Annotated in this window: 180 protein-coding genes and 2 pseudogenes (2 of these 182 only partly in view); 88 read left to right on the top strand and 94 right to left on the bottom strand. The window is 66.7% G+C overall.

The features are described from left to right. A pseudogene (locus tag SLQ31_RS21440) lies at positions 1-54 on the bottom strand (lysylphosphatidylglycerol synthase transmembrane domain-containing protein); its annotated part reaches 1115 nt to the left of the window's first position; the annotation flags it as partial. 78 nt (positions 55-132) lie between these two features. Between SLQ31_RS21440 and SLQ31_RS21435 the strand changes: the two are divergent. Next, positions 133-1284, top strand: coding sequence for an AI-2E family transporter (locus SLQ31_RS21435; RefSeq protein ID WP_319436066.1), 1152 nt, complete (start codon positions 133-135; stop codon positions 1282-1284). A gap of 7 nt (positions 1285-1291) precedes the next feature. Here SLQ31_RS21435 and SLQ31_RS21430 read toward each other — a convergent pair whose 3' ends face one another. Further along, positions 1292-4468 (bottom strand): Ig-like domain-containing protein, encoded by a 3177-nt coding sequence (locus tag SLQ31_RS21430; protein WP_319436065.1) that lies wholly within the window; start codon positions 4466-4468, stop codon positions 1292-1294. A gap of 73 nt (positions 4469-4541) precedes the next feature. On the opposite strand from SLQ31_RS21430, the gene SLQ31_RS21425 reads away from it, so the two are divergent. Beyond that, positions 4542-4742 carry a hypothetical protein gene (locus SLQ31_RS21425; RefSeq protein ID WP_319436064.1) on the top strand — a complete coding sequence of 67 codons (201 nt, stop codon included), beginning with the start codon at positions 4542-4544 and terminating at the stop codon, positions 4740-4742. A 413-nt stretch (positions 4743-5155) separates the two neighbouring features. On the opposite strand, the gene SLQ31_RS21420 is transcribed toward SLQ31_RS21425, so the two are convergent. From SLQ31_RS21420 to trmB, 3 genes are read right to left on the bottom strand one after another with little or no spacing between them, the layout of a single operon-like run. Beyond that, a complete protein-coding gene (locus SLQ31_RS21420) occupies positions 5156-8083 on the bottom strand; it encodes an MMPL family transporter (protein ID WP_319436063.1) in 2928 nt (975 codons plus the stop codon). A 45-nt stretch (positions 8084-8128) separates the two neighbouring features. Continuing rightward, on the bottom strand, positions 8129-8821 hold the full coding sequence (locus SLQ31_RS21415) for an NYN domain-containing protein (protein ID WP_319436061.1): 693 nt from the start codon (positions 8819-8821) through the stop codon (positions 8129-8131). Next, positions 8818-9558 carry a tRNA (guanosine(46)-N7)-methyltransferase TrmB gene (trmB, locus tag SLQ31_RS21410; RefSeq protein WP_319436250.1) on the bottom strand — a complete coding sequence of 247 codons (741 nt, stop codon included), beginning with the start codon at positions 9556-9558 and terminating at the stop codon, positions 8818-8820. Before trmB ends, SLQ31_RS21415 begins: the two co-directional genes overlap by 4 nt. 189 nt (positions 9559-9747) lie before the next feature. Here trmB and SLQ31_RS21405 point away from each other — a divergent pair, with 189 nt between their 5' ends. The 5 genes from SLQ31_RS21405 to SLQ31_RS21385 all read left to right on the top strand — a co-directional run bounded on the left by SLQ31_RS21405 (position 9748) and on the right by SLQ31_RS21385 (position 16576). Beyond that, the gene (locus tag SLQ31_RS21405; protein WP_319436059.1) at positions 9748-10608 is read left to right on the top strand and encodes a hypothetical protein; all 861 of its coding nucleotides are present in this window, start codon (positions 9748-9750) and stop codon (positions 10606-10608) included. Continuing rightward, the gene (locus SLQ31_RS21400) at positions 10605-12041 is read left to right on the top strand and encodes a hypothetical protein (protein ID WP_319436058.1); all 1437 of its coding nucleotides are present in this window, start codon (positions 10605-10607) and stop codon (positions 12039-12041) included. The genes SLQ31_RS21405 and SLQ31_RS21400 overlap by 4 nt, the downstream gene beginning before the upstream one ends. A 142-nt stretch (positions 12042-12183) precedes the next feature. Further along, on the top strand, positions 12184-14010 hold the full coding sequence (locus SLQ31_RS21395; RefSeq protein ID WP_319436057.1) for a phosphoenolpyruvate carboxykinase (GTP): 1827 nt from the start codon (positions 12184-12186) through the stop codon (positions 14008-14010). A gap of 64 nt (positions 14011-14074) precedes the next feature. Beyond that, positions 14075-15607, top strand: coding sequence for a fatty-acid--CoA ligase FadD4 (gene fadD4, locus SLQ31_RS21390; RefSeq protein ID WP_319436055.1), 1533 nt, complete (start codon positions 14075-14077; stop codon positions 15605-15607). Between the two features lie 12 nt (positions 15608-15619). Further along, on the top strand, positions 15620-16576 hold the full coding sequence (locus SLQ31_RS21385; RefSeq protein WP_319436249.1) for an enoyl-CoA hydratase/isomerase family protein: 957 nt from the start codon (positions 15620-15622) through the stop codon (positions 16574-16576). On the opposite strand, the gene SLQ31_RS21380 is transcribed toward SLQ31_RS21385, so the two are convergent. Continuing rightward, the gene (locus SLQ31_RS21380) at positions 16554-17309 is read right to left on the bottom strand and encodes a GntR family transcriptional regulator (RefSeq protein ID WP_319436054.1); all 756 of its coding nucleotides are present in this window, start codon (positions 17307-17309) and stop codon (positions 16554-16556) included. The genes SLQ31_RS21385 and SLQ31_RS21380 overlap by 23 nt on opposite strands. 35 nt (positions 17310-17344) lie before the next feature. After that, positions 17345-18502, bottom strand: coding sequence for an acyl-CoA dehydrogenase family protein (locus SLQ31_RS21375; RefSeq protein ID WP_319436053.1), 1158 nt, complete (start codon positions 18500-18502; stop codon positions 17345-17347). A gap of 167 nt (positions 18503-18669) precedes the next feature. Here SLQ31_RS21375 and SLQ31_RS21370 point away from each other — a divergent pair, with 167 nt between their 5' ends. From SLQ31_RS21370 to SLQ31_RS21360, 3 genes are all read left to right on the top strand, one after another. Continuing rightward, positions 18670-19590: an acyl dehydratase gene (locus SLQ31_RS21370; protein ID WP_319436248.1), complete on the top strand. Its 921-nt coding sequence runs from the start codon at positions 18670-18672 to the stop codon at positions 19588-19590. 80 nt (positions 19591-19670) lie between these two features. Beyond that, positions 19671-20804 (top strand): CoA transferase, encoded by a 1134-nt coding sequence (locus tag SLQ31_RS21365; protein ID WP_319436051.1) that lies wholly within the window; start codon positions 19671-19673, stop codon positions 20802-20804. Beyond that, complete coding sequence (locus tag SLQ31_RS21360) at positions 20798-22087, top strand: amidohydrolase family protein (RefSeq protein ID WP_319436050.1); 1290 nt, start codon at positions 20798-20800, stop codon at positions 22085-22087. Before SLQ31_RS21365 ends, SLQ31_RS21360 begins: the two co-directional genes overlap by 7 nt. Positions 22088-22142: 55 nt before the next feature. Here the strand turns inward: SLQ31_RS21360 and SLQ31_RS21355 are convergent, their stop codons facing one another. The 3 genes from SLQ31_RS21355 to SLQ31_RS21345 are packed head-to-tail and all read right to left on the bottom strand — an operon-like array spanning position 22143 to position 25335. After that, the gene (locus SLQ31_RS21355) at positions 22143-23342 is read right to left on the bottom strand and encodes an acyl-CoA dehydrogenase family protein (protein WP_319436049.1); all 1200 of its coding nucleotides are present in this window, start codon (positions 23340-23342) and stop codon (positions 22143-22145) included. Continuing rightward, positions 23339-24442, bottom strand: a complete 1104-nt coding sequence (locus tag SLQ31_RS21350) for an acyl-CoA dehydrogenase family protein (protein ID WP_319436047.1) — start codon at positions 24440-24442, stop codon at positions 23339-23341. Before SLQ31_RS21350 ends, SLQ31_RS21355 begins: the two co-directional genes overlap by 4 nt. Positions 24443-24447: 5 nt before the next feature. After that, positions 24448-25335 carry an alpha/beta hydrolase gene (locus tag SLQ31_RS21345; RefSeq protein WP_319436045.1) on the bottom strand — a complete coding sequence of 296 codons (888 nt, stop codon included), beginning with the start codon at positions 25333-25335 and terminating at the stop codon, positions 24448-24450. Positions 25336-25477: 142 nt separating this feature from the next. Between SLQ31_RS21345 and SLQ31_RS21340 the strand changes: the two genes are divergently transcribed. The 5 genes from SLQ31_RS21340 to SLQ31_RS21320 all read left to right on the top strand — a co-directional run bounded on the left by SLQ31_RS21340 (position 25478) and on the right by SLQ31_RS21320 (position 32322). Further along, the gene (locus SLQ31_RS21340) at positions 25478-27421 is read left to right on the top strand and encodes an NAD(P)/FAD-dependent oxidoreductase (RefSeq protein WP_319436043.1); all 1944 of its coding nucleotides are present in this window, start codon (positions 25478-25480) and stop codon (positions 27419-27421) included. Between the two features lie 7 nt (positions 27422-27428). Continuing rightward, positions 27429-28454, top strand: coding sequence for a zinc-binding dehydrogenase (locus tag SLQ31_RS21335; RefSeq protein WP_319436042.1), 1026 nt, complete (start codon positions 27429-27431; stop codon positions 28452-28454). 69 nt (positions 28455-28523) lie between these two features. Continuing rightward, positions 28524-29513 carry a glycoside hydrolase family 6 protein gene (locus tag SLQ31_RS21330; protein WP_319436041.1) on the top strand — a complete coding sequence of 330 codons (990 nt, stop codon included), beginning with the start codon at positions 28524-28526 and terminating at the stop codon, positions 29511-29513. A 143-nt stretch (positions 29514-29656) separates the two neighbouring features. Further along, positions 29657-30844, top strand: a complete 1188-nt coding sequence (locus SLQ31_RS21325; protein WP_319436040.1) for an alpha/beta hydrolase — start codon at positions 29657-29659, stop codon at positions 30842-30844. A 59-nt stretch (positions 30845-30903) separates the two neighbouring features. Beyond that, on the top strand, positions 30904-32322 hold the full coding sequence (locus SLQ31_RS21320) for a wax ester/triacylglycerol synthase family O-acyltransferase (protein ID WP_319436039.1): 1419 nt from the start codon (positions 30904-30906) through the stop codon (positions 32320-32322). Here the strand turns inward: SLQ31_RS21320 and SLQ31_RS21315 are convergent. From SLQ31_RS21315 to SLQ31_RS21300, 4 genes are read right to left on the bottom strand one after another with little or no spacing between them, the layout of a single operon-like run. Next, positions 32319-33260 (bottom strand): DUF4436 family protein, encoded by a 942-nt coding sequence (locus tag SLQ31_RS21315; RefSeq protein ID WP_319436038.1) that lies wholly within the window; start codon positions 33258-33260, stop codon positions 32319-32321. The two genes, SLQ31_RS21320 and SLQ31_RS21315, sit on opposite strands and share 4 nt — an antisense overlap. Then, positions 33253-34539, bottom strand: coding sequence for an alpha/beta hydrolase (locus tag SLQ31_RS21310; protein ID WP_319436037.1), 1287 nt, complete (start codon positions 34537-34539; stop codon positions 33253-33255). The genes SLQ31_RS21315 and SLQ31_RS21310 overlap by 8 nt, the downstream gene beginning before the upstream one ends. Then, positions 34508-36163 carry an acyl-CoA ligase FadD12 gene (fadD12, locus tag SLQ31_RS21305; RefSeq protein WP_319436036.1) on the bottom strand — a complete coding sequence of 552 codons (1656 nt, stop codon included), beginning with the start codon at positions 36161-36163 and terminating at the stop codon, positions 34508-34510. Before fadD12 ends, SLQ31_RS21310 begins: the two co-directional genes overlap by 32 nt. Further along, complete coding sequence (locus tag SLQ31_RS21300; RefSeq protein WP_413642734.1) at positions 36163-36903, bottom strand: 1-acyl-sn-glycerol-3-phosphate acyltransferase; 741 nt, start codon at positions 36901-36903, stop codon at positions 36163-36165. The genes fadD12 and SLQ31_RS21300 overlap by 1 nt, the downstream gene beginning before the upstream one ends. Before the next feature lie 386 nt (positions 36904-37289). On the opposite strand from SLQ31_RS21300, the gene SLQ31_RS21295 reads away from it, so the two are divergent. Then, on the top strand, positions 37290-38072 hold the full coding sequence (locus SLQ31_RS21295) for a crotonase/enoyl-CoA hydratase family protein (RefSeq protein WP_319436034.1): 783 nt from the start codon (positions 37290-37292) through the stop codon (positions 38070-38072). Positions 38073-38148: 76 nt separating this feature from the next. After that, positions 38149-39798, top strand: a complete 1650-nt coding sequence (locus SLQ31_RS21290; protein ID WP_319436033.1) for a YncE family protein — start codon at positions 38149-38151, stop codon at positions 39796-39798. Here the strand turns inward: SLQ31_RS21290 and SLQ31_RS21285 are convergent. Beyond that, complete coding sequence (locus SLQ31_RS21285) at positions 39779-40702, bottom strand: DMT family transporter (protein WP_319436032.1); 924 nt, start codon at positions 40700-40702, stop codon at positions 39779-39781. The two genes, SLQ31_RS21290 and SLQ31_RS21285, sit on opposite strands and share 20 nt — an antisense overlap. 72 nt (positions 40703-40774) lie before the next feature. Here SLQ31_RS21285 and SLQ31_RS21280 point away from each other — a divergent pair, with 72 nt between their 5' ends. After that, positions 40775-41671, top strand: a complete 897-nt coding sequence (locus SLQ31_RS21280; protein WP_319436031.1) for a LysR family transcriptional regulator — start codon at positions 40775-40777, stop codon at positions 41669-41671. Here SLQ31_RS21280 and SLQ31_RS21275 read toward each other — a convergent pair. From SLQ31_RS21275 to SLQ31_RS21265, 3 genes are read right to left on the bottom strand one after another with little or no spacing between them, the layout of a single operon-like run. Further along, entirely contained in the window at positions 41665-42723 is a 1059-nt protein-coding gene (locus tag SLQ31_RS21275) for an acyl-CoA dehydrogenase family protein (protein ID WP_319436030.1), read from the bottom strand. The genes SLQ31_RS21280 and SLQ31_RS21275 overlap by 7 nt on opposite strands. 28 nt (positions 42724-42751) lie before the next feature. Continuing rightward, the gene (locus SLQ31_RS21270) at positions 42752-43912 is read right to left on the bottom strand and encodes an acyl-CoA dehydrogenase family protein (RefSeq protein ID WP_319436029.1); all 1161 of its coding nucleotides are present in this window, start codon (positions 43910-43912) and stop codon (positions 42752-42754) included. A 5-nt stretch (positions 43913-43917) separates the two neighbouring features. After that, the gene (locus SLQ31_RS21265; RefSeq protein ID WP_319436028.1) at positions 43918-44760 is read right to left on the bottom strand and encodes a PaaI family thioesterase; all 843 of its coding nucleotides are present in this window, start codon (positions 44758-44760) and stop codon (positions 43918-43920) included. 62 nt (positions 44761-44822) lie between these two features. Here SLQ31_RS21265 and SLQ31_RS21260 point away from each other — a divergent pair, with 62 nt between their 5' ends. Next, positions 44823-45347 carry a dihydrofolate reductase family protein gene (locus SLQ31_RS21260; protein WP_319436027.1) on the top strand — a complete coding sequence of 175 codons (525 nt, stop codon included), beginning with the start codon at positions 44823-44825 and terminating at the stop codon, positions 45345-45347. On the opposite strand, the gene SLQ31_RS21255 is transcribed toward SLQ31_RS21260, so the two are convergent. Both SLQ31_RS21255 and SLQ31_RS21250 read right to left on the bottom strand, forming a co-directional pair. Further along, positions 45337-45969 carry a TetR/AcrR family transcriptional regulator gene (locus SLQ31_RS21255; RefSeq protein ID WP_319436026.1) on the bottom strand — a complete coding sequence of 211 codons (633 nt, stop codon included), beginning with the start codon at positions 45967-45969 and terminating at the stop codon, positions 45337-45339. The genes SLQ31_RS21260 and SLQ31_RS21255 overlap by 11 nt on opposite strands. Then, positions 45970-46107, bottom strand: coding sequence for a hypothetical protein (locus tag SLQ31_RS21250; RefSeq protein ID WP_319436025.1), 138 nt, complete (start codon positions 46105-46107; stop codon positions 45970-45972). Between the two features lie 261 nt (positions 46108-46368). On the opposite strand from SLQ31_RS21250, the gene SLQ31_RS21245 reads away from it, so the two are divergent. Beyond that, positions 46369-48198 (top strand): acyl-CoA dehydrogenase, encoded by a 1830-nt coding sequence (locus SLQ31_RS21245; protein ID WP_319436024.1) that lies wholly within the window; start codon positions 46369-46371, stop codon positions 48196-48198. 56 nt (positions 48199-48254) lie between these two features. Then, positions 48255-48713: a MaoC family dehydratase gene (locus SLQ31_RS21240; protein WP_319436023.1), complete on the top strand. Its 459-nt coding sequence runs from the start codon at positions 48255-48257 to the stop codon at positions 48711-48713. Positions 48714-48768: 55 nt separating this feature from the next. Here the strand turns inward: SLQ31_RS21240 and SLQ31_RS21235 are convergent, their stop codons facing one another. Both SLQ31_RS21235 and SLQ31_RS21230 read right to left on the bottom strand, forming a co-directional pair. Beyond that, positions 48769-50241 carry an aldehyde dehydrogenase gene (locus SLQ31_RS21235; RefSeq protein WP_319436022.1) on the bottom strand — a complete coding sequence of 491 codons (1473 nt, stop codon included), beginning with the start codon at positions 50239-50241 and terminating at the stop codon, positions 48769-48771. Positions 50242-50282: 41 nt separating this feature from the next. Further along, a complete protein-coding gene (locus SLQ31_RS21230) occupies positions 50283-51062 on the bottom strand; it encodes a class I SAM-dependent methyltransferase (RefSeq protein ID WP_319436021.1) in 780 nt (259 codons plus the stop codon). A gap of 46 nt (positions 51063-51108) precedes the next feature. On the opposite strand from SLQ31_RS21230, the gene SLQ31_RS21225 reads away from it, so the two are divergent. Then, a complete protein-coding gene (locus tag SLQ31_RS21225; RefSeq protein ID WP_319436020.1) occupies positions 51109-52287 on the top strand; it encodes a glycosyltransferase family 4 protein in 1179 nt (392 codons plus the stop codon). A 37-nt stretch (positions 52288-52324) separates the two neighbouring features. Next, complete coding sequence (locus SLQ31_RS21220; protein ID WP_319436019.1) at positions 52325-52789, top strand: DUF1003 domain-containing protein; 465 nt, start codon at positions 52325-52327, stop codon at positions 52787-52789. On the opposite strand, the gene SLQ31_RS21215 is transcribed toward SLQ31_RS21220, so the two are convergent. Both SLQ31_RS21215 and SLQ31_RS21210 read right to left on the bottom strand, forming a co-directional pair. After that, entirely contained in the window at positions 52786-54504 is a 1719-nt protein-coding gene (locus SLQ31_RS21215; protein WP_319436018.1) for a hypothetical protein, read from the bottom strand. The genes SLQ31_RS21220 and SLQ31_RS21215 overlap by 4 nt on opposite strands. A gap of 7 nt (positions 54505-54511) precedes the next feature. Further along, positions 54512-55711: a DUF3068 domain-containing protein gene (locus tag SLQ31_RS21210; RefSeq protein WP_319436017.1), complete on the bottom strand. Its 1200-nt coding sequence runs from the start codon at positions 55709-55711 to the stop codon at positions 54512-54514. Between the two features lie 168 nt (positions 55712-55879). On the opposite strand from SLQ31_RS21210, the gene SLQ31_RS21205 reads away from it, so the two are divergent. The 3 genes from SLQ31_RS21205 (at position 55880) to SLQ31_RS21195 (ending at position 58584) form a co-directional block, all read left to right on the top strand. After that, complete coding sequence (locus SLQ31_RS21205; RefSeq protein ID WP_319436016.1) at positions 55880-57058, top strand: acyltransferase; 1179 nt, start codon at positions 55880-55882, stop codon at positions 57056-57058. 83 nt (positions 57059-57141) lie between these two features. Continuing rightward, positions 57142-57768, top strand: coding sequence for a helix-turn-helix domain-containing protein (locus SLQ31_RS21200; protein WP_319436015.1), 627 nt, complete (start codon positions 57142-57144; stop codon positions 57766-57768). 63 nt (positions 57769-57831) lie between these two features. Further along, positions 57832-58584, top strand: coding sequence for an SDR family NAD(P)-dependent oxidoreductase (locus SLQ31_RS21195; RefSeq protein WP_319436014.1), 753 nt, complete (start codon positions 57832-57834; stop codon positions 58582-58584). A 25-nt stretch (positions 58585-58609) separates the two neighbouring features. Here the strand turns inward: SLQ31_RS21195 and SLQ31_RS21190 are convergent, their stop codons facing one another. From SLQ31_RS21190 to SLQ31_RS21175, 4 genes are read right to left on the bottom strand one after another with little or no spacing between them, the layout of a single operon-like run. Beyond that, entirely contained in the window at positions 58610-60076 is a 1467-nt protein-coding gene (locus tag SLQ31_RS21190; protein WP_319436013.1) for an AMP-binding protein, read from the bottom strand. Beyond that, entirely contained in the window at positions 60069-61073 is a 1005-nt protein-coding gene (locus SLQ31_RS21185) for a phosphotriesterase (RefSeq protein WP_413642656.1), read from the bottom strand. The genes SLQ31_RS21190 and SLQ31_RS21185 overlap by 8 nt, the downstream gene beginning before the upstream one ends. A gap of 10 nt (positions 61074-61083) precedes the next feature. After that, complete coding sequence (locus SLQ31_RS21180) at positions 61084-65322, bottom strand: alpha-(1->3)-arabinofuranosyltransferase (RefSeq protein ID WP_319436246.1); 4239 nt, start codon at positions 65320-65322, stop codon at positions 61084-61086. A 49-nt stretch (positions 65323-65371) separates the two neighbouring features. Beyond that, entirely contained in the window at positions 65372-65545 is a 174-nt protein-coding gene (locus SLQ31_RS21175; protein WP_071948071.1) for a DUF2613 domain-containing protein, read from the bottom strand. A gap of 119 nt (positions 65546-65664) precedes the next feature. Here SLQ31_RS21175 and SLQ31_RS21170 point away from each other — a divergent pair, with 119 nt between their 5' ends. Then, positions 65665-66870, top strand: a complete 1206-nt coding sequence (locus SLQ31_RS21170; protein ID WP_319436012.1) for a glycoside hydrolase family 3 N-terminal domain-containing protein — start codon at positions 65665-65667, stop codon at positions 66868-66870. Between the two features lie 33 nt (positions 66871-66903). Beyond that, the gene (locus SLQ31_RS21165; RefSeq protein WP_319436011.1) at positions 66904-67527 is read left to right on the top strand and encodes a TetR/AcrR family transcriptional regulator; all 624 of its coding nucleotides are present in this window, start codon (positions 66904-66906) and stop codon (positions 67525-67527) included. Here SLQ31_RS21165 and SLQ31_RS21160 read toward each other — a convergent pair. Next, complete coding sequence (locus SLQ31_RS21160) at positions 67514-67981, bottom strand: MarR family winged helix-turn-helix transcriptional regulator (protein WP_319436010.1); 468 nt, start codon at positions 67979-67981, stop codon at positions 67514-67516. The genes SLQ31_RS21165 and SLQ31_RS21160 overlap by 14 nt on opposite strands. Positions 67982-68073: 92 nt before the next feature. Here SLQ31_RS21160 and SLQ31_RS21155 point away from each other — a divergent pair, with 92 nt between their 5' ends. Next, positions 68074-68664 (top strand): class I SAM-dependent methyltransferase, encoded by a 591-nt coding sequence (locus SLQ31_RS21155; protein ID WP_319436009.1) that lies wholly within the window; start codon positions 68074-68076, stop codon positions 68662-68664. Positions 68665-68667: 3 nt separating this feature from the next. On the opposite strand, the gene SLQ31_RS21150 is transcribed toward SLQ31_RS21155, so the two are convergent. Together SLQ31_RS21150 and SLQ31_RS21145 are read right to left on the bottom strand one after the other, a co-directional pair. Continuing rightward, the gene (locus SLQ31_RS21150) at positions 68668-69522 is read right to left on the bottom strand and encodes a MaoC/PaaZ C-terminal domain-containing protein (RefSeq protein ID WP_319436008.1); all 855 of its coding nucleotides are present in this window, start codon (positions 69520-69522) and stop codon (positions 68668-68670) included. Positions 69523-69524: 2 nt separating this feature from the next. Then, positions 69525-70889: a 3-oxoacyl-ACP reductase gene (locus SLQ31_RS21145; protein WP_319436007.1), complete on the bottom strand. Its 1365-nt coding sequence runs from the start codon at positions 70887-70889 to the stop codon at positions 69525-69527. Between the two features lie 119 nt (positions 70890-71008). Between SLQ31_RS21145 and SLQ31_RS21140 the strand changes: the two genes are divergently transcribed. After that, complete coding sequence (locus SLQ31_RS21140; protein ID WP_413642651.1) at positions 71009-72313, top strand: acetyl-CoA C-acetyltransferase; 1305 nt, start codon at positions 71009-71011, stop codon at positions 72311-72313. Positions 72314-72524: 211 nt separating this feature from the next. Here SLQ31_RS21140 and SLQ31_RS21135 read toward each other — a convergent pair whose 3' ends face one another. From SLQ31_RS21135 to SLQ31_RS21125, 3 genes are all read right to left on the bottom strand, one after another. After that, positions 72525-73754 carry a hypothetical protein gene (locus tag SLQ31_RS21135; protein ID WP_319436242.1) on the bottom strand — a complete coding sequence of 410 codons (1230 nt, stop codon included), beginning with the start codon at positions 73752-73754 and terminating at the stop codon, positions 72525-72527. A 198-nt stretch (positions 73755-73952) separates the two neighbouring features. Beyond that, positions 73953-75788 carry an acyl-CoA dehydrogenase gene (locus SLQ31_RS21130; RefSeq protein WP_319436006.1) on the bottom strand — a complete coding sequence of 612 codons (1836 nt, stop codon included), beginning with the start codon at positions 75786-75788 and terminating at the stop codon, positions 73953-73955. 310 nt (positions 75789-76098) lie between these two features. Then, positions 76099-87111 (bottom strand): type I polyketide synthase, encoded by an 11013-nt coding sequence (locus tag SLQ31_RS21125; RefSeq protein ID WP_319436005.1) that lies wholly within the window; start codon positions 87109-87111, stop codon positions 76099-76101. A gap of 364 nt (positions 87112-87475) precedes the next feature. Here SLQ31_RS21125 and SLQ31_RS21120 point away from each other — a divergent pair, with 364 nt between their 5' ends. From SLQ31_RS21120 to pe, 3 genes are all read left to right on the top strand, one after another. Next, on the top strand, positions 87476-88885 hold the full coding sequence (locus tag SLQ31_RS21120) for a condensation domain-containing protein (RefSeq protein WP_319436004.1): 1410 nt from the start codon (positions 87476-87478) through the stop codon (positions 88883-88885). Positions 88886-88952: 67 nt separating this feature from the next. Further along, positions 88953-91934 carry an RND family transporter gene (locus tag SLQ31_RS21115; RefSeq protein ID WP_319436003.1) on the top strand — a complete coding sequence of 994 codons (2982 nt, stop codon included), beginning with the start codon at positions 88953-88955 and terminating at the stop codon, positions 91932-91934. Further along, a complete protein-coding gene (gene pe, locus SLQ31_RS21110) occupies positions 91931-93049 on the top strand; it encodes an acyltransferase PE (protein ID WP_319436241.1) in 1119 nt (372 codons plus the stop codon). Before SLQ31_RS21115 ends, pe begins: the two co-directional genes overlap by 4 nt. A 3-nt stretch (positions 93050-93052) precedes the next feature. On the opposite strand, the gene SLQ31_RS21105 is transcribed toward pe, so the two are convergent. After that, on the bottom strand, positions 93053-93688 hold the full coding sequence (locus SLQ31_RS21105) for a GAP family protein (protein WP_319436002.1): 636 nt from the start codon (positions 93686-93688) through the stop codon (positions 93053-93055). A gap of 11 nt (positions 93689-93699) precedes the next feature. After that, the gene (locus SLQ31_RS21100) at positions 93700-95412 is read right to left on the bottom strand and encodes an AMP-binding protein (RefSeq protein WP_319436001.1); all 1713 of its coding nucleotides are present in this window, start codon (positions 95410-95412) and stop codon (positions 93700-93702) included. An 86-nt stretch (positions 95413-95498) separates the two neighbouring features. On the opposite strand from SLQ31_RS21100, the gene SLQ31_RS21095 reads away from it, so the two are divergent. Then, positions 95499-95981, top strand: a complete 483-nt coding sequence (locus SLQ31_RS21095) for a flavin reductase family protein (RefSeq protein ID WP_319436000.1) — start codon at positions 95499-95501, stop codon at positions 95979-95981. 24 nt (positions 95982-96005) lie between these two features. On the opposite strand, the gene SLQ31_RS21090 is transcribed toward SLQ31_RS21095, so the two are convergent. The 5 genes from SLQ31_RS21090 to SLQ31_RS21070 form a co-directional block, all read right to left on the bottom strand. Continuing rightward, complete coding sequence (locus SLQ31_RS21090) at positions 96006-96161, bottom strand: hypothetical protein (protein ID WP_319435999.1); 156 nt, start codon at positions 96159-96161, stop codon at positions 96006-96008. A 103-nt stretch (positions 96162-96264) separates the two neighbouring features. Then, positions 96265-97026 (bottom strand): succinate dehydrogenase/fumarate reductase iron-sulfur subunit, encoded by a 762-nt coding sequence (locus tag SLQ31_RS21085; protein ID WP_319435998.1) that lies wholly within the window; start codon positions 97024-97026, stop codon positions 96265-96267. Positions 97027-97028: 2 nt separating this feature from the next. After that, positions 97029-98945 carry a fumarate reductase/succinate dehydrogenase flavoprotein subunit gene (locus SLQ31_RS21080; RefSeq protein WP_319435997.1) on the bottom strand — a complete coding sequence of 639 codons (1917 nt, stop codon included), beginning with the start codon at positions 98943-98945 and terminating at the stop codon, positions 97029-97031. A 56-nt stretch (positions 98946-99001) separates the two neighbouring features. After that, a complete protein-coding gene (locus SLQ31_RS21075) occupies positions 99002-99838 on the bottom strand; it encodes a hypothetical protein (protein WP_319435996.1) in 837 nt (278 codons plus the stop codon). A 68-nt stretch (positions 99839-99906) separates the two neighbouring features. Further along, the gene (locus SLQ31_RS21070; RefSeq protein WP_319435995.1) at positions 99907-100203 is read right to left on the bottom strand and encodes a hypothetical protein; all 297 of its coding nucleotides are present in this window, start codon (positions 100201-100203) and stop codon (positions 99907-99909) included. Positions 100204-100361: 158 nt separating this feature from the next. On the opposite strand from SLQ31_RS21070, the gene SLQ31_RS21065 reads away from it, so the two are divergent. Further along, positions 100362-101123, top strand: a complete 762-nt coding sequence (locus SLQ31_RS21065; protein WP_319435994.1) for an isocitrate lyase/phosphoenolpyruvate mutase family protein — start codon at positions 100362-100364, stop codon at positions 101121-101123. An 89-nt stretch (positions 101124-101212) separates the two neighbouring features. Here SLQ31_RS21065 and SLQ31_RS21060 read toward each other — a convergent pair whose 3' ends face one another. The 11 genes from SLQ31_RS21060 to SLQ31_RS21010 form a co-directional block, all read right to left on the bottom strand. Beyond that, entirely contained in the window at positions 101213-104116 is a 2904-nt protein-coding gene (locus SLQ31_RS21060; RefSeq protein WP_319435993.1) for an MMPL family transporter, read from the bottom strand. Beyond that, positions 104113-104553, bottom strand: coding sequence for an MmpS family transport accessory protein (locus SLQ31_RS21055; RefSeq protein WP_319435992.1), 441 nt, complete (start codon positions 104551-104553; stop codon positions 104113-104115). Before SLQ31_RS21055 ends, SLQ31_RS21060 begins: the two co-directional genes overlap by 4 nt. A gap of 14 nt (positions 104554-104567) precedes the next feature. Then, a complete protein-coding gene (locus SLQ31_RS21050; RefSeq protein ID WP_319435991.1) occupies positions 104568-105056 on the bottom strand; it encodes a MarR family transcriptional regulator in 489 nt (162 codons plus the stop codon). Between the two features lie 235 nt (positions 105057-105291). Beyond that, entirely contained in the window at positions 105292-105843 is a 552-nt protein-coding gene (locus SLQ31_RS21045; RefSeq protein WP_319435990.1) for a GNAT family N-acetyltransferase, read from the bottom strand. 10 nt (positions 105844-105853) lie between these two features. After that, positions 105854-106747, bottom strand: coding sequence for a 5-oxoprolinase/urea amidolyase family protein (locus SLQ31_RS21040; protein ID WP_319435989.1), 894 nt, complete (start codon positions 106745-106747; stop codon positions 105854-105856). Next, a complete protein-coding gene (locus tag SLQ31_RS21035; RefSeq protein ID WP_319435988.1) occupies positions 106744-107406 on the bottom strand; it encodes an allophanate hydrolase subunit 1 in 663 nt (220 codons plus the stop codon). Before SLQ31_RS21035 ends, SLQ31_RS21040 begins: the two co-directional genes overlap by 4 nt. Before the next feature lie 90 nt (positions 107407-107496). Next, positions 107497-108213: a queuosine precursor transporter gene (locus SLQ31_RS21030; protein WP_319435987.1), complete on the bottom strand. Its 717-nt coding sequence runs from the start codon at positions 108211-108213 to the stop codon at positions 107497-107499. 23 nt (positions 108214-108236) lie between these two features. Next, positions 108237-109223: an ABC transporter substrate-binding protein gene (locus SLQ31_RS21025; protein WP_319435986.1), complete on the bottom strand. Its 987-nt coding sequence runs from the start codon at positions 109221-109223 to the stop codon at positions 108237-108239. Between the two features lie 9 nt (positions 109224-109232). Further along, a complete protein-coding gene (locus SLQ31_RS21020; RefSeq protein WP_319435985.1) occupies positions 109233-109832 on the bottom strand; it encodes a LysE/ArgO family amino acid transporter in 600 nt (199 codons plus the stop codon). A gap of 148 nt (positions 109833-109980) precedes the next feature. Next, positions 109981-110580 (bottom strand): helix-turn-helix domain-containing protein, encoded by a 600-nt coding sequence (locus SLQ31_RS21015; RefSeq protein ID WP_319435984.1) that lies wholly within the window; start codon positions 110578-110580, stop codon positions 109981-109983. Then, positions 110573-111166: a hypothetical protein gene (locus SLQ31_RS21010; RefSeq protein WP_319435983.1), complete on the bottom strand. Its 594-nt coding sequence runs from the start codon at positions 111164-111166 to the stop codon at positions 110573-110575. Before SLQ31_RS21010 ends, SLQ31_RS21015 begins: the two co-directional genes overlap by 8 nt. A 205-nt stretch (positions 111167-111371) precedes the next feature. On the opposite strand from SLQ31_RS21010, the gene SLQ31_RS21005 reads away from it, so the two are divergent. The 9 genes from SLQ31_RS21005 to SLQ31_RS20965 all read left to right on the top strand — a co-directional run bounded on the left by SLQ31_RS21005 (position 111372) and on the right by SLQ31_RS20965 (position 119480). Continuing rightward, positions 111372-112742 carry an aromatic ring-hydroxylating dioxygenase subunit alpha gene (locus tag SLQ31_RS21005; protein WP_319435982.1) on the top strand — a complete coding sequence of 457 codons (1371 nt, stop codon included), beginning with the start codon at positions 111372-111374 and terminating at the stop codon, positions 112740-112742. A 39-nt stretch (positions 112743-112781) separates the two neighbouring features. Next, on the top strand, positions 112782-113306 hold the full coding sequence (locus tag SLQ31_RS21000) for a hypothetical protein (protein WP_319435981.1): 525 nt from the start codon (positions 112782-112784) through the stop codon (positions 113304-113306). After that, positions 113303-113767, top strand: a complete 465-nt coding sequence (locus tag SLQ31_RS20995; RefSeq protein WP_319435980.1) for a hypothetical protein — start codon at positions 113303-113305, stop codon at positions 113765-113767. Before SLQ31_RS21000 ends, SLQ31_RS20995 begins: the two co-directional genes overlap by 4 nt. 108 nt (positions 113768-113875) lie before the next feature. After that, positions 113876-115372 carry an aldehyde dehydrogenase family protein gene (locus SLQ31_RS20990; protein ID WP_319435979.1) on the top strand — a complete coding sequence of 499 codons (1497 nt, stop codon included), beginning with the start codon at positions 113876-113878 and terminating at the stop codon, positions 115370-115372. A gap of 14 nt (positions 115373-115386) precedes the next feature. Then, positions 115387-115839: a nuclear transport factor 2 family protein gene (locus SLQ31_RS20985; protein ID WP_319436240.1), complete on the top strand. Its 453-nt coding sequence runs from the start codon at positions 115387-115389 to the stop codon at positions 115837-115839. Next, entirely contained in the window at positions 115839-116732 is an 894-nt protein-coding gene (locus tag SLQ31_RS20980; protein WP_174400789.1) for a TIGR03619 family F420-dependent LLM class oxidoreductase, read from the top strand. Before SLQ31_RS20985 ends, SLQ31_RS20980 begins: the two co-directional genes overlap by 1 nt. After that, the gene (locus SLQ31_RS20975) at positions 116729-117562 is read left to right on the top strand and encodes an enoyl-CoA hydratase/isomerase family protein (RefSeq protein ID WP_319435978.1); all 834 of its coding nucleotides are present in this window, start codon (positions 116729-116731) and stop codon (positions 117560-117562) included. The genes SLQ31_RS20980 and SLQ31_RS20975 overlap by 4 nt, the downstream gene beginning before the upstream one ends. A gap of 44 nt (positions 117563-117606) precedes the next feature. Then, positions 117607-118383 carry an SDR family NAD(P)-dependent oxidoreductase gene (locus SLQ31_RS20970; RefSeq protein ID WP_319435977.1) on the top strand — a complete coding sequence of 259 codons (777 nt, stop codon included), beginning with the start codon at positions 117607-117609 and terminating at the stop codon, positions 118381-118383. A 404-nt stretch (positions 118384-118787) separates the two neighbouring features. Next, entirely contained in the window at positions 118788-119480 is a 693-nt protein-coding gene (locus SLQ31_RS20965) for a type 1 glutamine amidotransferase domain-containing protein (RefSeq protein ID WP_319435976.1), read from the top strand. Between the two features lie 53 nt (positions 119481-119533). Here the strand turns inward: SLQ31_RS20965 and SLQ31_RS20960 are convergent, their stop codons facing one another. From SLQ31_RS20960 to SLQ31_RS20950, 3 genes are all read right to left on the bottom strand, one after another. Then, positions 119534-119779 carry a hypothetical protein gene (locus tag SLQ31_RS20960; RefSeq protein ID WP_319435975.1) on the bottom strand — a complete coding sequence of 82 codons (246 nt, stop codon included), beginning with the start codon at positions 119777-119779 and terminating at the stop codon, positions 119534-119536. A gap of 74 nt (positions 119780-119853) precedes the next feature. Continuing rightward, the gene (locus SLQ31_RS20955) at positions 119854-120657 is read right to left on the bottom strand and encodes a siderophore-interacting protein (RefSeq protein WP_319435974.1); all 804 of its coding nucleotides are present in this window, start codon (positions 120655-120657) and stop codon (positions 119854-119856) included. Continuing rightward, complete coding sequence (locus SLQ31_RS20950) at positions 120657-121265, bottom strand: TetR/AcrR family transcriptional regulator (RefSeq protein ID WP_319435973.1); 609 nt, start codon at positions 121263-121265, stop codon at positions 120657-120659. The genes SLQ31_RS20955 and SLQ31_RS20950 overlap by 1 nt, the downstream gene beginning before the upstream one ends. A gap of 74 nt (positions 121266-121339) precedes the next feature. Between SLQ31_RS20950 and SLQ31_RS20945 the strand changes: the two genes are divergently transcribed. Then, the gene (locus SLQ31_RS20945; protein ID WP_319435972.1) at positions 121340-122590 is read left to right on the top strand and encodes a cytochrome P450; all 1251 of its coding nucleotides are present in this window, start codon (positions 121340-121342) and stop codon (positions 122588-122590) included. On the opposite strand, the gene SLQ31_RS20940 is transcribed toward SLQ31_RS20945, so the two are convergent. Then, on the bottom strand, positions 122575-122781 hold the full coding sequence (locus SLQ31_RS20940) for a hypothetical protein (RefSeq protein WP_319435971.1): 207 nt from the start codon (positions 122779-122781) through the stop codon (positions 122575-122577). The two genes, SLQ31_RS20945 and SLQ31_RS20940, sit on opposite strands and share 16 nt — an antisense overlap. Between SLQ31_RS20940 and SLQ31_RS20935 the strand changes: the two genes are divergently transcribed. Beyond that, positions 122680-123582 (top strand): LysR family transcriptional regulator ArgP, encoded by a 903-nt coding sequence (locus SLQ31_RS20935; RefSeq protein WP_319436238.1) that lies wholly within the window; start codon positions 122680-122682, stop codon positions 123580-123582. The two genes, SLQ31_RS20940 and SLQ31_RS20935, sit on opposite strands and share 102 nt — an antisense overlap. Before the next feature lie 269 nt (positions 123583-123851). Beyond that, positions 123852-124601: pseudogene (locus SLQ31_RS20930) on the top strand (L,D-transpeptidase); the annotation flags it as partial. Here the strand turns inward: SLQ31_RS20930 and SLQ31_RS29520 are convergent. Genes SLQ31_RS29520 through SLQ31_RS20905 form a run of 4 tightly spaced genes read right to left on the bottom strand, consistent with a single transcriptional unit; the run spans position 124598 to position 130972 of the window. Further along, positions 124598-127750, bottom strand: a complete 3153-nt coding sequence (locus SLQ31_RS29520) for a long-chain-fatty-acid--CoA ligase (protein ID WP_413642637.1) — start codon at positions 127748-127750, stop codon at positions 124598-124600. The pseudogene SLQ31_RS20930 and the gene SLQ31_RS29520 sit on opposite strands and share 4 nt — an antisense overlap. Beyond that, positions 127747-128841, bottom strand: a complete 1095-nt coding sequence (locus SLQ31_RS20915) for an acyl-CoA dehydrogenase family protein (RefSeq protein WP_319435970.1) — start codon at positions 128839-128841, stop codon at positions 127747-127749. Before SLQ31_RS20915 ends, SLQ31_RS29520 begins: the two co-directional genes overlap by 4 nt. A gap of 1 nt (position 128842) precedes the next feature. After that, positions 128843-130057 (bottom strand): acyl-CoA dehydrogenase, encoded by a 1215-nt coding sequence (locus SLQ31_RS20910; protein WP_319435969.1) that lies wholly within the window; start codon positions 130055-130057, stop codon positions 128843-128845. 18 nt (positions 130058-130075) lie between these two features. Next, a complete protein-coding gene (locus tag SLQ31_RS20905) occupies positions 130076-130972 on the bottom strand; it encodes an enoyl-CoA hydratase (protein WP_319435968.1) in 897 nt (298 codons plus the stop codon). A gap of 226 nt (positions 130973-131198) precedes the next feature. Between SLQ31_RS20905 and SLQ31_RS20900 the strand changes: the two genes are divergently transcribed. The 5 genes from SLQ31_RS20900 to SLQ31_RS20880 are packed head-to-tail and all read left to right on the top strand — an operon-like array spanning position 131199 to position 137885. Further along, on the top strand, positions 131199-132308 hold the full coding sequence (locus tag SLQ31_RS20900) for an LLM class flavin-dependent oxidoreductase (RefSeq protein WP_319435967.1): 1110 nt from the start codon (positions 131199-131201) through the stop codon (positions 132306-132308). Between the two features lie 40 nt (positions 132309-132348). Then, entirely contained in the window at positions 132349-134898 is a 2550-nt protein-coding gene (locus SLQ31_RS20895; protein WP_319435966.1) for an FAD-binding oxidoreductase, read from the top strand. Between the two features lie 13 nt (positions 134899-134911). Further along, complete coding sequence (locus SLQ31_RS20890; RefSeq protein WP_319435965.1) at positions 134912-135961, top strand: alpha/beta hydrolase; 1050 nt, start codon at positions 134912-134914, stop codon at positions 135959-135961. Between the two features lie 14 nt (positions 135962-135975). Further along, entirely contained in the window at positions 135976-137076 is a 1101-nt protein-coding gene (locus SLQ31_RS20885) for a 3,4-dihydroxy-2-butanone-4-phosphate synthase (protein ID WP_319435964.1), read from the top strand. Positions 137077-137114: 38 nt separating this feature from the next. Further along, complete coding sequence (locus SLQ31_RS20880; RefSeq protein WP_319435963.1) at positions 137115-137885, top strand: glucose 1-dehydrogenase; 771 nt, start codon at positions 137115-137117, stop codon at positions 137883-137885. A 17-nt stretch (positions 137886-137902) separates the two neighbouring features. Here SLQ31_RS20880 and SLQ31_RS20875 read toward each other — a convergent pair whose 3' ends face one another. After that, the gene (locus SLQ31_RS20875; RefSeq protein ID WP_319435962.1) at positions 137903-139108 is read right to left on the bottom strand and encodes a helix-turn-helix domain-containing protein; all 1206 of its coding nucleotides are present in this window, start codon (positions 139106-139108) and stop codon (positions 137903-137905) included. A 194-nt stretch (positions 139109-139302) separates the two neighbouring features. Between SLQ31_RS20875 and SLQ31_RS20870 the strand changes: the two genes are divergently transcribed. Next, positions 139303-140259, top strand: coding sequence for a response regulator transcription factor (locus SLQ31_RS20870; protein ID WP_319435961.1), 957 nt, complete (start codon positions 139303-139305; stop codon positions 140257-140259). Here the strand turns inward: SLQ31_RS20870 and SLQ31_RS20865 are convergent. Continuing rightward, positions 140256-141014 (bottom strand): DeoR/GlpR family DNA-binding transcription regulator, encoded by a 759-nt coding sequence (locus SLQ31_RS20865; RefSeq protein WP_319435960.1) that lies wholly within the window; start codon positions 141012-141014, stop codon positions 140256-140258. The two genes, SLQ31_RS20870 and SLQ31_RS20865, sit on opposite strands and share 4 nt — an antisense overlap. 21 nt (positions 141015-141035) lie before the next feature. Continuing rightward, positions 141036-142937: a PTS mannitol transporter subunit IICBA gene (locus tag SLQ31_RS20860; RefSeq protein ID WP_413642731.1), complete on the bottom strand. Its 1902-nt coding sequence runs from the start codon at positions 142935-142937 to the stop codon at positions 141036-141038. A 248-nt stretch (positions 142938-143185) separates the two neighbouring features. Here SLQ31_RS20860 and SLQ31_RS20855 point away from each other — a divergent pair, with 248 nt between their 5' ends. The 3 genes from SLQ31_RS20855 (at position 143186) to SLQ31_RS20845 (ending at position 145587) form a co-directional block, all read left to right on the top strand. After that, positions 143186-144244, top strand: a complete 1059-nt coding sequence (locus SLQ31_RS20855; protein ID WP_319435958.1) for a zinc-dependent dehydrogenase — start codon at positions 143186-143188, stop codon at positions 144242-144244. A gap of 65 nt (positions 144245-144309) precedes the next feature. Next, complete coding sequence (locus SLQ31_RS20850; protein ID WP_319435957.1) at positions 144310-144864, top strand: CsbD family protein; 555 nt, start codon at positions 144310-144312, stop codon at positions 144862-144864. Between the two features lie 36 nt (positions 144865-144900). Then, on the top strand, positions 144901-145587 hold the full coding sequence (locus tag SLQ31_RS20845) for an IF2 family translation initiation factor (protein WP_319435956.1): 687 nt from the start codon (positions 144901-144903) through the stop codon (positions 145585-145587). A 21-nt stretch (positions 145588-145608) separates the two neighbouring features. Here SLQ31_RS20845 and SLQ31_RS20840 read toward each other — a convergent pair whose 3' ends face one another. Genes SLQ31_RS20840 through SLQ31_RS20830 form a run of 3 tightly spaced genes read right to left on the bottom strand, consistent with a single transcriptional unit; the run spans position 145609 to position 149639 of the window. Further along, a complete protein-coding gene (locus tag SLQ31_RS20840; protein WP_319435955.1) occupies positions 145609-147066 on the bottom strand; it encodes an aldehyde dehydrogenase family protein in 1458 nt (485 codons plus the stop codon). Between the two features lies 1 nt (position 147067). Then, positions 147068-148291 carry an acyl-CoA dehydrogenase family protein gene (locus tag SLQ31_RS20835; RefSeq protein WP_319435954.1) on the bottom strand — a complete coding sequence of 408 codons (1224 nt, stop codon included), beginning with the start codon at positions 148289-148291 and terminating at the stop codon, positions 147068-147070. A gap of 4 nt (positions 148292-148295) precedes the next feature. Then, positions 148296-149639, bottom strand: coding sequence for an NAD-dependent succinate-semialdehyde dehydrogenase (locus SLQ31_RS20830; protein WP_319435953.1), 1344 nt, complete (start codon positions 149637-149639; stop codon positions 148296-148298). A 109-nt stretch (positions 149640-149748) separates the two neighbouring features. Between SLQ31_RS20830 and SLQ31_RS20825 the strand changes: the two genes are divergently transcribed. Both SLQ31_RS20825 and SLQ31_RS20820 read left to right on the top strand, forming a co-directional pair. Next, the gene (locus SLQ31_RS20825; RefSeq protein ID WP_319435952.1) at positions 149749-150357 is read left to right on the top strand and encodes a helix-turn-helix domain-containing protein; all 609 of its coding nucleotides are present in this window, start codon (positions 149749-149751) and stop codon (positions 150355-150357) included. A 46-nt stretch (positions 150358-150403) separates the two neighbouring features. Beyond that, complete coding sequence (locus SLQ31_RS20820) at positions 150404-150649, top strand: hypothetical protein (RefSeq protein ID WP_319435951.1); 246 nt, start codon at positions 150404-150406, stop codon at positions 150647-150649. On the opposite strand, the gene SLQ31_RS20815 is transcribed toward SLQ31_RS20820, so the two are convergent. Beyond that, complete coding sequence (locus SLQ31_RS20815) at positions 150593-152143, bottom strand: bifunctional 3-(3-hydroxy-phenyl)propionate/3-hydroxycinnamic acid hydroxylase (RefSeq protein WP_319435950.1); 1551 nt, start codon at positions 152141-152143, stop codon at positions 150593-150595. The two genes, SLQ31_RS20820 and SLQ31_RS20815, sit on opposite strands and share 57 nt — an antisense overlap. 110 nt (positions 152144-152253) lie before the next feature. Between SLQ31_RS20815 and SLQ31_RS20810 the strand changes: the two genes are divergently transcribed. Beyond that, positions 152254-152838, top strand: a complete 585-nt coding sequence (locus tag SLQ31_RS20810) for a TetR/AcrR family transcriptional regulator (protein ID WP_319436235.1) — start codon at positions 152254-152256, stop codon at positions 152836-152838. Here the strand turns inward: SLQ31_RS20810 and SLQ31_RS20805 are convergent. Together SLQ31_RS20805 and SLQ31_RS20800 are read right to left on the bottom strand one after the other, a co-directional pair. After that, the gene (locus SLQ31_RS20805; RefSeq protein WP_319435949.1) at positions 152829-153767 is read right to left on the bottom strand and encodes a fumarylacetoacetate hydrolase family protein; all 939 of its coding nucleotides are present in this window, start codon (positions 153765-153767) and stop codon (positions 152829-152831) included. The genes SLQ31_RS20810 and SLQ31_RS20805 overlap by 10 nt on opposite strands. Next, a complete protein-coding gene (locus SLQ31_RS20800; RefSeq protein WP_319435948.1) occupies positions 153764-154891 on the bottom strand; it encodes a VOC family protein in 1128 nt (375 codons plus the stop codon). Before SLQ31_RS20800 ends, SLQ31_RS20805 begins: the two co-directional genes overlap by 4 nt. A gap of 74 nt (positions 154892-154965) precedes the next feature. Here SLQ31_RS20800 and SLQ31_RS20795 point away from each other — a divergent pair, with 74 nt between their 5' ends. Further along, on the top strand, positions 154966-156150 hold the full coding sequence (locus SLQ31_RS20795) for a cytochrome P450 (RefSeq protein WP_319435947.1): 1185 nt from the start codon (positions 154966-154968) through the stop codon (positions 156148-156150). On the opposite strand, the gene SLQ31_RS20790 is transcribed toward SLQ31_RS20795, so the two are convergent. Both SLQ31_RS20790 and SLQ31_RS20785 read right to left on the bottom strand, forming a co-directional pair. Next, complete coding sequence (locus SLQ31_RS20790) at positions 156147-157913, bottom strand: sulfatase-like hydrolase/transferase (RefSeq protein ID WP_319435946.1); 1767 nt, start codon at positions 157911-157913, stop codon at positions 156147-156149. The genes SLQ31_RS20795 and SLQ31_RS20790 overlap by 4 nt on opposite strands. After that, positions 157906-158373, bottom strand: a complete 468-nt coding sequence (locus tag SLQ31_RS20785; RefSeq protein WP_319435945.1) for an SRPBCC family protein — start codon at positions 158371-158373, stop codon at positions 157906-157908. The genes SLQ31_RS20790 and SLQ31_RS20785 overlap by 8 nt, the downstream gene beginning before the upstream one ends. Before the next feature lie 66 nt (positions 158374-158439). Between SLQ31_RS20785 and SLQ31_RS20780 the strand changes: the two genes are divergently transcribed. Beyond that, positions 158440-159039: a GNAT family N-acetyltransferase gene (locus SLQ31_RS20780; protein WP_319435944.1), complete on the top strand. Its 600-nt coding sequence runs from the start codon at positions 158440-158442 to the stop codon at positions 159037-159039. Here SLQ31_RS20780 and mbtN read toward each other — a convergent pair. From mbtN to SLQ31_RS20765, 3 genes are read right to left on the bottom strand one after another with little or no spacing between them, the layout of a single operon-like run. Further along, the gene (gene mbtN / locus SLQ31_RS20775) at positions 159006-160154 is read right to left on the bottom strand and encodes a mycobactin biosynthesis acyl-ACP dehydrogenase MbtN (protein WP_319435943.1); all 1149 of its coding nucleotides are present in this window, start codon (positions 160152-160154) and stop codon (positions 159006-159008) included. The genes SLQ31_RS20780 and mbtN overlap by 34 nt on opposite strands. Further along, on the bottom strand, positions 160151-161704 hold the full coding sequence (gene mbtM, locus SLQ31_RS20770; RefSeq protein ID WP_319435942.1) for a long-chain-fatty acid--ACP ligase MbtM: 1554 nt from the start codon (positions 161702-161704) through the stop codon (positions 160151-160153). Before mbtM ends, mbtN begins: the two co-directional genes overlap by 4 nt. Beyond that, positions 161701-161976: an acyl carrier protein gene (locus SLQ31_RS20765; RefSeq protein WP_319435941.1), complete on the bottom strand. Its 276-nt coding sequence runs from the start codon at positions 161974-161976 to the stop codon at positions 161701-161703. The genes mbtM and SLQ31_RS20765 overlap by 4 nt, the downstream gene beginning before the upstream one ends. Positions 161977-162125: 149 nt before the next feature. Here SLQ31_RS20765 and SLQ31_RS20760 point away from each other — a divergent pair, with 149 nt between their 5' ends. The 4 genes from SLQ31_RS20760 to SLQ31_RS20745 all read left to right on the top strand — a co-directional run bounded on the left by SLQ31_RS20760 (position 162126) and on the right by SLQ31_RS20745 (position 168088). Beyond that, entirely contained in the window at positions 162126-162983 is an 858-nt protein-coding gene (locus SLQ31_RS20760; protein WP_319435940.1) for a sugar phosphate isomerase/epimerase family protein, read from the top strand. A gap of 412 nt (positions 162984-163395) precedes the next feature. After that, the gene (locus tag SLQ31_RS20755; protein WP_319435939.1) at positions 163396-164871 is read left to right on the top strand and encodes a hypothetical protein; all 1476 of its coding nucleotides are present in this window, start codon (positions 163396-163398) and stop codon (positions 164869-164871) included. 171 nt (positions 164872-165042) lie between these two features. Next, entirely contained in the window at positions 165043-166842 is a 1800-nt protein-coding gene (locus tag SLQ31_RS20750; RefSeq protein WP_413642729.1) for a flavin-containing monooxygenase, read from the top strand. 4 nt (positions 166843-166846) lie between these two features. Beyond that, entirely contained in the window at positions 166847-168088 is a 1242-nt protein-coding gene (locus tag SLQ31_RS20745; protein ID WP_319435938.1) for a cation:proton antiporter, read from the top strand. On the opposite strand, the gene SLQ31_RS20740 is transcribed toward SLQ31_RS20745, so the two are convergent. The 6 genes from SLQ31_RS20740 to SLQ31_RS20715 form a co-directional block, all read right to left on the bottom strand. After that, positions 168085-170583 (bottom strand): alpha/beta fold hydrolase, encoded by a 2499-nt coding sequence (locus tag SLQ31_RS20740; RefSeq protein ID WP_319435937.1) that lies wholly within the window; start codon positions 170581-170583, stop codon positions 168085-168087. The genes SLQ31_RS20745 and SLQ31_RS20740 overlap by 4 nt on opposite strands. Before the next feature lie 109 nt (positions 170584-170692). Continuing rightward, entirely contained in the window at positions 170693-172111 is a 1419-nt protein-coding gene (locus SLQ31_RS20735) for a glycosyltransferase (RefSeq protein ID WP_319435936.1), read from the bottom strand. A 233-nt stretch (positions 172112-172344) separates the two neighbouring features. Next, on the bottom strand, positions 172345-173139 hold the full coding sequence (locus tag SLQ31_RS20730) for an ABC transporter permease (protein WP_319435935.1): 795 nt from the start codon (positions 173137-173139) through the stop codon (positions 172345-172347). Then, complete coding sequence (locus SLQ31_RS20725) at positions 173136-173876, bottom strand: ABC transporter permease (protein ID WP_319435934.1); 741 nt, start codon at positions 173874-173876, stop codon at positions 173136-173138. The genes SLQ31_RS20730 and SLQ31_RS20725 overlap by 4 nt, the downstream gene beginning before the upstream one ends. After that, complete coding sequence (locus SLQ31_RS20720; RefSeq protein ID WP_319435933.1) at positions 173873-174802, bottom strand: ATP-binding cassette domain-containing protein; 930 nt, start codon at positions 174800-174802, stop codon at positions 173873-173875. Before SLQ31_RS20720 ends, SLQ31_RS20725 begins: the two co-directional genes overlap by 4 nt. Further along, on the bottom strand, positions 174802-175548 hold the full coding sequence (locus SLQ31_RS20715) for a glycosyltransferase (protein WP_319435932.1): 747 nt from the start codon (positions 175546-175548) through the stop codon (positions 174802-174804). Before SLQ31_RS20715 ends, SLQ31_RS20720 begins: the two co-directional genes overlap by 1 nt. A gap of 131 nt (positions 175549-175679) precedes the next feature. On the opposite strand from SLQ31_RS20715, the gene SLQ31_RS20710 reads away from it, so the two are divergent. Next, the gene (locus tag SLQ31_RS20710) at positions 175680-177029 is read left to right on the top strand and encodes a salicylate synthase (RefSeq protein ID WP_319435931.1); all 1350 of its coding nucleotides are present in this window, start codon (positions 175680-175682) and stop codon (positions 177027-177029) included. A gap of 6 nt (positions 177030-177035) precedes the next feature. On the opposite strand, the gene SLQ31_RS20705 is transcribed toward SLQ31_RS20710, so the two are convergent. Further along, positions 177036-178631 (bottom strand): (2,3-dihydroxybenzoyl)adenylate synthase, encoded by a 1596-nt coding sequence (locus SLQ31_RS20705; RefSeq protein WP_319435930.1) that lies wholly within the window; start codon positions 178629-178631, stop codon positions 177036-177038. 140 nt (positions 178632-178771) lie between these two features. Between SLQ31_RS20705 and SLQ31_RS20700 the strand changes: the two genes are divergently transcribed. From SLQ31_RS20700 to SLQ31_RS20620, 17 genes are all read left to right on the top strand, one after another. Next, positions 178772-182206, top strand: coding sequence for an amino acid adenylation domain-containing protein (locus SLQ31_RS20700; protein WP_319436233.1), 3435 nt, complete (start codon positions 178772-178774; stop codon positions 182204-182206). Continuing rightward, positions 182203-188640, top strand: a complete 6438-nt coding sequence (locus SLQ31_RS20695) for a non-ribosomal peptide synthetase (protein WP_319435929.1) — start codon at positions 182203-182205, stop codon at positions 188638-188640. Before SLQ31_RS20700 ends, SLQ31_RS20695 begins: the two co-directional genes overlap by 4 nt. Further along, a complete protein-coding gene (locus SLQ31_RS20690) occupies positions 188637-192905 on the top strand; it encodes an amino acid adenylation domain-containing protein (protein ID WP_319435928.1) in 4269 nt (1422 codons plus the stop codon). Before SLQ31_RS20695 ends, SLQ31_RS20690 begins: the two co-directional genes overlap by 4 nt. Further along, the gene (mbtG, locus tag SLQ31_RS20685) at positions 192902-194194 is read left to right on the top strand and encodes an NADPH-dependent L-lysine N(6)-monooxygenase MbtG (RefSeq protein WP_319435927.1); all 1293 of its coding nucleotides are present in this window, start codon (positions 192902-192904) and stop codon (positions 194192-194194) included. Before SLQ31_RS20690 ends, mbtG begins: the two co-directional genes overlap by 4 nt. After that, complete coding sequence (locus tag SLQ31_RS20680) at positions 194175-194372, top strand: MbtH family protein (protein WP_319435926.1); 198 nt, start codon at positions 194175-194177, stop codon at positions 194370-194372. The genes mbtG and SLQ31_RS20680 overlap by 20 nt, the downstream gene beginning before the upstream one ends. Positions 194373-194469: 97 nt before the next feature. Then, positions 194470-196299 (top strand): type VII secretion AAA-ATPase EccA, encoded by a 1830-nt coding sequence (eccA, locus tag SLQ31_RS20675; protein ID WP_319436232.1) that lies wholly within the window; start codon positions 194470-194472, stop codon positions 196297-196299. Then, positions 196296-197840 (top strand): type VII secretion protein EccB, encoded by a 1545-nt coding sequence (eccB, locus tag SLQ31_RS20670; RefSeq protein WP_319435925.1) that lies wholly within the window; start codon positions 196296-196298, stop codon positions 197838-197840. Before eccA ends, eccB begins: the two co-directional genes overlap by 4 nt. Then, complete coding sequence (gene eccCa / locus SLQ31_RS20665) at positions 197837-201835, top strand: type VII secretion protein EccCa (RefSeq protein WP_319435924.1); 3999 nt, start codon at positions 197837-197839, stop codon at positions 201833-201835. The genes eccB and eccCa overlap by 4 nt, the downstream gene beginning before the upstream one ends. After that, complete coding sequence (locus SLQ31_RS20660) at positions 201832-202143, top strand: PE family protein (protein WP_319435923.1); 312 nt, start codon at positions 201832-201834, stop codon at positions 202141-202143. Before eccCa ends, SLQ31_RS20660 begins: the two co-directional genes overlap by 4 nt. After that, positions 202143-203702 carry a PPE family protein gene (locus tag SLQ31_RS20655; protein WP_319435922.1) on the top strand — a complete coding sequence of 520 codons (1560 nt, stop codon included), beginning with the start codon at positions 202143-202145 and terminating at the stop codon, positions 203700-203702. Before SLQ31_RS20660 ends, SLQ31_RS20655 begins: the two co-directional genes overlap by 1 nt. A 13-nt stretch (positions 203703-203715) precedes the next feature. After that, complete coding sequence (locus SLQ31_RS20650) at positions 203716-204009, top strand: type VII secretion protein EsxS (protein WP_319435921.1); 294 nt, start codon at positions 203716-203718, stop codon at positions 204007-204009. After that, positions 204009-204296 carry a WXG100 family type VII secretion target gene (locus SLQ31_RS20645; RefSeq protein WP_319435920.1) on the top strand — a complete coding sequence of 96 codons (288 nt, stop codon included), beginning with the start codon at positions 204009-204011 and terminating at the stop codon, positions 204294-204296. The genes SLQ31_RS20650 and SLQ31_RS20645 overlap by 1 nt, the downstream gene beginning before the upstream one ends. 3 nt (positions 204297-204299) lie before the next feature. After that, positions 204300-205145 carry an ESX secretion-associated protein EspG gene (locus tag SLQ31_RS20640; RefSeq protein WP_319435919.1) on the top strand — a complete coding sequence of 282 codons (846 nt, stop codon included), beginning with the start codon at positions 204300-204302 and terminating at the stop codon, positions 205143-205145. 18 nt (positions 205146-205163) lie between these two features. Continuing rightward, positions 205164-206558: a type VII secretion integral membrane protein EccD gene (gene eccD / locus SLQ31_RS20635; protein ID WP_319435918.1), complete on the top strand. Its 1395-nt coding sequence runs from the start codon at positions 205164-205166 to the stop codon at positions 206556-206558. Further along, the gene (gene mycP, locus SLQ31_RS20630) at positions 206555-207922 is read left to right on the top strand and encodes a type VII secretion-associated serine protease mycosin (protein WP_319436231.1); all 1368 of its coding nucleotides are present in this window, start codon (positions 206555-206557) and stop codon (positions 207920-207922) included. Before eccD ends, mycP begins: the two co-directional genes overlap by 4 nt. Then, on the top strand, positions 207919-208791 hold the full coding sequence (gene eccE / locus SLQ31_RS20625) for a type VII secretion protein EccE (RefSeq protein WP_319435917.1): 873 nt from the start codon (positions 207919-207921) through the stop codon (positions 208789-208791). Before mycP ends, eccE begins: the two co-directional genes overlap by 4 nt. 15 nt (positions 208792-208806) lie before the next feature. Further along, positions 208807-209544, top strand: coding sequence for a siderophore-interacting protein (locus SLQ31_RS20620; protein ID WP_319435916.1), 738 nt, complete (start codon positions 208807-208809; stop codon positions 209542-209544). Here the strand turns inward: SLQ31_RS20620 and SLQ31_RS20615 are convergent. Further along, positions 209510-210541, bottom strand: coding sequence for a CopD family protein (locus SLQ31_RS20615; RefSeq protein WP_319435915.1), 1032 nt, complete (start codon positions 210539-210541; stop codon positions 209510-209512). The genes SLQ31_RS20620 and SLQ31_RS20615 overlap by 35 nt on opposite strands. A 97-nt stretch (positions 210542-210638) precedes the next feature. Then, positions 210639-211847, bottom strand: coding sequence for a DNA polymerase domain-containing protein (locus SLQ31_RS20610; protein ID WP_319435914.1), 1209 nt, complete (start codon positions 211845-211847; stop codon positions 210639-210641). Positions 211848-211913: 66 nt separating this feature from the next. Here SLQ31_RS20610 and fadD2 point away from each other — a divergent pair, with 66 nt between their 5' ends. Beyond that, positions 211914-213593 (top strand): long-chain-fatty-acid--CoA ligase FadD2, encoded by a 1680-nt coding sequence (gene fadD2, locus SLQ31_RS20605; protein ID WP_319435913.1) that lies wholly within the window; start codon positions 211914-211916, stop codon positions 213591-213593. 20 nt (positions 213594-213613) lie between these two features. On the opposite strand, the gene SLQ31_RS20600 is transcribed toward fadD2, so the two are convergent. The 4 genes from SLQ31_RS20600 to SLQ31_RS20585 form a co-directional block, all read right to left on the bottom strand. Further along, positions 213614-215812 carry an acyl-CoA dehydrogenase gene (locus SLQ31_RS20600; RefSeq protein ID WP_319435912.1) on the bottom strand — a complete coding sequence of 733 codons (2199 nt, stop codon included), beginning with the start codon at positions 215810-215812 and terminating at the stop codon, positions 213614-213616. Between the two features lie 159 nt (positions 215813-215971). Next, positions 215972-217294 (bottom strand): MFS transporter, encoded by a 1323-nt coding sequence (locus SLQ31_RS20595; protein ID WP_319435911.1) that lies wholly within the window; start codon positions 217292-217294, stop codon positions 215972-215974. Next, positions 217272-218258 (bottom strand): 2-hydroxyacid dehydrogenase, encoded by a 987-nt coding sequence (locus SLQ31_RS20590; RefSeq protein ID WP_319435910.1) that lies wholly within the window; start codon positions 218256-218258, stop codon positions 217272-217274. The genes SLQ31_RS20595 and SLQ31_RS20590 overlap by 23 nt, the downstream gene beginning before the upstream one ends. Continuing rightward, the gene (locus SLQ31_RS20585; protein ID WP_319435909.1) at positions 218234-219355 is read right to left on the bottom strand and encodes an alpha/beta hydrolase; all 1122 of its coding nucleotides are present in this window, start codon (positions 219353-219355) and stop codon (positions 218234-218236) included. The genes SLQ31_RS20590 and SLQ31_RS20585 overlap by 25 nt, the downstream gene beginning before the upstream one ends. A gap of 121 nt (positions 219356-219476) precedes the next feature. Here SLQ31_RS20585 and SLQ31_RS20580 point away from each other — a divergent pair, with 121 nt between their 5' ends. Beyond that, positions 219477-220055 (top strand): VOC family protein, encoded by a 579-nt coding sequence (locus SLQ31_RS20580; protein WP_319435908.1) that lies wholly within the window; start codon positions 219477-219479, stop codon positions 220053-220055. Here the strand turns inward: SLQ31_RS20580 and SLQ31_RS20575 are convergent. Further along, on the bottom strand, positions 220052-220672 hold the full coding sequence (locus SLQ31_RS20575) for a TetR/AcrR family transcriptional regulator (protein ID WP_319435907.1): 621 nt from the start codon (positions 220670-220672) through the stop codon (positions 220052-220054). The genes SLQ31_RS20580 and SLQ31_RS20575 overlap by 4 nt on opposite strands. A gap of 192 nt (positions 220673-220864) precedes the next feature. Between SLQ31_RS20575 and SLQ31_RS20570 the strand changes: the two genes are divergently transcribed. After that, complete coding sequence (locus tag SLQ31_RS20570; protein WP_413642726.1) at positions 220865-221650, top strand: oxygenase MpaB family protein; 786 nt, start codon at positions 220865-220867, stop codon at positions 221648-221650. Positions 221651-221683: 33 nt separating this feature from the next. Continuing rightward, positions 221684-222583, top strand: a complete 900-nt coding sequence (locus SLQ31_RS20565) for a class I SAM-dependent methyltransferase (RefSeq protein ID WP_319435905.1) — start codon at positions 221684-221686, stop codon at positions 222581-222583. On the opposite strand, the gene SLQ31_RS20560 is transcribed toward SLQ31_RS20565, so the two are convergent. Then, positions 222580-223767, bottom strand: a complete 1188-nt coding sequence (locus tag SLQ31_RS20560) for an alpha/beta hydrolase (protein WP_319435904.1) — start codon at positions 223765-223767, stop codon at positions 222580-222582. The two genes, SLQ31_RS20565 and SLQ31_RS20560, sit on opposite strands and share 4 nt — an antisense overlap. Positions 223768-223821: 54 nt before the next feature. Further along, the gene (locus SLQ31_RS20555) at positions 223822-225654 is read right to left on the bottom strand and encodes an ArnT family glycosyltransferase (RefSeq protein ID WP_319435903.1); all 1833 of its coding nucleotides are present in this window, start codon (positions 225652-225654) and stop codon (positions 223822-223824) included. A 98-nt stretch (positions 225655-225752) separates the two neighbouring features. On the opposite strand from SLQ31_RS20555, the gene SLQ31_RS20550 reads away from it, so the two are divergent. Beyond that, the gene (locus SLQ31_RS20550; RefSeq protein WP_319435902.1) at positions 225753-226520 is read left to right on the top strand and encodes a trans-aconitate 2-methyltransferase; all 768 of its coding nucleotides are present in this window, start codon (positions 225753-225755) and stop codon (positions 226518-226520) included. On the opposite strand, the gene cysC is transcribed toward SLQ31_RS20550, so the two are convergent. The 4 genes from cysC to SLQ31_RS20530 form a co-directional block, all read right to left on the bottom strand. After that, positions 226505-228382, bottom strand: a complete 1878-nt coding sequence (cysC, locus tag SLQ31_RS20545; protein WP_319435901.1) for an adenylyl-sulfate kinase — start codon at positions 228380-228382, stop codon at positions 226505-226507. The two genes, SLQ31_RS20550 and cysC, sit on opposite strands and share 16 nt — an antisense overlap. Then, the gene (gene cysD / locus SLQ31_RS20540; protein ID WP_319435900.1) at positions 228382-229308 is read right to left on the bottom strand and encodes a sulfate adenylyltransferase subunit CysD; all 927 of its coding nucleotides are present in this window, start codon (positions 229306-229308) and stop codon (positions 228382-228384) included. Before cysD ends, cysC begins: the two co-directional genes overlap by 1 nt. Then, positions 229305-230108, bottom strand: coding sequence for a trehalose 2-sulfotransferase (gene stf0 / locus SLQ31_RS20535; RefSeq protein WP_319435899.1), 804 nt, complete (start codon positions 230106-230108; stop codon positions 229305-229307). Before stf0 ends, cysD begins: the two co-directional genes overlap by 4 nt. Before the next feature lie 66 nt (positions 230109-230174). Continuing rightward, a protein-coding gene (locus SLQ31_RS20530) for a sulfatase (RefSeq protein ID WP_319435898.1) crosses the window boundary here: on the bottom strand, positions 230175-230686 show its 3' portion. Its footprint extends 880 nt past the window's final position; 512 of the gene's 1392 nt are visible here — the last part of the coding sequence; its start codon lies off the right edge, out of view; the stop codon is at positions 230175-230177.

Raw genomic sequence — 230686 nt, 5'->3', positions numbered from 1 at the left:
CCGGGGGGTCGTGTTCCTCGCGGGCGGTGTTGACCGACGCGTCGTAGGACACGCAGTTCAGCGTAACTGTGCAGGCCGGTATCGACGGTGTTCGGCACGGGATGGCCGCGCGTGCCGGTTACGCTTGGCCGCATGCCGGCGACCCGAGCTTCGGAGGACGAATCCGTCGACCCCCTCGTCCGCAAAGCCGCCGCGTGGTCATGGCGACTGCTGCTGATCGCGGCGACGATCGTGGCGTTGTTGATGATCGTGGAGCGACTTCAGGTCATCGTCGTTCCGGTGGCCCTGGCGACCATGCTGGCGGCGCTGCTGCTGCCTGCCGTCGACTGGCTCGACCGCCGCGGGGCACCGCGGGGTGGCGCGGTGGCCCTGGTGCTGCTCGCCGCCATGGGGCTGTTCGGCGGAATCATGACTTTCGTTGTCAGCCAATTCGTTTCGGGGCTGCCCGGGCTGGTGGAACAGGTCACCCACAGCATCGACAGTCTGCGCCGGTGGCTGGTCGAGGGGCCCGCGCACCTCAGCCGTGAGCAGATCGACAACGCAGGCAACACCGCGATCAAGGCATTGCGCGACAACCAGGAGAAGCTGACCACCGGCGCATTGTCGACGGCGGCCACGCTCACCGAGATCATCACCGGTGCGCTGCTGGTGTTCTTCTCGCTGATCTTCTTGCTGCACGGCGGCCGCAACATCTATGGCTTCGTCACCAAGATCGTCCCGTCGGCCACCCGGGAGCGGGTGCAAGATGCCGGGCGCGCCGGATTCGGATCGCTGATCGGCTACGTGCGGGCCACCTTCCTGGTGGCGCTGGTCGACGCGGTCGGCATCGGCACCGGCCTGGCGATCATGGGTATCCCGCTGGCGCTGCCGTTGGCCTCGCTGGTGTTCCTCGGCGCCTTCGTCCCGCTGGTCGGTGCGGTGATCACCGGTTTCCTCGCCGTCATCGTGGCGCTGCTGGCCAAGGGCGTCGTCTACGCCCTGATCACGCTCGGGCTGATCATCGCGGTGCAGCAGCTCGAGGCCCACATCCTGCAACCGCTGGTGATGGGTCGCGCCGTATCGATCCACCCGTTGGCGATCGTGCTGGCGATCGCGGGGGGCGGCGTGCTGGCCGGCATCATCGGCGCCTTGTTGGCGGTGCCGTTGGTCGCGTTCCTCAACAGCGCCATCCGGGTGCTGGTGGCCGACGACCCGGCCGAAGAGGCCGCCGAACTCGAGGCGCAGGACGGCGTGGTGGTGGACTCCGAACCGGACGTCGTGCCGCCGAAACGGGAACGCGACTAGAGGAGTATCAGAGGCTGCGGTTGTTGGCGCCTCTGTCGACGCCGATCGCCCACACACCCGCGGTTGTCGTGATGTACCGGGTATCGCCGACAGCGAAGATCGCATCGGAGGTGCCCGTGAGCGCCCCGGGGAATGGGTCGGCGAGCGTAACGGGGCCCTGGGGTGCCAATGCCACGACGTAGGTCGTGTAGCTCTCGAGTCCGGAGGCGGGATCGCCGGTCATCGACGTCAGGTATGCGGTGTCGCCGAGCGAGATGGGCGGAAAGGCAAACCCGGTCAACGGATCAGCGAGCGGTCTGAGGCCGTCGGGTGTCAATGCCAGGACGTACGTCTTGTCGTCCCCGCCATCGTCTGCATTCCAGGGCGACCCCAGATAGGTGGTGTCGCCGACGGCGACCTTCCATCCGTAGGTGCTGGGAAGATCCACTGATTCAAGGCCGTCGGAGGCCAACGCCGTGACGTGGTGACGATTCACTGAGTAGCTACCTACGTCGACCCTCTCCCATTCGACCGTGACCACATAGGCGATGTCACCCGCAACGACGATCGATTCGTAGGCGCTCACCTCACCGGCGACGGATGAGCCGGGGAGCAGGGCACCGTCGGATCCCACGGCCGTGAAATAGGTTTGAGCGGAGTCGTATTCGCCTGTCTGCGTCACCAGGTAGGTGGTGTCGCCGATGACCACCGGCGGGCTACTCGGGTGCCCGGGGAGTGTGCCGAGTCCCGGGGTGACGCCGTCGGGCCCCACCTCTAACAGGGAGGTCTGTTCGCCACCGGAGGGATCGGAGATCTGGACCGCCAGATAAGTGGTGTCGCCGACGACGATGACGTCGAGATCGTTGTGGGGATTCACCCGGCCCGGTACTGGATCGCCGATCGGTGTGAGGCCGTTCGCCGCGACCGAGACCAGTTGGATGTGGTAGCCGGTCGACGGAGCGTCGGACTCCATCACCAGGTAGGTGGTGTCGCCGACGACGATCGGACCGGTGCCCGGGTACCCGGGCACCGGGCCAAGCTCCGGGGCCGGGCCGTCGGGCCCCAGCCCGGTCAGATACGTGAACTCGTAGGTGTTGGTCGCGTCGCCCGGGTAGTAGTAGCTGGTCGTCGTCGCCAGATATGTTGTGTCGCCGACGATCACGACGAAAGAATCCGACCACATCCGGCCGGGAATGTCGGTGATGACGGGAGTCGGTCCGCCGGGACCGATCGACGTGAGGTTGGTCTGGGAGCCGATGATGGAGTTCCATGTTTCCGTGACCAGGTAGGTGGTGTTGCCCACGACGATCGGGCTGTGCCCGTACCGATATCCGGATATCGGGTCGCCGAGCACCGTGATGCCGCCAAGTGTCGGCGCCAACGTCGTCACAAACGTCTGCCAGGTATCGGGATCGGCATAGTCGCCGGTCTCCGATATGAGGTAGGTGGTGCCGCCGACCACGATCGGATCGCCGCTCAGCACACCGGGAATCGATCCCACGGGTACCGCACCGGCAGACGTCAACGCCAAAACGTGGGTCACTATGCGCGAATACGGGGTCATCAGCAGGTAGGTGGTGTCGCCGATGACGATCGGATCTTGTTCTGTCGAGCCCGAAATCGAGATCGTCGGTGTCACGCCGTCAGGCCCCAATGCCGTGACGTGGGTTTCGTAGCCGGATTCGTAATCGCCTGTCTTCGTCACCAGATACTTTGTGCCGCCTGCGACTATCGAATAGCCGTCGGAGTCCTCATGGAATTGCCCGGGTATCGACGTCGTCGATGTCAGGCCGTCGGGCTTCAACGCTGTGAGGTGGGTCTGGTAGCCGGATTCGTAGTCACCGGTTTCGCTCACCAGGTAGGTGGTGTCGGCCACGACGATCGAACGGCCGTAGAAAGAACCGGGTATCGATGTCGTCGGTGTCAGACCGTCGGGTCCCAACGCTGTGAGGTGGGTGTGGTAACCGGATTCGTAATCGCCCGCTTCACTCACCAGGTAGAGGTTGTTTCCCACGGCAATCGAACTGTGAAAGACCCCTGGAAGAGATCCGGCGATAGTCGTCAGACCATCGGGCCCCACCTCGGACAGGAAGCTCCGGTAGCTGTCGGAGGAGTCCACGATTCGGGTCACCACGTAGGTCGTGCCGTCGGCGGTGAACGCGTTGGCCGCCAGCCCCACTGCCGGGTTTCCGGTGGTGGGGATGCTGTAACTGCCGTCGCTGTGGATGACGGCCGTGATGTAGGAAAACGTTTGGTCGTCGGGAGCACTGAACGGGTCGCCGTGGTACCCGACGATGTACGCGTCGCCGGTGCGGGCATCGACGAAGGACATCACCGCCAACGTGCCGGCCGGCAGCGAGAGCGCGGCACTCTGTGATGCGGCGATGTTCTCGGACACTGCAATCGGGGCTGTGGTGCTGATACCGTCGGTGGCGGTGACCGCGAACGTAACCTTCACTGCCGCAGGCGAACTCGCTGCGAAGTAGCCGGCAAGGACGCGGGTCCGCGGATACGGGGTGAAGCTCCACTCACCGGTCTGTTCGTCCAGCTCGAACGTGCCCACCGTCGGATCCGGTGCAGTGACCAATTTGTAGGTCAGGGGGTCGTCGTCGGTGACGTTGAAGTGCCCGCTGATCTTTCCGGTGCCGGGGTCGGATCCGTCGACCGAATAGGGGTGCTGCTGGTCGACGACGGGTGCGGGATCAACGGACTTGACTGTGATGGAGGCGATTCCCACTGCGGTGCCGCCTTTGCCGTCGGCGACGGTGTAGCTGAAAGTATCAGTGCCGTAGAAGTTTTCAGCCGGTGTGTAGGTGAATGACCCGTTCGCATTGAGGGTGAGGCTGCCGTGGACGGGCACCGTGTTCACGGCGGCGGTCAGGGCATCGCCGTCGACGTCGGTGTCGTCGGTCAACACGTTGCCGGTTAGCTGTGTGTTCTCGTTAGTGGTAAAGCTGTCGTTGACCGCACTGGGAGCGTGGTTGGGCGGCGTTACGGTCGGCGCTATCGCCTGGTGGATGGTTGCCGCCAAAGGTCCGCCGACGATCGGAATCATTCCGATGACGTCGAGGGTCATGTCGCCGATCTCATCGCGCATATCGGCGGTGTCGCCCTTCACCGCCGCGATGGTGAAGTCGAGGAAATCCGACACGAGGCTCAACCCGTTGATGACCGTTCCCACACCGGGGATCCACCCGACCGACATGTTCAAGTCGGCGACGGACCGCTCTCTTGCGACTTCTGCACTTCCATTCACGGGAACGGCCGCGGCTGTGTCGATGGCATCGGCGTCGCGGCGGGTTGCGGCCGCCACGGCCATCGCCAACGCATCGGCGCTCGGCGTGGCCGGGGCCGGAATCGTTGAGGAAGGTCTTGGAATTCGGGCCGTCCGTGCGCCCGCACGTACGGACGACGGGTTCGTCGCCGAGGCGGCTGTCGGAGCGTTCTTCCGCGAGGGCTTCGCCCCGACGGAACGATGACCGGATCCCGCCGACGAACCCTTTTCCGACGAAGGTGCTGGTGGGCCAGCCGAACCCGCGCCGGACTTACCATCGGCGTGCGCGACACCTGAGCCATTGGCGAGGGCCGCACCGATCCCCAGTGCGATCGCGCCGGCACCGAGCCACTGATATGGCCGGATGCGCTCCCGATGGCGTCGACCCGAATGGTGGTGATTCGCCACTGCTCCCCCGAGCTTTCCCTGTGAAACTGCTGCAAGTTACATGTGAAGAACTTTCTGGCGAATATACAACAGACCGTCAGCCAGTGGGCAGCGTCCAACTAGCAAATATTCACGGAGGTGGATATTCCACCGGGGAGCGGTTGCGCAGTCATCGATCCAGAACTAAGAGCGAGATTTCGGCCGAATCTTCGCTCCCAGGTCCGACTGAATCTAGAGGCGACCTTCGCGGCGCAGCAGGTCCGCGGCGCTGAGTCCGCCGCCGGTGCCGCGGCGACGCTGTTCGTCGCCCTCTTTCTTGCCGCGCGAGTTCAGCTTCTCGGTGGCCACCTCGGGGTCGCCCTCGGGCCGGCTGACCGGGATCGCGCGGGTCTCCTCGGCGCTGATCGCCGGGGGTACCTCGTCGTCATCCTTCGGCTCGCGCTGGGCCGGGATCGCTGTGGTGGCGTCCTCCGGGGGTGACAACGCCGTGGTGGGTTCGGCCGACGGCGGCGGCGGGGGAGTCGGCGTGCTGCCTGGCTTGCCCCGCAGCTCGCCCAGCCAGGATTCGATCTCCCGGTCCGGTGCCGGCGGGGCCGGCGGACGGGGGGACCGGGCCGCCGACGTCGCGGTATTGACCGCGTTCTTGACGGCGTTCTTGGCCACCGAGAACCGGGTGGTCGGTGCGTCCGCAATTCCCGGGGCCGCGTCTGCGCCCGCGTCCGGCATCCGGCTGGTGCCGGCCGCCGATGGCGGGTCCTGCGGCGGCGGCGTGCGGTACTCGGCGCGGCCAACCACACGAGGCATCGCCCGGCCTTCGACAGGATGGGTGGGGTCGTGCGCCGGGCGGCGAGCCTCGGCCGCCGAGACGGGTGCGCCCGCACCCACGAGTGCGTCGGCCGGATCGCGCACGACCGGCCGCTTGCGCTCGTCGGGCAGGTGGATCTCGCCGAGGCCGAGCTTGACCTGCAGGCGCTTCATCCATCGCGGTGCCCACCAGCAGTCGTCACCCAGCAGCTTCATGACCGCGGGGACCAAGAACATTCGGATGATCGTCGCGTCCAACACCAGCGCGGTGATCAGGCCGAACGCCAGATACTTCATCATCACCAGATCGGAGAACGCGAAGGCACCTGCCACCACGATGAGGACCAACGCGGCCGCCGTGATGATGCGTCCGGTGGTGGCGGTACCGATCCGGATCGCCTCGGCGGTCGACATCCCGCGTTCCCTGGCCTCGACCATCCGCGACACCAGGAATACCTCGTAGTCGGTCGACAGGCCGTAGATCACCGCGATGATCAGCCCGATCACCGGTGCGGTGAGTGGCGTGGGCGTGAAATTCAGATACTTCGACAAATGACCGTCGACGAATATCCACGTCAGCACGCCCATGGTCGAACCGAGCGTCAGCGCGCTCATCAGCGCCGCCTTGATGGGCAGCACCAACGATCCGAACGCCAGGAACATGAGGATCGTCGTGGTGGTAATCAAGATCAGGACCATCAACGGCCCCTTGTCGAGCAGGCTGTGGATACTGTCCTGCTCCAGCGCCGGGGTGCCGCCCACCCAGACGCTTACGCCCTTGGGCGGTTGGATCGCGCGCAGATCCTTGATCTTCTGTGGCGCGTCACTGCGGACCTGTAGTCCGTTCTGGATGACGGTGACATTGGGATCTTTGGTGCCCTCGTCGGTGGCGGTGCGTGGCGTCCAGGACCCGGTGAATCCGGTGATGGCGTTGGCTTGCTGGGTGATCCCTTCGATCTGCGCCGGCGAGGCGTTCTGGATCACCAGCGTCATCTGCTCGGTGCGGAAACCGGGGAAGGTTCTGTCGAAGTCCTCCTGTGCCTGGCGCACGGAATTCGTTGGGGGCAAATACTTTTCGCTGAATCCGCCCAGTGACAACTTACCCAACGGGATGATCAACAAAATCATGATGATGACGATCGGCAGCGCGAACAGCAGCGGCCGCTTCATGACCATGTTGACGAGCTTGCCCCAGAATCCCTTCTCGACCTGCTCGCGGGTCTGGGTCTTCTGCAGCTTGTTGGCCAGCCACTCCAGCCATATCCGCATCGGCTTCCAGTTGCGCAAGAACGGCACCCGCAGCAGCGTCCGAACGCCGAGCGCATCGACGTTGGGGCCGAGGATGGACAACAACGCAGGCAACACGGTGATCGACAGGAGTGCGGCCAGCATCACCGAGGCGATGCCTGCATAGGTCAGCGACTTCAGGAATCCCTGCGGGAACAGCAGCAGGCCCGCCAGCGACGCCACAATCAGGACCGCGGAGAAGGTGACGGTCCGGCCCGCCGTCATCACGGTGCGCCGCACGGCCGTCTCGGTGTCGTAACCTTCCGCGAGTTCCTCACGGAACCGGCTCACGACGAACAGGCCGTAGTCGATCGCGATGCCAAGACCGATCAGGGTGACCACCGGCTGGGCGAAGAAGTGCACGGGGGCGAACAACGAGATGAGCCGCATGATGCCCAGCGCACCGAGGATCGACAGGCCGCCGACCAAACCCGGGAGGAAGGCCGCGACCACGCCGCCGAACACGAAGAACAACACCACGCAGACGATCGGTATTGCCAGTACCTCGGCGCGTTGCTGGTCCTTGCCGATCGTGCCGGTCAGCTCGCTGGCGACCGGCTGCAGGCCGGCCAGCTCCACCTTGCCGTCGTCCAGCTTCTGCAGATCGGGCTGGACGATCTTGAAGTTGCTCAGGATGGTGTCGTCGTCATCGCCCTTGATCGGCAAGGTGACGAATGTGCGGGTCTTGTCGTCGGTCGCGAGTTTCTGGACGGCAGGCAGCGTCGGGGCCTTCAGGTAGCCGGCCCACGGCAACATCTGGTCGGGATGGTCAGCGACGACCTGATTCAGTTCGTCGACAATGTTCTTGGACCATTCCGGGTCATCGACGGTCTTGCCCTTGGGGGCGGTGAAAACGGCGACAACGTGGCTGGATCGATCGCGGCCGTAAACCTTGTCGGCCAGCACCGACCCCTTCACCGACTGGCTGTTGTCGTCGTAGAACCCGCTCTGGGTGACGTGCTTGCCCAGGCTGATCCCGAACACGCCGGCGCCGAGGCACAGCCCGACCATGACCGCGATCACGATGTATCGGTAGCGATACACAGTTCGACCCCACCAGGCGAACACGTAATCTCCTAACTAAATCTTTGGCGACCTGCGCATCGGGTTCTCCTACACGCGCGATGTCAGTAACGAGGACAGCGGCCGGAATGGTTGCAGCCACGCCCCTTGCTCTGGTAGCGAATCTAGGCCGATTCGCGGCAGCGGCTCTCGGAAAACACCAGGAATGTCCTCCAGGTCGACGAACTCCAAGGTATCCGACGCTAATGCCCAGCTGGCATGTTCACGAAATCCGAGCACGGAGGCAGGGATACCCGCCCGGGCGATGTCTTCCAGCGGCCCGCGGAACGCCTGCCCGTCCGCCGAGGCGACCAGCACCGCGGAAAGACCCTCGCTGCGGCGCAATTCGATGTGGGCCAGCATGTCGGAGTCGACGTCGCTGTCCTCATCCACCTTCGGCTTGGCGAAGACCGCGAAGCCGACGTTGCGCAGGGCCTCCACCCAGGGGCGGACGACGTCTGCGCTGCCGGGCGCGATGTTGGTGAACACGGTTGCCTCCGGTTCCACCGAGATTTCCGGGTGGCCGGCCGACAGTTCGGCGGTGCGGGTCAACAGCCAGCGTCCCAGCGCGTCGAACCGCGGCCGGTGTGCGGCCGTGGGCCGGCCGCCAAGGATGGAACCCAGGCCCATGTCCAGGTTGGGTGCATCCCAGACCAGAAGTACCCGCTGGACCGCAGGAATCACCACCTGATCTCCGGCGTCGGGCAGCGCCGGAACCGCTGCGGCGTCTTCCATCACACTCATCGTCGTCTCATCCAGAGGAGTTCGGTCACGGCGCTGCCGGCGTGACGCGCCTTCGTCTCGTATTTGGTGGTCGGGCGCTGCACCGATATCGGCAGCTCGTCAGCGGGCTGCACACGCTGCAACAGCGGTTCGGCGTCACCGGTCTCGGCGATCTGCTCGGCGTAACCGGCGTGGTCGGTGGCCGCGTGCAGCACCCCGCCTGGGCGGAGCCGGTCAGCGATGAGGGCGATGGTGCTCGGCTGCAGCAGCCGGCGCTTGTGGTGGCGGGATTTGGGCCACGGATCGGGGAAGAACACCCGGGCCCCGGTCAGCTCACCGCTGGCGAACATGTGCTCGAGCACGTCGACGGCGTCGCCGCGGACCAGCCTGATGTTGGTGACGCCCTCGCGGTCGACGGCACTGAGCAGCTGCGCCAAGCCGCGCCGGTAGACCTCGGCGGCCACCACGTCGATGCCCGGTTCGGCTTTGGCCATGGCGAGCGTCGAGGTGCCCGTGCCGCAGCCGATCTCCAGGATGACGGGTGCCTGCCTGCCGAACCATCCGGCCGTGTCCAGGTGGGGGGCTGGTCTATCGCCTTCCCGCGCGTGGGTGCCCAGCTCTGGCCACAGCCGGTCCCACACGTCCTGCTGGGCCTCGGTCAGCGCCGAGCGGCGCGACCGGAAGCTGGTGATCCGGGGATATGGATGCGCGGGCCCGGCATCGGGCGTGGCTGAGCCACCTTGGCGCTGCGCATGCATCCGTCCATCGTCGCTCATGACGAGGGGTGTACCCGCACCGTGGTGCAGATTGATACCCAACAGTTGCCTACTCCTGGTAGTGGCTACCGCCACCGGTCGGCTGATGCCAGCATGTCCGGTGTGGTGGGCCATGCGTTGCGGGTCAAAGTAGCTGGTCGCGCCGGGTGCGGCCGACGCACGGTGACGCGAGTGTTGCGTGGGGCGGGTGTGGTGATTGCCGGCCCGGCGGAGCCCGCGGATCTCGAGGTCTACGTGCTGGCCGAATCACTGAAACCCGAGGACCGGCGCGCACTGCCCGAATCCGGACCATCCTGGCCAGTCGTCGCCGTCCTCAATAAGGCAGACCTGGCCGGCTTCGGCGGCGCGGGACCGGTCGCGGCCGCCACCGCGCGCTGCCTGCGCCTGCGCGATCTCACCGGCGTCCCGGTCTACCCGCTGGCCGGGCTGGCGGCGGTCGCCGCCGTGGACGGCACCGTCGTCGACGACGAGCTGGTCGATGCGCTCCGGGTGCTGATCACCGATCCGGCCGACCTCGGCTCGACCGACCGTTTCGCCGCCAACGCCCACCGATTGCCCCTCGTCACCCGGCAGCGGCTGCTCACCCAGCTCGACCTGTTCGGCATCGCCCACGGCGTGCGTGCGTTGCGCGACGGCGCCGACCGGGCCGGGCTGGTGGCCGCGCTGCGGCGCGCCAGTGCAGTGGACGGCCTGCTCGCCGGCATCGACCTGGCCGCCGCACCGGTGCGCTACCGACGCCTCACCGACGCCCACGTGGCGGAGTTCTCGGCCGCGGGCGAGGTGGAGCAGCAGGTCGCGGCCAGAATGGCCGCGGCCATCGAGGTGGTGCGTGCCGCCGGGATGACGGTCGACGACGCGGACGATGATGCCGCCGCGTCCACCCATCTACAACGCGCGATCACCTGGCAGCGGTACTCCCGCGGGCCGGTATCCCGGCTGCACCGCTGCTGCGGCGCCGACATCGCCCGCGGCTCGCTGCAGTTGTGGGAACGCGCAGGCGGCGTCGCGGAGCCACTGGAGCTGACGCCGTGATCGACGCCATCGACGATGTGGTCGCGCAGATCGAACCGGGCCTGGCGCCGCCGTCGATCGTCCGCCGCGACGTCGTGATGGTGGCCGGCCCGTGGCTGGCCGGCACGAGCAGCGTGGTCGCCGCCCTGCGCGGCCGGCTGCCTGGGCACAGGGTGCTCGAGGCGGGCGAGCTCGCCGCAGGCGAGGCGCCCGTCGCGGTGGTGTTCGTGGTCTCGGCCTCCGCCCCGCTGACCGAATCGGACTGTGCGCTGCTGGACGTCGCAGCCGCCGACACCGACGCGGTGATCGCGGTGGTGTCCAAGATCGACGTGCACCGCACGTGGCGTGAGGTGCTCGACGCCGACCGCGCGCTGCTGACCGCGCGGGCTGCCCGCTACGGCGACGTGGTCTGGGTGGGGGCCGCGGCCGCACCGGACTTGGGCCCGCCCGTCGTCGACGACCTCGTCGCGACCCTGGCGGCCATGCTCGGCGATGACACGTTGGACCGACGAAATCGGTTGCGGGCGTGGGAAAATCGGCTGTCTACTCTTCATTGCAGACTGGATGATGACGTCGAGGGCGCCGGCCGGGAAGCCCGGTTGGCTGCCCTGCGCGAGGAGCGCGCCGCCACGCTGCGCCGGTTTCGGCTCGACAAGTCGGAGCGAACCATCGCCGGGCGCAGCCAGATTCAGCAGGCCCGCGTTGCGTTGTCCTACGCCGCGCGAACCCGTTGTGAGGCGATGCGGACCGAGCTGCAGGAGCACGTGGCGACGTTGACCCGCCGTCAGATCGGCGGCTTCACCGACGAGGTGCGGCGCCGGCCGGCGCAGGTGAGCAGCGACGTGCAGAAGGGGACGGCGCGGTACTTGGCCGACCTCGGTGAGCAGCTGGGCTTGGCGATCGACCCGCCGGCCGAGTCGTGCCCGTTGGTCGAGGCGGGCGCCGCGCCGCTGCGATCACGCAGCACCGAGACCAGGTTGATGACGCTGTTGGGGGCGGGCTTCGGGCTCGGCATCGCACTGACGCTGAGCCGGCTGTTCGCCGACCTGGCTCCGCAATGGGCGGTCGGCGGTGCCATCGGCGGTGCCGCGGTGGGGCTGACGGCGACGTTATGGGTGATCGGCGTCCGCGGACTGCTGCACGACCGGGCCCTTCTGGACCGCTGGGTGATCAAGATCACCACCGGGCTGCGCACCGCGATGGAGGAATGGGTGGCCACCAGCGTGCTGGCCGCGGAGGCGTCGCAGGGCCGAGCCGCCGCCGAGCACGACGCCGTCGCAAGTGCTGATAGGGATGAAGCGCTGGCCCGGATCGACCGGGAGATGCGCGAACACACGGTGCAGCGGGCCCGCGCCAGCGCGGTCCGAGACCGGCATGCGCCGGGGATCGGGCGGGCTTTGGTGGCCGTGCAGGCCGAACTGGATCGATCAAAACCCCCGATTATGGCTTTCTGAATCGTTCCTGTGAGTGATCGGACATAATCCCGATTAACCGCGGGTATCTCACCCGCGTTAACCTACTTTTCAGGGAGGACCGCGTCTCGGCGCGGAATCCGGCCTGCGTCCTGGCCATAAGAAAAAAGCAGGAGATTTAGCGATGACTTCAGCGACAATTCCGGGTTTGGATACGGCCCCGACAAATCATCATGGCCTCCTCGCTTGGGTCCAAGAGGTCGCCGAACTCACGCAGCCCGACCGGGTGGTCTTCGCCGACGGCTCCGCTGAGGAATACCAGCGCCTGTGCGACCAGCTGGTGGCCGCCGGCACCTTCACCAAGCTGAGCGACACCGAGGAGCCAAGCTCCTATCTGGCCCGCTCGGCGCCCTCGGATGTGGCACGCGTCGAGTCCCGGACGTACATCTGCTCGGAGCGGGAGATCGACGCCGGCCCGACGAACAACTGGATGGACCCCGCCGAGATGCGCGGCCTGATGACCGACCTGTACCGCGGCAGCATGCGGGGACGCACGATGTATGTGGTGCCGTTCTGCATGGGCCCGCTGGGGGCCGACGATCCGAAGCTCGGCGTCGAGATCACTGACTCCGAATACGTCGTCGTCTCGATGCGGACGATGACCCGCATGGGCAAGGCCGCGCTGGACAAGATCGGCGAGGACGGGTTCTTCGTCAGGGCGCTGCACTCGATCGGTGCGCCGCTTGAGCCGGGCCAGGAAGACGTGCCGTGGCCGTGCAACGACACGAAGTACATCACCCACTTCCCCGAGACCCGCGAGATCTGGAGCTTCGGCTCGGGTTACGGCGGCAACGCCCTGCTTGGCAAGAAGTGCTACTCGCTGCGCATCGCCTCGGCCATGGCGCACGACGAGGGCTGGCTCGCCGAGCACATGCTGATCCTCAAGCTGATCTCCCCGGAGGGCAAGGCGCACTACGTCGCCGCCGCGTTCCCGTCGGCCTGCGGCAAGACCAACCTGGCGATGCTGCAGCCGACCATCCCGGGCTGGCGCGCCGAGACCGTTGGTGACGACATCGCGTGGATGCGTTTCGGCAAGGACGGCCGGCTGTATGCCACCAACCCGGAATTCGGCTTCTTCGGGGTGGCACCGGGAACCAACTGGAGCTCCAACCCCAACGCGATGAAGACCGTCGCGGCCGGCAACACCGTGTTCACCAACGTCGCGCTGACCGACGAGGGTGGCGTGTGGTGGGAAGGCCTCGAGGGCGAGCCGCAGCACCTGATCGACTGGAAGGGCAACGATTGGACGCCGGAGTCCGGCGACAAGGCGGCCCACCCGAACTCGCGCTACTGCACGCCGATGTCGCAGTGCCCCACGCTGGCACCGGAATGGGACGACCCCCAGGGCGTACCGATCTCGGCCATCCTGTTCGGCGGCCGCCGCAAGACGACGGTGCCGCTGGTGACGCAGGCCCGCGACTGGCAGCACGGCGTCTTCATCGGCGCCACTTTGGGTTCCGAGCAGACCGCCGCCGCTGAGGGCAAGGTCGGCACCGTCCGTCGCGACCCGATGGCCATGCTGCCGTTCCTCGGTTACAACGTCGGCGACTACTTCGCCCACTGGATCAACCTCGGCAAGAACGCCGACGAGTCGAAGATGCCGAAGATCTTCTTCGTCAACTGGTTCCGCCGCGGCGACGACGGCCGCTTCCTGTGGCCGGGCTTCGGTGAGAACAGCCGGGTGATGAAGTGGATCATCGAGCGGGTCGAGGGCAAGGCCAACGGCGCCACGACGCCGATCGGCATCGTGCCGAGCGCCGGCGACCTTGATCTCGACGGCCTCGACGCCGACGCAGGCGACGTCGACGAGGCGCTCGCGGTCAACATCCAGGAGTGGCGCGACGAGCTGCCCCTGATCGAGGAGTGGTTCGAGTTCGTCGGTGAGAAGCTGCCGACTGGCGTGAAGGACGAGTACGAGGCGCTCAAGCAGCGGCTCGCCGAGAGTTCCTAACCCGCTCAATACGTGGACAGGGCCAGTTGACACCCGTCAACTGGCCCTGTCGTATTGTGCATCCATGCAGATCCGCGAGCATGCCGAGGCCACTCCCGACAAGCCGGCAGTCATCCTGTATCCCTCGGGAAAGACCGTCACCTTCGCGCAGATGGAGGCGCGGGCCAACCAGCTGGCGCACCTGTTCCGACAGGCCGGGCTGCGCGAGGGGGACGCCGTCGCGATCCTCATCGAGAACAACGAGCACTTCCACACGGTGATGTGGGCGGCACGGCGCAGCGGCCTGTACTACGTGCCGATCAACACTCACCTGACCGCGGCCGAGGCCGCGTACATCATCGACAACAGCGAGGCCAAGGCCGTCGTCGGCTCGGCCGCACTGAAGGACACCCTCGCCGAGCTCGCCGCGGAGCTGCCGAAGCTGCCACCGCTGCTCATCATCACCGACGGGCAGCTGGACGGCTGGCTGAGCTACCCGGAATGTGTTGCGGATCAGCCGGTTACGCCCATCGATGACGAAATCGAAGGCGACCTGCTGCAGTATTCGTCGGGAACCACGGGACGGCCCAAAGGCATCAAGCGCGAGCTGTCGCACCTGCCGCCTACCGAGGTGCCCGGCATGATGGCGGGGCTCATCGGGTTCTGGATGACTCCGGATGCCGTGTACATCAGCCCCGCGCCGCTGTACCACACAGCGCCCTCGGTGTGGTCGATGCAAACGCTGTCGGCGGGCATCACCACGGTGGTGCTGGAGAAGTTCGACGCCCAAGGCTGTCTCGAGGCGATTCAGAGCCATAAGGTCACCCACGGTCAGTTTGTCCCGGTGATGTTCACCCGGATGCTGAAACTTCCTCCAGCCGTGCGTAATTCGTACGACCTGTCCAGCCTGCAGCGGATCATGCACGCGGCCGCGCCGTGTCCGGTCGAGATCAAAAAGCAGATGATCGACTGGTGGGGTCCGATCGTCGACGAGTACTACGCCTCTTCGGAAGCCATCGGCTCGACGTTGATCTTCGCCGAGGACTGGCTCACCCACCCCGGCTCGGTCGGCAAGCCGATGATGGGTGCCCTGCACATCCTCGACGAAGACGGCAACGAACTGCCTGCCGGACAGGCGGGCGAGATCTACTTCGAGGGCGGCTTCGACTTCGAGTACCTCAATGACGCTGAGAAGACCGCGAAGTCGCGCGACGGCCATGGCTGGAAGACGGTCGGCGATATCGGCTACCTCGACGAGGAGGGCTACCTGTACCTCACCGATCGCAGGCACCACATGATCATCTCCGGTGGGGTGAACATCTACCCGCAGGAAGCCGAGAACATGCTAGTCACTCACCCGAAGGTGATGGACGCGGCGGTCTTCGGCGTTCCCGACGAGGAGATGGGCCAAAGCGTGAAGGGTGTGGTGCAGCTCGTCGACACGGCCGAGGCATCCGAGGATCTCGCCGCGGAGTTGTCGGCGTGGCTGCGAGAGCGGTTGTCGCACTACAAGTGCCCGCGGTCCATTTCCTTCGAGGAACAGCTGCCCCGCACCGACACCGGAAAGCTCTACAAGCAAGAGCTGATCGTCAAGTACTCGGCCGCGCCGACGGGATAGCGGAATGTTCGGCTGATGTTGATTGTGGACCTATCCGACCCGCCCCCGATAGGGGTGACCGGTCCGCCGGGTGTGGTCATTGCGGTCGGGGAGTCGTCCACACCCGACGGTGAATTCTGGCTCGACACCGCGACGTTCGCGCTCACCGACGCCGAGCACGAAGACCGCCGGTACGTCACGGTGGAGTCGGTCACCGAGACGTTGGGCGAACTGGACGAACGCTGCCAGCGGTGGCCGCATGCCAGTGCAGTCTGCGACGACGTGTTGCGCTCCGTTGACGTGACCGGACCCGCGCTGACCAGCATCATCACCGAATCGTTGGCGTATTCGACCCTGCAGGCCGGCCCGGAGTTCGCCCGTTGGTTGGCCGAGCGCGGCCCGGCCGCGCTGCCTGACATCCCCGATCCGGTGCTCGCTGAGCGTGCCGGCGACACGGTGCGCATCCGGTTTAATCGGCCGAAGCGGCACAACGCATTCAGCACCGACGCGCGGGCGCTGTTGCTGGAGGCGCTGACCGTCGCACTGCTCGACGACACCGTCACCGAGGTGGTGCTGGGCGGCAACGGCCTATCCTTTTGCAGCGGTGGGGATCTCGGCGAGTTCGGTACGTTCGCCGATCCGGCCGCCGCGCATCTGGCCCGCACCCGGCACAGTCCCGCACTCGCACTCGACGAGCTGACCCGCAGGCTGGGCGGGGCCTGCCGGGCCGAGGTTCACGGCCGCGTGCTGGGGAGCGGGCTGGAGATGGCTGCGTTCTGCGGCTGGGTGAGCTGTCATGACGACGCGGTGCTCGGGTTGCCTGAATTGATGCTGGGGCTGATTCCCGGGGCCGGCGGCACCCTGAGCATCACTCGCCGTATCGGGCGTTGGCGCACAGCCTATTTGGTGTTGTCGGGACGGACCATCGACCCGGCGACCGCGCTGGCCTGGGGTCTGATCGACGAGGTCAGCTCGACCGGCGCAGCGTGACCCGGTAGGTGTACTGCTCGGGCAGGAAGTGGCTGACCGACAGCTCGACGGGGGTGCCGGTGGTGTCGGAGTAGAGCCGGTCCACTCGCAGCATCGGATGTCCGGATGAGCAGCCGAGCGCGCCGGCGACCAGCTCGTCGGCGGGTGCCACGGTGATCGACTGCGCCGCTTCGGCGATCGGGTGGTCGAGATGTGGCTCGAGAACCCCGATGACGGTATTGGTGCCGACGGCACCATCGGCCAGTTCCGTTGAATCGAACACCAGGCGCGCCACTGACTCGGGCAGATGCACGGTGGTCACCACGAACGGAACACCGAAGTTCTCCCCGGGTCGCTGCGCTCCTGCCCGCCGGTCGTGCAGCCGGCGGAACACCACGGTGTAGACCACGTCGTGATCCAGCCGCAGCCGACTGGCCACCGCGACGTCGACGCGACGCGAAAGGCCTTGCAGCACTTCCATCGTAGTGTCCTCGGACAGGCTCATCAGGTCCTCAATCGAACCCAGCTGCCTGAGATATCCCCGGTTGGCGTAGGTCCCGCGACCGGGCACTCGATACACCACACCTTCGGCGACCAGATCCTGGAACGCCCGGCGTACCGTCTGCCGCGACAGTCCGTGCTCGGCGACCAGCTCGGACTCGGTCGGCAACCGCACCCCCTCCGGGTAGGCGCCGGCGGCGATCTCGTCGCGGAGTCGTTGCCGCAGAACCTGATACGCGGGTTCGGGTTTCATGGGTGGCTAGATGCCGCGCAGGGCTGATGTCGGCATCAGATGCCTCCGCGCGCGACGAGCTGCCCGGCGATCACGTTCCGCTGAATCTCGTTGGTGCCCTCACCGACGATCATCAGCGGCGCATCGCGGAAGTACCGTTCGACGTCGTACTCGGTGGAGTAGCCGTAGCCGCCGTGAATGCGGACCGCGTCCAGGGCGATCTCCATCGCTACTTCGGAGGCGAAAAGCTTGGCCATGCCGGCCTCCATGTCGCAGCGCTCGCCGCTGTCGTAGCGTTCCGCGGCGTAGCGGGTCAGTTGGCGGGCGGCGGTCAGCTTGGTGGCCATATCGGCCAGGTAGTTGCCGATCGACTGGTGCTTCCAGATCGGTTTACCGAAACTCTCCCGTTCCTGGGCGTAGGCCAGCGAATCCTCCAGCGCGGCGGTCGCCACGCCCAGTGCCCGTGATGCCACCTGAATGCGGCCCGTCTCAAGGCCTTTCATCATCTGGCTGAAACCCCGGCCGGGCTCGCCGCCGAGGATCGCGGTGGCGGGCAGGCGGCAGTCGTCGAACGACAGCTCGCAGGACTCGACACCCTTGTAGCCCAACTTGGGCAGATCCCGCGAGACCGTCAGTCCGGCGGTCGGGGACTCGACGAGCACCACCGAGATGCCCTTGTGTCGCGGCGTGGCCTGCGGATCGGTCTTGCACAGCAGGGCGATGAGCCCGGATCGGCGCGCGTTGGTGATCCAGGTCTTCGCGCCGTTGATCACCAGGTCGTCGCCGTCCCGGCGGGCGACGGTGATGATGTTCTGCAGATCCGAGCCGCCACCGGGTTCGGTCAGCGCCATCGTGGCACGCATCTCGCCGGTGGCCATCGCGGGCAGATACGCCTGCTTCTGCTCCTCGGTGCCGAATGTCTCCAGCAGCTTGGCCACCACGGTGTGCCCGCCCATTGCTCCGGCCAGGCTCATCCAGCCGCGGGCCAGCTCCTGGGTGACCTCGACGTAGCAGGGCATCGACACGGGGGAGCCGCCGTACTGTTCGCTGATCGCCAACCCGTAGATGCCGATCTGCTTCATCTGCTCGATCCAGGCCTCGGGATAGGTGTTGGCGTGTTCGACCTCGCGCACCGTGGGTTTGACATCCCGTTCGACGAACGCCCGCACTGTCTCGACCAGCATCGTTTCTTCGTCGTTGAGTGCAGTGCTCACCAGCGTGGCTCCAAAGTCGGGAAATGTACGGCCATATTGACACCAGACTACAAGAACCGCCAGTATGGGCGACTGTGACTTTGTACGGCCATATTGGCGGCGGCGATGCTGGCGGTCCGTATTTCGATGACCTGGTGATCGGCCAGGTCTTCGGCTGGGCGCCGTCGATGACGTTGACGTCCGGCGTCGCGGCGACCCATCAGGCGATCCTCGGCGATCGCATGCGACTGGCGCTGGACGCCGACCTGGCCCACGCCGTCGTCGGCGGCAATGCCCAGCTGGCCCATCCGGCACTGGTCTGCGACGTCGCGATCGGCCAGAGCACGCTGGTCACCCAGCGGGTCAAGGCCAACCTGTTCTACCGCGGTCTGACGTTCTACCGCTATCCGGTCGTCGGTGACACCGTGTTCACCCGCACCGAGGTGGTGGGGTTGCGCCAGAACACCGCCAAGCCCGGCCGCGCGGCGACGGGTCTGGCGGCGCTGCGGATGACGACCATCGACCAGGTGGGCCGGCTGGTGCTGGACTTCTATCGGTGCGCGATGCTGCCGCTGAGCCCGGACGCCACCGACACCGGCCACGCCGACGACTTGTCGTTGATCGGCGCCGACCTGGCCCCCGCCCCTGACCCGACGGCCGACTGGAACGCGGCGGCCTTCCGGGAACGGGTCCCCGGTCCGCACTTCTCGCCCGACATGGCCGGCTCGGTTCTGCGTAGCACCGGCGATGTCGTCAGCTCCGCTCCGGAGCTGGCCCGGTTGAGCCTGAACATCGCTGCCACCCATCATGATTCGCGAGTCGGCGGCCAGCGGCTGGTGTACGGCGGCCACACCATCGGTCTGGCGCTGGCCCAGGCCAGCCGGCTGCTGCCGAACTTGGCGACAGTGCTGGGCTGGCAGTCCTGCGATCACACCGGCCCGGTGCACGAGGGCGACACGGTGTACAGCGAGCTGCACATCGAGGCGGCCGATGCGCTGCCCGGCGAGCGCGGCGGCGTGCTCACCCTGCGTTCGGTGGTCTACGCGGCCGCCGACGAAGGCGACGACCGTCAGGTCCTGGACTGGCGGTTCACCGCGCTGCACTTCTAGTCCTGACGCCGAGATCGACGTTTTGCCGCTCTGCACTCGCACTTTCCCGCCCAAACGTTGGTTTGGGCGACAATGACAACGTGGACGGCTCGGGGAGCGACTGGGTGGGCAATGGCGTGCTGACCCGCGCCCATGCCGTCGCCGCTGAACTCACCGAACACCTGGGTGTTCCGATCGACGCCTGCACCACCTTGACAGGCAGGGCCGCGCTACTCGGACTGCGCCGGCGCGGCCGCATCTCAGCCGGGGGCGCTACCCGCCTGATGCCGACTCGCGACGGTTGGTGGGCACTCACCCTTTCGCGCGCCGACGACATCGCGGCCGTGCCAGCCCTCGTCGAGGCCGACACCGTGCCCGACGACCCTTGGCCGACGATCGTGCGGTGGGCCGCCCAGCGCGATGCCGGTGACGCCGTCGGCCGGGCCGCGCTACTGGGTCTGCCTGCGGCAAGGCTCGGTGAGACGACAGCAGCGCCGCCGTGCGTGACCCCGCAGGGAAACCGAGCCGCGCCCCGCTTGGCGGCGGGGCTGCTGGTGGCCGACCTTTCCTCAATGTGGGCCGGCCCGTTGTGCGGGCAGATCCTCGCAGGTGCGGGTGCCACCGTCGTCAAGGTGGAGAGCCCGACCCGCCCGGACGGGACGCGCGCCGGCGAACCGACGTTCTTCGACTGGATCAATCACGGAAAGCTGTCCTATGCCGCCGATTTCGAACGCGACTACGGTCGGCTGCGAGCCTTGCTGATGGCGGCCGATGTCGTCATCGAGGGTTCGCGGCCCGGTGTGCTGGCTCGGCGGGGACTGAGTCCGGAAGCGTTACCCGGCCCCGACGGCAGGGTGTGGCTGCGGATCAGCGGGCACGGGCCCGACTCGCAGCGCGCGGCCTTCGGCGACGACGCGGCGGTGGCAGGCGGATTGGTGGGCACCGGCGAAACCGGACCGGTGTTCTGCGGCGACGCCATCGCCGATCCGCTCACCGGGATGGAATCGACACTGGCCGTGGCGCATTCGCTGAGTCGCGGCGGAGGTGAGACCATCGAAGTGACGATGTCAGCTGTCGCCGCGACCTACGCGATCCTGCCTAGCGCGCCGTCGCAGTCCTCGACGTCGGCCGCCCCGCCAGCCCCACCGCCGCGCACGGCGCCGGCCGCGGCGCTCGGTTCCGACAATGCCGCGGTAGATGCACTTGTTGCACAAAGGAATTCGATGGCATGCTGATCCAGCGGGCGCACCTACTCGATGGCCGGATCGCCGACATCCGGGTGACCGCCCAGGTCGAGGAGGTCGCCGACACACTGACTCCGCGGTTGGCCGAGACGGTATTCGACGCCGCAGGCGGCACCGTGATACCCGGTCTCCACGACCATCACGTTCACCTGCGGGCCGCAGCGGCCGCACTGGATTCCGTCCAGGTCGGCCCGGCGAAGGTCCACAACCGCGCCGAACTCGCCCAGGTATTGGCCGCCGCGCCGGTCGGTGTCGACGGCTGGATCCGTGCGGTCGGCTACCACGAATCCGCCTCGGGCCCACTGGACCGGTCGGCGCTCGACGAGCTCTACGATGCTGTGCCACTGCGTATTCAGCACCGCAGCGGTGTGCTGTGGTTCCTGAACTCGGCGGGCCTTGCCGCCGTCGGCCTGCCCGATCACCCGGACGGCAGGCTGCGCAGTTTCGACACCTGGTCGGACGCGGTGGCGCGCCGCGACACCAACCTGGCCGCGATCAGCCGTCGGCTCCTCGGCTACGGCGTCACCGGCGTCACCGACGCCACCCCGGGACTCGGCGCCGACGACATCGTCACGCTGACCGAGGAGCACCGGCACGGGGGACTGCTGCAGGGGGTGCACTGGCTGGCCCCGGGAAAGCGCATCCTGCATGATGATTCGCTGGATCTCGACGAGCTGACCGAGTGGATCGCCGGACAGCACCGCAACAACGGAGCCGTCGCCTTACACTGCGTGACCGCCGGCCAACTGGTCGTCACCCTGGCCGCATTGCGCGCGGCGGGCACCCGCCCGGGCGACCGCATCGAGCACGCCGCCGTGGTGCCCGGCGACACCATCGCCGAACTCGCCGACCTCGGCGTGCTGGTGGTGACTCAGCCCAACTTCATCGCCGAACGCGGTGACCAGTACCTAGCCGACGTCGATCCCGGCGACCTGCCGGCGCTGTGGCGGCTGGCGTCGCTGGTCCGGGCCGGGGTGCGGGTCGCGCTGTCGACCGACCTGCCGTTCGGCGGCGCCGACCCGTGGGCGGCGATGCGCGCCGCGGTGCACCGCACCGCAGGCACCGGCAGGGTACTGAATGCCGATGAATGCGTCTCGGCGACAACGGCTCTGACGATGTTCATCGGTCATCCGGACCGCCCCGATGTACCCAGGACCATCGAGCCGGGGCAGCCGGGGGATCTGTGTGTGCTGGGCGCCCCGCCGGCTGAGGTGCTCGACACCCTCGACGCCGACCTGGTGACCGCCACCGCCATCGGCGGCCACCTGTCCTAGCGATTTCGGCGCGCTTTCGTTCGCTCAGCGGCGGTTTTCGCGCCGAAATCGCTGGCTAGCCCGACGTCGGCAACTCCCGAAACGCCGTATTCCGATACGGCTCGGGCTCTTTCGGCAAGCCGAGAACACGCTCGCCGACGATATTGCGCTGGATCTGGTCGGTGCCGCCGCCGATGGAGGTGAAGTACGCGTTGAGGGTGCGGAACGTCACCGCATCGCCCACCGGATTGTCCGGCCCGCTCAACATCGCCTCGGGACCGGCGATCTGGGTCTGCACCTTCGCCGTCTCGTGCAGGATCCGCGACATCGCGATCTTGCCAAGCGCCAGCAGTGTGGCGGCCTCGGCACGATCAGTGGTGGCCTTGGCCCGCTGGGTGTTCCACCGGTTCACCGCCGCGTACGACTCGACCCTCGCGATCTCCTGCCGGATGAACGAATCGTCGAGATTGCCTGCCCGGCGGGCCATCTCGACCAGGCTGTCGGCGTCGGCCTGCGGCTTGCGGGCCGAGCGTGATGTACGGGCCAGATCACCCATCAGCCGCCGCTCATAGGACAGCGCCACCTGCAGCACCGACCAGCCGCCGCCGGGTTCACCCACCAGATTCGCATCCGGCACCCTGGCGCCGGAGATGAACACCTCGTTGAATTCGGACTCGCCGGTGATCTGATGGATCGGGCGGATCTCGACGCCGGGCTGGCGCATCGGGAACATGAAGAAGCTGATTCCGTTGTGCTTGGGCACATCCCAATCGGTGCGGGCCACCAGCAGGCCGTAGTCGGCCGTCTTGGCGAACGACGTCCACACCTTCTGGCCGTCGATGACCCACTCGTCACCGTCCCGCTCGGCGCGGGTTCGTAATCCGGCCAGATCCGATCCAGCGCCGGGCTCGGAATACAGCAGGCACCACTTGGTTTCACCACGAATGGACGGCGGGATCAGCCGATGCTTCTGCTCGTCGGTCCCCAGGTCATGCAGTGTGCAGGCGAACAGGTTGGCCCGGTCGTGGCCGGTCCCTGGCGCGCCCGCCGCCGCGAATTCGGCTGCCACGATGCGGGATTGCGGGTCACTGAGACCGCGGCCCCACCACTGCGGCTCCCAGCTCGGTACGGCCCAGCCGGCGTCGAACACCGTCTGCGCCCACTGGCTGCGGTCCAACGAGGCATCCCAGTTGGCCGCCAGCCACTGCCGGACCTCGTCGCGCACCTCGTCGTCGGTCGCTGCACTTTCGTTGGTCGCTGCACTTTTGTCGGTCACTGTGCCTCCCGCAGTCGCACGTAGCGTTCCCGGTGCCACGCCGGGTCGCCGAACAACTCGGCGTCGGTCCTGGCCCGCCGCAGGTACAGGTGCGCGGGGTGTTCCCAGGTGAAGCCGATGCCGCCGTGCACCTGGATGGTGTTCGCCGAGACCGACACGAACGCCTCCGAGCAATAGGACTGTGCGGCAGCGAGATCCACAAGCTGCCCAGGATCGTCGGCATCGAAGGCCGCGGCGACGTGCCGAGCGGCCGACAACGAAGACTCGGCGTCCAGCAGCATGTCGGCGCACATGTGCTTGACCGCCTGGAAACTCCCGATCGCACGGCCGAACTGGAATCGGGTCTTGGCGTAGTCGGCCGCCATCCGCATCGCGTGCATCGCGCCACCGGCCTGCTCGCCCAGCAGCGCCGCCGACGTGTAGTCCAGCGCCCGGTCGAGTGCGGCGGACCCGTCTTCCAACGTGCCCACCAGTCGGGCCGGGGTGTCGGTGAGGACCAGCCGGCCCTGCTTGCGGGTCGCATCGACGGTCGACAGTGCGCTGATGTCCACGCCTGGCGCGTCGGGCTCGACCGCGAAGATCGCGTTGCCAGCCAGAACGTAGATACGCCCGGCGATCGTCGCGTCCAGCACATAGGTCTTGGCGCCCCACAATCGCCACTCGAAACCCGCTGTGCGCGCGACGGTTTTCGTCTCCAGGGGAGGGCGGGCCGACCCCGGCTCGGCGAACGCCACCGTCGCGATCAGCTCCCCCGCGGCGATGCGGGGCAGGACATCGGCCTGCTCCTTGGCATCTCCGAGGGCCAAGAGCAGCTGTGTGGTCAGCACCGCGGTCGACAGGTACGGCGCGCACAGCAGCGCCCGGCCCATCGCCTCCATGACCAGACCGACCTCGACCGCCCCGGCGCCGGAGCCGCCGTGCGCCTCCGGAATCGCCAGTCCCAGCAGGCCCATCGCGGCGAGCTCGGCCCAGACCTCTGGGTCGTAACCGACGTCGGTGGCCATCAGCCGGCGCACCTCCGCCTCGGGGGAGCGCTTGGCCATCAGATCGGCCGCCGCGGCGGCCAGATCCCGCTGCTCGGTGGTCAACACCGCCGACATCGAATTCAGCCCCCGAAGCTCTCGCGCAGGCTGTCGCACTGGCTGAAGAAGAACGCGGTCGAAATGTCGGCCTTGGCGACAATTCCGTCGAACCCGTGGAACGCGCCGGGCACCACGTGGACTTGGCAGGGCACACCCGCGGCCCGCAGCCGGTCCGCGTAGACGAGGTCCTCGTCGTGGAACAGGTCCAATGTTCCGACGCCGAGCCAGGCCGGCGGCAGGCCGGCAAGATCGGTCCGGCGCGCGGGTGCGGCAACCTCCGGATCGGCACCGCCCAGGTAGGCCTTCCAGCCGAACTTGTTGCTGCTGGCGTCCCACAGCCGATGCCCCGGGTTGTACATATCGCTGCCCACACTGCGGTCGTCGATCATCGGATAGACCAGCAGCTGGAAGACCGGCTTCACGCCGGCACGGTCGCGGGCGAGCAGTGCCAGCGCGGCGCACAGGCCGCCACCGGCGCTGGCCCCGCCGATCGCGATCCGGTCGGCGTCGACGCCGGGCAACCTGGCCAGCCATTGCAGTGCGGTGTAGCAGTCCTCCAGCGGCGCTGGGTACGCGTGCTCGGGTGCCAGGCGGTAGTCGACCGCGGCCACCGTGATCCCCAGCTCCTTGACGAATCGGCGGCACAGCAGATCGTCCTGGGCGGCGCTTCCGATGACGTAACCGCCGCCGTGGATCCACAGCAGCGCCGGGGCGGTCGCCGCGACCCCGCTGGGCCGGTAGAGGCGGATGCCGACGCCCGACTCCAACGTCAGCACGTCGACGTTATCGGTCCTGGCCCGCTGCAGGCGGGTGAGCCGACGGATGACCGGCAGTGTCAGGGGGTTAATGAGCTTGCGGGGGGTGAGCCGCGCGGCTTTGCGCAGTTCGGGATGGATTTCGGTGGTCGCCACGCAGCCCAGTATGGCAACCGGGGATCCGGCGCGATCCGGTTAGGACAGGACCTTGATCCACGACGGTGCCGACAGTATCGTGGTGGCGGCAATTACGGAACTGCGAGTAGCGTAATTGCCGATCGCCGAGAGGACACCGTCAATGTCGACCAATCCGTATGCGGGGCAACCGTTCACGTCTTCCGACGGCGAGATCGCTGCCGCGTTGGAGCAGGTCAGCGTCCCCACTCTGTTGCTGTCCCTGGTGCACATCACCGGTGATCCCCGCTTCATCCGTGAGTTCAGCCAGGCCGGCGTCTTCCTCAACGAAGTCCAGGGCTTCATGTCCGAGGAGGACAAGGCCAGGGCCCGCGCGGTCGCGCTGCCGGTCATCGCCGACTACCGCGACCGGGGCTGCCCGGGGCCGGTGCCGCTCAGTCCCGAGCTGATCGGGGAGATGCTGGACTTCGCCGCCTGTGAGCACGTGGACGACGAGTATCGCCCGATGGTCCTCGAGGAGATGGACCTTGAGGATGTCGACCCGCGCCGTCCCGTTGCACTCGATCCCGCGGCGGCTGCCGACTTCCCGGTGGTCGTGATCGGCTGCGGCGAATCGGGTCTGCTCGCCGGCATCCGTCTCAAACAGGCCAACATCCCCTTCACCATCGTCGAGAAGAACGCCGGTCCGGGCGGAACATGGTGGGAGAACAGCTATCCCGGCGCCCGAGTCGACGTTGCCAATCACTTCTACTGCTACAGCTTCGAGCCGAGCAACGACTGGTCGCACTATTTCGCCGAACAACCAGAATTGCGTGCCTATTTCGAATCCGTCTTGGCCCGGCATGAACTCGCAGCCTTCGTCCGCTGGCAGACCGAGGTCGTCTCGGCGGACTGGAACGACGACGACGGCACCTGGCAGGTCGTCGTACGCGGCGCGGACGGCACCGAAAGCAGCATCCAGGCCAAGGCCGTCATCACCGCGGTGGGCCAGCTTAATCGGCCGCAGTTCCCCGACATCGACGGTGCCGAGACCTTCGAGGGCCCGGCATTTCACTCCGCGGCATGGGATCACTCCGTCGACCTGACCGGCAAGCGGGTTGCGCTCATCGGCGCGGGCGCGAGCGGCTTCCAGATCGCCCCGGCGATCGCCGACCAGGTGGAGCACCTGACGGTCTTCCAGCGCACCGCGCAGTGGATGTTCCCCAACCCGATGTATCACGACAGCGTCCCCGACGGCGTGCGCTGGGCGATGAATCACCTTCCGTACTACAACCGTTGGTACCGCTTCCTGGTGCTGTGGCCAGGGGCGGACAAGGGCCTGGAGGCGGCGCGCTCGGATCCGGCCTATGCCCACCCCGACGACCCGAACTACGCGGTCAGCGAGATGAACGCGATGGCGCGCCTGATGTTCACCGACTGGATCACCACCCAGGTCGGCGACGATCAGGACCTCCTGGCCAAGGTGCTGCCGGACTATCCCGCGACCGGCAAACGCACGTTGCAGGACAACGGAACGTGGCTCACCACACTGCGGCGCGACGACGTCGAGCTGGTGCGCACCCCGATCGAACGCATCACCCCGCACAGCGTGGTCACCGCCGACGGAGTGACCCACGACGTCGATGTCATCGTCTACGCCACCGGATTCCGTGCCACCGAGGTGCTCTACCCGCTGAAGATCACCGGCCGCGACGGAGTAGATCTCCGGACGGCATGGGGTGAGCGGCCCGCGGGCTACCTGGGCATCACGGTGCCCGAGTTCCCCAACTTCTTCATGCTCTACGGCCCGGGCAACCATCTGGCGCACGGTGGCAGCTTGATCTTCAACTCCGAGCTGCAGATGCGCTACATCAACTCCTGCCTGGCGGAGCTAATCGACAACGGCTGGAACGCAATTGAGCCGACGACGGATGCCACCGAGGAGTGGCATCGCCGGCATCAGGCCGAGATCTCCACCATGGTCTGGGCGCATCCGTCGATCAAGTATTCGTACTTCAAGAACCCGGACGGTGAGATCCATACCGTGAGCCCGTGGCGCCTGCCGGTGTACTGGAATGCGGTGCGCGACCCCGAGTGGTCGAACTTCGTTGTGACAAAAGGGAAGTGAGGAAGCCATGCGCGCGGTGCTCATCGACACGCCAGGTTCGGTCCGGGTTGATAGCGTGCCCGACCCGGTGCTGCCGGGACCTACCGGGGCCATCGTCGAGGTGACGGCGGCCGCCATCTGCGGCTCGGACCTGCATTTCTACGAAGGTGACTACCCGCTGTTTCAGCCCGTCTCACTGGGTCATGAGGCCATCGGCAACGTCGTCGAGGTCGGGTCGGATGTGCATTCGGTCAAGGTCGGTGACCACGTCATCGTGTCCTCGGTGGCCGGCTGCGGTGCCTGCGCCGGTTGCGCCACCAAGGATCCGATCCAATGCGCGTCGGGCCCGCAGGTCTTCGGCTCCGGGGTGCTCGGCGGAGCGCAGGCCGAACTGATGGCCGTGCCAGCCGCTGACTTCCAGCTGCTGAAAATGCCGGAGAACATCAACACCGAGCAGGCCCTCCTGCTCACCGACAACCTGGCCACCGGGTGGTCGGCCGCCCAGCGCGCCGACATTCCCCTCGGCGGGACCGCGGTGGTCATCGGTCTCGGCGCGGTCGGTCTGTGCGCCGTGCGCAGCGCGTTGTTCCTCGGTGCGGCAAGGGTGTTCGCCGTCGACCCGGTCGCCGAGCGGCGGGAGCGGGCGGCGAAATTGGGTGCCACCGCTATCGCACCGGCCGCGGCGCAGGCAGTCATGGAGGCCACCGGCGGAATCGGCGCCGATTCGGTCATCGACGCCGTCGGCAACGACACCACCCTCGACGACGCCCTGGCCACGGTCCGTGCCCGCGGCACCGTGTCGGTGGTCGGGGTGCACAACCTCAACCCGTACCCGTTCCCCGCGCTCACCGGGCTGCTGCGCAGCATCACCTTCCGGATGACCACGGCGCCGGTCCAGCAGACGTGGCCCGAATTGATCCCACTGCTGCAGAACGGCCGCATCAACGTCGACGGCATCTTCACCACGAACCTGTCCCTCGACCAGGCCGCCGAGGGCTACGCCGCCGTCGCCGCCCGATCGGGCGAACACGTCAAGGTGCTGCTCACCCCGTGACATGGGGCTGAACGCCCGTAATGGCCCAGTTGGCGTTTATCGACCCCCGGCACTAGCTTTTCTTCGGTGATGTCCTCAGCTGCTGGCGCGGTCGCGCGGTGGATCGCTCCCTTCCTGACGGCTGCGGTCGTTGCCGGGATGATCCTCTCCCCTCAACCGGCGCATTTCGCGCATGCGATACGCCTGGCCGACGACGCCGCGCCGATCGGCGGGTCGCCGTTCTACGTCGATCCGAACTCGGCGGCCATGCGGGCCTCGCGGGCCAATCCGGACAATCCCCAGTTGGCCTACATCGCCAACACCCCGCAGGCGTATTTCATCGACAACCTGGTTCCGGCCGCCGCGGTCAGCACGTATCTCAACGGTGCTTGGGCCGCCGGCGCGATGCCCATGCTGGCCATCTACTCGCTGCCGAACCGCGACTGCGGAAGTTTCGCGGCGGGCGGGTTCGGCTCGGGTGACGCCTACCGCGGGTGGATCGACCGCGTCGCCTCCCAAATCGGCGGCGGACCGGTGACGATCATCCTCGAACCCGACGCGCTCGATATGGCCGACTGCCTATCGGGCAGCGCCCGTCAGGAGCGCTTCGACCTGATCAGCTACGCCGTGGGCGCCCTGACCCGCGATCCGGCCGCTGCTGTGTACGTCGACGCCGGGCACTCGCGCTGGCTGCCCGCCGAAGAAATCGCCAACCGGCTCAACCAGGTCGGGATCGACCGCGCGCGGGGCTTCAGCCTCAACACCGCGAACTTCTTCACCACCGACGAGGAAATCGGTTATGGCGAAGCGATTTCGGGGATGACGGGCGGCAAGCCCTACGTGATCGACACATCGCGTAACGGCAATGGCCCGGCCGACGGCGAATTGTATTGGTGCAACCCGAGCGGCCGCGCGCTGGGCGTCCAGCCCACCACGGCCACCGGCAACGGCCACATCGACGCCTTCCTGTGGGTCAAACGTCCTGGTGACTCCGACGGATCATGCGGACAGGGCGATCCGGGGCCGGGCCACTTTGTGAACCAGTTCGCTATCGATCTGGCCCGTAACGCTGGTCACTAACACGCACAATTGACGCGTGTGGGCAAACGCCGATTGCGGCGGTATGCCTTGGAGGGCGCCGGATGTGCGCCGCCCCCAGCAAAGCAGTGGACATTCCGAAGAATTTGTCGTGTGCCATCGGTGAAGCGGGGTATTCTCGCGCAATGACGTGGACGACAGCACGCTGGCTGATGAAGGCCGGTCCCGCTGACTACCTGCTGGCCATGAGCGTGGCCTCCGCCCAGCTGCCGATCGTCGGCAAGCATCTCGAGCCGCTGGGCGCCGTGGCCGCGATGAGCGTCTGGGGTGTTCGGCAGATGCCCGAGCTCGTCGGTGCGGCCACGCGTTCGTGGTTCGGCCCCGATGCGAGCGAGGTCCGCAAGACCCAGCGGGCCTGCACGCGCGCGGTGTCCGAGGCCGGGCTCAGCGGTGTCGTCGCCCCCGAGGACCTGCAGATCGAGTGGCCGGCGCCCGAGCGGACGCCCCCGGTCTTGAACGCCTTGGAGCACCGCAAGCACCTGTATCGCTCGTCGGTGCGCTACGGCGACGACCCATCCCAGCTGCTCGACGTCTGGCGCCGCAAGGATCTGCCCGACGAGCCCGCCCCGGTCATGGTGTTCCTCCCCGGTGGTGCGTGGGTGCACGGTGGCCGGATTCTGCAGGGGTACGCCCTGATGTCGCACCTGGCCGCCAAGGGCTGGGTCTGCCTGTCGATCGATTACCGCGTTGCGCCGCATCATCGGTGGCCGCAGCACATCCACGACGTCAAGGCGGCCATCGCCTGGGCCCGCGCCAACGTCGACCGATTCGGTGGCGACCGCAATTTCGTTGCCGTGGCCGGGTGTTCGGCAGGCGGCCACCTCGCCGCGCTGGCCGGGCTGACCATCGACGACCCCGAGTTCCAGTCGCACCTGCCGCAGGGATCGGACACCGCTGTCGACGCCGTCGTCGGCATCTACGGCCGCTACGACTGGGAAGACCGCTCGACGCCGGAACGCGCCCGCTTCGTCGACTTCCTGGAGCGCGTGGTCGTCAACAAGAAGCAGAGCCGCCACGGCGACCTGTTTCGTAAGGCTTCGCCGATCGCGCGGGTCCATCCCAAGGCGCCGCCCTTCCTGGTGGTGCATGGCTCCGGTGACAGCGTGATCCCCGTCGAGCAGGCCCGGTCCTTCGTCGAGCGGCTGCGCGGGACATCCCGCTCGGCGGTCAGCTACGTCGAATTGCCCGGCGCCGGTCATGGTTTCGACATGACCGACGGTGCGCGCACCGGTTCGGTTGCCACCGCAATCGGGCTGTTCCTCAACCAGATTCGCCGTGACCGCAGCCTCATGTCCACCAAAGAGGTGATCTGAGCCCCCACCCCTTGTAGGGTCCCCGACAGGGAGGCACACCGGGTGAAGAGGGTTCAGCGATGAAGAGACTGCGCGGCTGGGATGCGGTGCTGTTGTACAGCGAGGCGCCCAATGTGTACATGCACACCCTCAAGGTGGCGGTCATCGATCTGAAGGGCGTCGGCAGCCGCAGCTTCGGCGTCGAGGAGTTCCGTGAAGTCATCCGGGGCCGGCTCTACAAACTCGACCCGTTCCGCTATCAACTGGTCAACATTCCGTTCAAATTCCACCACCCGATGTGGCGGGAGAACTGCGACGTCGATCTGGATTACCACATCCGCCCGTGGCGAGTGCGTGAGCCGGGCGGTCGCCGCGAGCTCGACGAGGCGATCGGTGAAATCGCCAGCACTCCGCTGGACCGCAGCCGCCCGCTGTGGGAGATGTATTTCGTCGAAGGTCTGGCCAACGGCCGGATCGCCGTCGTCGGCAAGATTCACCACGCCCTGGCCGACGGCGTCGCCTCCGGCAACCTGATGGCCCGTGGGATGGATTTGACCAGCGGTCCCGATCCGGACCTGAAGTTTCCGACCGACCCCGCACCAGCCCGCGGCGAACTGGTGCGCTCGGCGTTCACCGACCACCTGCGCCAGATATCGCGGCTGCCCAGCGTGATGAAGTACACCGTCGACGGAATTCGCCGGGTGCGGAAGAGTTCCCGCAAGCTGTCGCCCGAACTGACCATGCCGTTCACCCCGCCGCCGTCGTTCATCAACCACATGCTCAGCCCCGAACGACGTTTCGCCACTGCGACATTGGCGCTGGCCGAGTTCAAGGAGACCAGCAAGGCCCTCGGCGTGACGATCAACGACCTCGTGCTAGCCACGGCTGCCGGGGCGCTGCGCACGCTGCTGTTGCGCTACGACGGCGCAGCGGATCACCCGCTGTTGGCGTCGGTGCCGGTGAGTTTCAATTTCGACCCGGACCGGGTGTCGGGCAACTTCTTCACCGGCATGATGGTGGCCGTGCCCGTGGATGTCGCCGATCCACTCGAGCGGGTGCGTCAGACTCACGATGCCGCGGTGTTGGCCAAGGAAGGTCATCATCTCGTCGGGCCGGAGCTGATCAGCCGGTGGTCGACGTATCTGCCGCCCGCGCCGGCGCAAGCTCTGTTCAAGTGGTTGTCCACCAGGGACGGCCAGAACAAGGTGCTGAACCTGCCCATCTCGAATGTGCCCGGCCCGCGCGAGCACGGCAGGGTCGGCGGCGCTCTGGTCACCGAGATCTATTCCGTCGGTCCGCTGACGACGGGCAGCGGGTTGAACATCACCGTGTGGAGCTACGTCGACCAGCTCAACATCTCGGTGCTCAGCGACGGGTCCACCGTTGGCGATCCACACGAAGTCACCGACGCGATGCTCGCGGCGTTTGCCGAAATCCGGGTGGCGGCAGGGCTTTCCGGTGAGCTAGCGGTGGTGGAGACCGCCATGGCGCAGGCCTAGCGCCACTCGGCGGGTGCTTCTTCCGCGGGTCCGATCGGCTCCGGCTCGGTCTCGCTCTCGCTCTCGGCACGTTCGATACTGCGCTGATGCCGGAAGCCCCAGACGATGCTTGAGATCAACGCCATGGAGATCACGGCTTCGGCGATGAAGAACGACCCGAAGTCGATGATCGACCCGATCGGTGGGTTGCCGGGTACGGCATTGCGCAGCGGAATCAGGGCGAACAGGATGGCCGCCATCATCGAACAGGCCGGGAAGATCAGGCCGCGCCGCCAATGCAAGATGTAAAAGGCCGCCACCACAGCGCCTAGCGCCAGGCCCAGCATCAGCACCATGACGAACACCGCGAAGATCAGGGTGGGCATGCTCCGGTAGATCGAGAGGTTGGCCGCTGCCCCGCCGGCCTGCTGGGCTTGCTCGGTAGCGGTGATTCCGAAGAACGGGTCGGTGTTCAGAACTGTGAGGGCCACGGGTAATTCGTCACCGTTGGCATCCGTGGCGTGCACCTCGAGATGGCTGGTGTAACGGTCGAACGGATAGTCAGTCACGGTGCCAACCGCCTCGACTTTTTGTTCGATGTCCGGCGCGGAATCGCCGCCTTTGATCTGGGCACGCCAGGTGCCGATCGCTTCGGTCGCCACCGTCGTATCCTGCGCGAAGCTGCTGGTGCCGGGAGGGTCGGCCACCGACCCCAGCGGCCGGATGTCCATAACGGTCACCGCGAGAGCCTGGGAGGTCGCGTCGACACGCGATATCCACATCGTGACATCGACCCGATTCGGGTTGTCCCAGTCGCCGAAGTAGGTCTCCTGGTTGGTGCTCTCTCGGCTGACGATGTACCCGCCGAGACTGGCCGAGATGATCGCGGCCAGAACGGTCAAGGCGATCACCACCCGCCGCAGGCCGACGTCGCGTACCCGCCGGAGGTGTCTACGCACGAGGCTCCTTCTTCATCCTGCTGGCGTACACCCAGGAGAGGAACTGCCCGACCGCATCGGCTGAGTTGTAGGCCCGCGGTGAAGAGAATATGTCGAAGGCGTGTTGGGCTCCGGGTAATTCGGCGTAGAGCACCGGTGATTGCGACACTTCCCGGAACTGCTCGACGAATTCGCGCGCCTCGCCGACCGGGATCAGCGAGTCGTTTTCGCCGTGCAGGATGAAAAACGGCGGGGCGTCGGCACGAAGGCGGCGGATCGGTGAGGCGGCGGTGTAGATCTCGCGGAATCTGCTGAACTGCCGTTTGACCACGAACCGTTCCAGGTAGCCGATGAACTCGCGGCGGCCCTCGCCGTCGGCGGTGAACCAGTCGTAGCGGCCGTACACCGGGACCGCGGCCACCACTGAGGTGTCGGCTTCGGGGAAGCCGGGCTGGTACTCCGGATCGTTGGGAGTCAGCGCGGCCAGCGCGGCCAGGTGACCGCCGGCAGACCCGCCGGTGATCGCGACGAAATCAGGGTCGCCGCCGTAGTCGGCGATGTTTTCCTTCACCCACGCCAGTGCGCGTTTGACGTCGACGATGTGGTCCGGCCAGCTATGTGCCGGGCTGACACGGTAATTCATCGCCACGCAGATCCAGCCGCGGTCGGCGAGATGACTCATCAACGGGTAGGCCTGCGGGCGGCGCCAGCCGATCGCCCACGCGCCGCCGGGCACCTCGAGCAGCACCGGGGCCTTGCCGTCGCGCGGCAGATCCCTGCGGCGCCACACGTCGGCCAGGTTGGCCCGGCCGTGCGGCCCGTAGCTGACGATATTGGTTTTCTCCACGTACTGCCGTCGCGACCAGGTGGTCCGCCATGCCGTCGGCCGCCCGGACGATGACGGCGTGCTCGGCAGTGTGTCGAGGACGTCGGTGTAGTCCTCGCCGAGGCCCTCGACCAGCGCGGCGCGCAGTATCGGCTTGGGGGTGGTCACATTCCGGCGCTGGATGACCACCAGGATCGGCCACGACAGGGCGGTCAGCACCAGGGCGGCGATCCCGCGCCTGCCCCGGAAATCCCCGCGCAGGCCGCGGCGGACGGCGTCCAGCACCGAGCCGGTCAGGTAGAGCAGCGGCAGTTCCGAGGTCGGCCAGCCGAACCAGAACATCGCGATCGTCCGGTAGCCCTTGCGGCCCAGCGGGCGAAACCCGTTGGCGGCATTGGTCAATTCGACGATGGCGCGCGCCAGCGGGCGCGGGCGTCGTAGCTTAGCCGTCAGACGTACGAGCGATGAGTTCATTACGCAGGATCTTGCCAGTGGCGCCACGCGGGAGCTCCGCCAGGATGGTGATCTCCCGCGGGACCTTGTAGTTGGCCAGGTTCTCCCGGACGTGGGCCTTGAGGTCATCGGAGCCTGCGCTCGATCCATCGGCGAGCACCACGAAGGCGACCAGCCGCTGACCGTACTGTTCGTCGTCGACGCCCAGCACCGTCGCCTCCGCCACCTCCGCATGCCCGGTCAGCGTCTTCTCCACCTCGATCGGGTACACGTTCTCGCCCCCCGAGACGATCATCTCGTCATCGCGGCCCACCACGAACAGCCGACCGGCCTCGTCGAGACGGCCGATGTCGCCCGAGGACATGAAGCCCTCGTGAAAGTCCTTGGTACTGCCGGTGGTGTAGCCGTCGAACTGGGTGGAGTTCTTGACGAAGATGCGCCCGACCTCACCGGTGGGGACCGCGCCGAACTCGTCGTCGACGATGCGGATCTCGGTGCCCGCGGCCGGCTTTCCCGCGGTGTCGGGCGCGACCCGTAGGTCGGCCGGCGTCGCGGTGGCGATCATGCCCGCCTCGGTCGCGTTGTAGTTGTTGTAGATGACGTCGCCGAACTCGTCCATGAACCCGGTGACGACATCGGGCCGCATCCGGGACCCCGAGCATGCTGCGAACCGCAATGAGCGGCCGCTGTAGCGCTTCCGGACGTCGTCAGGGAGATCCATGATGCGGTCGAACATCACCGGCACCACACACAATCCGGTGGCCTGATACTTGTCGACCAGAGCCAGCGTCGCCGCCGGGTCGAACTTGCGGCGGGTCACCACCGTGCACGCCATGGCCGAGGAGAACACCAACTGGGAGAAGCCCCAGGCGTGGAACATCGGCGCGACGACCACCGTCGTCTCACCGAGGCGCCACGGTGTGCGGCTCAGGATTGCGATGAGGTTGCCGGCCCCGCCGCCGGAGTGCTTGGCGCCCTTGGGAGTTCCGGTGGTGCCCGAGGTCAGCAGGATCAGCCGGCTCTTGCGGTCGGTCTTGGTGGCCTGCTGCCCGGCATGGGTGGCGATCAGTTTTTCCACGGTGGGGGCGTCGACCGGAGCCGCTGGGCCGGCGACATCAGATCCAGCCTCGTCGGTCCAGGCCAGGATGCGGGCGGCCTGCGGTCGGTCGACCAGCGCGCGATCCACCGAGTCGGTGAATTCCTCGTCGTAGATGACGACATCGGCCTGCTCGCGGTCGACCACCTCGGCCAGTGCGGGTCCGGCGAACGAGGTGTTCAGGAGCAGCACGTCGGCGCCGATGCGGGTTGCCGCGATCAGTGACTCGACGAAACCGCGGTGATTGCGGCACATGATGCCGACTACTTCGGGAGTGCCGTCGGGCAGCTGCTGCAAGGCGGCGGCCAAGGCATGGGCTCGCTGGTCGAGCTCGCGCCAGGTCAGCGTGCCCAGCTCGTCGATCAGGCCGGGACTGTCCGGGCGGCGGGCGGCGGCCGTCGCGAACCCGGTGGCGATCGTCAGCCCCTCGGCGCGCGCGGCCGCCACCATCCGCACCGTCCGGTCCGGACGCATCGGCGTGAGGAAGCCGGCCTTGGCCAGCGTGGCAACCGCGTCGCCGACCGATGTCAGCCGGGCCAGCAGATCCATCAGCCGATCACCGGGAGGCGGCGCTGGGAGGCCAGCTCGTCCAGCGCCCGCTGCATGGCACCGCGCACGTAGGCGTCGACGGCATGAACATCGGGGTCCTCGCCGAACTGCTCGGTGATGTGGATCGGCTCGAGCACCTGGACGACGATCTTGGTGGGCAGCGGGACGTTCAGCGGAACGACGGCGCTCAGCCCGAACGGGAACCCGAACGAGATGGGCAGGATCTTCGCCCGGAACAGCTTGTCCAGCCGCAGCAGCTTGGCCACCCCGGTGCCGCGGGTGAGGTAGAACTGGCTCTCCTGACCGCCGATGGCCACCGTGGGCACGATCGGCACGCCGGCGTTGATCGCGGCCCGCACGTAGCCGGTGCGGCCGTCGAAGTCGATCTTGTTCTGAGCCAGGGTCGGCCGGTAGACGTCGTAATCGCCACCGGGGAAGACCACCACCACACCGCCGGAGCGCAGCGCCTCATCGGCGTTCTCGTGATTGGCGCGGATGAAGCCGTTTTTGATGAAGAAGCTGGCGGTCGGGCCCGTCAGCACCAGGTCGTGGCTCAGGGTGTAGACGGGGCGGTCATACCCGAAATGGTCGTAGAAGCCGAGCGCGAAGACGGGGACGTCCATCGCGAACAGGCCGCCGGAGTGGTTGGAGACCACCAGTGCGCCGCCGGCCGGGAACGACTCCAGCCCGCGGACCTCACTGCGGTGATACAGCTTGAGGAACGGGCGCAGCACGCCCATCGTCCGTTCCACCAGCCCCGGGTCCCATTTGGCCGATTCGGTACGTTCCGTCTCGCTGGAGCTCACGGTTCCTCCTAGGAATTGAAACGTGTTCTAGTTTTGATCGTACCGGGCTGACGACGATCGACGCACCGCTCAGTCTGCCGCTGAGGCCAGCGGCGCGTGGGCTTCTGAGCGATGCTTGCGCGGCACCGATGCCGAGAGCAATAGGACGACCGATCAGCGGCAGCGCCGGCGCCCCGATGTCGAACGCGATCTGATCCAGCGGGCTGACCAGAGCCAGCACGCCGATGATCCGCCTAGCGGTACGGCGGTCCAAGTCCGCGGGAAGTTCTGCGATTGACCCATGATAAAGACCCCCTGCCTCGATCGTTACGATTCCGGACGTGACCGAAAACGCCGTTACCGAAGAGCCCGCCGTCCTCACCGAGCGCCGCGGCCGCATCCTGATCGTCACCATCAACCGGCCCAAAGCCAAGAACGCCGTCAATGCCGCGGTCAGCAATGGTCTGGCCGCCGCGATGGACGAGCTCGACGGCGACGCCGGCCTGTCAGTGGGCATCGTCACCGGAGCCGGTGGTTCGTTCTGCGCGGGCATGGACCTCAAGGCCTTCGCCCGCGGCGAGAACGTGGTGGCCGAGGGCCGGGGACTCGGCTTCACCGAGCGCCCGCCGCTCAAGCCGCTCATTGCCGCGGTCGAGGGTTATGCCCTGGCCGGCGGGACCGAGCTGGCGCTGGCGACCGACCTGATCGTGGCCGCCAGTGACTCCGCCTTCGGCATCCCCGAGGTCAAGCGTGGCCTGGTGGCCGGCGGCGGTGGGCTGCTTCGCCTGCCGCAGCGCATCCCGTACCAGATCGCCATGGAGCTGGCGCTGACCGGTGAGAACCTGTCCGCCACCCGCGCCCACGAACTGGGCCTGGTCAACGTGGTGGCCGAGCCCGGGCATGCGCTGGACGCCGCGATCGAACTGGCCGAGCGGATCACCGTCAACGGCCCGCTGGCAGTGGCGGCCACCAAGCGGATCATCACCGAATCACGCGCCTGGTCTCCCGAGGAGCAGTGGAAGGAACAGGGCAAGATCCTGATGCCGGTCTTCGCGTCCAACGACGCCAGGGAGGGCGCAGTCGCGTTCGCCGAGAAGCGCGCGCCGAACTGGACCGGCACCTAGCCCGGCTAGCTCGGCGCAGCCATAAATAGGTAAATCTCCCGAGCAACGTCGAGCTCGGGACAGCTTGACTTGTCGCATGGACAAGAAACTGGCTGCGCAGCGCTCGGAAACGGCTGTTTGGTTGAGCGCTGGAGCGCTGACGTTGGGCATCGGAGCGGCGACATTGATCGGCGGGACAGCGGTGGCCCACGCCGACGCAGACGCTGGATCGAGCAAGGCGTCCGTCGCATCGTCGGCGCCGCACTCCGGCCCGAAGGCCGCGAAGGCGGCGAAGGCCCCGGGTCACCGGGCCCCGGCCAAAGCGTCGAACACCGTTCGGCTGTCGGCGAAGCGACCGGTCGTTGCGCCGGCGAAGGCGGCGACAACGCCGCTGCAGTCGGCCGTCGACGGTGCGGTCAGGACACTGGTCGCGCTGGGCGGGATGAACCAGACGACGCCCACCCCGGCCCGTGGCAATCTCTGGCAGCTCGGGTTGTATTCGGTGGCGCGCTGGCTGGCCGACACGGCCAATCCCGGCGGCATCCCCCGAATGACGACGGTGGTGACGGGCCAGCCGAATGCCCTCACCGGAGTGGTCACCGGGCAGGTCGTGTTCGCCACTGCGGCGGGCTCGCCGGTGACCTACCAGATCAGTGTCGACCCCAAGCTCGGCACCGTCGTCGTGGATCCCGATGGCAGCTATACCTTTACGCCGCTGCAATCCACCGTGCTGGGTGCACCGGATGGCGGGATGGTGGTCAAGATGAAAGTGACCGCGATCAACGGCGTGCAACGCGCCAGCCAGACCGTCTCGGTCTCGGTTGGCAACCCGTGGGCACTGGCCAAGCAAACCGTCGCGGTCGGCAACGGCCCCTTCAGCTTTGCGGTCAGCCCCGACGGAACCCGCCTGGTCGTCACCAACTACGTCGCCGGCACGGTGTCACTCGTCGACACCGCGACCAACAAGGTCATTGCCACGATCCCTGTCGGATCCAAACCGGCCGGTGTCGTCTTCGACCCGACCGGCACGCGGTTCTACGTGGTGAACAGCGGCGGCGTGGTTGGCTCGGTGTCGGCGGTGTCGTTGCCCGGCAATACGGTGGCCGCCCCGATCGTCATCGCGACCGGCCCGTTCTTCGCGGCGATCGGCCCGGCCGGCTCACCGTCGGCAGGCAAGTTGTACGTGACGATCTACGGCGCCGTCGCCGACGGGAACACGGTGTCGGTGATCGACACCACCACCAACCAGGTCACCGCCGTGAGTGTCGCGGCCGCCGGAGCTGGACCGCAGGCTGTGGCGATCAGCCCCGACGGCACCCGGCTCTGGGTGAGCACCGCCGGGAGCGGCAACGTGTCGGTGATCAATACCGCCACCAATGCGGTGGTCAAGACCATCCCGGTGAGTGGCGCTGCGGGTATCGCGTTCAGTCCCGACGGGCATTTCGCCTACGTCGCGAACTTCACTGCCAACACCGTGTCGGTGATCAACACCGCCAATTACACGACGGCCGCGACGATTCCAGTCGGCGCGTCCCCGAGCTCCGTCGCGGTCAGCCCGGACGGCAGCGTGGCCTATGTGACCAATCAGCAGGACAACACGGTGTCGGTGATCAACACGGCCACCAAGACGGTGATCAAGACGATCACCGTGGGGAGCACAGCGGCCGGCCTCGCGGTCAGCCCCGACGGGACGCACCTCTACGTCGCGAACCCGTTCGATGCGTCGATCACGGTGATCCCGGTCTGAGCTCGGCGCTGAGAGGGGTCAGCGCCGGCCGCCGGGTGAGCACTGATCTGCCCCAGTTCGTCCCGCCGAGCACCAGCACGGCGCCTGCGACACCGATGATTGTGAGTGGGTCGCCGGCGACGACTATGCCGACGGCGGCCGCCCACAGCGGTTCGGTGCCCAGCAACAGACTGACTCGTGCCGGCGACGTTCGGCGCAACGCCCACGCTTGGATGACGAAGGCGAAGACGGTGCACACCAGCGCGAGGTAGGCGGTGATGAGCCAGCCTTGGCGCGACAAGTGGGCAGCGACGTCTCCGGCGCTTCGACCGGTGACGTGAGCGGCGGTGCTGAACACCGCCAGACAGAAGCAGATCTGCACGAGAGTGACGCGTGCGGGGTTGAGAACTCGCCCCTTGGACAGGTGTGCCATCACGATGACGTGAGCCGCGCGCGCCGCAGCGGCGAGCAGGATCAGGACGTCACCGAGGCCGGGCCGGGCGTATCCGGCGCGTTGAGTGAGCAGTCCGACTCCGAGGACCGCGACCACGCTCGCGCCGTAGAAGGTCGCGGGAAGGCGCGTGCCGCGAATCCACCGCTGCAGCAGGGGAGTCATGACGATCGTCAACGAGATGATCAGTCCCGCGTTGGATGCCGACGTCATGGTGAGCCCGAATGTCTCCAGGGTGAAGATGGTGGCCAGGATCGTCCCGAACAGCCCGCCAAGCACGATTTCGGCTCGGTTGATGCGGCGCAGTCGCGTGCCGAGGACGACCATCAGTCCGATCGCGGCCAGCGCGAACCTGATGACGAGAAACCCGAACACACTCTCGGTGGTGGCGACCTCCTTGGCCGCCAGATAGCTCGATCCCCAGGCGACGGCGACGGCGAGCAGAGCCACGTCGACCTGGCGGTGGGTGTACATGACGGCATGGTGTCCCGGCCGCAACTGATTAGACAAGCAATACATTCTGAACTGAGCCGGTAGATTCACTACATGGATGTGGTGCGGTTGCGCCTCTTGCGCGAGCTCTCTGAACGCGGCACTGTGCACGCGGTCGCCGAGGCGATGTCACTGACGCCATCGGCGGTTTCCCAACAGCTGAAGATCTTGCGACGCGAGGCTGGGGTCCCGCTCCTGGAACCCGACGGGCGCCGAGTGCGACTCACCGATGCCGGCCGCGCCCTGGTCGTCCGGGCCGACGAGGTTCTTGCCGCCCTCGACCGGGCGCAGGCGGACATGGATGCCTATCGGTCCACCCCGCGCGGCAGTGTGCGCGTGTCCATGTTCCCTTCGGGGGCAGCAATGTTGCTCGCGGGACTCATCACTCGAGCTGCTGCCGTGGGCGTCGAGGTGCAGGGGCGAGACATCGACCAGCCTGCGATCAACGCACCGACTCAGCTCGCCGATTTCGACGTCGTCGTGGTCCACCGCGACGAGCGGGATACCAACCCATGGGGACCCCGGATCGAGGCCACTCCGCTACTCCGCGAGCCTCTCGAAATCCTGCTGCCAGAACACCATCGGCTGGCCGGCAGCAAGCACATCGAGCTACGCGAACTGGCCGACGAAGCCTGGATCGGCGTCGAGGGCGGCCTGATGGTCGACGACGTCCTGCGTTCTCTGGCGACCATTGCCGGCGTCCGACCACGAATCATGCAGCGAGTCAACGACTTCCGAGTCGTCGAGGAACTCGTTGCGGCAGGGTTGGGCATAGCGCTGCTGCCTCGGTATGTTCACACCACCCGAGCGCTTGTCCGCAAACCGCTCAGCGGACTGCGCATCGCGCGCCGGATCGAGGCGGTAACCCGCGCCGGGGCCACCGCGCGTCCCGCCGTCGCACAGGTCATCGACATCCTCAAGACCGTCGCTCAAGAAGTGGTCGATCAGTAGCAGCCGACGACGAAATCCCATGGGTCGCCGTCGCGGGCGGCGGCCAGGGCCAGCCGGCCCAGTCGACGGGCGTGCGTTGCGGTGTCGCCGAACTCGTCGATCCAGCCGCGGGCGCGCATGGTCGCCAGCCACAGCCGGTGCTCGAGGGTCACGCCGATCGCACCGTGGAGTTGGTGGGCGGCGGTGATCACGACGGGCACGACGCGACCCACGACCACCTTGGCCACCGTGACGGCGTAATCGGCCTGGGCGCTGTCGAATCCGTGGTCGGCGACGGCGGCGACGGCCAGCTCGGTGGCAGCTCGGGCCCGCTCCACCTCGCCGGCCATCGAGGCCAGCGTGTGCTGTACCGCCTGGAAAGCGCTCAGCGGCCGGCCGAACTGCTCTCGTTCCCGAGTGTGGGCCACCGAGAACTCGACAGCGGCGTCCAGCGCGCCGAGCGCCTGCACGCAGCGCGCCCATGCGCCGCGCCGCAGCAGCTCGTCGGCTGCGCCGTCGACGGTGACGAACTCCGTTTGTGTTTCGACGGTGATGGTGTCGCGCGGCTCGCCGCCCAGGTTGTGCCCCGCGGCGATGGAGGCGGGACTGGCGATCGCGACCTGAAGTGTGGGGCCGTCGCGCAGGGCCAGCACCACCGCGGCGGCGGCAGCGGCGTACGGCACGCCCGGGACCGTCGTCGCCCCGGCCGGCGCGATCGCGACCGTCAACGGGCCCTCGTCGGGGACTTCGAGCCCGGCCTTGGCGGCGAGCCAACCGGCCAGCACGTCGGTCTCCGCCAGCGGAACCGTGACGGCGTGGCGGGTCAGCGCGCGCAGGATCAATGCCAATTCTCTTGGACCGCCACCAGATTCGGGGTCACTGGTCAGACGGGTCAGCCCGGCGTCCTGCAGGTGGCGCCAGGCGGTGGCGTCGAATTCGTCGGGCAGACCGCGGTGGCCGATCCGTTCGTCGAAGGACCGAGCGCCGATATCCTCGGCCAACCGCCGCAGCTCGGCGAATTCGCCTGTGCCGCCAAGGGGTCCGAACACCCCACCAGTCAACACCCGCGTCATGGCGGTCCGTTCTTCGCGCAAGCGCTCATCACCGCAGCCCCATTCCCCGTGCCACCACGCCGCGCAGCACCTCGTTGGTTCCGCCGCGCAGCGTGAACAGTGGTGAGTGCAACCGCGCGATGTCCAGCAGCGCGGCCACCCCTGTGCGTTCTGGCGTATCGGCCGCGTATGAGAACAGGTCGGCGGCCAGCTCCACCGAGTCCTGTTCGAAGCGGGTGCCCAGATCTTTGACCAGTGCGGCCTCATTCACCGGTGACTGCCCGGCGGCCAACGCTCTGGCCACCGACACCGAGAGCTGCCGCAGCGAAATGACCCGGGCCATCAGGTCGCCAACGGCCGCGGCGGCGTGGTCGTCCAGGTCGTCCTGGGTGCCCAGCAGCCGGACCAGCGCGGTCAGCAACGGGGCGGTGCTCAGGATGCGTTCGGGGCCACTGCGTTCGAACGACAGCTCTGCGGTGACCTGATGCCAGCCGGCGCCGATCTCGCCGAGTAGGTCGGCGTCGCTGACGAACACCTCGTCGAAGGTCACCTCGTTGAAGTGGCGTTCGCCGGACATCATCGGGATGGGGCTGATCGTCACGCCCGCTGAACCTGTTGGAACGATGAACTGGCTGAAGCCGGCGTGCCGCCGATCGGGGTCCACCGGGCTGGTGCGGGCCAGCACCACGACCTGATGAGCCAGGTGCGCACCGCTGGTCCATACCTTGGTTCCCGACAACAGCCAGCCGCCGTCGGTCTTGGTGGCCTTGGCGGCAGACGCGGCGAGATCCGAACCGGCCTGCGGCTCACTCATGCCGATGGACGAAAAATACCGTCCCGCAGCGATTCTGGGCAGCAGCCGCTGCCGCTGTTCTTCGGAGCCGTAGGCCAGCAGGCCGGGGGCCACCTGGCGGTCGGCGATCCAGTGTGCGGCCACCGGCGCTCCTGCGGCCAGCAGTTCCTCGGTCACCACATAGCGGTGCAGATGGCTGCGCCCCTGCCCGCCGTAGTCGCGCGGAATGGTCATGCCGAGGAATCCGGCATCGCCGAGCCGCGCGCTGAACCCCTCGTCCCAGCTGGACAGCCACGCGTCGACGCTTGGCTGCCAACCGAATTCGGTGCGGTCGGCGGACAGGAACGCGCGCACCGATGCCCGCAGTTCGGCCAGCTCGGGTTCGTTGGCACACAGCGTCGCGAAGCTATCCGTCATGGTGCTTACCGGTATCCCGTGACCCGCGCAAGGATCGCCACCTTGCCGTCGTCGCCGACCGCCTGCGCATCCCCGATCGCGGAGTTCCGGCCGACCCGTAATGCCCTTCCCTCGTAGCGGGATTGGGCACCGGCGACGAACGGCCGCAGGAAGTTGACCCGGATCGACGCGGTGCGCAGTGGGTCGGCTTGCTCGTGGTTGATCGCCGCGGAGGCCACGAGCTCCAGTCCGGCGCTGCTGACCCCGCCGTGCACGATCCCGATGAGGTTGTTGATGATCGGATCGGGCCGCTGGGCCAACCGGTAGGTATCCGACTCCAACTCAGCCGGGGTGGTCGCCATCAGGTCGGCCAGCGACGTCTGCGGTGTGCGCACCAGCATGTCGGGTCCCCGCTGAATCGGACCGTCCGGGCCGCTGGTGATCGCGACTGTTCGCACGGTGCCCCCGCCGATCGTGCTGCCGCGATGGCTGAGCGTGCAGATTGCCAGCAGCGTCGCGCCATGCGGGCCCAGCGGGCGGCTGCTGGCCACGACGGGTTCGTCGGGGGCGGCCAGAAGGCTATCGATCCCGTCCGGACTGAGCTCGACGGTCAGTTCGCTGGACACCGTCCATTGCCCCGCCCCACGGCGGTAGAAGTTCGCCCGGCCCCCGACATCGTCGACCAGGATGGCCAGCGGCCCGACGGTCGGCAGTCCGGTGAACGGATTGACCAGGCGGCCCACCGGCATCGACGCCACCACGGTGAACTCGGTGAAGTTCTCATCGAGCGTCGTGATGCCGAACCTGGTCAGGACACTTTCCGGGGTTTCCGGGTCCTGCAGGGCGGCGGATGGGTCGGGCGTCGTCACACCGTGTATTCCAGCATCAGCGGCCCGACCCTTGTCGGACGGCCCGACCATACTGACCACCCATGGCCACCGTGTACTTCACCGCATCGAGCTTGGACGGCTTCATCGTCGACGACGCAGGCAGCCTGGACTGGTTGACCTCCCGCGCGATCGACGTCAACGGGCCCTTCGGCTACGAGGCCTTCAACACCGGGGTTGGCGCGCTGGTGATGGGGTCGGCGACCTACGAGTGGCTGCTGGCCAATCAGCCAGGGGAGTGGATGTACAGCCAGCCGACCTGGGTGCTCACCCACCGCCCGCAGATCATCGCCGACGGTCATCCGGTCACGGTGTTCAGCGGCACCGTCACCGACCTGCATCCCGTGCTGGTCGAGGCCGCCGGTGAGCGCGACGTGTGGGTGATGGGCGGCGGTGATGTCGGCGCGCAGTTCGTCGCGGCGGGCCTGGTGGACGAGTTGATCGTGTCGTACGCGCCGTGCAGCCTGGGTTCCGGCGCGCCGGTGTTGCCGATACGCTCGGAGTGGGTGCTCGCCGAAACCGGTGTGAATGGCGATTTCGTCTGTGCCCGTTGGCAGTTCAGGCGTTGAGGGTCGGCACGCCGAACTTCGTCACGAATTCTTTTGCCTTGATCAGAAACTCCAGCTGGGCGGTGACGTCGTGCAGGGGTTGCAGGCTGCGCACCGACCGGCACAGCACAACCGCACCCTCCATCGCGGACAGGGTGATGTCGGCCAGCCCGCTGGCCTCGGCGTCCTCGAAGCCGTCCCGCAGGTAGGACTGCTTGGCGGCGTCGCGCCAGCGGCTGAAGATCTCACCCGCGACCGCGGTCAATTGGTGTTCATCCTCGCCCGAGCCGACCGCAGCGGCCAGTACGGGGCATCCGGCGGTGTAATCGCTTGTGAGAAGGGCATTTTCCCAGAGCTGGACGAAGCGGCGAAGCAGCGTCGTGGTGCTGTCCTTGGCGGCGTCCTCGAGGCTGGCGCTGATCTCGTAGCCGGCGAAATCCAGGGCCTCGCGCAGGATCTGGCTTCGGCCCTCCGGGAAATGGTGATAGACCGAGCCGCGGGGAGCGCCGCTACGGGCCAGCACTTCGTCGATGGTCACTCCGGCCGCACCGCGTTCGCGCAGCACCTCGGCGGCACTCACCAGCATCTTGATGCGGGTGGAGCCTCGGGCTCGGCGGGCGGTACCGGTTGGCGTCTGGGTCATTCAGGCAGCGGGCGATTGACGGACGTGGCTACCCCGCCACGTCAGCGCACGAGCGCCCCGGCCGAACAGCTGCCTGCGCTTGTCAGGCACCTGGCGCGTGAACCGGTGGCCGGCGATGTTCAGCTCGATCAGCCACATGTTTCTCTCCTTGCGGGGAAGGTCTCTAGACCAACTCCATAACTATGATTATGACCATAAGATTAGAACGCTCTTAGCGCAAGGTGGATTCCCTCATGAGCATTAACCGCAGGAAGAGGCCGACACTGAGCTGCGGATAGTTTCACGCGCAGTGCGTTTATATGATCCAGATCATATTTCTGGCCGCCGTCGGATCACCCTGATCAGACGGGCTAAACGGACTAGGCTCGGCTGCGTCGGCGACTGAAAAGGACGCATTCGATGAGCCACTACAAGAGCAACGTCCGCGATCTCGAGTTCAATCTCTTCGAGCTGCTCGATTTGGGGAAGGCCCTCGACGACTACCCCGACCTCGACGGGGACTCGGTGCGCGAGATGCTTTCCGAGGCGGCGCGCCTGGCCGAGGGCCCGGTGGCCGAATCGTTTGCCGAGACCGACCGACATCCGCCGACGTTCGATCCCGACACGCATGTGGTGTCGTTGCCCGAGCCGTTCAAGAAGTCGATGCGCGCCTGGCAGCAGGGGGAATGGTTCCGCATCGGGCTCGCCGAGGAGGTCGGCGGTGTCCCCGCGCCGGCGATGGTCACCTGGGCGATCGACGAGCTGGTGCTGGGGGCCAATCCGGCGGTGTTCATGTACATGGCCGGCCCGATCATGGCCAACGTCTTGTTCCACATCGGCAACGAGCAGCAGCGGCATTGGGCGAGCCTGGCTGCGGAACGAAATTGGTGCGCGACCATGGTGCTGACCGAGCCGGACGCCGGCTCGGACGTCGGCGCCGGCCGCACCAAGGCCGTCAAGCAGGACGATGGCAGCTGGCACATCGAGGGCGTCAAGCGGTTCATCACCAACGGCGACGCCGACGACTTCTTCGAGAACATCCTGCACCTCGTGCTGGCCCGCCCCGAGGGCGCCGGACCCGGCACGAAGGGGCTGAGCCTGTTCGTGGTCCCGAAGTTCCTGCTCGATCCCGAGACCGGCGCACCCGGCGAGCGCAACGGCGTCTACGTCACGAACCTCGAGCACAAGATGGGCCTGAAGGCCTCGGCCACCACCGAACTCAGCCTGGGACTGCACGGCACCCCGGCGATCGGCTGGTTGGTGGGCGACGTCCACAACGGCATCGCGCAGATGTTCAGGGTCATCGAGTACGCCCGGATGTTCGTGGGCACCAAGGCGATTGCCACGTTGTCGACCGGTTACCTCAACGCACTGGAGTACGCCAAGACCAGGGTGCAGGGCGCTGACATGACGCAGATGACCGACAAGGCCGCGCCACGGGTGACGATCATCCACCACCCCGACGTGCGACGCGCGCTGATGACGCAGAAGGCGTACGCCGAGGGGTTGCGCGCTCTCTACCTCTTCACCGCCGCACATCAGGATCCCGCAGTGGCGCAGGTGGTTTCGGGCGCCGACGCGTCGATGGCCGAACGCGTCAACGACCTGCTGCTGCCGATCGTGAAGGGCGTCGGTTCCGAACGCGCCTACCAGTGTCTGACCGAGTCGCTGCAGACGTTCGGCGGCTCCGGCTTCCTGCAGGACTACCCGATCGAGCAGTACATCCGCGACGCGAAGATCGACTCGCTCTACGAGGGCACCACCGCCATCCAGGCGCAGGACTTCTTCTTCCGCAAGATCGCCCGCGACCAGGGCGGGGCACTGGCGCACATCGTCACCCAGATCGAGAAGTTCATCGACAGCCCCGACGCCCGGCCCGAACTGGCCACCAGCCGCGCATCGCTGGCCGAGGCGGTGGACAACCTGCGCGCGATCGTGACCACGATGACCGGCTATCTGCTGGGCGCGCAGGAAGACGCGCGCGAGCTGTACCGGGTGGGACTGGAATCGGTGGGGTTCCTGCTCGCCGTCGGTGATGTGCTGATCGGTTGGTTCCTGTTGCGCCAGGCTGAGATTGCGCTGCAGGCACTGGACAGCGATCCCGATCCGCGCGAGGAGGCTTTCTACCGCGGCAAGGTGGCGGTGGCGAACTTCTTCGCGGCCAACATGCTGCCCCGGCTGGCCGCCGAGCGGAAGATCGCGGAGTCGATCGAGTTGGCCATCATGGACCTGAGCGAGGACGCGTTCTAGGCGTCGGTCAAGATGGCGGGGAATAACCGGCGGGACTGATGAGGAAAGGTGCCCCCATGAAGGTGATCACGTCCATCGACGACGCGGCGTCCGCGGTCGGCGAGGAGCTCGGCGTCAGCGAGTGGCTGCAGATCGACCAGAAGCGCATCAACGATTTCGCCGACGCCACCGGCGACCATCAGTGGATCCACGTCGACGTCGAACGCGCCAAGACCGAAAGTCCTTATGGCGCACCGATTGCGCACGGCTTCCTGACGCTGTCGCTGATCCCCGCGCTGAGCAAGGACAACTTCCGCCTCGAGAACGCGAAGATGGCCGTCAACTACGGGCTCAACAAGGTCCGGTTCGTCGCCGCCGTGCCGGTGGACAGCAGGGTCCGGGTGCGCTCCGAGCTTGCCGACGCCACCAAGGTCGACGACAACACGGTCAACCTGACCGTGAAGCACACCATCGAGATCGACGGTGTCGAGAAGCCCGCCGCGGTGGCCGAGATGATCGTCCGCGCGATCTACTAGCCCACACGAAAAAGCCCCCGACACGCGCTGCGTGCGGGGGCTTTTTCGTGTCGAGTTATTCGGGTGTGTAGCCAAAGGGCAGCAGCACGCTCTTGGCCTGCGTGTACTGCTCGATGCCTTCCGGCCCGTTCTCGCGGCCGATGCCCGAGTTCTTGTAGCCGCCGAACGGCGCACCCGGATCGAAGGCGTACATGTTGACCGCGTAGGTGCCGGTACGGATCTGGGCGGCGATCTTCATGGCCTTGTCGTTGTCGGTGGTGTAAACCGACCCGGCCAGTCCGTAGACGGAGTCGTTGGCGATCCGCACGGCATCCTCTTCGGTGTCGTAGGCAATCACCGCCAGCACCGGGCCGAAGATCTCTTCCTGCGCGATGGTCATCGAGTTGTCGACGTCGGCGAACACCGTCGGCTCCACGAACCAGCCGTTGTCCAGACCCTCGGGACGGCTTCCGCCGGTGACGATCCGGGCGCCTTCCTCGACGCCCTTCTTGATGTAGCCCTCGACGCGCTCACGCTGGCGCTCCGAGATCAGCGGGCCGATCATGGCGCCCGCGTTGTCGGGCAGTCCGATCGGCATCGCGGCGACGGCCGCAGAGAGCTTTTCGACGACCTCGTCGTAACGCGACCGCGGCGCCAGGATGCGGGTCTGCCCGACGCAGGCCTGACCACAGTTCATCAGCCCGGAGAACACCAGCATCGGCAGCGTGGAATCCAGGTCGGCGTCCTCGAGGATGATGGCCGCCGACTTGCCGCCCAGTTCGAGCGTGCACGGCTTGAGGTTCTCGGCGGCGATCTTGGCGATCTCCTTGCCGACCGCGCTGGACCCGGTGAACGTGAACTTGTCGATCTCGGGGTTCGCGGTCAGCGCGCGACCGGTATCCGGACCGCCGGGCACCACCGAGAGCACACCCTCAGGCAGTCCGGCCTCGGCGAAGACGTCGGCCATCGCGAACAGCGACAGCGGGGTCTCGGCGGCGGGCTTCACGACGATCGTGCAACCGGCCAGCAGCGCGGGGCCAAGCTTGTTGGCGGCCAGGAAGAACGGCACGTTCCACGCCGTCACCGCGGCGACGACGCCGATCGGCTCGCGCAGGACCATCGTGGTGCCGTAGACGCCGTCGCGGAAATCGCGCCAGGTGAACTTGTCGGCAGCGCCCGCGAAGTACTGGAACGACGACATCGCCGCGCCGTACTGCATCATGTCGACGATCGTCGGCGGCTGGCCGGTCTCGGCGGCCAGCAGGAACTTGAACTCCTCGGCCCGCTCTTCGAGGATCTTGACGGCGCGACCCAGAATCTCGCCACGCTCCGCGGGCGACAGGTGCGGCCAGGGTCCCTCGTCGAAGGCCTTGCGGGCGGCAGCGCAGGCGGCGTCGACGTCGGCCTTGGCGGCCAGCGGCACCTTGCCGACGAGTTCGCCGGTCGCCGGCGAATGCACTTCGATGACCTCTGAGGTCGACGGCTCGACCCACTTGCCGCCGATGAACAGCTGGTCCCATTCGGTCTTGAAAGCCGTGCTCTGTGTCATGACCGTCACATTACCTACTGAAGACAGAAACTAGAACCTGTTCATTTCGGGGGAATCGGCGGCCGCAGCACCAGCACCAGATTGCTCACCAAGAACTCCCGTATCCCTGGCGCCGACGTCAGCCACCACGCCCATCGCGGGTGGTAGCGCGGAAATGCCGCGACCAGCGCTCCTGTGCCGACCGCCCAGGCCAGGCCATCGGCCGCGGAGACGGCGAAAAGCGACGACCCGTAGTTGTTCTTCGGGGGCCGGCCGTGCTTGTGGGTGTAGCGGGCGGCCGCCCGGGCGCCGCCCAGATAGTGCGTCAGACCCATTTCATGCCCGCCGAACGGACCGAGCCAGACGGTGTACGACAGGATCGCCAGCCCGCCGGGACGGGTCACGCGCAGCATCTCCGCACCGAGCTGCCATGGGCGAGGCACGTGCTCGGCGACGTTGGAGGACAAGCAGACATCGACGCTGCCGTCGGCGAAGGGCAGGGCCATGCCGGACGCCCGGACAAACGAGCCGGGCCCGGCCTGGCGCACGTGCTCGGCGGCATGCATCTCACTGGGATCCGGTTCGACACCGACGTAGTCCCAGCCGGCGTCGGTGAACGCGGTGGCGAAATAGCCCGGTCCGCCGCCGACGTCGACGAGGGTGTGCCCGGTCGGGGTATCGGCGTGGGTGGCCCGCCAGAGGTCGGTGACCATGTCGGCGGTGTCGGCGGCCAGGGCGCCATAGAAGCGGTCGGGGTCGCCTTGTTCGTGGCGGAATTCGGCCAGCAGCCGTACCGAACGGCCCAGCGTCGCGCGCTTGGCGAACAGGTCGGTGACGGCCATCGGGCTCACCCTAGTGAGTGCTCAGCACGGGGTTAGGCTGAACTCGATGTCCACACCCGTTCGCTCCGTCCTGCTTTTGTGCTGGCGGGACACCGGCCACCCACAGGGTGGCGGCAGCGAAACCTATGTTCAGCGCATCGGCACGCTGCTGGCGGACTCGGGCATCGACGTCACCCTGCGCACCGCCCGGTATCGGGGTGCCCCGCGTCGCGAGGTCGTCGACGGTGTCACCATCAGCCGCGGCGGTGGGCCCTACAGCGTCTACATCTGGGCTGGACTGGCCATGGTCGCCGCACGCCTGCGGGTCGGCCCGCTGCGGCGGGTGCGCCCCGATGTCGTCATCGACACCCAGAACGGTGTCCCATTTCTGGCTCGGCTCGCGTTCGGACGGCGCGTGGCGCTGCTGGTGCATCACTGCCACCGCGAACAGTGGCCGGTCGCAGGCCGCTTCGTCGGCCGGCTCGGCTGGCTGGTCGAATCATGGCTGTCGCCGCGCATGCACCGCCGCAACCAGTACGTCACCGTCTCCCTGCCGTCGGCCCGCGACCTGTCCGACCTCGGGGTCGACGCCGCGCGGATCGCCGTGGTGCGCAACGGCCTCGACGAGGCGCCTGCCGACACCCTTACCGCGCAACGGTCGTCGACGCCCCGCGTCGTGGTGCTGTCGAGGCTGGTGCCGCACAAGCAGATTGAGGACGCGCTTGACGCGGTGGCCGCACTTCGCCCCCGCGTCGCGGATCTGCACCTGGACATCGTGGGTGGCGGCTGGTGGCACGAGCGGCTCGTGGAGCGCGCTCACCGGCTCGGCATCGCCGACGCGGTCACCTTCCACGGCCACGTCGACCACCAGACGAAACACGCTGTCGTACAACGATCCTGGGTACACGTGCTGCCGTCCCGCAAGGAAGGCTGGGGGCTGGCCGTCATCGAGGCCGCCCAGCATGGCGTGCCGACCGTCGGCTACCGCTCGTCGGGGGGACTCACCGACTCCGTCATCGACGGAGTGACCGGGGTGCTGGTCGACGACCACAACGATTTGGTTGATCGCCTCGAATACCTGTTGGCCGAACATGTTCTGCGCGACGAGCTCGGCGCCAAGGCGAAGGCGCGCAGCCGGGACTTCTCTTGGCAGCAGAGCGCCGACGCCATGCGCACCGTGCTGGAGTCGGTGCACGCAGGCACGCGTGTCAGCGGAGTCATCGAGCAGCGCGAACGCCGGCACTGACAGCCGATTCCCGGGTTCGCCGTGTGATGATCCCGGGATGTCGAAAATCTACGATTACGCCCGTCACCCGCGCGCCGCGGAGCTGGCAGCCAAGAAGCCGGTCAGTACGGCCGAGATTCGCGGTGTCGACCACCAGAACTGGCTGATGCGCTTCAATGCCAAGTTCGGGCTCAAGATCACGGTCGTCGTCGGAACCATGTGGGCGGCTTATCTTTTCACAGTGCTCGCGCTGTTCGCCCTACCCGACGCCATCGAGCAGGGCACCTACTTCGTCGTCGTGTGGTTGTCCAGCAGCTTCCTTCAGCTGGTGCTGCTGCCCATCATCATCGTCGGACAGAACATTCAGGCCAGGGCGTCGGACACCCGAGCCGACGAGACGTACAAGGACGCCGAGGCGGTACTGAAGGAGGCGGCGATGATCCAGGAGCATCTCACCAAACAGGATGAGCTGATCGCGCGGATCCTCACCCAGCTCGGTCCGCTGGCGCCCAAAACCACTTAACCTGAGCTGCTTTCACGCCGGCGTCCGCCCGCCAGCACGGCGATCCCGGCTCCGACAAGTAGCACCAGCCACACCAGGTGCGTCGCGATAGCCAGTGCTCTCTTTCCTTGTGGCGCAACCTGACTCACGCCCCCGACTCGGTACAGCGTGAGATCGGCATCGCGGTAGGCCACCGGCAGCCCCTGCAGCGTCCGTTGCGCGTTTCCTTTCGCACCCGCGCTGCCCGATTCGACGACAACCCAGCCGACCCCGGCATCGGCCAGTGCCTCGGGACTGCCGCCGGCCAGCAGCAGGCGCTGCACGTCGCGCGCGTGGCCGCCCTCACCGGGTATCGACTGGCCCGAGATGGTCAGATCGCCGGTGGCCAGCACCTCGGCGCGAACCCAGCGGGGCAACGGATCGAGCACCGGCGACGGCCGGGACCACGCGAACTGGCGCATGCTGTCGGCGGGCAGCACAGCCACGTCCGCCGGCGCGGCGTTGACGATGCCGGCCACCGCCGACCAGCCCGCCGGATACCGCACCGAGGTGACCTTGCCCCAGCCGCCGAAGGCCAGATCGGGCAGCACGGCGATCACCGCGACCGCACACACCGCCGCGGTGATCCCCGGGCGAAGTCGATGCCGCAACGTCACCACCGCGGCGGCGCCTGCCACCGCGTAGGCCGGCATCGCCAGCGCCACCCACTTCTGCCCGTCGCGCAGCACACCTACACCCGGTGCGGATTCGACCAGGGTTCGCAGAACGGCGAGCCCGGGCCCGGTGGCTAGTACTGCGGGCAGCAGCACGCCCACCGCGGCCAGCACCAGCAGGGGCACGGCAGATCGACGGCGCAGCACCGTCGGCAATCCGACCGCCACCACGGCCAGCAGCGCCACGGTCGCCAGCAAGGCCAACAGCGTTGTGCGAGAAGACGGAACGGCCTCGGCATTCCAGATCCCGCCTAGACCGGCCAGGCTGCCCAGAGTGCCAAGGCCCGGCTCGGCACGAGCCGCAAACGCGACCACACCTGAGGTCGGTGACGAGGCCAGCGCGTCGCCCAGTGCCGACGCGGTCAACCACGGCGACGCCGCGAGCACCGCGGCGATCAGCACCCCGGTCGCACACCGCAGCCGTGACACCCCGTCACCCGGGACGGCGGTACAGGCCAGCGCCACCACGGCGGCCAGCAGCAGACCCGTCGGCGTCAGCCCGGCCAGCGCGAGCCAGAACACCAGCGCCGCCCACCGCGGCCATGACGGCGCGGGCTGCTCGCCCCGCAAACGAACCATCGCCGCGGCCACCCACGGCAAGCTGCCGTACCCGACGAGCAGACTCCAGTGCCCCTGCAGCAGCCGCTCCGCGACGTACGGATTCCAGACCGCGAGTGTGGCGGCCACCACCTGCCCGGCGATGCCGGCATCCGGGACCAGCACGTCGGCCAGCCGCGCGGCGCCCCAGCCGGCGAGGAAGAGCCCGGCGATCAGGAGCACCTTGACCAACACGCCGCCGTCGAGGACCGGGGAGACCGCGGCGATCAGGAAATCCTGTGGCACCGCACGCGGCGCCGACTCACCCAGACCCAGCGCGCTGTCGGAGAGGTAAGACCGTGGGGTGGAGACCGCGTCGCGCAACAGCAGATAACCGGGTGCCAGCAGCGGCGCGGTCACCGCGAGGGCCAACAGGAGGGCATATCCCGGCACCACCCACCGGAGCGCCCGGCGTGCCTGGGTCATGCCGAGCTCACCGCTGCGGCGGTGGGGGCTCCAGATCCGGTCTCGCCGCGGGCAGCTTCTCGGTGGCGGCCTCGGCGGCGGGCATCGGCCCGGTTTCGTCCTTGCCGAAGAAGCCGTGGTTTGCGGTGTCGAGGCCGGGATCGATCAGTGCGGACTCGGCGCGCACGCTGAACGTTCCGAGCAGAACCCCGCCGACCAGCGCCACCAAGCCTGCCGCGGTGAAGCTGATCGGCAACACCCGTGACCACAGCCCCACCCGGTCGCGCTCGTCGCGGGCCGACGCCACCCGAGATTCGATGGTCTGCTCGCTCGAGGTGACCTTGTAGTCGGCCAGTGCCATCTCCGGGCGCACCGGATCGCGGGCGTAGTAGTGGTTGGCGTGCTCGGTGGACTTGACGATGACACCGGTGACCGGATCCACCCAGAACGTGCGCTGCGCGGCGTAGAAGCGGGTCATCGTCACGGGCTCTTCCGGCGGCCCGGGCAGGCCCCACAGCTCCGCCCGCGCGGTCACCTCGCCGTCCTCGTCCTTGTCGTAGAGCGAGGCGTACTTGATCGGGTCGACCAACTTGCCGTCGGCGTCGTAGCCGACGTTCTGGGTGAACCGGTACGTGGTCAGCCCGTTGACGTCCTCTTGACCGTCGTAGTTGGCGTCGAAGGCCTTCTGCGCGATCGGATCGAAGTAGGGATACGTCTTCTTCTCGGTGTTGAACGGGAACCGGTAGGCCAGGCCCTCGTGCGGCAGCGCGATGTTGGTCGGCGGCTTGCTGTCCTCGACGGTCCGCGGCTTCTGCACCGACCCGCCCGGGTGGGTGTCATCGGACACCGCCAGCGCGGTGCTGCGGTTTACCGTCACGGTGTCGACCATGGCCAGCAACAAACCGTTGTCCTGTTGCTTGTCGCTGCGGCGCATGCTGGTGCCGACCTGCAACGTCACCACATCGGCATTGGCCGGCGACTCGACGGTGATCTGCTGCTGGGACACCAGGGGCACGTTCTTGTCGACCACGAACTTCACACCCAACAGTGACGACGGGTCCAGTGCGGTACCGGTTCCGTCGCTGACCAAGGTCTCGTCGATATCGAGCGGGATCTTCTTGATCTTGCCGGAGGTATAGGTCGACAACAGCAGCGCGGCGATCAGCAGGGCGGCTCCGAGCCCGATGATGCCGTACGCCGTGATACGCAACATGCCCGCGCGATTCACGCTGCCGTGGCCTCCCTCACTCCGATCGTGCAAAGCACCGCCTGCAGGCGGTGCAAACGTGATTGACCCTAACAGCAGAGGCCAGGGCACTGGCTCATTAGGAGGTCATCGCCGCAGCCCAGGTGTACCCACTTTCGCAGGCAACCCGTGCCCCGGCACACTGGCTGCATGACACCGGAGGCGGAGCAGATCGGGGGCACCCGCAGCTTCCTGCCCGCGGTGGAAGGGATGCGCGCCTGCGCGGCGATGGGAGTGGTGCTCACCCACGTCGCGTTCCAGACCGGGACCAACGCCGCCGTGGTGGGACGCCTGCTGCATCGCTTCGACCTGGCCGTTGCGGTGTTCTTCGCGCTTTCGGGTTTTCTGTTGTGGCGCGGTCACGCCGCCGCGGCCCGCGGGCGACGGCAGCGACCACCCACCGGCCACTATCTGCGCTCGCGACTGGTGCGCATCATGCCCGGATATGTCGTGGCGGTCGTCGTCATCCTCACGCTGCTGCCGGAGGCCAACCAGGCCAGCTGGACGGTGTGGTGGGCCAACCTCACGCTGACTCAGGTCTACGTCCCGCTCACCCTGACCGCCGGGCTGACCCAGATGTGGAGCCTGTCGGTGGAGGTGAGCTTCTATCTCGCCCTGCCGATACTGGCGTTTCTGGCGCGCCGATTGCCGGTGCGCGCCCGGGTCCCGGTGATCGCCGTGGTGGCGCTGGCGAGTCTGGCCTGGGGTCTGCTGCCGATTCACACCGCGCAGGGGGTGAACTTCCTCAACTGGCCGCCGGCCTATGCGTCCTGGTTCGCCGCAGGCATGCTGCTGGCCGAGTGGACCGTCAGCCCGCCGGGATGGGCACACAAACTGGCCCGAAATCGTTGGGCCATCACGGGTATCGCGCTGGCGGCTTATCTGATCTCGGCATCGCCGCTGGCCGGCCCGAAGGATCTGGTTCCGGCCACGTTGGGGCAGTTCGTGATTCGCACGTCGATGGGGGCCATCGTCGCCGGTGCGCTGCTGGCGCCGCTGGTGCTCGATCGCCCGGACACCCCGCATCCGATCCTGGGCAGCCGGTTCATGGTCACGCTGGGACGCTGGTCCTACGGCCTGTTCGTCTGGCATCTGGCGGCGTTGGTGATGGTGTTCCCGATGGTCGGCAAGTTCATGTTCAACGGCAACCTGATCGTCATGCTGGTCCTCACGCTGGTGCTGGGCTTCGCGATGGCGGCGGTCAGCTACGCCCTCATCGAATCGCCATGCCGGAATGCGTTGCGGCGCTGGGAGTACCGGCAGAAAAAGCCGGCGCCGCCGTTGGACAGCTCGGTCACTGATGCGCCGGAGCCGGTCATCGCCCGCTGATCAGCGCAGCATCCCGGGAATGCGTACGCTGTACTTAACGTTGATGTACAAGCGGTGATCTCGAGAGATTGTGGAGCGCGACGGTGTCGGTTGAACGGTTCGGCGTGCACGGCCGCACCAGCCTGACCCCGAAGGGGCAACAGACCCGCGAACGTATCGTGCGAGCCGCAACACGGGTGATCGAGATGCGAGGGGTCGCTGGGACCACCCTGGAGGACATCCGTGCCGAAGCGCGGGTGAGCAGTTCGCAGATCTATCACTATTTCGGCGACCGCGACTCGTTGATCCTGGCGGCGATCGACGGTGGCGATGCGGGTGGCGATGGGCGCAGCCCCATGAGGCTGGATTTCACGTCCGCCGCTTCCGTGCGGGCGTGGGGTGATGAGGTGGTAGGCACGTTGGAGTGCGCAGACTCGCGCTACGCGTGCCCGCTGCTGGATCCTGTTGGCGGCTGGGGTCGGGACGGTCTCCACGGTCGCATTGAATCCGGACTTCACCAGCTGCACAACGATATTCGCGCTGGCTATCAGACAATGCAGCTCCGCGGTCACATCGGAGCGGACCTGGACGCGCACCGTCTGGCAACCACGACGCTGTCAACGCTTCTCGGCGGGTTGTTGCTGAGCCATCTCGGCCAGGACCCCGCGCCGTTCGCCGCAGCCGTCGACACCGTGGTGGATCAACTGGAGGCATTGCCGAGAGGCAGTTAGAAGTACTGTGCACCAACGATTTTGGATTGGCGAATCCAAAAAATTCCTCCTAGCGTCGGGGTCATGGGAAACGATATGACTGGCGTGACCGCTCTGGTGACCGGATCGACCAGCGGAATCGGTGCCGCGGTGGCAGGAGAACTCGCCGCTCGGGGCGCCAACGTGTTGGTGTGCGGACGCGACCGTGATCGCGGCAATGCGGTGGTCGACGAGATCCGGCGGTCCGGTGGTTCGGCCGAGTTCCTCGCTGCGGACCTCAGTGCCGGGGCGGTGTCGGCCAAGGACCTGGCAGCTCGCGCCAATGCTCTTGTGGGGCGCCCGATCGACATCTTGGTCAACAACGCCGCCATCGGCGTCGTGGCACCGGCCGCAGCATTTCCAGTTGAAGGCTTCCAGTCACTGGTCGCGACGAATCTCGAGGCTCCGTATTACCTTGTGGCAGAGCTAGCTCCAGCAATGGCAGAGCGAGGACGCGGCGCCATCGTCAACATCTCGAGCATGGCGGCGCAACTCGCAATGCCGGGGATGTCCGTCTATGGCGCAACCAAGGCCGCTTTGTTGTATCTGACCAAGAGCTGGGCTGCCGAGTTCGGCCCCCACGGAGTCAGAGTCAATGCGGTGATTCCCGGTCCGACCCGAACCCCCGGCTCTGCACAGCTAGGTGACGCCCTCGATGCGATGGCCGCCCAGGCTCCGGCCGGACGTGTGGCCGAACCCTCCGAGATCGCCGCCGCCGTGGCATTCCTGGTCAGTGACGCCGCCAGCTTTATTCACGGCGCCGCCCTTTCGGTAGACGGCGGACGGACCGCCGTCTAATCGCGCAGTGGCAGCCCGCGCTGAACTACGCCTGCAACCGGGCGATGACCTCATCGCGGACCGCGGACCGGCGGGCCTTGCCGGCGTCGTCACGCAGCGGCGTGTCGACGAATTCCACACTGCGCGGCACCTTGTAGTCCGACAGCCGCTGTGCCACGAACGCCGCCACTTCATCCGCACTGAGCACAGCACCGTCGGTGTGCACCAACGCATGTGGCACCTGACCGAGGTCTTCATGCGGCACCCCGACCACCAGACAGGACAGAATGGCGGGGTGCTCGGCGAGCGCGTTCTCGATCTCCGCCGGGTACACATTGCGTCCACCGACGGTGAACATGTCGACGCGCCGGTCAGCCAGGTACAGGTAACCCTCGTCGTCGAACCAGCCCAGATCGCCCAGCGAGTCCCAGCCGTCGCGGGACTTGGCTGTGCTGCCGATGTAGCGGTAGGTGGGGGCGGAGCCCACGGCCGGGCGCATGTAGATCTCGCCGATCACCCCGGGCGGGCACTCGTTGCCGTCGTCGTCGAGCACCTTCATCTCGCCGGCGACCACGCGACCGACCGACCCACGGTGGGTCAGCCACTCCGCGCCGCCGATGAACGTCAGTGCCTGAAGTTCGGTGCCGCCGTACAGTTCCCACACCGCATCCGGGCCCAGCAGCTCGATCCAGGCCTCCTTGATGTTCGGTGGGCACGGCGCGGCCAGGTGCCACAGCCGGCGCAGTGACGACAGGTCGTAGGCCTCGGGGTTGGCGTGATACACCGGCAGCAGCCGTTGCAAGATCGTCGGCACCGTCGCCAGGTAGTTCACTTGGTAGTCGCTGACCAGCCGCAGGAAGTGCTCCGGGTCGAACCGGCGCATCAACACCAGATGCTGCCCGGTCAGCAGCGCGATGGCCGCCGACGTGAACCCCGTGTTGTGACTCAACGGCACGGGGAGCAGCTGGGTGTCGGTCGGTTCATTGCCCATCGACATCGCCAGCAGATCGGCCGGGATCCGGCCGTCACCACCGGCTTCGATCAGTTTGGGCCGTCCGGTGCTGCCACCTGAGGCCAACGACTTCCACACCGGTGAAACCGCTTCGGGGAGAGGACCATCCGACAACTCCGGGCTGCCGGTGAAATCTGCGTCGACAGACGGCACCACCCCGCGTGGGTCGGCGCGGCCCACCAGCAGGGCGCGCGGCACGAGATCGAGCAGGCCCTCGAACTCGGCGTCGGGCAGCCGCGGGGACAGTGGCTGCGGAATCGCACCAAGCTTCCACACCGCCACCGTCGCCAGTACCCACTCGATCGAGTTCGGCACCGCGATGGTGACGTAATCGCCTTGCTTGACCCCGAGTTCGGCGTAGGCGCGCGCCAGCCGGTTCGACGCCGACTCCAGCTCGGCGCGGGTGATGGTGCGGCCATCGGCGCTCACCACCGGGCGATCGGGCGCCTCGGCAGCGAGTTGGCTCATCCGGGTCCCGATCGCGGGAATCTCGTCACTCATAGGCACCTTGCTTAGCGAAGATGTTGCGGGGGTTGCCGACCAGCATGGTGGTGATCTGGTCTTCGGTGACTCCGCGCTGGCGGAGCGCGGGCAGTACGTCGTTGTGGATATGGCGATAGTGCCAGTTGGGCAGGGCAACCGGCACCAGCGCCTCCGGTAGCCAGTCGATGTAGCAGGACGCGTCATGCGAGAGGACCATCTTGTCGGCGTGGCCGCGCTCGCACATCCGCGCGACGGTGTCGACCCGGTCGTCGAAGCTCAACATGCTGTCCAGGCCGAACCGGTCCATGCCCAGGTATGACCCGGGCGCGATCAGCTCCTCCAGGTAACCCAGATCGGTGGTGTCGCCGCTGTGCCCGATGATGACCCGGCTCAGGTCGACGCCTTCCTCAGCGAAGATGCGCTGTTGCTCCAGGCCGCGCCGGGTGGCCGCGTGGGTGTGGGTGGTGATTGGCACGCCGGTCTGCTTGTGCGCCTGGGCCACCGCGCGCAGCACGCGTTCGACACCGGGGGTGATGCCGGGCTCGTCGGTGGCGCACTTGAGGATTGCCGCCTTGACGCCGGTGCCGGCGATCCCTTCGGTGATGTCTCGGACGAACAGCTCGGTCATGATTTCCGGGCCGTCCAGCAGTGTTCCCGGACCGCTGAAGTGGAAGTACATCGGGACGTCGTTGTAGGTGTAGATCCCGGTGGCCACCACGATCTGCAGGTCGGTCTGCGCGGCCACCCGCTGGATGCGCGGAATGTAGCGGCCCAGCCCGATCACCGTCGGGTCGACGATGGTGTCCACCCCGAGGGCCTTCAGCTCGTTGAGCTTGGCCACGGCGTCGGTTTCCCTGGCCGCTTCGTCACCCCAGCCTTCGGGATAGTTGGCGATGATCTCCTGCGACAGGACGAAGACGTGTTCGTGCATGAACACCACACCCAGGTCGGTGGTCGGGATCGCTCCCCGCACGGTCTCGACCTGTGACGGCATCGTCAGATCAGGTACAGCCATACCAGGCACCCTAATGGGAAATGCTTGTGTCCTCGGCGGTTTCGCTGTCAGTTGGCGGTGGCCGTCGAGCTAAGGCGGAGGCGGCCAATGCACCCACCGCGATCAGGGCCAATAGCTGTACCCAGGGGGAGTGTCCGATGTAGCCGTCGACGGATCGCCACGGGTACCGCGACAGCAGCGTGCCCGCGGCGATCAGCCCGCAGGCGCTGGCCGTCAGCGTCACCCGGTCGCGCAGCCGGGCCCGGTTGCGCAGCAGGTAGCCGAGCACGATGGCGGTGCCGAACACCACCAGGCCGCCGACCCCGGCGATCAGCCCGCCCGCGACCAGCACGGCCGCGCCGGCCAGCACGGGCAGTGTCCACGGCTGAGCCGGATCTCGGCTCGCCGGTGGGCGGCGGGGCGGGACGAGCGCCAGCAGCAGAAGCAACGGCAGCAGCGACAGCCCGGCGGCCAGCCCGATCCGGTAACCCCGGTTGGACGGGAAGCTCACCGTGACCGTGCCCTGCTCACCGGCGGGCACCACCCAGCCTTGTTGCCAGCCGTTGACGACCACCGGCGTCAGGGTGACGCCGTCGGGAAGGCGCGCCACCCAGCCGGGACTGACACTCTCGGGGACGACCAGTACCCGTGCGGTGGGGGCCCTGCTCACGGTGAATTCCCTGCGATCCGAACCCCAGCTGGTTATCTCGGCGGGAGTCGTTGGTGCCGTGGGTATTTGGTCGGCCTGGGGCCCGTTCAGCTGAGCGCCGTCCACGACGAACGCCGAGCCGGGGCTGATCAGTAGCTCTTGCTGGCCGGCAGGCAGGGCGATCGGCGCCGAGTCGCACGCGCGGGCCGGGATCGGCTGACCGTCCAGCAGCGCCCCGACCGTGGTGGTCACCGAGGTCTGCACGAACCGTCCCGACACCGCGATGATGGGGCCTTGGCCGCAGGGGATTTCGATCGTACGTTTCCGGTTGGTGGCGGCGTCGGCGGCGGCTACGGGTTTACCGTCTGGCCCCAATACCGCGACCTCGGCCAGGCCTGGCGGTTTGAGCTGGTCGAAACCCAGTGCGGTGCGGTCGATTACGTCATTCCAGTTCAGCAGGCTGATCCGCACCGTATCGGTGACCTTCGGCCGCAGCGCCACCGTCTGGGTACCCGCATTCGGGCCGCCGTCCAGCCGGCGGGTCTGCGGGCCGTCGCCGAGATCGATGGCCACCATCGTCGGATGGGTGGGCAGCGGCGAGGAACTGGGGGTCAGCGCCAGCCCGGTGACCTCGGTCGGTTTGGGCAGCGTGACAGTCAGCGTGGGCGAGCTGTGGTGTTGCACGACGTTCTGCGGCGCGGTCCACGCGGTACGCGGATCGCCGTCGGTCGCCGCGTAAGCCGAACCCTCCACGTCGATCAGGTCCGAGTCGGCGCGCGACCTGGTGGTGCCCGGCTCGGCGATGAGGTCCGCCAGGTGCGGGCCCTGGCGGGCACGCACCCACACCGTCGGGCTGACCTCAATCGGCTTGGGCACCGTCAGGGTCCGGCTCAGGGTGACCGGCTCCTCGGGGGCCTGTGCCATCGACGCCGCGCAGTGCACGCCGTCGGGGGAATCCGCGCAGCCCTGCCTGCCGAGCAGCTCGGCGCCCAGATCCCATGCCGCGACGGCTGATCCACCAGGCGGACCCGGCACCAGCATGCTGTACCTCAGGTCGACGGGATGCGCGAAGCCGGACGCGTCGTACTGGGTCACCGACAGATCGGTGATGCCGAACTGGACTCCCGACGAGCCGTCGTCGGTGCCGATCGCGGTGATCCGCACCCATGGCGACTCCCCGTAGGGCAGGGCCACCGCGAGCGGCTTCCCGGGATCATCGAAACGAACTGTGGTGGTGCCATTTTGGGTCGACACCTGGATGCGGCGCACCTGGGCGCCGACGGCGGTTGCGCTTGGCGTGAGCGTCAGCGTTGCGTTGGTGACAGGGTGGTCGAAGTCGATCTGCAGCCACTGCCCGACCGCGGCCTGCAGGGAGTTGGACACCCACGCGGTGGCCGAGTCGCCGTCGATCGCCGCGGCCGGGCCGCTGGACGGGGAGACGTTGGGCAACGCGGTGGCGTCCGAGGACGAACTCGATGCGGACAGCCGACCCCCGGTCCAGGCGCCGTGCACGAGCTTGGCGCCCGGGACCGGATAGTCGGGTACTCGGTTGAAGGTGTTGCGGTGGACGCCTTCGGCCCTGGCCGCCGACGAGTGGTCGTCGACGCGGCCGTAGTCGGTTTCCCGGTCGACCGGGGTGTCGGTGACCGTGACCAGCGGGACCGGAAGGCCGGCCCGCTGGGCGTCGGAGGTCAGCAACATCGGCCCCAGCGGGGCCTGGCCGAGTAGGCGGCGCCGTTCGTCGACGCGCAACACCACCTCGGGCCCGCCGTCGACGCGGGCCATCCGGTTGGCGTCGGTCAGATAGGGAACCGCCGGATTACCCTGTGTGCCAACACGATAGATCTCCACGGCCGGGTATCTCGGCCGCAGCCCACTGTCGCTGATGAACCCCTCGAGGGTGCCGGGCCCGACCGGTTCACCGAACTGCGCCACCTTGTGCAGCCCCGGTGAACCGTCGATGGCCCGGTGTACCAGCAGCGGGCGCGCCGACCGGGACTTGTCCGGGTCGAGGTCGTTGCGCACGACCACATAGGAGATGCCCTGGCGGGCCAACGTGTCCGCCAGCCCGGCCGACGCCCGGCCCGCGGCGAACAGCCGCTGAACCGAGTCCAGCGCCCGGATGGTCTGGGGCGGCGTCAACGGGATGGAATCGCGGACACCCCAAGGGCTTTCACCGAGGACCTGCAGCGGTTCGTCGTGACTGTTACCCCACACCTGGGTGGCGAACGGGGCGCCGGGGACTACCAATACCCGCCCCGGGGTTGGCTCGCCGGTGTTGTGCTCGGTCAGCCAGTCCGCCGCCTGATGCCAGTAGTCGGGGATGGCGCTGAACGCGCCGGGCGGGGTGAGCCGGCCGGTCCAGGCCATCGACGTGGCCACCAGCATCCCGGCGAGGACGACGATGCCGACGGCCACCCGCTTGTCGTTCTCGGGATGGGCGAAGGCGCGGATCCACACCGGTCGTGGTGCGCTGCCGGGCAGGGGGATCCGGCCCAGCAGGTGCGCCAGGCCGAGCACCAACGGGATCCGGATCACCGGTTCAAGCTTGTGCACGTTGCGCAGCGGTGCGCCCGCCGCGTCGAGGAAGCCCTGCACCTGGTGCGCGATCGCCGAGCCCAACCCGCCGGAGTAGCCGACGCCCAGCAGGACCACACCGATCAACAGCATGGTGATCAGCCGGCCGCGCGCCGGCATCGAGCGCAGCGCCAACCCGGCCATCCCGGCGGCGGCCACCAGCGTCGTGGCCAACACCATGGCCGGCTGGGTGACGAGCTCGGCGGCCGCGGTGGCATTGGGCGCGACGTACGGCGTCCAGCTGTCGGTGCCGCGCAGCATCTCGGTCAGCGACGTCCATTGCGTGGTGACGCCGGAGGATTCGATGAAGTCCAGGAACGGCGGGCTGATCCGGCCGAGCGCCAGCAGCGCGACCACCCACCAGGTGACGGCCAGTGCCGAGGCCAGTGCCCACCACCCGGTGAATCGCCACCACACCCGATTCGGTCGATGGCACAGCCACCAGATGATGGCCGGCAGGCAGCCGGTGATCGTGGCGACCGCGTTGACCGCGCCCATCAACGCCAATGCGAGACCGGCCCGCCCGGCCAGCACCCGCAAGGATCTGCCGTCGCCTCCGCGTAGAGCCAGAATCACCGGCAGTAACACCCACGGCGCCAGCATCATCGGCAGGGTTTCCGAGGAGATCGACGCAAGCGTCGTCAGCACCCGGGGCGACAGCGCGAACGCGACGGCCCCGATGATGCGCGACGGGGTGGTCCCGATGCCCAGCGCTTCGGCCACCCGCAGCAGCCCCCAGAATCCGGCCGTGAGCAGGAGTGCCCACCACAGCCGTTGGGTGATCCAGCCGGGCACGCCGAGGGTGTCGCCCAGCAGGAAGAACGCCCCGTGCGGGAAGAGGTAGCCGTAGGCCTGGTTCTGTGCCTGCCCGAACGGCAGGTCGCTGTTCCACAGGTTGGCGGCGCGGGCCAGGAAGCGCAGCGGGTTGGCGGTCAGGTCGAGTTTGGTGTCCGGCGAGATCAGCCCCGGCGACTGGGCGAAGCACAGCAGCAGCGCAACGAGGAAGGCTCCGCCGAGCCAGCGCCGCGAGAGCGGCGGGGTGATGATGTTCGCCTCCGTGACCGCGGGGGAGGCGGCGGCGAGCGTGCTCAGGCTAGCCGCGGTTGCCGTACTCGACGCGGTTCAGCACCGACGACGCGGGATCGCCGGGCGACAACGGCGGCTTGGTGTCCTGCTGGATCATCAACGTCACGCCGAATATCGCGGCGGCCCCGAGCAGCAGACCGACCACGATGCTGGCGGCGGCAGGAACCACGAACCGGGTCATGATCGGTTCTCCTCGCAGGTGCTGGGGGCGGCTAATTCGCTGGGTGAATACCCGCTGGCCAACCTAGCACGCGGCCAACCTTGGTTGGCCCGCGGCGACGGCCATGACAGCATGTGCGGATGCCTACCCGCCTGCTCTCGATTCGCGGAATCGCGGCCCTGTCAGGGTGTGCGTTGCTTCTCGCCGGCTGCTCAGCCGCTGCCTCGCGTCCCGGCGCCGCGTCATCGTCGCCGGTCAGCACGTCGTCGTCGGCCAGCCCGATGGCCGGCCCCGTCCCGGCGCCTGCGGCCCCGGCACAAGCCGCCTGCGGCGACGGCCCCGCGTTGTTGAACGCGCTGTCCACCCGGGACAAGCTGGCCCAGGTGCTGATGGTCGGCGTCAAGAGCAGTGCCGACGCCCGCGCCGTGGTGGACACCTATCACGTCGGTGGCATCTTCATCGGCAGCTGGACCGACCTGTCGATGCTGACCGACGGCTCCCTGCCCGATATCGCCAACGCCGGGCCGTTGCCGTTGGCCGTCAGCGTCGACGAGGAGGGCGGCCGCGTGGAGCGGCTGTCGAAGCTCATCGGCCCGGCCCCGTCGGCCCGGGTGCTGGCCGCGACCCAAACCCCTGAGCAGGTGTACCAACTGGCGCTCGACCGCGGCCGCCAGATGCGCGGCATGGGCATCACCATCGACTTCGCACCCGTCGTCGATGTCACCGACGCCGCCGACGACACCGTGATCGGTGACCGATCATTCTCGAACGATCCGGCGGTGGTCACCGCCTACGCCGGTGCCTACGCCCGCGGCCTGCGGGATGCCGGGCTACTGCCGGTGCTCAAGCACTTCCCCGGTCACGGGCACGGTTCGGGCGACTCACACACCGCCGGGGCGGTGACCACCCCACCGCTGGCGGATCTGCAGGCCAACGACCTGATTCCCTACCGCACGTTGACCACCGAAGCACCCGTCGCCGTCATGGTCGGCCACCTCGAGGTGCCGGGGCTGACCGGAACACAGCCGGCCAGTCTCAGCGCCGCGGCGGTGGGTCTGTTGCGCAGTGGCGGCTACGGCGGGCCGGGGTTCGACGGTCCGGTGTTCAGTGACGATCTGTCCAGCATGGCGGCCATCTCCGACCGGTACGGCGTCGCCGAGGCCGTGCTGCGCAGCCTGCAGGCCGGCATCGATGTGGCGCTGTGGGTGACCACCGATGAGGTGCCCGCGGTGCTGGACCGGCTGGAGAAGGCGGTCAACGCCGGGGAGCTGTCGCTACCCGCGGTCGAAACTTCCCTGCTGAGAATGGCGCGTCTGAAAGGGCAGAGTCCACGCTGCGGCGGTTAGCCTGGATGCTCGGGCACAGCGGAAGGCAGTGATATGGCAGGTGGCACCAAGCGGTTGCCCCGAGCCGTGCGGGAGCAGCAGATGCTCGACGCCGCTGTCCAGATGTTTTCGGTCAACGGCTATCACGAGACGTCCATGGACGTCATTGCCGCAGAGGCGCAGATCTCCAAGCCGATGCTGTACCTGTACTACGGCTCCAAGGAAGAACTTTTCGGGGCCTGCTTGAGCCGGGAACTGAGCCGCTTCACCGAAGCGGTCCGCGACGACATCGACCTCGAGCAGAGTCCGCACGAGTTGTTGCGCAGTGTCATCTCCTCGGTGCTGCGCTACATCGACGCCAACCGCGCCTCGTGGATCGTGCTCTACACCCAGGCCACCAGCTCGCAGGCATTCGCTCACACCGTGCGCGAGGGCCGCGAGAAGATCATCGACATGGTCGCGCGGTTGGTGGAGGCCGGCACCCGGCATCCCGAGCCCGACACCGACTTTCACATGATGGCGGTGGCGCTGGTGGGCGCGGGCGAGGCCGTCGCGGCCCGGGTCAGCGCTGGCGATGCCGACGTCGACGAAGCCGCCGACATGTTGATCAACCTGTTCTGGCGCGGCCTCAAGGGCGCCCCCGCCGACAAGGAGACGACGTCGGTCACGACGAGCTAGCCGACGTGGCGCTTTCCATTACCGTCTCGCGCACGACGCGGATCAGCGCGGGCAATCCGACCAGCAGGGCCGCAGCCTCGGCGTCGCTGAGTCCCGCGGCCCAGTGGCGGAACTGCTCTTTGTAATTGGCGGCGATCCGGACGTGGAGCGCCCGCCCTTCGTGGGTGAGCCGCAATCTGTTGGTGCGCCGGCTGGCCGGGTCGCGTTCGCGCTCGACCAACCCCAGCCGCTCGAGGTCGGCGATCATCCGGCTCACCGTGCTCTTCTCCAGCCTCAACCGGTCGGCCAGCTCGCGCTGCGAGAGCGGGACGTCGGTGTCGAGCTCATGAACGGCGAAGGCCTGCGACATCGAGATGGGAAACCCAGGAATCTCCTGGTCGGGCCGGATCACGCCGGCCACCCGGACCAGATCCATGAACAGGACATGGAGCTGCTCGGCGTCGCCGCGGTTCATGGGGTGGTGTCCTCACGCTCGACAGTTGTGCACAGCAACTATAGAGGGGTAGCGTCCCTCGATAGTTGCTTGGCACAACTATTGGAGGGTCGATGCGAGTCCACCACCACAGAAACTGTCCGGGAGTCTTCTCCGGCCGGGGCAGCCGCGTCTACGACAGAGTGGCCCGCACCCTGTTGCGCGGCCTGTACTCGCGGATCGCCGACGATCTCGTCGATGTCCTGCCCGATGGTGCGGAGGTTCTGGATGTGGGCACCGGCCCGGGAGTTCTGGTCGCCGAACTGGCCCGGCGGAGGCCTGATCTACACCTCGTCGGGGTGGATTTGTCGGCGGACATGGTCAACGCGGCCCAACGGAATCTGAGTGAGTTCGGCGATCGGGCGTGCGCGAAGCAGGGTGACGTCACCGACTTACCTTTCGCCACCGACACTTTCGACCTCGTCGTCACGTCGTTCAGCTCGCACCATTGGGACGACCCCGCAGCGGCCGTTCCGGAACTGGCCCGGGTGCTGCGGTCCGGCGGGCGGCTGTATATCTACGATTTCGGCTTTGCGCCGTTCGGCGTAATCACCGAAACCGCGCGTAGCCGAGCGCTGTTCGACTCAAACCCGGCTCGGGCCACCAGGATCCGAACCGGAGCTCTGTTCCCGCGACGCTGTATGCGGCAGGTGTTGACGGCCTGACCTCTAGAGTGCGCGCACGGCCGCGGTGAGGTGCGGGTAGCCCTTGGCCATATTGCGCAACGTGATGTCCCAGCCGTCGGCCGCCCGGTCGACGTAGAGGCCGGCGCTCGCCGGCAAGACAACCGGCTTGCCGAACTTCACCAAGTAGCGCACAGCATCGGGCAGTTGAGCCTCGATATTTGCCAGAATGGCTGCCGCACTGAACATTCCGTGGGCGATGGCGGTGGGGAAGCCGAACAGTTTGGCGCCGATCGCACTGGTGTGGATCGGATTGTGATCCCCGCCGATCGACGCGTAGCGCCGGATCTTGCCGGGGCTGATCCGCAGAATTGCGTTGGGCGGCGGTAGTTTCGGCCGTTTCGGGGGCTCCGGCTTGGGGCCGCCGGACAAGCTGGTGCGCTGCTGGTGCAGGAACGTGGTGACCTGATGCCATGCCCGCTCGTTACCCACATGGATGTCAGCGACGACATCGACCAACAGACCCTTGCGGTGCTCGCGCAGATTCTCGGCATGCACTTTGACCCCGACGGTGTCGGTGACCGCGATCGGCCGGTATCGGGTGATCTGGTTCTCGACGTGTACCGCGCCCATCGCGGCGAAGGGGAAGTCGAATCCGGTGATCAGCGCCATGACCGTCGGGAACGTCAGCACAAACGGATAGGTCAGCGGCACGGTGTCGCCGAAGGGCAGTCCGGTGACAGCGGCGTATGCCGCGACGTTCGACGGGTCGATCGCGAGTTCGTCGACGGTCAGCGTGCGGTTGGGCAGATTCTCGCCGCGCGGAATGAACGGCAGCGATCCGGCCGCCGCGCGTAGGAGGTTCCGTAAGCCCCTCGGCTGTTCGGTCGCGGTACTCAAGGTCAGGCCCCCAGCATTGCTTGGCCGCACACCCGGATCACGTTGCCGGTCACCGCATTCGAGGCCGGGCTGGCGAAATAGGCGATGGCCTCGGCCACGTCGACCGGCTTGCCGCCCTGATATAGGGAGTTCAGCCGGCGGCCGACCTCCCGGGTGGCCAGCGGGATCGCCGCCGTCATCGCCGTCTCGATGAACCCGGGTGCGACGGCGTTGATGGTGATGCCCTTGTCCGCCAGCCCGGGGGCCAATGCCTGTGTGAGGCCGATCATCCCGGCCTTGGTGGTCGCGTAGTTGGTCTGCCCCCGGTTTCCGGCGATACCGGCCATCGAGGACAACCCGATGATCCGCCCGCCTTCACCGATGCTGCCGTTGGCGACCAAGCCCTCGGTAAGGCGTTGCGGAGCAAGCAGATTCACTGCGACCACCGAGTCCCAGCGTGCGTCGTCCATGTTCGCCAGCAGCTTGTCCCTAGTGATGCCGGCGTTGTTGACCAGGATGTCGGCGCGGCCCCCGTTGTGATCCGAGTAGTGCTCGCGCAGATGCTCGGTGATCTTGTCCACCGCGTCGGCGGCGGTGACGTCCAGCGCCAGGGCGGTGCCGCCCACTTTCGCCGCCGTCTCTTCGAGCGCCGACGCTGCGTTTTCAATGTCGATCGCGACGACCTTGGCGCCATCGCGCGCGAACACCTCGGCGATCGTGGCCCCGATACCGCGGGCCGCGCCCGTCACGATGCCGACCCGGCCGGCCAGGGGCTTGTCCCAGTCGGCGGGCGGGGTCGAGTCCGCGGCGCCGACGTAGAACACCTGGGCGTCGACGTAGGCCGACTTGCCCGACAGGATGAACCGCAGCGTCGATTCCAGGCCGGTCGCGGCGGGTTTGGCCGACGGCGACAAATACACGAGGGCGACGGTCGCGCCGTGCCGCAGCTCTTTACCCAGCGAGCGGGTGAATCCCTCGAGCGCGCGCTGGGCGATACGTTCGTCGGTGCTGGCGGCCTCGTCGGGGGTGGTGCCGACCACGACGAGGCGGGCCGACGGACCGAGGTTGCGCTGCAGCGGGGTGAAGAACTCGTAGAGGCCGCGCAGTTGCTCGGGCTCGGTGATGCCGGTGGCGTCGAATACCAGGCCGCCGAAGGAGTCGGCCCAACGGCCGCCGAGATTGTTGGCCACCACGTCGTAATCCTCGGCCAGCGCCGTCCGCAGCGGTTCGACCACGCGGCCGTCACCGCCGATCAGCAGCGAGCCGGCCAGCGGCGGTTCACCGGGCCGATAGCGGCGCAATGTCTCCGGCTGCGGAATGCCAAGCTGCTTGGCCAGCAGTGAGCCTGGCGCGGAGTTGACGATCTGAGAAAACAGGTCGGAAGCCACGAACGTGCCTTTCGAGTTGCGATGCGGGGACCGGGAACGAACTTACTCCAGAGTAAGGACGGTGCGTACTATGGGTTGGGTATACCCCCTCTCAAACCGAACGTTAGGCGGAGATTGACGTGGGCTCTACCAGTGGAAACAGTCGCCGGGTCGCCGTGATCGGCGGCAACCGCATCCCGTTCGCACGGTCGGACGGCGCCTACGCGAACGCGTCCAACCAGGACATGTTCATCGCCGCGCTGGGCGGTCTGATGGATCGGTTCGACTTGGCAGGCGAGCGACTCGGGGCGGTGGTCGGCGGGGCGGTGATCAAGCACAGCCGCGATTTCAATCTGATGCGGGAGAGCGTGCTCGGCAGCCAGTTGTCGCCCTACACCCCGGCGATCGATCTGCAGCAGGCCTGCGGCACCGGTCTGCAGGCAGCGATCGCGGCCGCCGACGGAATCGCCGCCGGCCGCTACGAGGTCGCGGCCGCCGGCGGGGTGGACACCACCTCCGACGCCCCGATCGGCCTCGGCGACGACCTGCGCCGCACCCTGCTCAGTCTGCGTCGGTCCAAGTCGAACGTGGACCGGCTCAAGCTCGTCGGCAAGCTGCCCGCCGCGCTGGGCATCGAGATCCCCACCAACGGGGAACCGCGCACCGGATTGTCGATGGGCGATCACGCCGCGATCACCGCCAAGAAGATGGGCATCAAGCGCGTCGATCAGGATGAGCTGGCCGCGGCCAGCCACCGCAATATGGCCGCTGCTTACGACCGCGGCTTCTTCGACGATCTCGTCACGCCCTTCCTCGGGCTATACCGGGACAACAACCTGCGCGCCGACTCCAGCGCCGAGAAACTGGCCAAGCTCAAGCCGGTGTTCGGCGTGCGCAACGGCGACGCCACGATGACCGCGGGGAACTCGACGCCGCTGACCGATGGCGCCTCGGTGGCGTTGCTGGCAAGCGAGGAGTGGGCAACGTCACATTCGCTGAGTCCGCTGGCGTACTTCGTCGATTCCGAGACCGCCGCGGTCGACTACGTCAACGGGGCGGACGGCCTGTTGATGGCGCCGACCTACGCCGTGCCGCGCCTGCTGGCGCGCAATGGGCTGGCGTTGCAGGACTTCGATTTCTACGAGATCCACGAGGCGTTCGCGTCGGTGGTGCTTGCCCATCTGCAGGCCTGGGAATCCGACGAATACTGCAAGGAGCTGCTAGGACTCGACTCCGCGCTGGGTGCGATCGACCGCGACAAGCTCAATGTCAACGGCTCCTCGCTGGCCGCCGGCCATCCGTTTGCGGCCACCGGCGGCCGCATTGTGGCTCAGCTCGCCAAGCAGTTGGCGGAGAAGAAAAAGGAGACCGGTCAGCCGGTGCGCGGCCTCATCTCGATCTGCGCTGCGGGCGGCCAGGGCGTCACCGCGATCCTCGAGGCGTAAGAAAAAACTCGGAAAAAAAGTTTCCCGGGGTTTGTAACGGACGCCTGCGGGTTACAGATGTACTGGATAGCTCCGTGTTGCCGTCTGACCCCCCGACCCGACGGCAACACGGGGCATCCTCTTTGTTTGCGGCCTATTGTCGCGAACAAAGGAACCGCCGCTGGACAAGAGGGGATTCCAGCGGCGGTTTTCCAGGAAAACCTCCGCTGGCCTAGGTCCCCGAATCCACCAGGCCGGACTGCACCAGCGCGGCGTCGACGAACTGCTGAACCGGACGAGCCTGGAAGAACCCGGTATGACCGCCGCGGTACCAGCCGATGTTCGGCCGTCCCCAGTGCTCCCACAATCCCAGCACCTGCTCGCGCGGATGCACGATCCGGTCGGCAACTCCGGCGTAGATGAACCGGCCTTCCGGGGCAACCTTGGGTTGTAGCGACAGCGGGGAGATCATCTCGCCGATCGGTGCGGCCAATTCCAATGTCCGGTACCGGGGGTCGTCTGTGCCCAAGCCGGCGTGCCGGCCAAGGATCGACACCAGGTTGGCTGGCGGAACGCCGAGGATCGCGCAGGTCAGGTCTTCATCGACGCTGGCCACCAGGGCCGCGATGTAGCCGCCGAGTGAGATGCTGTTCAACCCGATCTTGGCGCCGGGTTGTTGCTGGCGGATCCAGGCCAGCACGCGACGGATGTCCCAGACCGCCTGTGCGGTGGCGTGGACGTCGTCCATCACGTCCTCACCGGGAAAGACTGCGCCCTTGGGCAAGCCTTTGGCGCGCGGGCCGTGCATCGGCAGGACCGGAAGTATCACGTTGAGGCCGAACCGCTCGTGCAGATGCCGGGCCCGGAACAGGGCGAGGTCCAGGTTGGCCCGGCCCATCTCGGTGCCGTGCACGCACACCAGCCACGGGCGCGGTTCGCGGTGGCGCAGCATCATCGCGTATTCGCGATGATTGCCGGTGTAGCTCAGCCAGCGGGCGCGGCCGGGTTCCCGGGCGTAGGGCTGGTAACCGCTGTCGAACGAGAGCCGCTCGTGGGTTTGGCCACGGACTTTGTACGACCGAATGGTCACGTCTTTCGGCGCCGGCGGGGCGGCGAAGAAGCCCTCCGGGCGGGCGAGCCAGCCTCGCTTGCCGTAGAAGTCGATGGCCTTGACGACCTCGGTGTTGATCTTTTCGTAGACCGCCTCGTCGCTCAGCGGGCGGCGTAACCGCAGCCCGACCAGGACGATCTCGTCGCGCAGGGCGTGGGTTGCCAGCGAGAGCGTGGGGCGGGCGACTGGCAACTCGTCGTTGCCGCCTTCGAGATATGCACCCCACGAACGGGCGTAGTAGCCACCGGCTTTTGTGAAAGGCCCGACAATATTCGCCAGCGGATTCGCGCTGCCCGGCTTTCTGCCGGTCTGAGCGGGATGCGCGGTAATCGCTTCGTTGCTGTCAAGCATCGCCATTCCTAGAATGTAGCGGATCGCCAGCTAACTGCCAGGGCCCAAAGTCCCGACATAGGTCGGTTGAAGCGCAATCGCTGGCAAAAAGTGACCAAAGTCCCTGCGTGGCGCTACACGGACGCCGGACGCCCCTACGCCATCGGCCCCGAGACCGAACGATCCCGGGGCCGATGGACGCAGAAGTGCGTCGAAACTTTAGAAGGCAGCTTCGTCGAGCTCCATGATGTCGTTGTCAATCGTCTCGATCACCAGCCGCGTGCTGGTCAGCAGCGGCAGGAAGCTCTTGGCGAAGAACGACGCGACGGCGATCTTGCCCTCGTAGAACAAGCGATCGGCACCGGTGGCGCCGGCATCGAGAGCCGCGATGGCAACCGCGGCTTGACGCTGAAGCAACCAGGCGATGACCAGGTCGCCGACGCTCATCAGGAAGCGCACCGAGGCCAGGCCCACCTTGTAGATGCTGTTGGCATCCTCCTGCGCGGACATCAGATAACCGGTCATCGTCGCGGCCATGGCCTGGACGTCCTCGAGGGCCTTGGCGAGCAGTTCGCGCTCGGTCTTCAGCCGGCCGTTGCCGGCCTCGTTCGCGATGAGCTCGTTGATCTGGCCGGCCACGTGTGCCAGCGCAACACCCTTGTCGCGCACGATCTTCCGGAAGAAGAAGTCCTGCGCCTGGATCGCGGTGGTGCCCTCGTAGAGCGAGTCGATCTTCGCGTCGCGGATGTACTGCTCGATCGGGTAGTCCTGCAGGAAGCCGGATCCACCGAAGGTCTGCAGGCTCTCGGTGAGCTTGGCGTAGGCCTGCTCGGAGCCGACGCCCTTGACGATCGGCAGCAGCAGGTCGTTGACCTTGACTGCGAGGTCGGGCTCGACGCCCTGCACTGCCTTGGCGACAGCGGCGTCCTGGTAGGTGGAGGTGTAGAGGTACAGCGCACGCAGACCCTCGGCGTAGGCCTTCTGGGTCATCAGGCTGCGACGAACATCCGGGTGATGGGTGATCGTCACGCGCGGCGCGGCCTTGTCGGTCATCTGCGTCAGGTCGGCACCCTGCACGCGCTCCTTGGCGTACTCAAGAGCGTTGAGGTAACCGGTCGACAGCGTGGCAATCGCCTTAGTGCCCACCATCATTCGGGCCTGCTCGATCACGTCGAACATCTGCGCGATGCCCTCGTGTACCTCGCCGACGAGCCAGCCCTTGGCCGGGGTGCCGTGCTGGCCGAAGGTCAGCTCACAGGTGGCCGAAACCTTCAGGCCCATCTTGTGCTCGACGTTGGTGACGAACACGCCGTTGCGCTCACCGGGTGCGCCGGTCTCTGCGTCGAAGAGGAACTTCGGCACGATGAACAGCGACAGACCCTTGGTGCCCGGTCCGGCGCCCTCGGGGCGGGCCAGCACCAGGTGCAGGATGTTCTCGAAGAGGTCGTCGGAGTCGGCGGAGGTGATGAAGCGCTTCACACCGTCGATGTGCCAGGAGCCGTCGTCCTGCTTGACGGCCTTGGTGCGGCCGGCGCCGACGTCGGAACCGGCGTCCGGCTCGGTCAGAACCATGGTCGAGCCCCAACCGCGCTCGGCAGCCTTGATGGCCCACTGCTTCTGTTCCTCGGTGCCGAGGTTGTGCACGATCTGGGCGAAGCCGGCGCCGCCGGCGTACATCCACACCGCGGGGTTGGCGCCCAGCACGTGCTCGTGCAGGGCCCACACCAGGGTCTTGGGCATCGGCATGCCGCCGAGCTCTTCGTCGAGGCCGACCTTGTCCCAGCCGCCGTCGATGAAGGCCTTCACCGACTTCTTGAATTCCTCGGGCAGCGTCACGGTGTGCGTCTCGGGGTCGAAGACCGGCGGGTTGCGGTCGCCGTCGACGAACGACGCGGCCAGCGGACCTTCCGATAGCCGGGCCATCTCAACAAGCATTTCCTGCACGGTGTCGGCATCGAGATCGCTGTAATCGCCCGCGCCGAGGGCCTTGTCGAAACCGAGCACCTCGAACAGGTTGAATACCTGGTCGCGAACATTGGACTTGTAGTGGCTCATGACGGTTCCTCCTCGACGAGAATGTCATCTGAATTTGGGCTTTGTGGTTGGGGACTTAGGGCTAAGTTACCCACCAGTAACAGAGCTGACTATACCGGCCGGTAACCGGAACGCAAGTCGTTGTGAGCAAGTTCAATCGGCTAATCAACCCACTGGTTGGGTTGGCGCTTCGTCGAGGCGACCGGCCCCGCTGTATCCGCTGGTCAGGACGGATCTCAGCGAGTCCACAGCAACGGCGTGTGGCGTTGTCAGAAATGCCGGGATGGGTGCGACCTTGATCACACCGCTACCGCAATGACGACGTTTTGGGTCAGTTCACGGGGGTGGTTTCGCCCTCGGCGGCGGCGTCCGGTGCCGCAGGCGATTCTGATGCTTCTGCGGCATCCGCGGACGCCGTGGCGGCCGTTGGCGCGTCGGAATCGGGCAGCTGCGACACCAAGTGCCCGGCGAGTTCTGCCAGGGTCGGGTAGTCGAACACCGCCGTCGGGCTGATGTCGAACTTCCCGCCGAACTGGCCGAACAACCGGTTACGCAGTTCGACCGCCATCAGTGAGTCCGTGCCGAGGTCCAAGAACCTGCTCGTTGCGGCAGGCGGTTGGGCCAGCCGCAGGAAACCCTGGACCTCGCGCTGCAGGAATTCGGTGATGAAGGCGGCCCGCTGCGCCACCGGCGTCTCTTGCAGCTGCCGAAGCAACTCGCTGTCACCGGCGACCACCCCGTCGCCACTGGGCAGCACCTGATCCAGAAGCGGCGGGCGGATGCCGCCCAGCATCTTCGCGGTCCGCTGCCAGTTGGCCTTGAGCACGGTGGCCTGCGCCGCGCCGTGCCGAATCGCCTCGCCTAGTGCGGCCAGGGCCGCCGACGGCTCCAGCGGCATCATGCCCTGGGCGCTGAGGTTGGCGAGCGCGGCCTGCGAGCTCGCCATACCGCCATGACCCCACGGGCCGAAGTTGACGGCGGTCGCGGTGAGTCCCTGCGCTCTGCGCTGCGCGACGAGCCCGTCCAGCAGCGCATTGGCCGTGGCGTAGTTCGCCTGCGACGGCGAACCCAACACTGCCGACGCCGACGAGTAGAGGATGAAGAACTCGAGCTCGTCGTCCTTCGTCAACCGGTGCAGATGGTGCGCGCCATAAGCCTTGGGCGCCAGGGTGGTCCGGAATCGTTCCAGGTCCTGCTGCGGTAGCAGCGCATCGTCGAGCACGCCGGCCAGGTGTGCGACGCCGGCCAGCGGCGGCAACTCGGCCCGGATCCTGGTCAGCAGCGCGGCGGCGTCGGACTCGTCGCCGATGTCGGCCGAGAACACATGGACCCGGCAGTGGAACCGCTCCGTGATGGCAGCGATGGCACGTTCTGTCTCGGCATCCGGAGCCCGGCGGCTCGTCAACACGATGTCGCCGGCGCCCAGCTGGGCCAGATACGCGGCCGTGTGCAGGCCGAGTGCACCGAGGCCACCGGTGACCAGATAGCTCCGATCACCGCGCGGCTGTAGCGGTTTCGGCATCTGCACCACGATCTTGCCGATGTGCCGGGCCTGTTGCATCCGGCGGAACGCGGCCCTGGCCTCGGTCAGCGGGTAGACCTCGGCAGGTACCGGGGTCCATTCACCGTTGGCCAACCCGTCGGACACCTCGACCATCAGCCGCTGGATGTGCTCGGGGTCGGTCATCATCGTCACGTCCAGCGCGACGATCTCGTAGTCGATATCGGGGCGGACCGCTGCCATCTGTTCGGCGGTCCAGATATCGCGTTTGGCGATCTCGGCGAACCGGCCGCCCTTGGCGGTCGCGCGCACCGTCGCTTCGACGAAGCCCTCGTTGGTCAGGGAGTTGAGTACCACGTCAACCCCGGCACCGTCGGTATCGGCGAGAATCTGATCCGCGAAATCCGTTGTGCGCGAGTCATAGACGTATTCCACACCCATCGCGCGCAACGTCGCCCGCTTGTAGGTGCTCGCGGTGGCGTAGACGATCGCGCCGTGCTGCCTGGCCATTTGGACGGCCGCCAGTCCCACGCCGCCGCTGGCTGCGTGGATGAGGACGCGGTCCCCGGGCTTGAGCTGCGCCCAGTCGAACGCGAGCCGGACCGTCAGTGCCGCAGCGGGAATGGTCGCGGCGTCGACCGCGCCAATGCCGTCCGGCACGGTGGCCAGCAACTGCGCGGGCACATTCAGCCGGCTGGCGAAGGCTCCTTGCATGGAGCCGAAGACCCGCTGGCCGACCTTCAATCCCGTGACCTCGGAACCCACTTCGGTGACGACGCCGCACAGGTCGCCACCGATCGGGCCGGGATCACCCGGGTAGAGGCCTAACACATTGAGCACATCACGGAAGTTGAGGCCGGCGGCCTCGATCCGCACCTGCACCTCGTGCACATCGGGCGGGGTGACGTCCTTCTCGGTCAGGCGCAGGTTGTCGATCGCGCCGCGTTCCGTCGGCGCAAGGACATAGTCGTCGCTGCGCGGCATCGGGAGCTGACCGCTGCGCGCCCAATGCAGCAGCCGGGATACCAGGAAACGTCCTTGCCGTACGGCCATTTCGGGCTCGACCACCGGTGTGCCGAGTGCGCCGGCCAGCCAGCTGAGGGAGTCCTCGCCGGCGTCACCGTCGACCAGACGAACGCGCAGGGTCGGCTGCTCGGCGATCAGGGTGCGCCCGAATCCCCACAGTGCCGCTTGAACGGGATCGACCGGCTCACCAGGCTCGGTGGCAACCGCCCGCTCGGTGACGATCCACAAACCGTCGCGCAGGCCTTCGGTCACCGCAGTCTGCGCGGCCCCCAGCAGGGCGGCGATCTCCGCTTCCAGCCGGTCCGACGGATCGGTGTCGAGATCAGGTTGTCCTGAACTGCGCCAGACGATTCCGGTGACCGGTGCCCCACGCTCGGCGGCGTCGGCGAAGGCCCGCTGCCAGGACTGAGCATCGGTGACGTCGTTGACCGCCGTAGCACCGGGCACCTCGGCCGTCAGCGCGTCGAACCCGGCGATCAGCCAGGTCCCGTTCGCGGTCTTGGGTGCGCCCTCTTCAACGGCCACCGACGCCGGTGCCGCGGCTTCCTGCCAGCCCAGGGTGTACAGCAGTCGAGTCGAGTCCCCGCCCAGCCCACGCAGCAGTGCCTCTCGCGGGGCACGCTTGACCGTGAACTCGCGGATCCCGCCCAGCACACGCCCATCGCGGTCCACGAAATCGATGTCGAAGACCTGGGTTTCACTGGTGACTTCACTGGCATGCCAGCGAGCCCGGCAGAAGAACCGCCGCGGCATCTTGTCCTGCACGTGGACCTGCCCGTACCGCAGTGGCAGGAACAGATCGGACATCCCCTGCTCGGCGGCCAGCGTCGCCGGGAAGGCCGGGAACGCCACGCCGGTGCACAGATCGAGCAGCACCGGGTGGATCGGCTCGCTACCCAGGTGCTCGCTGAGTTCCTCACCGATGGCGATATCGCCGATCGCTTCGCCCTCGCCGACCCACAGCGATTTCAGGGAGGTGGACCAGGTTGGGCCCCAGGCCAATTCCATGTCGTGGAAGATGTCGAACAGTTCCTGCGGGCGGGTGCGATTCATCTGCTCGATCGCTTCGTCCGGGGTGACTACAGTTTCCTGCGATTCCACGTCGGGATCGGCGCCCGCGAGCAGGGTTCCGTCGGAGTTCAGTGACCACTCGGCGTCGCGCGCGCCTTGCGGCCGGCTATGCACCTGGAACTTCCAGCCGTCGTCGACCGGATGCAGGGTGAGCTGGACTTCGCGGGAGGCTTTGTCCGGCAGGATGATCGGCTCGTAGAAGAAGACTTCCTTGACCCGCGCCGGCGCCCCCGCCGAGGCCAGTGCCATCGCTGCGTACGTCGCGCCAGGAACGACCACCGTGCCGTAGATGACGTGATGCGCCAACCAGGGCTGGGTCTTGACCGACAGCACGTTGGTGTAGACGGTGTCCCCGGAGGCGAGATCCTTGGCGCTGCCCAGGATTCCGGACGCGGCGGTGCCATCGGAGCGGATGCCTGATGTCTTGGGCCAGTAGCGACGGCGCTGGAACGGATAGGTGGGCAGTTCGAGCCGGTGGCTCGGCGCGTCGTACCTGACGGCGAAGTCGGGCCGGTGCCCGCTGATGTATGCCGTGGCAAGGGCTTCGGTCATCTGGCGCTGTGAATTGGCGCCCTTGCGCAACGACACGATCGCGCGCGGGGTGGCCGAGGTCTCCGGCCAGATCTGCAACGCGGCCGCGGTCAGGATCGGCTGCGGGCCGATCTCCATCAGTACCGAGCAGCCCAGGTCGGCCACCGTGCGCACACTCTCGGTGAACTGCACCGGCTGACGGGAATGCCGTCGCCAATACTGAGCGTTGATCGGCGTCTCACTGGTGAGGACGGCGCCGGTCCGATTGCAGACCAGTGGCCTCGACGGTACGGCGTACTCGAATTGCTTGGCGAACGACTCGAATTCGTCGAGTACCGGCTCCAGCAATTCCGAATGGAAGGCGTGACTGGTCTCCAGCCAGGTGCAGCGGGTGCCGTCCTCGCTGCATGCGGCGACGATCTGTTCCAGATCTTCGCCCGGCCCCGAGAGCACTGTGTTGCGGCCGTTGTAGGCACCGACCGAAACCCGCGGGAAGGTGGCCGCGGCGCGCTCCACGTAATCCGGATCAGCGAACACCGCGACCATCCGGCCGCCTGCGGGCAGGCTGCCGAACAGCCGGCCGCGTTCGGCAATCAACCGGGCCCCGTCCTCGAGGCTGAACACGCCGGCCACGCACGCCGCCGCATACTGGCCGACACTGTGGCCCAGCACCACATCCGGCTCGATGCCCCACGACTGCCACAGCCGGGCTAAGCCCATCTCGACGGCGAAGATCGCCGGCTGCGCAAATGACGTGTGCCGCAGCGTTTCTACGGCTTCACGATCGCTGGAGAACAGCACGTCCAGCAACGGACGCGGCAGCATCGGATCCACGGCCTGCGCGCAGCGCCGCACCGTATCGGCGAATATCGGCTCGCTGTCGAACAATTCGCGCGCCATGCCCGGATACTGGCTGCCCTGCCCTGGGAAGAACCACGCCGTGGTGGGCGGGTCGGTGCATTCGCCACGAATCACGCCCGGACGAAGCCGGTTCGCCACCAGGTCGTCCAGCAGCATCCTGGCTTCTTGGCCGGACGTGGCGACCACCGCGGCCCGGTGTTCGAAGTGCGAGCGTCCCGCCCCTGCGGTGAAGCACACGTCGGCCAGCGAGGATCCAGTGTGAGTATCCAGCCAGGTGGAGTAGCGCTGGGCCAGCGCGACCAGGCCTTGCGCCGACCGCGCAGACAGCGGCAGCAGGCTCAATGGTTCGCGGGCCGTCTCGGGTGCGGTGTCGACGGGTTCGTCGGCGGCATCGTCGGCCAGCGCGGGCTGCGGTGCCTCTTCGATCAGCACGTGCGCGTTGGTGCCGGTGAACCCGAACGAGCTGACGCCGGCTCGGCGCGGCCTGCCGTTCGCGTGCCATGGCGTCGCCTTGTCCACCACCTGCACGGGCAGCGAGTCCCACGGAATGTGCGGCGACGGGTTCTGGAAATGCAGGTTCTGCGGGAGCAGTTCGTGCTGCAACGACAACACGACCTTGACCAAACCGGCGACACCCGCGGCGGACTCCAGGTGCCCGATGTTGGTCTTGGCCGTTCCCATCAGCAGTGGCCGGTTCGGGTCGCGGCCCACGCCGTAGACCGCCGCGGCCGCCTGCACCTCGATCGGATCACCCAGTGGGGTGCCCGTGCCATGTGCCTCGAGGTAGTCGACATCCCCGCCGCTGAGGCCGGCGCGAGTCAGCGCCGCCGCGATAAGCCGTTGTTGTGCACCACCATTGGGCACCGTCAAGCCGCTTGAGGCGCCGTCCTGGTTGACCGCGCTGCTGCGGATGACCGCGCAGATCCGGTCGCCGTCGCGCTGTGCGTCGCTGAGTCGCTTGAGCACCAGAATGCCGCAGCCTTCACCACGCACGTAGCCGTCGGCGGCCGCGTCGAAGGTCTTGCATCGGCCGTCGGGGGCCAGCATCCGCGCGCGGGACGCGGCGACGATGGACGCCGGGCTCAACAAGACGTTGACGCCACCGGCCAGGGCCATGTCGCAGTCGCCCGAATGCAAGGCCTGGCTGGCCTGATGGACCGCCACCAACGACGAACTGCAGGCGGTGTCCACCGCCATCGCCGGACCTTCCAGACCGAGGGTGAAAGCCACCCGGCCGGCAATCGCGTTGAGCGCGTTGCCGGTGATGAAATGAGCCTCGAGGTTCTCGACCGATTCGCCCGACAGCAGGTGCGAGTATTCGTTGGCTCCCACGCCGACGAAGACACCAGTTCGGCTGCCGCGCACAGAGGACGGCGCGTACCCAGCTCTCTCTAGCCCTTCCCACGCAATCTCGAGCATCAGGCGCTGCTGCGGATCGATCCAGACGGCTTCGCGCGGGGAGATGCCGAAGAACTCCGGATCGAAGCTGTCGACGCTTTCCAGGTATCCGCCGCTGCGGGTGTAGATCTTGCCCGGCATCTGCTGGTCAGGATCGTAGAACTCGTCGACGTCGAAGCGGTCTTCGGGGATCTCCCGGATCGCATCCACCCCGCCGGACAGCACCTCCCAGTACGCCTCGGCATCGGGCGAGCCGGGGAACCGGCAGGCCACCGCGATGATGGCGATCGGCTCGTCCGTCGCCGAGGTCGCCAGCGAGGTCGGCTGGGTCGTAAGTTGGCTGCTGGCCCGTTCGTTCAGATTGAGCACGTCGGACAGCAGGTAGTCCGCCACGTCGGACAGCCGGGGGAAGTCCATCGCCAACGTCGCAGGCAGTTCCTTACCGACCGCCTGCTCGAGCCGGCGCCGCAGTTCCACCGCCATCAGCGAGTCCATGCCGAGATCGAAGAATCCGGCCTCTTCGCGAATCTCCGACGCGTCGATCCGGGTCACCTCGGCGACGGTGTTGCGCAGGTGTTCCAGAACGAGCTTCTTGCGCTGCTGAACGGGAGCTGCGGTGAGCTGTTCGACCAGGCGGGTGCTTCCCGACGCCTGGGTTGTCGCCGAGATCGATTCGGGCACTTCCCGAGCCACCTCGGCCAGCAGTGCTCGCCGGCCCGCCTGCAGGTAGATCGGCAGGAATCGGGCCCAGTCGATCCGCGCCACCACAGCCTGCGCCGGGCCTTGCGAACCGGCAGCCGCCATGACGTCGGCCATCCCGGACAGCGCGTCCGACGGAGACAGGGTGCGAATGCCGCGCCGGTCCAGTTGGGTGCGGGCATCCTGGTCGGCCATGCCTGCCGACCACGGGCCGAAGTTCACGCTGATCGCGGGAACGCCTTGCTTGCGCAGCCGCCAGGTCAACCCGTCCAGGAAGGCGTTCGCCGCGCTGTAGGCGCTCTGGCCGTAGCCGCCCCATACCGAGGAAATCGAGGAGGTGGACAGGAAGAAGTCCAGGTCCAGATCTGCGCTGGCTTCGCTCAGATGCCAGGCACCCCAAACCTTCCCGGAGAACACTCGATCCACTTCGGTGCTGTCCAGGGAACTCAGCGGGGTGGTGTTGTTCTCGCCCGCGGCGTGCACGATCCCGGCCAGCGGGGGAAGCTCGGCCTGCACCGTGGCGAGCAGGCGTGCGACATCGTGCGGGTCGGCAACATCAGCGGAGATCACCCGGACGTCGCAGCCGTGTTGCTCGCGGAGCGCGTCGATGCGGCGTTGCGCCGCTTCGCCTGCTGCTCGCCGGCTGGTCAGCACCAGCTGCCGGGCACCGTGTGCGGCCAGATATCCCGCGATCTCCAGTCCGAGCGATCCCAACCCGCCGGTCACCAGATACGTTGCGCTGGAACGCAGTTCCAGCGGTGCCGAGTTGGGTTGCCCGGTACGACGAACCAGCCGCGGCACCTGTACGACGTCGGCCCGCAGTGCGATCTGGTCTTCACCCGGTGAAGCCGTGACGACCTGCTTGAGCAAGCGTGACCACTCGTCGGCGCCGCGGCCGGACAGGTCGATGAGTCCGCCCCACACCTGCGGATACTCCAGCGCGGCGGCGCGGCAGAATCCCCACAGGCTGCTCTGCTCCGGCGACACCGTGTCGTCGTTGGTAACGCGTTGTGCACCATGGGTTGTCACCCAGATTGGGGTGCGCAGTTCGGCGGCGGCAGCAGCGCGGAACAGTCGCTGAGTGCCACCGATGACGCGGTGCTGCATCCGTAGCAGCGAGCGCATCGACGGCGCGCCGTCGGAGTCCAGTGCCGCAATGTGCAAGATGCGCAGCGCCGGCTCGTCATGGGCCGCAGCGCGCAATTCGTCGACCAGGCGTTCCTCGTCGGCGTCGGACACCGGTAGTCCGAGGACGCGGTGCCGGTGGCCGTTCGTGGTCAACGCATCGACCAATGGCCGCATGACCGCCGCGTCATCGCCGATGAGCAGCCAAGCGGCTCCTTCGCCGATCTCGGCTGGGGACGAGTTGGCTGACCGCTCCCAGCGGATCTCGTAGCGGACATCGGCGATCGATTGCGCGCTTCGTTGCCGGTTATGTTGTGCGGCAAGCTTGTTCAGCACCTCAGCGGTCGTCTGGCTGGTGCCCGTGCCGTCGAGCAGAGCCGCGAGTTCCTCGATGCGACCGTCCTCGAGCAGTCGGACAGCTTCGGTGCGCGTCGCGTCAGCCGCGGTCGCCTGCACCTGCTTGTTGCTGAACCAGTACTGGCGATGCTGGAAGGGATAGGTCGGCAGATCGAGCTTGCGCGCCGGCTGCGGCACGAGCGCACCGAAGTCGGGCAGGTGACCGGCGACGTAGGCGCCGGCCAGAGCTTCGGTGACCTGGCGATGGTCGGCACCGTTGCGGCGCAGCGACGCGACTGCCTTGGGCGCGGTCGCCGGGTCGGGCCAGGCCCGCAGGGCCGCGGCGGTGAGCACCGGCTGGGGGCCGACCTCGAGCAACAGTGTGCAGCCGAGTTCGGCCAGCGTCGCCACGCCCTTGGCGAATTGGACCGGCTGGCGCGCATGGCGCCGCCAGTAGGAGCCGTCGAGCTTGGCGTTGCGGCCGAGGGTGGCACCCGTCCGGTTGCACACCAGAATCCTTTGGGGCGAACCGAATTCGAAGCCATTCGCGTACGACTCGAAGGCATCGAGTGCCGGATCCAGCAGCGCCGAGTGGAACGCGTGGCTGGTGTCCAGCCAGTCACAGCGGGCCCCGTCGTCCGTCAGCTGGGCTACCGCCAGTTCCAGGTCAGCTGCCGGTCCGGACAGGACGGTGTTGGCGCCGTTGTAGGCAGCCACCGACAGGCTGGGGAATTCATCGGTGAGGCGTTCGACGCGGTCCGGGTCGGCGAAGATCGCGCACATCCGTCCGCCGGTGGGCAGATCTCCGAAAAGACGGCCCCGCTCGGCCAGCAGTCGAGCCCCGTCCTCGAGGCTGAACACGCCTGCTACGCACGCCGCCGAGTACTGGCCGACACTGTGTCCGAGCACCACATCGGGTTCGAAGCCCCGCGACTGCCACAGCCTGGCCAGGCCCATCTCCACCGCGAATATCGCGGGCTGGGCGTGCCTGGTCTGCTTCAAAGTTTCTGTGCCGTCGGCATCAAAGATGATGTCCAGCAAGGGCTTTTCGAGCGCGTCGCCAACCGCCTCGGCGCACCGGGTCATCGTCTCGGCGAACACCGGTTCGGTTTCGAAGAGCTCGCGCGCCATGCCGGCGTACTGACTGCCCTGGCCGGGGAACAACCACGCGGTCTTGGGCGTGTCCGCGCTGTCGCCGCGCACCAGCCCGGGGGCAGGCAGATCGTCAGCGAGGGCACCGAGCAGCTCGCGTGCGGACTCCAGAGAATTGACCACCAGGGCGGCCCGGTGCTCGAAGTGGGCGCGACCGGCCCCGGCCGTCAGGCACACGTCGGCCAGGGTGGCCTCCGGATGCTCGCTGACCCAGCTGCGGTAGAGCTCGGCCGTCTGCACCAGCGCGGCCGGGGTGCGGGCGGACAGCGGAAGCACCATGAACCGGCGATCATCGGCCAGCGCGACAGCGGCGGTGGGCGCAACCTGCGGCGCCTCTTCGAGAATGATGTGGGCATTGGTGCCGGAGAAGCCGAACGAGCTGACGCCCGCGATGCGGGGCCTCTCGGAGCGCTCCCAGGCCACCGTCTCGTCGACGACGCGCACCGGAATCCGATCCCAGGGGATGTGCGGTGACGGATTGCGGAAGTTCAGGTGCTTGGGCAGTGCCTGGTGTTCCAGGGCCAGGACGACCTTGAGGACTCCGGCGACACCCGCGGCGGCTTCCAGGTGGCCGATGTTCGTCTTCGCGGACCCGATCAGCAGCGGCTGGTCCGGGTCGCGGCCCTTGCCAAGGGCGGCAGCGGCGGCCTGGACCTCGATGGGATCACCCAGAGACGTTCCGGTCCCGTGCGCCTCCAGGTAGCCGATATCGCTGGGGACCAGCCCCGCACACGCCAGCGCCTCACCGATCACTCGCTGCTGGGCCACCCCGTTGGGCACCGTCAGGCCGCCCGATGCGCCGTCCTGGTTGACCGCGCTGCCGCGGATCACGGCGCGGATGTGGTCACCGTCGCGGATCGCGTCTTCGAGGCGCTTGACGGCGATGACACCGCAGCCCTCGCCGCGGACGTAGCCGTCGGCGGCGGCGTCGAAGGTCTTGCAGCGGCCGTCGGGGGCCAACATCCGGGAGTGGGAGAACGTGATCATGGTGGCCGGGCTGAGGATGACGTTGACCCCGCCGGCCAGCGCGAGATCGCATTCGCCCAGGCGTAGCGCCTGGCAGGCCTGGTGAATCGCCACCAGCGACGAGCTGCAGGCGGTGTCGACCGTGACTGCGGGGCCCTGTAGCCCCAATCGATAGCTGATCCGGCCGGCCGCGGCCGCGCTGGACGTACCGATGGCCAGATAGGCTTCGATTTCGGGGTAAGTCAGTGCGTCCGATGCCATTCCCAGGAAGTCATGGGTGGCCAACCCGACGAACACGCCCGTGCGGGTGTTCGCCAAAGCTGTTGGCGCGGTACCGCTGTGCTCGACAGCGTGCCACGCGGTCTCCAGCAGCAGTCGATGCTGTGGGTCCATCACGTTGGCTTCGCGGGCTGACACTCCGAAGAACGGTGCATCGAACCCGGTGGCATCGTCGACGAACCCGGCGCGCCGGGTGACAATTTTGCCGGGAGCGTCGGGGTCCGGGTCGAAGAACTCGTCGACATCCCACCGGTCCTGGGGCACCTCGGTGACCGCGTCCCTACCGTCCTGCAGCAGGTCCCAGTACTGGTCCGCATCCGCGGCGCCGGGAAAACGGGCCGCATACCCGACGATCGCGAAGCGTGGCGCTTGCTGCGTCGGATGTTCGGTAAATGCCATCAGGTTGTGCTCTCCGCATCGGGCCGGTACTACGTCGATCGATCTGGGTCGATCCATCTCGGGAGACCACGTCAGGCCCAGGATTAACTTCCGAACGGCCACGGCCCGGTCATCTCCCGACAGCGACGGCCGGCTCATCTCCCGCGAGCCAGTATGACATGTGCGTTGCTGTAGGACGTGGGCTCGGACACGTGCACAGCGTCCCCATAGCTAGCCGCACGGGGTCGTCAGGCATTCCTCGGTACCACTCCTGAGCTGGGCTATCGGGTCTGTCGGCGACCGTCTCAGCCGCAGGCGCTATGTTGGTCTGGCCACCAGCGTCGCTGGTCCGGAGGCCATCTCAAATCGACCCGGGAGGGGAATATTGCATATCGGGAAGATTACGATCGGCACAATCGATGATTGGTCGCCGAGCCCCGGTGTGGTGATCTCCTGGCGCCCGACAAATGCGGCTATGGAGAAGGCTCGTCAAGCACCGGTCAGTTCGGTGCCTGTCAGCTATATGCAGGGCCAACATATTCGTGGCGTCTACGAACAGGACGCCGCCGGTCTCGACTATTCGCGACAGATCATTGCGACCTGCGAAGTGCCAGGTCAGTGTGATATTTCTGCTATGACCCATGCGCTGAATGCCTACTTGCGCCGCCATGACACGTATCGGAGCTGGTTCGAATACTCGGGTTCCGGAGAAATTGTCAGGCGAACGATCGCCGACGCCGCTGATATTGAATTCGAGCCCATTGACTTCGGTGAAATGGCCGCCGAAGGCGCGCGCAAACAGATTGTCGATATCCCGACCCCGCTGGAATGGGGGTGCTTTTCCTTCGGGGTGGTCCAGAGTGCGGATCACTTCGATTTCTATGCCAGCATCGACCATGTCCACGGGGATGCGGCGCTGATCGGGATCACCATGCTGGAGGCCCACGGCATGTACACGTCCTTGACGATGACCGGGCAGCCCATGGCCCTGCCGGAGGCGGGCAGCTTCGACGATTTCTGTCTCCAGGAGCACCAGGCCACGGCGGATTTGACCGTCGATTCGCCGGAGGTCCGCGCCTGGATCGAGTTTGCCGAGAACAACAACGGCAGCCTGCCGGAGTTCCCGCTGCCGCTGGGCAACCCGCTGGAACCGACGGTCGCCGACATGGTCGGTGACACGCTGATGGACGCCGAACAGACCGCGCGATTCGAAACGGCCTGCACGTCTGCCGGGGTCCGCTTCGTCGGGGGCCTGTTCGCCTGCACCGCCATGGTGGATCATGAGTTCACCGGTGCGGCAACCTATTACGGACTCACGCCGAGAGACACCCGCAGAACGACGGACAATTTCACGACGCAGGGCTGGTTCACCGGGCTGGTCCCGATCACCGTTCCCATCGCCGCGACGTCGTTCGGTGAAGCCGCTTGGGCCGCGCAGAGTTCCTTCGATGGTGGCCTGAGCCTGGCGCGGGTTCCGTATTACCGCGTGCTGGAGTTGGCGCCCTGGTTGGACAAGCCTCGGCCGAACTTCCCGGTCTCGAACTTCCTGCATGGCGGCGCGGCACCCTTGAACGCCGTGCTCGCGGCCGCTGACATGGGCTATTCGAACAATATCGGCATCTATTCCGACGGTAGATTCTCCTACCAGCTGACGATCTATATATTTCGGTATGAGGCTGGCACCGTGATGTCGGTGATGTTCCCGGATAACCCGATCGCCCAGAAGTCGGTCTCCCGGTACATAGCCGCGATGAAATCGGTGTGCGAGCGGATCGCAGACAGCGGGCAATGGTGACGTGTTGTGAGTAGCGGGACCTCACGCGTACGAGGAATACAGGTGAGGGCCCGGTGGTGAGGACAAAGTGCGACGGCTAGCCGATTTTGTGGTGCGGTGGCCTTGGGCGGTGATTGGGCTCTGGGTGGCGTTGGCGGTGGCGCTACCGCTGACATTTCCGAGCCTGAACGACATGGCCCAGAAGCATCCGCTGGCCATGCTGCCCGGCGACGCGCCGTCCAGTGTGGCGGCCCGCCAGATGACCGAGGCGTTCAAGGAACCCGGCGGCGACGACCTGCTGCTGGTGGTCCTGACCGACGAGCACGGACTCACTCCCGCGCACGAAGCGATGTACCGCAAGCTGGTGGGCGCACTGCGCGAAGACCAGCACGACGTTGTGATGCTGCAGGATTTTGTCGAAACACCCGCTCTGCGTTCATTTTTGACGAGCAAGGACAATAAGTCCTGGGTGGTGCCGGTGGGGCTGGTGGGCGCGTTGGGCACCCCGGAGTCCTATGCCGCCTATAACCGGGTGGCCAATATCGTCAGGCAGAACACCGCGGGCAGCCCGCTGGAAGTGCACCTGACGGGACCGGCGGCCACCGTCGCCGACCTCACCGTCGCCGGCCAAAAGGACCGGCTGCCAATCGAAATCGCGATCGGGGTCCTGGTTCTCGCGGTATTGCTTCTGGTGTACCGCAATCCGATCACCATGTTGCTGCCGCTGGTCGGGATCGGGTCCGCCCTGGTGATCGCCCAGTCGGTGGTCGCCGGCCTGTCCAATGTGACCGGGTTGGGGGTGTCGAACCAGGCCATCATTCTCCTTAGCGCGATGATCGCCGGTGCCGGAACGGATTACGCGGTGTTCCTCATCAGCCGCTATCACGACTATGTGCGGCTCGGCGAGAGCTCCGACGATGCGATACGGCAGGCATTGGGCTCGGTGGGCAAGGTGATCACCGCATCGGCCGCCACCATCGGACTCACCTTCCTCGGGATCAGCTTCGCCAAGATGGGCGTGTTCTCCACCGTCGGCGTCTCATCGGCGATCGGGGTCGGGGTCGCCTATCTCGCCGCTCTCACGCTGTTGCCCGCCATCATCGCGCTGGTCGGGCCACGGGGTTGGATCACGCCGCGGCGGGAACTGACTGCGCGGTGGTGGCGGCGGTCGGGGATCCGGATCGTGCGCCGGCCGCGGGTCCATCTGGTGGCCAGTGTGTTGATCCTGATCTTGCTGGCCAGTTGCGTGGGGCTGGCGCGATACAACTACGACGACCGCAAGGCGGTAGCACCAGAGGACCCGAGCTCGGTCGGGTACACCGCGCTGGAACGCCATTTCGACCTCAACCAGTCGATCCCGTCGTACGTCCTGATCCGCTCGCCGCGTGACCTGCGTACGCCTCAGGCCCTCGCGGATCTGGAGCAGATGGCCGGGCGCATCAGTCAGGTGCCCAATATCGCGATGGTCAGCGGCATCACCCGACCGACCGGAACCGTGCCGCAAGAGTTCAGGGCCACGTATCAAGCGGGCCTGGTCGGCAATCAGCTTGGCAACGGTGCGGCGATGATCGCCAACAATATGAAGGACCTGAACCGGTTGGCCGGCGGGGCCAACACGCTCGCGACCAACCTCGGCGATGTGCGCGGCCAGGTCAGTCAGATCGCCGGCAGCGTTCAGAGCGTGGTCGAGGCCTTCGCCGCTCTCAAAGGCCAATACAGCGGCGACACACTGGTGAAGAACGTCGAAGTCGCCGCCAAGCTCGTCAACGCGGTCAATCGTCTGGGCAATTCGATGGGCGTCAACTTCACCGCGGCCAGAGACATGTTCGCCTGGGTGGGGCCGGTGCTCGTGGCCTTGCACGGTAACGCCGTGTGCGATCTCGATCCCTCCTGCGCCGAGACCCGCGGTCATTTTCAAGCACTGGTCGACGCGCGCAATGACGGAACCCTCGACGAGATCAACTCTCTGGCAGGGCAATTGCAGTCGATGCAGGACAAGCAGTCCCTTGACGCGTCGCTGCACCAGCTCAGCGACGCCTTCAGCAAGCTCACGAAGGTGATGCACACCATGGGGCTGGACTCGCCCGGCGGTGCGCAGGCGAGCACCAACAAACTTCGGCAGGGCGCCGATCGGGCTGCCAGCGGCAGCCGCGACGTCGCCACCGGTGTGGACCAGGTCGTCGACCAGATCCAACTCATGCGAACCGGCCTCGATCAGGCGGCGGCATTCCTGCTGTCGATGAAGCAGGACGCCGCAAGCCCCGCGATGGCAGGATTCAACATTCCGCCCGAAGTCCTCAATCTGCCCGACTTCAAGATGGCGTCCAAGATGTTCATCTCCCCCGATGGGCATTCGGTGCGCTATCTGGTGCTCACCAAACTTGATCCGTTCAGCGTCGATGCCATGGATCAGGTCAATGCGATCAGCGACGCCGCACGCAGTGCACAGCCGAACACGAGCCTGTCGGACGCCACGATCTCGATGGGCGGATATCCCACCGCGCTGCGCGACACCCGCGATTACTACCAGAAGGACATCCGATTCATCATCGCCGTCACCATGATCGTGGTGCTGCTGACGTTGATGTTGCTGCTGCGCGCGGTTATCGCACCGCTGTATCTGGTTGGCTCCGTGGTGCTTTCGTACTTCGCGGCACTCGGTATCGGTGTGCTGGTCTTCCAGTACCTGTTCCACCAACAGCTGCACTGGACGGTGCCGCCACTCGCGTTCGTCGTCCTGGTCGCGGTGGGAGCCGACTACAACCTCCTCTTCGCCTCACGATTGCGGGACGAAGACAGTCCCGGCGGCACGCGCTACGGCGTCATTCGGACGTTGTCATCGACCGGGGGTGTCATCACCGCGGCGGGTCTGATTTTCGCGGCCTCGATGTGGGGTCTGCTGTTTTCCAGCATCGGTACCGTGGTGCAGGGCGGGTTCGTCATCGGCGTCGGAATCCTGCTGGACACATTCTTGGTGCGGACCGTCACGGTGCCCGCGATCGCTACTCTGGTCGGAAAGGCGAACTGGTGGCCGTCACGATTGAAGTCGCAGGAGAGCGGTACGGCATGAAGAAGCTACTCGCCACGGCTACCACGCTGTTGACCCTCTGTGCCACCGGCGGAATCGCCGCCGCCGATCAGCCGTCGCCGAATCAGCCGAACAACGACGGGCCGACACCGATCGGCACGCCGGGCCGCGGATATGCACTGGGCGGCGCGCACGTTCTCGGCATCCCTTACGACGAGTACATCCGCCGCACCGGTGCGGACTGGTTCCCCGGCCTGAACCGGCAGATCGTCGATTACCCCGCCGGACAGGTCCAGGGCCACACGCTCGAGCGACTGTTCCCCGGCATCGGCAAGTTGGACGACAACTTCCCGGGCCTTGGCATCGACGGCCCGAGTATCGGCGAGTCGGTCGACGAGGGTGAAGGCAACGTCATCCGGGCGATCCAGGAAGGCGGGCAGGGCACCGCGATCGGACTGTCCGAGGGTGCGATGGTGCTCAACGCCGTGCAGAACCGGCTGGCCACCGATCCGAACGCGCCGCCGCCCAACCAGTTGTCCTTCGCCACCTATGGTGATCCGGTCGCACCCCACGCCTTCGGCGCGGGCTTCCTCGCGCAGAACTTCCCGGTGGGCAGTGTGGTCCCAGCGCTGGACTACACGATGCCGCCCCAGGTGGACAGCCAGTACGACTCCTACCGCTTCGTTTCGGCGTACGACAGCATCGCCGACTGGCCGGACCGGCAGGACAACTGGATGTCGGTGGCCAATGCGGTCGTGGGGCTGGCGACCGGACACACGGCCGTGGCCTTCACCAACCCGAGCATGGTTCCGCCGCAGAACATCGCCACCAGCATGAACTCCAGGGGCGCCAAGACCACCACGTACCTGATCCCCGAACAGCATTTGCCGCTGGTATTGCCGTTCAAGTACCTCGGGGTGGACGAACCTACGCTTCTTAAATTGGACGCGGTGCTGAAACCCTCAGTGGACGCGGGCTATTCGCGTAACGACGATCCGCTGACCGCGCCGATCGAGGTGGATCCGGTGCACGGCTACGATCCTGCCGCCGTCACCGCGCCGGCCACCCAGGCCGCCTTCGGCGGTGGCACGGATCCGCTGTCGCAGCTGTCGGCGGGGCTTCAGTACGTGCTGGACCACGGTCCAAGCGCGCACTGAGTTCTACACCCCGAGCAGTCCCGCCGAGAGCAACACGACGCCGACGACGGCCAGGAGCACCGCGACCTCGCGCCGCCGCCGCGCACGGACCCAGCCGTGCAGTGCCGTCATCGCCGAGCGGGTCCGCTGCGGAGCCACCAGATACGCCAACAGCGGTATCTCCACCAGCGCGAACGCCACCACGTTGAACGTCACCAATGCCCCGAACCGCACAGCGGGGGCGACCGCACCCGCGGCGATGACGGCCAGTGCCGCCAGGTAGTCGATCGAGGGCAGCGCAATACCCAGGCCTGCGACACCGGCCACCCACAGTGACTGGCCATCGAGCAGGCGGGTCAACCACGCCGGCGGGGTGCGGTCGCGGCCCTTGGTGACCGCCAAGATCGCCGCCGCCAGCAGGGCCAGCACACCGATGACGATCTGCACCCTGGGCAGCGTGAAATGCGCCGACGCCGGGATCCGGGACTCGAGCGCGAACAACACCACCGCGCCGACAGTCAGGCCCATCACGAAGCCGCCGCACAGGAAGGCGGCCAGTTGCAGGTGGGGGCGGGGACGATTCAGCATCAGCACCGACATGCCGATCCGAAACGGTTCCAGACTGACCGCGACGGCCATCACCAACAGGGTGAACCACATCAGCTGATCAGCTACGCGTCCAACCGGACAAACTGCCCTTGGCGGTACTGCTCGATGCTCGCTGCTCGGCGGACCTTGCCGCTCGTGGTGGTCGGGATCGACCCCGGTTCCACCAGCACGATGTCGGCGACCTGCAAGCCATGGGCACGTGAAATCGCCGCGATCACATCGTTTTTCACTTCTGCATACTCGTCGGAATCATCGCGCTTCTTGAGCTCGACGACAGTCACCAACGTCTCGGTCTGCTCGTCGGACACCGCGATGGCGGCCACCCGACCCCTGGTGATCTTCTGCACCGTCGATTCGATGTCATCGGAGTAGTGGTTGCGGCCGCGCACGATCAGCATGTCTTTGATGCGGCCCACGATGAACAGGTCGCCCTCGGAGATGAAGCCCTGATCGCCGGTACGCAGCCAACCGCTCTCCGGGGCGCCCGTGGGCGGGTCGATCAGCGTCGCGCCGAACGCGGATCCGGTCTGCTCCGGTTTGCGCCAGTACCCGGCGGAGACGTTGTCGCCGTGCGTCCAGATCTCGCCGACGGTGCCGTCCGGGCACAGTTGGCAGGTGTCGGCATCGACGATCCGAACCAGTGGCGACGCCGGCAGCCGGTACCGCAACAACGGTGCCCCGCCGGCCTTGGGCATCGCCGTGCCCAGGGACAACTCGACGGGGTCGAACTCGGCAACCTCCGGCACTCGGTTCGCGGCACTGCTGGTGACGTAAACCGTCGCCTCGGCCAGACCGTAGGAAGGCGCGACCATCTCGGGGCGGAAGCCGTTGGGCGCGAGACGTTCGTTGAACTTGACCAGGGTTTCCGGATGGATGCGTTCGGCTCCGTTGATGATGCCAACGACGCCGCTGAGATCGAGGTCTGCCAATTCGTCGTCGGTGGCACGCCGTGCGGTGAGGTCGAACGCGAAGTTGGGCGCGCCCGACCACGCCCTCGGCTGGCGGGCCATGGCCTGCAGCCATCGCACCGGGCGGGACAGGAACGCGATCGGGCTCATCAGGTCCGCGGGGCACCCGCTGAGGATGGGTGCGGCGATCCCGAGGATCAGACCCATGTCGTGGAAGAACGGCAGCCACGAGACCAGGCTGGTCCCCGGCGGGAACTTGCCCCCGTGGTGGGGCACGTATTCGGCCATCAACTGGTCAAAATTCGCGAGCACGTTGCGGTGCGAGATCATCACGCCGGCCGGCAGCCGGGTCGAGCCAGAGGTGTACTGCAGGTAGGCGATATCCGGTCCGTCGGGCACCTCGGTGTCGACGTCTTTGACGGCGTCGAGCTCGAGCGTGTCCACCGCGATCGTCGCGATCACGGCGGCGCCGTCGTCCACGTACTGTGCGGCGACTTCGAAGACCTCGGAGGTGGTCAGAACCACCGTCGGCGACGTGTCGGTCACCACGGCGCTGACCCGCTCGTCGTGCGACCCCGGCACGGGAACCGAAAGCGGGACAGCGATGAAACCGGCCTGCATGGCCCCCAGGAACGCGACGACATAGGCCAGGCCCTGCGGGGCGATGATCAGTGCCCGGTCACCAGGGGCGCCATGCTGGCTGATCTCGTGCGCGACGTTCAGCGTCCGGCGGTACAGCTGCGACCAGGTCAAACTCGCGGCGATTCCGTTCCAATCCCGGTCGTAATCGGTGAACGTGAAGGCGACGTCGTCTGGTGTCAGACCAGCGCGTTCGCGCAACACGGACAAGATTGAAACGTTCGGCACGGCCCAAGGCTACTCAACGGATATTTGAATCGTGCCGGACCCTACTGTGGCCGCGACGCACCGTCACATGTGAAAATGAACGTGTTATGAGCAACACAGAGTTCAGCCCCGCCTCGCTACGTGAGGCGTTCGGGCATTTCCCTTCCGGTGTCATCGCCATCGCCGCCGAAGTCGACGGTATTCGGGTCGGCCTGGCCGCCAGCACCTTCGTGCCGGTGTCGCTGGATCCGCCGCTGGTCTCGTTCTGTGTGCAGAACAACTCGGAGACGTGGCCGAAGCTGAAGGACTTGCCCGCCCTGGGCATCAGCCTTCTCGGCGAGTCGCACGACGCCGCGGCGCGAACCCTCGCGGCCAAGACCGGTGATCGATTTGCCGGGCTGGAAACCCACTCGCACGAGAGCGGTGCGGTGTTCGTGCACGGCACCAGTGTCTGGCTGCAGAGTTCGATCGAGCAGCTGTTGCCTGCCGGTGACCACACCATCGTCGTCTTGGCGGTCACGAACATCACGGTGCACGACGTTCCGCCGATTGTGTTCCACCGCAGCACCTTCCGCAGACTGGGCGCTTAGCCCAGCCTGCTCCCGCCGCGCGGGTCAGGGTTTCTCGCCGAGTTCTTCGCGGTAGCCGGCGATGCGCTGCTCGATCTCGGCCGCGTCGTCGGGCCGACCCTCTTTGAGAGCCAGTTCGGCGCGGGCGGACAGCTCGCGGATCGCCGTGCGAATGTCGTTGACGCTATGGACGCTACCCATGGTTCGAGGCTACCCAGATGGCCGCCAATAGGAACGGGCCGCGAGAAATCCCCAGAGAAAAATCCTTGGGAAATCTCGCGGCCCGCTACCCGAAAGCTTTGACTTACTTGTCCTTGTCGCGCCGGAACAAAATGTTGCCGAGCCACACCACCGGGTCGTACTTCTTGTCGGCCACGCGCTCCTTCATCGGGATCAGCGCGTTATCGGTGATCTTGATGTGCTCGGGGCACACCTCGGTGCAGCACTTGGTGATGTTGCAGAAGCCAAGGCCGTTTTCTTCCTGAGCCATATCGCGACGGTCGATGGTGTCCAGCGGGTGCATCGACAGCTCGGCTTGCCGCATCAGATAACGCGGGCCGGCGAAGGACTTCTTGTTCTCCTCGTGGTCACGGTTGACGTGACACACGTTCTGGCACAGGAAGCACTCGATGCACTTGCGGAACTCCTGGCTGCGGTTCACGTCCTCCTGCTGCATGCGGTACTCGCCGGGCTGCAGGTCCTTCGGGGGAGTGAACGACGGGATCTCCCGTGCCTTCTGATAGTTGAAGGAGACATCGGTGACCAGGTCGCGCATGACGGGGAAGGTCCGCATCGGCGTGATCGTCACGACCTCGTCCTCGCCGAACGTCGACATGCGGGTCATGCACAACAGCCGCGGCCTGCCGTTGATCTCCGCGGAACATGAACCGCATTTGCCGGCCTTGCAGTTCCACCGCACCGCGAGATCGCCGGCTTGGGTGGCTTGCAGCCGGTGGACGATGTCGAGCACCACTTCGCCGTCGTTGACCTGAACGGTGTAGTCCTGCAGGTCGCCGCCGGATTCATCGCCGCGCCAAACCCGCAGTTTTGCGTCGTAAGCAGCCATTTTCAGCCCTTCCGCTCAGGGTGCTCGGCCAGTTGATCTTCGGTGTAGTACTTCTCGAGTTCGGAGAGCTCGAACGTGCCCAGCAGGTCGGGCCGCATCACGGGCTGCTGCTCAGACGTCACCGTCACATCGGGCACGATGACGTCAGCCTCGCCAGGTGCCACCCGGCAGACCAGCAACTTGTTGCGCCAGTGGGCGTCCATCTTGGGGAAGTCGTCGCGGGTGTGCCCGCCACGGCTTTCCGTGCGCTGCAGCGCGGCCTTGGCCACGCACTCGCTGACCAGCAGCATGTTGCGCATGTCGATGGCCAGGTGCCAGCCGGGGTTGAAGAGCCGGCCGCCTTCGACGACGACGTTGGCGTAGCGCGCCTTGAGCTCGTCGATCTTGGCCAGTGCCTCTTCGAGTTCACCTTCCTTGCGGATGATGCCGGCCAGGTCGTTCATCGACTGCTGCAGCTCGGCATGCAGGGTGTACGGGTTCTCGGCGTTGGCCTTCGGCTCGAACGGCGATAGCGCCAAGGTGGCGGCCTCGTCGATCGCCGCATCCGTCACCGCGGGACGTGCGGCGAGTCCCCGCACGTAGTCGGCCGCACCGAGCCCGGCGCGACGGCCGAACACCAGCAGGTCCGACAGCGAGTTGCCACCGAGCCGGTTCGAGCCGTGCATACCGCCTGAACACTCGCCCGCAGCGAACAGGCCGGGTGTGGCGCCGGCGCCGCTGTCGGGATCGACCTCGATGCCGCCCATCACGTAGTGACAGGTCGGACCGACTTCCATCATGTCCTTGGTGATGTCGACCTCGGCCAGCTCGATGAACTGGTGGTACATCGACGGCAGGCGGCGCTTGATCTCCTCGGCGGGCATCCGGGTGGCGATGTCGAGATAGACGCCACCGTGCGGGGTGCCGCGGCCGGCCTTGACCTCGTCGTTGATGGCACGGGCGACCTCGTCGCGAGGTAGCAGGTCAGGGGTGCGGCGCGCGGAGTCGTTGTCCTTGAGCCACTGATCGGCTTCTTCCTCGGTTTCGGCGTACTGCCCCTTGAACACGTCGGGGATGTAGTCGAACATGAACCGCTTGCCCTCGGAGTTCTTCAGAACCCCGCCGTCACCGCGGACACCCTCGGTGACCAGGATGCCCTTCACCGACAGCGGCCAGACCATGCCGGTCGGATGGAACTGGATGAACTCCATGTTGATCAGGCCGGAACCCGCGCGCAGTGCGAGCGCATGCCCGTCGCCGGTGTACTCCCAAGAGTTCGACGACACCTTGAACGACTTGCCGATGCCGCCGGTGGCGAGCACCACGGCCGGCGTCTCGAACAGGATGAACTTGCCGGTCTCGCGCCAGTAGCCGAAGGCGCCGGCGATCGCGTCGCCGTCCTTGATCAGATCGGTGATCGCGCACTCGTGGAAGACCTTGATCCGGGCCTCGTAGTCGCCGAGTTCCTTCTTGTCCTCCTGCTGCAGCGAGACGATCTTCTGCTGCAGGGTGCGGATGATCTCCAGACCGGTGCGGTCGCCGACGTGTGCCAGCCGCGGGTAGGTGTGCCCGCCGAAGTTGCGCTGGCTGATCTTGCCGTCTTTGGTGCGGTCGAACAGCGCGCCGTAGGTCTCAAGCTCCCACACCCGGTCGGGGGCTTCCTGCGCGTGCAACTCGGCCATCCGCCAGTTGTTCAGGAACTTGCCGCCGCGCATGGTGTCACCGAAGTGCACCTGCCAGCTGTCCTTGGTGTTGACGTTGCGCATCGCGGCGGCGCAACCGCCCTCGGCCATCACGGTGTGTGCCTTGCCGAAGAGCGACTTCGTCACCACGGCGACCTTCAAACCCCGTTCCCGGGCTTCGATGACCGCTCGTAGGCCTGCGCCGCCGGCACCGATCACTACTACGTCGTAGGAATGCCGTTCGACCTCAACCGTCATTAGACCTCGCTCAAGCTATGGTTCGGAAAGTTCTTGTCAGCCAATGGATCTCAGCGTCAGCCGACGAATCGCAGGTCAGAGATGGTGCCACTGGCCACCAGCATGACGTAGAAATCGGTCAGCATCAGGGTGCCCAGCGTGATCCAGGCATACAGCTTGTGGCGGGTGTTGAGCCTGCTGACCTGGGTCCAGATCCAGTACCGCACCGGGTGCTTCGAGAAGTGCTTGAGCCGGCCGCCGACGACGTGGCGGCAGGAGTGGCAGGAGATCGTGTAGATCCACAGCATGACCACGTTGCCGACCAGAATGATGTTGCCTAGGCCGAATCCGAAGCCACCGGGGCCGCTCTCGGAATGGAAGGCGACGATCGCGTCGTAGGTGTTGATCAGCGAGATGACGCCGGCGATGTAGAAGAAGTACCGGTGGGTGTTCTGGATGATCAGCGGAATGCGCGTCTCGCCAGTGTATTTCGCGTGCGGCTCGGCCACTGCGCAGGCGGTCGGGGACTGCCACACCGAGCGGTAGTAGGCGCCGCGGTAGTAATAGCAGGTCAGCCGGAACAGCAGCAGGAATGGCAGCGACAGGAAGGCGTACGGCAGCAGCGACAAGATGCCCGACGTGGGCAGGATCTGCGGCCAGAAGTCGCTGGCCTCGCCGCATGCCTTGCTCAGGCACGGTGAGTAGAACGGCGTCAGGTAGTGGTACTGCGGGACGAAGAAGTAGTCCCGCTGGAACGCACGCACCGTCGCGTAGATGACGAACGCGGCGAAACCCAGGTCGGTGACGATGGGTGACTTCAGCCAGTTGTCGGTCCGCAGCGTGCGTTGCGGTATCTGGGCACGGCCGGGTGAGAAGACGCCGGTCGCCGGGCGGTTACCCGCAGGTGCGCTCATCTACTGTGATCCCCTTCGCAGAAACTCATCGGAGGGTACCTAGATCACGGCACCCGGCTAAATCGGGGTCAGCGTCGATTGTGGCCGCCAACGCCTTCGTCGTCGACGTCGCGCCAGAAGGTGCTGTCGTAGGGAGTGTCGGGAATTCCGATCTTCTCTCCGGAGACCACAGCCGTTTGCTGGGTTAGGGCAAGCTCATTGGCATCGATATCGAGAAGTTCCACGTCATTGAGGATGCGTTCGGCGTCATTGACGATTCGGCGCATTGCCGGAGTGTCGCCATATCGCGACTTCAACGAGGTCACGCAACGCCGCAATCCGCCAATCAGATGGTGAAGTTCGGCCAATTCTGTAGTGGTGGACAACGGGACCTCCTTGGGCTGAAGGTGTCATGGATCACATTACGACAATCGATGCTAGCCACATTTAGAACTCAACGTGAGACAGGTCACGTCGGGAATGGCGCTGCGACAGCCGTGTTGCATCGCGCAGAGGAACGATCAACCACAAGGAATGAGGAGAGGTGACTCCTGTGAGCAGTCTTGCCGAACATGCTGAGGCGTTGTTGGCGTTGCATCAGCCGGGAAACCCGGTGGTGCTCCCGACGGTGTGGGACGCCTGGTCAGCGTCACTGGCCGTGGAAGCCGGTTTCGCGGCACTGACCGTCGGCAGCCACCCGCTGGCCGACTCGGTCGGCAAGCCCGATGGAGAAGGCATGAGTTTCGACGACGTCGTTGCGCGGGTCGCCCAGATCACCGCCGCCGTGGACGTGCCGGTCTCGGTCGACATCGAATCGGGTTACGCGCAGTCGGCTGAGCGCCTGATCGACGGACTGCTCGGCGCCGGGGCGGTCGGCCTGAACATCGAGGACACCGTGCACAGCGAAGGCAAGCGGCTGCGGACGTCGGCCGAGCACGCCGAACTCGTCGGGTCGTTGCGGTCCGCCGCCGACAAGGCCGGGGTCCACGTGGTCGTCAACGCCCGCACCGATCTGTTCATCCGTAATGACGGCGACGACGCCGATCGGGTCGACCGGGCCATCGCGCGGCTGGCCGAGGCCGCTGCGGCAGGTGCCGACGTGCTCTACCCGGTCGGCCGCCACGATCCAGACACGATGCGCCGCTTGACCACTGAGCTCTCGCTGCCGATCAACGCGATCGCGATACCGGAGTCCGACGACCCGGCGTCGTTCGGGCCGCTTGGCGTGGCGCGGATCAGCTTCGGGCCGTTCTGGCAGCGGGCACTGTCGGTGCGGGCCAACGAGATCCTGGACCGCTGGCGCTAGCTCCCAGCGGCTAGGCCTGAGACGCCGAACGTGGGGGTTCTCGTTGAGGATCCTCGAAAAGTCGACGGCAAGCCCCACGTTCGGCGCGTCTAGGCCTGCGCCGGCAGTGCCGCGGTGTCCACGTCGTCGCTGGGGCGCTTGCGCGGCCGCGGTGGCAGGAAGTGGTTATCACCCCGTGGGTAGACCACCTGCGGCCACCAGAACCACCGGCCCAGCATGACCGCGATCGACGGCATCAGCAGGGACCGCACGATGAAGGTGTCGATCAGCAGGCCGATCGCGATCGTCGAGCCCATCTGGGCCAGTACGACCAGCTTGCTGATCATCATCCCCGCCATCGTGGCGGCGAACACCAGGCCGGCCGACGTCACCACACCACCGGTGCCGGCCATGGAGCGGATGATGCCGGTCTTCAAGCCGGCGTGGATCTCGTCCTTGAAGCGGGACACCAGCAGCAGGTTGTAGTCCGAACCGACCGCCAACAGGATGATGACGGACATCAACATGACCAGCCACTGCACCTGAATCCCGAGCAGGTCCTGCCAGATCAGCACTGAGATGCCGAACGATGCGGCGATCGAGCTGCCCGCTGTGCCGACGATCACCAGCGCGGCGACGGCGCTTCGGGTCAGGATGAGCATGATCATGAAGATCAGCGTCAGCGACGAGATCACGGCGATCAGCAGGTCGTACCGCGCGCCGTCGGACATGTCCTTGTAGGTCGCCGCGACTCCGCCGAGATGAATCTTGGCGCTCGACAGCGAGGACATCTTCAAGGCCTCCTGTGCGGCCTTGCGTTCCGAATTGACCCTGGCGATGCCGTCGACCGTCGCCGGGTCGCCCTCGTGGGTGATGAACATCCGGGTGGACTTGCCGTCCGGCGAGAGGAACATCTTCAGGCCGCGCTCAAAGTCCGGGTTCTGGAAGGCTTCCGGCGGCAAGAAGAAGAGATCGTCGTTCTTGGCCTGATCGAAGCTCTCCCCAATCGCCAGCGCCGTGTCGTTGGTCGCTTGCATCTGATCGAGCAGGGCCTTCTGCGAGTTGTACGACGCCAGCGACAGGTCCCTGCTGACCTTCATCGACGCGATCGTCTGGGGCAGCAGCGCCGTCAGCTGTGGAGCGAGTGCCGCGAGCTGGTCGGTATTGCCTTGCACCCCTTCGGTTTTGTCGGTCACCTGGTCGATCCCGTCGAGGGAGTCGAACAGCGAACGCGCCGCGGCACACAGGGGGATGTCGAAGCAGTGCGGTTCCCAGTAGAAATAGTTCCGCATGGGCCGGAACTGGTCGTCGAAGTTCGCGATGTTGTCGCGCAGCGCCTTGGTGGTCTCGAGTAGATCCTGTGACCGGGCCGCCGAGTCCTGGGTGAGCTGGGTCTGCTTGACGGAGAGAGCGTACTGCTTCTCCAAGATATCGATCGAAACATTCATCGTGTCAACGGTTTTGAGCTGATTTTCCAACTGATCCCGTTGGAACGGCAGGTTCATGTTGGTGGTCTGCCCCGCCACGCTCGTCTGAAACGGAATCGAGCTGTGCTGGATCGGAATGCCCAGTGGCCGGGTGATGCTCTGCACCATCGCAATACCCTCGGTGTGCATGACGTTGCTGGCAATCTTGTTCAGCACCAGCATGTCGGCGGGATTGCGCATGTCATGGTCGGCTTCGACCATCAGGATGTCGGGGTTCATCCTGGCCTGCGTGAAGTGCCGGTCGGCGGCCGCGAAGCCCTGATTGACCGGCGCGTCTTTGGGTAGGTAGTACTGGTCGTTGTAGGCCGGCTTGTAGCCGGGGATCGCCACCAGGCCGATCAGTACCACGAACAGGCTCGCCACGAAAATCGGTGCCGGCCAACGCACGACGGCGGTGCCAACGCGCCGCCAGAATCTGCTCTGTGGAGGCCGCTTGGACTCGTACAGCCCGACACGGCTGCCCAGGTAGAGCACGGCCGGACCGAGCGTGACCGCGATGGCCACGATCACGAGCATGCCGATCGCGACGGGCGCACCCATGGTGGTGAAGTAGGGCAGGCGCGCAAAGCTCAGGCAGTACGTTGCGCCCGCGATCGTCAGCCCAGATCCCACGATGACGGGCGCGACGGATTTGAAGGTGGCGTAGTAGGACTCGTCTCGGTCCAGTCCCATGCCGCGGTCTTCGCGGTACCGGCCGAAGATGAAGATGCCGTAGTCGGTGGCCGCGGCGATCGCCAGCATCGTGAGGATGTTGCCGGCGAACGTGGTCAGTCCAAAGGCGCCGTGCACGGCCAGAATTGACACCACACCGCGGGCGGTCAGCAGCCCGAGGAACGTCAGAAACAACTGGATCAGGGTGGTTCGGATCGAGCGGTAGACGACCAGCAGCATGCCCGCGATCGCCACCAGGGTGATCAGGGTGATCAAGGCGAGGCTCGCATTGCCGATGACGTGCAGATCGTCGGTGAGCGCGGCGGGGCCGGCGACGTAGGCCTTCACGCCGGGCGGTGCCGGGGTCTCCTCGATGACCTTGCGGACCGCATCGACACCCTCGTTGGCCAGCGTCTGGCCCTGTTCGCCTGCGAGGTTCAACATCACGTAGGCCGCTTTGCCATCGGCACTCTGGGCGCCGGCAGCCGTGAGTGTGTCACCCCAGAAGTCCTGGATGTGCTGGATGTGCTCGGGATCCTGCTGCAGCTTGCGGATGATCGCGTCGTAGTACTGATGGGCGTCAGGGCCCAGCGGCTTCTGGCCCTCGACTACAACCATGATCGTGCTGTTGGTGTTGAACTCCTGGAAGTTGGCGCCCATCAACTTCATTGCCTTCATCGACGGCGCGTCTTCGGGCGCCATCGGTGCGGAGTGCAGCTCGCCGACGACCTCGAGTTGGGGGGCGACGACGTTCACCCCGACGGCGACCGCGATCCAGAACAGGACGATCGGTATCGCAAGGATCCGGATCATGTGCGGGAACACGGGCCGCTTTGGCCTGCTGGGGGATTCGGGCGCGGTGACGGCGTTGGTCATGCGGACTTCACCAGGCAGTAGGTCTGGGCATTGACGCCATCGGCCGATTGCTCCTCACGGACGGTTCCGTTCACGGTGACGCGGCATCCAATCTGATCGCCATCGGTCTGTGCCATCAAACTGGCGCTGACGGCGGGCAACGTTGTCGACAGGGTGATCGACCACGGCAGCGGGACGTTCACGGTGTGCACCTTGGCCTCCGGGTCGAAGTAACTGATCAGTGCGGTGGTCCCTGGTGCGCCGTAGACGTCGTAGACCATGACCTTGGGATTGAACTGAACGATCTCGATGCCGGACCCGGCGCCCGCGTTCAGGTCCTGCGACGCGAACATCTTGTGCAGACGCGACACGACCAGCCCGGACACCGCTAGCACGACAATGAGCACCAACGGGATCCAGATGCGTTTTAGCACGCGACCCACCGGAATAGCTTTCACCCGAACACCTTCCGTCAAGGGGTCGACCGCGGTGCGGCCGCCTCTGTCGCGCAGTCGGCATTGGTGGCGAGTCGGCTGATGAGCGGAAACGCCACCCGCGCCGAGAGCCACAATGTCGACCGCTCCTCGTCCGTCAGCGTTGCGATCAACGCCGCCAGTCGTTCTCGGCGCATGCGCTTGCGCTCATCGAGTAATGTCTGCCCCTGGGCCGTGATGGCGATCAGGCAGGCCCGGCCGTCGTCAGGGTCGGCAAGCCTGGTCACCAGTCCCGCGCGTTCCAGCCGCTGGATCAGCTGGGTCATCGACGGCTGACTGACGCCTTCCTTGGCGGCCAGTGTTGTCAACCGAATCGGACCTTCGCGACACACCCGGTTCAACGTGAATGCCGCGGATGCACTCAGGTCAGCGCGGTCGCTGAGGAACCGGATCGTCAGGTCCATTGCCTGGTCGAGGGCATCGCCGACGCACTCGCTGACGTCCTGATCGGTCAGCTCATTTCCCACTCGGTATCTATATCACGCACGCTATATAGCAGCAATCACAGCCTGGGCTTAACGGGCTCTCAGCGACCTCCCAGGTTTGCTGGTCGGCGGGCACCCTGAGCGCAGAACGGCTCAAAGGTGTTGCGGTGCAGCTAGTCCCCAGAGTCGCCAGCCGCAGCCGAGCGGGCAATGGTCAACAACCGAAGTAGCCCGTTATATTCCGTCGGCTATCTATCGACCCCGATCTCGACGGTCGCTACCAGACGTCGCCGTCACGCCAGTCGCAGGTCAGCCCGGCTTTCACATCAATCTCGAGGTCGACCGGCAGGACGAAGATCGAGCCGTCGTCCTCCGGGGTGCGCGTCGGCCCGCCGGGACCCAGCACCGAGGTCGGCCCTTGCCAGTGCAGCCAGCCGCGGGGGCGATAGATCTTTTCGCCGATCGGGCTCGAGCTCAGTGCCCCGATCTCGTACGCACCGCGGATCACTTGCTCGATCGCATCCATCACGGCGTGTGCGAGCCCTTGTCCGCGCCAGTCTTCGTGCACCGCGACGCCTTCGACATAGCCGCACCGCAGTGCCGTGCCCGCGTAGAGCAGCCGCCGCTGTACGACGGCCGCGTGCGCGACCAGCACGCCGCGATTAACGATGACGGCGTGCATGCCGCCCAGGGCATGCTCCCAGTCGGAGTCGGTGAATTCGGACCACTCGGCGAACGCCTCGGTGACCATCTGCTGGGCGTTCTGGCGGGTTTCGGCGTCCAGGTCGCTGGTGTGAACCAGCCGGGCGGTGTGGACCTGCGCGTGCACACCCCCAGCTCTACCAGCCCGCGGAGCTCCCCGCTGCGATACGAGGCCTGGTCCAGTGCAGCCGCACCGTCTGACCCGGTCTGATCTGGGCGACCTTGTCGGTGTCGGCATCGGTGATCACTCCGATGACGGGATAACCCCCGGTGACCGGGTGGTCGGGACCCAGGATCACAGGGTGGCCATTGGGCGGCACCTGGATCGCGCCGCGGGTGGCGCCCTCACTGGGTAACTGGCGGTCGGGCCAGCGGTAGGCGAGCGGACGCCCGGCCAGCCGCATGCCCACCCGGTCGCTGCGGTCGGTGGCCACCCAGTCGGTGTGCACGAGGGCGTCGGGGTCGGTGAACCAGTCATCGCGGGGGCCGGGCACCACGTGCAGCTCGAGCAGATCCCCGGTGATGGCGGCCACCGGGGCCTGGTCGAGTTCGGGGTACCCCTCGGTGTGCGCGCCCACCGGCAGCACGTCACCGCTGCGCAGCGGGCGCGGGCCGATCGCCGACATGATGTCGTAACTCCGCGAGCCCAGCACGGGGTCAATGGCGATGCCGCCGCGTACCGCGAGATAGCTGCGCAACCCGGCATGCGGGGAGCCCAGCGATATCACGTCGCCAGCACTGACATGGTGAATACTGTTGGTGCCAAACGGAACTCCGTTGACAGCGGGATCGGTGTCGGCGCCCGTCACCGCGACGTCCAGATCGCCGCCGTGGACCCGCGCGGCGAACCCACCGAGGGTGACCTCGACGGTCGCGCGGTCGTCGGGGTTGGCCACCAGGCGATTGGCCAGCCGGTGGGCTCGGCGGTCGGCCGCCCCGGAGCGAGTCACACCGACGTGGGCCAGCCCCGGCCGGCCGAGATCTTCGAGCAGAGCCAACGGTCCGGTCCGCAACACCTCGAGCGTGATCATTGCGGGCTCCCGGTGATCGCCCGGAACTGCACCCACATGCCGGGCTCCAGCAGTGCGGGCTCAGGCCGGTCGATATCCCACAGCACCGCATCGGTGCGCCCGATCAGCTGCCAACCACCGGGCGACTGGCGCGGATAGATGCCGCTGAACTCGCCGGCCAGCCCCACTGATCCGGCCGGCACCGCGGTGCGCGGGTCGCTGCGCCGCGGCACCACCAGGCGGGGATCACCGCCGACGAGGTAGGCGAAACCCGGTGCGAATCCGCCGAATCCGACCCGCCATGGCGTGGCGGTGTGCGCCTCGATCACCGCTGCGACGTCCATGCCGGTGTGTGCGGCGACATCGTCGAGGTCGGCGCCGTCGTAGACCACCTCGACCACCACGTCGACGTCGGTGCCTCGGCGATCGTCGGGGTCAGTGGCGTCGATGTGCAGTCGCGCGAGTCGCTGCCGGGTAGGTCCCTGGGACTGCGGATCGGCGAGTTTTATCAGGACGGTGCGGGCCGCAGGCACGATGTCGAGCACCCCGGGCAGCTGTGCTGTGCGCAGCGCCGCGGCGATCGCCAGCACCTGCTCGGTCGACTCGCATTCGAGCAGCAACCCCTGGTCGCCGTAGTCACGGATTGTGTTGGACACCACGAGATCTGTCGCCACACTCATTCACCGACGGTAGATCCGCCGACGGGTTGGGTCGCCGCGTTTTCGAGCACTGCCAGAGCTGCGCCAGGCATCTCATATATATCGTGCGCGTCAGACCAGCTCGGTGTACGTGGGCTCGTGGCGTTTGATGTGGGCGATGACCCGATAGGTGACGGGCAGCAGGATCACTTCGACGGCGGTCTTGTAGACCCATCCCAACGCGGTGTAGGTGACGAAGTCACCGAAAGTGTTGATGCCGATGGCGCCCGCGGCGATGCTGCAGAACACCAGGGTGTCACCGAGTTGGCCGGCGAAGGTGGAGCCGACCAGCCGCGCCCACAGGTGCTTCTCCTTGGTGCGCTCTTTGATCTTGACGACGGTCCAGGCGTTGATGGTCTGGCCGACGATGAAGCCGGCCAGCCCGGCCACGATCAATTGGGTGTAGGCGTGGACGATGTTCTCGAAATGTTCCTGGTTGGTGTAGAAGTCGGCCGCCGGCAGGTAGATCGTCACCCACATCGCCAGCGCCGCCAGGATGTTCATCGCGAACCCGAGGATGATCGCCCGCCGAGCGGCCTTGAACCCGTAGACCTCGGAGAGCACATCGCCGATCACGTAGGTCAGGGGGAAGACGATGAATCCGCCGTCGGTGATGATCGACCAGTTTCCGATGACAGGCCCGAACGCGACACCCTTGGTGGCGGTGATGTTGGAGATGATCACCAGCGCGGTGAACACGGCGACGAGACCCGGATAGTAGCGCGAACCGACCTGTGCGAATCCAGGGGTCGGGGCGTCTACGCGCGCGGTATCAGGACTGCTCGTCACAGGTGCTATCCAAGCACGGCCGGTCAGCTCAGCGCGCGGGAGAGCAGCGGTGGCAGTTGATCGGCCACCACCGGGTAGGACAGCGGCGAGGCGAACGCGATCGCCCCGGCGAGGTCCTTTCCGGTGAACACGTTGCGGTTGGGCTTGGTGGCCGTCAGCGCGGCCACGGCCGGATCGGCCAGCAGCGCAGCCTGATCGGCGTCGCTCTCGGTGGACCAGATCAGTACGTCGGCGGAGTTGAGGGCGTCGGTGAGTTTGTCGCGGGGGATGGCAGCTCGGTGATCGTCGACGGCGAAGGCGCTGATGCTGTCAGGAACCTGAAAGCCCATCGCGGTCAGAAAATCGGTGCGCCACCCCGGCAGCGTCGCGCTCAGGGTGTCGCCGACGAAGTTGCCGGCCAGCAGCAGCGCCTTTTTGTCTTTGAACGCAGTGTTGTTCTTGGCCACGTCGGCGAACTTGCTGTCGACGCCCGCGATCAACTGCTTCATCTGTGAGGCCTGGAAGACCGCGGTGCCCACCGCGGTGGCCTGGTCCTTCCACGGCTCGAAAAAGGCGTCGTCGCCCGACTGGGCGATGGTCGGCGCGATCGCCGACAGCTTCTGGTAGGTGTCGGCGTCGAGGCCGGCGTTGACCGCCACGATCAGATCGGGCTTGAGCGCGGCGATCTGATCCACCTGAATCCCGTTGTCCAGGTTGAGCACAACCGGCTGGGCGGATCCGAGTTTGGACAGTGCCCACGGCCACACCCCGAGCGGTTGGTCACCGAACCAGGTGGTCACCGCGATGGGCACGACGCCGACCGCGAGAAGATCGTCCTGCTCGGTGAAGCCGGCGCTCACGACGCGTTTGGGTAGTGCCGGGATGGTGGTTTCGCCGAAGAGGTGCTTGATCGTCACCGTTTTGGGGGTGGCGTCAGAGCTCGAGTCGTCTGATGAACACGCCGCGGCAAGCAGCGCACCCGCCGCCCCGGCGGCCCCCAGGAACCCACGCCTCGTCCACTGCGCCCTCACGGCGCGAGATTAGCTCACTACCAGCGAGATGCCGAGCCCAATCATCGTGGCAGCGATCAGGCCGTCGAGAATCCGCCATGTCACCGGCGCAGCGAACAGGCCCGACAGCCGGCGCGCGCCGAACCCGAGGCCGAAGAACCACACCACGCTGGCCGTCACCGCGCCGACGCCGAACAACCACCGGCTGTCGGCGTGCTGGTTGGCCAGCGTGCCGAGCAACACGACGGTGTCCAGATAGACATGCGGGTTGAGAAACGTCATCGCCAGGCAGGTCAGCACGACGGAGATCAGCCGGGCCGAGCCTTTCTCAGCCGGCGCCATGCTCGACGGTCTCATGGCCCGGCGGGCCGCGAGCGCGCCATAGACGAACAGAAACCCCGCGCCCCCGATCTTGGCCACGGTGACCGTTTGGGGGTGGGCGGTGATCACCGCGCCGATACCGGCGATACCGGCGGTGATCAGCAACAGGTCGGAGACCGCGCACACGCTGACCACCGCGAGGACGTGCTCACGGCGGATGCCCTGACGCAGCACGAACGCGTTCTGCGCGCCGATCGCGGCGATCAGGGCGAACGACGTCAGAAATCCGACGAGCAGGGGCGAGGTCATGGAAATGACGGTAGGCAACAGGGCGTAATCAGTACAGCTAAAGATTCTTCACCCAGTTAAGTATGACTAATCTCGATTGGCGGCTGCGATCGTCCGGGTTCCTCAGTTAGCCCGGCGTGGAGGCCAGCACGTAGACGCCTGGTTGCGGTTATTGCGGAGCCTCGATGGCGGACATCACCAGCTGCAGATAGGGGCGGTAGAGATCCTGGCCGTCGATATGGCTGTCGAGAGTGATGCCATCGTTGACGGCCAGGATCACACGGGCCAGTGTTTCGGCATCGATCGTCAGGGCGCCTCCGATTCGCGCGACGTTCTTACTGATGAATTCGCCCAGGGCGCGGATGGTTTCGAGCCGTTGGGCGGCTACTCGGTCGCGCGCGTCGGGGTTGCGTAGCAAGAACAACTTCAGCTCGTATCCCAGTGCCGCATGGTCTGTCCCGCTGCTCAGGTCGCGCCATCGTTGTGCAAGTTCGTCGAGGTCGACGTCACTGCGGCGATGAAAGGCTGACATCACCTCGGCGAAGCCGTCTAAGAACCGCTGACGTTGGCGGTCGACGACCGCCAGAAACAGCTTCTCCTTCGCGCCGAACTGGGAGTAAATGATGCCGCGGCTGAATCCCGCGGCGTCGGCAATCTCTTCGAGCGCCGCGCCAGTGAGGCCCTTTCGGGCGAAGACTTCCTCAGCGGCGTCGAGCAGGATTTGGCGGGTGTGTTCGATCCGACGTTCTTTGGTCCATCGTTCAGCCATGGGGGGATCCTCCCACCACTTTTGCTGGGGACGCACGAGTGTGCGCGGCAACGGCGTTCCACGATTCGGCGTCTTCCAACCTCTGCTCTGCGAGTCGGAGATGCCCGAACGGGGGCTCGTCGAGGATGTTGCTCGCCCAGAACTCCTCCCAGGGCTCGACGGGGCCGTCGAGGTCAGCGCAGCGGAGCGCTTCTTCCTTGAATCTCCTTGCTGCCGAGCTAATTCCGTACCGCACAGGGTGTAGGAGGCTCGTCAGCTCACCGTCCACGTGCCGTCCCCAGAGGAGAAGTTCGGCTGGAGGCTCGGTGTTCATGCTCCCCGCCAGCAGGGATCGGGGATCGCCAGTGAACTGATCGACCGGTAGGAGCAGGGTGCGAACCACTCGATCCGGCCAGAGCTGCGCGTCCCCGAGATGTACCGGCGGCTCAGCGCGGGCGCCCAGGATGCGCAGCGCTCGACTATGGGCCGTGTCATCGGTGACGACTCTGACCTTCCACCCCGCCAGGCCTCGGTCGAACATCAGTCCGCCGGCGCGACGAACCGCCTCCGCAACCCCGGCGGTGACCACGTCGAGTTGATAAGCCACGGTGGGCCCTCTCTAGTTACTGATGTGTGACGCTGCACACTTTTATACACCCTTGCATCAGAAATACAGTCATGTATATCGTGAGTCCGATCACATGCCGCCCCGAGATGGGAAATGCGCCATTCGGCTGGGCTCGACGGGCGGCTCTCGTCGGGACGCACGCCCTCGACTCCGTGACCACCGTCAACTGAGGAGAACTCCATTGATGCCAACATCAACCCGACCCGGAGAATGGGTCGACCCGGCTTCGGGTCTCGGCCTGGGATTGGATGACGTCCAGTCCGGGACGTTCAACATGACGATCCCCACCGACCGCTACACCTGTCCGGCGTACGCCACACGCGAGCGGGAAGCGATCTGGAAGCGGACGTGGCAGATCGTGGGCCGCGTCGAGGACCTACCCAAACCCGGCGACTGGAAGAAGTACGAGATCCTCGACCAGTCCTTCGTCATCGTTCGCGGAAACGATGACGTCCTGCGGGGTTTCGTCAACGCCTGCCGCCATCGCGGCAACGCGCTGTGCACGACCGAGACCGGCAACGCGAAGCGCGGATTCCTCTGCCAGTACCACCTGTGGTCCTACGACCTCGACGGCAGATTGAAGGGAATGCTGCGCGAGAACCTCGCCGGCCCGATCGACAAGACCGAGAACTCGCTCATCCAGGCGTCGGTCGACACCTTCGCGGGTTTCATCTTCCTCAACCCGGACCCTGAGGCCTCGGCCCTGCGGGACTACCTCGGCGAGGAGGTCGTCAGCCTTCTCGAGCCCTACAACATCGAGATGTTCACCACCGTCATGGATGTCACCGAGGCCATTGAGTGCAACTGGAAAGTCGTCATGGACGCCTTCGAAGAGGGCTACCACATCAACGGCATCCATCCGCAGTTGCTGCAGGTACTCCACATCAACCCGCAGACCGCTCGATACCGTTTCTTCGAAAAGCACAGCGCCGCAATGGCTCCGTTCGAGGTGGTGGGTGCCGGCGTGCAGGATCAGGTCGCGGGGATCCTGGCGCTGCCCGAGACCTTCCCCGGGACAGTTGCGGTCATTCCGCGTTTCCAGGAACTGATCGCGCCGTATCAGGACGCGGACGGGAACGTGACGTTCCCGGACGGCGTCACCGCCCGAACCCTGCTGCAACAAGCGACCCGTGAGGTGCTGACCGGCATGGGACTCGATGTCAGCGGCCTGACCGACAGTCAGATGGTCGACAACCAGGGCTGGGTGCTTTTCCCCAACTACTTCATGACCGTGCGTGCAGGCGAATGCCACGTCATCATGGCGAGGCCGCATCCCGACGGTGACCCGAACCGCTGTATCTGGCATGTGGCCAGCTACATGTATCTGCCGCAGGAGTTTCGCGACGCGGTGCGGGCAGAGGCGATCGTGGTCGATACACCGGGGAGCCACAAGTATTTCGAGGCACTCCAGCAGGACTATGAGCAGATGCCTCGCCAGCAGAAGGGCCTGCGCAACGACGGGCTCAACCACATGACGCTGGTCAAGGAGGAAGTCGTCATCGCGCACTTCCACTCGGTCGTCGACCGATTCATGGCCGACGCCGCTCACCGCTGAACTCCCACCATCCCCTGTCGGCACTGGAAGAAGGACCGAATGAATCTCGAACAACGCCTTGCCCATCACGTCCGGATGGCCGAGGCGTATCGCGACGCCTATCTGCGCCAAGGCGTGCAGGACGGCGAAGCCTTCGCTGACGCATGGAAATTCGCCGACGACGGCGTCTACGTGTCGCCCTACTTCACGGGAGACCAGGTGTTTCCGTTCAGCGAGTTTCCCACCGACACCGCCAAGGCCTCCACCATGGAGGCCAAGGCGTACTCACTGAAGTTCCCGGACTGGAAACCGGCCGGGTTCGACTACTGGCCGGCGTCGAACGGCCTGGTCATGAAGACACGGTGGGAGGGGCAGACCGAAGAGGGGGTGAGAATGGGCTTCTACTCGTACAGCTTCGTGCAGACGAACGACGAGGGTGAGCTCACGCGGTGGGAGACCCACGTCAATGACGAGTACAACGCCTTCCTCGATGTCGCGATCGGTGTGCACGGCCCGTCCCACGGCACCGGCGAGTACGTCGAGGCCCTGGAGCGGACACTTGCCGCCGCGGGGGTGACGGTGTGACGACGATCGACAAGGTCATCGGCGAGACCAGCGGACGGTCGCGGGCGGTGCTGGAGTACAGCCAGATCACCAAGCGGCTGGTCGAGTCTGCCAAACAGCCGGGGTTCACTGTCGAAAGCTGGTCACCGTTGGCCGAACTGATCGCCATCGACGAGTTCGTTCGAGTCGGCCCGTTCAAAGAGGTGATGAACTGGGCTGAGTACGCGGCATTCCTGACGAACTGGGCGGTGTCAGCGGACTGGGACTGCTCGTTCCAACGGATCACCGAGACAGCGGATTTGGTGTTCCTCGAGCTGGAGGAACGGAGTCGCATAGGCGATTTCAACAGCGTGGTCAACACCGTGTCGGTCTACGAATTCAACGCCGACGACAAACTTCGGCGAATCGCCGTCTATCTGCAGATGGAATTGCCCAACACGGGCAGCGTGCCGAACTTCGAAAGCGCCGGGGCCGCAGAGTGACCCAGCCGCACACAACCACCCCCAGCGGTACGGACCTGGACGGCCTGCCGGCAGTGCACCGCTACCCGAGCCGACCTTGAACCCCACCACCAACAGGAGTGAGCCACAGTGACAAGCGTGCAGGACGACACCGGCGTATTGGCCGGTGATGAGCGGATGCTCATCGATGGTGAGCTGCAATTGACCGGTAGCGGAGCGACTTTCGATGTGATCCATCCGGCCAGCGAGCAGGTCGCCGGGCAGGCGACCGATGGCACGGTCGAGGACATGACCCGCGCTGTCGGCGCCGCGCGGCGCGCCTTCGATGAGACCGACTGGTCACGTGATCTGGACTTTCGCTATCACTGCCTGATGCAGCTGCATGAGGCGTTGGAGCGCAACAAGGAGCGGCTGCGCCGGGTGTTGATCACCGAGGTGGGGTGTCCGGTGTCTGTCAGCGGCAGTCAGATCGAGAGCCCGATCGAGGAGGTCAGGCACTGGGCCGAGCACGGCAAGAACTTCCAGTACCTGGCCGACAACGGTGTCCATGACACTCCGCTGGGGCCGGCGCGGCGCAAGATCCACTACGAGCCGGTCGGGGTGGTCGGGGCGATCACCCCGTGGAATGTGCCGTTCTATCTGAATATCGCCGAGACGGTGCCGGCGTTGATGGCGGGTAACACCGTGGTCCTCAAGCCGGCGCAGCTGACTCCGTGGTCGGGCAGCGAGTACGGCCGGATCGTGGCCGAGGAGACCGACATCCCGGCCGGGGTGTTCAACGTCGTCGTGTCCAACGCGAACGAGGTGGGCGCGGCGTTGTCGGCCGACCCTCGGGTGGACATGATCACCTTTACCGGCTCGACCGCGACCGGGCGGGCGATCCTGGCCGCGGGCGCGGCGACGGTGAAGAAGACGCTGCTGGAGCTGGGTGGCAAGAGCGCCCATATCGTCCTCGACGACGCCGATTTCAACTCCGCATTGCCGATGGCGGCGATGATGGCGTGTGTGATGAGCGGCCAATCCTGCATCATGCCGAGCCGGATCCTGCTGCCGCGCAGCCGCTATGGCGAAGGCATTGAAATCCTGAAGAACATGATGGCCGGTTTCCCGGTCGGTGACCCGTGGACGCCGGGCAACATGCAGGGCCCCCAGATCAGCGAAGGCCAGCGCCAGAAGGTGCTGGGATTGATCAACAGCGGTGTCGACTCCGGCGCCCGGCTGATCACCGGTGGTGGGGTCCCGGAGAACTTCCCGGTGGGGTACTACACGCAGCCGACGCTGCTGGCCGATGTCGATCCGAATTCTCAGATCGCGCAGGAGGAGATCTTCGGACCGGTGCTGACGGTCACCCCGTACGACACCGATGACGAGGCCGTCGCAATCGCGAACAACAGCATCTACGGGCTCTCCGGCGAAGTCAGTGGTGGCGACCTCGATCGGGCGTTCGCGGTCGCGACCCGGATGCGCACGGGCAACGTGACCATCAACGGCAAGAGCCACTTCGGCATCGGCAGTCCGTTCGGCGGCACCAAACAGAGCGGGCTGGGCTATCGCAACGGCGAAGAGGGCTACAAGGAATACCTCGACGCCAAGACCATCGGCATGCCCGATACGGCGGCGTCATGACTCCACCGGCAGTGATGAATGCGCAGCGCCTCAGCGATCAACTCGAAATCAGCGCGCTGCTGCATAGGTACGCACGCGCGGTCGACACCAAAGACTGGGACCTGTACCGCTCAGTGTTCACCGACGATGCCGTCCTCGACTACTCCTCGGCGGGAATCCCGGTCGGCTCGCGCGACCAGATCGCCGAGATGTTCAATCAGGCGTTCACCGCAATCCCGTGGACCATGCACTACATCACCAACATCGAGATCGAGTTCGACGACGGGCGGGGCGACACTGCGCGGGCGCGGGCGATGTTCTACAACCCGATGCTGTTGCCGGGCATGGTTGAGCAGAGTTCCTGCGGCGGCTATTACCTACACGATCTGGTTCGCACGGATGTGGGTTGGTGTAGCAGACATCTGCGCGAGGACAACGTGTGGTTCATCAACCGCCCCGACCTCAATCCGCCAACGTCAGGACGTTGATGCAAATCTGGACCGGCACCGCGTTCATGCACACCGCCGAAGCCGTACCCGTAGCACGCATGCTCGATGAGGCCGGCTTCGACGGGATCGTCGTTTCCGACCACATGATCTACCCACGGAACCTGTCCTCGCCGTATCCGTCGCCAACCGGAAAGCCGATGTGGACACCCGAGACAGCCTGGCCCGACTCCTGGGTCCTCATCGGTGCAATGGCCGCGGTGACCACTTCGATCAAGTTCACCAATGCTGTCTACATCGCTCCGGCCCGACCCCTACTGGAGGTTGCCAAGCAGGTAGCGACCGCAGCGGTCATCTCCGGCGACCGAGTCACCCTCACCGTCGGTGCCGGATGGATGCGCGAAGAGTTCGAGCTGATGGGCCAAGACTTCGCCACCCGTGGTAAACGACTCGACGAGATGATCGTGGCGCTACCCCACCTGTGGCGCGGAGGCTGGGTGGCGTGGAGCGGAAAGCATTACCAGATACCGGAATTGATGTTGGAGCCCCATCCGGCGAAGGCGGTACCGATAATGTGCGGTGGCGAATCCGAAGCGGCGCTGCGTCGCGCAGCGCGGTTGTGCGACGGTTGGGTCGGCAACGCCTACACCTGGGAGGACGCTGAAGAAAAGGTCACCACCCTCAACACACTTCGGCGCTCCTACGGGCGCACCGACGCGCCGTTCGAGATCATGCTCGCGATACGCGACGTGCCGTCGGCGGACATGTTCCGACGGGCCGAGGATATCGGCGTGACCGCGGTTATGTGTAGCCCGTGGGCGATGGCCGACGATGTCGCGTCCGGTTCTCACGACGGGTTCAAGTTGACCGCCGACCGCTATCGCGCACCCATCGAACGGTTCGCCGACACCATCCTCGCCAAGATGTCGCGATGACCGAATCCGCTGCCAGGAAACAAGACCCGCGGCCCCCGGAGGGGGATTGGCTGGGCACGAAGTTCTTGCGATTCGAGCGAGAGGGTCCCTTCGGGGTGTGCACACTCGACCGGCCCGAGGCGCGCAATGCGATGACGCCGGCGATGTACTTCGGCATCAAGTACGCGGTCAACCACGTGGCGTCCGATCCGGACCTCGCGGGCCTGATCATCACCGGCACCGCCGACGTTTTCGCGCCCGGAGGCGACATGGGAGGTGGCGGCGAAGACAACTGGTTGACGTTCGGTTCCGCATTGGGCATGGATGCACTCCCGTTCGACACGTTGCGCCAGTCGGCCAAACCCGTTGTGGCCGCGGTCAACGGCCTCTGTCAGGGCGGCGGCATGCAGATCGCCTTGTGCGCCGATATGGCCGTGGTCAGCGACCGAGCGAGGTTCCGGGTGCCCGAGCTGTACCGCGGGATCGCTGACACCTATTACAGCCACATGCTGGCCCGGCTCATCGGACCGGTCCGGACCAGAGACCTGATGTTCACCGGCCGCACCCTGTCGGCCCAGGAGGCCCTGGACTGGGGCCTGATTGCCCGTGTCGTCCCGCACGACGACCTGCCCGGCGCGGCGCGGGAGGTGCTGGCCCAGTGCTGTCGGACCGCGCCGCACGCCCGTGGAACCATCAAATCGAGCCTGGACAACTACATCGGCCTGTACGACCGCATCGGCATGCAGGCCAGCCTCGGCGCACCTGAGTCGATCGAAGGCTTCTCGGCCTTCAAGGAGCGGCGCTCGCCGAGCTGGGTCCACCCAGCCTTGCGGCTCGACGAGCGCCTCTGATGTCAGCCCACCGACTCCTGTCGTCAGAAACGGAAGCAGCATCAATGCCAGAAGGCCTCGACGACCTGTTCGGCCTCTCGGGGAGGATCGCGATCATCACTGGGGCGGCCGCCGGCATCGGCCTGGGGATTGCGCGTGTGCTCGCGTCAGCCGGCGCGACGGTAGTTCTCGCCGACCGTGACCAAACCGAGGCCGGGCGCCAAGCCGCCGCCATCGTCGCCGCAGGACATCGCGCCGTCGCAGTCGCTGTGGATCTCGCTGACGAGACGTCAATCGTTGAGGCGTGCGCGCATATCCACCAAGCCTATGGACCGCCATGGTTATTGGTGAACAACGCGGCGCTGCAGGACCGTGAACCCCTCTTGGAGGCATCCGCCTCAGAATGGGATCGCATCCATGACGTCAACGCGCGCGGCGCTTTCCTGATGACACGCGAAACGGCGCGGGTGATGGTGGCGGCCGGATTGGGCGGCAGGATCGTGAACATCGCCTCAAACGCGCTGCGTGGTGGCCTGATCAAAGGCCTCACTTCCTACGCATCGTCCAAGGGAGCGCTGGTCGCGCTGAGCCTCGCCTCCGCGTTCGAACTGGCCGAGCACGCAATCACGGTCAACACGATCCTTCCCGGTGCGGTTATCACCCCAGGCGCAATCAACGCCAAAGGCCCGGCCAGCGACGGCCCTGCGACGCGCAAGACACCCTTCGGCTTCCAATCCCCAGACGAAATCGGCGCTGCCGTATTGTTTTTCGCTTCACCTGCGGCGCGTCCCATCACGAACCAGGTGCTCGCAGTAGACGGAGGATTCTCCGTCAGCCAGTGAGGAGACTCGCCAGAGTGCCGGGTGGGATCCGATTAGCCGGTAGTCATTGCGCCGAGCCGCCGTTCCATTTGAGTTCACGAATTCCGACGGTGGAGCTGTCCGGTTGCACGGCACAGTCGCGTCAGCGGTCTCGCGGGTGATCTGTACGGAAACGGAGTCCCGTCAACGCGATCGGCAGCACGTCGGCTGAATTCACGCCCCACAAGTCAACTAGATCCGGGGCAATCCTGAACGACCGTGCGATTCTAGGATCCGCCATAAAGATGAGAAAAACACGTCCACCATGCCGATGAGAATTCTGCAAACTAGCCGCTAGAGCCATCGTCATCCGTCATGACGAGCGAGAACCTACAAGTCTGCCCGCAGGTACGATTTGCTCGTCGCTCAACAGACGGGGCAGTCGAATGGCCAAACTTCTCTTTGTCGTGACCGGGGCCAGCTATTGGACCCTTCGGGACGGGACGCGACATCCGACCGGCTACTGGGCCGAGGAGTTCGCTGCCCCGTACAGCGCGATCACCGGCGCCGGGCACGAGGTCGTGGTCGCCACGCCCAATGGCGTTGTTCCCCACGTGGATGTGATGAGCCTGCGGCCGGCGATGGCCGGAAGTGCACAGATCGCCCTCGACTTGGAGGAGATCCTGAAGTCGGCCGAAGAGCTGCGCCGCCCGATCGAATTGGCCGACGCGCGCCTCGATGATTACGACGCCGTCTACTACCCCGGCGGCCATGGGCCGATGGAAGACCTATGGCAAGACGCCGACTCCGGTCGGCTTCTGACCGCTGCACTGGCGTCGGGTAAGCCGTTGGCCATCGTGTGCCATGCGCCGGTGGCCATCATGGCCACCCGCAAGCATGGGGTCTCACCCTTTGCCGGGTATCGCGTCACGGCCTACACCAACGACGAGGAAGACGCGGTCGGCCTGCGTGCGAAGGCTCGCTGGACTGCCGAAGACGAACTGATCAAGCTTGGTGTCGACTTCAGCCGCGGGGAGATGTGGCAGCCCTATACCGTCGTCGACCGCAATTTGTTCACCGGGCAGAACCCCGCGTCCGCAGCGCCGCTGGCCCAGCAGGTACTTGCCGCGCTCGGCTGAAATCTACTGCTCGACAACGACTTTCATCGAGGATCCCGCGCGGAGCGCGGGCGTCAGCAGATAGCGGCCGCGGCGATCAGCCCGAACGCGATGAGCACGATGCTCAACACGAACGCCGCATGACCCATTGACAGCGCCACCACGACGCCGACCACGGCGGCGATGAAGATGGCGACCATCAGGAAACCCATCAGGCCCCGGTGCGGATTGATCGCGCCGGACGAGAGCGGCACGACTGTCGACCTTCTCGAACGTTCCATGCCGATCATCGAAACACCTCCGGGTGTGACCTGGCTCATCATTCGGAGTATAGGTGATGCACATCACAAATGAAGAACGACGCGGCTACCGTATGCCCAGGTCCCGGGGTCGATTAGAGCCCGACCCGGTCCAGTGCGTCGTCGAACTCCTCGGAGGCCACCTTGTCGCCCCTGCCCGCGGCGATCGCCCGCTGGTAGACCTCTACGGCCTCGTCGCCGACCAGGGCGAACCGGGCGTCCCAGGCCGCGGAGTCCAGTCGCCAGTACCCGGTGATGTCGTACTGGTCGATCGTCCAGCCCTGGGCCCGCAAGTACCGACGCACCTCGCGCGATGCGGCGGCTTCACCGGCGAACCAGCAGTAGCCGTGCGCAGGAACGTCGGCCTGTCGAACCAGATCCGCCAGCCGGCTCGGCGTGACCCCGTTGCCGCTACCGAGGCTGGGAATGACCGTGACGCCGGGGCGGGCGGGCAGGTAGTCCAGGTCGTGGTGGTCGGTGGCCTCGACGATGACGGTGGTCGCGACGGCGGGCGGCGTTTCCTCGACGATGCGGGCGGTGGCAGGCAGCCCGGACAGATCGGTGACGAGCAGCTGCCATGCGATGCCCCGCGGCGGCCGGTACCAGCAACGGGCGTGATCGAGGCCGATGCGGTCCCCGGCGGTGGCGGCCTGCGCCCAGGTGCTACCGCGGCCCCCGGTGTGCAGCACGATGTCGAGGTCGATTCGGTCGCCGTCGTGACGGCGCACGGAGTAGGTGCGGCCCTCTTCGGGTGTTGCCGGGTCGAAGTAGACGCCGACGGCGCAGTCGCCGCCCGCCGGGATGGCGAGCGATTCAGGGTCGTCGATGCGCAGGCTGATCCGGCGCAGCCGCGGGCTCACCTGCAGTGTCTCGACAACCGATGCGGACGAGAAGCTCATCAGATCGCCCCGGCCGCCCCCAGGGCGATGGCCGTCACCGTTGCCACCAGCCCGTCCTCGTCGGTGTCGATGTCACCGTGCAGCCACGCGATGATGAGCTCCGTGGTGCCGGCCACCAGTGCCCGGGTGCCCAACAGCCGATCGACCGACGGCTTCGGCCGCCCGGTGAAGGGCATGGCATCGGCGGCCATCCGCATGGTGAATTCGCCCACCACACGTTGTTGGCGCTGCCGCAGCCGCGGGAATCCCGGCGACTCCATGTACAAGCGGGCGTCAGCGGTACTGGAGGCCAACGCATGCACGACGGTGCGCAGCACACCATTGATCCGATCCGCCAGGGGAGCGGTCTTCAGCACGTTTTCCATTGCGCTGCTCAGGCGGGCGTAGAGATCGTCGGCGCAGGCGTCGAGCAGATCGTCCTTCGTGGCGAACTCGGCGTAGAAGTACCGCTTGCTCAGTTTCGCCCGCTGGCACACCAAGTCGACGGTCAGCGGCGCCACACCGACTTCGCCGATCAGTTCGCGCGCCGCATCGTGCAGGCGTTCGCGGCGCTCTTGCGAGCGCTGTTGGGAACTCAGGCCGCCGTAGGTGCGCCCCTCGACAGTCATGACGACATCTTGACCCATCTGTGGCGCACACCATAATCTAGAACGAAATCGTTCTAGATGCCAAGGAGGTATTGATGACCGCACGGATCATGGACGACGCGGGACGCGCGCTGGCCGTCCCGCAGTCGTATGCCGACGAAGCTCAATTGCATGCGGCGCTGGCCCATTTGCGCGCGCACGCTCCGGTGTCCTGGGTCGACGTCGAGGGTTATCGGCCGTTCTGGGCGATCACCAAACACGCCGATGTCATGGATATCGAGCGGCAGAATGATCTGTTCACCAACGATCCCCGGCCGATACTCGTGGCGACCGAACTCGACGAGAAGCTGCGCACCGATCGTGAGGCCGGGATCGGATTGAGCACGCTGATCCACATGGACGATCCGCACCACCGCGACATGCGCAAGATCGGTGCGGACTGGTTTCGCCCGAAGGCCATGCGCGCCTTGAAGGCTCGTTGTGACGAGCTGGCCAAGATGTATGTCGACCAGATGGTGGAACGTGGCCCCGAGTTGGACTTCTCTGCGGAGATCGCGGTCAACTATCCGCTCTACGTCATCCTGACGTTGTTGGGCCTGCCGGAATCCGACTTTCCCCGCATGCTCAAACTCACCCAGGAACTGTTCGGCGGCGACGACACCGAATTGCAGCGCGGCGGCTCCAGTGACGCGATGATCGCGGTGCTGTTGGATTTCTTCACCTACTTCGCCGCGTTGACTGCCTCCCGCCGCGAGCATCCGACCGAGGACCTCACCTCGGCGATCGCCAACGCCACCATCAACGGTCAGCCACTGTCCGATATGGACACCGCCTCCTACTACGTCATCATCGCCAGCGCCGGTCATGACACCACCAGCGCCGGAATCGCCGGTGGGCTATTGGAATTGGTGCGCAACCCCGCCGAACTGCACCGGCTCCAGAAGGATCCAGGCCTGATGGGCACCGCGGTCGAGGAGATGGTCCGCTGCGTGACGCCGGTCAAGGAGTTCATGCGCACCGCCCAAGTCGACACCGAAGTCCGCGGCGTCCCGATCGCCAAGGGCGAATCGGTTCTGCTGTCCTATGTTTCAGCCAACCGCGACGACGAAGTGTTCGACGACCCGATGCGCTTCGATGTCGGCCGCGACCCCAACAAACATCTGTCCTTCGGCTACGGCGTGCACTTCTGCCTGGGTGCCGCCCTGGCCCGGATGGAAATGCACAGCTTCTTCTCCGAGCTCGTCCCGCGGATCAACACCATCGAGCTGGCCGGCGACCCGGAGCTGTCCGCCACGACGTTCGTCGGCGGGGTCAAGCACCTGCCGATCCGCTACTCGTTGAAGTAGGGTCGACGGACTCTCTCGGGCGATTGCGCCTCGGCGGCCAACGCCACCGGCGATAATGCCGGTGAGTCAGAAGTGAGAGGGAGGCGGACCTGAGCGCGCCCGGTGAAGCCCGTCTGGACGCGGGCCAGCTCGCGGCCTTCGCCGCGATAGTCGAGCTCGGCAGTTTCGAGGCGGCCGCCGAACAACTGCATGTGACGCCGTCGGCGGTGAGCCAGCGCATCAAGGCGCTGGAGAAATATGTGGGCCAGGTGCTGCTGGTTCGCGGAAAGCCTTGCTTCCCAACAGCGGCCGGGAAACCGCTGCTGCGGCTGGCCGCTCAGAACGCGATGCTGGAGGCGGAGGCCATCGCCGAGATGACCGGTGGTGGTCACTCCGCGCCGCGGCCGCGGATCGCGATGGCGGTCAACGCGGATTCGATGGCGACGTGGTTCGCCGGCGTGCTCCCGCAGCTGTCTGATGTGTTGCTCGACATTCGCATCGAGGACCAGGACCATTCCGCCCGGCTGTTGCGCGAAGGGGTGGTGATGGGCGCGGTCACCACCGAGCGCACACCGGTGCCGGGCTGCCGGGTGCACCCTCTTGGCGTGATGCGGTATCTGCCCGTGGCCAGCAGCGACTACGTGAAGCGCCATCTACCAGGCGGTTTCACCGCCGACGCGGTGGCGCTTGCGCCGTCACTGGCGTGGAACCGCGACGACGCGCTCCAGGACATGTTGGTGCGGAAGGTCTTTCGTCGTGCGATCGACCGGCAGGTCCATTATGTGCCGACCGCGGAGGGGTTCGGTGCGGCGGTGCGCGCCGGACTGGGCTGGGGAATGTATCCGGAGCAATCGGCCGCCTCGGCCCTGGCCGACGGGTCCTTCGTCCAGGTTTGCGATGTCCACCTTGATGTTCCGCTGTTCTGGCAGTGCTGGAAGCTCGAGAGTCCGCTGCTTGCGACTCTCACCAGCACGGTGCTGGCCGCGACAGAAGAACTGCGCCGCCGCCGGTAAGCGTATCCACAGGAAAGTCACAGCCGAAGCGCAAGGCGCGGTGACTGTTCCGGGATCGGACAACGCCGCCCCGCGCCGACAACGGCGACGCCGGGGTGATCAGGATTGACGTCTACGATCGGTCGGTTGGTCCGTCGATCGTGGAGTGGTGAATGCGCAATGTGATTCGCAGGGCGTGGGTCCTGTTGTCGATGGTGGCGGCACTGATCGCACTGCAACTCGGTCCGGTCGCCATGGCGTGTGCTGACGATGTCCTGCCCAATGTTCGGTTCACCACCACGTCTGGTGCGCCGCTGCAAAATGGTGCGACGTACGGTATCGGCACGGTCATCGTCGCGCATTTCGACGGTCCGGTGGACGACAAAGGTCTGGCCGATCAGGCGCTGCAGGTCGACACCTCGACGCAGGTGGCCGGCGCATGGCACTGGGTCGATGATCGGACCGCGCATTGGCGCCCACCGCAGTACTACGACCCGGGCACCGTCGTCACCGTGACCCCGGGGCCGGGGCCGCCGCTGACGTTCACCATCGGAGCCTCGCACGTGTCGATCGCCGACGACGCCACCAAGCAGGTGACGGTATTCGACGGCGGAAAGCTGGTGCGCACCATGCCCACGTCGATGGGCCGTGGCGGCACCGAGAAGGTCGGCAACACGACACTGAGCTTCTGGACCCAACCGGGTGTCTATACCGTTCTGGACAAGAGCAATCCGGTGATCATGGACTCCTCGACGTACGGTCTGCCGATCAACTCCCATCTCGGCTACAAGGAGTCGATCAACTACGCGGTGCGCATCAGCACCGACGGGGTCTACTTGCACGAGTTGGACGCGACGGTGTCGGCGCAGGGCAACACCGACACCAGCCACGGCTGTTTGAACCTCAACCGCGACAACGCCACCTGGTTCTACAACTTCTCGGTGCCAGGCGACGTCGTCGAGGTGCGCCACAGCGGAGGCAAGCCGCTGCAGCTGTGGCAGAACGGGGACTGGAGCGTGCCCTGGGATCAGTGGGCCTAGGGTGTGTCGAGCAGCCGGATCATGTCGGCGCGCATCTCGACCTTGCGCACCTTGCCGGTGACGGTCATCGGAAAGTCGTCGACGACACGCACGTAGCGCGGAATCTTGTAGTGCGCCAGCTTTCCCGCCGCGTATGCCTGCACGCCCGCCGCATCCAGGGGCGTACTGCCCGCGCGCATCTTGATCCACGCGCAGATCTCCTCCCCGTACCTCGGGTCGGGCACACCGATCACCTGGACGTCGTCGATGTCGGGGTGGGTGTACAGGAATTCCTCGATCTCCCGGGGATAGACGTTCTCCCCGCCGCGGATCACCATGTCCTTGATCCGCCCGACGATCTGGCAGTAGCCGTCGTCCCGCATCACCGCCAGATCGCCGGTGTGCATCCAGCCCTCGCTGTCGATGGCCTCGGCGGTCTTGGCCTCGTCATTCCAGTAGCCGAGCATCACCGAGTAACCGCGGGTGCAGAACTCGCCGGTCGCACCGCGTTCGACGAGCGCGCCGGTGTCGGGGTCGACGATCTTGATCTCGACATGGGGATGCGCCCGCCCGACGGTGGCGGTCCGGCGCTCCAGGTCGTCGTCGATCAGGGTTTGGCACGACACCGGTGAGGTTTCGGTCATGCCGTAGGCGATGGACACCTCCGACATGTGGAGCGCATCGAGGCAGCGCTTCATGATCTCCACCGGGCACGGCGCGCCGGCCATGATGCCGGTTCGCAGCGACGAGACGTCACGCTGCGCAAGGTCGGGGTGTCCCAGCATCGCGATGAACATGGTCGGCACCCCGTACAGCGCGGTGCAGCGCTCCTGTTCCACCGCGGCCAGGGTGGCGCCGGGGTCGAAGCCGGCGGCCGGGATGACCATCGTGGCGCCGTGGGTGGTACACCCCAGATTGCCCATCACCATGCCGAAGCAGTGATAGAACGGCACCGGGATACACAGCCGGTCGCCTGGCCCGAAATTGATCACGTCGGTGACGAAGAAACCGTTGTTGAGGATGTTGCGGTGCGACAACACCGCCCCCTTGGGGGAACCCGTTGTGCCGGAGGTGTATTGGATGTTGATCGGATCCTCTTGCGTGAGCGACCCCATCCGGGCGCGCAGCTCGTCGGCTGACGTCTGATCGCTGCGTTGTCTCAGCGACGCCCAATCCGGGGAATCGAGAAACACCACCTCGGCCACATCCGGCACCTCGGGGCGCACCTCGGCGACCATGCTGCGGTAATCGGAGGTTCTGAATTCGGTAGCCGACACCAGCATCCGGACGCCGGCGTGCCGCAGCACATAGGCCAGTTCATGGGTGCGGTAGGCCGGGTTGATGGTCACCAGGATCGCGCCCACCTTCGCGGTGGCGTACTGCAGCATGGTCCACTCCGCGCAGTTGGGCGCCCAGATGCCGACCCGGTCGCCCTTGTCGATGCCCGATGACATCAGTGCTCTTGCCAGCAAATCGATTTCACGATTCAGTTCGGCGTAGGTCCAGCGTCGTCCGGTCGGGACGTCGACCAGTGCGTCCACATCGGGATATGCCGACGCGGTGCGTTCGAAGTTCGCGCCGATGGTCTCGTCCAGCAAGCCAATGTCGTCGGGGCCGGCCGTATACGACGCCGTATAGGACATTGGCGCACCGTACCTTTCGCGCAGGACAGTCTTGAGTACCTTGCCGCTTGCGTTGCGGGGCAACGTGTCAACGACGGCGACGCGACGTGGGCGCTTGTAGGCCGCGAGGCGCTCGCGGCAGTGCGATTCGATCTCGTCGTCGGTCGGCGGGTCACCGGGGTCGCGCGGCACGATCACCGCCAAGGGCGTCTCGCCCCACTTCGGGTCCGGCACACCGATGACGGCCACCTCGGCGATCTTGGGGTGCGCCGCCAGGACGTTCTCCACCTCGGCGCTGTAGATGTTCTCGCCGCCGGAAATGATCATGTCCTTCTTCCGATCGACCACGTAGACGTAGCCGTCCTCATCCTGCCTGACCAGGTCACCCGAATGGAACCATCCGCCGCGAAAGGCCGCTGCCGTTTCGGCGGGATTGTTCCAGTACCCCGTCATCACCAGGGGGCCCTGATAGACGATCTCGCCGACCGTACCCGGCGCGACGTCGTTCATGTCGTCATCGACGATGCGGGCCTCGACGTTGAGCATCGGCGTGCCGACCGAGCCGATCTTTCCGATCGCGTCCTCGCCACGTAACAGGCAGGTGATCGGACTGCATTCGGTCTGCCCGAATGCAGCGACGATCTCGGCGCCAGGGAAGGTGTCGATCATGTTCTGCAACAAGGTGGTCGAGGCCGGGGCCGCTCCCCACCAGATGCGCCGCAGGTGCGACAGGTCCCGTGCGGCGAGTCCGTCGATCGCGCACACAATCTGCCACTGCGCCGGGGTCATCCAGCAGGAGGTCACCCGCTCCGTGACGATGGTGCGCACCGTCTCTTCGGCGTCGAACCCGCCCGAGGACGGGATGACGACTTTGCCGCCGGTGAAGAACGCGGGCAACATCCCCGATACCCCCGCGGTGTGGAACAGCGGTGCCACCCCCAGCCAGCAGTCGTCGTCGGCGCGATGGCCCAGCGTGGCAATCGAACTGAAAGCGTGTAGATAGAGGTTGCGGTGCGTCAGCACAGCACCTTTGGGGAAGCCGGTGGTGCCCGAGGTGTACATGATGAATGCGGGGTCCTGGTCGCCCACGATGACGCCGAGGGGTTCCTCGCCCGCACGGTCGATGGCGTCCTGCAGGTCGCCGCCGATGGTCAGCACGGTGTGCACCGATGACGACTGCGCCCGCTCGAGCACCGGCGCCAGCGCGGCGTCGACGACAACCGCCGATGCGCCACTATCGGCCAGCAGGTAGGCGATCTCGTCGGCGACCAGCCGAAAATTCAATGGCACCACGACCGCACCCAGACGCAGTGCCGCGAACCAGGTTTCGACGAGTTCGAGGCTGTTGAGCCCCAGCACCGCCACCCGATCGCCGCGGTTGATGCCGCGCTGCGCCAGTGCGTTGGCCAGCCGAGTCACCCGCGCGTCGATCTCGCCAAAGGTGCCGCGGCGGCGCGGGTCGGCGAATGCGACGGTGCCGGGACGTACCCGGGCGTGCCGGGCGAGGACGTCACTGAGGGTGATCCCCGTCGACGCGGACGTGGTCACAGGCCGACCCGGTCGGCGAGGAGCGCCCGGTGCTGCGCGCTGCTGCCGAAGAGGGCTTCGGTGGTTTTGGCCCGCCGGAGGTAGAGATGCAGATCGTGCTCCCAGGTGAAGGCGATGCCACCGTGCACCTGGGTCGCGGTGCCCGCGCAGAGGGTGAACGTGTCGGCGGCCTGCGCCTTCACCAACGGCGCGGCGACGGCAAATTCGCCGGGGTCGCAGGCACTCATCGCCGCGAACATCACCGCCACCCTGGTTGCGTCGATCTCGATCGCCATGTCGGCACACATATGTTTGACCGCCTGGAACATCCCGATCGCACGATCGAACTGTCTTCTGCTGCAGGAGTATTCGACGCTCATTGCCAGGCACGCCTCGGCGCCCCCGAGCATCTCGGCGGCCAGCAGCACCCGCGCGGTGTCCAGCACCCGCTCGAACTGGTCGGGAGAGGAATCGAGCTGTTCGGCCGGGGCCTGCCGCAAGGTCAGTATGGCGACGGGCCGGGTGATGTCGAACGACGGCAGCCGCTCGACGCTGACCCCTGGAGCGTCGGCGCTCACCACGTAGAGCCCGACCGCATCCCCGGCGCGTGCGGCAATCACGAACAGTCCCGCGACGTGGCCATGCAAGACCGGCGCGGATACTCCGTTCAGCACCGTCTGGCCATCGACTCGGCTGGCTGACACCGTCGCCGATGCGGGGTCGGCGGCGCCCGGCCCGGTGGCCGCGAACGTCGCGATGCGCTCTCCGTTGAGCAGGCCGGGCAGCAGGCGTTGACGTTGTTCCTCGCTACCCATGCTCAGCACGGCCTGCACGGCGAAGGCATGGCCGGCCAGCGGGACCGGGGTCAGCGCGCGGCCGAACTCCTCGAACACGATCGCCGATTCGACCAACGTGCCCCCCACCCCGCCGTACTCGGTCGGGACCGGCAGCCCAGGTAGTTCCAGTTCGCGGCATAGCCGTTGCCACAGCCGTTCGTCGTGGCCCTGTGCGTCGGCGACTTCACGGACCCACGACAGCGGGGTGGTCTCGGCCAGGAAGGCGCGCATCGAATCGCGAAAGTCCAGTTGCTCGGTGTTGTACCGAAAATCCATGTCAGCGCGGCTCCTTCGGAAGGCCGAGCAGCTGTTCACCGATCACGTTGCGCTGGATCTGGGAGCTGCCCGCGTAGATGGTGGCGGCCCGCGCGTAGAGCAGCTCGTCGAGCCAGCAGGCCGCCGAATTGGGTGTGCCGGGTACCGGGATGATCAGTGCGCCACCGTTTCCCGGACCGTCCGCGTAAAGCGCGTCAATCCCAAGGATGTCGACGGCCAGGTCGGTGTACCGGCGGAAGTATTCGCTCCAGATCACCTTGTTGATGGCGGCCGCGGCACCCGGTCGCTGCCCGTTCAGCAGTGCGGTCAGACCGCGGTAGCCCTGGTAGCGCAGGATCTGCACGCGTGAATAGCACCACGCCAGCTCGTCGCGTATCAGGGGCTCGGTGTGCCGGCCCCGCGCCCTGGCGAGCTGCCGCAGCCAATCCAATCCGCGGCCGAACTCAATTGCTGCCGTGGTGATCTGGGAGCCCCGTTCAAAGCCGAGGACCGTCATCGCGGTCGCCCAGCCGCCGCCGATCCCGCCGAGCACATCGGTGGCTCTGGCCCGGGCGTCGGTGAAGAACACCTCGGAGAACGACGCGTGCCCGGCCGCATTGACGATAGGCCGCACCGCCACACCCGGCTGGTCGACCGGCACCAACAACATCGACAGGCCTTTGTGCTTAGGCACTTCGGGGTCCGTGCGGGCCAGCACGAAGATCCAGTTGGCCGTCGGACCCGCCGACGTCCAGATCTTCTGACCGTTGACTACCCACTCACCGCCGTCGAGCACGGCTTTCGTCCGCACCGACGCGAGATCCGAACCTGCCTCCGGTTCGGAGAAACCCTGGCACCAGCGGTCCTCACCGGACAGGATGCGCGGCAGGAAGTGCTTCTTCTGCTCCTCGGTGCCCAAGGCGATCAGGGTGTTGCCCAGCAGGTCGACGCCGAACATGTCGTTCTCGTCGCGCTCGGGCGCGCCGCCGCGGGAGAATTCCTCGGCCAGCACCGCCTGTTCGATCACGGAAAGACCGCCGCCGCCGTAATCCTTGGGCCAGGAGATGGCCACCAGGCCACGGTCGGCGAGGATCTTGCGCCACCGATGCCGGAGCTCGTCACGTTCCTCGGGCGGTAGCGCGCCGGGACCGGTCCAGTCGGACGGCAGATGTTCGGCGAGGAAGGCCCGGATCTCGTCGCGGAATTTCTCCGCTTCGGGGGGATAGTCGATGTCCACCTGTGCTTCGCTCCCCGGTCAGGGCCGGTTCTTGCTGGCGGGCAGGATCTCCGGAGCCAGCCGCCAGTCTTCGAGTCCGTCCTCAAGGGTGCCGATGCCCAGCGGATTGCCATTCAGTTCGGCCCAATGCGAGTGATTGAGCTGGTGCAGCGAGAAGCAGGCGTCCAGCGCGGTGGAGAAGCCCATGGCATCCACGGTCTGGTTCACCGATTCCTTGATCAGCAGCGACGCGACAGTCGGGACCTTGGCGATGCGGCGGGCGAACTCGATGGTGCGCTCCGAGAGCTCATCGCCTGCGAAGACCTTGCTGACCATCCCGAGGGCGTGGGCGTCGTCGGCGCTCAGCGAGTCACCGGTGAGCAGCAGTTCTTTGGCCTTGCGTGGGCCGAATTCCCAGGGGTGGCCGAAGTACTCGACCCCGCACATCCCCAACCGGGTGCCGACCACGTCGGCGAAGGTCGTGTCCTCCGCGGCGACGATGAGATCGCAGCACCAGGTCAGCATCAGACCCGCCGACAAGACCAGTCCGTGCACCTCGGCAATGGTGATCTTGCGCAGGTTTCGCCACCGCTTGGTGTTCTGGAAGAAGTAGTGCCATTCCTGCCGGTGCCGGGCATCGGCGCCGGTCAGCGTCCCGCCGTTGCATAGGTAGGTGGGGTGCTGGCCGGAACCGTTCGAGCGTTCCCGGACGTCATCGGAGGAACCGAGGTCGTGGCCCGCTGAGAAGCAGGGCCCTGCGCCGCGCAGGATCACCACGCGGACGGTGTCGTCCTCTTCAGCGAGTTCGAACGCCGTCCCGAGCTCGACGAGCATTCCCCGGTTCTGCGCGTTGCGCTGTTTCGGGCGATCGAGAGTGATCACGGCGATCCGGCCGTCGTCGATGACCTCGTACCCGATGTAGTCGAAATGCTGCACGAATGCTCCCTTCCCTCGCTGCGGATGGCCGCCGCTGTTGCAGCACGCTACGCGGGCGATGATCAAAATGTCCATAGCCGATACGCTCATAAAGAAACTTGTGGCTCAGTAAACAAGCAAGAAAAAGTGGTTCTTGCATCTGGTCAAGTATCTTGCTAGTACTGTGTTGTAAGTCGCAGCCGAGGGATCAGATGCGCTTGCTCGACCACTACCGAGAGGGTTCAAGATGGAGATCGGACTTTTCCTGATGCCGGCGCATCCACCGGAGCGCAGCCTGTACGACGCGACCCAGTGGGACCTTGACCTCATCACGCTGGCCGACGAGCTCGGCTACGTGGAGGCGTGGGTCGGCGAGCACTTCACGGTGCCGTGGGAACCGATCTGCGCGCCGGATCTGCTGCTGGCTCAGGCGCTGCTGCGCACCAAGAACATCAAGCTCGCTCCCGGCGCGCATCTGCTGCCGTATCACCATCCGGTCGAGCTGGCCCATCGGGTGGCCTACTTCGACCACCTCGCGCAGGGCCGGTTCATGCTCGGTGTCGGCGCCAGCGGTATCCCGGGGGACTGGGCGTTGTTCGACGTCGACGGCAAGAACGGTGAGCACCGCGAGATGACCCGCGAAGCGCTCGAAATCATGTTGAAGGTCTGGACCGAGGATCAGCCGTGGGAGTTCCGCGGAAAGTACTGGAACGCCAACGGAATCGCGCCGATGTTCGACGGCCTGATGAGGCGGCACATCAAGCCCTTCCAGGCACCTCACCCCCCGATCGGGGTGACCGGGTTCAGCGCGGGCTCCGAGACCCTGAAGATGGCCGGCGAGCGGGGCTACCTCCCGATGAGCCTGGACCTCAACACCGAATATGTTGCCTCGCACTGGGACGCGGTGCTCGAAGGTGCCGCCCGGTCGGGACGTACGCCGGATCGCAAGGACTGGCGGCTGGTGCGCGAGGTCGTCGTCGCCGAAACAGACGAACAGGCGTTCCGCTACGCGGTGGACGGCATGATGGGCCGCAACATGCGCGAGTACGTCTTGCCGACCTTCCGGATGTTCGGCATGACCAAGTTCTACAAGCACGACCCGTCGGTGCCCGATGAGGATGTGACCCCGGAGTACTTGGCCGAGAACACCTTTGTCGTCGGCTCGGTCGAAACGGTGGTCGACAAGCTGGAAGCCACCTACGACCAGGTCGGCGGGTTCGGACATCTGCTGATCCTCGGTTTCGATTACCTCGACAATCCGGGTCCGTGGAAAGAGTCCATGCGGCTGCTGGCCGAAGAGGTCATGCCGCGGCTCAACGCGCGCATCGCCAAGAAACCGGCGTCGGCGATCGTCTAACCGGGATCCATAGGACCGAATCGGACCGAGAGGAAGAGCCATGCAGGTGGCTACAAACGTCCCAGCGATCACCGTGCGGTATTCGGACGGAACGCACAAGACGATGCCAGTGCAGCCCGACCAGTCGATCCTGGACGCTGCCGAGGAACACGGCATTGCGATCGTCAACGAATGCCAGAGCGGGATCTGCGGAACCTGCGTGGCCACCTGCGCCTCAGGCGATTACGAGATGGGCCGCACCGAAGGGCTCTCCGAGGTCGAACGGGATGCTCGAAAGGTGTTGACCTGTCAGACCTTCGCGAAGTCAGACTGTGTGATCAGTCTGCAGTACCCGGCCGATGACAACGCCGCGCGGCTGGTCATCGGCACTGGTGTGGTGACAGCGGTTGAGCACGTGTCGCCGACAACGGCGCTGCTGCGTGTCGATGTCTCCGGGCTGGAGCCGCTGGTCTATCTGCCGGGACAGTTCGCTCAGTTGCAGGTGCCAGGGACGAGCGTGTGGCGCAACTATTCCTATGCCCATCCCGCCGACGGACGCACCGAGGTGGAGTTCATCGTCCGACTGCTGCCTCAGGGCGTGATGTCGGACTATCTGCGCGAGAAGGCCAAAGTCGGCGACCGAATCGCCATGCGGTGCAGCAAGGGCGGCTTTTATCTGCGCCAGCCCGCCCGGCCGGTGGTCCTGGTGGCCGGCGGCACCGGATTGTCGGCGATCCTTGCGATGGCGCAGAGCCTGGACGACGGCCACCGCGGGCCGGTCCATCTGTTGTACGGCGTGAGTTACGCCGACGATCTCTGCAAACTGGATGAACTCGAGGTCCTGAAGCGGCGGCTACCGGGGCTGGAAGTCCACACCGTCGTCTCCCGTCCGAGCGCCGAGTGGCACGGGCCGCTGGGGCGGGTCACCGATGTCCTCGACGCGCGCATGTTCGACGGCGGTAACGCCGACGTGTACCTGTGTGGCCCGGCGGGACTGGTGCGCGACACCCAAAAGTGGCTGGACGACAACGGTATCCACGGGACCGGTCTGTACTACGAGAAGTTCGTGGCCAGCGGGGCCCGGCGCCGGCGCACGGCACCACGGCTGGACTACGCCACGATCGATCTGGCCGACGTTCGCCGCCGCGGGCGCGGCACCGCGGTCGTGGTCGGTGGCAGCATCGCGGGAATCGCCGCAGCCAAGGTGCTCAGCGAGACATTCGACAAGGTCATCGTCCTGGAAAAGGATGCACCGCACGCCCGCCGCGAGGGCAGGCCGGGCGCGGCACAAGGCTGGCACCTGCACCATCTGCTCACCGCAGGCCGCATCGAACTGGAGCGGTTCTTCCCCGGAATCATCGACGATATGGTGCGCGAGGGCGCGTTCGACGTCGACATGGCCGCCCAGTACCGCATTCGGCTCGGCGGCAGCTGGAAGAAACCAGGTACCGGGCCCATCCAGATCGTCTGCGCCGGCCGGCCGTTGCTCGAGTGGTGTGTGCGCCGCCGCCTGGACGACGAACCTCGGATCAGCTTCCGCTATGAATCCGAAGTCGCCGACCTGATCTATGACCGTGGCAACGACGGCGTCATCGGCGTCGCGGTCGCCGACGACGGAGGCGAACTCGAGCTGGTACCAGCAGAATTCGTGGTCGATGCGTCGGGAAAGAACACGCACTTCCCGGAGTTCCTTGATCGCATCGGCATCGGGGCGCCGGAGGTCGAGCAGGACATCATCAACTGCTTCTACTCCACGATGTTTCACCGGGTGCCGCCGGAGCGGCAGTGGGACGACAAGGTGATGGTCATCTGCTACGCGTACCGCCCGTACGAGGACACCTACGCGGCGCAGTACTACACCGACAGCTCGCGAACCATCTTGTCCACGTCACTGGTCGCCTACAACTGCTATTCGCCCCCACGTACGGCACAGGAGTTCCGGGAGTTCGCCAATCTCATGCCGTCGGCGGTGATCGGGGAGAACATCGACGGGCTCGAGCCGGCCTCGCCGATCTACAACTTCCGCTACCCCAACATGTTGCGGCTGCACTACGAGAAGAAACGCAACCTTCCGCGGGGGCTGCTGGTCGTCGGTGATGCCTACACCAGTGCCGACCCCGTATCTGGCCTGGGGATGACGCTGGCGCTCAAGGAAGTTCGGGAGATGCAACTGCTGCTCGCGAAGTACGAGCCCACTCACCCCGATCTGCCGCGCCGCTATTTCCGCACGATCGCCAAGCTGGCCGACACCGCCTGGTTCGTCATCCGCGAACAGAACCTGCGCTTCGACTGGCTCAAGGACGTGGACAAGAAGCGGCCCTTCTACTTCGGCGCACTTACCTGGTACATGGACCGGGTGATGGAGTTGGTCCACGACGATCCGGACACCTACAACGAGTTCCTCGCCGTCGTCCATCTGGTCAAACCGGCAGCTGCACTGATGACGCCCAAGGTCGCGGCGCGCGTGGTCGGCAAATGGGCTCGGACCAAGCTGTCCGGACAGAAGACCCTCATCGCCCGCAACTACGAGAACCGCACCATCCCATCACCCGACCACCTGGTCCAAACCGAGGAAATCCCGGTCGGTTTGGCGACAACCCGCTCCCCTTAGAGAAGAGGCACAGATGATCCATCGGATGCTGAACTGCCGGGGCACCCGGATCCACGCCGTCGAAGAGGGCGAGGGGCCGCTGGTTGTGCTGGTGCACGGATTTCCCGAGTCGTGGTATTCCTGGCGGCACCAGCTCCCCGCCCTGGCCGCCGCGGGGTACCGGGTGGTGGCCATCGACCAGCGGGGCTACGGCCAATCCTCGAAGTACCGGGTGCAAACCGCCTACCGCATCAAGGAATTGGCCGGCGACATCCTCGGAGTCATCGACGCCTACGGCGAGAAACAGGCGGTGGTCATCGGTCACGACTGGGGTGCCCCGGTCGCGTGGACCTTCGCCTGGCTGCATCCCGACCGCTGCCGTGGCGTGGTGGGGATCAGCGTGCCGTTCGCCGGACGTGGCGTGATCGGCTTGCCCGGCAGCCCCTTCGGTGAGCAGCGGCCCAACGACTACCACGTGGAACTGGCCGGCCCGGGCAAGGTCTGGTACCAGGACTACTTCTCCGAGCAGGACGCCATCATCGCCGAGATCGAAGAAGATCTGCGCGGCTGGCTGCTCGGTCTCACCTACACGGTGTCCGGAGATGCCATGGCGGCCGCGACTGCGGCCGCGGTGGCAGCCGGGGTCGACCTCGCCGCGATGGACCCGATCGAGGTGATCCGCTCCGGCCCGCTGTGCATGCCGCACGGGGCGCGGCTCAAGGATGCCTTCGTCTACCCCGAGACCATGCCGGACTGGTTCACCGAAGCCGACCTCGACTTCTACACAGGGGAATTCGAACGATCCGGTCTGGGCGGGCCGTTGAGCTTCTACCACAACCTCGACAACGATTGGCACGACCTCGCTGAGTACGAGGGCACCCCGCTGACCCCGCCGGCGCTGTTCATCGGTGGTCAATACGACGTCGGCACTACCTGGGGTGCCGAAGCCACCGAACGCGCACACGAGGTGATGCCGAACTACTGCGGCACCCACATGGTCGATGGCGTCGGGCACTGGATCCAACAGGAGGAGCCCAAGGAAACCAACCGGCTGCTCCTCGATTTCCTCACCGGATTGTCGTAAGGGGTGTTTCGGCAATGAGAACCTCGCACGGGCGCGTGCGCCGCGCCGTCTCCGCCGTCGCCACCGGCCGCCCGGTCGTGGTGGTGGACGACGTTGAGGCCCAAGGCTATGTGGTGTTCGCGGCGGATGCCGCGACGCCGGAGCTCCTCACGTTCACTGTGCGGCACACCTCGGGCTACGTCCGGGTCGCTCTGCCGGGTTCGGAATGTGAGCGGTTGAACCTGCCGCCGGTGTGTCACCAGGACGGTGAACCCACCGGCACGGCAACCCATCGGGTCGCCGTTGATTTCCGCGAGACCGGCACCGGCATCTCGTCGATCGATCGTGCCCACACCATCGCCGCCTTGGCCGCAGCCGACGCCACGGCGGCCGATTTCCGCAGGCCGGGCCATGTGGTCCCGGTTCAGGCCGGACGGCACGGAGTGTTGGGGGCGTCGCCAGGTGCGGCGGAGGCAGCCGTCGACCTGGCATCCCTCGGCATGAGACGACCGGCCGGTGTGCTGTGCGAGCTTGTCTCCCAGCAGAACCCGGTCGCGATGGCAGACAGGAACGAGCTGGCTTCGTTCGCCGAGCGCCACCGGCTCCCCTTCGTCTCGATCGCCGAGATCGCCGCGTACCGGCGGCGTAGCGAGCCGCAGGTGGTGCGTTCGGCAGAGACGACAGTGCCGACTGTCGCCGGCACATTCCGGGTGGTCGGCTTCCGCGACACCGGTGACGGATGCGAGCATTTGGCGATGATCGCGGGCCGCGCCGACGCCGATGCGCCCATGCCGCTGCACGTCCACGTCGAGTGCATCACTGGCGATGTCTTCGGATCCCTGGTCTGTCGGTGCGGCGCCGAACTCGACAATGCGGTTACGGCGATGCGCGCCACGGGCACCGGCATGATCATCTACCTGCGCCCGTCGGCACCCCGCGCCTGTGGTCTGCTCACCAGCACCACCGCGCCGGATCTCCTGTCGGAGACCGTTGCGTGGATCCTGCGTGACCTCGGCGTGTATACCGTGCGGCTGTCCGACGATGCACCCGAGCTGGGCCTGCTGATGTTCGGGGCGATCCGCGAGCATGGCCTGCACGTCGAGTCGGCCGCGTCGCTGCGGTTGGCGGTCGGCTGAGAAGTGCTGGGACACAACACGATGGGAGAGATGGCTCGATGACGCATCCGGACCTGGCCGGCAAAGCCGCGATCGTGACCGGTGCGGGAGCCGGCATCGGCCTCGCAATCGCGCGACGACTGGCCGCCGAGGGCTGCCGGGTCCTGTGCGCGGACATCAACGCCGCCTCCGCCGACGCCGCCGCCTCGGAGATCGGCGGCGGCGCGATCGGCCACCGGGTGGATGTCAGCGAAGAGGCACAGGTGATCGCGATGGTCGAGGCCTGCGTCACGGCGTTCGGCGGGGTCGACAAGCTCGTCGCCAACGCCGGCGTCGTGCATTTCGCGCCGCTGCTGGAGACCGAAGTCGACGACTTCGATCGGGTCATCCGCATCAATCTGCGCGGCGCGTGGTTGTGTACCAAGCACGCCGCGCCGCGGATGATCGAGCGTGGCGGCGGTGCCATCGTGAACATGTCGTCACTGGGCGGTCAGGTCGCGGCCGCGGGCACATCCGCCTACGGCATGTCCAAGGCCGGCATCATTCACCTCAGTCGCATCACTGCGGCCGAATTGCGTTCGGCGAATGTGCGATCGAACGCGGTGCTCCCCGCCTTCGTCGACACCCCGATGCAGCAGACGGCGATGACGATGTTCGACGAAGCGCTCGGTGAGGGCGGGGCCGGCACGATGATTGGGCGCCTGCAGGGCCGGATGGCCGGACCCGAGGAGATGGCCAGCGTTGTCGCATTCCTGCTGTCCGACGATGCATCAATGGTCAACGGGACGGCGCAGGTCGCCGATGGCGGAACACTCGCGGCGCTGTGGTGATTGAACTTCTCGCCGGCTTACTCGGGCGCGTCGGCTTGGCTGGTCAGGATCGACAGCGCGATAGCGGTCATCTCCTGCGCGACATCGGTCCGGCGGGTGAGATGCCATGTCCGCGCGACGTCTTCGATGAAGCTGACGGCGGCGGCGACCAACAGACGGGCCTGCGCAACGGTGGTCTGCGGCACCAAAATCCGGATCAGCTCGATCCATATCGCGTCGCGGTCGGCCTGATTTCTGACGACGCTGTCGCGAACCTCGGCGGACGTCGACGACAGCTCAGTGATGGATACTGAGACCAGGTCGGGATCCTCCAGGCTGAGTCGCACCCGCCCGGCGACGAGTTGGTACAGGCGTTGCGCCGCAGGATCATTCGTGCGTAGCGCGCGGATGCACTCCAGCGCCGACCACTCGTCCAGGCGGCGCACCAAGGTGTCGAGGATCGCCTGCTTAGAGGAAAAGGATCGGTACAGGCCTGGCCCCGCGATACCGACACGCTTGCCGATGTCGGCCGTGCTGACGGCGGGAAATCCGTGGGCGCGGAACAGTTGTGCGCCTGCGGCCAGCAGCGTTTCGTAACGCGAGAACGACGCCAGCTCGCGGTCGGCCGGAGTGTCGATCGGTTCGAGCTCTCCGACCGGCACTGTGCGTGCGGCGGCCATGCACGCCCGGTATATGACGTCCTTGAGCTCGGCGCTGGGCAGGCTGAGGCTATGTCGCCCAAGACTGGTCAGCGTGCTCGACGCGCCCCACGCCCGTAGCTCGATGTGCGGGGGGCTCAGTTCCGGCACCTCAAGCCGGACACCGGCTTGGATGCCCGCGACGATCGCATTGATACGGCCGCGCACTTCGGCACGATCGTCTGTGGTGAGGTAGCGGGCCTCCCGCTGCCACAGCACTGTCAGCGCTCGCGTCTCGACCGCCGCTGCTATCAGCTCGGGCAATTCGGCGTGCAGCGGGCGGGCGGCCGCCTCCGGTGCGCGGCCCTCGGGATTGCGAACACTCTGATACTCGTCCTGCGCGTTCAGGATTGCCGCGGTGAGAAGTGCCTGCTTGTTGTCATAGTGGCGATACAGGGCGCGGGCGGTCACACCGGCCGCTTCGGCGATCTCCTCCAGCTTGACCGAATGGAAGCCGCGGTCGATGAACAGCCGCGCAGCCTGATCGAGGATCTGCTTCTTGCGGTCCTTCGGCCTGCGCCGCACGGCCGGGACGGTTGGCTGCATCGCTGGAGTGCTCCTTCCTGCTCGCCGGATCGCAACATCTTCCCAGATCGCATCACGGCCGGATCGCGAACGTAATAAAAAAATACATCAATCGAAGAAAATGTATATCTGCATGGGCTATTGGAGTCAGCGGGCAGGAAAATGACGGGTATTGGCTATAGACATAATTGAACGCCCCGCGTACTCTCGCGGTGGTGATCAGTCGTCTCGATGCGATGGTGAAGACATCCGGCGGGACTTCGCTGAGCCATCTGCCCGCTGCGGTGGGTCGCACCGCCCGGGTGCGAAGCGACGTGTGCGAGCCCGACACCGGGAATCTGATCGCCGGCGTGCAGAAGGCCGTTGACAGACTCATATCGGCCTCCTCGATGGACGAACTGCTGGCGCTGGCGGCCGAGGCGGCGGCCCAGATCGGTTTCAGCCGGGTGCTGTTCTCCGGCGTCGACCATGGGATCTGGCTGACCCAAAGTGCCTATGCCGTATCAGATCCCGACTTCGCCGAGCAGCTCGTGGCGTTCGGAACCGCGCATTCGCGACGGTTGGCGGGCCAGTTGCTCGAATCCGAGATGTTGCTCAGTGGAACCCCGATCCTGGTGTCGGATGCGCAATCGAACTCCAGGGTGTTCCGCAAGCTCGTGAGATTCGCTCGGACAACCGATTACGTTGCCGCGCCCGTTCAAGCGTGGGGCCTTCCGGTGGCCATGGTGCACGCCGATCGCTATCCCGATCGCAGCGTGGAGGAGATCGACCGGCGACTACTCGGCCTGTACGCCGGTGGTCTAGGGCTGGCCATCGAGCGGGCGCAACTCGCTGACCGGTTGAAGGTGATCAACCAGGCGTCAGCGTGCCTGTCCGAGCGGGCAGACGACGGCTGCGAGGGCGCGCATCCGAATCAGTCGTCGCCGGTGCGGCTGGCGGCGGTGTCACCGTTGCTCAGCGCCGAACATGCCACCCAACGGCTTTCGCCGCGTGAATGGGATGTGTTGCGCAGCATCGCGTTGGGAAAAACCAACGCCCAGATTGCCACCAAGCTGTTCCTGACCGAGAACACGGTGAAGGTACACGTCAAGCGGATCCTGCGGAAGCTGGGCGCTGCCAACCGAACCGAGGCTGCGGCCCTGTATCACCGACTCACGAGGCGGGGTCCTTAGGTCCTGACGACCGACGGCCCCAGCGCTTCGTAGCGCCGTGCGTCGGTGACCGAAAGCTCGGTGCCGGTCACGATCGAATCGAAATCGGACACTTCGGCGAATCGACAGAAACTGCTGGCGCCGAACTTGGTGTGTGCGGCCACCAGAACGCGGCGACGAGCGACCTTGACGGCGGTCTGCTTCACCGCGGCGACCGCGGGGTCGGGTGTGGTGAGCCCGTGTTCGGGTGAAATGCCGTTCGTCCCAAGGTAAGCGATGTCGATCACCAGGCTGCCCAGCATGTCGGTCGCCCAATGATCCACGGTGGCCAGCGTGCGGCCGCGCATCCGCCCGCCGAGTAGCAGGACCGTCACCGAGTCGCTGTGAGCCAGCGCCTCGGCGGCCAGCAGCGAGGAGGTGACCACCGTCAGCTCCTGCTCGGCCAGCCGCTCGGCGATCAACCTCGGGGTGAAACCCTCATCGAGGTACACCGTTTCGGCGCCGTGTAGCAGCTCGGTGGCGGCGCCGGCGATCCGGTGCTTCTCGGCGAGGTCCACCTGGCTGCGGTACTCGACCGTCGATTCGAACGCCGCGGTCTCCAGCGGGATGGCGCCGCCGTGGACGCGTTTGAGCATCCTGCGACCGGCGAGGACCTTCAAGTCCCGGCGGATCGTCTCGGCCGCGACATCCAGCTCCTCGGCCAGTGCGGCTACCTCGACCCGCCCCCTGGTGCGGGCGAACTCGACGATGCGGCCTTGACGGGTGTCCGAATCCACCTGCCCATTCTCACTTGTCTGTCATGTCTGGGAACCACCGAGCACCGATTGGATCTGCTCGGCGCTCGTGGCGTCCCGGAGTCGGGCCACCTCGTCCTTGTTCAGGAACACCCCAGCGATCTTCGTCAGCAGGGCCATGTGATCCTTGCCGGCACCGGCGATACCAACCACGAACTCGGCCGGCTTGCCGTTCCAGTCGATCGGTTCGGTGTAGCGCACGAACGAGATTCCGGTGTGACGGATGGAATCCTTGGCCTCGTTGGTGCCGTGCGGGATGGCCAGGCCGTTGCCCATATACGTGGACACCGAGCCTTCCCGCTCGTGCATCGCGTCGACGTAGGACGGTTCGACGGCACCACAGGCGACCAACAACCGTCCCGCCTCGCTGATTGCGGCGTCCCGTGTGGTGGCGGTACCCGCAAGCACGATGGATTCGACGGTGAGCACGTCCTGGGCCGGGACGTCGTCGGCTTGTTCGAGCGGGGCGGCCGGGCCACCCGGCGCGCCATTGCCGCCGTTGACCTTCCCGAGCAGCTCGACGATCTCGTCGTACTGCGGCGCGTTCATGAAGTTGTCCACTGAGACGTGTACTGCGGACGGCGTCCGCTGCTTCGCACGGGCGGTCAGGTCCTGGTGGGTCACCACCAGTCCGTAGGTGTCGGTGAGGTTTGCGATCGACTGGTTGGTGACCGTCACATCGGAGAAGCCCGCGCCGTGCACCTTTTTGCGCAGCACCGAGGCGCCCATCGCCGACGAACCCATGCCGGCGTCGCAGGCGAACACGATGTTGGTGATCGGACCGCTGGCCGACGACCCGACCAGGGCTGCCGCCACACTGGACTTCTTGCCTTTCAGGGCTTCCATCCCCGCGGTCGCGGCGGCCAGGTCGCCCTCGTCGTCAGACTTGTCGGTCTTGAGCAGCAGTGCGGCCACCGCGAATGAGACTGCGGCCGCACCGAATACCGACAGCGTGACGCCGAGGAAGCTACCGGTGGCCGTCTGCGCGTACACCGCGATGATCGAACCCGGGGCCGCCGGCGCACGCAGTCCCGACCCGAACAGCACATTGATGAAGACGCCGGTCGCGCCGCCGAGGATCGTGGCAAGGATCAACTTGGGCTTCATCAGGACGTACGGGAAGTAGATCTCGTGGATGCCGCCGAAGAACTGGATGATCGCCGCGCCCGGTGCCGATGCCTTCGCGGCGCCGCGGCCAAACACTGTGAACGCCAGCAGGATTCCGAGTCCAGGTCCGGGGTTGGCCTCCAGCAGGAACAACACGGACTTGCCGGTTTGCAGGGCCTGAGTGGTGCCCAGCGGCGTCAGGACGCCGTGGTTGATGGCGTTGTTGAGGAACAGCACCTTGGCCGGCTCGATGAAGATTGAGGTCAGCGGGAGCAGTTCGTGGGCGACCAGGAAATCCACGACCTTGCCCGCGCCGTGGCTGAAGCTCGAGACGATCGGACCGATTCCGAAGAAGCCGAAGGCAGCCAGGATGAGCCCGACGATGCCGGCGGAGAAGTTGTCGATGAGCATCTCGAAGCCGGGGCGGACCTTGCCGTCCCAGATGGCGTCGACCTTCTTCATCACCCAGCCGCCGAGAGGCCCCATGATCATCGCGCCGAGGAACATCGGGATGTCGGTGCCGGCGATGACGCCCATGGTCGCGATCGCGCCGACGACACCACCGCGGATCCCGTAGACCATCCGGCCGCCGGTGGCTCCGATGAGGATCGGCAGCAGGTAGGTGATCATCGGGGCGACGATGCCGCCGTCGGCGAAGTCGCCCCAGCCGCCGATCTTGGCTACCCAGCCGCCCGGGTCGCGCAGTCCCGGGAAGATCCCGGTCAGCCAGCCCGCCTTGATGAAGAGGGCGGTGATCAGGCCCCAGGCGATAAACGCGCCGATATTGGGCATGACCATGTTCGACAGCGACGTGCCCAGTTTCTGAACGTGAACCCGTGCGCCGCTCCGCGGCGTCGTCTCGGTGGTGGACAACTCGAGGCCTCCGATCGTGGGGTGATGCCGATCACATCAGATGACCAGTAAACCCCATAATCGGGCAGCAGTGCAAGCAATCGGTCATAAACGGGCGCCAATCACTGTGGATTTATGCCCGGATTGTCGCTAGGGTTGTCTGCAACACCCGGACCATCGGAAGGACGATCGCCATGAAAGCCCTGCGCTTCTACGCCCCCGAGGATGTCCGGCTGGAGGATGTACCCGAGCCCACCTGCGGCGCTGACGAGGTCAAGATCCGGGTGCGCAACTGCTCGACGTGCGGCACCGACGTCAAGATCTTCTACAGCGGCCACCAGAACCTCACTCCGCCGCGGACGATCGGGCACGAGATCGCCGGCGAGATCGTCGAGGTCGGTGCGGACGTCAACCAGACCTACGGCAGCGACTGGCAGGCCGGCGACCGGGTACAGGTGATCGCCGCAGTGCCGTGCGGGAAGTGCCACGAATGCCGCAAGGGCTGGATGGCCGTATGCCAGAACCAGACCTCGGTGGGCTACCAATACGACGGCGGCTTCGCCGAGTACATGATCGTGCCCAAGCAGGTGCTGGCCGTCGACGGTCTGAACCGCATCCCGGACAACGTCGGCTTCGACGAGGCGTCCGCCGCCGAGCCGTTCGCATGCGCCATCAACGCCCAGGAACTGCTCGGGATCGAAGAGGGTGACACCGTCGTCGTCTTCGGCGCCGGCCCGATCGGCTGTATGCACATCCGCATCGCCCGTGGCGTGCACAAGTGCGGCCCGGTCTATCTCGTCGACGTCAACGACAGCCGGCTCAAGATGTCAGCCGACGCGGTCAGCCCCGACGAGGTCATCAACGCCGCCGACGTCGACGTCGTCGCCAAGGTCATGGAGCTGACGGGCGGACGGGGTGCCGACGTGGTCATCACCGCCACGGCGGCCAACATCACCCAGGAGCAGGCGATCGCGATGGCCGCGCGCAACGGGCGGATCTCGTTCTTCGGCGGCCTGCCCAAGACCAACCCGACGATCACCTGCGATTCCAACGTCGTCCACTACCGCCAGTTGCACATCCACGGGGCCAACGGCTCAGCCCCCGAGCACAACAAGCGCGCGCTCGAATACATCTCCACCGGGCAGGTTCCGGTCAAGGATCTGATCACCCGCCACATCTCGCTCGACAACGTGCTGGATGCGTTCGGCATCGTCAAGAGCGGCGAGGCGATCAAGGTCACCGTCGAGCCGTAGCCCAAAAGGGTTTCGGGTTTCCCTCTGGTGGAACACGGGTGCCTAGCACTCCACGAGAGGACACGATGGAACACCACAATGCCGAAGAGGCGCGGGCTGGCCTGATCGGCTCGATCAAGGGCAAGGCCAAGGAAGTCTTCGGCGCCGTCACCGGCAACGACTCATTGACCGCCGAAGGGCAACTCGACCAGGTCGAGGCACAGCAGCGCAAAGAGGCCAATGCGGCCGAGGCGCTCGCCGATGCCGAGGCGGCCGAGGCCCAGTCAGAGAAGGCCGAGGCACGGTCGGCCGGAGTTGACGCCCGCACCGAGGTGAACAACCGGGCCGCGTCGGCCGAGCAACTCATCGATGGCCAGGCGGCAGCCCAGAAGCGCGCTGCCGAAAAGACGGCTCACCAGCAGGCGGTCACCGAGTCCGCTCGAGCCGAGCAAGACGCCCAACGCGAGGCCGTCAGCGCCGATGCGCGGGCGCGGCTTGAGTCGGAGCAGGCCAACGAGAAACTCGTTGCGGCTGCCGAAGATCACCAAGATGCTGTGCTCGATGCCGCCGATGCGAAAGCGGAAGCCGATCGCCTGCGACGCGCGGCCGACGACCTGACCCACAACGCTGATCTCCCCTGAGCGTCAACGACTATCGGACTCTAGGAGCCCAGCCCCATGAACTACACCGACATCCCCTTCGCCGTCTTGCGCCTGCAATACCGTGCGGTCCGCATACCCCTTCAAATCGTCGAGGACCACATCGTCGCCCGGCTCGCCTCCGAGTCACCGGCCCGACTCTTTTATGAGCGCTCCCTGGGCGGCCTCGACGTCACGGTCGGCAGAGCCCTGGGAGATCCCAGGCTCGCACAGCGTGGTGCGGCCCTTGCCGAGCGCAGCGACGTGCTACGCGAGGCTGCCCGGCTAGACGCCGAAGCGGAGGAGGAAACGCGCACCGCCGGTGAAGAATTCGCCACCCGCCGCGACGAGGCGATCCGTGACAGCGAAAACGCTCAGGCCGCCAAGGAGGAGACCGTCGAGGAGGCGCGCCGCAACGCCGAAGCACGCAAACGTAACGCGGCGCAGACAGCTCAAGAACAGGCCGACACAGCCAAGGAACGTGCCGACAAGGTTGCCGCCCAGCGGACCGATGCGGTGGAGAAGGCTAAGCGGGACGAGCAGGCTCGAATCGACGCAGCACAAGATGCGGTGGTCAAGGCCGCGCAGACCAAGCTCGATGACGCCCAGCAGAAGCGCGGGGATGCCGTGACCACCCGCAAGGAGGCCGACCGGGTGTCCGAACTCGCCGATGCCGAGAAGGCGAAGCGTCAGCAAGCCCGAGCCGCGGGCAACGGAACGCAGTAAGCCCTCAACCGCGGAGAAGAATCAGGCCTGACCGCCGCGCAGGTACACCGTGGTCGTGTGGGTGAAGAACTCACGCGCTGCGGTGCCCTGCTCCTTGGGGCCGAGCCCGCTCTTCTTCGCGCCGCCGAACGGCACATGCGGATCGGCGCCGGCTGACTCCGAATTGATGTGCAGCACACCGACATCGATGTGCTCGACGGCGGCAAGCGCGCGGGACAGGTCTTGGGTGAACACCGCCGCGGACAAGCCGAATTCACTGTCGTTGGCCAACGCGAACGCCTCGTCGGCATCGGCGGCGCGCCGCGCCGCCAGCACCGGACCGAATAGCTCCTGCGACCAGATGTCGGCCGGCGTCGTCAACTCCACGATCGTGGGTGCGACGAAGAAGCCTTCGGCCCGCAGCCCCTTGAAATAGGGCTCGCCGCCGGTCAGCACTTCGACGCCGTCGTTCATTGCCTCGCCGATACCCCCGTAGATACTCCGCTGGGCCGCGCCGGTGATCACCGGACCCATCTGCGTCTCCTCGTCGGTCGGGTCGCCGACGACCAACGCCGCCGCCCGGGTGGCGAGTTCCGACAGAAACCGGTCAGCGATCCCCTCGGTGACGATCAACCGTGATGTGGCCGTGCACTTTTGGCCGGCAGACCGGAATGCCCCCAGCATCACCTGGTCCAGCGCCAGCTCGATGTCCGCGTCGTCGAGGACCACGGCGGCATTCTTTCCGCCCATCTCGGCTTGCACCGGTACCCCGCGGGCGGCGGCCACAGCGGCGATGCGCCGACCTACCGCGGTCGAGCCGGTGAAGCTGATCGCGGCGATGTCGGGGTGATCGACCAGCGCCTCACCGATCGGTGAATCGCCGATCACCAGGTTGAGCACACCCGCGGGCAGCCCGGCATCGGTCAGTGCCTCGGCGAGCCGGATCGCCAGCAGCGGAACGGTGTTCGCGGGCTTCCACACCACCGGATTGCCGTACACCAGTGCTGGCGCGATCTTCCAGGCCGGGATGGCGATCGGAAAGTTGAATGGAGTGATGACGGCGACGACACCAATCGGCTTGCGGGTCACCAGGATCTGCTCACCGGCTCGGGGTGAGGAGAAGATCTCGCCGGCCTGCCGGTCACCCTCGTTGCCGTAGTAGCGCAGGATCTGGGCGGCCCGCCGGACCTCGCCGATACCCTCGGCCTTGGTCTTGCCCTCTTCGGTCGCGAGCTCAAGACCCCAGGACTGTGCGTTGGCCTCGACCACCGCAGCGGCATCCACCAGGATGGCGCCACGCTGATGCATCGGCGTGGCGGCCCAGCTCTTGAGTGCATCACCCGCCGCGGTGACGGCACCGTCGACATCGGTGATCGTGGCGCAGTTTCCCTCGGCGACAATGACACTCGGCTGCGTGGGGTTGACGCTGGTCACTTTATCCCCGGCGCCGGCGAGCCACTGCCCGGCGATCAATTGCCGGAGTTCTTTAGTGTCGGTCATCTCAGCGGAATGCTGCCTGTCCGGTCAAGGCGCGCCCGATCGAGAGCAGGTGCATCTCGGAGGTGCCCTCGTAGGTGAGCACCGACTCGAGATTGTTCGCGTGCCGCAGCGGCGAGTATTCGAGCGTGATCCCGCTGCCGCCCAAAATAGTTCGGCACTCGCGGGCGATGGCCAGCGCCTCGCGGACATTGTTGAGCTTGCCAAGGCTGATCTGTTCGGGGCGAGCACCCTCGGCGTCCTTCATCCGGCCGAGGTGCACGGCCAGCAGCATGCCCTTGCCCAGCTCCAGAGTCATGTTCGCCAGCTTCTCCTGTGTCAGCTGGAAACTCGACAGCGGCCGGTCGAAGACCTCGCGCTCCCTGGCGTAGGCGATCGCGGTCTCCAGGCTGTCGCGCGCCGCGCCCAGCGCGCCGAACACGATGCCGAACCGTGCCTCGTTGAGGCAGGACAGCGGTGCACCAAGGCTATTCGCCTCCGGCAGCTGCGCGGATGCAGGCAGCCGAACGTTGTCCAGCACCAGCTCGGAGGTCACCGAGGCTCGCAGTGACAGCTTCTTGTGAATGACGTTCGCGGTGAATCCCGGGGTGTCGGTCGGCACCAGGAAACCCCGCACGCCGTCGTCGGTCTGCGCCCATACCGTGGCCACATCGGCGAGATTGCCATTGGTGATCCACATCTTGGTGCCATCGAGCACCCAATCCGCGCCTTTATCTCCGGGGCCGGACCGCCGGGCCCGGGTGCGCATACCGGCGGGGTTGGAACCGAAGTCGGGCTCGGTCAGCCCGAAGCACCCGATGGCGTCGCCGGTGGCCAGCCGGGGGAGCCACTCGTTCTTGTGTTCCTCGGAGCCGTAGCGGTAGATGGAGAACATCGACAGCGAACCCTGCACCGACACGAAGCTGCGGAAACCGCTGTCGCCGGCCTCGAGCTCCATGCAGGCCAGGCCGTAGCTCACCGCGTTGGTGCCCGCGCACCCGTACCCCTGCAGATGCATGCCCAACAAGCCCAGCTCGCCGAACTCTTTGCCGAGTTCCTTTGGCAGCGAGCCAGATTCGAACCAGTCCTCGACGTTCGGCCGGAGCCGGGTGTCGACGAACTTGCGCACGGTTGCCGCGATGTCCCGTTCGTCGGCGTCGAGCAGCCGGTCGGTCGCGAACAGCTCCAGCGGGCCATAGGAATCAGACCCAGTGAGATCCTTCTTGGCCGGCGCGGTGGTGGTACTCATGGGTTTATCCGATCCGGATCAGTTTCTTGTTGACGAACTCATCGATGCCGAAGCGGCCGAGTTCGCGTCCGAAGCCCGAGCGCTTGACCCCGCCGAACGGTAGCTCGACCCCGTCGGCGCCGACGACGTTCACGAACACCATTCCGGCGTCGATCTTGTCGGCTACCCGCTTAGCCTGTTCTTCATCCGTGGTGAACACATACGAGCCGAGCCCGAACGGGGTGTCGTTGGCCAGCTCCACCGCCTCGTCCTCGGTGCTCACCTTGTACACGGTGGCAACCGGGCCGAACAGCTCCTCGCGGTAGGACACCGAATCGGGCGAGACTCCGGTCAGCACACCCGGCGGGAAGAAGGCGCCTTGGCGCTCGCCCTCGGAGACGAGGGTCGCGCCGTCGGCGACCGCGCGGTCGACCTGCTCGGCCAGCCGCTTGGCCGCACCCAGTGAAGACAGCGGGGTCAGACCGTCGGCGGCTTCGACCACCTTCTTGGTGAACTTGTCGAGGAACTCGTCGTAAATGTCGGCGGCGACGATGAAGCGCTTGGCCGCGTTGCAGGCCTGCCCGGTGTTCTCGAACCGGCCCGCCATGGCCGCCTCGACAGTCGCGTCGAGGTCGTCGCTGCTGAGCACGATGAAGGGATCGGAGCCACCGAGCTCCAGCACGACCTTCTTCAGGTTGCGGCCGGCGATCTCGGCCACTGCGGCGCCGGCCCGCTCGGAGCCGGTCAGTGAGACACCCTGTACCCGCGGGTCGGCAATGGCGTCGGCGATCTGCTCGTTGGTCGCATACACGTTGATGTAGGCGCCCGCGGGGTAGCCGGCGTCGTCGAAGATCTGCTGGATGGCCTCGGCGGACTCCGGGCACTGCGGGGCGTGCTTGAGCACGATCGTGTTGCCGAGCGTCAGGTTCGGTCCGGCGAAACGGGCGACCTGGTAGTACGGGTAGTTCCACGGCATGATGCCCAGCAGCACGCCGACCGGGCCGCGCTTGATCACCGCACTGCCATCCCCGTCGAGCAACTTGATCGGCTCGTCGGCGAGAAACTTCTCGGCATTGTCGGCGTAGTACTCGTAGATCGCGGCGCTGAAGTCCACCTCGCCGACGGCTTGGTCGAGCGGCTTACCCATCTCGCGGTGGATGATCTCGGCGAGCTTCTCGCGGCGCTCGGTGTGGAGTGCGGCCACCTTGCGGATCAGGGCCACCCGGTCGGCCAATGTCGACGTCTTCGACCATTCCCGGTAGGCCTTGGCCGTCGCGGCCAGCGCCTGCTCGATCTGCTCGTCGGTTGCGGTCGGGTACTCCCGCACAACCTCACCGGACTTCGGGTCGACCACTGCGTACAGACTCATATTCCGTCCTGATGGTTTAGTGGTGTAAAACTTATGAAAGTTATATACCGCTAAACTTTAGCCGCACAAGGCCCGGCGACGCAGCGACTGGTGAAGGTGAGGTGTCCCGATGTCAGAGGACGCGCCCACCAGTGTTCTGGCCGGCGTTGACGGGTGGATGAACCGGCTGGGACCGAAGCTGCGCGAACTACGCAAGCAGCGCGGGCTGACGTTGGAGGCGGTCGCCGACCGCGCTGGGCTGACCAAGGGATTTCTGAGCCTGGTCGAACGCGGCCAGACCACAATATCGGTGCCCAACCTCCTCAAGGTATGCGAAATCCTCGGTGTCTCAGTGGGTTCGCTGTTCGACTACCCGGACTCGGCGGTCGTGCGCGGTGGCGGTGGCGCGCCAGTGGAGATGGGCGGCACCGGAATCCGTGAGTACCTTCTGACGCCGGAAACTGAGCGCAACCTTCAGGTGATGCGGTCGGTACTGCGGCCCGGTGGCGGCACGGGTGGCGCGTACGCATTGGAGTCCGAAACCATCTTCGTTTTCGTGCTGCGCGGCTGCTTGCGCCTGACCGTCGACGGTCAAGAATCGGTGCTCAAAACCGGCGACTGCTACACCTTCTCGGCGAAGGCCGTGCACTCTTGGGACAACCCGGGGCGCGAGGAAAGTGAAGTCCTGTGGTCGATCGTGCCGCCAATCCCACGGGATTCTGGCGCACATCGAGCGTGAACGTGCTGTACTGACGCAACTGTATGTGCCCCGGGGAGGTGTTCGGATGAAGAAGTCAGCGGGAAAGCGTTCTGACGGCGACGAGGCAATCGCCGTCGATAAACGGGTCCGTGTCTATGTCGACACCGACGACGAGGTGCGCGGTGTGGTCCTCGAGGATTTTGGCGACTTGGCGGGTCATGCCGTCGATATCGGGGATGTGCACATCTCGGACGCAGCACGGCGGTGGGCAGTCTTATTGGACGCCGGCACGCTGGTTTTCGTCGACAGCCACCAAATAGCGGCTGAGTAGGCGCGCGAGCTTCCCGGCGTCACGTCCAACGCGTAACACGGTCCGGTCGGGCCGGATGATCGCCGCACCGGCACGGCCGCCGCAAAGCCAATCTCCGAGCTGGCTGTCGGGCGGGGCCACATGGACTGCGGCGCCGCATCGTTCGGCGGCCTGCACGTCGGCGGCACTCGGCGTCCGCGTCGTCACGATCGCGAAGCTGTTGCCCAGCAGATCGTCGAGACGCCTGCCGGTTGAATCGATGGCGTTGGGGCACAGCGTCCCGCCGAGCCGGCCCGGTAGGCGCGCCCGGTGGACCAGGGCCGAGCGGTGCAACGGCGGTGTCCGGGAGTCGATCACCCGCTCCCGGAGCCCGGGCATCCGGTGGATCTGCGGAACGATGCTGCGGCGCAAGACATTGCCGATCTCGCCGCCGGCGGTCATGGCCCGTCCGACGATGAGCGCCAGGTCGATCATTTTGCGGGCATGCGGTTTTCGCTCCTGTTCGTAGGTATCCAGTGCGGACGGGTTCAGCGTCCCGTTGATCACCCCGGCCAGCTTCCAGGCCAGGTTCATCGCATCGCGTAATCCCGCTCCCATCCCTTGGCCCACGAACGGCGGGGTCAGGTGCGCGGCGTCGCCGAGCAGAAAAGTGTTGCCGCGCCGCCAGCGGTCGGCAAGCTGGGCGCGGAAGGTGTACTCCGTGACCCGAATCAGCTCGAGCTCGTCGATACTCGTCGCCGCCGTCCACGGCGCGAGCAGCGGGCCGAGTGCCGCCAATGTGCCGAAGTCGTCGGCACTCTCGCTGGGCAGCAGTTGAAACTCCCAGCGGTAGCGCACATCGCCGATCTGCATGAAAGTGCCGGCCCGGTGCGGATCGCACACTTGGTGAACACCGGCCCATTGACCTAGGTGCGCCGTCGTCGCCACATCGACGACCAGCCAGCGCTGTTCGAATCGCAAGTCGCGCATGGCCGATCCGATTCGTGCGCGCACCAGGCTCTTGGCACCGTCACAACCCAGCACATAGTCGGTGTCGACGGCGTGCTCGGTGCCGTCGGCCCGGTCGGTGTAGGTGATCCGGGTCCGGTCGGCTGCGATGCCGGCGATGTCGATGACCTCGACGTTGCCCCGCAACGTGGCCAGCCGGTGCCGGGCGAGATTGGTGCGCAGCAGCTCCTCGAACTCCGGCTGGTCGAACATGTTGGCTTGCGGGTAGCCGTGCGGTGCGCGGGCTGGGTCGCGGTCGAACTCGGCCAGCACGCGCATGCTGGGGTCGAGCAGTCGCAGGCCGAGCGCGGGCCGGGAGATCGTGGCGAACTCCTCGGCGAGCCCGAGCCGGTGGACGATGCGGAACACCTCGTCGTCGAGATGCACGGCGCGGGGTTGCGGGTACACGTCGGCATAGCGATCGAGCACGAGACTGCGCACGCCGTACTGGGCGAGCAACGTGGCAGCGGTAATCCCAGTGGGCCCGGCGCCGACGATCACCACCGGCGGTTCATCGGTGCAGCTCATGCCGCTCCTTGTCGATAGCTGAAGAAATCATCAGTAGTGAGAACCGCTAGGATCGGGCCGTGACCGAAGCGCCGATCAACCGGCTTGAGCGCCGTAAGCAGCGGACCCGGATGGCGCTGATCAAGGCGGCGCAGTCGATGATCGCGGCCGGCAAGCTCAACGTCCCGGTCCTGGAGATCACCCAGGCGGCCGACGTCGGGATGGGGTCCTTCTACAACCATTTCGAGAGCAAAGAAGACCTGTTCGAGGCCGCCATCACCGACGTCCTCGATTCGCACGGCGCCGTGCTGGATCAGCTGACGGCAGACATCGACGATCCGGCGGCCGTCTTCGCGTGCAGCTTCCGCCTGACCGGACGGATGTTCCGCGAACGCCCCCAGGAGAGCCGGATCCTGCTGGCCAACGCCGGCGCGCTGCTGTCCGCGGATCGGGGACTCGCCCCACGGGCGTTGCGGGACATCAACGCTGGCGTCGCGGTTGGGCGCTTTCATGTCGAGGATCCTGAATTGATCCTTGCGGTGGCGGCCGGCGCACTACTCGGCCTGGGATATCTGCTGCAAGCACAACCCGACCGCGACGCCGCCGTCACGGCGGACGCGGTCACCGAGAACGTCCTACGGTTGTTCGGGATGTCGCCCGAGGACGCCCGCCAAATCTGTGCACTGCCGTTGCCGGACATGGCATTTCAGGAGTAGGTCACAGTCATACGTTGGGCGCCGAGATCGATGGCGCCGTCATCGGTGCGAACCGATGCCTCGATCACGTCGCCGTTGTGCAGATACTTGGGGTTGGTGGCCTGGCGTTTGAAGAACGCCTTCCACTTCATCACCGGCGGCAACAGCGAACCGATGATTTCGATGGGTTTCGGGGGTGCACTGAGCGCCGTGCCGACGGGTGTCCCGGTCAGGATCAGGTCGCCGGCGGCGAGATCCTGAAAACGGCACAGTGATTGGAGTGCCTCCAGTGGGCGGTAGAGCATGTCGCCGGCGACCAGAGCATTCTGGCGTTCCTCGCCGTTGACTGTCAGCCGCAGCCGCAGGTCACCGAAACGAGTGAGCTCCACTGCGTCGATCAACACCAGGGCCGGACCTACCGGCGTGAATGTCGGATAGGACTTGGCCTCGTAGAACTGGGTCTGCGGCAGCTGGATGTCGCGCGCCGACACGTCGTTGGTCACCACCAGTCCCGCGATGTAGTCACCGAGGTTATCTGCGGAAACCGTTGTGCCGACCGGGATATCACGGCCGATGACTAGTCCGATTTCCACCTCGTAGTCGAGAAAGTTGACGTGCGCGGGCTTTCGTACCGGCGCGAACGGCCCGCTGATTGATGCCGATGCCTTGCGGAAGAAGGTTAGGGGAACGGTTTTCGGGTTCATGCCGGCATCCCGGACGTGCGAGGCGAAGTTCGTCATCTGCGCTACCACTCGGCATGGTGTGGTCACCGGCGAGATCAGGTCGAGGTCCATGACGTCGACGGTGTCGCCGCCGCGCGCGGCCGCGTCGATCGCCGCGCGGTCGGCCAGCAGTTCTGCGGTGCTGCGCGCCGGGGTGTTGATCTTGACGGCGCCGGCGGGGGTGGCCACCCACCATGCGTCGGTGGTGCGGAGGACGGAAATGCTCATGAGGTGGCAACTTTCATCAAGCCGATGAGGCGTTTGAGGTCGAACTCGTTCTTCTCGCGCAGACCAGTGATCATCGAGACCACCTCGTGGCGTGCGTGTTTGGGACTGGTTCCGAGGAAGTCCGCGGTGGCCGGCGGACCCCACTGGGCGAGTCCGGACGCGGTGAACGGCGCCCAGCCCGGCTCGAGGGTGTTGTCGAACACGTCACCGTCGGCGTAGTGCTCGACCAGGAATCCGTCCGGATCGCGCCAGTAGTCGAACAGCTGGCTGCCCTGGATGTGCCTGCCGATGCCCCACGACCGGAAATACCCTCGTGCGTCGAGGTATTCGCCGCCGGCGGCCAGCGCGTCGAGATCGCTGACTTGATACGCCGAATGGACGTAGCGGTTCGCCGGGCCCAAGGCCAGGGCCAGCGTGTGGTGATCGGCAGGCACGGACCCACGGTCGCAGCGGATGAAGCTCATGGTGGGCCCGCGGCCGCGTTGGCCCGGGAAGTAGAGGAAGTCGCTGACGATGAGCCCGAGGTTATCGAGGTACCAGTTGAGCGCTTCGAGGTATTTCGTCGATTGCAGGACGACGTGGCCGAGTCGCTGGACCACCGCGGGTGTTCGTGGCGGCCGCTGGGCCGTGTTGATGCGAGCGGACTGGCGCCCGACGTTGAACACGTGTGGGGGTTGGACCGCCAGTTCGGGTAGTTCGTGCAATCCGGCGACGACCTTCACCGGGATACCGCCGGGGTCGGTGAGCTGCACCGACAACCCGCCGAGTAATTCCGGTAAGGGCCTGGCCTGGGTGCCGTTCGCCTCGGCGAGCTTGTAGACATCGACGTCGTCGTGAGCCGTGAACGCCATTCCGCGGAACCGTGTGTGCGTTCCGCGGCGGATGAGAACGCACGGACCACCGGCGTCTGCGCCGCGTAGCTGCAGGTCATCGGCGGTGCGCACGACAGTCTGAAAGCCGAAGGCCTGCGCAAACATTTCGGCGGCGGCAAGGTCGGGCTTCTCGAACTCCAGCCAGGCCAGGTCGCGCACCTTGATCACCGGATCGCGCGATCTACCCCGATGCTCGCCGCGCAGCGCGCCTTGTTCGCTGTGCAAGTCGTTGTGCACACCGGCCTTGCTCACTGCAACCTCCCGCGTTACTGTTTGATGAAATCGTCACATACGACGGAATGCTCAGTCAAGGCTTGGGGAGGATCATGGGGCAGCGTCCCGACGTCGCTGAGTATCGACCGGACATCTACGCCCGCGGCGCGATTGTCGACCCCTATCCGCACTATCGACGGCTGCGCGAGATGGGCCCGCTGGTGTGGCTGCCGCGGCAGCGGGTCTACGCCCTGCCCCGCTACACCGAGTGCAAGACCGTGCTGCGCGATGACAAGGCGTTCATTTCCGGAAACGGAGTGGCGCTCAACCGCGTCAGTAACAGACTCTCCCGGGGTACCACGCTCAACAGCGATGGTGCCGAACACGACCGGCGCCGCAAGCTGGTCGCCCACCGAATGTTGCCGCGCGCTCTGCGATCTATCGCTGACACCGTCGACCGGCTCGCGGCCGAGGTCGTCGACGCAGCGGTGGCGCGCGGTGAGATCGACGGTGTCGAGTTGGCCTCAGCCGTCCCGCTGGCCGTCGTCCCGGACCTGGTGGGTTGGCCGCGCGAGCAGCGCAAAAACCTGATCGATTGGGGCGGAGCTACTTTCGACGCATTGGGACCATTCAATCGGCAAGCTGTCAGGTCCGTTTCCGGAACGGCGCAGATGCTGAGGTTCGCGCGCCGGGTCGTGCGCCGGCGCACGGTACTCGACGGCAGCATGGCGCATGAGCTGTTGATCGCCGCCGACGAAGGCAAGCTCGCCCATGACGAGTGCCCACCGCTGCTGGTCGATTACATCGCCCCGTCGTTGGACACCACGATCAGTGCGATCTCCAATGCGCTTCATCTGTTCGCGACTCATCCGGACCAGTGGCACTTGCTCAGGGCTGAACCACACCGAATTGCGAATGCCGTCAACGAGATTGTCCGCTACGAGTCGCCACTGCGGGCGTTCGCCCGGCAAAGCCGCGAGGACACGGACATCGCGGGGACTGCTCTGCCCGCGGGCGCTCGCGTGTTGGTGATGTATGCCTCGGCCAACCGCGACGAACGCGAGTGGGACCGGGCCGATGTTTTCGACATCACCCGTGATGCTGGGCGCCACATCGGCTTCGGTCAGGGCGCTCACGCCTGTGCGGGACAGGCGTTGGCCCGGTTGGAAACCGCGGCTATGTTGCGTGCGCTCGTGCAGCGGGTCTCACGTATTGAGCAGCTGGGTCCGCCGGTGTGGGCGGTGAACAACATCATCCGTCGTCATAAGCGGCTGCCGCTGAAGGTGATTGCCGGCTAGAACAGCCGCCGCCGTGCCGCCGGTGGCCGCCGCGAGGCGTACGGCCACGGGTTGTTGCGCTCGGGGACCGCGTCGGCGCGCACCGCCTTGAGCTGTGTCCGCAGCTGCGCCCGCAGTTCGTGCAGGTTGGGGTCGGTCCAGCGATTGACCGCCTCGATCGGATCGTCGGTCAGGTTGTAGAGCTCCCATTGATCGTCCAGCGGGCTGGTCCGGTACGCCTCCCCACCCAGACCGTTGGCAGCCAGGTGCCGCACGCCGGGCTCGGTCCAGGTGCCCGGGTCGTCGAAGGTGCGCACGAGCTTCCAGAGGTGACCGTTCACCTGGGTGACGAGGCCTTCGAAGTTCGCCGCGGTATGGGCCGGAATCCGGATACGCAGCGGCGCAGGTGGATTCACAGTCCGCTTGAGCCGGCGGGCCAGCCCGGAGGCGCCGGTGTCACCTTCGAGCATGTTGTCGCGGGTCATGATGTACACCGCCCGGCTCTCGTCGTCGGGCGCCCCGTCGACGATGGGCATCAGGTCACGGCCCGGCAGCGGGTGTACCTCCGAGAACGACTTGGAAAGAGTTGCGGCAACCGCCGCTACGTCAACGCCGGCGGCACCGAGCAAGGTCGGCACCAGATCGACGTGGGAAGTCGGTGTGCTGACGAGCCGCGGCTGGGATGCACGGGCCCCGACCCTGGCGATCACGAACGGCACACGCGTCGCTTCGTCGTAGAGGTTGAACCACTTCTGATGCAGCCCACCATGGGCACCGAGCAGATCGCCATGGTCGGCGGTGCGCACCAGCACGGCATCAGCCGATCCGCCCTCGGTCACTGCGCGGCGCACTCGGTCGATCGGTCCGTCCACCTCGGCGTGCAACCGGTAATAAAGGTCGCGATAGCGCTGCGCGCCGAGGTCGTACACCTGCTGGATCGCCGGCGCCGGACCATACCCGGAGTAATACGCCTCTCGGAAGGCGATCTGAGCGGCCGGCTTGGTCCGCAGATCTTCGGCTGCGGTGGGCGGCGCGGGAACCGGCGGGGGATCCAACGGTGAGGCCGCCAGCGGACTTCGAGCCGCCCACGTCGGAAACAGCACGATGTCATGCGGGTTGACGAAGCTCGCGACGAGTAGGAACGGCCGCAGCGCGGCGGCGTCACCGGCGCGCCTGCGGTGGTAGCGGTCCTGCAGCCAGGCGACGACGCGGTCGGCGATCAGGGGGTCCCGACGAAATCCGCTGTTGCCCAGTCCGGCACCGTGCGGTTCGGGACCGACCCAGCCAGAGAAACCGAACGGCGCCAGCGGATCGGCATCCCGATAACGCTGCACCGCGACCGGGTCGACGACGCCGTCGTCGTTGTTGGTCGCCAGTGGCCTGCCGGTCGCGGGGTCGGTGAGGTCGGCGTGCGAAATGTGCCACTTGCCGTCGTAATGGGTGTCGTAGCCCGCGGCCCGAAACCAGTTGCCGAGGGTCGGTACTTCGCCACGCCGCAGCCATCGCATCCGTGAGTCGTCGAAGGCCTTCCCGATGCCGTCGGTCTGAGTGACACCGTGCAGGTCGGGATATTGCCCGGTGAAGATCGTCGGCCGGCTCGGCACGCAGGCCAACGAGCCTGTGTAGTGGCGGCCGAAGCTGACGCCGTGCTCGTCGAACCACCGCCGGCCGGTCAATACCCGCTGCCGCCAGGCGAGCACATCGCCGGCTTCGTAGACAGGGGTGGCCCGCTCCTCGTCGGTCATCACGATGATGATGTCGGGGCGATCAGGTACTTCAGACATGGTGGCCCTCCACTCGTTTCGCGAGACCGGCGAGCAACAGGTCGAGCTGTTTGATGGAGATGCGGCCGAACACTCGTTCGGCCAGGCGCTGGACCGGGTTGGAACCGATGTCCACCGTGTTCGTCAAGGTGACTTCGGTAAAGCCGCTGGCGATGGGCCGCAGTGTCCAGCCGCTACGAAGATGGCGAATCAGGCGGGGAAGGCCCTCGATGTCGTAGCCGATAGCCTGTGGTGGGTCGAATGCGGTGATTCGCTCGACGACGGTGCTGCGCCCGAGCTGAACGCGGCGAGAGGTGCCGACGTCGCCAGCGGCGCCATGCTCGAGTAGGCAGGAGTGATCGACGAAGTCGGCCCATGAGCTGACCGCACCGAAGTCAGCCAGGACGTCCCAAATTGCCTGCGGCTCGGCCGCTACCGTGCGCGTGCGGCGAATCTCGGCCACCGGCTCATTCAACCGCACCCGCGGTCGTGATGTCGGGGATCGGAGCCACCGCTACCGCGGGTCCCTGCGCTACGCTCCCCAACGATGACCGAGCTTGTTCTTGCCCGCGCGCTGACCGACCTGTCCGACGAGGTGGCAGCGGTGCCGGCACCCCCGGTTCCGATCGTCGACTCGCCGTACGCGCTGCGGGCGGCAGTGGAGTCGGATGCCGCGATGGTCGCCGAGTGGATGAACCGGCCACATCTGGCCGAGGCGTGGGAATACGACTGGCCGGTCGAACGCTGGCGCAACCATCTCCTGGCCCAACTCGGCGGAACCTACTCGTTGCCGCTGATTGCCAGCCTCAATGGCGTCGACGGCGGTTACCTTGAGTTATACCGGGCGGCAAAGGATTCGATCGCGCCCTGCTATGACGTCGACCCGTACGATCTCGGGCTGCACGCCGCGATCGCTGACCTGGGTGCGGTCAATCGGGGCTTGGCGCCGCGCTTGCTGCCGCGCATCGTGGCGAGCCTGTTCGCGATCGAACCCCGCTGTCAGCGGGTCATGTTCGATCCGGATCACCGCAACACCGGCGCCCGGCGGCTGTGCGAATTCGTCGGATGCCGGTTCCTGGGTGAGTACGACATGGCGAACCGGCGGATGGCGCTCTACGCGTTCGAGCGGCCGACGAACTCGGCGTAGCCGTCGAAGTCGGGTTTGAGCCCGGCGGCGACGAGTTCCCAGAGCACTTCGTCGGTTCCTCCGCCGACCCGGGCCAGCTTCATGTCACGCCACCATCGCCCGAGCGGTGTCTCGTCGACCAAGAATGCCGAGCCGCCGAAGATGTGCAGGCACTCGCCGGCGACCTCCTCACCCAGTCGTGCGGCGGTGACCTTGATCCCGGCGGCGGTCCGCAGGTCGAGGCGCCCGCCCGCGGCGATCCCGTCCAGGGCGTGACGCAGCAGTGCGACGCGCGCGGACAGGTCGGCGATCCGCAGCCGCAGTGCCTGGTGCTCGAAGAGTGTCTGGCCGAACTGCTTACGAGTCATCATGCGCGCCAAGGTGATTCCAATGGCTCGCTCGCAGGACGAGGCAACCTGGGCGGCCACTGACATACGCTCGTGGGCCAGGCCCCAGCTGATCGCGGCGAGCCCGGTGCCGGAGCGCGCCACCAGCGCATCCTCGGGAACCCAGGTGTCGATGTGGACGGCCGCGGTGTCCAGAGGACCGGCGCTGAGTTTGCGATACGGCGGCTGAACCTCGACGTTTGCGGTCGGTACCGCGATCAGTGCGACGTTGCCATGCCGGCTCGTGGCATCGTGGTCGACGCTGCGGGCGACCACGATGATGTGGTCGGCGATGGGGGACAGCGAGACGAACTTCTTGATCCCGCGCACGTCGAATCCGCCGTCGCGCTTGGTGATCGTGGTTTCACAGATCTGCAGATCCGAGCCACCCGATTCTTCGGACGCGCCGATGCACAGCACGGCGTTGCCGTCGATGGCCTGCTCGCAGATGTCCCGCAGGTAATCGGATCGGGCGAAGCGGCGCAGGATCGCGATCGCGGAATCGTGCAGGCTGACTCCGACGGCGATGCCGGCGGACATGAGATCGCCGAGAGCAGAGGCGAGCGCGATGAGCTTGCCGATGTCAGCGTGAGTCTGCGTCGGCTCGCCCCACTTGTGCCGGAACACGCCGGATTTGCCAAGGTGTTCGATCAGCTGACGCGGAAACCGTTCGCTGGCTTCGGCATCCGCGGTCCAGAGTGTGACCTGCTCGTCGAAGGCGGCATCCAGCAGTTCGGTGAACTCAGTCATGCGTTCACCGATTCCAATTGTCGTTGCACTTCCAGACGGCACAGCTTGCCCGACGAGGTCCGGGGCAGCGACCCAGGTGCCAGCAGCATGACGGTGGCCGGAGCGACACCGCACACCGCGGCGACACGTTGCATCACCGCGCTGCGCGCTGCCGCCTCGTCGCGGCCGCGGAATTCGGCGGCCACCACCAGTCCTGGGCGTGGCGAACCGGGCGGGGTGCCCACGGCGACCACGGCGCCTTCACGCACGCCCGGAATCTGGGCGACGACCTGTTCGACTTCGCTGGGGAAGATGTTGCGCCCGGCAACCCAGATGATCTCCTTGGCCCGCCCGCAGACGACCAGACCTTCCTCGGTCAGATAGCCGAGATCGCCTGTGGGAAACCAGCTCTCGCTGTCGATCGGCTCTTCGCCGAGGTAGCCGCTCATCAGCGAGGTGCCGCGGATCTCGATCTGCCCGACGCCGGGTGGGGCATTGTCGAAAGGCACACTACGAATTTCCATACCGTCGATCGGCGGTCCGAGAAGAGCCTGCCGCTGCCTGCCGGTGGGGCCGTCGACCTCGTCGACCAGTAGCCCGGTGCCGGCAGCGGGCATGGTGACAGCGCACACGGATTCAGCCAAACCATAGGCGGGTGCAGCAGCTGACGCGCGAAATCCGAACGGCGCCATGGCGGTTGCAAATCGGTCGAGGCCGTCGCAGTCGATCGGCTCACCACCGTTGATCGCGATCCGAACACTGCTGAGGTCGACATCGCTGACGCGGCTGGCGTACTTGCCGATCAGGTTGTAGGCGAAATTCGGCCCGGCAGTGATCGTGGCGCGGCTCTCCGAGAGCCACTTCAGCCAGCGGAACGGGGAAGCCGCGAACGCGGCCGTCGGTGCCAGCCACAGCGGGATACCCGAGACCGCGGAGGTGACGAGGCAGGTCAGCCCCATGTCGTGATAGAGGGGTAGCCACAAGCATCCGGTGTCGCCGGCAGCGTTCACGCCCAGTCGCTGGATCAGCCCGCGCGCATTGTTGAGCACCGCGTCGGGCGACAGCACCGCGGTGCGCGGGTAACCAGTAGACCCGGCCGTGCCCTGGAGCACGGCGATGTCGGTGTCGGCGGCCGTGACCGCGGCCGCCGCACGGCGGTCGATCTCGGCGGCATCGTGCACGGTCACCGCAGAGTTGTTGCCCTCGAGCAGCAGGTTCAGTTCGGCACCGTGGCTGAACGCCGCGCCAACGCCGATGTCACGAAAGCGCCCCAGCGTGGTGGCCACCCATTGAGCCGGATCGGCACCACGGGTCATGGTCGGCAAGATGGACAGGCTCCGACCGGAGATCATCGCGCCGAAGATGATGGCGACGAGTTCGATCGTTGGTTCACCGACCAGACCTATTGCACGGGAGTTCGTTTCGTGAATGAGCGCGGCGGCCTGTTGGGCGCGGGCGTGTACTTCAGGCCACGGGTGCCGTTGCCAGGTGTCGGTCTCGCGGTCGAGGATGACCAGGTCGGTGGTCGACGACGTCATCGACTCCGTAAGCGCCGATGCGAGTGCATTCATCCCTGAGCTTCAGCCGATGTCGCCGGCCCAGCGGCTCCGTTATTGCGGATCGCTGCGTCGAGGTCGCCGAGTGTGTCGCAGGTCAGCAACTCTTCCTCCGACAACACCACGCCGAGCTTCTCTTCGATGGCGACCATGCCGACGGCGAAGGCCACCGAATCGAGTCCGACCTCGTCGATCAGGTGGGAGTCCGGCGTGAACCGTGACACGTCGATCTGGAGATCTTCACGGAAGATGCTCGCAAGCTCGCCGCTGATCGTCGATGAGTCCATGGCAGGGAAGGGTACGTCATGGAATTTGGTAAGGCTAGCCTTATATCCGGGTTGGGGTGACGAGAAAGGGAGCCCCCAATTTCCGACGCGGTTGTCCGACAATGGCACGGTCTCGCGGCCACGGGAGGTGTTGGGGACGAGGAGTATCCATGGTTAGAGCAGAAGTTGACGTCGCCGATGTCACGCGCCCGATCTCATTGGCGCCGCTCACCGTGCTCGAACTCGGGCCCGCTGAAATGGTCGACTGTGCCGCGCGGGCGGGTTTCGACGCCGTCGGACTTCGCCTGATCCGGGCGACCGACGCCGAGCCATTGCGCCCGACGATCGGTATGACGCCGCTGATTCGCGAGACCCGCCGCAGGCTCGACGACACCGGGCTGACGCTGATCGATATCGAAGTGTTGCGCCTGACACCCCAGACGCGGATACGGCACGACTTCGCAGCCTTCATCGAGACCGGGGCCTATCTGGGCGCGAGCCAGATTCTGGTCACCGGTAACGATCCCGATCACGCCCGCCTCGCCGATCATCTGGCCGAACTCGCCGATCTGGCAGCCGATTACGGGCTGACACCCAACCTGGAGCCGATGCCGTGGACGGATGTCGCGAACCTGCAGCAGGCTGCCGCGATCGTCACACGCTGTGGGCATCCCAATGTCGGACTGTTGGTCGATGCCCTGCATTACGACCGGGCATTGAACACTCCCGCCGATCTGGCGGCATTGCCTTCCGCCTGGATTCGCTACGTCCAGATCTGTGACGGACTGCCCGAGCGGCCGACGACCATCGAGGCGTTGCGATACCAGGGCCGCAACGCGCGGCTTTTTCCCGGCGCCGGGAACATCGACCTGGCGGCGATGCTGCGTGCGCTACCGCGCGACGTCCCGGTCAGCGTCGAGGCGCCGGTGCTGTGGCAGGCCTCCGCCCTTGAGCGCTCCCGCGCGGCGCTGCGTGGCGCGCGCGAGGTGCTCGACCTCGCCTACGCCGACTGTGGGCACTTGGCCTGATGAAGTCGACCGAACCCGTTATGTCGCAGCACATTCTGTTGGGGCAAGGTGAGCTGGCCCGATCCGGAGATACCCATGGCCAGCCAAACTATTTTTCGGCGGGGGTCGGCCGTACTTTCGCGGGGCGGCGGCGAGCCGCCACTCAACCCACTTGACCTCGCGTTTTCGGCGTTGCCATCCGCCTCGCGCGGCGGCCGGCGCGGTTGGGAAACGAGGCGAAAACGTCGTCTGATCGCCAGACGTAGCTATTGACCCGGGTGAAAGCGGATCCAAAGATGATGCTGCATTTCTCTCAGGAAACGCACAGAACCAGCGCCTGCCACAGCGGCGAGGCCGTAAATTGCAAAGGGATTGTATGAACGCGAAGGTCGCATACCGCAGGGCCGCACCGCATTCCACACAGAGGCACGTGATGACGACGGGAGTCGCTGGGGCGGCGATGGTCGGACTTTTCGCCTTGGCGGCGGCTGCGGCCGCGGCCGTGCTCGACGAGCCGACGGCGGTTTCGGCCCAGAGCGTCCAGGTGCATGAGATTCGACTCGTCTCCTGCGAGACGGACGGCGGCGTTGCCGCTCCGGGTTGTTCGTCGGTCCCCAGCCTCGCGTCGCCTGCGGCGGCCAAGTCGGCACTCGGCTCTGCGACCGCTGGTGGTGGTTTCCTGGTCGGCAACGGTGCCGACGCCGCAGCGGACTGCGTGGGTGCAGCGTGCAACGGCGGCAATGGTGGGCTGCTCTTCGGTAACGGTGGTGCTGGCGCCAACGGCGGAAACGGCGGTAACGCAGGCTGGTTCGGCGGAAACGGTGGCGACGGTGCAACCGGCGTGAACGCCGTGTACAACCAGGACGGCACACTCGTCTCGGCGGCCACGAACGGCGGCAGGGGCGGCAATGCGGGTCTGTTCTCCGGCAACGGCGGCAATGGCGGCGCGGGTGGCACGGACACCAACACCAGTGCCGCGGGCGACGGCGCAAACGCCTTCGGCGGCAACGGCGGTGCCGGCGGTAGCGGCGGCCAGGCTGCGGTGCTCGGGGCCCTGACGGGCGGTTCCGGCGCGAGCAAGGCAGGCAAGGGCGGCGCGGGCGGTGCGGCTTCGTCGGTCAACGGCAACGCCACCGGCGGCGCTGGCGGTAACGGCGGCACCTCGCTCTGGGGCCTGCCCGCCGAAGGCGCCCCCAGCGAGTACGGCCCCGGTGCCGGCGGCGCGGGTGGTTCCGCGACGGTCGGCCTCGCCGACGGTACCGGCGGAACCAGCAGCCAGACCGCCACCGGCGGTAAGGGCGGCTCCGGCGGATACGCGGTGCTGTCCGGCAACGGAATTCCCGATCTGGTCGGCAGTGGCGGCAAGGGCGGCAATGGCACCGCCTACCAGAACGGCAAGGCGGTCGGCGGTGCCGGCGGCGACGGCGGCGGACGTTTCCTCGCGCAGAGCCCCGGTGGCGGCTCGGGTGGTAGCGCCACCTCGGAAGCCGGCAGTTCCACGGGTGGTGCGGGTGGCGCGGGCGGCAGTGGTGGCCTGTCCGGACTCGGTGGCCGCGGCGGCACCGGCGGCAACGCGAAGTCGACCGAGGGTGGCAACACCACCGGCGGCCGAGGCGGTAACGGCGGCAACGGCGGAGCCATCGGCGGTAGCGGTGGCGCGGGTCGCAACGGTGGCAGCGCGACCGGCGGAAACGCCCGCGGTGGCAACGGTGGCACCGGGGGCACCGGTGGTATCTCTGTGGGAAGTGGCGGTGGCTCCCCCACCGGTGTCGGTGGTAGCGGCGGCAGCGGCGGCACTGCCACCGGCGGTGCGGGCAAGTCCAGCACCGGCGGCAACGGCGGCTCGGGCGGCAGCGGCGGTGGTGGCACCGGCAACCAGGGCAACGACGGGACTGCCAACCACAGCTAGCGGACCACGGCTCGTCACGCACTGATGCGGGTACGGGTCCCGGCTGCGCAACAGTCGGGGCTCGTACCCGCTCCCTTTTGAGGTCTGAAAAGGTAGCCCCCCAAACGGAGTTAGCCTCCCCTAATATCTCCTCGGGGTGTGCCCGCTTTGGTGAGGATGTCGGAGGTATTCATGAAGGTCTGCGTCGTCGGGGCGGGTCCGTGCGGGCTCACGACCGTCAAGCAGCTTCTCGACGAGGGCCACGACGTCGTGTGCTTCGACAAGAACCCCGATATCGGCGGCATCTGGCTTCGCTACGACGGCGACGGCGACAAGATGAAGGCCTACGACGATCTGTATCTGACCATCTCGATGAAGTTGATGGCCTACTCGGACTATCCGTACCAAGGGGAACGCAAGTTCTATTCGCGGGGCGAGTACTTCGAATACCTCAGCGCGTATGCCGATCGCTTCGGGCTGAGGGAGCGCATCCGATTTAGTAGCGAAGTAACCAATGTCGCAAAGGTTTCCGATCGCTGGGTCGTGTCGGTGCGCCGCGACGGTATCGAGTCCAAGGAGCCGTTCGACGCGGTGGCGGTCTGCTCCGGGCCGTTCAAGACCCCCAACCGGACCATCGCCGGGCTCGAGGACTTCACCGGCGAGATCGTGCACTCGTCCGAGTATCGGAACAACGACCGTTTCCGCGGAAAGCGGGTCCTCATCGTCGGGCTTGCGGAATCCGGCGCCGATATCGTGCGTCAGATCGGTGACGTCGCCAGTGCGTGCACGCTGTCGATCCGGTCATACAGTTACCTGTTGCCCAGAGTGTCGGACCGCAACAGAACGACGGATCACGGCACCGTTCGTGCGCATCACCACGAGATGTACCGACGGGCCACCACCTACCCGCTCGAGCTCGAATCATTCTGGGGGCGTGGCGCGCTAGCGAAGGCGCTGTTCCTGTTCATGTCGGTGGTCTATGGGTTCGCGACGGCGGTGCTTGGCGCGCTTGGCATTAATCGGAACAAGGGTGGCGCCGAGCCGACCGTCAATCCGATGGGTCAACCCATCGACCCCGCGAGACTCGATGTGGACACTCTCGAGAACTACGAGAACTGGAAGCTGATCGAGACATGGAATCGCCGCTCCCACCCGGAGGGAAGTTGGAGCCCACGGCGCATCTTCTGCAAGAACGTCAGCTTCATCCCCGCCATCGCCGCTGGGCGAGTCACGTTGAACGACGCAGGAATTGACTCGTCGGCCGGCAACCGCGTGGCCTTCGCGGACTCGGCGGCGGGCGACTTCGACACCGTCGTGCTGTGCACCGGCTTCGAGCAGGATTTCTCCATCGGCGACCTCCAGGTCAAGGATGGAAATGTCCGCAATCTCTACAAGCACTTCCTGCATCCCGACCACCAGGGGACGGTGGCATTCATCGGGTTCGTCCGGCCGTTCTCGGGTGCGATACCCGTCTGTGCGGAGATGCAGGCCCGCTACTTCGCGCGGGTGTGCAGCGGCACGCAACAGCTGCCCGGCGATATCGGCGAACGCATCAGGCGCGAGAAGGAATGGGAAGAGCACTGGACGGCGCTGAGTCCGCGCCAGACTGAGTCGATCCCGTCGCAGGTGATGTACCTGGACGCACTTGCCCGCGAGATCGGCTGCCTTGTACCGATGAGCAAGATGCTGTTCAACCCGAAGCTGTTCATCCAGCTTTGGTTTGGCAGCTTCAATCCGTCCGGCTACCGGATCGTCGGGCCGCACAACCTCGGTCGTGCAGCCCTGGACGACGTCTATTCCGAACCCGTCGAGAATCGACGGGACATGGCTCTGCGCCATGTGGTCCTACAGCTGACACCCCCGTCCTTCCACCCGAAGCACTTGATGGGCACACCGTTGGTGAAGTGGGAGGACAGCCCGCTTCTGGGCGGCACCTACCCCTCGACGGATTCGCCTGAGCCTGCGTTGGTTTCGAGCAGAGCCGTCGGCTGAGCCGATGCCTCTCGGTGATGCGCTCCAAGGGTTGACCATTCTGGCCGTGATCGTGATCGGCTCGGTGCTGATCGGGAACCTGTTCAACAGATTCGGCCAGCCCCGCGTCTTGGGACCGATCGTCGCCGGCATCGGAGTGGGCACCGCGCTGGCAGCATGCCCGGTATCCCTTCGGACGGAGCTCATTCCGACGACATCGCGGCAACTTCTCGATGCTGTCGGGACCGCGGGATTGCTACTGCTGATGTTCGCCGCGGGCAATGAACTACGACGTTTCGGCAAGTTGGGTGACACCTCCATCGGATGGCGCGCCGTGCCGTGTGTCCTCATTCCCATCACCGCATCGGTACTGGCCGCATGGCCGTTCGCCGCTCGGCTCGGCGTACCCGAACACCACGAGACGTACGGCTGGGTTTTCGTCGGCATCGCGCTGGGCATCACCGCGGTGCCGGTTCTGGTGTTGATCATCAAGGACCTGGGTATCGGGCTGTCGCCCGTAGCTCAGGTGGCGCTGCGTATCTCGGTCGTCACCGACGGGTTTGCCTGGATCCTGGTGACTGCCCTGGTGGTTATCTCGCACGCCACCGCGATGTCATCCAGGACGGTGGCGATCGGTGCGACGCTTCTGGTGGTCGTCGTGTTCGTCATTCCCAGGGTGGTCCCTCGCATCACATCGCTGAGTCAGGGCGGCGCGCTTGCCGCGATGATGGCGGTCTCCGCGCTCGTCGGCGCCGCAGCGACGCAGCTCCTCGGATTCCATCCGGCGATCGGCGCCGTGATTGCGGGATTCTCCTTCCCGGCGGCCCTGGCCGAGGCGTCCTCGGGTCGAGGCTTCAATTCGGTCGTCAATGTGTTGTGGCCGGCCTTCTTCGTCAGCATCGCGATGTCGGTTCCGTTGCAGGCGCTACACGAGTTGGTCAGCTGGGACGGGGTGTGGTGCGTCGCGGTCTTGGCGATCGTGGCCTTCGTCTCGAAACTGGCGGCGGGCTTCGTGTTCGGGGCGATCAACAGGTGGCCGTGGCGTTCGTCGGCCAAGTTGGGCGTGCTGCTGGACTGCCGCGGTGTCACCGAGATCGCGATCGCCTCGGTCGGTTTCCAGGCACGGTTGATCAGCCCGTTCGCCTTCGCCATGCTGTGCGGTCTCGCGATCGCCACAACCGCGGTGACCGCGCCCCTGTACCGCGCACTGGGCACCGAGACCACCGAGACCCGTGAAACGACGACGGAAGTCGCTGAAGCCGCCTAGACGCGCGATCCGCGGGCGGCAAGAATGGAGTCGACGACCGCGCCGATATGTGGTGCGCGCACGATCGAATGATGATCACAGTCCAGAATCTGAGATTCCAACTGACCGGTGAGGATTCGCTGCCACAGCCGCGGATCATCGGTGTTGAGGTGGCTGCGGATGAGTAGCACCCGTCCGTCCCATGGTGCGGGCCGGTGCCGGAACGCGGCCATCATGCCGACTTCTTCGATGGCCCGGGTCTTGCGGTCGTAGTCGGCGGACAACAGCCCGGCAAGCGGAACCGTCTTCTGGCGCTCCCACCACGTATCGAACCCGTTCGCGTCGTCGGTCTGCAGCGTCACCGTCGCATCCGGCAGATCCTTGCGGGCATCCCAGGCCACCCGAGGGGACAGCCAGGGATCGAGCATGACCACTAGCTCGACGATCTCGCCGTCGGCCTGCAGCGCGCGGGCCGTCTCCAGCGCGATGTGCGCCCCGAGGGAGTGGCCGACCAGCGTGTAGGGCCCGTGCGGCTGGATGCGGCGCAGATCGGTCCAATGCCGGTGCACAGCACGCGGTATCGACCAGTCGGGGAGCGCGCGTTCGGAGAGCCCGCTCGGTTCGAACGCATAAACCGCGGTGTGGTTCCCGACCCGTTCGGCCAGCGGGAGAAAGCACAACGCGGAAGCGCCCGCACCGGTGAAGCAGAACAGGGGAGCATCTGCGGTATCGGCCGATAACGGCCGCAACGGTGTTGTGGTCGGCCGCAGCTGCCGTCGGTCTGCCCGCCGGGGGGCGGTCTGTTGGGCCGTGACCAACTTCTCCGCGAACGCGGCGACAGTCGGCGCACTGGCAAGATCTGCGGGCTTCAGTGCTATGCCGTGGGATTCGCGGAGTGCGACCAGCATCTGCGCCACCGACAGCGAGTCACCGCCCAGTGCATAGAAGCTGTCGTTGCGGCCAACCCGCTCGACGCACAGCACCTCTGCCCACAGCGTGGCGGCCATCGATTCATGGACACCAATCGGTGATTCGAAGGCGACCCGGGTTGGTTTCGGCAGTGCCATCCGGTCGACCTTGCCGCGGTCTCCCCGTGGCAGACTCGCCAGGATCTCGATGTTGGCCGGCACCATCCATGGCGGCAGGTCCCGATGTAGCCGCGTGCGCAGGTCGGCGGGTGATGGCGTGCGCTCGGTCGTACTGGGCGCGACGTAGGCGGTAAGGCTCGGCGTCCCAGAGCAATCGGCGACGACGGCGACTTCACGGATGTCGTCATAGGACGCCAGCATCGCTTCGATCTCGGCAGGCTCGACGAGGTACCCGCGAACCTTCACCGTGTTGTCCGCGCGGCCCGACAGGACCAGGTTGCCGTGTTCATCCCAGCGTCCGACATCACCGCCGACGTACGTGGTGGCGTCCCCGGTGCGGGCGAAGGTGGCTGTCGATGTCGAAGAGTCCAGATAACCGGGCCCCAGGTATCGGGACGTGATGGACACGATCCCGTGCTCGTCGATCTCGATCTTCTTGTGCGGTGCGGAGATTCCCACCGGGACTACACCCCGTGGCAATGGCGCAGTCGGTGGGATGTCGTGACTCGCGATGGCCAACGTCTCGGTCGAGCCGACCCAGTTGGTGATCACCGCGGTGGGCGCCAATTCCCTGGCCAGCCTGACGTGGCGCGCCTGCATGGGCTCGCCGGTGGTGACGATCCGTCGGATATGCGAAAAAGTGGCGCCCCCGGCGGCCCTGTGCAGGGCATCGACAAACGACGGTGTGCAGGTGATCACCTCGGCACGGGAGCCCGCGATGCGGTCGAAAGCCTCCCGCGCGCTGTGTTCGCGCGGATCAACCGCGATGATCTCGGCGCCGCCCAGCAGCGATCCGATCAAGACGTTGAGTCCGCCGGCGAAACTGATCGGCATGCATAACGCCACCTTGCAGCCGTCGGCGAGTCCGAACCGGTCGTTCAATAGTTGAGCGTCGGCCAACCACAATCCGTTGGTGTGCAGCACCGCTTTCGGTGTTCCGGTGGAACCCGACGTGAATTGGATGCTGGTGACGTCGTGGGTTTCGGTATCCGAGCCGAGCGTGCCGGCCGCGGATTGCCCGCCATCTCGATTCTCGGGGGACATCTCGACGGGCGCCACCTCGTAGTCGTGCTCGGCGAGGATGGCCGCGATCGCCTCCGCACGATTGCGGGGCAGTTCCGGGTCGAGCGCCACCACGATGGTTCGCGCGGCGATCAGGCCGAGAATGGTCGCAACCGTCTCCTGTGTGAGGGCGGCCGGAACGAGGGCAGCGCGCGGCAATTCGCCGCAGGGCAGCGTACCTTCTCGGACGGCGCAGGCCGCGGTGAACAGATCACCGTAGGTGATTGCCTGCGTCGCGGCGCGCAGCGCCACCCGGTTGGGGTGGCGGGTGGCAGTCGCCGCAAAGTGCGCTGCTACGGACCGATATTCGAGCGGCCGCTCGGGCGGAACGGCTGCCGGTCGCGGTAGGTCATCGGGCGCTATCACGACGGCCGGCCGTTGTTCTCGGCGCCGCCAGATCTGAGTCGCAGTCGCGGCGACGGCGCCCGCGCCAACGAGTGCTAACCCGAGCGGTAACAACCGTGCCGAACTCAAATCACTCGCCAATGTGGATCCGGCGGTCACTCGGGTGCCCGGCGTTGAACCGGATCACCTGTTGATGGGTCCGATCGGCCAGCACGTCGCGCGGTCCGATCGTGAATGCCGCGGGGAACATCTCCTGCTCGTGGCGGTGGACAGGTTCGTGCCGGGGGTGTGGTACCCGTGATTGTGGTGCTGCACTGCGCCCGTCGCGTGCTGCGGCCTCGAGAAGGTCGGCGGCCGCCGAGACACTGTCCTGAGGTTTGGTCATCTCCACGGCGACCTCGACGGCGCGTCGCCGATACTGCGGCTCCAGTACGGTCTGCAGTCCGGCCCGGATCGACTCGGGCGTGGCGATGGAGAATCGTTGGGAGGTGCCGACACCGAGCTTCGTCACCTGCTTGGCCCACAAGGGCTGCTCGGCACTGATCCACAAGACGAACGTGGGCATCCCTGCGCGCAGGCCCGCCGCCGTGGTGCCCGCTCCGCCATGGTGAACCACGGCACGACATTTCGGGAACACCGCGGCATGACTGACGTTTCGCACGATGCGCACGTGCGGTGACGAGGTGTCGGGGATATCCCATACGCCCGAACAGATCAGGGCACGTTCACCCAACTCGGCACACACCTCGGTGATCATCGCCACCGCCGCCGAGGGACATTCGATCGGCATGCTGCCGAACCCGAAATAGATGGGCGGTGGGCCTTCGCTGATCCACGATTCGGTTTGCGCGTCGCTGTCGGTATCGAGCTGCAGCGTGAGGGATCCGATCAGCGGTCGGCGCCCGGCCCACTCCTGCGCCAAGCCGTCGAAAAGCAGTGGGTCATAAGCCTGGATCTCCACCGCGCTCAACTCGACGATGCGGCGGATCGCCCGCTTCCGTGTCCGTGGCAGTCCCAGTGCATATCGCTGCGCGACCTCGGCGCGCTTCATCAGGCGCCAGTAAACAGACTCGGCCACCGGCCAGATCGTGTGGGCCAGCCAGCGGGGCACGCGCGGGAACATCACGCCGTTGGCACGGAAAGGGAAGTAGTGCAAGGCCGCCAGTGGTGTGTCGAGGTGCTCGGCGACGTTGGCTGCTACCTCCTGATAGGTGGTACCGGTCAGGATCAGATCGGCATCCTTGGCCAAGCTGACCAGGGTGTTGCTCATCTCCGCCCAGCCCTGGCTCAGGTAGTCCTCGAGTTCGCGCCATTCCCTGCGCGGATCGCGTATGCCCCAGGACTTGCGGAAGATCGACGCCTCGAGTTGTTGTTGGGAGTCAACGCCGTAGGGCAGCGCAGTCGTGAGACCGCACGCCCGGACGAACGCGATCAAATTGGGTGGGACAGCCATCGAAACGTCGTGTCCGCGGCGGATCAGCTCCAGCGCCACCGCCGCACACGGTTCGATATCGCCGCGGGTGCCGTGGACGGCTATCGCGATCTTCATCGCGTCGGTTTCCTCCTCCCGGCAGGCGCAAGCGCGCACCAAAAATCAGCCGGGCCATGCAGTTTGGTCACATGCTCGTGCGCTCCGCCGGCTATGGCGCGCTCGAGCACGGCGGTTCCCCGCCCTGGGCCGAACGGTTGTCCGGCGCTTGGTTGTGGTCATTATGGCCTGCTGGGAGCCAGCTGTGTGGGCTACGTCTGCTCGACCCTTCGAGCACCGAAAACCCTGGTGTCTTAGCCAGATCCACCGGTCTGGGCCGCCGCCCGATAGCCCCGCACGGCCACCGGGCCGAAAATCGCCGCCAGCCCGATCAGCCATGCCAATGCAGCGAGCAGGGCGTGACCCGCGGGCTCACCCTCGGCGAGTGCGCGCATGGCGTCGATGACGGGAGCGAGTGGTTGTACGCGGGCAATGGGCTGAATCCATTCGGGGAAGTGCTCCAGCGGAGCCACCCCGCCGGTGCAGAAGGCCATCCCGATCGCCGCACCCCCCAGCAGTGTGAGTAACGGGGCACTGTTGTTGCGCACAGCCACAGCCATCACGATGGTGGCGAAGACGAACGTGACCAAGACCGGCAACAACAGGAAGGGGATGACCGCGGGCCACGTGCCCTCGAACCGCAGCCCAAGCGTCATGCCCACCAACAGGATAACGACGCTGGCGACCAGCGTTTGTGCCGCTTCGGCCAGCAGGGTGCCGGCCAGGAAGCTCCCCCGATGCACCGGCATCACCCAGAATCGGCTCAGCAGTCCGCTGTCGCGTTCACCGGGGATATGGAAGCCGGCGCCGAGTGTGCCCATCATGGTGCCGGCCACGATGCACATCGGCACGAGTGTGGCGAGATTGTCGGATCCGGTCAGCCGCAGCATCGACTTGCTGATCACCAGGTAATACGTCAACAACAACACAGTGGGCAGCAGCACGGACTGCAGCGGCACCATCGGATGCAGCCGCCAGTGCATGAACATGCGCTCGGTGAGGATCACGGCGGGCATGATCCGCCGATATGCCGTGGTGTTCGTGCTCATAGCGGTCGCCTCTGCATGCGAACAGCGATCAGCCCGAAGACAAGCAGGAGACCCAGGCACCACCCCGCGGTGATAACCAGCTGGTTGCCCGCGACCGCGCCGTCCGCAAGTCCGCGGATGGTATCGGTCACCTGAGACACCGGTTGGTACCGCACGAACGGTTGCACCCAGCTCGGAAAGGCCTCTGCGGGAGCCAGTCCCGTCGAGACCAGAATCAGAATCAGCTGCGGCATCAACAAGATCTGACTCCCGCCGATCCTGCGGAGCCAGGTCCCTGTTGCGTCGGCGCCCAGCGAGAGCGCCAGGGTCAGGCACAACGGGATGGCCACGAACGCCACCGTGCACGCGATGCCGCCGGTGATCCGGAAACCCAGGAGGTAGGCGGTCGCGAGCGCTGCGGCCAGCGACAAGATTCCGCGCAGAAGGCAATACAGCATGCGCGCGATCATCGGAGCGAGCAGTGAAATGGGTTGGGTCCGCAAGCGGGCCGTGAGGCCCGAGGCTTGTTCCCGACCGGCCCGATCGGCGGTCGTCACCGCGCCGAGCAGCATGGCCTGGACGATGATCGACGGCACCAGATAGTCCGTGTAGCTCATCTCGCCGGTGTCGATGATGTTCCGCAACGCACCGTTGAGCCCGAGCAGGGTTCCCGCCGGGACCAATACGCCCAACGCGAGATCGAAATCGCGAACGGCGGTGTGCACTATCCGTTCGGTCAGCGCGGTGATTGCGGTCACGGGGTGAGTGCCGCCGCGCTCAGGTGCAAGAACACCTCGTCGAGAGTCGGCCTGCGCAGCGAGATGTCGACCAGTCCGACGCCCAACTGGTCGGTGCGGCGGACCACCTCGGCGAGCGTGCCAACACCGTCGCGCGCACGCACCGAGACGGTGTTGGTCTCGTCGTCGGCGTCGACATCGTCGATATCAGCCAGCGCAGCCATGACGCGCGGGATATCGGCGCGACGCACGAGGGTGACCTGACAGTAGGTGGCGCCGGTCTGGCTCTTGAGATCTTCGGCCGTGCCGTGTGCGACGACCCGCCCCGAGTTGAGGATCACGATCGAATCGCTCAGTACGTCAGCCTCTTCGAGGTACTGGGTGGTGAGAAGGACCGTGACACCGTCGGCGGCCAGCGTGGCCACCCGCTCCCAAACCTGGCGGCGGCTGCGGGGATCCAGGCCGGTAGTCGGCTCGTCGAGGAAGAGCACCCGGGGAGTCACGACCAGAGCCGCGGCGACGTCGAGGCGACGCCGCATCCCGCCGGAATAGGTCGAGACGGGCCGGTCGGCCGCATGATCAAGCTCGAACTGGCCGATCAGCTCGTCGGCTCGCCGTCGAGCTTCCTTGCGCCGCATACCCTTCAGCCGGCCGAAAAGGGTCAAGTTCTGCCGTCCGGTGATCACGTTGTCGAGGCTGGCGCTCTGCCCGGTGACACCGATGCTGTCCCGAACGAGGGCGGCCTGCTCGACGACGTCGTAGCCGGCGACCGTGGCCCGCCCGCCGGTCGGCGGTATCAATGTCGAAAGGATCTGCACCGCCGTCGTCTTGCCCGCGCCGTTGTGGCCGAGCAGCGCCAGCACCGAACCGGTCGGCACCGTGAAGCTCACGTCGGTCAGTGCCGACACCCCGCCATACGCCTTGGTGAGGCCGTCAAGTTCGATCATCAGCGGACCACCGTCCATTCCTTACTGACCGACCGGTTCACGAAGAACACCGAAACGGAGTTGCTGAACCACTGCCACAAGAGCTTGCGCCAGCCGATCGCCTTGGCGCGTCTGCCGGAGTGGTAAACGGTCAGATCTCGTGCGAAATATGTTCTCCCGACTCGGGATAGCCGCCGGAAGAGATCCATATCCTCGGAGGCGACGAGCTTCTCGTTGAACCCGCCGACCGTGTCGAATGCTTCGGCGGCCACCATCTGAAACTTTCCACTGGCCGCGCCCACCCGCAGGATGTTGTTCTGCAGCAGAAACTGCAAGCCGAGCATTGTGAACACGAATCGATCAGCCGTGGTGGCGGATTCAGGTGTCACCCGGTACTGACCCGTCAGGGCCACCAGGCCGCTGTCGGCCTGGAACCGGGAGCGCGAGCTGCGGAAGAAGTCGTCGATATCGGGGATCAGGACGTCGGCGTCGACGAAGACCAGATAGTCACCCCGGGCGGCGGCCGCTCCGCGGTTTCTGACCTGGGCGATGGTTTGCTTCGCGGGCTCGCTGTAGCGGACAACCGTGTTGGCGTACCGCTGACAGATCTCGACGGTGTCATCCGTGCTGTTGTCGTCGGACACGATGATCTCGTGTTCGCCCGAATACGAGGCCAGACACTCAAGGGTCCGTGCGACGGTCTGTTGTTCGTTGAGGGTCGGGACGACGAACGAGATCATCGCGGCTCCCCCTTCCGGAACGGACAAATCAGCGCAGCCTAACCTTCACTGAGGTCGAATGGTGGGCTACGTCGCGGACGCCCACGCCCACGACGTGCGGTTATCCGGTGACCGCACGGACGTCCAACCGAAAACACAGGTTAGGCTACCCTCAACCAATGACCGATGTGACCGCGGCACCGCGATCGCCGATCGCGACGGCTGGGTGGGCAGTACTACCGCACGGAATGGTTCCGGCGGACGTAGTTGCGCAGCTGGCCGCCGCTGTTCCGGAACGGGTCGGCGCCGACTACCTGGTCTACGAGCAGGACGGCTGCTGGACACTGGCGATCGGCACCCGCGCCTTCATCGAGCTCGATCGCGACGAGTGCCGCATCAGCGACGGCGGCCCCGTGGTGAGCCGACCCTGGAGCGGGCGGCCCGCCGCAGTCCTGGCTGAGGCGCTCGAGACCGTGCTGGCCGACGGCGAACCGGCGTTCGGATGGATTGCCTTCGAGCTCGGCGCCCATCGACTGGGGTTGTTCGACCGGATCCCCGCGGGCACCCCGCTGGCCCGGATCTTCACTCCCGCCAGCCGTGTCATGGTCTCGGCCAACGGAATCGACCTCGTCAACGGGGACGACGATCTTCGCGCGGCCGTGCGGAACCTGCGGCCCGACGGCCTGAGCCGTCAGGTCTGCGAGGTAGACGTGTCGGTCGATCACAGCGGATACCGGGACCGGGTCGCGACCGCGATCTCCGAGATCCGGGATAACCGCTACCAGAAGGTGATTCTGTCCCGCACCGTCGACGTTCCGTTCGCGGTGGACTTTCCGGCGACCTACAGCGTGGGCCGCAGGCACAACACCCCCGCCCGGTCCTTTCTGATGCGCCTCGGTGGCATCCGGGCTCTGGGCTTCAGTCCTGAGCTGGTGACCGCGGTGCATAGCGACGGTGTGGTGATAACCGAGCCACTGGCCGGCACAAGGGCATTCGGCCGCGGAGCCAACGATGACCAAGCGGCCCGCAACGACCTCGAATCGGATGCCAAGGAGATCGTCGAGCACGCACTGTCGGTCCGCACCTCGATGCTCGAGATCGGCGAGGTCGCCGAGCCGGGCAGTGTCGCGGTGACTGACTTCATGACCGTGCGGGAGCGCGGCAGCGTCCAGCACCTGGGGTCGACCGTCGGGGCAAGACTGGATCCGAGCAGGAACCGGATGGATGCGCTGGAGGCGTTGTTCCCCGCGGTGACGGCGTCAGGAATTCCGAAAACGCCTGGGGTCGAGGCGATTATGCGGCTCGACGAGATGCCGCGCGGCCTGTACTCGGGTGCGGTTGCGATGTTCACCCCCGACGGCGGCCTGGACGCCGCGCTCGCGCTGCGCGCGGCCTACGAAGTCGACTCCCGGACCTGGCTACGCGCCGGTGCGGGCATCATCGCCGCGTCGTCGCCCGAGCGTGAATTCGAGGAGACCTGCGAGAAGATGGGGTGCCTGGCGCCCCACCTCGTCCCGCTCAGCGATTGACCCCACTCAGGAGCACAGCTGCGCGACGAGCGTGTGCTTGTCGATTTTCCCCACCGCCGTGGTCGGCAGCGCCTGCATCGACGCAACCATGTCCGGCCGGCAGTGCACGGCGACACCGCGGGTGTCGAGATGGTCATTGAGCTCGGACAGTGAAACCGGGGTACCGCGGAAAACTATTGCGGCGCAGATTTTCTCACCCAGATAAGGGTCGGGAAGGCCGACGGCGGCCGCGGCAGACACAGCCGGGTGGGTCAGCAGATGGCTCTCGAGGTCGAGCGCGGATACCGTCTCGCCGCCGCGCAGAATGACGTCCTTGACCCGGCCGGTGACCTCCAGGTAGCCATTAGTCAAGCGGCGCACCTTATCCCCACTGCGGTAGAAACCGTCGGGGGTGAACGAGCGCTGGTTCTCCGCCTCGGCCCGGAAGTAACCGTTGATCGTGTACGGCCCGCGCACCAGCAGTTCACCGGGCTCGCCGTCGGGCACCGCATCGCCGGCGTCGTCAACGATCCGCAACTCGTCGTGCTCGGCCAGCGGACGTCCCTGGGTGTGCTCGAGGATCTCGGCCGAATCGTCGATCCTCGTGTAGCACAGCAGGCCTTCGGCCATCCCGAACACCTGCTGCAGTCCACGGGTGAGTGTCGACCGCACGTGCCGGGCATCGTCGGCGGCCAGCTTGGCACCACCGACCTGCAGGAGACGCAAGGTGGTCGGGCGCTCTTCCTCCCACTCGCAGGCCTGCGCCCACAACCGCGCCAGCGCGGGCACCAGCGCCGTGGCGGTTACTCCATGGCGGGCGATCGTGGCGAATGCCGCTTCCGGACTCGGATCCGTCCCGAACACCACGGTGGCACCGACGGTCATCGCGCCCAGCAGGCCGGGACACGCGAGCGGGAAGTTGTGGCCGGCTGGCAACGCGACGAGATAGACGTCCGCGCTGGTCAATTCGCAGAGCCGCGCGCTGGCGGTGGCGTTGTAGACATAGTCGTCGTGGGTGCGGGGGATCAGCTTCGGCGCACCCGTCGTACCGCCGGATACCAGCAGCACGGCCGGGCCGCTGGTGTCCGGGCTCGGGTGCGGTGGTCGCCCGTGGCCCTCGCAGAGCCTCGACCACGAGAGGTGTGGTCCCGCGTCGCCGTCGACGATGATGTGGCTCAGCTGGTTGTCACGACCGGCCAGCCGCTCGGCCATGGCCCGGTAATCGAATCCGGCGCCGGTACCCACGATGATGGCGACCGCACCACTGACGTCGAGGAAGTGTGCGAGCTCCGCGTCGCGGTGGCCGGGCAGGCACAGCACCGGTACGGCGCCTGCGCGCAAGAGCCCGAACAACGCGACCGCGAACTGGCAGCTGTTCGGCAGCTGCAGCAGGACGACCTGCCCGTCTCCGATTCCCACGGTGCGAAGTCCCGCCGCGGCGGCATCCGCGCGTTGGTCCAGCTCGGCGTAGGTGAGGCTGTCCCGATCGTCGACGACGGCAGGGTGGTCGGGCCAGCGCGCCGCGGCGGTCCGGAGGATCTCGTCGAGGGGCTGACCCGTCCAGTAACCGGCCTCGCGGTAGACCGCGGCGCGGTCTGGCGGATAGGGCGTGAAACCGGTCATTGCGCTCCCTGAGGTAGGCGTCTCCGCGTAGCGAGCATAGGGTAGCCTTCCCAAAGTTAAGAGAGGCTGTTCAGGTGCAGGAGGCGACAGTGACCGGGGCTGAAGACGGCTCCCCACGCCTGGGGGGTCCGGAAGCGGCCATGATCACCGACCGGGTCGCCGAGTTGCTCGGCGTCGACCACTCCGACATCGACCCGGACGGCAATCTGATCGCGCAGGGTCTCGACTCGATCCGGATGATGACGTTGGCGGGGCACTGGCGCCGCGCCGGATTCGACGTCGACTTCGCCAGACTGGCGGCCGCCCCCTCGGTGAGCGCCTGGGCCGATTTGTTGACGCCGGCCGACCGACCCGATCCGGTACCTACCCAGCCCCTGGCGGCCCCATCCCCAACAGTCCCTGGCGAGCCCTTCGGCATGGCGCCGATGCAGCACGCGATGTGGATCGGCAGACACGCCGACCAACAGCTGGGTGGCGTGGCCAGCCACCTCTACGTCGAGTTCGACGGCGCCGCGGTGGACCCGCAGCGGATCCACAAGGCAGCCGCCCAACTCGCCGCCCGCCACCCGATGCTGCGGGTGGAGTTCCTGCCCGACGGCACCCAGCGCATCGGCACGAAGGTGGACCCGCTGCCGGTCGTGGTCGTCGACCTTCGCGACATCGACGACGCCACCGCCGCCCAACGGCTGGCGGCCATCCGCGCCGACAAGTCGCATCAACAGCTGGACGCCCAGGTGCTCGAGGTGACACTGACCCTGCTGCCGCGGGACCGCACCCGACTGCATGTCGACCTGGACATGCAGGCCGCCGACGCAATGAGCTACCGGACCCTGATGGCCGATCTTGCCGCGCTGTACCGCGGTGACTCGCTCACCGAGATCGGCTACACCTATCAGCAGTACCGCCAACAGCTTTCGCCGCCGGACAGCTTCGACACCGATCGGCAATGGTGGACCGAGAAAGTTCCGGAGTTGCCCGACGCACCGGCTCTGCCCTTGGTTCCGGTCGCCCAGCAGGCTGACCCGCGCCGCGCGGGCCGCCGCTGGCATTGGCTGGATCCGGCTACCCGCGACGGCCTGTTCGACCGTGCCAGGCAGCACGGTGTGACACCGGCGATGACGCTGGCGGCCTCGTTCGCCGACACGGTGGCAGGCTGGTCGGCCGAACCGCGCTTCCTGCTCAACGTCCCGCTGTTCGGGCGTGAGCCACTGCACGCCGGAGTCGACGAGGTGGTCGGTGACTTCACCTCGTCGCTGCTGCTCGACATCGACCTCGCCGCCGCCGATACCCCGGCCCAGCGGGCGCGGGCGGTGCAGCTGACCATGCATGAGGCGGCGGCCCACTCGTCGTATCCGGGGTTGTCGGTACTGCGAGATCTGGGGCGCCACCGCGGCACGCAAGTACTGGCGCCGGTCGTGTTCACCAGCGCGCTGGGCCTCGGCGAGCTGTTCAGCCCCGATGTGACAACACAATTCGGCTCGCCGGAGTGGATCATCTCGCAAGGCCCGCAGGTCTTGCTCGACGCCCAGGTGACCGAATTCGACGGCGGCATCCTGCTGAATTGGGACGTTCGGGAGGACGCGTTCTGCACCGGCGTGATCGATGCGATGTTCGCCCGCCACCTCGACGAGGTGCGACGCCTGGCTCACGACGACGACGCCTGGGACACCGCGCGGGGACCGCTGCTGCCGTCGCGGCAGCGCGACGTTCGGGAAGCGGTGACGGCGACCACCATTCGCAGCGGGCGCATGTTGCACGACGGCTTCTTCGACACCGCGGCCCAGGAGCCTGACGCCCCAGCGGTTTACAGCAGCATGGGCGATCTGACGTACGGGGAACTGTGCAGGCAGGCGCTGGCGGTGGCCGCCGCCTTGCGTGCCGCCGGCCTGCCCGACGGGGGAACAGTCGCGGTGCTCGGCCCCAAGACAGCCGAGCAGGTGCCAGCGCTGCTGGGGATTCACGCGGCCGGTGGCGTCTACCTTCCCGTCGGCGTCGATCAGCCGCACGAGCGGGCACAGCGGATGATCTCGGGCGGCGCGGTGGACCTCGCGCTGGTGTGCGGCGCCGATTTGCCCGATCTGCCGCTGCCGGCCATGACGGTCGCCGAGGCGATCACACGCGGCAGCGGCATTGAATTAACCCCTGCCACCGGTGATCCCGACCGACTGGCCTACGTGCTGTTCACCTCCGGCTCGACCGGGGAGCCCAAGGGCGTTGAGGTGACCCACGACGCCGCGATGAACACCGTCGAGTTCATCACCGAGCATTTCGGGCTCGGACCCGACGACCGATGCCTGGCGCTGTCCACATTGGAGTGCGACATCTCGGTGCTGGACATCTTCGCCACCCTGGCCACCGGCGGCGCGATCGTCGTCGTCGACGAGCAGCATCGCCGCGACCCCGACCACTGGGTCCGGCTCATCGACTCGCATCGGGTCACGGTGTTGCACTTCCTGCCCGGCTGGCTGGCGATGCTGCTCGACGTGGCCGGCCCCCTACCGTCTGTGCGGGTGGTGCCGACCGGTGGGGACTGGGTCACCCCTGCGATGGCCCGGCAGCTGCGGGAGCGTGCCCCGACGGTGCGGTTCGCCGGTCTGGGCGGCGCCACCGAGACGGCGATCCACAACACGATCTGCGAAGTGGCCGATGTACCGGCGGACTGGACCGCGATACCGTTCGGAAAACCCTTGCCGAACAACAGATGCCGGGTGGTCGCCGCCGGCGGTGCGGACTGCCCGGACTGGGTGGTCGGTGAACTGTGGATCGGTGGGCGCGGAATCGCCAGGGGGTATCGGGGCAGGCCCGATCTGACCGCCGAGCGATTCGTCGACCACGACGGGGTTTCCTGGTATCGCACGGGTGATCTGGCCCGGTTCTGGCCGGACGGCACATGCGAATTCGTCGGCCGAGCCGATAACCGGGTCAAGATCAGCGGTTACCGCGTCGAACTCGGCGAGGTCGAGGCCGCGCTGCAGCGGGTGCCCGGTGTACACGGGGCCGTCGCCGTGACGATCCCCGCCCGCACCGGCTCCCAGGATTGGCTGGCGGCGGCGGTTGCGCTGGCGCCGGCCTCACTCACGGTCGACGCACTTCGGAATCAACTCGGCAAAGAACTTCCGCCCCATATGGTTCCGCACCACATCGAGGTGTTCGACCGCATTCCCTACACGCTGGGCGGCAAGCTCGACCGCCAGGCCGTCGCACAGCGGCTTGCCGAGCGCGCCGAATCCGCAACCGGGCACCGGCCCGCGTCCGGCCCACTGCAGTCGGCGCTGGCCTCGATCGTCACCGACGTCCTCGGGGTGGCACGGCTGGGAGTCGACGACGACTTCTTCGGTCTTGGTGGCGATTCCGTCCTGGCGACCACCGTGGTCGCGCGGATCCGGAAATGGCTGGATGTCTCGGGCGTCAGCGTCGCCGACATCTTCGCCACCCGAACCATCGACGGCCTGGCCACCCGCATGCGTGAACTCGAACCCGCTGAGCGGCTCGACGAGATCGCCGAGCTGTACCTCGAAGTGACCGGAATGGACACCGCTGAAGTGGCCATGGCGCTGACCACGGAGATCTCATGACTGACACCCTTGCCGCGGACCAACAGCGACTGGAGCTGTTGCGCCACAAGCTTGCCCAGCGCGGATTGCTGGCGGAACCACCGGCCGCGGCGGATCCTGCCGCGATGACGGACGGCCAGCGCCGAATGTGGTTCGTCCAGTCCATCGACACCACCGGCGCACTGCTGAACGTCGGTGTGTCGTACCGGCTGATCGGCGAACTCGACGCGGACCGACTGCACGCCGCGGTCGACGCCGTTGCCGCCCGCCACTCGATATTGCGCACCACGTACCACACCGGCCCCGACGGTGAACCGAGCGTCACCCTCCACAAGGAGCTGAAACCGGTTTGGGCCCAGCATGATCTGCGCGAGCTCAGCGCGCAGGCCCGCGGGTTGCGGCTGGAGGTCCTCGCTCAGCGAGCGTTTACCACACCGTTCGATCTGAGTGCCGAAGCGCCGCTACGGATCACGCTGGCCCAGGTCGGTGCGGATGAGCACGTGCTGCTGCTGGCGGCCCACCACATCGCCTGGGACGACGCCTCGTGGCGGGTGTTCTTCGCCGACCTCACCCGGGCCTACCAGAGCGATGTGCTCGAACCGTTGGGGCCGGCCGATGCCGTGGTGTCCGGCACCGACGATGCCGACGTGGAGTACTGGCGCGCGCTGCTCGCCGACCCGCCCGAACCGCTGGAACTACCCGGCCCCAAAGGGTCGGCCGTACCGTCGGCGTGGCGGGCCGACCGGTGCACGACTCGATTGGGCGCCGACACCGTCGACGCGGTGACAAAGCTGGCGCGCGAGACCGGCGCGACGCCGTACATGGTGCTGCTGGCCGCATTCTCCGCACTGCTGCACCGCTACACTCATGCCGACGACTTCCTGGTCGCCGCACCGGTTCTCAACCGCACCTCGGACGACGTCATCGGCTACTACGGCAACACCGTCGCGTTACGCATGCGGCCCGGCCGCTGGAACACCTTCCACGAACTGGTGGCGGCCGCACGCGACACCGCGGTGGGTGCATTCGCTCATCAGCGGGTCAACCTCGACCGGGTGGTGCGGGAACTCAACCCGGACCGCCGTTACGGCGTCGAGCGGATGGCGCGGGTGGGCTTCGGCATGCGCGAGTCCGACGGTGACGGCTTCAGCCCGCCCGGCGTGCAGTGCCAACGGGCAGAGTTCCGTGGCCAGTTCGCGCAGCTGCCAGTGGGATTCATGGTCGAGTTCACCGAGGGCGGAATCGAGGTGGAGGTCGAGTACCTGATCGAGGTGATCGACTCCGGCCTGGCCCGCCAACTTCTCGACAGCTTCACTGTGCTGCTCGATGACGCCCTGTCCCAACCCGATCGTGTGCTGGCCGATCTGGCCCTGCTCGATGACGCCGACACCGCCTGGCTGGAACGGATGTCCCGCGGCGATGACTTCGATTGCCCGGCAATGACACTCGGCGACCTGATCGCCAATCGCGCGACACTGCAGCCGGATGCGACGGCTGTCGTCTACGAGGGTCGCCGCTACAGCTATCGCGAGATCAACGAAGCGGGCAACCAGCACGCGCGGTGGCTGATCGCGCAGGGCATCGGCGCCGAGGACCGGGTCGCGGTGCTGTTGGACAAATCGCCGGAGCTGGTGGTCACCGCTCTGGGTATCGCGAAGGCCGGCGCGGTCTACCTGCCCGTCGATCCCGAGTACCCCGCCGACCGCATCGCCTACATCCTCACCGATGCCGACCCCAAAATCGTGGTGCGCGGACCGATATCAGGGACCGAGAGCCTCGCAGCGAGCGACCTGGCGCCGTCGGAGCTGGTGCGGCCGTTCGGTCCGGCCAACACCGCCTACCTGATCTATACGTCGGGCTCGACCGGCTTACCCAAGGGTGTTCCGGTACCACACCGGCCCGTTGCCGATTATTTTCGCTGGTTCGCCCAGGAGTACCAGATCAGCCCGGATGACCGGCTGCTGCAGGTGGCCTCGCCGAGCTTCGATGTGTCGATCGGCGAGATCTTCGGGGTACTCGCCCAGGGTGCGCGGTTGGTGGTACCGCGCAGCGATGGCTTGCGTGATATCGGCTACCTCACTGATCTGCTTCAGCGTGAAGCCATTACGTCGATGCACTTTGTGCCGTCACTTCTCGGGCTGTTCCTGTCGCTGCCCGGAGTCGAGCAGTGGCGCACCCTACGCCGGGTGCCGATCGGCGGCGAAGCCCTGCCCGGCGAGCTGGCCGACAAGTTCCATGCCACGTTCGACGCGCTGCTGCACAACTTCTACGGCCCCACCGAAACGATCATCAACGCCTCCCGTTTCAAGGTCGAGGGCAGGCAGGGCACCGGCGTCGTGCCGATCGGTAAGCCGAAGATCAACACCACGATCTATCTGCTCGACGATGCACTGCGCACCGTGCCGGTCGACGTGATCGGTGAAATCTACATTGGCGGAACGCAACTGGCGCACGGCTACCACGACCGCCCCGTGCTGACGGCCGAACGGTTCGTCGCCGATCCGTTCAACCCGGGTGGCCGGCTCTACCGGACCGGTGACCTGGCCCGGCGCAACCGCGATGGTGACCTCGAGTTCGTCGGCCGCGCCGATGAACAGGTCAAGATTCGCGGCTTCCGCATCGAGCTCGGCGAGGTTGCCGCCGCCATCACCGTGGATCCCAGCGTCGGCAACGCCGTGGTGATTGCCACCGAGCTGCCGCATCTCGGGAAGAGCCTGATCGCCTACGTGACGTCGGCAGCCGGTGACATCGTGGATGTCGATCGGATCAAGACCCGCGTCGCGGCCGCGCTCCCCGACTACATGATCCCCGCCGCGTATGTCGTCGTCGACGAGATTCCGGTCACCGCCAACGGGAAACTGGACCGGGCGGCGCTGCCGGAACCCGAGATCGGACCGGCGGTTGACTATCGCGCACCGGTCACCGAGACCGAGCGCACCGTCGCTGCGCTGTTCGCTGAGCTACTCGGCGCCGACGAGGTCGGCTGCGACGATTCGTTCTTCAGCCTCGGCGGACACTCGCTGCTGGCCACCAAACTGGTCGCCGCGGTCCGCGAGGCCTGCGGCGTCGAGGTCAGCGTCCGCGATGTATTCGAACGCGGCACCCCCGGCGAGCTTGCCACCCTGATCGACGATCTTCCTGTCGGTCAGCCGAATTCGACGCGGCCCTCGCTAGTCGCCCGCAACACCGATGCCGAGCATTCCCCGCTGTCGGCCGCCCAACTGCGCAGCTGGTTCCAGTACCGCGTCGACGGGCCGAGCCCGGTGAACAACATTCCCTTCGCGGCCAGGTTGACCGGGCCGTGCGACGTCGACGCACTGGTCGGCGGGGTCGGTGACGCGATCGCCCGCCACGAGATCCTGCGCACCGTCTACCGCGAGATCGACGGTATTCCCCACCAGGTCGTCCAGGCCGCCGACAGCATCGACGTGCGGCGCCTCGACGGACCGGATGCGGGCTGGCTGACAACGCAACTCGACGTCGAGCGATCGCACCGCTTCGAACTCGAGTCGGAACTGCCGATCCGGATCGCGGTGTTGAGCACCCCCGAGGAATGCGTGCTGTCGATGGTCGTGCATCACATCGCTGCCGACCATTGGTCGGCCGGCGTGCTGTTCGCCGACGTGCTCACCGCCTATCGCGCCCGGCGCGAGGGGACGGCGCCGTCCTGGCAGCCGTTGCCCATCCAGTACCGCGACTACGCGGCCTGGCAGGTCGAGTTGCTCTCCGACGCCGAGCTGATGGATGCGCAGCGGCAGTACTGGGTGCGCCAGCTCGACGGTCTGCCGGAGGACACCGGGCTGCGACCAGATCTGCCCCGGCCGCCGATCGCGGGCGGATCCGGTGCGGCCATCCCGTTGCGGTTCGACCGCCGTGTGCGGGACCGGCTCACCACACTCAGCCGCGAGCTCGGCATCACCGAGTTCATGCTCCTGCAGACCGCTGTCGCCGTTGTTCTGAACAAAGCCGGTGGCGGCAACGACATCCCGCTGGGTACCCCGGTGGCCGGGCGAACCGAAACCAAATTGGACCGACTGGTCGGCTTTTTCGTCAACATCCTGGTGCTGCGCAACGATCTCTCGGGCAATCCGACCCTGCGCGAAGCGCTGCTGCGCGCCCGCGAGATGGCGCTGGGCGCCTACGCCAACCAGGACCTTCCCTTCGACAGGGTGGTCGACGCCGTCAACCCGGTCCGGTCGTTGTCGCGGAACCCGCTGTTCCAGGTCGTCGTGCACGTCCGCGAAGAACTGCCCGAGAATCAGCTGATCGAGGCCGGACCGGACGGCGAGACCAGGTTCACCGCACTGGAGCCGACGTTCGACGTGGCACACGCCGACCTGAGCGTGAACTTCTTCGTCGGCGACGACGGTTACCGCGGCCACGTCATCTACCGCACCGAGCTGTACCACTCGTCGACGATGCAGCGCTTCGCGTTCTGGTTGAACCAGGTCATCGAGGCGTTCGCCACCGACCCCGACACCACGTTGCGCGAGGTCAACCTGCTCGGAGCCGCCGAACTGGATCAGGTGCTCGCGCAGAGCCGCGGCATCGCGTCGCCCGCCGACCGGCCAAGGACGGTGCCGGAACTGCTCGAGGCCGGCCGCGCATGGGGCACGGACAGGATCGCCTTGCGATGCGGCGAGGAGTATCTCGATTACCCTGCGCTGCACCACCGTTCGGATCGCTTCGCGCACCTGCTCGTACGGCACGGGGTCGGGCCGGGCTCGCTGGTCGGGATGTCGATGCGGCGCGGTATCGACCTCGTGGTCGCGCTGGTCGGCATCATGAAGGCCGGTGCCGGATTCTTCCCGCTCGACCCGGGATATCCGATGGTGCGCAAGCAGTTCATGCTCGATGACGTCGCACCAGAGGTCGTGGTCGTCACCGCCGAGGCCGGTGCGGCGATGCCCGCAGCCGACGGCGTGACACTGATCTCCTTGGATGATCCGGAGATTCGCGCCGAGCTGGACGCGACCGATCCGGTTGCGCCACTTGCCCCGCCGCGCCCGGACGACCCGATGTACCTGATGTTCACCTCGGGATCCACCGGGAAGCCGAAGGGCGTGGTGGGCACCCACCGGGCGATGAGCACCCGGCTCTACTGGCAGCTCACGCACTACCCGGTGCCCGGAGACGACATCAGGCTGGCACAAGCTCCGATGACGTTCCTCGAGGGGTGCATCGAGACGCTGGCCGGCCTGGTGGCCGGCTCGACGCTGATCGTCGCCGACGACGTCGAGCACCGCGACGCCGAGGCGCTGGCTGGATTGATCGGGCGGCACTCGGTGGTCCAGGTCACCGGAGTCGCCAGCCTGGTGTCCGCGCTCGTCGACAGCACCCCGGATGCGGTCCGGGCGCTGCGCAGGCTGGTGACCTGTGGCGAACCGGTCAACGTGTCGCTGCTGCAGCGTCTCGTCGCCTGCGTCGGCGACAGCTCGGCGAAAACCGTTGAACTGCTGAATGCTATCGGTGCCACCGAAACCTCGGGAGCGCTGATCCGTGGCCCGCTGGACCCGCCCACGCCCAAGCTCGGCAAGCCGATGGAGGGTTCGCAGGTCTACCTGCTCGACGATGCGCTACAGCCGGTGCCGGTCGGTGTCGTCGCCGAGCTGTACTACGCGGGCGAGCAGATTGCCCGCGGGTACTGGAAGCAGCCTGGCCTGACGGCCACCCGGTTCATCCCCAATCCCTATGCCGCCGAGCCGGGTTCACGCTTCTACCGCAGCGGCGATCGCGGCCGCTGGACCGAGGACGGCCGACTCGAATTCGTCGGCCGCACCGACCACCAGGTGAAGGTGCGCGGATTCCGGGTCGAACTCGCCGAAGTCGAAGCCGCGCTCAGGGCTGCCGAGGGTGTCGCTGTTGCGGCCGCGCGCACCTGGGACGGGCCAGGCGGGGCCAGCTTGGCCGGCTACGTGGTGCCCCACGACCCGGTGTCCGACCCGGCGGCCTTCGTCGCGGCGGTCCGCGCGTCGGTGGCCGCGGCACTGCCGGGTTACATGACGCCGTCGACGATCTCGGTACTCGACGTGATGCCGGCGACCGAATCCGGAAAGTTGAACCGGCCCGGGCTGCCCCGGCCCGAGGTGCACACCACCGGGACGAGCGAGCCGGCCAGAACCGACACCGAACGGGCGGTCGCTGCTGCCATGGGCCAGTTGCTCGACGTGGCCGGAATCGGCAGGGACGACGACTTTTTCGCCCTCGGTGGCGACAGCATCCTGTCGGTGCAGCTCGCCGCGCGGATGCGGACCGCCGGTCTGACGGTCGACCCCAGGATGATCTTCGAGTACCCGACGGTGGCAACGCTGGCCGGTGCGATCGACGACCGGCCGCAGACCGGCCGGGTCGACGATCGCGCGGACACGCGGCACCAGCCGATGAGCGTCTCGGGGCTGTCGGCGAGTGATCTGGCTGCGCTGAAGTCGTCGTGGCCGAAGGCTCATCCGTCGTGACCACTCCCGACATCGACGACGTGCTGGCGTTGTCGCCGCTGCAGCTTGGGCTGTACTCGCACGCCACGCTGATCGGACCCGACGCCGAGGACCCGTACGTCATCGCGATGACCGCGGACGTGTCCGGGCCGCTGGACGTCGCCCTGCTGCGGGAGTGCGCTTCGGCAATGCTGGTGCGTCATCCCAATCTGCGGGCCAGCTTCTGGCATCACGACCTCCCGCGGCCTGTCCAGATCGTGCCGTCGACGGTCGAATTGCCGTGGCAGCAGATGCGCGCCGACGACGACGAGGCCGCCGCGGTCGAACAACGCGAACGCGGCCGACGGTTCACCTTGCACGACGGCCCGCTGATCCGCTTCCTGCTCATCGAGTTACCCGGCCAGCGTTGGCGGTTGGTGGTCACCGCGCACCACATCGTGATCGACGGCTGGTCGCTGCCGGTGTTCATCGGTGAGATGCTCGCGCTGTACCGCGGCGGTGGCAACGCCGATGCGCTGCCGGCGCCACGGCTGTATCGCGACTACATCGGCTGGCTTGCCGACCGTGATCCGCACGTCGGCGAACACCTCTGGCGCCGGCACCTGGCAGGAATGCCGGGTCCGACCCTGCTGTCGCCGGCACTCGGCGGCGACGGCACCGGACTGCCGAAGCGCACCGAGCTGAGGCTGCCGGGCCCGGATACCGAACAGCTCGCCGCAGCGGCCCGCGCCCGGGGCGTCACCCTCAACACACTCGTGCAGATGGCCTGGGCGCTCATCCTGTCCCGGCTGACCGACCGCGACGACGTGGTGTTCGGGGTCACCGTGTCCGGGCGTCCCCCCGAGCTCGCCGGTGTGGAGACCATGGTCGGGTTGTTCATCAACACGATTCCGCTGCGGGTCCGCCTGGACCCGAACACAACTGTCGCCCAGCACTGTTCGTCCCTACAGCGGGACGCCGCCGAACTGCGTGACCACAGCCATCTGACACATTCCCAGCTGCGCACCTTCGCCGGGGTGGGCGAGATGTTCGACACCCTGCTGGTGTACGAGAGCTTCCCGCCCGGAGACGTGGTCGGCGGCGGCGAGTTCATGGCTGGACAGGTCGGCTTCCGGCCTGCCGCGATGGAGAGTTTGACCCACTTCCCGGTAACCATCGCCGCGCACCGCACGGGCGCCGAACTGACGCTGTTGGTGGAAGTCACCGACAACGCGCTGGGGGTGAGTACCGCCGACACGCTCGGTAGGCGAGTACTGCAGACCATGAGCCGGCTGATCGAGATGTGGGACAGGCCGCTCGGAGCCGTCACGATCCTGCTCGACGGTGAAGCCCTACCGGCCGGCCCAGGTGAGCGCCCCGCCGCCATAGCTCAGGTGGGAGTGGCCGAAAGATTTGTGGAAACCGCAGTGGCGCAGAGTGATTCGATTGCGTTGCGCTGGGAAGGGGGCCAGCTGAGCTACGGGGAACTGCACGAACGGTCGGATCGTGTTGCCGGGCTGCTTGCCGAGGCCGGCGTGCGCAGCGAAACCGCGGTGGCGATCCGGCTTCCCCGAGGCGCCGACTACGTGGTGGCGATGCTCGGCGTACTCAAGTCCGGCGGGATGTACGTGCCGCTGGAGCAGGGCATGCCCGACGGGCGGGTGGAGTCCATTCTCACCCAGACCAGCGCCGCCCTCGTCATCGACGAGGACACCATGGCTGCCGCCCGCAGCGCGCCCAGGTTCTCGACCCCCGCCGTGCCCGGCCAAGCCGCCTATGCGGTGTTCACCTCCGGCACCACCGGAGAACCCAAGGGCGTCATCGGAACCCATCAGGCCTTGCTCGCCTACATCGATGATCACGTCGAGCGGATGCTGCGGCCGGCGTCGGAACGTCTTGGCCGGCCGTTGCGCATCGGCCACGCCTGGTCGTTCGCGTTCGATGCCGCGTGGCAGCCACTGGCCGGGCTGCTCTTCGGCCATGCCGTGCACCTCATCGACGAGACCGACCGCCGCGACGCCGAAGCACTCGTCGAGATCATCGACCGGCACGGGATCGACATGCTCGACGTCACCCCGTCACTGTTCACCAACCTGCGTCGCGCCGGATTGCTCGATCGCGGAACGCTATCCGTGCTCGCGCTGGGCGGCGAAGCGGTCGGGTCGGTCGACTGGACCGACATCCGGAAGGCCTGCACCCACGCGCTGTTGGCGGCCCACAACTGTTACGGCCCAACCGAGACGACCGTCGAGGCCGTCGTCGCCGCCATCGCCGACCACGACTCACCGGTGATCGGCTATCCGACCCGGTCAACCCGCGCTATGGTGCTCGATTCCTGGCTGCAACCCGTGCCCGATGGTGTGGTGGGCGAGCTGTATCTGGCCGGTGAGCAGGTGACCCGCGGATACCTTGGCCGTCCCGCCGAGACTGCGACACGCTTCGTCGCCGCGTCGGGTGGTGCCCGGATGTATCGCACGGGTGACCTGGTGCGCCGGGATCGTGATGGCGCACTGTGTTTCATCGGCCGCGCCGATGCGCAGATCCAAGTCCGGGGCCACCGCGTCGAGCCGGGCGAGATCGAGGCGGTGCTGGAGGAAGTGCCCGGGGTGCGGCACGCTCACGTCGCCGTACACCGGCAGGCCGCAGGCCCAAGGCTCATCGCCTACGTCGCCGGTGACGTGGCGGTACCCGAGCTGCGATCGCTGCTGCGAAACCGATTGCCGCGCTACATGATGCCGCACCGGCTCGTCGTCGTCGGCGCCATCCCGCTGACCGCCAACGGCAAGGTCGACGAAAGCGCCCTGGCGGCGGGGACCACGCCCGACGAGGCGCCGGAACTCCCCGGTACCCCGACGGAGATCACGCTGGGCCACGCGGTCACCGAGTTGTTGGGCCTCACCGAGGTGGACATCGACGCCGACCTGCTGGAGCTGGGACTTGACAGCATCGTTGCCCTGTCGCTGGTTCAAGCAGCACGCCGGTGCGGGCTGCCGCTGCGGGCACGACTGGTCCTAGAGTGTGGCACGCTTCGCGAACTGGCGGCCGCAGTGGACCGGGACACCGCCGAGGAGCTGGCCGCCGGACCGGAACCGCAGGGTGGCCCGATCCCGGCGTTGCCCGCTGTGCATTGGCTCTACGAACACGGCGATCCCCGCCGGCTGGCGCAGATCGAGGCGATCAGACTGCCGCCCGACGCCACCGCCGACCGGTTGCGCCTGCTGCTGGACGGTATCGCCGCCGGGCACGAGATGTTCCGCAGCAGGCTCGATCTGGCGACGATGACGTTCGTGCCCGCGGACCTGACGACCATTCCGCTGACCGAGGTGGAGGTCGCCGGCGACCTTGGCGACGCCGTCAACAAGCATGCCCCGGCCGCGATTGACCGGCTGGATCCAGAGCGCGGCTACCTGACCGAGGCGCTGTGGCTGCACCCGCCCGGCGAGCCGGGAGTCCTGGTTCTGGTCGCCCACGTACTGGCGATGGACCCGGCGTCATGGCGCATCGTATTGGGGGAGCTGACCGCCAACTGGTCGGACCCGAGTGCCGAGCTGGTGGGCGGGGAACGCGTCAGCTATCGCCGGTGGGCACACACGCTGGCCGAGCGGGTCGCCGAGCTCGACACTGTCGAATTCTGGCTGAAGCAACTCGACGGCGGGGACCCGGCGCTGGGGGCAAGGCGAATCCGCCCCCGGGTGGATCGATTCGGCGACCTCGCGATCACCGTGTCGGTTACCGAGGCCGACATCACCGGTGCGTTGCTGCGTGCGCAGGCACCGATCCAGGACGTACTGGCCGGCGCGTGTGCCCGACTGATCGCACGCTGGCGCGACGGACGCGGCCAGCCCGTCTCGATTCCGCTGGTGGCGCTGGAAACTCACGGACGTACCGGCGCCGACGACACGGTCGGCCTGCTCAGCGCCATCTACCCGCTGCGCATCCGGCCCGACGAGCCGGTACCCGAGATCGCCGGACTACCAACCGACTACGCCCTGTTGCGTTATCTCCGGTCCGATACCGCCGAGCGACTCGGCGGATTCCGCGGACCCCAGGTGCTACTGAACTACCTTGGCCGGCTGGACCTCGATGCCGGCTCGCTGTTGGACCGGGGTTTGCTCGCCCATGTGCCGATCATGACCGAACCGAACGTCGCCGTGCGCCACGAGCTGACCCTCGTTGCCGCCGTCGCCGGCGGGAAACTGGTCACCCAGTGGCGAACGGTGCCCGATATCTTCAGTGACACGGATATTGCTGCGCTGCAAGCTCTCTGGCAGGAAATTCTCCAGGAATTAGCCGGGGTTGCCCAATGACAGGTCGGCTGGCGATCCTCGGGGCAGGCGCCAAAGCTGTTGCGGTGGCGGCCAAGGCCGCGATGCTGCGGGAAATGGGTGTCGCCACACCGGACATCGTGGCCGTCGAGCGCACGGCGATCGCCGCGAACTGGCGGGCGGGCGGCGGCTGGACCGATGGCCAGCACCGGTTGGGCACCAGCCCGGACAAGGACGTCGGTTTCCCGTACCGATCGGCGATCCTGCCCGGTCGCAACGCCGAGCTCGACCAGCGGATGATGCGGCTGAGCTGGCAGTCGTACCTGGTGGCGACCGGGCGTTTCGCCGAGTGGATCGACCGCGGCAAGCCCGCACCGACCCACGAGACCTGGGCCGGGTACCTGCGCTGGGTGGGTGATGCCGCGGCGCTGAATATCGTTGAAGGTGAAGTCATTCGGCTGTCGCTCGACGGCGAGTCGTGGGTGCTCCACACCGGTGAGGACACCGTGACCGCCGATGCGGTGATGATCACCGGCCCCGGTCAGCCCGACCGTTCAGTGCTGCCCGGCCATCCGCAGGTTCTCTCCATTGCCCAGTTCTGGCAGTCGTCTGCATTCAATGAACGTATTGATGCTGAACGTGTCGCGGTGATCGGCGGTGGCGAAACCGCCGCGTCGATACTCAATGAGCTGTTCAAACACCGGGTTTCGACGATCACGGTGATCTCCCCACAGGCGACGTTGTTCACCCGGGGCGAGAGTTATTTCGAGAACCGAATGTTCAGCGATCCGACGGATTGGACTGGGTTGACCCTTGCCGAGCGGCGCGACGTGATGGCTCGCACCGATCGCGGCGTGTTCTCGGCGCGGGTCCAGGACTCCCTGTTGGCCGACGACCGGATCCGGCACCTGCGCGGCCGGGTCGCGCACGGTGTGGCCGCCGACGACCGGATCCGGATCACGTTGCACACCGATCGGCACGGCGAACGGCTGGAGACGGTGCACGGGTTCGATCTCGTGATCGACGGTTCGGGGGCCGACTCACTGTGGTTCCTGCCGCTGCTGGGGCAGGACGCACTGGACCTGCTCGAGGTCAGGCTGAACGGCCCGCTGACCAGCGACCGGCTGCAACAGGCCATCGGAGACGACCTCGCGCTGACCGGAGTTCAACCGAAGTTGTTCCTGCCCAATCTGTCCGGACTCAACCAGGGTCCGGGCTTTCCCAACCTCAGCTGCCTGGGCCTGCTGTCCGACCGTGTTCTCGGCGGGCGACCCGCTGCCCGCGACGCTCATTCGACCACCAGGAGGAATAGTGAGTACCAATCCCTTTGACGCCGAGGACGGCCGCTTCTATGTGCTCGTCAACGACGAGGAGCAGCACAGCCTGTGGCCGGCCTTCGCCGAGATCCCAGCGGGCTGGCGACTCGCATTCGGCGACGCTCCCCGTGACGAGTGTGTGCAGTTCGTCGAGCAGAACTGGTCCGACATGCGCCCGAAGAGCCTGCGCTGAGGGCCTCGACAGGCAACTTGAGCAGTGCTAGCTTTCTCAGGTTAGGCAATCCTAAGGAGATGGGGGTGGCATCGACGGCTGCCCCGAAACGATGCCCATGGACAACGGTGTGGTGACCACAAGGGGGCGCGCCGCGCGCCTCGATACGGACCTGGTGAGCCGGTTCGCGACCTGCTGTAAGGCGCTCGGCCTGCCGGTTTACGACCGGCGCCGGCCCGCCGACATAGTGGCTGCGCGGCGGGCGTTCACCGAGCTGACGCGGGTGGCGTACGACCAGTGCGATGCCTGGACGGGCCTGGCGGCCACTGGCTGCACCACGCTGGATGTGCTGGCCGAGGTCGTCCGCACCGTCGACACCAGCGGCGTGCTGCAGCGGCGCATCGAGCTTCCCGCCGGCGCGCTGGGGTTCGACTACGACACCGGGCTGTATCTGCGGTTCCGCGCCACCGGCTCCGATGACTTCCGGCTGGCTCATGCCGCCGCACTCGCCATCGACGGTGAATTCCACGCCGCCGACCAGGTGGTGACCGAAATCCGCAGCCGTCGCCCCGAATGGCACGAGGCGCGCTGGGTCGACGCGGCCCTGCGGTCCCGTGCGCAACGCTGGTCGGATGTCGTCAAGCTACTGACCCCGGTGGTCAACGACCCCGGTCTCGACCCGTTGTTCGCTCACGCCGCCAAGATCTCCCTCGGCGTGGCCCTGGCCCGGCTCGGCATGTTCGCCCCCGCGCTGTCCTATCTCGAGGAGCCCGACGGCCCGGTGACCGTGGCCGCCGTCGATGGCGGGCTGGCCAAGGCGCTGTCGTTACGCGCCTACGGTGACGAGGACACCGCCGCCGAGGTGCTGCAGGAGCTGTACGCGGCGAACCCGGGCAACGAGCAGGTCGAGCACGCGCTTTCGGATCCGACGTTTGGCATCGCCACCACCAGCGCGGCCCGCATCGACGCCCGAACCGATCCGTGGGATAGCGAAACCGAGCCCACCGCAGACGATTTCGTCGACCCGGATTCGCGTGAGCGGAAAGCCGCGTTGCTCGAAGAGGCCGAGCGTGAGCTCGACGAGTTCATCGGCCTCGACGAGGTCAAGGATCAGGTGGCCCGGCTGAAGAGCTCGGTGGCCATGGCCCTGCGGCGCGAGGAGCGCGGCCTTGCCGTCGCCCAGCGCACCCATCACCTGGTATTCGCCGGTCCGCCCGGAACCGGTAAAACCACCATCGCGCGAGTGGTGGCCAAGATCTACTGCGGTCTCGGGCTTCTCAAGCGGGAGAACGTTCGTGAGGTGCACCGCGCCGACATGATCGGCCAGCACATCGGCGAGACCGAGGCCAAGACCAACGCCATCATCGACAGCGCGCTGGACGGTGTGCTGTTCCTCGACGAGGCCTACGCCTTGGTCGCGACGGGCGCGAAGAACGACTTCGGCCTGGTGGCCATCGATACCCTGCTGGCCCGCATGGAAAACGACCGCGACCGGCTGGTCGTGATCGTCGCCGGCTATCGCGCAGACCTCGACCGCTTCCTGGACACCAACGAAGGCCTGCGGTCGCGGTTCACCCGCAGCATTGTCTTCCCGTCCTATTCGGCCGCCGAGCTCGTCGACATCGCCGTGGCAATGGCCGCGAAACGAGACAGCGTGTTCGACCCCGCAGCCCGGCACAACCTCGAGGAGCTGTTCGCTCAGTTGGCCAATTCGACGACCCCCGACTCGACCGGGGTGGCACGGCGCAGCCTCGATATCGCGGGCAATGGCCGGTTCGCCCGCAATGTCGTCGAACGCTCCGAGGAGGAAAGAGAATTCAGGTTGGACCACACGGACCTGGCCGGTGCTGATTTCACCGACGAGCAGATGATGACCATCACTGCCGCCGATGTGCGTAATGCAGTGGTGCCGTTGCTGCGCGGGCTGGGCCTGACGGTGTCAGCGTGAGCGGGCAGAACAACGGCGAGGATCGCCGGTCCTTTTCGTCGCGTACCCCCGCCAACGGGAACCCCGAGCGAGTGACCTACCGGCGTGGGTTCATCACCCGACATCAGGTGACCGGCTGGCGATTCGTCATGCGCCGCATCGCATCCGGGCTCGCGCTACACGACACCCGGATGCTGGTCGACCCGCTACGCAGCCAGTCCCGTGCGGTGCTGATGGGGGTTCTGCTGGCGGTGACGGCTGTGCTCGGCTGCCTCGTCTTCTCGGTGCTGCGGCCCGGTGGTGTGCCGGGCAGTGATCCGGTGCTGGCCGACCGATCCACCTCAGCGCTCTACGTTCGCCTCGATGATCGGCTGCACCCGGTCCTCAACCTGACCTCGGCGCGGCTGGCCGTGGGGCGGCCGGTAGACCCGACCACCGTCAGCAGTGAGCAGCTGGACAAGATCGCCCGAGGCAGCCTGATCGGTATCCCGGGAGCTCCGGAACGCATGGTGCAGAACCCATCTCGGGACGCCGCGTGGACGGTGTGCGACAGTGCCGGGGGACCGGCTGACGCCGCAGGCATCACGGTGATCACTGGACCGGTGGAACGCGGTGGCGCGCGTGCGGCAGCCCTGCCCGCCGGCCGTGCGATCTTGACCGAGGGCCCCGACGGAACCTGGCTGCTGTGGGATGGCCGCCGCAGCGCCATCGATCTCGCCGACCGGGCCGTCACCGACGCGCTTGGCCTGCCTGCCAATCCACCTGCACCGCGGTCGATCGCGCCGGGACTGTTCAACGCGGTGCCGGAAGCGTCCGCACTGCGGGTCCCCCAGATCCCCGACGCCGGGGCACCCGCTGGGTACCCCCTGCCCGTCGCGGCCCCGATCGGCGCCGTCGTGATCGCTTACAGCAACGACGCCACGCCGATGAATTACGCGGTGCTGCCCGACGGCCTGCAGCCGATCAGCCCGGTGCTGGCCGCGGTGCTGCGCAACGCGAATTCCTACGGGCTGGCGCAGCCGCCTCATCTCGGTGCCGACGACATTGCCCGGCTACCGGTTTCGTCGCTGTTGGACGTTGCCGCGTTTCCGGCCGCGCCGGTGAAACTCGTCGCGGCCGCCGATGCGCCGGTGACCTGCGCGCAGTGGACCAAGATTGACGGCGCCGCGACCAGTTCGCTGGCCCTGCTTTCGGGTTCGACGCTGCCGCTGCCGAGTGGCATGCGGTCGGTCGACCTCGTCGGGGGTGCCAATCCGGGCACGGCGACCCGGGTCGCGCTGCCCCCTGGTCGGGGGTACTTCGTGCAGACCGTCGGTCAGCAGCCGGCCTCGCCGCTCGCGGGATCACTGTTCTGGGTCTCCGATACCGGAGTGCGGTACGGGATCGGGAGCGATCGCCAGACGGCCGAAAAATCGGTTGCCGCACTGGGTCTGACCCAACCGCCGCTACCGATCCCGTGGTCGGCGCTGACACTGTTCGCGCCCGGTCCGGCGCTGTCCCAATCCGATGCGCTGGTCGCCTACGACGCTGTCGGTCCCGCCATGGCACAGGAGTCCCGATGAGCCGGCTGATCTTCGAGGCGGGCCGGCGCATTCCCGGCCCGAAGACCCACAAGGGCGCGATCGCGATCGAGCCACCGCCCGAGTTGCCTCGGGTGGTGCCACCGTCGATGCTGCGCCGGGCATTGCCGTTCCTGATCGTCTTCCTGATCGTCGGCATGATCGTCGCGATGGTCGCCACCGGAATGCGGCTGATCTCGCCGCAGACCCTGTTCTTTCCCTTCGTGCTGCTGCTGGCCGCCACGGCGCTCTACCGGGGTACCGACAACAAGATGCGCACCGAGGAAGTGGACGCCGAGCGCGCCGACTACCTGCGCTACCTGTCGGTGATCCGGGACAACGTGCGTACCGAGGCCAGCGCACAGCGGGCTGCACTGCTGTGGTCGCACCCGGATCCGGCGGCGTTGGCCGCGATTCCCGGATCCCGCAGGCAATGGGAGCGTGACCCGCACGACGGTGACTTCCTGGTGTTGCGAGCTGGGCTGCACACCGTCCCCCTCGACACCACGCTGCGCGTCAAGGACGCCGCCGACGAAGTGGACCTGGAGCCGGTGTCGCACAGTGCATTACGCGCATTGTTGGACACCCAGCGGGTGGTTCGGGATGCCCCGAGGGGTATCGACCTAAAAGCGGTGTCACGGATTACCGTCGTCGGCGACGCGGCTGAGGTCAGAGCGGCGCTGCGTGCCTGGCTGGGCCAGGCCGTCACCTGGCAGGACGCCGCCTCGCTCGGTATTGCGCTGGCCAGTCCCGATCTGGAAACGCCGGACTGGTCATGGCTGAAGTGGCTGCCGCACAGCGATATTCCCGGCCGCATCGACGGCTGTGGGCCCGCCCGGTATCTCGCCGCCAGCACCGACGACCTGATCGCTTCGATCGGTCCTGCACTTGCCGAACGGCCGTTGTTCGGTATCGACTCCGACGATCCGTTGCGTCACCTGCTGATCGTCGTCGACGATCCGGATCACACTCCGGAGGATTCGGTGCTGGCGACCGGGTTGTCCGGAGTCACGGTGATCCACACCGTCGCAGCCGATTTCACGCCCCGAGCGGGTCAGTACCCCGATCCGGAACGGCCTGTCCTGCGGGTCGTCCACGGCTCGGTCCAGCGGTGGGAAACCGGCGGCTGGCAACCGTATGTCGACCGCGCGGACCAGATGTCGCAAGCCGAAGCGGTGCACTTGGCACGCGGACTGGCGCGATGGGACTCCAATCCGACCCATGCCGGACTGCGCTCGCCGGCCACCCGGGGTGCGAGCTTCACCACGTTGATGGGCATTCCCGACGCGTCGGCACTCGACGTGGCTGACGTCTGGGCGCCGCGCCTGCGCGACGAGGAGTTGCGGGTGCCGATCGGTGTGACCGCCACCGGGGTGCCGTTGTACTTCGACCTCAAAGACGAGGCCGAAGGTGGGATGGGTCCGCACGGCCTGATGATCGGCATGACCGGCTCCGGCAAGTCCCAGACGCTGATGTCGATCTTGCTGTCGCTGTTGACAACACACTCCGCCGACCGGCTCATCGTGATCTACGTCGACTTCAAGGGTGAGGCCGGAGCCGATATCTTCCGCCACTTCCCGCAGGTGGTCGCGGTGATATCCAACATGGCCGAGAAGAAGTCCCTGGCCGACCGATTCGCCGACACACTGCGTGGCGAGGTGGCTCGCCGGGAGAGCCTGCTGCGGGACGCCGGACGGCAGGTGCAGGGCAGCGCCTTCGGCTCGGTGGCGGAGTACGAGGCCGCGCGCCCTGCTGCCGAAGAGGTGGGGATCGACCTGCCGCCGCTGCCCACTCTGTTCGTGGTCGCCGACGAATTCACCCTGATGCTGGCCGAGCACCCCGAATACGCCGAATTGTTCGACTACGTCGCCCGCAAGGGGCGCTCGTTCCGGATCCACATCCTGTTCGCATCGCAGACCCTCGACATCGGCCGCATCCGCGATATCGACAAGAACACCTCGTATCGGATCGGCCTCAAGGTGGCCAGCTCCGCGGCGTCCCGGCAGATCATCGGCGTCGAGGATGCCTATCACATCGAATCAGGCAGGGAGCACAAGGGAATCGGCTTCCTGGTGCCCTCACCGGGCGCGGCGCCGATCAAGTTCCGTAGCACCTACGTCGACGGAATCTACGATCCACCCCGGCCCGTCACGTCCTATGTCGTGCCGGCGGCACCCGAGCCCGTTGCCTTCACGGCCGGTCCGGCGGCGCTCGATGAGGACATTGTGGTGCTCTCCGATGCAGAGCTCGCCCCGGCGGGGTTGCCCCCGCGAAAGCTGATCACCACCATCGGCGATCAGCTGGCCAACTACGGCCCGAAAGCGCCGGTGCTGTGGCTGCCACCGCTGGACGAATCCATCCCGCTGAATGCGGTGCTGGCCGGTGCCGCGGTGACGCCGCGTCAGTGGCGCTGGCCGCTCGGCGAGATCGATCGTCCCTTCGAGATGCGCCGCGACCCGCTGATCTTCGAGGCGGGGTCGTCGGCGGGCAATATGGTGATCCACGGCGGCGCCAAGTCCGGAAAGTCTACGGCGATAATGGCATTCGTGTTGTCAGCCGCCGCGCTGCACTCGCCGCGCGACGTCACGTTCTACTGCCTCGACTACGGCGGCGGACGGCTGCGCGGGCTCGAAGGCCTCGCTCATGTGGGCAGTGTCGCTTCGCCACTGGAACCCGAGCGCATCCGGCGCACGTTCGGCGAGCTGGAACAGCTGCTGCACTCGCGGCAACGCAAAGTCGGCGCACAGGGTGGCTACCGGGACGAGTACGGCGAGGTGTTCCTGGTGATCGACAACCTCTACGCGTTCGGGCGCGACAACACCGACCAGTTCAACACTCGCAACCCGCTGCTGGCTGTCGTGACCGAACTCGCGAATACCGGCCTGGCACATGGGATCCACGTCGTGGTGACCACGCCGAGCTGGCTGGAGGTTCCGCTGGCGATGCGCGACGGTCTCGGGTTGCGACTGGAGCTGCGCCTGCCCGATCCGCGCGACAGCAATGTGCGGGTGACCGATAGCCTGCGTCGGCCCGCCGAATCGGTGCCGCACGACCAGCCGGGTCGGGGACTGACCATGGCCGGGGAGCATTTCCTGTTCGCCGAGCCTGATTTATCGCAGATACCGGCGCTCAACGCGGCTCACCCGGGAGTGCAGGCGCCGCGCGTGCGGTTGCTGCCCGCCGATCTGGAGCCTGCCGAGGTGGCGCCGTTGTACCGCGGTGGTGAACGGGTCGTGCTGGGACAGCGCGAGCTGGATCTCGCCGCGGTGGTGCACGACTTCGCCGAGCATCCGCTGCTGATGGTGTTCGGTGACAGCAAGTCGGGCAAGACCACCCTGCTGCGCCATCTCATCCGCACGATCCGGGAGAACTCGACCGCCGCGGACGTCGCGTTCACGGTCTTCGACCGGCGCCTGCACCTCGTCGATGAGCCGTTGTTCGCCGACAACGAGTACAGCGCGAACATCGACCGGGTCACTCCGGCCGTGATGGGGCTTTCGGCACTGGTGGAACAGCGCCGCCCCCCGGCCGGCACCCCCGCCGCGGAACTGGCCACCTGGAACTACCGCGCCCAGGCGGGTTCGGCACACACCCACTATCTGATCGTCGACGATGTCGATCAGATCCCCGAGGGTCCCGCGCTGAACGGTCCGTACGCCGGCCACCGGCCGTGGACGCCGCTGCTCGGGCTGCTCTCGGCGGCAGGCGATCTCGGCTTGCGGGTTATCGTCACCGGTCGGGCCGGCGGGTCGGCGCACGCCCTGATGACCAACCCGCTGTTGCGCCGGATGAGCGACCTGCAGTCGACGGTGGTGATGTTGTCGGGCAACCCCGCCGACGGTGCCAAGATCCGCGGGCAGCGGTTCACCCGGCTGCCCGTCGGCCGCGGAATGTTGCTCGGCGACAGCGACGGCGTCGACCACATTCAGCTCGTCAACCCATTCGCACACGCGCACAGCGCAACTCGAACTCGGTTCGGAGAGGACAACCCGTCATGACCCTACGTGTCATCCCCGAGGGGTTGGCCTCGGCCAGCGCCGCGGTAGAAGCCTTGACCGCTCGCCTGGCCGCCACGCACGCTGCCGCCACACCGCTGATCACTGCGGTGGTGCCTCCCGCCGCCGATCCCGTCTCGCTGCAGACCGCCGCCGGGTTCAGCGCCCAAGGCCTTGAGCACGCCGCCACGGCCGCCCAGGGCATCACCGAACTTGGGCGGTCGGGTGTCGCGGTCGGCGAGTCGGGTTCCGGCTACGCCGCTACGGACGCGGCTGCGGCGGGCTCCTATCTGATTGCACGGGGAGGCTGATGACTGCGCCGATCTGGCTTGCTTCACCACCGGAAGTTCACTCGGCACTGCTGAGTGCCGGACCCGGCGCCGGTGAGCTGCTGGCCGCGGCCTCCGCGTGGCAGATGCTGAGCGCCGAATACTCGGCTGCGGCAGCAGAACTCACTCAGATTCTGGGGGCGGTCCAGGCCGGGGCTTGGCAAGGCCCAAGCGCCGAGCAGTACGTGACGGCCCACGCGCCCTATTTGGCCTGGCTGGAGCAGGCCAGCGCCAACAGCGCCGGTGCGGCGGCTCAGCATCACACGGCTGCCGCTGCGTACAGCACCGCGCTGGCCACCATGCCGACGCTGCCCGAACTGGCCGTCAATCACACCGTGCACGGGGTGTTGTTGGGCACCAACTTCTTCGGGATCAACACCATCCCGATCGCGGTCAACGAGGCCGATTACGTCCGAATGTGGGTCCAGGCGGCCACTGCGATGGGTGTCTACCAGGCCATCGCCGGTACCGCGCTGGCCGCCGCACCCCAGACCGCGCCGGCCCCGACGATCGTGTTGCCGGGAACAGAGGCGATATCGGCGATGGCCGCCTCGACCGCGGCACCGCAGGCCAGCGAATCCGGTTCCGCCCTGACGAATTCGAACTGGTTGATTCGACTGCTCGAGGCCTACGTCAAGTCGCTTCCGGATGGCGACATGATCTGGGACTTCCTCACCCATCCGGTGCAGAGCATCCAGCAGATGATCGTCGACTTCCTGACCAACCCGGCTCAGGCCTGGGCGACGTGGGGGCCGCTGCTGTCCGCGCTCGTCTATCAGGCAATCCTCCAGCCGGTCGGGTGGGCCACCTGGGGGTTGGGGCTGGCCTCACCGCTGCTGCTTCCGGCGCTCATCGCCGGCGCCCTCCCGTTGCTCGGGTTGCTGGCCCTGCAGCCGAACATGCCCGCACCCGATGTTGCCCCCGAACCGGTTGCGGTGCCGCCCCAACCGCAGCAGAGCCTCTGGCCGATCTCCTCGACGGCTCCCACCGCTCCTGCCCCGGCACCCGCGGCGCCGGCCGCCCCCGCGGCGCCCGCCGCCCCGGCAGCGTCCGCGGCGGCGCCAGTACCCGCGGCACAGGGCATCTTCTACGCCGTGGCCGGTGCCGACCCCGACGACGGCCCCGGCCCGACGTTGATCGAAGGCAGCGGCAACAAGGCCCTCGTCCCCGAGGCGGCCCCCGCGGCCGCCGCACTGTCCGCCGTGCAGGCCAAGGAGCGGGCTCGCCGCCGGCGCGCCCAGCGGGTCAAGGACCGCAGCCACCGCGACGAGTACATGGACCTCGACAGTGACACCGGGCCGCCGGCCGAACCGGCCGCGCACCCGACCACGTCGTCATCGGATCGGGGTGCCGGACCGATTGGGTTTGCCGGCACCGAAACCCGAACTCGCGGTGTCACCGCCGCAGGGCTCACCGAGCTCGCCACCGACCCGGCGAGCGAGCGTCCCACCACTCCGATGCTTCCGACCACCTGGGACAGTGCCGATCGTCACCGCCCAGAGGGCGGCCATTCCGACGAAACAGAAACCCACCGAGAATGATTGGAGAAATACCGTGAGCATGCTGGACGCCCACATACCGCAGCTCGTGGCCGCCGAGGCCGCGTTCGGCGCGAAAACCGCGCTGATGCGCAGCACGATCGCCCAAGCCGAGCAGGCCGCAATGTCCGCCCAGGCGTTCCACATGGGCGAGTCCTCGGCCGCCTTCCAGGCAGCGCACGCGCGGTTCGTCGAGGTCGCCGCCAAGGTGAACTCGCTGCTGGACATCGCCCAGGTGAACCTCGGTGAGGCCGGCGGCACCTATGTCGCCGAAGATGCCGCCGCGTCAACGACATACGGAGGTTTCTGATGTCTCAGATCATGTACAACTACCCGGCGATGATGGCGCACGCCGGCGACATGGCCGGATACGCCGGCACACTGCAGGCGGTCGGCGCCGACATCGCCACCGAGCAGTCTGCCCTGCAGGGTGCCTGGCAAGGTGACAGTGGCTTGACGTACCAGGCCTGGCAGGCCCAGTGGAACCTGGCCATGGAGGAACTGGTGCGCGCCTACCGGGCGATGGCCACCACCCATGAGAGCAACACGCTGTCGATGCAGGCGCGCGACCAAGCCGAAGGCGCCAAGTGGGGCTGAGACTTGCCCGCACATAACGCGGTCGAACTCACCGCCGATGCTGCGTGGCTCGCTGCCGAAAGCGTTAGTGCCGGCTCGTTCCCGTGGGTGCTGGCGATCACGCCGCCCCTGGCCGGCCCGCGCGAAGCCCGGGGGATGAGCGCGCGGCTGCGCGCGGAGCTGATCCGCACACGGGTGATGTCGGACGGTGGATCAGTGGATCCCGCGGTGGCACGGTGGGTGCGCACCGTCTGCGCGCCAGAGCGATGGCTCGAGCTGCGCTACGTGCGGGGCAACGGCACCGACCTGCTGCGCGGGCTGGTGGCCCGCCGCGGGGACGACACCGTCGTCGCGCTGCGCAGCGGCGAGCTGGTCACGCTCACCGAACTCGACATCAGCGACCCCACCCTGCTGGCCCAGGTTGTCACGGCCGCCCTGCCGGGCCGCGCACCGGCGCGGTTCGCCGAATTCGTGCTGCCGACCCGGGTGGGCGTGCGGGCCGACGAACGATTGCGTGCCGGAGCCGATCTCGGCGCCGTCCTGGATCATCTGGGCCTGCCGGCCTCGGCGATCCCGGTCGTGCGATCGGTGTTCACCGGAGCGCGCAGCTATGTGGAGGTGCGCGCCGGTTCGGCCCGCGACGGTGTGCACAGTCTCACTGAGGTCGGCGTGGGCATCATCGACGCCGAGGCCGGACGTGTGCTGGTGAACCCGGAGCGCGCCGCCGACGGTGAGTGGCTGTCGACCTTCGCGCCCGGCACGCCGTTCGCGATTTCACTAGCCCTTGACCGGCTCACCGAGACACTGCCCGACGGCCGCTGGTTCCCCGCGGCGGCGTTGGCGCGCGACTTCTCCAGCAACACAATCTGATCAAGAGAGAGAACAACAATGACCGAAACCCCGGTGCTGCCGATCGTGCGTGTCGCCGTTCTGGCGTACGGCCGGATCACCGACGTGGCATTGCCCGCCGAACTTCCGCTGCGCGAGATCCTGCCCGCAGTGAAACGGCTGGTGCCGCAGTCGGACTCCGACGGGGAAGAGTCGGTGCCGGAGCCGATGACCCTGGCTCCGATCGGCGGCGCGCCGTTCAGCGTCGATGCAAGCCTGGACACCGTCGGCGTGGTCGACGGCGATCTGCTTGTTTTGCAGCCGATTCCAGCGGGCCCGACGACACCAGGTGTGGTCGAGGATATCGCCGACGCCGCAGTGATCTTCTCCGCGGCGCGCACCCGGCCGTGGGGGTCGCACCGCCTACAGTTCGGCGCCCGACTGGCCGCCGCGGTGTTCGTGGTGGCGTTGTCCGCGGCCGCCATCGCCCATCGTGCCGCGACCGGCTCGGTGGTCGCCCTGTATGCGGTGAGCGCACTGGCGTTCCTCACCGCGATCGCCGGTCTGTCGCTGCGCGCCCGCTCGGCGCGGCTCGCCACTCAGGTATCAGCGGCGGCACTACTGCCGATTGCCTCGGCATTCTGGCTGGCCGTGCCGGGACTATGGGGGGCTCCGCACGTGATGCTGGCCGCCGCAGGTGTGGCCGCGTGGTCGTTGATCGTGCTGACCCAGACCGAGGACGGCATCGGGTTATTCACGGCCACAGCAGTTGTCGGCGGCGGTGCGCTCTTGGTCGCCGGCGCGGCGGCCCTGTGGCAGCTGCCCGCGTTGACGGTAGGGTGTGCGCTGATCGTGCTGGCGCTGCTGATCACCGTGTCGGCCCCCGGGCTTGCGGCGATGTGGGCGCGCTTTCCGCTGCCGGTGATCCCGGCCCCCGGTGACCCGACCCCGTCCAGCCCGGCGGCCCGGCTGCTGGCCGATCTGCCGCGCCGGGTCCGCGTCGGCGAAGCCCATCAGACCGGCCTCATCGCCGGTGGCGTGCTGCTGTCGTCGGCCGGGTCGCTGGTGGTGGCCGGGCGGACCGAAGGCCCCGCAGTCTGGGGCTGGTATCTGGTGGCCGCGGCCGCGGCCGCGGCAGTGCTGCGGGCCAGGGTGTGGGACACCGCTGCCTGCAAGGGCTGGCTGTTGGCCCAGCCGTTCCTGGTCACCGGCGGGCTACTGGCCGCCTATCTCGTGGATCAGCGCTTCACCGCGGCACTGTGGACGGTGGTGGCGCTCGGTGCGCTGACCGCGGCATGGGTGATCGTGGCGGTCAATCCGGATACCGCTTCGGCGGAACGGTATTCGCTGCCGGTGCGCCGGTTGGTGGGCTTCCTCGCCGCCGCCCTCGACGCGTCGCTGATCCCGGTGGCGGTCTATCTGGTCGGCATCTTCACATGGGTCCTGGATCGATGATGCGGACCGCCGCGGTTGCCGCGGTGGTGCTGCTGGCTACCGCTCCGGTGGCCGGTGCCGTCAACCCGCCCGTCGCCGACCCCGCGACGCCGCCGCCGCAGGGCACGGCCGGACCAATCGCGGGGATGAGCCAGCGCTCCGAGTGCGTGACCACCGGGATACGGCCGGGCAGTGACCCCGCCGCGGTGAGTGCCAATCAGGCGATGCTCGATCTCGCTGGGGCGGTGACATATTCACGTGGTGACGGCCAGACGGTGGCGGTCATCGACACCGGGGTGCGCCCGGGTCCTCGGCTGCCGAATGTGATCGGCGGCGGTGACTATCTCTCCGCTGGGGACGGGCTCACCGACTGCGACGGTCACGGCACGTTGGTTGCCGGAATCATCGGCGGCCAGCCCGGTCCGGACGGATTCAGCGGTGTCGCTCCTGGAGCGAGGCTGCTGTCGATTCGGCAGACCTCGCCGCGATTCTCGCCCAATGCCGGCGGCAAAGACCCGGCGTCGGTGCAGGCCAGTGTGGAGATCGAGACGCTGGCCCGGGCGGTGGTCCATGCCGCCGATCTCGGTGCCACGGTCATCAACATCTCGACGGCCGCTTGCCTGGCGCCAGACCGGCTCGGTGACCAACAGACCCTCGGTGCGGCCTTGCGCTACGCCGCGATCGACAAAGACGTCGTGATCGTCTCCGCCGCAGGCAATTCGGATGCCACGACGGCACCGGGAATGCAATGTGCGTCGAATCCGGTTGGCGACCCGGCACGGCCCGGTGATCCCCGCAACTGGGCGGGCGTGACGTCGGTGTCGGTGCCGTCGTGGTGGCAGCCGTACGTGCTGTCGGTCGCGGCGCTGACCGCCGACGGACAACCTGCCGACTTCACGATGGCTGGACCGTGGGTGGGTATCGCCGCGCCCGGCGAGAACATCGTCTCGGTGAGCAACGACGCCGCGGGTGGGTTGGCCAACGGCATGCCCGACGGTCGCGGCGGGATGGCGCCGCTGGATGGCACCAGTTTCGCCGCCGCCTATGTCGCCGGTACGGCGGCCTTGATCCGCAGCCGCTACCCGGGCATGCACGCCGACGAGGTGGTGCGTCGGCTGACGTCGACCGCGCACAACGGCGCGCAGGCACCCTCGAACCTCGTCGGTGCCGGGACTGTCGATCCGGTCGGTGCGCTCACGTGGACCGTCGACTCGGGCAGTGACACCGCGCAGGCACCGGCTATCAAACGCGTTGCGGCCCCGGCGCCGGCAACGCCTGTCGATCACACGTCGCGAACGGTGGCATTCATCGGGACGGCGGTGCTCGCGGCCGTCGTCGTCGCCGTCGCTGTCATCACGCGCAGACGCAAGGAGGAACTGGAATGAGCGGAATCCCTGGCCCGGGCGCCGGGCGGCTCACTGTCGTTCTGCTGGCGGTCGTTTCAGCGGTGCTGGCCCACCCGTGGCGGTCGACCAACGACCGGTGGGCGCTGGGAATCGCCGTCGCGGTGGTGCTGGTGTCGCTGCTCTGGTGGCGTGGCCGCTACCTCACCACGATCGCCGGTCAGCGCCTTCGGGTGCTGTTGCACCGCAAACCGATTCAGTCGGCGCCGGCAGACCTGCATTGGGCGGGTGCCGACGTGATCAGCACCGTGCTGGTGCGCGTCGACAGCCGAGACCGCGAACTACCGCTCGATGTGGTGGCCGGCTACCTCGATCGCTACGGACTGCGGTGCGATTCGGTGCGGGTGACCACTCGCAGCACCCAGGCGGACGTGACGACCTGGATCGGGCTGACCTTCAGTGGTGCGCGGAATCTGAGTGCTCTGCAGGGCAGGTCGGCGCAGATGCCGTTGCGTCAGACGGCCGAGAACGCCGCTCGCCGGCTCATCGGACAGCTGTGCGAAATCGGCTGGACGGCAACAATTGCCGACCCAGAACAGGTGCCGGACCTGGTAACAGCAGGTGCGCGCGAACGGTGGCAGTCGGTGACCGATGCACGCGGCTACCTGACCACCTACGCCGTCAAGGCACCCGAAGCTCTTGCGGCAGTGAGCTCGGCGGCGGCCGCCGAGACCTGGACTGTGGTGGAGATCGCGGGAACCTCGCGGCACGACCGGATCAGGGCGGGCGCGGCGATCCGCACCGAAAGCCGGCCGACTGCGCCGCTACCCGGGTTGGTACCGATCCCCGGGCGACAGGCCAGTGCGCTGGCCGCGCTGCATCCGTTATCGGGCGCACGCCTGGTCAATTGACGAAAGGGAACCCCCATGGTGGACAACAAGCGCGTGGACAACAAGCCGTCGAGGGGTTGGCAGGGAACCGTCCTCAAACTGTTCGGCGCCGGCGAATACGAACTGACCGTGACCGGTCGTGAGCAGATCAGCGAGCACTACCTGCGGTTGAACTTGTGTGCGGGTGGACTTCTGGCCGGCAGGCAGGTTCATCCGACGATGTGGATCCGAATGTGGTTCCCCGACGGCTCGAAACTGCACCAGCGCGGCTACACGCTGGTGAACCCCGACCCGGCGAGCGACGCCGTCGACATCGAATTCGCGTTGCACGACGGCATCGCATCGCGATGGGCGTGCGCGGCCCAACCCGGTGACACAATCGGGGCCACCGTGCTCGGCACCAGCTTTGCCCTGCCCACCCCGGCGCCGGCCGGCTACGTGATCGTCGGTGACACAGCATCATTGCCCGCGATCAACTCGCTGCTGGACTCGATCGGGGAAGCCCCCGCGACGGTGTTCCTGGCCGCCGGCCACGATGACGACAGGGATTTGCCCGTCGCCCAGAACGCCGATGTCATCTGGATCGACCGCGGCGACTCGGGCGCGGCGCTGGCCGATGCGGTCAGCGAGGGCGCCTACGACGCCGAGGACCACTTCGGTTGGGTCGCGTGCGACAACCGCACCACCCGCGCGGTGGCCAAGATTCTCCGCGAGGACTACCGCATCCCCCGAACGTCGATCAAGGCACAGGCCTACTGGGCTGAAGGGGCCTGAACGAGCGTCGGCTGCCCGCCCACATGATGGCCGCGACGAGCGCGATCAATACGACGCCGGTACCGAACGTGCTCAGGTCGAACGGAGCTGCGCTGGGCCAGCCCGCTTGACTGCGAGCCGATCCCCGCAGAAACGGAACGACGGTGAGCACTCCGACCGATACCAGTGCCTCGCCCGCGATCACCGACGGAAAGTGTTGTGCGGCCAGGAGAAAGACGCCGCGGCTATCGCCATCTCGCTGCAGGACGTGAATTCTCGGTAGCAGGACGCGCACGTTGTAGGCGCCGGCGCCGAGCAGGGTCAGCACCAGGACGAGTTTCACCGCGAGGAATCGTCCGTACGGAGTGGTCAAGAATTGGCTTGGCGTCCCAACGTGACTCCACGCCAGCCAGGTCCCGCTGACGACCAAGGCGCCGACGGCAACCAGTGCGACCATGCTGAACCGTTGCCAAATCTGGGCCCAGTCCGTGGCGAGACGGCCTTCATCCCCGGCGCGGATGACATGGCGTCGCGCGGCCAGTGCCGTCGCTGCCAGGACCGTCAGTCCGCCCACCCACGTCATCGCGCAGAGCAGGTGCACAGTCACCAAGACGTTGGTTGCGATCCGGCTCAGTGTGTTCGAGGCCATCGGGACTCTGGGAATCACCGCGGCGAGTATCGCCATGATCGCGACGGCGCGGGCCAGCGGCCGCGATGATGTCCACCGCAGACCCAGCAGCCCGCAGGCGGCCAACCCCAGCACAGCCACCTGGCTGAGGACCCAACCGGTGATGCGGGTCGTGGCGTGGAATTGCAGTGCGGCGCCGAGGCCGACGATGACAGCCGCCGGCACCGCGATACTGCGCGCCTGTCGTGACACGAGGCCGCCGTGGTTTTCGGGAATCGCCAAGACACCGACGGTCATGCCCATTCCCAACGGAATGGCCACGCTCAGGTAGTAGATCACCTGAGTGAAAACCGCTATGGCAGCCGGGTTTGGCGGAGCTGTGCCGGGCACGGTGACATCCTTACTGAGCGAACGCTGTTACTGACCAGCACGGTAGAGTCGCCCGCTTTGTTCACCCTTTGCGGGAACTGTGCGTTGACGTGATCGGTCAGGGCTGGCCCTGGCGACCCGAATACCCTTCCCATGGGCTGTAATCCGCGAGCAGTTCCTCCTGTGGCGGGCGCTGCGCCTCGGGTACGTGTTCGAGATTGATCCGGATGCGATACCAGATCGAACTCGGCCCGCGCATGCCGTCGACCAGGATGTCGGTCGGCTGCAGTGCCGCGGCGACGTCCGGGTGACGAGCACGCCAAACGTCCAAGGCTGCCATCGCTTCGTCGCGGGTCTTGGTGCGCGCGATCTCGATCAGCGGCTTGCTGCCCTTGGGCGGTTTCTCCGCAGGCCCGAGTTCCTCGGCCAGCCGCAGCAGTGCATCCAACGAGCCGACCGTGTCGTTCATCGATTCCCACGGGTCGCCGCGTTCGGCGAACCGGGCGGGGACCGTCGCGATGGTGAATTTCTCGGCCCGGCAGCCGGGCACTTCGTCCCATGTCAGCGGTGTGGACACCCGCGCGTCCGGGGTGGCTCGCACCGAATAGGCCGATGCGACGGTGCGGTCCTTGGCGTTCTGGTTGAAGTCGACGAACACGCGCTGGCCGCGTTCCTCTTTCCACCATTGGCTGGTCGCTAGCTGCGGCGCGCGACGCTGCACCTCGCGTGCCACGGTCTCGGCGGCCAGCCGAACCTGCTTGAACGGCCAGTGCGGCGCGATCCGGGCATAGATGTGAAAGCCGCGCGATCCCGAGGTCTTGGGCCACGCCGTGAGCCCGTGATCCTCGAGTACCTCGCGCGCCACCTGTGCCACGTCCAGAATCTGTGGCCACTCGACACCGGGCATCGGATCGAGGTCGATCCGCAGCTCGTCGGGATGGTCGAGGTCGCCCGAGCGGACCGGGTGCGGATTGAGGTCGACGCATCCGAGGTTGACCGCCCACACCAGCCCGGCCGCGTCGTGCAGCACCGCCTCCTTGGCCGAGGTTCCCCTGGCGTAGCGCAGCTCGGCGACCTCGATCCAGTCCGGGCGCTTCTCGGGGGCGCGTTTCTGAAAGATCGCTTCCTCGGTGATGCCCTTGACGAACCGCTTGAGGATCATCGGCCGATCGGCGACGCCGTGCAGCGCGCCGCCGGCCACGGCCAGGTAGTAGGTGACGAGGTCCATTTTGGTCACCGGATCGCGTCCGCCGGCCGCGGGGAACACCACTTTGTCGGGATGGCTGACGGTGACCTGGCGGCCCTCGATCTCGATGACGTCCGCCATCAGACCATGGTAATTAGCCTGGCCGTTCTGTCCTGGGTGCGACCCACGTCACATAGGGTTGGAAGCATGCCCAGTCTGATGGATCTGCCCGCCCAGGTGCTGGCCAAGGCGCAGCAGTTGGCCGAACGTGGCTCCTCTGAGCTGCATTACTTGTTCAAGATGATCGAGTCCGGCGCGTTCCGGCTCGAGCCACCGCAGAACCTCGTCTCGATGGTGGCCGACATCCGCCGCTGGGGCGAGATCGGGATGATTCCGGCGCTCAATGCCCGCCGCACCCCCACCAAGTTGGCAATCGTCGACGACGAGGGGTCGATGACCTTCAAGGAGCTCGATGACGCCGCCAACGCGGTGGCCAATGCGCTGATGGCCAAGGGGGTCAAGGGCGGCGACGGGGTGGCCATCCTGGCCCGCAACCACCGCTGGTTCGTGATCGCCAACTACGGCGCCGCGCGGGTCGGCGCCCGCCTCATCATGCTCAACACCGAATTCTCCGGGCCGCAGATCCGAGACGTCTCGGAGCGTGAGGGCGCCAAGCTGATCATTTACGATGACGAGTACTCCGAGGCCGTGAAACTGGCCGATCCGCCACTGGGCAAGCTACGCGCGCTGGGTACGAATCCCGACGCTGCCGAGCCGTCGGGAAGCACCGACGAAACCCTGGCCGACCTCATCGCCCGCACCAGCAGCGCACCGCCGCCGAAGGTCACCAAGCGGTCGTCGGTCATCATCCTCACCAGCGGCACCACCGGCACTCCCAAGGGCGCGACGCGCAACGCACCACCGAGCTTGGCGCCGATCGGCGGAGTGCTCTCGTCGGTACCGTTCCGCGCCGGCGAGGTCACCTCGCTGCCGTCACCGATGTTCCACGCCCTTGGCTATTTGCATGCCACCATCGCCCTGACGCTTGGCTCGACACTGGTATTGCACCGAAAGTTCAAGCCGGCCACCGTGTTGGAGGACATCCCCACCCACGAGGTGACGGCAATGGTGGTGGTGCCGGTGATGCTGTCGCGCATGCTCGACGCGCTGGAGAGCATGGACACCAAGCCGGACCTGTCGTCGCTGCGGATCGTGTTCGTCTCAGGCTCCCAGCTCGGCGCGGAGCTGGCCACCCGGGCGCTCAAGGATCTTGGCCCCGTGATCTACAACCTTTACGGCTCAACCGAAGTCGCGCTGGCCACTATCGCCGGGCCGAAGGACCTGCAGATGAATCCGGCCACCGTCGGCCCGGTGGTCAGGGGCGTGACGATCAAAATCCTCGACGAGAACGGCAACGAGCTGCCCCAGGGCGAGGTCGGCCGAATCTTCGTCGGCAACAGCTTCCCGTTCGAGGGCTACACCGGTGGCGGTCACAAGCAGATCATCGACGGACTGATGTCCTCCGGTGACGTCGGCTATTTCGACCACAACGGGTTGTTGTTCGTCAGCGGGCGCGACGACGAGATGATCGTCTCCGGCGGTGAGAACGTCTTCCCGGCCGAGGTCGAGGATCTCATCAGCGGGCATCCCGACGTCGTCGAGGCGACCGCGCTCGGCGTCGACGACCCGGACTGGGGTGCGCGCCTGCGCGCGTTCGTCGTGCTGCGCGAGGAAGCCGAACTCAGCGAGGACGCCGTCAAGAACTATGTGCGCGAACACCTTGCGCGCTACAAGGTTCCGCGCGAGGTGGTCTTCCTCGAGGAGCTCCCGCGCAACCCGACCGGCAAGATCCTCAAGCGGGAGCTGCGCGAGATCGACGTGCAGTAGTCACCATTTCGCAGGAGAATTTACGGGTCGCGGGGCAGGCCGAGCAGCCGCTCGGCGATGATGTTGAGCTGCACCTCCGAGGTGCCGCCATAGATGGTGGTCGACCGGCTGCCAAGCAGCCACTGCGCCCATTTGCCTTCTAGCGCTTCGGTATCGCCGATGGCGCCATCGATCCCGAACGACGACACCGCGAACTCGGCGTACCCCTGCCCGGTCCGCATCGAGAGCAGTTTGGAGATCGCCGCCGACGGCATCGCGTCGCCGCCGGCCAGCGTCAGCAGTGTCGAACGCAAGTTCAGCAGCTTGGCCGCATGCCCCTCGGCGATCAGTTCACCGGCCCGGTGATGACCAATCTGATCGAAGTGGCCGTTGCTGACGAAGTCGACGAAGCCGTCGAGGTTGGCCAGGAATCCGGGCTCGCTGCTTCCGATCGAAACGCGTTCCGCGGTAAGGGTATTGCGACTGACCTCCCAGCCGCGGTCCACCTCGCCGAGCACCAGCTCGTCGGGAACGAACACGTCGTCGATGAACACGGTGTTGAACATCGCGTGGCCGGTGAGTTCACGCAGCGGCTTGACCTCGACGCCCTCGCTCTTCATATCGAGCAGGAAGTAGCTGATGCCACCATGTTTCGGTGCGGTGGGATTGGTCCGCGCCAGTAGCGCACCCCACTGCGCAAACTGCGCGCCGGTGGTCCAGATCTTCTGGCCGGTGATCCGCCAGCCACCGTCGACCTTGGTGGCTTTGGTGGTCAGGCTGGCCAGGTCGGACCCAGCGCCCGGCTCGGAAAACAGCTGGCACCAGATCATCTCGCCGCGGAAGGTGGGCGGTAGGAAGCGCTGCTTCTGCTCGTCGTTGCCGAATGCCACGATCGACGGGATCAGCCAGGCCGCGATGCCCATCTGCGGGCGCTTGACCTGCCCCGCGGTGAACTCCTGGGCAATCAGGATTTGTTCGATCGGCGAGGCTGATCGGCCCCACGGCTTGGGCAGGTGCGGCTGTACCCAGCCGGCTTCGGCGATCGCGGTCTTACGCTCCTCCCGCGGAATCTCCTTCAGTGCAGTCACTTCCGCGCGGATCTCGGCACGCAGCTGTTCGGTCTCGGGGTCGAGGTCGATGTTGATTGCTCGCATGCCCGTGCTCGTTGCGGTGTCGAACACCTTCTGCTGGTACTCGTTTGAGCGTCCGAACGCCGCGACCAAGCCCAGCGTGCGGCGGTAGTACACGTTGGTGTCGTGCTCCCAGGTGAAGCCAATACCGCCGTGCACCTGGATGCAGTCCTGGGTGCAATGCTGGGCGGCGGCCGGTGCCAGGCTGGCGGCCACTGCTGCAGCGAACTCGTAGGCGGTTTGCTCGTTGTCCCAAGCCTTTTCGGCGGCCTCATCGAGGGCGCGCGCGGCGTCCCAGACGGCTGCGGTGGCGCGCTCGGTGGTGGCAATCATCTCCGCACACTTGTGCTTGATGGCCTGGAACTGGCCGATCGGGCGGCCGAACTGCTCGCGAATCTTCGCGTAGGCCGCGGCGGTGTCGGTGGCCCAGCGGGCGATGCCGACAGCCTCTGCGGACAGCAGGGTGGTGACGATCGCCCGCCCGGCCGGCTGGGACAGATTGGACAGCACCTGGTCGGCGGTGACTTCGACGGCGTTGGCTCGCACGTGGGCCACCGGCCGCAGCAGGTCCACCGATGTCACCGGCTCGATTTCGAGGTGGTCGGCGTCGAGGATGACCCATTCGACGCCGCTGTCGATGGCGACGGGCAGAACCAGGACCGATGCCTGCGCGCCGGCGGGCACCGAGCGGGCTTCGCCGCGGATGACGAGCGTGCCGTCCTGCCGGGTCGCGGTCAGGCCGGACTCAAGTGCGCACGTCGCGATCAGCTCCCCGGCGGCCAGCTGGTTGAGCAGCTTGGTGTCGGGATCGTGGGCCGCGATCAGGGCGCTGGCGATCGCCGACGGGACGAACGGCCCCGGCACCGCGCCGTAGCCGAACTCGGCGATCACGATCGCCAGCTCCAGCAGACCGAAGCCCTGGCCGTCCACCGCCTCGGCAAGGTGCAGGCCGTGCAGCCCCTGCTCGGCCGCGGCGTTCCAGTACGGCGGCGGGTTGGGCACCGGGGTCTCCAGGGCCTCGTGCAGGACTTCCGCCGGTGCCACTCGCGTGACCAGGGATTTCACCGAATCCGCGAGGTCGTTGTGCTCGGGTGTGATCGCGATGGGCATGGTGGGACGCCTTCCCTATTAACCGGTGGGTTGGTAGCCAGGCTACCTGTCCGGTTACGTTCTACGGTCCAGGGTGGCTGCCTGCGGGTTACGGCATCCAGTGTGCGAGCAGATCGCGTCTCAGCCGGAAATCTCAATCTGTACGCACACTCGATGCCATTACTGCCGAGCAGCGGGCGCCGGGGTTGCGCGCAGGACCACGACCACGACCGCCGACAGCATCATGACGATTCCCACCGCCCACATACCGGCCTTGTCGTTGCCGGTGAGCTGGTTGAGCGCACCGGTCGCGTAGGGCGCGGCGAACCCGCCGAGGTTGCCGATCGAGTTGATCAGACCGATCCCACCGGCGGCGGCCGCGCCGGTGAGGAACTGTGCCGGCAGCGCCCAGAAGCTGGGGATCGCGCTGAAGACCCCCATGGCCGCGATGCACACCGGGATCATCACCAGCAGCGGGGTGTGCAGATACAGAGCGATCGGAATCGCCAAGCCGCCCAACCCCATCGGGATGGCGACGTGCCAGACGTGTTCCCGCTTGCGGTCGGCGTGACGAGACCACAGGTACATGGCGATGGCGGCCAGCGTGTAGGGCACGGCGGTGATCAGGCCCACCTGCACGATCGACAGGTGGATGCTGAACGTCTTCTGGAATCCCGAGATGATCGATGGCAGAAAGAACGCCAGCGCGTAAAGGCCGTAGGCGACACCGAAATAGACCAGTGACAGTGCCCAGATCCGCGGGCTGGTCAGCGCGCGCCGCAGCGGGAAGTCGAACGTGCCTGCGACATCTCGGTCCTCGTCGGCCAGCACATCGATCAGCCATTGCCGTTCGTCGGGCTGCAGCCAGTGCGCGTCGGCCGGGCGGTCGGTGAGGTAGAACCAGCAGATGACGCCAAGGAGGATCGCGGGCAGGCCGACACCGACCATCATGAACTGCCAGCCGGCCAACCCGAAAAGGCCCTCGCCGGCCTGGATCATCCACGCCGCCACTGGAGTTCCGACCGCCGCGGCGATCGGGCTGGCCATCATGAACAGGGCCACAATCCGGGCCCGGTAGGCGCCGGGGAACCAGCGGGTGAGGTAGAAGATCACGCCAGGGAACAGCCCGGCTTCGGCAACACCGAGCAGGAACCGCAACGCCAGCAGGGTGGGCGCATTGGGCGCGAATCCGATTGCCACCGCGACGATTCCCCACGACACCGCGATGCGGGCCAGCCAGCGGCGGGCGCCGAACCGCTCCAGAGCGAGATTGGACGGCACCTCGACCAGCACGTAGCCGATGAAGAAGATGCCCGAGGCCAGCCCGTACATGGTTGCGGTGAGCTGAAGGTGTTCGCTGATGTCGGCCTTGGCGATGCCGAGGTTGGTGCGGTCGAGGTAGTTGACGAAGTACAGCGCCATCAAGAACGGCACGATGCGGATGATGACCTTGCGCAGGGTGCGCGCCTCGAGTGACTTCTCACCGATCGATGCGACGGACATGCTGCCTCCCGTTGACGACGTTGACCAGGTCGCGGCCGTCGTGCAGACGGCGGCAGTTGTCGATGGCCTGGATGAGGTACCGGCGCATGGTGTCGGCGGTGTACCAGGTGACGTGCGGCGTCACCACGACATTGTCGAGGCGTAGCAGCGGATTATCGGGGTCGACCGGTTCTTCTGTGAACACGTCGAGTCCGGCTGCAGCGAGCCCGCCGTCGCGCAGCGCGTCGACCAGTGCGGGTTCGTCGATGACTCCACCACGAGAAGTGTTGACCAGCACCGCATCTGGCTTCATCGTGGCCAACGCGGCCCGGTCGATCAGCTTGTCGGTGGCCGGAGTCAAGGGAAGGTGCAGGCTGACGATGTCGCTTTCGGCCAGCAGGTTGGTCAGCGGACGCCACGTGGCGGTGCCGTCGTCCGCGGTGTTGGTGTGCAGGACCGTGCCGCCCATCGCGTGCACGATCTGCTCGACGCGTTTGGCGATGTTGCCGTAGCCCACCAATCCCACAGTGCAACTGCCGATATCGCGGACCGTCTCGCCGAGGCTGGCGTCCGTCGGCCAGCCGCGGCCCAGCCGGGTGGCGCGGTCCAGCGCGGGGAGTCGCCGCAGGGCGGCCAGCATCAGCAGCACTGCACCCTCGGCGACCGAGGGGGCGTTGGCGCCGGGCATGTTGGCCACCGCGATTCCCAGTTCGGTCGCTGCCTCGACGTCGATCGTGTTCACACCGGCGCCCAACTTGTGCACCAGGCGCAGCCGCGATCCGAGACGCAACTCCGCACCGGGCAGCGGACGCAGCACGTGCCAGATCACTTCCGCCTCGGGCAGCTCGCGGTGCAGTGTCGCGTCGTCGTCTTCGTGGCACCAGCGGACGTCGAGCCAATCCGATTCCGGTGCAACGATATCCAGCACGCCACCGGTGGGAAGGAAATGCCCAAGGACTCTCACCGCCACCGCTTGGCGATCCACTTCGTGATGGTGTCGGCCTGCTCGCTGCGCGCCCCCGGGGTGGTGAAGTAGTGGTCGGTGTCGATCGAGCACTGGGTCTTGTCCGTGCTGGCAAGCGCGTCGAAAATCCGCTGGGCGTCCGACGGAAAGACCCCGGTGTCTTGATCGGCGTTGATCACCAGGGAAGGCACCGTGACGCGGCCGAGGTGAGGTTCGGCGCGGGTCTGGGCGGTCTTGAGGCTCCACATGCCCAGCCAGCTGCGTAGCGTGCAGCTGCCGGCGATGCCCCGGGCCGAGCGGTTGGCCGTCGCAGGCACGCCGGCATAGCAGAGGTTGGCTTGTCGCCGGGTGGGTTCGATGGACGGGTCGACCATCCGGGGATCGGCCCAGGTCCGCATCACGGTGAACGGCCGGTCGGAAAACCCGGCGGCCTGCACCCGCTTGAGTTCGGTCTCGGCCCAGTCGGTGATCGCGTGGTTGCGGGCGATCTGCGCGGACCGATAGCGCGCGATGAAATCAGGGGAGAACGGCGGACCGTTGTTCTCATCGAACAGGTCGAGTTCGGGGTCGCTGGCCACCGGGTCGTTTTCGTCGACGACAGCGGCGTCCATCCAGGCGGTCAGCACCTCAGGGCGGCCGGGATGCGCCGCACTGGCGATATAGCCGTCGGCCGGCGGCAGTTCGGTCAGCCCAGCCGCGGGCCGAAGGCCGTCCAGCGGCGTGACATTGGGATCGACGGCCTGCGACTGATAGGCCGCCATCAGTGAGCCGCCGCCCGAATTGCCCAGCAACACCACCGTTTCCACACCCTGAATCTCGCGCAGCCAGCGCACACCGACGCCGATGTCCACCAACGCGTGGTCCAGCACGAAGCTGCTCTCGAACCCCCGGAAGCGGGTGTTCCAGCCGAGGAAGCCGACGCCGCGGGTGGCCAGGTAATCGGCGAGGTAATGCTCGGAGAAGTCGATCTGATAGTGGGTGGCGATGACTGCGACCTTGGGCTTGCGGCCCACCCCACGGTGGTAGAGGCCCTGGCACGGATGCCCGCCGGCGCCGGCCCGGCGCGCAGTGGGGGAGGCGACCCCGATGAACTCACGAACGACCCCGGGCGTTGGCATGTGGCTGGCCTCCTCGGGAGTAGATCGCTGAGGAGACGATATTCGCCAGCGTCGATGTGCACGCCTGAATCCGGTGTTAGGTTCGGTTGCGAGAGTTGACCAGTATCTGTGGGGGCACATCATGATCAAGCCGCACAACACCAACCCGGAATTCGAGCTCGGCGGTATCAATCACATCGCGCTGGTCTGCTCGGACATGGAGCGCACGAAAGATTTCTACACGAATGTGCTGGGTATGCCGCTGATCAAGGCGCTGGACCTGCCCGACAACATGGGGCAGCACTTCTTCTTCGACGCCGGCAACGGCGACTGTGTGGCGTTCTTCTGGTTCGCCGAGGCTCCTGACGGCACGGTAGGCAACACGACGCCGGCGGCGCTGCCAGGTCTGGGCTCGATCGTCAGCGCGGTGGGGTCGATGAACCACCTGGCCTTCCATGTGCCGGAGGAGAAGTTCGACGAGTACCGCCGCCGGCTCAAGGAGAAGGGTGTGCGGGTCGGTCCGGTGCTCAACCACGACGACAGCCCGCAGGGCGCCACCCGCGAACTCCATCCCGGCGTGTACGTGCGGTCGTTCTATTTCAACGACCCGGACGGCATCGTCCTCGAGTTTGCTTGCTGGACACGAGAATTCACTGACAACGAGGCCGCTACGCAGCCCAAGACCGCAGCCGACCGCAGGTTGCCGATACCGGCTGGTTAATCGCGGAACAGCCGCGGCTCGCCGAGATCGTCGATGATGGCTGTGAGCTGATCGACGAGCTCCTCCGCGGTCAGGTTGATCGCACCGCCTAGCCAGGCGCTGATCGTCTGGCCGACCCCGCCGACGACGAAGTGCGCGAACGCCTTGATCCGGTCGTTGGCCGGCCGGTGCAGCGTCGCCTCGACGTGCTGACCCGACAGCATCGCGAATAGCGCACCGGACTCCTGTCGCTTGCGGACCACCGTCGTGTTGGACAGCTGCGAGCTGAACATCAGCCGCCCCACCCTGGGATCGAGCTCGATGGTCCGCACGATGTTGGCCATGGCGGCCCGGTTCTGGGCATCCGGCGGAGCCGTGGCGACCGCCGCCTGGGTGGTGGCGGCCAGCTCGGCGACCACCCAGTCGAAAACCGCCGCCACGAACTCGTCCTTGTCGGAGAAGCTCTCGTAGAAGTAGCGGGTGGCAACCCCGGCCTCGCGGCAGATACCGCGAACGGTGAGCTCAGCGGGGTCGACGTCGCTGCCCAGCAGTTCCAGCCCCGCCCGCAACAGCTGGGCCCGGCGCCGAGCCAGCCGATCAGCGGCGTCAACGCCGCCGTACGGGCGTGCCTGCGTCATTAGCCCATCTTGACATTGCTGCGGCCAGGGCGGCAATATTCGGAAACATTCGTTTTCAGATTTGATCCCGATAGGTGGCGCACTGTGGCGATCCGCGAACCGGTCATCAGTCAGGTCGATCGCGCTGTGAGCGCACCGCCGATTCCATCCCGGCGGCGCCGCAGGCTGGGCCCGGGCTTCGACGACGGGCTCATGGGCGTGGCATTGCTGGCCGGTCCGGCGAACGTGATCATGGAGCTGGCCCGGCCGGGCGTCGGCTATGGCGTGATGGAGAGCCGGGTCGAGAGCGGACGGGCCGACCGGCACCCGGTCAAACGGGCGCGGACGACATTCACCTACCTCGCGGTGGCCACTCGCGGCAGCGACGAGCAGAAGAAGGCGTATCGGCGCGCGGTCAACAAATCGCACGCCCAGGTGTACTCGACCCCCGACAGCCCGGTGCAGTACAACGCGTTCGACAAGGACCTGCAGCTCTGGGTGGCCGCCTGCCTCTACAAGGGCGGGGTGGACATCGCCCGAGTCTTCATCGGCGAGATGGACGACGAGACCGCCGACCGGCACTACCGCGAGAGCGCGGCGCTGGCCACCACTTTGCAGGTGCCCGCCGAGATGTGGCCGGCCGACCGGGCGGCGTTCGACCGGTACTGGCAGGAGTCGTTGGACAAGGTGTACATCGACGACACGATTCGGGAGTACCTGTACCCGTTTGCGGTGTCGCGGGTGCGCGGTGTCCGGCTGCCGGGGCAACAGGCCATCGAGCGGTTCAACCTGCTCATCACCACCGGGTTCCTGCCGCAGCGCTTCCGCGAGGAAATGCAGCTCGAGTGGAATGCGGATACGCAGCGAAAATTCGATCGTTTGATGGCGGTCATCCGCTTCTTCAACAACCTGACACCACGGTTGATCCGTGAGTTCCCGTTCAATCTGCTGTTGTGGGATGTGGATCGGCGCATCCGCACTGGCCAGCCGTTGGTGTGAGGCCTGTCAGATTTCGCGCGTACCCTCGCGGCGGTGCGAAGTGACAACGACACCTGGGACATCACCACCAGCGTCGGCTCGACGGCATTGTTCGTCGCGGCCGCCCGTGCACTGGAGGCGCAGAAACCCGATCCACTGGCGGTCGACCCGTTCGCGGAGACGTTTTGCCGTGCCGTCGGTGGCCCGTGGGCTGCGCTGCTGGACGGCGAGGCGCCCGAGCATCCGCTGAAGTCCAAGGAGTTCGGCCAGCACTTCGTCACGTTCCAAGCCGCGCGGACTCGTTACTTCGATGCCTACTTCCGGCGGGCGGCTCAGGCCGGCGTGCGCCAGATCGTCCTGCTGGCCGCGGGCCTGGATTCCCGTGCCTACCGGCTGGATTGGGCCGACGGCACGATCGTCTACGAACTCGACCAGCCGCAGGTGCTGGACTTCAAGCGCGATACTGTCGCGTCGTACGGCGCCACCGCCAAGGCTGAGCGACGCGAGATCGCGATCGACCTCCGGGATGACTGGCCGCAGGCGTTACGGGACAGCGGTTTTCAACCCGACCAGCCCTCGGCATGGATCGCTGAAGGGCTGCTGATCTACCTGCCTGCCAGTGCGCAGGAGCAGCTGTTCGCCGGCATCGACGCCCTGGCCAGTTCGGGCAGCTACCTCGCGGTCGAGGAGGGCAGGCCGATGGATCGCGATGTCTTCCACGCGAAGGTCAACGAGGCCAAGGCCATTGACGACGAGCGGGGTCAGTGGTGGCAGCTGGTGTACAACGAGCAGCATGCGCCTGCCGCGCAGTGGTTCGGCGAGCGCGGGTGGACGGCTGAGGACACAACGCTCCTGGACTACCTGAAGACCGTCGGTCGTTCCGTCGATTCCGCGGACGCCGAGGCGGCCAACATGCTGGAGAGCATCACGCTGGTTAGCGCGATCAAGACCTAGTCCCACATGAACGGCCGCAGGAACCGATTGATGCGGCGCAGGTATTCCGGCTGACTGACGTGCAGGATGTGGTTGCCCGGGAACCAGTGCAGCGCACAGCGATCCCAGTGTTCCCACAGTGCCTCGGATTGCTCGGGTGGGGCCAGCCGATCACCCAGGCCGGTGATGATGAGCCGCCGATCGCGCGGCACCAGTGGCGCGTAGTTCAACGCGCAGTGGTACGCCGACGCGGCGGCTGAATCCTCCCGGCTGATGGTGCCGAATTTGCGGCCCAATTCGATCAATTTGTTCGCCGGCCACCACTCGTCGAATGTCCGCTCGGGCGTGACCACCGGAACATTTGGGATCACCGCTTCCAGCCGGTCGTCGGCCGAGGCAACCAGCGCTGAGGTGTAGCCGCCCAACGACATTCCGGTCAAGGCGATGCGATCCACCCCGGTGTCGCGCAACCAGTCCATGACGGAGCGGAAATCGTGCACGGCCTGGGCCATGGTCTCGGCGAAACCGGCCATGCCCTGGGAGAAGAAGCCGTAACCGCTGAAGGGGGAACCCTTTTCGGCGCGGCGGCCGTGGAACGGCAGGGTGTAGAGCAACACGTCATAACCGGTCCGGTAGAACCACGGCAGCGAGAAGAACAGCCCGTTGAACAGATAGGGCGAACCCAGGAAGCCATGGATCACGCACAAGGTCGGCCGGGGTCCGTCGTCGTGGCGCCAGTGCTGGGCCCAGACGGTGTTGTTGCGCTCCAGTCGTTTCCACTGCTTACGCATGTTCGGGTTGACCGGTTCGAAGCTGCTCTCGAACCGCAGGTTCTGGACGTTTCCGTGGGCGATGTACTGGGCCAACGGGTTCGCCGGACGGGTCGACACCGTGGGCAGCACGGTGGGCGCGGGAAACGACGCCACCGGGTCCTGGCGTCCGGCGAGCTCGGCGTAGAACTCGAGGTTGCTGCGCTCGCGGTGTAGGTCCGAGCGGCGGACGATGCTTTTCGCGACGGTCGGCAGCATCGATGCCCCGACCAGGGATGCGATCGCCGTACGCAAACCGAGGTCGGCGATCGCGGATGAATCCACGATGAGCCGCTGACGTGCGGTGAGATCGGAGCGGTCGGGCAGACCCTCATAACCGGCGTCGGCGCCCGCAACATCGGGCACGGGGATGGGCATGTCGACGTTCGACGTCATTGTCGCGGCCTTTCGCCGGTGGGCATGTCCCCGGATGTTAACTGGACCCGCGCCTCACACGAGGCGATATACCGTCGCGCCGCCCACCTTCATCGGTTGGTAATGCTGCTGTACCCAGTCGGCGATCTCCCCGCCATTGCGATCGTGGCTGCGCATCCGTCCGCTCTCGACGTAGTAAGTGATCTTGCCGGCGTGTACGTCATCGACGAACTGCGCCAATGTCGGCACCGGATCGGTGCTCCACCCGCCAATTGCCATGACCGCGGTATCGGACGCGATCTCCAGCGACGCCGCGGCCTGGGAGCCTGACGTAGCTGCTGACCACATGGTCCGGGTGGCACTGAGCAGTCTGGCCAACTGCGGGTCCACGTTGCCGGAACTGGCGCCCATCATCATCGTCTTGGCGAACCGGGACCCGACGGTCGGCCACACGTCCGCGGTATGGGCAGCGTTCGGGATCGATCCGGTGTGCGGGGTGGCGGCGGTTGCGACCGAAAACATGGTGGTACCAGTGAGGCTCGCGAACAGCGATATCGCCAGCGCGTACGGCGTGAGCCGAGGCCACTTCGTCAGCGCAGCGACGAGCAGGCCCACGGCCGTCACGGCAGCGGTCGCGATGAGCCAATGCGACCACATCGGGCCCAATCCCGCCCGCCGCAACAAGACGATGGCCCAGCCGGCGGCGACCACCACCATCGCGATAGCCGCCGACCTACTCAACACGGCCGCGAGGCCGATCAGCGCACCCGCAGCCGGCGCCAAGGCGATGGTGTAGTACGGGTGGACCAAGCCGGTCATGGAGGTGAACACCACCGCGCAGACGACGAACCACACCGTCCACGTCACAAAACCGGCCGCTTCCGTCCGGCTCAGCCTGCGGCGGACGGCGAGATATGCGGCGGCCACGATCGCGACTGCGACAGCAGGCAACAGCCAGGAAGCCTCGTAACCCATTTCCGCGGACAGAATGCGCAGCACCCCGGCATGGGTGGTCCAGCCGCGGGGATGTCCGTGCGACACCGTGTTACCGCCGCCGACGATGCGGTCGACACCGTTGTACCCCAACGCCAGATTGAGCACGTTGTTGTTTGTCGAGCCGCCGATGTAGGGGCGCGAACCGGCGGGCCACAACTGGACGACCGCCACCCACCAGCCACCGGAGATCACCAGCGCCACAGCAGCTCCCAGCAGATGCAGCACTCGACGCCACCAATGTGCCGGCGCGAAAATCAGATATGCCAGGCCAAAGGCGGGCAGCACCATCAGTCCGGCCAGCATCTTGGTGAGGAACGCCAATCCCAATGCGGCGCCGACGAGTGCGAGCCATTGCCACGACGCGCCGGCTATCGCACGCATCAGGAAGTAGGCGGCGGCGACCATCAGCAGCACCAGAAGTGCGTCGGGGTTGTTGTATCGGAACATCAAGGTGGCCGCGGGCGTGAGAGCCAGGATGGCGCCGGCGATCAGGCCCGCGATCGCCCCGCGTGTGGGGTCGGCGACGGTGCGCCGGACGGTGGCGTAGAGGACGGCCACGGCCCCGACACCCATCAGCGCCTGCGGCACCAGCACCGCCCAGCTGTTCATCCCGAACAGGCGCACCGACAGGCCGGTCACCCACAGTGCGGCCGGCGGCTTGTCGACGGTGATGAAGTTGTTCGGGTCCAGCGAGCCGAAGAACCACGCGGACCAGCTCTTCGCCCCGGACTGGGCGGCTGCCGCGTAGAACGCATTGCCGTAGCCGTTGATCGGAAGATTCCACAGGTAGAGGGTGGCGGTGACGAGCAGCAGGCAGATCAGGGCGACGGGCGGCCACCGCGCGGCGGTGCGCGGGCGGGCGATAGGCCCGGGTACACCGAGTGCGTCGGTGAGATCGGCGGTGGCGGTCACCGCACCACGGTGCACGATGGTGCTGACACGCCGATGTTGCCGCAGCTGGGAACTCGCTGTGGATTTCATGATCGACGCGGATGTGATGGAGTGGCTGCATGTGGAATCCGCAGACGTATCTCACGTTCGCCGACCAGCGCGGGCGGCCGTTCTTCGATCTGCTGGGGCGCATCGGGGCCGAGTCACCAAAGCGGGTGACGGATCTGGGTTGCGGGCCAGGCAATCTCACCGAGCAGCTTGCCAAGCGCTGGCCGGATGCGACGCTGCAGGCCGTGGACAGCTCAGCGGAGATGGTCGCCGCCGCGCGCGAGCGCGGTATCGACGCCGAGCTGGGCGACGTCGCCGCCTGGACGCCACCACCGGATACCGACGTTGTGTTCAGCAACGCGGCGCTGCAATGGATCCCCGGACACGCCGAGCTGATGGTGCGTTGGGCGGGCCAGCTACGGCCCGGTGCCTGGATCGCGGTTCAGGTCCCCGGCAACTTCGACGCTCCGTCCCACGCGGCGATACGCTGGCTGGCCGAGCAGGACCCATGGTCAAAGGTGCTGGGCGACTTCAGGTTCCGCAATGCTGACATCGTCGAGACACCGCTGAGGTATGCCGAGTTGCTGACCGGCGTTGGTTGCGCCGTCGATGCCTGGGAGACCACCTATCTCCATGAACTCAGCGGCGACAATGCGGTGTTGACCTGGATCACCGGCACCGCGCTCACCCCGGTGCGCGACCAGCTGACCGACGATCAGTGGCAGCAGTTCCGCGCGGAGCTGATCCCGCTGCTGGACGAGGCGTACCCGCCGCGGCCGGATGGCCGCACGTACTTCCCGTTCCGCCGGATCTTCGTCGTCGCTCAGGTGGGCCGCTGACGCTTCTCGTCGAGCACGGCGAGCACCTTTTTGACCAGGTCATCGATGTCCGCTCCGGTGGTATCGACCACCAGATCGGCGGACTCGGGCGGCTCGTAGGGCCCGTCCACACCGGTCAACCCCTTGAGCTCACCGGCGCGGGCCCTCTTGTACAGACCCTTGGGATCGCGCTTCTCGCACTCGCTTACCGGCGTCGCGACCCACACCTCGATGAAGGGCAACTTGGCCGCGCCGTTGAGGGCTCTGGCAATGTCGCGGTCCGACTTCAGCGGTGATACCAGTGACGCCAGAGCGACCACCCCCGAGTCGGCGAACAATCTCGTCAGATGGCCGACTCGGCGGATGTTCTCGGCGCGGTCGCCGGCCGAGAAGCCCAGATCATCCGACAGCCCGTGGCGGATGTTGTCACCGTCGAGCAGATACGCCACCTGACCGGACTCCACCAGGGCGCGCTCGACGGCGACCGCGAGGGTGGACTTGCCCGAGGCCGGGAGACCGGTGAACCAGATCGTCGCGCCGCGCTGTTGCGTTGCCGTCCAGCGGTAGTCGCGGTCCAGCGATGACGGATGCCACTTGATGTCGTTGCGCGTCTGCTCGCCCGGCTTGACCTCGCGGGCTTCCAGAATCGTGCCTGCGCCGACGGTGTCGTTGGAGTGTTCGTCGATCAGAATGAACGCGCCGTTGTCGCGGTCCTCGACGTAGGGGTCGGCCACCACGATCGAACTGGTGCGCAGGGTAATCGAGCCGATGTCGTTGATGGCCAGCTCAACTGGGCCGTCGAGCTCGTCGAGCGTTTCCGGATCCAGCCGGGAGTGCAACGCCTGGATCGTGGCCCGCACCGTTCGGGTGCCCTGTTTCAGCGCGACCCGGTCGCCGGCACGCAGCGGGGTGTCGGTGAACCAGCACACGGTGGCATCCAGTTCCCGCGCCAGCGTCGGCAGGTGCGGATCGTCGAGACCACTGACCAGGACATCGCCGCGACCCACATCGATGTCGTCGGCGAGCTCCACCGAAACCGAGAGCGGCGCAACCGCTGTCGTTCGTTCATCGTCGAGGGCATCCAGGGCGGTCACGACCGAGCGGGTACCGGACGGAAGTGCGACCACGGGATCGCCGACCGTCAGCGTGCCTGCCGATAGCCGACCCGTGTAGCGCCGGCGCTGATCGGCGGTGGGCCGCGACACCCACTGGATCGGGAGCCGAAGCCAGCTCGCCTCGGCCTGCGGTGCCGCCAGCTCCACCTGCTCCAGGTACTCGAGCAGTGTCGGGCCCTCGTACCACGGTGTCTCGGCGGAGCGGTGCACGACGTTGTCGCCGTGCTTGGCTGCGATCGGGATGACCGTCAGATCGAGGCCACCGAGGCGAGCGGCCAACTGCCGCAACTGATCTTCGACTTCGCTGAAGCGGGCCTGGTCGAATCCGACGAGGTCGATCTTGTTGACGGCGGCCACGAAGTGCTTGATGCCGACGAGTTTCGCGATCCGGGCATGCCGTCGGGTTTGGCGCAGAACGCCCGCGCGAGCGTCGACGAGCAGGATCGCCGCGTGCGCATTGGAGGCACCGGTGAACATGTTGCGCGTGTAGCGCTCGTGACCGGGTGTGTCCGCCAGGATGTAACTGCGGGTATCGGTCGAAAAGAACCGGTAGGCAACATCGATCGTGATGCCCTGCTCACGTTCAGCACGCAGACCATCCGACAGCGCCGCCAGATCGGCGACACCTTCTTCGTCGGTAACCGCCTCCAGGTGGTCCAGCGGCAAGCTGTCGGTGTCGTGCAGCAGCCGGCCGATCAGGGTGCTCTTACCGTCGTCCACCGAGCCTGCGGTGGTGATCCTCAGCAGCTGACGTGTCGCGGTCGTCATCAGAAATAGCCTTCGCGTTTACGGTCTTCCATGGCGGCCACCGACGTGCGGTCGTCGGCGCGGGTCTCGCCGCGCTCGGATACCGTCGCAGCCGAGATTTCGGTGATGACGCCGGCGATCCCGGTGGCCCTGGATCGGACGGCTCCGGTGATCGTCAGATCACCGACCGTGCGATAGCGGACCCACTCGACCGCCGAGCTTTCGTCGCCCTCGGGGCGGGCGTATTCGGACACCGCGAGCAGAATGCCGTCGCGTTCGAAGACCTCGCGTTCATGGGCGAAGTAAATCGAGGGGATCTCGAGGTTCTCCAACTCGATGTAGCGCCAGATGTCCAGCTCGGTCCAGTTGCTCAGCGGGAACACCCGAACCTGCTCGCCCTTCTTGATCCGGCCGTTGTACAGCGACCAGGGCTCGGGGCGCTGCGCGCGCGGGTCCCACTGGCCGAACTCGTCGCGGAAGCTCAAAATTCGTTCTTTGGCCCGCGCCCGCTCCTCGTCGCGTCGCGCGCCGCCGAACGCAGCGTCGAATCCGCCCGCCTCCAGGGCATCGAGCAGGGTGCGGGTCTGCTGGCGATTGCGGGACTCGCCCTGACCCGGGTCGGCAACCCGGCCGGTGTCAATCGATTCCTGCACCGACGCGACGATCAGCTTGTGTCCTTCGCCGTTGACCCGGCGATCGCGGAACTCGATGACTTCGTCGAAGTTGTGCCCGGTATCGACATGCAGCACCGGGAAGGGCAGCGGGGACGGCCGAAATGCCTTCTCGGCCAACCGCAATAGAACGATCGAATCCTTGCCGGCCGAGAAGAGCAGCACGGGGCGTTGCAGCTCGGCGACGACTTCCCGGATGATGTGGACGGATTCGGCCTCCAGTAGCCGCAATTCGTCGACGTGGGTGGTGTCCACGGTGCTTACGTCGGCGGTCATGTCGGCAGGCCCTCTCTTTCGGCGTCGGCGCGGTAGCGGTCGACCCATTCATCGGAGCGTTGATCGGCCTGGCGTTCCAGGACGGGCGCGGGGGCCAGTTGGGGGTCTTCGCCGATCGCCTCGAGGACCTGCGCGACAACGTCAGTTAGGTTGCGCCACAGCACCGGGTAGGGAACGTCGATCGGATGGACATCCTCTTCGGCGAACCACGTGCGCCAGCCTTCGTCCTGCGCGCGCAACATCCGTACGACGTGGGCGATGGCGCCGGCGTGATACTCGGCCCGCGCATCCCGCACCGGGTCGGGCCGGCCACGCCAGACCCGGGTCTGAACCGCACGCCAGAACGACACCGCCTGCGAGATGACGTCGGGGCGGTAGACGTGGATCAGCACCGGATCGCTGCCGACGACGTCACGGATGGCCGACAGCAACCCGGTTCCGGACCGTTCAGGGAGGTCCTTGGCGCGGCTGAGCAGAAGGGGCGTCTGGTTCCACATCAGTTTGCCGCCCCAGATGCCGTTGGGGGTCCGGCCGACGGTGCGGATGTAATCCCGCCAGATCTCGGCGGGCGCCAAGTCGGGCTTGCCCTCGATGATCGGGTCGAGCAGTCGCAGGATCGACTCATCCTCGGTGTCGGCGAACCACTCCCTGGGCTGCGGCGACATGCTGGTGGTGGGCAGGTACTGGAAGAACTCCTGGGGTTCGCCGGCCACGCCGGTGGCCCGCAACGACTCGACCAACAGCGTGCTGCCGCTGCGTTGGGAAGCGAGCACGAGGTAGGCGGTCGGCTGATCGGGCATGTGCTGAGCCTAGTGGCATCCATGCACTGACGCCGACGTCAGAAATTAAACTCCCCGTGACGAAAACTATTGTTGGGAAACAACTTCATCGTCGAGTCCGCGTTCCGCCGCGATGGCAGACCTGCTGGTCAGCGTGTGCCCGTTGATCTCGAGATACGTCTCGGTGTAGCGGGCCGCGATCCGTGTTCCGACGAACTCAGAGGGTATGACGTCGCCGGTCTTCTGTCGCCACTCATTGAGCCGGACCGCGAGGTCTTCGGCGATTTTCTCGGCTTCTCCGGTCAGGTCTGCGGCCAGCAGATTGGTCGACTCGGCAGGGTCGGCCTCGAGGTCGTACAACTCGCGTGGGGGCCGCGGCCCGTTGACGAACGGCTCGACCGCCTGGCCGGACGGGCTCTCCTCGATGTCCAGTGGCAAGTCCAGCAGCGGTCGTTGCGCGTAGTTCTCGATGTAGCTGTACTTCTTGGTTCGGATCGCCCGGATCGGATCGTAGGAGTCGTGATAGGTCTTCTCGGTGTAGACGTGATCGCGAACTTCTAGCGGATTGTCTTGCTGTGCAAGCAGATTACGGGCATGGG

Source organism: Mycobacterium sp. RTGN5, from assembly GCF_033804465.1.
Lineage (GTDB): Bacteria > Actinomycetota > Actinomycetes > Mycobacteriales > Mycobacteriaceae > Mycobacterium.
This window is presented reverse-complemented; position numbering and strand designations above follow the sequence as displayed.

Excerpts from the sequence above, each read along its gene's own strand:
- SLQ31_RS21300 (WP_413642734.1), bottom strand. The coding sequence starts at position 36,903 with ATGGGCGTGCTGCGCCCGTTCCTCAAGCTGTATCACCGCAGTGAGGTC.
- eccA (WP_319436232.1), top strand. The coding sequence starts at position 194,470 with ATGGACAACGGTGTGGTGACCACAAGGGGGCGCGCCGCGCGCCTCGAT.
- SLQ31_RS20730 (WP_319435935.1), bottom strand. The coding sequence starts at position 173,139 with ATGAGCACGAACACCACGGCATATCGGCGGATCATGCCCGCCGTGATC.
- SLQ31_RS21020 (WP_319435985.1), bottom strand. The coding sequence starts at position 109,832 with ATGACCTCGCCCCTGCTCGTCGGATTTCTGACGTCGTTCGCCCTGATC.
- SLQ31_RS20700 (WP_319436233.1), top strand. The coding sequence starts at position 178,772 with ATGATCACCGACCGGGTCGCCGAGTTGCTCGGCGTCGACCACTCCGAC.
- SLQ31_RS21170 (WP_319436012.1), top strand. The coding sequence starts at position 65,665 with ATGCCTACCCGCCTGCTCTCGATTCGCGGAATCGCGGCCCTGTCAGGG.
- SLQ31_RS20570 (WP_413642726.1), top strand. The coding sequence starts at position 220,865 with ATGGGCGTGGCATTGCTGGCCGGTCCGGCGAACGTGATCATGGAGCTG.
- eccD (WP_319435918.1), top strand. The coding sequence starts at position 205,164 with ATGACCGAAACCCCGGTGCTGCCGATCGTGCGTGTCGCCGTTCTGGCG.
- SLQ31_RS20550 (WP_319435902.1), top strand. The coding sequence starts at position 225,753 with ATGTGGAATCCGCAGACGTATCTCACGTTCGCCGACCAGCGCGGGCGG.
- SLQ31_RS21205 (WP_319436016.1), top strand. The coding sequence starts at position 55,880 with ATGACACCGGAGGCGGAGCAGATCGGGGGCACCCGCAGCTTCCTGCCC.
- SLQ31_RS21380 (WP_319436054.1), bottom strand. The coding sequence starts at position 17,309 with ATGAAACCCGAACCCGCGTATCAGGTTCTGCGGCAACGACTCCGCGAC.
- SLQ31_RS20600 (WP_319435912.1), bottom strand. The coding sequence starts at position 215,812 with ATGCCCATCGCGATCACACCCGAGCACAACGACCTCGCGGATTCGGTG.
- SLQ31_RS20705 (WP_319435930.1), bottom strand. The coding sequence starts at position 178,631 with ATGACCGGTTTCACGCCCTATCCGCCAGACCGCGCCGCGGTCTACCGC.
- SLQ31_RS21240 (WP_319436023.1), top strand. The coding sequence starts at position 48,255 with ATGAAGGTGATCACGTCCATCGACGACGCGGCGTCCGCGGTCGGCGAG.
- SLQ31_RS21270 (WP_319436029.1), bottom strand. The coding sequence starts at position 43,912 with ATGACGGATAGCTTCGCGACGCTGTGTGCCAACGAACCCGAGCTGGCC.
- SLQ31_RS20850 (WP_319435957.1), top strand. The coding sequence starts at position 144,310 with ATGGAACACCACAATGCCGAAGAGGCGCGGGCTGGCCTGATCGGCTCG.
- SLQ31_RS20820 (WP_319435951.1), top strand. The coding sequence starts at position 150,404 with ATGAAGAAGTCAGCGGGAAAGCGTTCTGACGGCGACGAGGCAATCGCC.
- SLQ31_RS20720 (WP_319435933.1), bottom strand. The coding sequence starts at position 174,802 with ATGATCGAACTTGACGGCCTCACCAAGGCGTATGGCGGGGTGTCGGCA.
- SLQ31_RS21230 (WP_319436021.1), bottom strand. The coding sequence starts at position 51,062 with ATGGCCGTCACCGACCTGTTCGCCAAGCGCGCGACGCTGGGCCGTTCG.
- SLQ31_RS20835 (WP_319435954.1), bottom strand. The coding sequence starts at position 148,291 with ATGAGTACCACCACCGCGCCGGCCAAGAAGGATCTCACTGGGTCTGAT.
- SLQ31_RS21135 (WP_319436242.1), bottom strand. The coding sequence starts at position 73,754 with ATGCTTGACAGCAACGAAGCGATTACCGCGCATCCCGCTCAGACCGGC.
- SLQ31_RS20765 (WP_319435941.1), bottom strand. The coding sequence starts at position 161,976 with ATGGACTCATCGACGATCAGCGGCGAGCTTGCGAGCATCTTCCGTGAA.
- SLQ31_RS21235 (WP_319436022.1), bottom strand. The coding sequence starts at position 50,241 with ATGACACAGAGCACGGCTTTCAAGACCGAATGGGACCAGCTGTTCATC.
- SLQ31_RS20895 (WP_319435966.1), top strand. The coding sequence starts at position 132,349 with ATGCAGGTGGCTACAAACGTCCCAGCGATCACCGTGCGGTATTCGGAC.
- SLQ31_RS20880 (WP_319435963.1), top strand. The coding sequence starts at position 137,115 with ATGACGCATCCGGACCTGGCCGGCAAAGCCGCGATCGTGACCGGTGCG.
- SLQ31_RS21360 (WP_319436050.1), top strand. The coding sequence starts at position 20,798 with ATGCTGATCCAGCGGGCGCACCTACTCGATGGCCGGATCGCCGACATC.
- SLQ31_RS20760 (WP_319435940.1), top strand. The coding sequence starts at position 162,126 with ATGGTTAGAGCAGAAGTTGACGTCGCCGATGTCACGCGCCCGATCTCA.
- SLQ31_RS20655 (WP_319435922.1), top strand. The coding sequence starts at position 202,143 with ATGACTGCGCCGATCTGGCTTGCTTCACCACCGGAAGTTCACTCGGCA.
- SLQ31_RS21130 (WP_319436006.1), bottom strand. The coding sequence starts at position 75,788 with ATGAGCCACTACAAGTCCAATGTTCGCGACCAGGTATTCAACCTGTTC.
- SLQ31_RS21275 (WP_319436030.1), bottom strand. The coding sequence starts at position 42,723 with ATGACGCGGGTGTTGACTGGTGGGGTGTTCGGACCCCTTGGCGGCACA.
- SLQ31_RS21040 (WP_319435989.1), bottom strand. The coding sequence starts at position 106,747 with ATGATCACGCTCGAGGTGTTGCGGACCGGACCGTTGGCTCTGCTCGAA.
- SLQ31_RS20815 (WP_319435950.1), bottom strand. The coding sequence starts at position 152,143 with ATGAGCTGCACCGATGAACCGCCGGTGGTGATCGTCGGCGCCGGGCCC.
- SLQ31_RS21190 (WP_319436013.1), bottom strand. The coding sequence starts at position 60,076 with ATGAGTGACGAGATTCCCGCGATCGGGACCCGGATGAGCCAACTCGCT.
- SLQ31_RS20755 (WP_319435939.1), top strand. The coding sequence starts at position 163,396 with ATGACGACGGGAGTCGCTGGGGCGGCGATGGTCGGACTTTTCGCCTTG.
- SLQ31_RS20780 (WP_319435944.1), top strand. The coding sequence starts at position 158,440 with ATGACCGAGCTTGTTCTTGCCCGCGCGCTGACCGACCTGTCCGACGAG.
- SLQ31_RS20695 (WP_319435929.1), top strand. The coding sequence starts at position 182,203 with ATGACTGACACCCTTGCCGCGGACCAACAGCGACTGGAGCTGTTGCGC.
- SLQ31_RS21285 (WP_319436032.1), bottom strand. The coding sequence starts at position 40,702 with ATGTACACCCACCGCCAGGTCGACGTGGCTCTGCTCGCCGTCGCCGTC.
- SLQ31_RS20955 (WP_319435974.1), bottom strand. The coding sequence starts at position 120,657 with ATGAGCTTCTCGTCCGCATCGGTTGTCGAGACACTGCAGGTGAGCCCG.
- SLQ31_RS20885 (WP_319435964.1), top strand. The coding sequence starts at position 135,976 with ATGAGAACCTCGCACGGGCGCGTGCGCCGCGCCGTCTCCGCCGTCGCC.
- SLQ31_RS21335 (WP_319436042.1), top strand. The coding sequence starts at position 27,429 with ATGCGCGCGGTGCTCATCGACACGCCAGGTTCGGTCCGGGTTGATAGC.
- SLQ31_RS21245 (WP_319436024.1), top strand. The coding sequence starts at position 46,369 with ATGAGCCACTACAAGAGCAACGTCCGCGATCTCGAGTTCAATCTCTTC.
- SLQ31_RS21185 (WP_413642656.1), bottom strand. The coding sequence starts at position 61,073 with ATGGCTGTACCTGATCTGACGATGCCGTCACAGGTCGAGACCGTGCGG.
- SLQ31_RS20980 (WP_174400789.1), top strand. The coding sequence starts at position 115,839 with ATGCAAATCTGGACCGGCACCGCGTTCATGCACACCGCCGAAGCCGTA.
- SLQ31_RS20825 (WP_319435952.1), top strand. The coding sequence starts at position 149,749 with ATGTCAGAGGACGCGCCCACCAGTGTTCTGGCCGGCGTTGACGGGTGG.
- mbtN (WP_319435943.1), bottom strand. The coding sequence starts at position 160,154 with ATGACTGAGTTCACCGAACTGCTGGATGCCGCCTTCGACGAGCAGGTC.
- SLQ31_RS20805 (WP_319435949.1), bottom strand. The coding sequence starts at position 153,767 with ATGAGCATTTCCGTCCTCCGCACCACCGACGCATGGTGGGTGGCCACC.
- SLQ31_RS21310 (WP_319436037.1), bottom strand. The coding sequence starts at position 34,539 with ATGAACTCATCGCTCGTACGTCTGACGGCTAAGCTACGACGCCCGCGC.
- fadD2 (WP_319435913.1), top strand. The coding sequence starts at position 211,914 with ATGCCCAGTCTGATGGATCTGCCCGCCCAGGTGCTGGCCAAGGCGCAG.
- SLQ31_RS20975 (WP_319435978.1), top strand. The coding sequence starts at position 116,729 with ATGACCGAATCCGCTGCCAGGAAACAAGACCCGCGGCCCCCGGAGGGG.
- SLQ31_RS21340 (WP_319436043.1), top strand. The coding sequence starts at position 25,478 with ATGTCGACCAATCCGTATGCGGGGCAACCGTTCACGTCTTCCGACGGC.
- SLQ31_RS20855 (WP_319435958.1), top strand. The coding sequence starts at position 143,186 with ATGAAAGCCCTGCGCTTCTACGCCCCCGAGGATGTCCGGCTGGAGGAT.
- SLQ31_RS21415 (WP_319436061.1), bottom strand. The coding sequence starts at position 8,821 with ATGAGTGTGATGGAAGACGCCGCAGCGGTTCCGGCGCTGCCCGACGCC.
- pe (WP_319436241.1), top strand. The coding sequence starts at position 91,931 with ATGAAGAAGCTACTCGCCACGGCTACCACGCTGTTGACCCTCTGTGCC.
- SLQ31_RS20890 (WP_319435965.1), top strand. The coding sequence starts at position 134,912 with ATGATCCATCGGATGCTGAACTGCCGGGGCACCCGGATCCACGCCGTC.
- cysC (WP_319435901.1), bottom strand. The coding sequence starts at position 228,382 with ATGACGACCGCGACACGTCAGCTGCTGAGGATCACCACCGCAGGCTCG.
- SLQ31_RS20960 (WP_319435975.1), bottom strand. The coding sequence starts at position 119,779 with ATGAGCCAGGTCACACCCGGAGGTGTTTCGATGATCGGCATGGAACGT.
- SLQ31_RS20790 (WP_319435946.1), bottom strand. The coding sequence starts at position 157,913 with ATGTCTGAAGTACCTGATCGCCCCGACATCATCATCGTGATGACCGAC.
- SLQ31_RS21160 (WP_319436010.1), bottom strand. The coding sequence starts at position 67,981 with ATGAACCGCGGCGACGCCGAGCAGCTCCATGTCCTGTTCATGGATCTG.
- SLQ31_RS21395 (WP_319436057.1), top strand. The coding sequence starts at position 12,184 with ATGACTTCAGCGACAATTCCGGGTTTGGATACGGCCCCGACAAATCAT.
- SLQ31_RS21090 (WP_319435999.1), bottom strand. The coding sequence starts at position 96,161 with ATGGGTAGCGTCCATAGCGTCAACGACATTCGCACGGCGATCCGCGAG.
- SLQ31_RS21325 (WP_319436040.1), top strand. The coding sequence starts at position 29,657 with ATGACGTGGACGACAGCACGCTGGCTGATGAAGGCCGGTCCCGCTGAC.
- SLQ31_RS21350 (WP_319436047.1), bottom strand. The coding sequence starts at position 24,442 with ATGTCGGCGGTGTTGACCACCGAGCAGCGGGATCTGGCCGCCGCGGCG.
- SLQ31_RS21425 (WP_319436064.1), top strand. The coding sequence starts at position 4,542 with ATGGCATCGGCGTCGCGGCGGGTTGCGGCCGCCACGGCCATCGCCAAC.
- SLQ31_RS21035 (WP_319435988.1), bottom strand. The coding sequence starts at position 107,406 with ATGAGTGTGGCGACAGATCTCGTGGTGTCCAACACAATCCGTGACTAC.
- SLQ31_RS20575 (WP_319435907.1), bottom strand. The coding sequence starts at position 220,672 with ATGACGCAGGCACGCCCGTACGGCGGCGTTGACGCCGCTGATCGGCTG.
- SLQ31_RS21320 (WP_319436039.1), top strand. The coding sequence starts at position 30,904 with ATGAAGAGACTGCGCGGCTGGGATGCGGTGCTGTTGTACAGCGAGGCG.
- SLQ31_RS21060 (WP_319435993.1), bottom strand. The coding sequence starts at position 104,116 with ATGACCAACGCCGTCACCGCGCCCGAATCCCCCAGCAGGCCAAAGCGG.
- stf0 (WP_319435899.1), bottom strand. The coding sequence starts at position 230,108 with ATGCCCGATCAGCCGACCGCCTACCTCGTGCTCGCTTCCCAACGCAGC.
- SLQ31_RS21435 (WP_319436066.1), top strand. The coding sequence starts at position 133 with ATGCCGGCGACCCGAGCTTCGGAGGACGAATCCGTCGACCCCCTCGTC.
- SLQ31_RS21195 (WP_319436014.1), top strand. The coding sequence starts at position 57,832 with ATGGGAAACGATATGACTGGCGTGACCGCTCTGGTGACCGGATCGACC.
- SLQ31_RS20810 (WP_319436235.1), top strand. The coding sequence starts at position 152,254 with ATGGCGCTGATCAAGGCGGCGCAGTCGATGATCGCGGCCGGCAAGCTC.
- SLQ31_RS20965 (WP_319435976.1), top strand. The coding sequence starts at position 118,788 with ATGGCCAAACTTCTCTTTGTCGTGACCGGGGCCAGCTATTGGACCCTT.
- SLQ31_RS20985 (WP_319436240.1), top strand. The coding sequence starts at position 115,387 with ATGAATGCGCAGCGCCTCAGCGATCAACTCGAAATCAGCGCGCTGCTG.
- SLQ31_RS20840 (WP_319435955.1), bottom strand. The coding sequence starts at position 147,066 with ATGACCGACACTAAAGAACTCCGGCAATTGATCGCCGGGCAGTGGCTC.
- SLQ31_RS21155 (WP_319436009.1), top strand. The coding sequence starts at position 68,074 with ATGCGAGTCCACCACCACAGAAACTGTCCGGGAGTCTTCTCCGGCCGG.
- SLQ31_RS20915 (WP_319435970.1), bottom strand. The coding sequence starts at position 128,841 with ATGGATTTTCGGTACAACACCGAGCAACTGGACTTTCGCGATTCGATG.
- mycP (WP_319436231.1), top strand. The coding sequence starts at position 206,555 with ATGATGCGGACCGCCGCGGTTGCCGCGGTGGTGCTGCTGGCTACCGCT.
- eccCa (WP_319435924.1), top strand. The coding sequence starts at position 197,837 with ATGAGCCGGCTGATCTTCGAGGCGGGCCGGCGCATTCCCGGCCCGAAG.
- SLQ31_RS21005 (WP_319435982.1), top strand. The coding sequence starts at position 111,372 with ATGCCAACATCAACCCGACCCGGAGAATGGGTCGACCCGGCTTCGGGT.
- SLQ31_RS20845 (WP_319435956.1), top strand. The coding sequence starts at position 144,901 with ATGAACTACACCGACATCCCCTTCGCCGTCTTGCGCCTGCAATACCGT.
- SLQ31_RS21095 (WP_319436000.1), top strand. The coding sequence starts at position 95,499 with ATGAGCAACACAGAGTTCAGCCCCGCCTCGCTACGTGAGGCGTTCGGG.
- SLQ31_RS21000 (WP_319435981.1), top strand. The coding sequence starts at position 112,782 with ATGAATCTCGAACAACGCCTTGCCCATCACGTCCGGATGGCCGAGGCG.
- SLQ31_RS21260 (WP_319436027.1), top strand. The coding sequence starts at position 44,823 with ATGGCCACCGTGTACTTCACCGCATCGAGCTTGGACGGCTTCATCGTC.
- SLQ31_RS21215 (WP_319436018.1), bottom strand. The coding sequence starts at position 54,504 with ATGACCCAGGCACGCCGGGCGCTCCGGTGGGTGGTGCCGGGATATGCC.
- SLQ31_RS21080 (WP_319435997.1), bottom strand. The coding sequence starts at position 98,945 with ATGACGGTTGAGGTCGAACGGCATTCCTACGACGTAGTAGTGATCGGT.
- SLQ31_RS21220 (WP_319436019.1), top strand. The coding sequence starts at position 52,325 with ATGTCGAAAATCTACGATTACGCCCGTCACCCGCGCGCCGCGGAGCTG.
- SLQ31_RS20735 (WP_319435936.1), bottom strand. The coding sequence starts at position 172,111 with ATGAAGATCGCGATAGCCGTCCACGGCACCCGCGGCGATATCGAACCG.
- SLQ31_RS20745 (WP_319435938.1), top strand. The coding sequence starts at position 166,847 with ATGCCTCTCGGTGATGCGCTCCAAGGGTTGACCATTCTGGCCGTGATC.
- SLQ31_RS20595 (WP_319435911.1), bottom strand. The coding sequence starts at position 217,294 with ATGTCCGTCGCATCGATCGGTGAGAAGTCACTCGAGGCGCGCACCCTG.
- SLQ31_RS21255 (WP_319436026.1), bottom strand. The coding sequence starts at position 45,969 with ATGACCCAGACGCCAACCGGTACCGCCCGCCGAGCCCGAGGCTCCACC.
- SLQ31_RS21290 (WP_319436033.1), top strand. The coding sequence starts at position 38,149 with ATGGACAAGAAACTGGCTGCGCAGCGCTCGGAAACGGCTGTTTGGTTG.
- SLQ31_RS20875 (WP_319435962.1), bottom strand. The coding sequence starts at position 139,108 with ATGCAGCCAACCGTCCCGGCCGTGCGGCGCAGGCCGAAGGACCGCAAG.
- SLQ31_RS20970 (WP_319435977.1), top strand. The coding sequence starts at position 117,607 with ATGCCAGAAGGCCTCGACGACCTGTTCGGCCTCTCGGGGAGGATCGCG.
- SLQ31_RS21075 (WP_319435996.1), bottom strand. The coding sequence starts at position 99,838 with ATGAGCGCACCTGCGGGTAACCGCCCGGCGACCGGCGTCTTCTCACCC.
- SLQ31_RS20645 (WP_319435920.1), top strand. The coding sequence starts at position 204,009 with ATGTCTCAGATCATGTACAACTACCCGGCGATGATGGCGCACGCCGGC.
- SLQ31_RS21370 (WP_319436248.1), top strand. The coding sequence starts at position 18,670 with ATGACGTTGACGTCCGGCGTCGCGGCGACCCATCAGGCGATCCTCGGC.
- SLQ31_RS20580 (WP_319435908.1), top strand. The coding sequence starts at position 219,477 with ATGATCAAGCCGCACAACACCAACCCGGAATTCGAGCTCGGCGGTATC.
- SLQ31_RS20710 (WP_319435931.1), top strand. The coding sequence starts at position 175,680 with ATGACCGATGTGACCGCGGCACCGCGATCGCCGATCGCGACGGCTGGG.
- SLQ31_RS20950 (WP_319435973.1), bottom strand. The coding sequence starts at position 121,265 with ATGACTGTCGAGGGGCGCACCTACGGCGGCCTGAGTTCCCAACAGCGC.
- SLQ31_RS21125 (WP_319436005.1), bottom strand. The coding sequence starts at position 87,111 with ATGGCATTTACCGAACATCCGACGCAGCAAGCGCCACGCTTCGCGATC.
- SLQ31_RS21330 (WP_319436041.1), top strand. The coding sequence starts at position 28,524 with ATGTCCTCAGCTGCTGGCGCGGTCGCGCGGTGGATCGCTCCCTTCCTG.
- cysD (WP_319435900.1), bottom strand. The coding sequence starts at position 229,308 with ATGACCGCCGACGTAAGCACCGTGGACACCACCCACGTCGACGAATTG.
- SLQ31_RS21165 (WP_319436011.1), top strand. The coding sequence starts at position 66,904 with ATGGCAGGTGGCACCAAGCGGTTGCCCCGAGCCGTGCGGGAGCAGCAG.
- trmB (WP_319436250.1), bottom strand. The coding sequence starts at position 9,558 with ATGCATGCGCAGCGCCAAGGTGGCTCAGCCACGCCCGATGCCGGGCCC.
- fadD4 (WP_319436055.1), top strand. The coding sequence starts at position 14,075 with ATGCAGATCCGCGAGCATGCCGAGGCCACTCCCGACAAGCCGGCAGTC.
- SLQ31_RS20610 (WP_319435914.1), bottom strand. The coding sequence starts at position 211,847 with ATGGCGGACGTCATCGAGATCGAGGGCCGCCAGGTCACCGTCAGCCAT.
- SLQ31_RS20830 (WP_319435953.1), bottom strand. The coding sequence starts at position 149,639 with ATGAGTCTGTACGCAGTGGTCGACCCGAAGTCCGGTGAGGTTGTGCGG.
- SLQ31_RS20900 (WP_319435967.1), top strand. The coding sequence starts at position 131,199 with ATGGAGATCGGACTTTTCCTGATGCCGGCGCATCCACCGGAGCGCAGC.
- SLQ31_RS21175 (WP_071948071.1), bottom strand. The coding sequence starts at position 65,545 with ATGACCCGGTTCGTGGTTCCTGCCGCCGCCAGCATCGTGGTCGGTCTG.
- fadD12 (WP_319436036.1), bottom strand. The coding sequence starts at position 36,163 with ATGGATCTGCTGGCCCGGCTGACATCGGTCGGCGACGCGGTTGCCACG.
- SLQ31_RS21280 (WP_319436031.1), top strand. The coding sequence starts at position 40,775 with ATGGATGTGGTGCGGTTGCGCCTCTTGCGCGAGCTCTCTGAACGCGGC.
- SLQ31_RS20620 (WP_319435916.1), top strand. The coding sequence starts at position 208,807 with ATGGTGGACAACAAGCGCGTGGACAACAAGCCGTCGAGGGGTTGGCAG.
- SLQ31_RS21430 (WP_319436065.1), bottom strand. The coding sequence starts at position 4,468 with ATGTCGGTCGGGTGGATCCCCGGTGTGGGAACGGTCATCAACGGGTTG.
- mbtG (WP_319435927.1), top strand. The coding sequence starts at position 192,902 with ATGACAGGTCGGCTGGCGATCCTCGGGGCAGGCGCCAAAGCTGTTGCG.
- SLQ31_RS21225 (WP_319436020.1), top strand. The coding sequence starts at position 51,109 with ATGTCCACACCCGTTCGCTCCGTCCTGCTTTTGTGCTGGCGGGACACC.
- SLQ31_RS21105 (WP_319436002.1), bottom strand. The coding sequence starts at position 93,688 with ATGTGGTTCACCCTGTTGGTGATGGCCGTCGCGGTCAGTCTGGAACCG.
- SLQ31_RS21015 (WP_319435984.1), bottom strand. The coding sequence starts at position 110,580 with ATGGCTGAACGATGGACCAAAGAACGTCGGATCGAACACACCCGCCAA.
- SLQ31_RS20750 (WP_413642729.1), top strand. The coding sequence starts at position 165,043 with ATGAAGGTCTGCGTCGTCGGGGCGGGTCCGTGCGGGCTCACGACCGTC.
- SLQ31_RS20585 (WP_319435909.1), bottom strand. The coding sequence starts at position 219,355 with ATGCCAACGCCCGGGGTCGTTCGTGAGTTCATCGGGGTCGCCTCCCCC.
- SLQ31_RS20660 (WP_319435923.1), top strand. The coding sequence starts at position 201,832 with ATGACCCTACGTGTCATCCCCGAGGGGTTGGCCTCGGCCAGCGCCGCG.
- SLQ31_RS20940 (WP_319435971.1), bottom strand. The coding sequence starts at position 122,781 with ATGCAGTTGTTCGGCGGCCGCCTCGAAACTGCCGAGCTCGACTATCGC.
- SLQ31_RS21085 (WP_319435998.1), bottom strand. The coding sequence starts at position 97,026 with ATGGCTGCTTACGACGCAAAACTGCGGGTTTGGCGCGGCGATGAATCC.
- SLQ31_RS20560 (WP_319435904.1), bottom strand. The coding sequence starts at position 223,767 with ATGACGTCGAACGTCGACATGCCCATCCCCGTGCCCGATGTTGCGGGC.
- SLQ31_RS20795 (WP_319435947.1), top strand. The coding sequence starts at position 154,966 with ATGGGGCAGCGTCCCGACGTCGCTGAGTATCGACCGGACATCTACGCC.
- SLQ31_RS21250 (WP_319436025.1), bottom strand. The coding sequence starts at position 46,107 with ATGTGGCTGATCGAGCTGAACATCGCCGGCCACCGGTTCACGCGCCAG.
- eccE (WP_319435917.1), top strand. The coding sequence starts at position 207,919 with ATGAGCGGAATCCCTGGCCCGGGCGCCGGGCGGCTCACTGTCGTTCTG.
- mbtM (WP_319435942.1), bottom strand. The coding sequence starts at position 161,704 with ATGAATGCACTCGCATCGGCGCTTACGGAGTCGATGACGTCGTCGACC.
- SLQ31_RS20945 (WP_319435972.1), top strand. The coding sequence starts at position 121,340 with ATGACCGCACGGATCATGGACGACGCGGGACGCGCGCTGGCCGTCCCG.
- SLQ31_RS20860 (WP_413642731.1), bottom strand. The coding sequence starts at position 142,937 with ATGGTCATGCCCAATATCGGCGCGTTTATCGCCTGGGGCCTGATCACC.